Raw genomic sequence first — 225,977 nt, forward strand, 5'->3', positions numbered from 1 at the left:
TTCGTCCACGACAGCGGCTCGGCCCGCTTCTCCAGCTCGTCGGCCATCCGGAGCAGCACCTCGGCCCGCTCGCTCGGCGACAGGGACGGCCACGGCCCCGACCGGAACGCCGTGACCGCGGCGGCCATCGCGTCCGCGACGTCCTCGGGCGAGGCGTCGGGCACCGAGCCCCACTCCTCACCGGTCGCCGGGTCGACGACGGGCAGCCGGCCGGTGCCGCGCGCGAGACGCCAGGCGCCGTCGACGTACAGGTCCTCGACGTGGGTCCAGGGCAGGTCGAGGGCGGGCCGGGTCACGAGGTCTCCTCGCGCAGCACGTCGGTCTTGAGCAGCCGGTTGGAGCGGGTCAGGTCGGCCTGGGCCATCGCGATGGCCGCCTCGGTCAGCAGCTCGGGGACGATCTCGCGGGCGAGCCGGTCGCAGTAGGTCGCCGGGTCGAGCCCGAACCAGCCCGACGCGAGCGCGATCCCGGCGTGGTCGAAGCGCCACAGCCGGTCGGCGTCGCGGACCAGCGCGTCCTCCAGCGAGTAGGCCTCCTTGCGGGTGTCGTGCCCGTCCACGATCGCGCACACCGCGGCGACGAACTCCTCGGCGTAGCCCAGCGGCGGCAGCACCTCGCGGGCGATGACGCAGCCCTGCCGCTCGTGCTCGAACCGGATCTCCGCCTTGCGCCAGTCGCCCGAGAAGCCCTCGGAGAGGATCCGGCTCTCGTCGACCCGGCCCCAGCCGGTGTCGTGCAGCAGGATCGCCACCCGCACCAGCTCCGCATCGGCCTCCGGGTAGGCGCGGCACAGGCGCTCGGCGTACGCCAGCGAGATCGGCAGATGGATGTCGTTGCTGCGGGTCCGCGTCTCGGGCACGACCGAGCGCCACACCGGGTCGAGGTCGAGCCCGGCTGCCGGGGTCAACGAGATCGGGGAGGTGTCGACCGGGCCGGACGGCGAGACGGGGGTCGGCGGCAGGGGGTGGGTCATGACGGCTTCCTCGAGATCGACTTGAGCTGGACCGCCGGGTCGGCGGCCTCGCCGGGCGGGATCGCCGCCCCACCGGCGATGGCGGCCTTGACGGCCATGAAGTCCAGGGGGGCGTTGACACAGTCGGCGGCGAGGATCGTGTCGCCGCGGTAGTAGAGGACGGAGTACTTGCCCTTCGCCTCGTCGCGCCGCACGACGGTCAGGTCGTGGCCCGCGGACAGGCCGGCGATCTGCAGCTTGAGGTCGGCCTGGTTGGACCAGAACCACGGGACCCCGGCGTACTCCTCGGGCCGGCCGACGATCGCGTAGGCCGCCACCTTGGCCTGCTCCACCGCGTTGTTGACGCTCTCGAACCGGATCCGGTCGCCCTCGGGCGCGCCCGGCACCGGGTTCGGCAGGTTGGCCACATCGCCCACTGCCACGGTGACGCCGTCGGAGGCGACCGCGTGCGCGTCGACCAGGATCCCGTTCTCGCAGGCCAGCCCGACCGACTCGGCCAGCTCGGTGTTGGGGATGACGCCGACGCCGATCAGCACCAGGTCGGCCGGGACCACCCGGCCCTCGGCCAGCTCGACGCCCGCCACGCGGTCGCCGGCGCCGACGATGCGGCGTACCTCCGCATCGAGGACCACGTCGATGCCGTTCTGCCGGTGGTGCTCGAGCAGGTACGCCGACGTCTCGGCCCCGACCGCCCGACCCACCAGGCGCGGCCCGGCCTCCAGCAAGGTCACGGTGCGGCCCATCTTGTTGAGGCTGGCCGCCGCCTCGATGCCGATGAAGCCGCCGCCGATGACGACGACGTCCTTGACCATCGGCACCCGGGCCTTGAGCTCCAGCGCGTCGTCGGCGTTGCGCAGGTAGAGGACTCCGGGCAGGTCGACGCCCTCGAGCAGCAGCCGCCGGGCGCGGGCGCCGACGGTGAGCCCGAGCCGGTCGAACGGGATCTCGGTGCCGGACATGGCGTGCGCCACCCCGCTGCCGTCGTCGCGCTTGTCGATCCGGATGATCCGCTCGTTGGGGACGACCCGGATCCGGTGCTCGTCCCAGTAGTCCTGGGTGCGGTAGATCAGCGACTCCTTGGTGATCGCCCCCTGCAGGAACTCCTTCGACAGCGCGGGACGCTGGTAGGGCCGGTGGTTCTCGTCGCCGAGGAGGGTGATCGGGGGCTCGTAGCCCAGCGCCCGCAGGGACACCGCGAGCTGCACCCCCGCCTGGGAGGAGCCGATGATCAGGAGTCCGTCGCTCATCGCTCAGACCTGCGTCTCGGGGGTGGTCACGTGCAGGTCCATGCCGTCGGTGACCTTGATCTGGCAGCACAGCCGCGAGGTGTCCTGCCGGTCGACGGCGGCGCCCCACAGCATCTCGTCCTCCATCTCCTCCATCGGCGGCAGCGCCGCGAACTCGGCCTCGTCGACGAAGACGTGGCAGGTCGCGCAGGACAGGGAGCCGCCGCACTCGGCGACGATGCCGGGGACGCCGTTGCGCACGGCGGTCTCCATCACGGAGTCGCCGACATTCGCCTCGACCGCCACAGCGGAGCCGGCGGCGTCGGTGTAGGTGATGGTGGGCATGTGCGTGCTCCTTGCGAGAAGACGTGGGTGGGTCAGATGAACTGCCGGCCGCCGTCGACGACGAGCGTCTGGCCGGTGATGAAGCCGGCGTCGGGGCCGGCCAGGAAGAGCGCTGCCCCGACGATGTCCTCAGGCTGGCTCGAGCGGCGCAGCGCGCCCCGCTGGACGCCGTACGACGCCGCGTCCTCCATCAGCCCCAGGCTGGCCTCGGTCAGGGTGAATCCCGGTGCGATCGCGTTGACGGTGATCGACCGGCGGCCGAGCTCCTTGGCCATCACCCGGGTCAGCGCGATGACCGCCCCCTTGGAGGCGACGTAGTGCGCCCAGTGCTCGGAGCCGGAGAAGACGGTGGCCGAGGAGAGGTTGACGACCCGGCCGCCCTCGCGCAGGGAGGGGCTCAGTGCCTTGGTCATCAGCCACGGGCCCTTGGTGTTGACCGCCATCACGCGGTCCCATTCGTCGGGGTCGATGTCCTCGAGCGGGGACCGGGTGACGGTGGCGTACAGGGCGGCGTTGTTGACGAGGACGTCGACGGCGCCGCCGGCGAAGTCGGCCACCGCGGCGGCGAGCGCGGTGGTCGACTCCGCGGAGGTCACGTCGACCGGGCCGTGCCAGGCCGCGACGCCGCAGTCCTTGACCAGCCGCGCGGTCTCCTCGACGCCCTCGACGTTGACATCGGCGACGGCGACGGCGTATCCGCGGGCGGCGAAGCCGAGCGCGAACGCCCGGCCCAGGCCGCCGGCGGCTCCGGTGACCAGCACGGTGGCCATGGCTCAGCCCTCGAGGATCTCGACCCGGCCGGCGTTGCCGTCGACGCGGATCAGCTGGCCGGTCTGGATCGTCGTGGAGCCGTTGCCGGTGCCGGTCACGGCCGGCAGGCCGTACTCGCGGCACACGATCGCGGCGTGGCTCATCATCCCGCCGATGTCGGTCACGGTGCCTTGATCTTGCCGAAGATCGGTCCCCACGACGGCGCCGTGATGGTCGCGACGAGGATCTCGCCGTCCTGGACCTCGCCGAGCTGGTCGGCGTGGTAGACCACCCGGGCCCGTCCTTCGACGACGCCGGGCGAGGCGGCCATGCCGGTGACGGCACCGTCGTCGCCCTCGTCGTCGCTGAGCCACTGCTGGACCTGCTCGGTGGTGATGCCCCACAGCATCTGCGTGAACGGCTCGGTGATCTGCTCCGGCGGCGTGTTGAGGGCCGGCTGCGGACGCTGCGTGCTGAGCGCCTCGACGATCGCCCGGCGGCGCTCGATCTCGGGCGGCCAGTAGGTCGGGCCGATCGCGGTGGAGCCGACCGCCCACGAGGTCACCAGGTCGAAGAGCGCGTCGCGGACCTTGCGCCAGAACACGCCCATGGTCCAGTGCTCGATGTAGAAGTTGTGGTTCTCGACGTAGGGGTACGCCGTGGCGGCGAGCCCGCGCTTGGCGTCGAAGAGCGCGAGGTTCTCTCCGTCGAGCAGTTCGCGGTACTCCTCGACGATCCGGTCGCGCTCGGCGATCAGGTGGTCGACCGGTCGCAGGATCTGCTGGCCGTCCTCGAGGCGGCGGATGTAGTCCTTGACGTAGCCGAGCGGGATCTCCTGGTACTCGATCCAGTACTTGTCGTGGCCGTAGAAGCCGTTGCCGACGGTGAAGTTGAACCACGGGTCCTGCGCGGCCTCGTACGCCGCCAGCCAGGCCGCGCCGCCGTCGTGCTCCCCGATCCGGGCGAGCGTGCCGGCGACGTCGTCGGTGTCGACGAACGCGGCCTGCAGGCCGCTGTCCACGGCCAGGGCGGCGAGCTTCTTGAGCTCGTCGTCGGGGCGGAACAGCTCCATGTCGACGCCCTGCACCATCGTGGCGATGGCCTGGTCGGGGATGTCGGGGAAGACCTGCTTGGCGAAGGTGAAGAAGTCGAGGTAGGCGAGGTAGCCCAGGTTGAGGAACTCGAAGTGGTACTGCCAGTTCTGGTAGCAGAGCTGGATCAGGCGGTCGTAGCCCTCCATCAGGACCTCGGACCCGTCCTTGGCCTTGCCCGAGACGATGTCGTCGAACGGGACCATGTCCGGCAGCGGCCGGAACTCCAGGGACTCCATCTCGCGGATGGTCGCGAGCACCTTCTCCCGCCACTGGGTGAGCAGGCTGTCCCAGTTCTGGAAGTAGTGGCCCACCCGCCGCTCGAACTCCGGCACCCGGCCGGGGATCTCCGCCTCCGGGACCGGGATCGGGCTCATGTAGAGGTAGCCGAGATGCACCTTGAACTCGATGCCGTTGGCGGGCGGGATCAGCAGGTGGCGGGTGTTGTACTGCCCGAGGCACTTGACGGCGAACTCCCCGCCGATGGTCTCGAAGGGCTTGTAGACCGTCGGCCAGTGCTGGCTGTCGCAGAACCAGAACTTCTCGTCGTCGGCTCCGGCGGCGTTGTCGAAGGTGAGGTAGTAGGGGTAGAGCGCCTCCCAGCCCTCCGCACCGGCGGGGACCGGGAGCGAGGACGGGCTTGGGAAGGACTTCACCACGGGCGCGGAGTCAACGGTCATGTCGGTGGTCCTTTGCTGGAGTGCGGAGAGGAGTCGGGCGGGTCAGTGCGTGTGGTCGTGCGACGGGTCGTGCGCGTGGTCGTGCCCGAGAGCCAGGTTCGGCGTGAGGGCCGAGGAGAAGTTGCCGAAGGTGAAGCCACCGGCCGGCTGCGCCGGGGCTGCGGGGGCCGGGGCGGCCGGCTTGCTCGAGTGGACGGTCTCGGGGCGGGCCTGGAGGAGCAGCAGGTTCTCGCCGTCGGGCAGGTCGCCGTCGAAGGCCCACTCGATGTCCTGGGGGCAGCCGTAGTGCTTCTCGGCCCGCTTGGCCAAGGTCGCGATGGCGCGCACCTCGTCGTCGCTGACGCAGCGCACGCTACGACGCTCCGCCTCGACCTCGCGCTCGACGAGCGTGGCGCCGTCGGGGTCCGCGACCATCTCGATGTGCTTGTCGCCGATGTGCTCGGAGACGACGCTGAGCATCACCTTGTCGAGCATCAGGTTGTCCGGGGTGACCGTGCCGGAGACGACCGACTCCCCCACGCCCCACGAGGCGTCGATGACGACCTTGGAGCGGTCGCCGGTGCTCGGGTTGAGGGTCATCGCGACGCCGGCGCGGGTGGCGTTGACCATCTTCTGCACGGCCACCGCCATCGACAGGCCCTCGTCGGGGATGCCGTTCTTGAGCCGGTAGAGGATGGCCCGGCTGGTGTAGATCGACGCCCAGCAGCGGCGGATGTGGTCGCGCACGTCGTCCCAGCCGCACAGCCACAGGTAGGTGTCCTGCTGGCCGGCGAAGCTGGCGTCGGGGAGATCCTCGGCGGTGGCCGAGGAGCGCACCGCGACCGGCACACCCTCGCCGATCCGCGCCACGAGCTCGTCGTACGCCGCGCGAGTGGCGTCGCGCACCGCGTCGGGGACCGGGCAGCCCAGCAGCAGCTCGCGGATCTGGGCGGCGACCTCCTCCACGCGGACCACGTCGGTCGGATCGAGGCCGGCGAGCAGCTCGTGGACCCGGGCGGCGATGCCGGACTCGCGGACGAAGGCGTCGTAGGCCGCGGTGGTGACCGCGAAGCCCGGCGGGACCGGCATCCCGGCGCCGGTCATGGTGACCAGGGAGGCGCACTTGCCGCCGAGCAGGTCGTGGTCGGCCGGCTCGCCGGCGTCGAAGAACTGGACGTAGCGGCTTCTCATCGCTCCCCCTCCGAGGTCGCGTCCCAGGTGACGGGGACCGCGAGCGGCGCCCGGAAGGACAGGTTGTCGCCGAACCGGATGGCCTCGGCGTCGACGAGGCGCAGGTCGGGCGCGACCCGGGCGATCTCCTCCAGGCAGACCTTCGCCTGCAGCTTGGCCAGCATGTTGCCGAGGCAGTAGTGGATGCCGAAGCCGAAGGCGAGGTGCTCGCGGGCGTTGGCGCGGGTGACGTCGAAGGTGTCGGCGTCCGCGAACCGGGTCTCGTCGCGGTTGGCCGAGCCCATCAGCAAGAGCAGCTCGCTGCCGGCCGGGATCTCGACGCCGCCGACCGTGGTGTCCTTCAGCGCCTTGCGCCGCCAGCCGACGATCGAGGGGCTGACCCGCAGCACCTCGTCGACCGCGCCCGCGATCAGGCCGGGGTCGGCGACGACCCGCTGCCACTGGTCGGGGTGCGCCAGCAGCATCCGCACGGCGTTGGAGATCAGCGTCGTCGTGGTCTCGTGACCGGCGAAGAGCAGGCTGTAGCAGATCGAGGCGATCTCGTGGTCGGTGATCGGGTCGCCCTCGGCCTGGGCCCGGACCAGGTCGCCGACCAGCGAGTCCCGCTCCTCGGCGTGCGCCTCGGCGACCAGACGCTGGCACTCGGTCCAGTAGTCGACCAGGTTGTGCGCGTGCGGCACCTGCTCCTCGTCGGACAGGTCACCCCAGGTCATCGCCGCTCGCGAGTCCGACCACGTCTTGAACAGGTCGACCTTGCTCGTGTCGGCGCCGATCAGGGTGAGGATGGTGACCGTCGGGACGTCGTAGGCGAGGTCGCGCACGATGTCGCCGACCCCGTCCGGGTGCTCGCGCATCGCGGTCAGCAGATCGACGACGTGGGCGCGGATCGCCGGCTCCAGGGCCTTGTAGCGCCGCGGCGTGAACGCCTTCGCGGTCACCTTGCGGATCCGGGTGTGCTCCGGGGGGACTCGCGCCGAGAGGCCGGAGTACGCGGTGAAGCCGCCCTCCTCCATGATCCGGCGGGCCTCGGGCCCACGCTCGCGGACCGGCGCCTGGGCGTTCTCGCTGCTGAACGTCTCCCAGTCCTCGAAGACCGCCTTGACGTCCTCGTAGCGGCTCACGACCCAGTAGCCGACGCGCTCGTCGTACATCACCGGCTCCTCGGCGCGCAGCGCCGCGTACGACGAGAACGGGTCGTCCATGGCGAACGGCTCGTAGCCGTGGTGCTTGCCGTGCGCGACCGGGCAGCCGGAGGCCGGTCGGGAGTCGTGCGTCGTGGTCATCTCGCACCCTTCTGGGAGTGGTGGTCCGGGCTGCCGAGTGGCGCCGGTCACAAGGTCAACCTTGACCCTGCGCCGGGCCGCCCACAATGGGCACCTTCCGGTGAACGGAAGCAGGTGTGGGCGCGGTCCGGGCCGGAACGCGACGACTCCCGGCCGGGTGCGGCCGGGAGTCGTCGACGGTGCTGGTGGACGGCGCGGGCTCAGGCCTCCATCGCGTCGGCCAGCGCGACGGCGTCGTCGCTGCCCAGCAGGAAGGCGTAGGAGAACCCGGCGATCAGGCCGCCGACGGCCGGCGCCACGATGAACAGCCACAGCTGGCCGATCGCGTCGCCGCCGGCGAACAGGCCCACGCCGATCGAGCGGGCGGGGTTCACCGAGGTGTTGGTGACCGGGATGCTGATCAGGTGGATCAGAGTCAGCGAGAGGCCGATCGCCAGCGGCGCGAAGCCCTTGGGGGCACGCGAGTCGGTCGCGCCGAGGATGACCCACAAGAAGACCGCGGTCAGCAGCACCTCGATCACCAGGCAGGCGACCAGGCTGTAGCCCAGGGGCGAGCGGTCGTCGTACCCGTTGGAGGCGAAGCCGCTCTTGACCGCGTCGAAGCCGTCGGTGCCGCTGGCCACGACGAGGAGCACGGCGCCGGCGACGATGCCCGCCACGACCTGGGTGCCGATGTAGACCGGAGTGTCCTTCCAGGCGATCCGGCCGCCGGCCGCGGCGCCCAGCGTGACCGCCGGGTTGAAGTGGCCGCCCGAGATGTGGCCGACCGCGTAGGCCATCACCACCACGGTGAGACCGAAGGCGAGCGCGACGCCGGCGAAGCCGACCTCCTTGCCCGCGAGGACCGCGGTTCCGCAGCCGCCGAAGACGAGGACGAACGTGCCGAGGAACTCCGCGGCGACGACCTTGCGTACATCAGGTTGAGTGGACATCGTGCCTCCTGGGGAAGAGGGTTCCTCGATGTGGAACCTGAAGGCAGTATCACGCCTGCGGGGCTGTGACGTCGGTCACCGCGCCGTGCGGCCGACCGGCGCCCAGCGGCTCACCGAGGGCGCGATCCGAGCCGCGATCCCCCGCAGCGTCGGCAGGTGGCGGGGCATCTGGTCGGCCTGCGCGGAGTGCATGACCAGGCCGATCGAGGCCGGCGCGCGACCGTCCGGGGTCAGCACGGGCACCGCGACCGAGCAGCTGCCGACCCGTACCTCCTCGTAGGTCGTCGCGAACCCGCGCTCACGGATGGCCGCGAGCTCCACGAGCAGCCGCTGGGGGTGGACGTGGGTCCGGGCGGTCACCGGGTCGAGCCGCTCGGCGACGTACGCCTCCTGCAGCCAGCGGTCCTCGTAGGCCAGCAGCACCTTGCCGACCGCGGTCGCGTGCAACGGCAGCCGGCCGCCGACGCGGCTGGCGCGCGGGACCCGCTTGGAGCCGTAGACCCGGTCGATGTAGAGCGCCTCGTGGCCCTCGCGGATCGCGAGGTGCGCCGTCTCCTGGGTCAGGGAGAAGAGGTCCTGGAGGTAGGGCCGGGCGGCGTCGCGGAGCTGGCGACCGGCATGCTGGGCGACCTCCCACAGCCGCAGCCCGACGACGTACCGGCCCTCGGGGGTGCGCTCCAGCGCGCCCCACGCGACGAGCTCGGCGGCGAGCCGGTGGGCGGTCGGCAGCGGTACGTCGGCGTGGGCGGCCAGCTCGCTGAGCGACTGCGCGCTCGGGCCGTACTCGAACGCGGCGAGCAGGGCCAGCACCTTGGAGGTGACGGTGCGTCCGCCGCCTCCGCTCCCGCCGTCGATCACGCGCCGAGGCTACGCCAGCGCGATCCGCTGCGGCGTGGAGTCGATCGACGCCACGGCGGCGAGGCCGAGGGCGAGGGTGCGGCCGGCGTCGCTCAGCAGGTGGTCGTGGACCCGGCTGGCGATCAGCCGGTGCGCCTGCTCGCGGGTCAGGCCGAACCAGCCCATCACCGTGTCGACGCCGTGCGGGGTGAGCCGCCAGAGCTTGTCGGCGTCCTTCATCAGCGCGTCGTCGAGGTCGATCGCCTCCCGGCGGCTGTCGTGGCCGTCGACGATCGCGACGATCCGCTCGGTGCGCCCCTCGTCCCAGCCGACCTCCGCCAGCACCTCGCGCGCGATCCGGGCGCCCTCCTTCTCGTGCCGCAGCACCAGGTCGGGCCGGCCGCCGCCGGGTGCGATCGCCCCGAGGATCTCCGGCTCGGGCACCTGCGACCAGCCGGTGTCGTGGAGCAGGATCGCCGGCAGCACCACGTCGGGATCGGCCTGCGGCGTCAGGTCGAGCAGCGCCCGGCCCAGGCCGTAGGCGTAGATCGTGTGGACGTCGTTGTCGCGGACCCCGAGATGACGCACGGCGCGCTCCCAGATCGCGCCGTGCCGGTCGTCGAGCGCGTACACGCCGCGCAGCCCGTCGGCCGCCGGCAGGTACCCGGTGACGTCCCGGCCGAGGTCGTTGCGGGTCGGCGTGAGTTGCGGCAGCACCTCTGCAGCCAACCGCCAGCCGCCCCACGGCGGCAAGTCACCGCTTCCGGTGGCCGGAAGCCGGTTCAGGCCGCGTCGTGCGCGCGCAGGTACGCCGTCAGCGGGCCCGGCAGCTGCGCCGGCCGATCGCCCCAGTCGTAGACCACCGTGGTGCGGGCGATCAGGTCGTGCAGCGCGCGGTGGTCGCGCCGCAGCACGACCGGCAGCAGGCCCAGTCCGAACAGCGAGGTGCTCAACGGGAAGGCGATCACCCGCACCACCGCGGCCACCGGCCCCAGCGGCCGGCCGTCGCGCGCGACCACCTTGAGTCCCACGACCGCCTTGCCGACGGTGCGGCCGGCGACGGCGGTGCCGACGGCGACGTACAGCGCCGCCCAGCCGAGCAGCACGATCGACGCCACCGCGCCCGTCCCGTCCTCGAGCGAGGCACCGAAGATCGCGTCGAGCAGGAAGGCGGTCAGCCCCACCCCGATCGAGTACGACGCCAGCGCGACCCCCACGTCGATGGCGAGCGCCGCGGCGCGACCGACCGGGCCGGCGTACCTGCCGGTCACCGTCGTCCGGCTCATCGCTCCCGTCAGCAGGACCGGTCCGAGCGGCATCGGTCCGCGGCGGCGCAGGACCCGGTCGGCGATGCCGGTGACCATCGTGTCGAGGCCGGCGACCTGGCTGCGCGCGACGTCGAGGGTGCGACCGGCCAGGTTGCCCGTCGTCTCGGCGACGATGTCGGGGATCCCGGCCCGCTGCACCAGCGCCTCCACGTCGGCGCGGGCGAGCAGCCGGTCGACGTCGACCCGGTCCAGCAGCCGGTTGACGTCGACCCGCTCGAGCAGGTGGTTGACGTCGATCTGGTCGAGGACGGCGTCGATGTCGACGTGCTCGAGGATCTCCTCGACCGGCATGGCATCCACCACCTTGCCGGTGACCGCGCCGGCGACACGGCTGAACAAACCGGGCTCTGGGGGCGTCATGGGGTCAGGATTCCATAGGGTTCCCCCATGAATTGGCTCGTTCCGACGTCGACGCTCGGATGGATCGTCTTCAGCCTCGACATGGCGCTGCGTCTGGTCGCGCTGGGGATCATCCCCGGCAACCGGAAGCCGTCGACCGGCATGGCCTGGCTGCTGCTCATCCTGATCGAGCCGATCATCGGGTTCTCGATCTTCCTGCTGTTCGGCCGGATCCGCCTCGGCAACCGCCGGATCACCCGCCAGCGCACCGCGATCGCCGCCATCCAGGAGCGCAGCGACCGGCTCCCACTCTCGTTCGACAGCAGCCGGCTGCCCGCCGCGATGGCCGGCGTCGCCACGCTCAACCACAACCTCGGTGCGCTCCCGATCACCGGCGGCAACGAGATCGAGCTGTGGCCCGACTACCGGGCGCTGATGACCGAGATGGCCCGCGAGATCGACCGGGCTCGCAGCCACGTCCACGTGCAGTTCTACATCACCGCCTGGGACGAGGTGACCGACCCGGTGTTCCAGGCGATGATCCGCGCGAGCGAGCGCGGGGTCGACGTACGTCTGCTGTTCGACCACATCGGCTCGCGACGGATCCCCGGCTACCAGACGATGGTCAAGCGGCTGCGGCGCACCTCGATCGCCTGGCACCCGATGCTGCCGATCAAGCCGCTGCGTGGCCGGTTCCGCCGCCCCGACCTGCGCAACCACCGCAAGATCCTCGTCGTCGACGGCAGCGTCGGCTTCACCGGCTCGCTCAACCTCACCGAGCCCGGCTACAACAAGCCGGCCAACCACCGGCTCGGCCGCGAGTGGGTCGAGCTGATGGTGCGTCTGGAGGGCCCGGTCGTCGGCGCGCTCAACGCCGTCTTCGCCTCCGACTGGTACGTCGAGACCGGTCGCATCGTCGACCTCGTCGCCGTCCACGGCCAGCCGGACCGCCGCCCCGAGGAGGTCTTCGACGTCCCCTGCCAGGTGGTGCCGAGCGGCCCCGGCATCGTCGCCGAGAACAACCTGCGGATGTTCACCACGCTGCTCTACGCCGCGACCGAGCGGATCTCGCTGACCTCGCCGTACTTCGTCCCCGACGAGTCGCTGCTCTACGCCGTCACCACCGCCGCCGAGCGCGGCATCGACGTCGAGCTGTTCGTCAGCGAGGTGTCCGACCAGTTCCTCGTCGGGCACGCGCAGGCGTCCTATTACAAGGCGCTGCTCGAGGCCGGGGTGCGGATCTACCAGTACCCGGCGCCGTACATCCTCCACTCCAAGCACTTCACCATCGACGACCAGGTCGCCGTGGTCGGCTCGAGCAACATGGACATGCGCTCGTTCGCGCTCAACTACGAGGTGTCGCTGATGATGCCGGACCCCGCCGTCGTGGCGAAGATGCGCCGGGTCGAGGATGCCTACCGCGCCCTGTCCAAGGAGCTCACCCTCGACGCCTGGCAGGAGCGCTCGGCCGGCGCGAGGTACGTCGACAACGTGGCCCGGCTGACCGCCGCCCTCCAGTAGCGGCGAGCCGGCCGCTCACCCGTGGCCGACGTGCTCCTCGAACACCAGCACGGTCTGGGTGGCGACCACCTCGGGCAGCGCCTGGATCCGCTCGAGCACCAGCTCGCGCAGGTGCTCCGCGTCGCGGGCGCGGACCAGGATCACGCAGTCGAAGTCGCCCGCGACGAGCGCGACGTGCGCGGCCTCCTCGATCGCCCACACCTTGGTGCGAAACGACTTCCAGGTGTTCTGCTTGATCCGGACGTGGATGTACGCCGGCAGACCGAGGCCCAACGCCGCGTGGTCGACGTCGATGGTGAACCCGCGGATCACGCCGGTGTCGACGAGCCGCTTGACCCGCGCGTAGGCGCTGGCCCGGCTCACGCCCAGCCGCTCGGCGACCTCCCGGATCGAGGTCCGCGAGTCCGCGCGCAGGACGTCCAAGATTCCACGGTCGACGCCATCCATGCGAGACATATTGCCACCGATCGACCATGCTGTCCGCCAATCGTCTGAGTCTGCTGGCATTTGTGTGGACCGAGTCACAGACTGCAGTCATGTTCGAGGAAGGCCAGTACTTCGCCCCCGTGACCGCCGACGAGGACGGATCGCTCAAGGTCCACCTCGGCGCCGACCACCCGGGCTTCGCCGACCCGGCGTACCGCGCCCGCCGCGACGCCCTCGCCACCCTCGCCAGCAGCTGGCGTCCCGGCGAGCCGTGCCCGGCTGCCGCGTACACCGACGACGAGCACGAGGTGTGGCGCGTGGTCAGCGAGGCGCTGGTGACCAAGCACCGCGCGTACGGCTGCCGCGAGTTCCTGGACGGCAAGGAGTCCCTCGGCCTGCCGATCGACCGGATCCCCCAGCTCGCCGAGGTCAGCGAGTGGCTGGCGCCGCTGACCGGCTTCAGCTACCGACCCGCCGCCGGCCTGGTGCCGCTGCGCGACTTCTACGGCTCGCTCGCCGACCGGGGGTTCTGGTCGACGCAGTACGTCCGCCACCACTCGGTGCCGCTCTACACGCCCGAGCCCGACGTGCTGCACGAGGTCGTCGGCCACGGCAACACCCTCGCGAACCCGCGCTTCACCGCGCTCTACGAGCTCGCCGGCCAGGCCTCCCGCCGGGTCCGCAGCACCGAGGCGCTCGAGTTCGTCAGCAAGGTCTTCTGGTTCACCCTCGAGTTCGGCGTGCTGTGGGAGGCCGGCGAGCTCAAGGCGTACGGCGCCGGCATCTTGTCCTCCCCCGGCGAGATCGAGGCGTTCCGCGGCATGACCATCCGCCCGCTCGACATCGCCACGATGGGCACCCAGCTCTACGACATCACCGACTACCAGGACGTGCTGTACGTCGCGGACTCGTTCACCCAGCTCGAGGACGTCGTCGGCGGCTTCTGGGCCGAGTGCACCGACGACTCGATCGCCGAGATCCTCACCCGGACCCCGGCCCACGCCTGACCTGACCCCAGCCCGGGGTCAGGTGCGAGAGCTGCGGGCGGCCCACGCGACCAGCTCCCGGGCCGGTCCCTCCGCCGGCTGCGGCCCGCCCTTCCACACCGCGTGCAGTCGGCGGGTGAGGTCGAGGCCGGTGACGGTGATCCGGACCAGCCGGCCGGTGGCCAGGTCGTCACGCACGGCATGGGCCCCGACGGCCGCGGGGCCGGCGCCGGCGGCGACGGCAGCGCGGACAGACGCCGTGCTCGACAGCTCGAGGACCGGCGTCGCCCGGGGCAGGTCGGCAAGAGCCCGCTCCAAGACGGTGCGGGTACCCGACCCCGCCTCCCGTACGACGAGCGGCGTGGCCGCGAGCGTCTCCGCGCTCACGCGCCGGCGGGAGCGCAGCGCCCACGGGTGGGCGGGGCCGACGACCACGAGCAGCTCGTCGGTGCCGACCAGCCGGCGACGCAGGCCGCGCGGCGCCTCGGGCCCCTCGACGAAGCCGAGCACCACGTCGCCGGCCTGGACCAGCTCGGTGACCCGCCCGGTGTTGGTGGCCGTCATCGTGATCTCGGTGGGCTGCTGGCCGCGCTGCACCTGCTGGGCCCGCAGGCCGACCAGCCAGCCGGGCAGCAGGTGCTCGGCGATGGTCAGGCTCGCGGCGATGTCGAGGTGGCCGCGGCGGTCCGCCCGGAGTGCGGCGATGCCGGCGTCGAGCTCCTGGGCGGCGTCGAGCACCCGGTCGGCCCACTGCACGACCAGCTCGCCGGTCGGGGTGAGCTCCGAGCCGCGCTTGCTGCGGGTCACCAGCGGCTCCCCGACCAGCGCCTCCATGGTCCGCACCCGCGAGGACGCGGCCTGCTGACTGATGCCGAGCTCGGTCGCGGCGGCCCCGAGCGAGCCGGTTCGCGCGACCACGACCAGCAGCTCCAGGGCCCTGAGATCGGGGACGTGAGGTCCGAGCATGTCACAAGGTTACCTTGTGAGCACCCAACCACAACCTCGTTCTGTGAACCGGTGCGGCCGTCCAGAATCGACAGCATGACTCTCCGTGTTGCGATCGTCGGCGGTGGCCCGGCCGGCATCTACGCCGCCGACATCCTCACCAAGGCCGAGGCCGACGTGTCCGTCGACATCCTCGAGCGGCTCCCCGCTCCCTTCGGCCTGGTCCGCTACGGCGTCGCGCCGGACCACCCGCGGATCAAGGAGATCATCAAGGCACTGCACCGCGTGCTCGCCAAGCCGGAGGTCCGCTTCCTCGGCAACGTGGAGTACGGCGTGGACGTCAAGCTCGAGGATCTGCGCGAGTTCTACGACGCGGTCGTCATCTCCACCGGCGCGATGGCCGACCGTGACCTCGGCATCCCCGGCGAGGAGCACTCGTACGGCGCGGCCGACTTCGTCTCCTGGTACGACGCCCACCCCGACGTCCCGCAGGAGTGGCCGCTCGACGTGACCAGCGTCGCCGTACTCGGCGTCGGCAACGTCGCCCTCGACGTGGCGCGGGTGCTGGCCAAGACCGGGGACGAGATGCTCGTCACCGACATCCCGGCCCACGTCCACGCGGGGCTGAAGGCCAAGACCATCACCGACGTCCACGTGTTCGCGCGCCGAGGACCGGCGTACGCGAAGTTCTCGCCGCTGGAGCTGCGCGAGCTCAACCACTCGCCCAACGTCGAGGTGATCGTGCATCCAGAGGGCTTCGACGTCGACGAGCACGGCATGGCGCACATCGCCGAGCACAAGTCGCAGAAGATGGTGCTCAACACGCTGACCAGCTGGGTCGGGGCCGACCCGGTCGGCAAGCCGCACCGGATCCACCTGCACTTCGCCGAGGCGCCGGTCGAGATCGTCACGGACGCCGACGGCCGGGTCAGCACGCTGCGCACCGAGCGCACCCACTCGCCCGGCGCCGACGGCCGGGTCGAGGGCACCGGCGAGGTGACCGACTGGGACGTCCAGCAGGTCTACCGCGCCGTCGGCTACCGCAGCAGCGCGCTGCCCGGCCTACCCTTCGACGACCACGCCGCCGTGATCCCGAACGACGGGGGCCGGGTCCTCGACCTCGACGGCGCCCCGATCCCCGGCACCTACGTGACCGGCTGGATCAAGCGCGGTCCGGTCGGGCTGATCGGCCACACCAAGAGCGACGCGGCCGAGACCGTGGGGCACCTGCTCGCCGAGACCCGGCCGACGGCGACCGCGCGGCGCACCGAGGACGTCGACGCGTACTTCGCCGAGCGCGAGGTCGAGGTCGTCACCCACACCGCGTGGGAGCGTCTCGACGCCCACGAGATCGCACTGGGCGAGGCCGAGGGCCGGACCCGGGTGAAGGTCGCGACCCGCGACGAGATGCTGGCCGCCGGCCGCGACTGACGGCATCCTCGTGGCCCGCGCTGGGCCGGGGCACAGCCGTCGCACAGGGACGGTGCGCAGCATCGGGGCGTGACCCGCAACCCCTCGTTGCCACCGGCGCGGGCAGCGCCGCGGTCGCCACCACCGACGAGCTGCGCGCCGCGATCTCCGCGCACGACGCCGGCAACCGGGTCGCGGTCACCTGGACCACGGCCGCCGGGTCGACCGAGTCGGCCACCGTCACGCTCGGTGAGGCGCCGATCTCCTGCGCCGCGGCTCTCGTCACCGGCGGCGATCTCGACCGCCCGGTTCACGAGAGCGAGTTCGATCGCGCCGGGCTCCGGCGCCGACGGGCTGGAGGGGCAGCCCAAGCCGTTGAGTCGCCGCGTTCTCGCGTTGAGCCCGGGGCAACTCGACGTGAGTCCGGGGCAAGTCGACGGTCAGGACATGTGCGGGTAACGGTGGTCGGTGGGCGAGACGAGCGTCTCCTTGATCGACCGGGCCGAGGTCCAGCGCAACAGGTTGAGCGGCGAGCCCGCCTTGTCGTTGGTACCGGAGGCGCGGGCGCCGCCGAAGGGCTGCTGGCCGACGACCGCGCCGGTGGGCTTGTCGTTGACGTAGAAGTTGCCGGCGGCGAAGCGCAGCTCGTGGGCCGCCCAGTCGATGGCCGAACGGTCGGTGGCGAGCACCGAACCGGTGAGGGCGTACGGCGCGGCCGACTCCGCCTGGCGCACGACGTCCTCGAAGGCGCCGGGGCGGCGGTCGTCGTACACGTGGACGACGAGGATCGGGCCGAAGTACTCCGTGGAGAACATCTCGTCGGCCGGGTCGTCGGCGACCACGACGGTGGGCCGCACGAACCAGCCGACGCTGTCGTCGACGGTCCCGCCGGCGACGATCTGGAGACCGGACGTGGCCCGCGCCCGCTCGATGGCGGCCTGGTGCTTGGCGAACGCGCGGGCGTCGATGACGGCGCCGGTGAAGTTGGCGAAGTCGGTCGGGTCGCCGACCGGCAGCGCATCGGTCTGGGAGGCCAGGTCGGCCCCCATGCGCGCCCACAGCGACGCGGGGACGTACGCGCGCGAGGCGGCCGAGCACTTCTGGCCGGAGTACTCGAAGGCGCCCCGGATCAACGCCGTGCGCAGCACGTCGGGGTCGGCCGAGGGGTGGGCGATGACGAAGTCCTTGCCGCCGGTCTCGCCGACCAGCCGCGGATAGGTCCGGTACGACGACAGGTTGGCCCCCACGGTCGACCAGAGCCTCTGGAAGGTCGCGGTGGAGCCGGTGAAGTGGATGCCGGCGAGGTCGGGGTGCGCGAGCGCGACCTCGGAGACGGCGAGCCCGTCGCCGGGCAGCATGTTGATGACGCCGGGCGGCATCCCGGCCTCCTCGAGCAGCTCCATGGTCAGCGACGCGGCGAGCTGCTGGGTGGGCGACGGCTTCCAGAGCACGGTGTTGCCCATCAGCGCGGGCGCCGTGGGCAGGTTGCCGGCGATCGCGGTGAAGTTGAACGGCGTGATCGCGTAGACGAAGCCCTCGAGCGGTCGGTGGTCGGTGCGGTTCCACACGCCCGGGGCGTTCCGGATCGGCTGCTCGGCGAGGATCTCCCGGGCGAAGTGGACGTTGAACCGCCAGAAGTCGATCAGCTCGCAGGCCGCGTCGATCTCGGCCTGGAAGGAGGTCTTCGACTGGCCGAGGACCGTGGCGGCGTTGAGCCGCTGCCGCCACGGGCCAGCGAGCAGCTCGGCGGCACGCAGGATGACGGCGGCACGCTCGTCGAACGGCAGTGCCTGCCAGCCGGGCGCGGCCTCGCGGGCCGCGGCGATCGCCGACGTGGCGTCGTCGGCGGTGCTGTTGCGCAGCACGCCGAGCACCTTCTGGTGGGCGTGCGGCTCGACGACGGCGATCTCCTCGCCGCCACCGGCGACCTTCTCGCCACCGATGTGGGCGTCGAGCTGGCGCGTCGTACCGCCGAGCGCGTCGAGCTGCGCGACCAGCTCCTCGCGCTCCGCACTGCCCGGGGCGTAGGTCAGGTTCGGCTCGTTGACCGGGGCCGGCGGGGTGGTGATGGCGTCCATGTCAGGTCCTCTCTCGGGAGACGGCTCAGCGGTGCGCGAGGGCGCGCAGGAAGAAGGCGACATTGGCGGGCCGCTCGGCCAGCCGGCGCATGAAGTACCCGTACCAGTCGGTGCCGAACGGGAGGTACACGCGCATCCGCACGCCCTCGTCGACCATCCGCTGCTCGAGCTCGGGCCGCACGCCGTACAGCATCTGCGCCTCCCACCGATCGGCCCCGCGGCCGGCCGCGGCCGCCACCGCGCGCTCGAGCATCGCCGGGTCGTGGGTGGCGATCATCGGGTAGCAGTCGGAGCTCATCAGCGCATCGACAGCGCGCTCGTAGGCGTGGTCGACCTCGGCCTTGCGCTGCAGCGCGACCGACTCCGGCTCGCGGTAGGCCCCCTTGACCAGCCGGATCCGGGCGCCGGTGCCGTCGAGGTCGGCGATGTCGGCGGGGGTACGGCGCAGGTTGGTCTGCAACACGTTCCCCACGAACGGGTACGACGCGCGCAGGGCGGCGCCGATCGCGAGCGTCGAGTCGACGGTGGTGTGGTCCTCCATGTCGAGGGTGACCGTGCAGCCCAGCGCGGCGGCCGCGTCGGCGATCTCGGCGGCATGGTCGGTGGCGATGGTCGTACCCCCGGGAAGGGCCTGGCCCATCGCGGAGAGCTTGAGCGAGACGTCGGCGCCGGCGGCGCAGCCCGCCTCGTCGAGAGCGGTGAGCAGGGCGCGGTAGGCCTCGCGCATGGCGCGGGCGCCGGCCAGGTCGAGGACGTCCTCGCCGAGCACGTCGATGGTGACCGCGCGGCCGGTGCCCACCAGGCGGCGGGTGGCGTCGACCGCGTCGGCGGTGGTCTCGCCGGGCACGAACCGGTCGACGACCCGGCGGGTGGGCGGGAAGGACTCGACCGCGCGGCGGGCACGGGTGCTGCGGGACGCGCGGTTCAGGGTGTGGCTCAGGGCCTGGTCGAGCATGCCTCCACGCTAGGAGCGTGCCGGGTCACAGGGAACGGACATCTGTCACAGGTTTTCGGGGATGTGGTGAGACACTTGTCCGGTGAGCTCGCTCGACGACCTCGTGGAGGACATGGCCCGGCTGACCGACGCCCCCTGCACCCTCGAGGACCCGGACTTCCGGCTGATCGGGTTCTCCGACCACCGCGGCGACGACGTCGTGGACTCGATCCGGCAGCGCTCGATCCTGCAGCGCCGCTCGAGCGACGACGTGCGGGCCTGGTTCCGCGGTCAGGGCATCGAGGACTCCCCCGGTCCGCTGCGGACGCCGGCCGACGCCGACCTCGCGATCGTGGCCCGGCTCTGCGTCCCGGCCCGGCACCTCGGCCGGGTCCACGGCTACTTCTGGCTGATCGACCCCGACGGCCGGATCCCGGAGTCCACCTGGCCCGAGGCCACCCGGATCGCCGAGTCCGCGGCCCGGCTGCTCAACGTGGCCGAGCGCCGTCAGGCCCATCGCGACGCGCTGTTCCGCGAGCTGGTCGAGGGCGGTCGCCTGGCCGCACGGGAGTCGGCGGTCGACCTGGCCCAGGCCGGCGGCCTCGACCTGCAGGAGCCGGTCAGCTGCGTGCTGCTCGAGCGCCCCGAGCTGCTCGACCAGGTCGCCAGCCGCCCCTCGCGCACCGGCGTGGTGTGGGTCCGGTCCAGCCCCGGTGTGGCCTGCGCCGTCGTCCGCTCCTCCCTCGTGTCCGCCGACGGCGGGCTCACCGACCTGCTCGCCGTCCTCGGCCTCGGCCGCCGCGTCGACAGCCTGGACCGGATCACCCGCGCCGCCACCGGCCCGAGCGTGCCCGGCATCGACGCCCTCGCCGCCGCCCACCGCGGTGCCCGGGTCAGCCTCCGCGTCGCCCGCACCGCCGAGCCCGGCACCGTCGTGCGCTGGGAGTCGCTCGGCCCACTCGCCCTGCTCGGCGTCACCCGCGACGACGACCTCGAGGCCGCCGTCATCGACCCGCGGGTGCGCGCCTTCCTCGCCACGGGGGCGGCCGACGTCCTCCACACCGTGCGGGTCTGGCTCGACGAGGCCGGCAGTGCCGGGCGTACCGCGACGCGGCTCGCCGTCCACCGACAGACCGTCTACCACCGGATCGGGCAGGTCGAGCAGGCCACCGGCTACGACCTCGCCCGCGGCCCGGACCGGCTCCGGCTGCACCTCGCGCTGGAGCTCGCGCCGTACCTCACCTGAGCCTGCGCCGTACGGCAACCCCGAAATCGGTGGAGGCGGGCGCGGGGGCCGACGTACATTCGAGGGGTCGGACCTCGCGCAGAGGTCTCCTGCCCGTCATGCCTTCGTGGCCGAACGGAAATACGGACCCTGGACGATCCATCCGACAGGCGCCGTCCGACCAGGCGGAGACGGGAAGGAGGTGACGGCGGCCGTGGCGACCGTGATGCTGCTCAACGCCTCCTACGAGCCGCTCGGCACGGTCACCTTCCAGCACGCGGTGCGGATGCTGTTTCGCGAGGTCGCCACCGTCGAGGAGGCGCACGAGGACCGGATGATCGGGCCACACCCCTGGCCACGGGTGATCCGGCTGGTGCGCTACATCGCCGCGAAGTGGATGTACCGCCCCGCGGCGTACTCCCGCAGCAACGTGCTCCAGCGCGACCGCCACCGGTGCTCCTACTGCGGTGCATACGCGACCACCATCGACCACGTCCTTCCGCAGAGCCGCGGTGGCGGGTGGACCTGGCTGAACACGGTTGCCGCCTGCAGCCCCTGCAACGGGCGCAAGGCCAACCGCACCCCCGCCGAGGCGGGCATGCGGCTGCGGCTGGACCCGTTCGTGCCGACCCGGGCACAGCTGGCCCTCACCTGAAGCCGCCCTGGCGGGCGCGTGCAGTCAGACCAGGACGAGCACCAGCGAGCCCAGGCCGACCAGGGCACCCAGCGCGGCCACCGCGGCGGGGAGCCGGCCGTCGAGGTCGCGGCGCAGCGCACCGCCGGCTCGGCTGCGGGGGTGGCGGCGGGCGACGCCGGCCAGCGCGACGGTCGCGACGAGGGCGCCGACGGCGACCACGAGGAGTGCGACCGCGCCGTGGACGGGGAGCAGGACCCGGGCCTCGACGAGGAGCAGGGCGAGCAGCGAGAGCACGCTGCGCGACCATGCCAACCGGGTGCGCTCGGTCTGGGTGCCGTGCTCGGCAGGCGTCGTGGCCGATGTCGTCATGAGGTTCCCAGGGTGAGCGCGACCAGCGCCAGCCCGCCGGCGGCGACCAGCGCCACCAGGGCCAGGCCGAGCGGCAGGCCGGGCAGGGGGCGCGACTCGCGCAGCGCCCGCTCGTTGGCCATCCACCGCAGCCAGGCCAGCCCGCAGCCCGCGACACCGGCGAGGACCAGTGCGGCCGCGATCCAGCGACGCGGGCTCTCGGGCAGGGCGCTGGCCAGCGAGTCGAGGGCGACGCCGGCGGCCATCAGGGCCAGGGCGGTGCGGATCCAGGCGAGGAAGGTCCGCTCGTTGGCGAAGGTGAACCGGGGGTCGGGCTCGGCGCCGAGGTCGTAGACGCTGCGCGGGCGGCGCACACTCACGGCTGCTCCCCCTCGGCACCGAAGGGGGCCATCTCGAGGGCGAGGTCGATGAAGGCCCGCGCCGCGGGCGACAGCGGACCCTCGCGGCGCACGATCCCGATCTCGTGGGCGACCGTGGGCGTCGTACCGACGACCTTGGCGCCGAGCTGGGCGGCCTCCTGGGCCATGTGGCGCGGGAGCAGCGAGGCGCCGACGCCGGCCGCGACCAGCTTGGGGATGGTGGCCCGGTAGATGGTCTCGACCACGATCCGCGGCTCGGTGACGTTGGCGATCGCGAGCGAGTCGTCGAGCCGCTTGCGGGAGGCGGTGCCGGGCGGGGTCGCGATCAGCGGGAGCTCGGCGAGCACCGACAGCTCGACCGGTCCCGGGCCGGGGTCGGGGCTGTCGGGCGGCAGCACCAGGAAGAACTCCTGCTCGCCGAGGGCGATCGCCTGCAGGCCGGTGGTCGCGGAGGGCAGCCGGACCACGCCGATCTCGCACTGGCCGCCGCCGACGATCGCCGCGGCGCCGCCGGGCACGTCGCAGTCGGTGATCCGCACGTTGATGCCGGGGTAGAGCTGGCTGAACCTCCCCAGCAGCGCGGTCAGCGGATGCGCGGCGACCGTCGGCGTGGAGGCGATGTCGAGGGTGCCGTCGTACCCGCCGCGGACCTTGGCCACCGCCGCCCGGGCCACGGCGTGGTCGCGCAGCACCTGGCGGGCCGGCGAGAGCAGCGCCTCGCCCGCGGCGGTCAGCTTGACCTTGCGCCCGAGCCGGTGGAACAGGGTGACGCCGAGGTCCTTCTCGAGGGCCGCGATCGCCTGCGACAGCGACGGCTGGGTGACGTGGACCGCCTCCGAGGCCCGACCGAAGCCGCCGTGGTCGACGACGGCGACGAAGTACTCGAGCTGGCGGCGTTCCATGCCTCCACTGTACGCCGACAGATAGGTGTTGGCTATCGAACCCTCCACCCGTCGGGTCCCTTCCTCGGGCAGGTCGCGGGTCCGTCGCGGCCTTCAGTGCGGTTTCGCGCATCCACTCATAGGACATTCCTATTGTTCGGGTACGAAGTTTCCATTAGACCTCCCGGCCCGGGGCGCAGCACCCTGGTGTGACCTCGGATACACCGACACCGTCCCGCCCCACCTGGAGGACTCATGAAGACCCTGCGCACAGGGCTCGTCGCCGCCACTGCCTCGCTCGCCCTCGCCCTCACGGCCTGCGGCGGCGGAGGCGACGAGCGCAAGACCGCGGACGGGCTGGAGGTCGTCACGGTCGCCTACACCCCGATCTTCTCCGTCGGCGCCCTCCAGCTCGGCATCGACCAGGGCTTCTTCGAGGAGCAGGGCCTGCAGCTCGAGCTCCAGCAGGTCGCCAACCCGCCCAGCGGCATCGCCGCCGTCGCCGGCGACCAGGTCGACGTCAACTACACCCCGTCGATCCCGTTCGTGAACGCCATCGCGAACGGCGTCCAGCTGGAGATCGTGGGCGCCGCCGACGGCTACGCCGAGGGCACCAAGGCCGAGGTGGAGGCCGACCCGGCCCTCGGCCTGAAGCACGACGACACGGCCGTGGTGGTGCCCGAGGGGTCCGACATCAAGCGTCCCGCGGACCTCGAGGGCAGGACCGTCTCGATCCCCGCCCGCGGAGCCCAGCTCGAGGTCACCATCGCCGCGGCGGTCGAGGCCGACGGCGGCGACCCGGCCAAGGTCGACTGGATCACCCTCGACTTCCCCAGCGCGGTCAGCTCGCTCGGCTCCGACCGGGTCGACGCCGCCGGCCTCGTGGTCCCCTTCGTCACCCAGGCCGTCCAGGCCGGCAACCGGATCCTCGCCACGCCCGGCGTCGAGTTCTTCGACGACGGCGCGATCGGCCTGTGGGTCACCTCCGCCGCGCTCGCGAAGAAGGACCCCGAGCTGGTGAAGAAGTTCCAGGCAGCCGTCGAGGAGACCAATGCGTACGCCGCCGCGCACATCGACGAGGCCCAGCAGGCCGCCGCGACCGTCCTCAAGACCGACCTCGCCGTGGTCCAGGCGGGCTCGGCACCGGCGTTCCCGACGACGGTCGACCCGGCCGACGTGCAGTCGGTGATCGAGCGGATGAAGGAGCTCGGCTACCTGAAGAAGGACATCGACGCCGCGTCCCTCGTCTTCGGCAGCTGACGGAGGCGACGACGATGACCACCCTCCGTCCCGGCACCGTGCGGCGCTACGCCGTCGGCGCGGCCAGCATCGCGGTGACCGCCCTGCTGTGGCAGTGGGCCGTCACCGGCCCGCTGGCGGACAAGCCGTTCGCCACCGTGCCCGAGATCCTCGGCCGGCTCCGCGACTTCGCGGGCGACCCGGAGTTCTGGGCCTCACTCGGCGAGACCTTCCGGGTCGCCGCGATCGGGCTGGTCCTCTCCGTGCTGCTCGGCGTCGGCGCGGGCCTCCTGGTCGGCCAGTCCGACCTCGCGTACCGCAGCACCCGGGTGCTCGTCGAGTTCCTCAAGCCGATCCCGCCGATCGTGATCTTGCCGCTGCTCGTCCTCGTGCTCGGCCCGACCGGTGACATGGGCATCTTCCTGGTCGCCTTCGGCGGCATGTTCCCACTGATCACCCAGACCGCCCACGGCGTGCACGACGTCGACCCGGTCGCCGCCGAGACGGCGCGCTCGTTCCGGCTCACCCGCTGGCAGCGGGTCCGCACCCTGGTGGCGCCGACGGCCCTGCCGTTCGTGGCGACCGGCGTCCGGATCAGCGCGAGCGCCGCGCTGGTCATCGCGCTGGTCTCCGAGATCATCGGGGGCGCGCCGGGGTTGGGCAAGGACCTGGTCCTGGCGCAGACGACCGGCGACTACCCCGCGATCTACGCCCTGGTGGTGACCTTCGGCGTGCTCGGCGTCCTGGTCAACACGCTCCTCGCGGTGGTCGAGCGGCGCGCGCTGTTCTGGCACGCCTCGGTCCGCTCGGAGGTGCCGGCATGAGCCGCCGGATCCGCCTCGTGGCCCTCGAGCTGTGGCTGCCCGTGCTCGTCGTCGCCGGGTGGTGGGTGTGGTCGGCCGGTGCCGCCGAGCCGTTCTTCCCGCCGCTGCGCGACATCCTCCAGCGCTTCCGCGAGATGTGGGTCTTCGACCAGTTCGTGACCGACGTGCTCCCGAGCCTGCGCAACATGGCGGTCGGCTTCGGGATCGCGACCGTCGTCGGCATCGCCGTCGGCCTGGTGCTGGCCCGGATCCGGCTGCTGCGCGAGGCGCTCGAGCCGCTCATGCACTTCGTCCGGGCGACCCCCGGCGTCGCCCTGGTGCCGATCTTCATCCTCCTGCTCGGCTTCGGGCCGACCATGAAGATCTCGATCATCGCCGCCGCGGCGGTCTTCCCGACGATCATCGCGACCATGGACGGCGTGCGCAGCGCCGACCCGGTCCTGCTCGACATCTCGCGCGCCTACCAGCTGTCCCGCCGGCAGCGGGTCACGCAGGTCCTCCTCCCGGCGGCCGGCCCGCAGATCTTCGCGGGCCTCCAGGTCAGCCTGCAGGTCGCGTTCGTGGTGATGATCGCCAGCGAGATGCTCGGCTCCACCGAGGGCATCGGCGCCCTCACCCTGCTCGCCCAGCAGAGCTTCGCGGTGACGGACATGTGGTCCGGCATCGTCCTGCTCGGTCTCCTGGGCTATCTCGTCAACCTCCTCTTCCTCCTCGTCCGCGGCCGGGTCCTGCACTGGTACGACGGCGCCCGAAAGGCGGCTCAAGAATGATCACGACCACCATCACGACAGGGGCTCCGACGATGAGCGAGCAGCAGCGCCAGGTCCGGCTCTCCATCGAGGGCCTCCACAAGGGGTACGGTGCCGGCCCGGCCCGCAAGGAGGTGATCTCCGACCTCACCTTCGACGTCCACGCGGGCGAGTTCGTCTGCATCGTCGGCCCGTCCGGTGCCGGCAAGACCACGCTGCTCAAGTGCCTGACCGGTCTGCACCCGGCCAGCTCGGGCGCCGTCCGCCTCGACGGCCGGGTGGTCGACGGACCGCCCCGGCAGATGGCGCTGGTGCTCCAGGAGTACACCCGCTCGCTGATGCCGTGGCTGACCGTGGAGAAGAACGTCCGGCTCCCGCTGGCCAACCTCAAGATCGGCCGGGCCGAGCGCGAGCAGCGAGTCACCGACGCGCTGCGCGAGGTGGGTCTGTCCGACGTCCGCACCAGCTATCCGTGGCAGCTCTCCGGCGGCATGCAGCAGCGGGTCGCCATCGCGCGCGCACTGGCCTACCGGCCCGAGGTGCTCGTGATGGACGAGCCGTTCGCGTCGGTCGACGCGCAGACCCGCGCGGACCTGGAGGACCTGATGCTCAAGGTCCGCGAGGACTTCGGCATCACCATCGTGCTGGTCACCCACGACATCGACGAGGCGGTCTACCTGTCCGACCGGGTCGTGGTCGTCACCAAGGGCCCCTGCACCGTCGACGAGATCATCCCGGTCGAGCTGCCGTTCCCTCGCGACCAGATCGAGACCAAGTCCGACCCGCGCTTCGTCGACCTGCGGGCGCGCGTCTTCTCGCGGATCAAGGCCTCCGCGTGAGCAAGGTCCGCGGCGTCGTCGTCCTGGTCGCCGACCAGCTCCGGGCCGACCACCTCGGCTTCGGCGGCGGCCAGGTGCCGACACCGCACCTCGACGCGCTCGCCGCGAGCGGCACCGTCTTCGACCAGGCGTACGTCGCCAACCCGACCTGCATGCCCAACCGGGCCACGATCGCGACCGGTCGCTGGCCCTCGACCCACGGCACCCGCACCAACGGGGTCACCCTGGACTGGGACGCGCAGACCTTCATGCGCTCGATGCAGCGCACGGGGTGGCACACCGCCGCCGTCGGCAAGCTGCACTTCCAGACCATGGGCTGGCCCTATGAGGACGACCAGCTCGCCGACATGGCGCGACACGCGCCCGAGCTGGTCGACGCCGCGCTGGTCGACGCCGTCGAGCGCGGCCGCCCGGCCCAGTGGGACACCTGGGAGAGCTTCGACCGGCACCGGCCGGCCCATCTCGAGCTGCCGCCGGACTACTACGGCTTCGACACCGTCGACCTGGTGATCGGCCACGGCGACGCCCCGGGCGGCCACTACGCCCACTGGGCGCGGGCCCGCGGCCTCGACCCGGACACGGTGCGGGTCATGGGCGACGCGCTGGTCGGCTACCCCGGCTGGGACCAGGTCTACCGCTCCGAGGTCCCGGTCGCGCTGCACCCGACGACCTACGTCACCGAACGGGCGGTCGACCGGCTCGAGCAGCTCGCCGCGGGAGACGCGCCGTTCTGCCTGTTCGTCTCCTACCCCGACCCGCACCACCCCTTCGCCCCACCGGGCGACTACTGGCACCGGGTCGACCCGAGTGCCGTCGAGCTGCCCGCGACCTTCTTCGACGGCCACGACCGCTCCCCCGAGCACGTCCGGCGGATCGTCGCCGACCGCGGCCGGCCCGCGGCCGACCCGACGATGACCTGGTCGCCGACCGAGGAGCAGTACCGGCACGCGCTGGCCGCCGAGCTCGGCCTGGTCTCGCTGCTCGACGACAGCATCGGCCGGATCCTCGGGCGCCTCGACGACCTCGGCGTCGCCGACGACACCGCGGTCGTCTTCACCGCCGACCACGGCGACCTGTTCGGCGACCACGGGCTGATGCTCAAGCACTTCGTCCACTACCGGGGCGTGACCCGGGTGCCGCTCGTCGTACGAGCGCCAGGGGGCGACGCCGGCCGGTCCTCGGCCCTGGTCAGCAGCGCGGACATCGCGCCCACCCTGCTCGACCTGGGCGGCGTGCCGGCGTACCGCGGGATCCAGGGCACCAGCCTGCGCCCGCTGGTCGAGGGCCGGGCCGGCGCCGTACGGCCGCGGCTGCTCGTCGAGGAGGACCAGCCGTTCGGGCTCCCGGGCCTGCCGGGACCGGTCCACATCCGCACGCTGCTGACCGAGGACGCCCGGCTCACCGTGTACGGCGGCCACGACACGCGCGAGCTCTACGCTCTCGACGACGACGCCGACGAGACCACCAACCTGGCCGACACCGTCGACGGCGCGGCGCTCCAGGCGCGGCTGACCGCCGACCTGGCCGCCGAGCTGATCCGGCTCAGCGACACCGGCATCCGCCCCGCCGCCTCCGCCTGACCCCCGAAGGAGCCCCGTGCATCCCGACCTGATCCTCCACTCCGGCACCGTCTTGAGCGTCGACGCCGCGTTCTCGACGCACTCCGCGGTCGCGGTGCGCGGCGACCGGATCCTCGCCGTCGGCGACGACCGTGAGGTCCGCGACCTGGCTGGTCCCGGCACCCGGCTCGTCGACCTCGCCGGGGGCACGGTGCTGCCCGGGCTCAACGACTCGCACCTGCATCTGCAGTGGTGGGGACTGGCCCGCTCGCAGGTCGACCTGTCGGCGGCGGGCTCCCTCGACGAGGCCCGCGAGCTGGTACGACGTCACGCGGCCGCGCAGCCCGAGGGCGCCTGGGTGCGTGGCCGGGGCTGGCACGAGCGGGTCCTCTCCGGCGACGGCCCGCTCGGCCCGACCGCGGCGATGTTCGACGAGGTGTGCGGCGGCCGGCCGATGTTCCTCGAGCACTTCAGCGCCCACGGCGGGCTGCTCAACACGCTCGGCCTGCGGCAGGCCGGGATCACCGCCGCGACGGTGGCACCGTCCGGCGGCGAGGTGGTCCACGACCCGGCCACGGGCGAGCCGACCGGCGTGCTCAAGGAGGCGGCGCTGCAGCTGCTCGACGGCGTCCTGCCCGCACCGAGCGCGGCCGAGCGCCAGGACGCCGTCGCGGACGCGATCGCCGAGCTGAACCGGCGCGGGGTCACCAGCGTGACCGACCCGATCGTGACCCCGGAGATGCTGCGCGACTACGTCGCGCTGCGCCGCGGGGGCCGGCTCTCCGCGCGGCTGACCACCCTGCTGCACTGGACCTGGCCGTCGGTCCAGACGCCGCTGGGTGTGCTGGAGCAGGCGATGCGCTATGTCGGCTCGACCACCGGGCTCGGCGACGACCTGCTGCGCATCGGCGGGTGCAAGCTGATCGCCGACGGCGTCGCGGCGCTGGGCACGGCGTGGATGTCGGCGCCGTACCACCACGAGGGGACCTGCGGCTCGCTGGTCACCGAGGGCGCCGACGACGCCGAGCGGGTCGCCGCGCTGCACGCCCTGGTCCGGCTGCTCCACCAGCACCGGTTCCAGGTCCAGGTCCACGCGACCGGGGACCGGGCCTGCGACACGGCGGTGGAGGCGCTGGTCGCCGCGCTGAGCGAGGACCCGTGGCCCGACGCGCGCCACGTCCTGATCCACGCCAACCTGCCCTCGGCCGCCAGCGTGGCCGCGATGGCCGAGCACGGCATCCTCGCCAACGTCAACGCGCTGGTGAAGTGGCAGGCCGCGGCCGGCCTGGTCGGCGTGATCAGCGAGGAGCAGTGGCACCGGATGATGCCGGCCCGCTCGATGGCCGACGCCGGCGTCGTCGTCTGCGACGCGTCCGACGCCCCCATCACCGACCCGGACTGGCGCCTGGCGCTGCAGATGCTCACCACCCGGGTGCCCCGCGGCTCCGAGGGCCCGTGCGGTCCCGCCGAGCGGCTCACCCGCGAGCAGGCGATCCGCGCCTGGACCGCGAACCCGGCCTGGCAGGACCATGCCGAGCACGACAAGGGCAGCATCGAGCCCGGCAAGCAGGCCGACCTGTGCGTCCTCGCCGAGAACCTGATGGCCGTCCCCGACGAGGACCTGCACGCCGTCACCCCGGTGCTGACCGTGCTCGGCGGCCGGGTGGTGCATGAGGCCTGAATACGCGTGCTGGCCTACAGCCTCGGGTCGACGAGGTCGCGCAGCACGTGGACTCGGCGGAAGCCCCAGAACGTCGAGACCGCACCACGCGGTGCGTCGTCCGGCCACTGCGCGATAGCGAGGGGCCTGTGGAGAGGCTGGTGTTCGAACATGTGTTCGAGTAGAATCGTGGCATGGACTCGGACCTCTCCAACGCCACACCGGAGCAACTGCTCCACGCGGCCGAAGACAGCGTCCGCGACGCCCGGCTCCTCGAGGTCCGCAAGCTCGAGGTCCTGCTCGCCTGGGCCGATCTGCACTCCGGTGACCCGCAGGACCAGCCCAACGCGGTACCGGTCAAGCGTGGCGGGCCACGCCTGATCACGCTGGGTGGGGACGGGACACCCCAGGTCGCGGACCTGGCGTTGGTCGAGATGGCGATCGCCCGCCACGAGAGCGTGATGGCGACCCGCAGTGCGCTCGCCGACGCGTTCGACCTACGCCACCGACTCCCGACAGTGTGGGCCGGTGTCCGCGACGGACGCTGCGAGCTGTGGGTGGTCCGCAAGATCGCCCGGATGTCACGACGCCTGGATCGCCACCAGATCCACATCGTCGACACCGCCCTCGCGGCCGCGTTGGACGAAGCCCCGGGTCGGATCCTGACCATCGCCGAGGCCAAGATCATCGAAGCCGACACCGTCGCCCACCAGGCCCGGATCCAGGCCAACCAGGCCAAGAAGGGCGTCTGGTACCCCCAGCCCCGTCCCGGCTCCCAGATCGACGACCGGCTCGACGGTGCTGACAACACCGCTGGCCTGGGGACCGTGTTCGCGCGGATCGACGAAGCCGACGCACGCGCGCACCAACAGATGGTCGAGGACCTCGCCACCGCCCTGGCCGAACACGCCAAGACCCCCGACGGAGCCGAACCACTGGGCGTGGATCACTGGCGAGCCGAGGCCTTCGCGATGCTCGCCGACCCCGCCGCCGTCCTCGCGTTCCTCCAGACAACTCACCAAACAACTCGGGACGGTTGCAGCACAACCTCCTCGACGACCGAACACCCAGACCCAGAGGAGGTCGTGCAGCGTGCCTCACGAGAGCGCCGCAGCACAACCGCGGACCTGGTCGTCCACCTCGCCATGGTGACACGCTCCGCGCTTCTCGGACAGTTGGCCCCAAGATAGAATTCTTGGGATTGACTGAAAGGCAATATTCCGTTGGCTGCGAAGAAGTATTCTCAGGAGTTCAAGGACGCGTGTGTCCAGGAAGTGATCAGGACTTCACAGCCGATCGCTGTGGTGGCCCGCGAGAACGGGGTTGTCGAGCAGACGCTGCGTAACTGGGTGAACGCGTACAAGAAGGCGCATCCAGTTCCGGAGGCGGAGTTGTCGGTTTCGGAGCGTGCCCGTTTGAAGGCGCTCGAGGCCGAGGTGCGTGAGTTGCGCGCTGAGAACGAGTTCTTGGGAAAAGCAACGGCCTTCTTCGCGAAGAAGCACCGGTGAGCGTGAAGTACGCGTTCATCGAATCCGAAGAGGGCAACTATCCGCTGATCTCGATGTGCCGCTGGGCGGGTGTGTCCCGATCGGGGTACCACTCGTGGAAGACCAGGCCGCCGTCGGCGCGGGCGGTGCGAAGGGCCGAGCTTGCCGTGCTGGTCCGGTTCTCGTTCACCGAGTCTGATGAGACCTACGGCTACCGACGGGTCCATGCCGACCTGCTGCGGTGGGGTCACGACGTTGATGACGAGACAGTCCGTTCGATCATGCGCGAGCTCGGTCTGGTGGCCTGCCAGCCCCGTCCATGGCGTCCGGTCACGACGATTGCCGGCGACGCCGGCGAGACTCCCGACCTCGTCCGACGCGACTTCACCGCTGCGGCGCCAGCTTCCAAGCTCGTCGGCGACATCACCTACATCCGCACCTGGCAGGGATGGTTGTACCTGGCGACCGTGCTGGACTGCTTCACCAAGAAGGTCGTGGGCTACGCGATGGCCGACCACATGCGCACCGAGTTGGTCACCGCCGCGTTGGATATGGCTGCACGCAATGGTCATATCCGTCCCGGAATTACCATCATGCACACCGATCGCGGCACTCAATACACGTCGGACGAATACGCGAAACACGCCACACGGCTCGGGATATTGCGGTCCGTTGGGCGCACCGGGATCTGTTATGACAATGCTTGGGCGGAATCGTTCAACTCGACCCTGAAGAACGAGCGAGTTCACCGGACCTCGTACCCCACTCGCGATGCTGCTCGGTTTGACATTACCCGCTATATCGAACTACGGTATAACGCCAGAAGGCTTCACTCTGCGGTCGGTTACCGCACCCCGAACGAGGTCGAAGAAGCTTGGTACGCAGCGCATAGCGCCGCGTAATCAACCACCGAAATTCACTGTCCGAATTTCGCGGGGCGGCTCATGGACCAGGGCGGGGTCTTCGGGCCCGTCGCCCGCGTCGAAGGCATCGGACCGAGACTCCTGGCCCAGGTCCGCGACCTGCTCGCCCGTCACGCCCACGTCACCCTCACCCCGGTCGTCGACCTGCACACCGGCAGGTCGGTCAACGGCTACGAACACCCCACCGACGTCAAACACCGCACCCAGCTCCGCACGATCGGGGACGTGTTCCCCCACGCCGCGACCATCTTCACCAAACACGGCCGGGCCCCGGACCACGACCACACCCTCGCCTACCACCCACACGGACCACCCGGGCAGACCGGTGACCACAACGACACCCCACTGACCCGACACCACCACAGAGCCAAGACGCATGTCCGCGGGTACACCGTGCTGCAACTCGGACCCAACACGTGGATCTGGGGCACACCCCACGGCCTCTACCGCCTCGTCACCGGCGGCGGCACCCGACCCATCACCCAAGCCGAGTACCACCTCCACACCCAGCAGGCGATCACCCTCGCCGCCGACTACGCCGCCTGACGCTCGCCGTCCTGCTCCGGTCGTGCGGAGGCGTCAGCCGCGCAGGCCCTTCTCGATCGCCGCGACCACCTTCGGCCGCAGGTCACTGGCCGCGATCACCTCGTCGACCGAGCCGACCTCGACCGCACGATGGATGTCGTGGACGCCGTCGAACTCGGCGGCGACCTCGGCGATCTTGTCCGCCCGCAGCTGGGCCCGGAGCTCGGCGAGCTCGACGACGAGGGCACCGCGCTCACCATCCTCGGCGTGGTCGATCCGCTCCTGGAGCGCGGCGACCTTCGGGTCGGCCGCGGCCCGCTTGGCGACCTCGGCGGCGAACACGACGGCGGCGGCCGGGGCGCCACCGAGGACCGAGGCGTAGGAGCCCTCGATCGCGAGCACGGTCATCGCCGGGTTGAGCTGCTTGGAGAACACGACGAACGCGCCGCCGTGGTAGCGGGAGATCACGCAGAACACGATCGGGCCCTCGAAGTTGACGATCGCGCGGCCGATCTCGGCGCCGTACTCCAGCTGGAGGCTGCGCATCGACTCCGGCGAGCCGTCGAAGCCGGACAGGTTCGCGAGTACGACGAGCGGCCGGTTGCCGGAGGCGGCGTTGATCGCGCGGGCGACCTTCTTCGACGACCGCGGGAACAGCGTGCCCGCGGTGTAGGTGTCGGGGCCGTCGGTGGGAGGGAAGCCCGCGCGCGGGACCGGCTTGGACTCGATGCCGACCAGGCTGACCGGGAAGCCGCCGATCCGGGTGTCGACGACGACCGCGGTGTCGGCGTCGGCCATGCCGGCCCAGCGCTCGAGCATCTCGTGGTCGGCGTCGGCGAGCGCCCGCATCACGGTGCGGATGTCGAACGGCTTCTTGCGGTCCGGGTTGTGGGTCGCGGAGAAGATCTCGCCGACGGTCGCGAAGTCCGTCCCGGGGTGCGGGTACGGCGTCACGTCGCGGTCCACCGGGTCGCTCGACTCCGCGCGCCGCGGCCCGGTCTCGCCGGGGGCGACGTAGGTGTGGTCGTAGTGCGCCATCAGCACGCCGAACGCGCCGGCCAGGTCGGGCACCCAGTACTGGGCCTGGCCGTTGGGGCCCATCACCCGGTCGTAGCCGCCGATGCCGTGGTTGTCCTCGGCCGAGACGCCTCCGGAGAAGTCCAGGGACTGCTTGCCGGTGAGCACCATCGCGCTGTCGGGGGTCATCACCAAGATGCCCTTGGTGTGCATCAGCATGGTGGCCTCGGCGTTCCAGTACGGCTGGGCACCGACGTTGATCCCGGCGACCACGATGTTGATCTCGCCGCCGGCCTGGGTGAAGTGGACGATCCGGCGCAACGCGGCGGCCACCCAGTCCATGTTCTCGGTGCCGCTCTCCATCGAGATCCGGGCACCGGCGGAGACGGCGAACCACTCGACCGGGACGCCGAGGCTCTCGGCGAGGTCGATGGCCGCGATCACGCGGGCGCACTCCGGCTCCGAGAGCGCGCCCAGCGACATCAGCGGGTCACCGCAGAGCACGACGCGGGTGACGCCCTCGGGGTGCAGCGGCGTCGGGGTGGAGACGACGGCGACGATCATGCCGGCCGTGTTCTGGCCGCGCGGCCGGTCGACGGGCACCAGGACGCCGGAGGCGTCGAGGTCGTGCTCGACCACGGTGCCGCCGCCGGCGAGCACCGGCTGCAGCTCGTAGGGGTAGACCAGGCCGCGCCGGCGGGCGCGGAGCACCTTGCCGGCGTACTCGTCCAGCGGGGCCAGCGGCTCGGTCGGCGGCGGGACGATGTCGGCCACGACGCCGGCGCCGGGCTTGGCGTGGAATCGGATCGCGAGGGGGGTGGTGGTGCCGTCGGGGCCGGCGACCCGGCCCTCGGCGAGCACCTCCTCGATGCCGGCACCCTCGCTGAGCGGCGTGATCTTGCCCTGCAGCGCGGTGAGCTGGTCGAGGTCGGCCTCGACGACGGGCCACACCGTCACCCACACGTGGTTGACGTCGAGCTTGGTGCCCTCCCGGCCGCGCGCCGTACGGACCCGGCGGATCGCCTCCAGGCAGTTCTCGACCGCGCGCTCGGCGTGCGGAAGCGCGATCACCCGCCCCTCGTCATCGCGTACGACGGCCAGCTGGCGCACCTGCGCGGCGGCGACCAGACGCCGGTCGGCGGGGTTGGTGCGGGCCACGCACTCGTAGAGCAGCACGTCGTCGGGCGCGGCGAGCCGGGTCACGTCGAACTCCGAGAGGCGTCCCAGGTTGAGCCGGCGGCCGACCATCGGATGCATGCCGCGCACCAGGGTGTCCTCGACGAGGGTGCCGCCCTCGGGCCGGAAGGTGAAGTAGTCCACGGGCTGCGGCGCGGCCGGGCAGACCGCGACCGAGACCCGGCGGGCGCGGGCGGCGAAGTCCTGGCCGGCGAGCAGCTTGGCGATCTCGGCCGAGGCCAGGTCCGCGTCGGCGGGCGCGTCGGGCCAGCGCAGGTAGATCTCGATGACGTCGTCGTGATCGGCGGTGAGCGCCGCCGTGATCGCGGTGCCGAGGGCGCCGGCGGCGTCGGCGAGCTCGGCGATGTCGCCGATCGTGGACACGACCCGGGTCGCGCCCTTGTCGTCGGTGGCGTACTCGGCGTACACGACCGGGCGGCCGCCGTCGGCGACGGTCAGGTCGTGCAGGTCGTACTCGAGGTAGTGGCGCCGGATCAGCACCTCCAGCAGCGGCTCCCGCTCGGGCAGACCGTCGGCGAGGCGGTCGCGGAGGAAGCCCACGAGCTGCTCGGGGATCGCGGTGAGGGCGGCGATCCGGGCGTCACGGTCGGGGGCGGCGGGGTCGGTGAGCGCGGCCACCTCGGCGGCGACGCCCTCGAGCACGGCGCGCCGCTCGTCGTCGACCAGCGGCTGGTCGAACCAGGCGAACCGGACCGACCGGGCCAGGTCGCCGACCACGGCGAACCGGAGCTGGGTGGCGCGCACCAGGCGCTCCAGCAGCGCGCGGGCGTCGGCCCGCTCGTCGGCCGGGGGCGGCGGCGTGCTCAGCCAGCGCTGGAGCACGCCGGCCGCGATGTCGACGTCGGAGGGGTGCTGCTGGGCCAGGAACACCCGGAACACCGCCTGCTCCAGCTCGGGCGTGCGCTCGAGGTCGGTGATGCCGTAGTGCGCCAGCACCCGGAGCAGCTTGTCGCGGAAGTGGTCCGGGAGCGCGCCGCGGTCGGGGTCGAGGCTGCGCAGGTAGGTGTGGAAGTGCTCGCGTGAGCTGTGGACGCGCAGCTCGGTGTGGCCCTCGTCGCCGGCGGGCCGGTTGCGGCTGAGCTCGGCGAAGTCGGCGAAGAGCGCGAGCAGGTCCATCTCGCCGCGCAGGGCGCCGGGCTCGCGGGTGGCGAGGTGGCCGGCGAGCAGCGCGCCACGCTGGTCCGGCGCGATGTCGTAGCCGAGCAGCTGGCCCGCGAGCGCGCCGAGGCAGTCGGCGTCGACCTCGGCGCGGTGCGAGGTCGGCAGGTCGAGGTCGACGGACCCGCTCCCGGTGTCCGCGGTGGCCTCGTCGGCGTCACCGGTCGGGTCGAGCCGCACCAGCGGCGCGCCGGTCTCGACCTGGCCGCCGACGCGCACCAGCAGCTCCTTGATCCGGCCCGCGAAGGGCGCAGCGAGCACGGTCTCCATCTTCATCGACTCGAGAACCAGCACCGGCTGCCCCGCGGCGACCTCGTCGCCGACGGCCACCGGGGTCGCGACCACGAGGGCGGGCGCGGGCGAGCGGACCATGCCGCCCTCGTCGCGGCTGACCCGGTGCATGACGTCGTCGACCTCGACCAGGTGGACCGTGCCGTGGTTGGCGGTCACCAGCCGGTAGCGGTGCCCGTCGACGGTCAGCCGCCCGTGGACCTCGTCGATCCGGTCCAGGAGCGCGGTCACGGTGCGCTCCTCGCCGCCGCCGGCCACGGTGACGTCGTACCGCGCGCGGCCGGTCTGCCGGACCGTCAGGGCGTACGTCGCCCCGCGCAGCTTGAGCTCGATGGTGCGCGACGGGTCGTGCTGCACCTGCGGGCGGCCGCCCTGCGCGGACTGGAGGAACCGGGCGATCTCGGCGCGCTCCTCCTCGTCGTACGCCTCGATCGCGGCGGCGACCAGCGCGACACCGGAGTGCCGCGCCGACTGGAGCCGGCCCTCGGCGCGGACCCGGTCGATCCAGCCGGTGTCGGCCCAGGTCGGCGTGCCGTCGGTGACCTCGGTCTGGTCGAGGAGGTCGAGGATGAAGCTCTTGTTGGTGGCTCCGCCGTCGATGACGACGGTGGTCTCCCCCATCGCGCGGCGCAGCCGGGCGAGGGCCTGGTCGCGGTCGGCACCCCAGGCGATCACCTTGGCGATCATCGAGTCGAAGTCGGCCGGGATCACGTCGCCCTCGGCCACGCCGGTGTCGACCCGGATGCCGGGACCCGCGGGCAGCTCGAGGCGGCTGATCCGCCCCGGGGCGGGCGCGAAGTCGCGGTCGGGGTCCTCGGCGTTGAGCCGGGCCTCGACCGCGTGGCCGCGCTCGGCCGGGCGCTCACCGGACAGCGGTACGCCGCGCGCGACCTGGATCTGCAGGGCGACCAGGTCGGTGCCGGTCACCTCCTCGGTGATCGGGTGCTCGACCTGGAGCCGGGTGTTCACCTCGAGGAAGGCGAAGGTCCGCTCGCCGGGGTGGTAGAGGAACTCGACGGTGCCCGCGCCGGCGTATCCGACCGCGTTGGCCAGCCGCTCCGCCGACGCCTTGAGGTCGGCGGCCTGAGCGTCCCCGAGCAGCGGCGAGGCCGACTCCTCGATCACCTTCTGGTTGCGGCGCTGCACCGAGCAGTCCCGTACGCCGATCGCCCACGCGGTGCCCTGGCCGTCGGCGATCACCTGGACCTCCACGTGGCGGGCGTCGGTCACCAGCTTCTCCAGGAAGACCACACCGCTGCCGAAGGCGCGCTCGGCCTCGTCGCGGGTGCGCTGGTAGGCGTCGCTGAGCTCGTCGGCGGAGGTGACCTTCCGGATGCCGCGCCCACCGCCGCCGGCGGTCGCCTTGAGCATCAGCGGGTAGCCGATCTCCTCCGCGCTCGCCAGCGCCGCCTCGAGGCTGTCGACGCCGCCGCGGCTCCACGGCGCCACCGGCACCCCCACCTCCTCGGCGATCAGCTTCGAGCCGATCTTGTCGCCGAGCTTGCGCATCGCGTCGGCGCCGGGACCGATGAAGGTCACGCCGAGCCGCGCGCACAGCTCCGCGAACGCCGGGTCCTCGGCCACAAAGCCCCACCCGACCCACGCCGCGTCCGCGCCGCTCTCGGTCAGCGCCCGCTCGAGGACGGCCAGGTCGAGGTAGGGCCGATCCGCCGCCGCCCCGAGCAGGTAGGCCTCGTCGGCCTCCCGCACGAACGCCGAGCCCGCGTCGACGTCGGTGTGGAGCGCGACGGTCCGGATCCGCTCCCCGGCAGTGTGTCGCGCGTTGAGGTCCCGCACGGCGTGGATGAGGCGCATGGCGGCTTCACCGCGGTTGACGATGGCGATTCGCGAGACCGTTGGCACGATCTCGACCCTTCCATCTCCCTCCGTGCCGGGCACAGCGCGGATCCCACAGGGTTGCCACGGAATCGTTGTGGGGTCCATCCAGCGGCCCTTCGAAGGCATCGCTGGGGTTGACGTCGACCTCGACGCGGCGCGGTGCTTCTCCGGGCACGAAGATCGAGCAGGCTGACTGTGCCCTGTCCATGTCAGCCGACCTGACCGAGCGCTGGGAGGAACGAACCGAGGCCCCCCGGCCCGCTCTGTGTGGTAGCCCGCTCCAGACGATCCGAGGGGCCTCTATCAACGGCGCCGTAGCTCCGCCACGGCACCCTGACTTGCGAACCTGACGTGGCGCACCATCTGCAACCCCAGCGACGGACTCTCGGCCAGCAGCTCCTCGACGCCCGGGACTTGGTCGGGGCCGACCTGCAGCAGAGCTGCCCCGTCGGTCAGCAGGTGCTCGGCAACGACACGAACGGCCGTCCGAACAACCCTCAACCCGTCGATCCCACCATCGATGGCCACAGGTGGGTCGTCCGGGAAACGAGCGACAGATCGCGACTCCACCCAGGGTGGGTCCGCGATGATCAGCGGGAACAGCTCGTCCACCGCTAGCACGTCCTGCATCCGCCCGTGCCTCAGATCGACCCGGCCGATGACGCCCGCGGCAGCCGCGTTCTGATGGGCCCAGCCACACGCCACCTCGTCAGCGTCCACCATCACCAACTGGCGGAGACTGTCCCGTACGGCCAGCAGCCCGATCTGCCCGGCGCCACAGCACAGCTCGAGCACCGGGCCGTCGGGCACCTCCGCGATGAGCCGTTGCGCCCACCGCGACTGCTCCGTCGTCCAGGCCCGCGGCTCCAACACCCGCTCGTCGTAGCCGATACGGAGCTCACCGAAGTCGATGTACCGCGCCGCCGTCGTCATCCTAGGACGACCCATTGCCGGCTGTGCGGCGACGCAGGTCGGTCACCACGTCCGCGAGCTCTCCGGCATCCCTCAGGACGCGGCGCTGGCGGGCCGCTCCCCCACCGGTGGCCAGGAGCCGCTCCAGTCCCCGCTCCACCCGTTCGAGATCACCTGCTTCGGCAAGGGCGTCGCCGATGTGCTCCACCAGCGCGCGCATGGCGGTGGTCGCCGGCACCGGATCGCCTGTCACGGGGTGCAAGAGGTCGCCCTCGATCCCGAAGCGCGCTGCACGCCAGGCCGCGAGCCGCAGTTGGTCGACACGCCATGTCGTCGTTGCCTGGCCGACCTTCCACTCGCGCACCTCCGTCTCCGCCAGCGCGCGCGTGATCGCCGCTACCAGCAAGGTGTCGTCGATGTCGGTGCATACGTCGGCCACGCGGAACTCGACGGTCGGGTAGCGGACCGACAATCGAACGTCGAGGTTGAGCAAGGCCAGGTCGAGGGTTGCCCCGCCGGCCATCATCTGCGCCTGCATGACGTCGTACGCGGAGACATCTTCGAACACCTCGGTGGGACCCGTGCTCGGCCAGAGCTTCCACACCTGGGAACGCCAACTGGCGTAGCCGGTATCGGATCCGCACCAGAACGGCGAGTTGGCGCTGAGTGCGAGCAAGAGGGCGCTCCACGGTCTGACCCGATCCACGATCGCCACCCCCTCAGCGCGGTCCGCGATCTCTACATGCACTTGGAGGGAGCACATCAACGAGTCGCGCGCGATACGGCCGTACTGACGGACGATCCGCCGGCATCTCTCGCTCTCGACCACCGGTCCAAAGGGGGCGTCGAGCACAGGCCCCGCCACGGCGACCGGGGCGACGCCAAGTCCAGCCCCGCAACGACTCACTTCAGCACGCGCCACACCCAACTGGTGAGCGAGCTCCGCCACGTCTTCCACGGGACCGGTGACGAGCTCGATCTGAGCCTGGAAGAACTCCCTCGCGACCCGCGGGCGGCCCTCGACGGTCTCGGCCAGCACGCAGCCCGCCAGCACCTCGTCCACCACGGGCGCTGGACGGCCGCGCTCGTCGAGGAGCAGCAGCTCCTCCTCGATGCCGAGGCGACGACGGATCCGTGCAACAGGCCGCATCGCGCTCACCTCTCTCCTAGAGGCGCCGGCGAACGGATGAGCTTGCCTCGCATGTCGTCGCGCCGAGGGGTACCCATCCCCGCGTGGACCATTCCCCGACCGCCCTGACACCGAACCCGAGGCGGTCCTCATGCGGACGCTGGTGTCGCGCCATCAGGCGATCCCGGCAGGAGCGAACCGCTCCCAGGTCCGGTGCGCGCCGAGCAGGTCGAGGAGCTCGGAGACGACCCCGGCCGCGTCCGTCCCGGTGACGACACCGGCCTCGTCACCGGCGAGCCCGATCTCCGGCAGTGTGTCCGCGCCGTCGCCACTGGCACCGATCGCCTTCGCGTGCCGGAAACACTCCTGGACGAGCAGGACGACCCTCGGGTCGAGGGCGACCGCCGGCTCGGCGGCCTTGGTGTCGCGGGCCGGCAGCGCGTCCGGAGCCGGGGGCGGGCTGCCGAGCAGCAGCACGGCGTCGAACTCGACCGACCGGGTGGTGCCGAACGTCCGCTGGATCGCCGTACCGTCGCTCAGCACGCCCCCGTGGGCGGCGACGACCAGAGGTAGGGCGCCCGTCGCGAACACCGCGTCGATCGCGCCACTCAGGCCGGCGAGGCCCTGCTCCGTGTCCTCCCCCACGATCAGCCCGACGGTGCGCCCCTCGGCGGGCCAGATGCCGCCGAGCTGCGAGAGGGCGGGGCTGGGCGTGGGCTCGGCCAGCGCGACCGTCGGCTCGGGCGCGGGCAGGCCCAGCCCGGTGGCCACCTTGGCGCAGAGCTCCGCGTCGATATTGGCGAGTGCCCGCAGCTGTCGCTCCCGGATCGTGGTCTCGTGGCAGCGGGACAGCTCGAAGGTGTAGGCGAGCACGATGTGCTCTTGCTCCACCGGGGTCATGCTGGCCCAGAAGAGCCGGGCCTGGCTGAAGTGGTCGTCGAAGGACGGCGGTGCGACCCGCTCCCTGACGCCCGCGGCGATCGGCACGGGTACGTCGACGAAGGCGTGGTCGCGTGCGGCGCTGCCGGCGAAGAACGGGCAGCCGCCGTCCAGCGAGTTGGGCTTGTACGGCGCCGCTCCTGCATGTACCGCATGCTGGTGGAAGCCGTCGCGGAACATGTCGTTGACCGGCGCGTGGGGACGGTTGACCGGGATCTGGTTGTAGTTCGGCCCGCCGAGACGCAGCAGCTGCGTGTCGACGTACGAGAAGAGCCGGGCCTGCATCAGCGGGTCGTCGGTGACGTCGATGCCGGGAACCAGGTTGCCGACGTGGAAGGCGACCTGCTCGGTCTCGGCGAAGTAGTTGGTCGGATTCGCGGTCAGGGTGAGAAGGCCGACGGCCTGGACCGGGGCGAGCTCCTCGGGCACGAGCTTGGTCGGATCGAGCAGGTCGATGCCCTCGAAGGTCTGCTCCGCGGTGTCGGGGAAGACCTGCATGCCCAGCTCCCACTGCGGATAGGCGCCGGACTCGATCGCGTCCGCGAGGTCGCGGCGGTGGAAGTCGGGGTCCAGCCCACCGAGCAGCTGGGCCTCCTCCCAGGTCAGCGAGTGGACGCCGAGCTTGGGCTTCCAATGCAGCTTGACCAGCGCGGTCTCACCGTCGGCGTTCACGGCCCGGAAGGTATGCACCCCGAAGCCCTCCATCATCCGGTAGGAGCGCGGGATGCCCCGGTCGGACATGTTCCACAGCGTGTGGTGCTGGGCCTCGGTGTGCAGGGACACGAAGTCCCAGAACGTGTCGTGGGCGCTCTGCGCCTGCGGGATCTCCCGATCCGGGTGCGGCTTGCCGGCGTGGATGACGTCCGGGAACTTGATGCCGTCCTGGATGAAGAACACCGGGATGTTGTTGCCGACGAGGTCGAAGTTGCCCTCGGGGGTGTAGAACTTCGTCGCGAACCCCCGGGTGTCCCGCACCGTGTCAGCTGAGCCGCGGGAGCCGAGCACGGTCGAGAAGCGCACGAACACGGGCGTCTCGACGTGGCGGGCGAGGAACGCCGCCTTGCAGACCGGCTTGGCGTTGCCGTACCCGACGAAGACGCCGTGCGCCCCTGCCCCGCGGGCATGCACCACCCGCTCGGGGATCCGCTCGTGGTCGAAGTGGGTGATCTTCTCCCGCAGGTGGTGGTCCTGCAGGAGCGTCGGCCCGCGCTCGCCGGCCTTGAGCGAGTGGTCGGTGTCGCGGAGCCGCGCTCCGGTCGACGTGGTGAGGTACCGGCCTTGCTGCGCGATGTCAGCGGGGGTCACCAGCGTCTCGGCACCGGTCGCCGTACGACGGTCCGGGCCGGCCTGGTCGGGCTTGGGCGGCAGCGGATCGGCCGGCTTCGTCGGCTCCTCGAGCGGCGGCGGCTTCGGTCCCGGGGCGCCCGGGAGGCCCTCCTGTCCTCGGCCGTCTACCCACACCAGCGCTGCCTCCGCAGCCTGCGTGATCGTGCTCTTCACGGCCTTCCTGATCACCCGTGCTGCCTTGCCTGCATCCGGCATCGTCGTCTCCCTCGGTAGACGCTGCCGGTACCCGCGGTGACTTCGATGATCCCGCTCACGAACCAGTGCAGCGCGCCCTCGCGGTTCAAGATCTTCCACAGACCAGCCCTCCGCCGGAAGTGGTCGAGGTAGCGGCCGGCCGCGATGGCCATGCGCATCTGCTCTCCTTCCGGGTGCGGGTGAAATGCCAGGAAGTAGCTCTCCACGCGGGCGTCATCGGCGCCGAGGAACTCGAAGACGATGTTGGTGATGTGGTGCTGGCCGACGGCCGGTAGCACTCGTTCGCGGTCGGTCAGCTGCCGGGCGAAGTCGACCCCGAGGCCGTCGAAGGTGCTATGCATGTCTGTCGCCTCGGGGTGGTAGACACTCTCCATCGCCTCGAAGTCGGCTCGGTCAACTCCCCGCGCATACCTCCAGAGCACGTCCTGGATCTCGGCCCGAGCCACCGAGCATGCAGGCGAACACTCGGCGGCCCATGGGGATCTCGTCGGTCACCCGACCGTCCGGCAGCATCCGGATCGCGGAGTGGGAGTCCAGTCCCGCGAACCAGACCGCGCCTACCTCGTCGAGGCGGATCCCATCGGGGCCTGCGGGTGGGGTGCCGCGTTCCACAGCCGCTCGTCCACCAGATCGCCGTCATCGGTGATGGTGGCTGCCGAGAGCTGATGAAGCGGCGGTTGAGAGGCGATGAGGGTGCGACCGTCGGGAGTGATGGCCAGTCCGTTGCTGCGCTCGATCGCCTCGGTCCCGACCCGCACCTTGCCATCGGGCTCGATGATGAGGATCCGGTCCGGCCCGCTGTCCCCGAGGTCGCGTCGGGTGGTCGCGTCGACGTAGGCCCGGCCCGTCCGGTCGACCACCATGTCATTGAGGTATGTCGCGTGGAACGACGACAGGTCGGCGTGCTCGCTCGTGGTCCCCTCCGTCAGGCGCATGACCCGCCGGCTCCTCATCAGCACATAGAGCAGCGAGCCGTCCGGCAGGAAGCCCAGCCCTCCTGGGTCGTCCTGACCGGTGTCCACGACGCGCACGGCCTTGCTGATCGGGTTCCACCGCCAGATCGAGTGTCCGTACATGTCGATCCACCACAGCTCACCACGGTGCCAGCGCGGGCACTCTGGCAGGTTGAAGCCGGTGGCGATCCTCTTCACCGGATCGCCACCGGATTGAGCGGCGCACCGACCGCACCGGTCACTCGTAGTGGCGGCGCGACGAGCAGGAACTCGTAACGGCCGTCGGCCGCACATCCCTCGGCCAGCGCGCTGAGGTCCCAGAGCTCTCCCAGCATCAACCCCATCTCGCGCAGACACAGGATGTGCAGCGGCAGGGCGTACCCGTCGGCGGCGGCACCAGCTCGCTCTGCCGCGAGGTTGTCGACGGCGACCGCGGCGACCTCGTGGTCGCGCAGCCACTCGGCACAGCGCCAGCTGACGCCCGGACAGGTGGTCCGCCATTCCAGGAGCACGTCGCCCGGGAGCACATTCGTGCCCTGTGCGGCGAGGACAGCGTCGAGGTCGGCCGGCTCGATCTTGTTGGGGTGTGCCTCGATGAGGTGGCTCTTGCTGCGGTTTTCGGTGCCTAAACGCGACACGACTCGAATCTCGGTCGTCGTGCGCCGCGGTCTCACTCGGCGTCGTCGAGCGCAACCTCTGCGTCGTCGAAGAGTCCTTGGAGCGACACCTTCCAACCCGGCAAGTCTCTCGACAGCGTCAGCCACGTCAGCTGACGGTTGATCTCGTCGTACTGATGGATGATGAAGTTGCGGTTCGCGACGGCGAGTGCCCACTCGACGCCATCAGGCGCCAGGACGTCGAGCCTGGACAACCGGTTGGCTGCCTCTCCGAGCTTCATCATCAATGAGTCCCCGGCCTCCTGCATCAGGTCGTCAGCGAGGTAGGCATCCTTGCCGCGTCGCACGATCTCGTCGACGCGGTCCAGCCAGGCATGGATGTGGAGGAGTTCTTTGGCAGCCTTCAGTTCCATCAAAGCAGCACCGCGTCACGGCGGATGTCGTCATCCAGCTTCGGCTTCAAGCCGCCGTAGTCGACCAGGTCGATCTGTCGACCAAGCACCCGCTCGATCAACTGCTTGAACCTAATGAACTCGAACGACGACGTCCCCTCCGGCGCCTCGACCAGCAGGTCGATGTCGGAGTCGCCCGTCGCCTCACCGCGCGCTACCGAACCGAACACAGCGAGCCTCCCGTACCCCGCATCCTCGACGAGACTTCGGAGCACCGGAGCAGCCGCCTGCGTCAGCTTCTCCGGATGAACACCCGAAAGATCCGAAGCCGCCCGCAACTGCTGACTCACCGCCGGCTGGCTGATCCCCAGCGCCGCTGCAATCTCGCGCTGACTCATCCCAGTCGCCACCATCGCCCGAAGCGCGAGCACACGCCGCAGCCGCGCGACCTCCTCGTCATGCCGCGCGCCGAGGTACTCAATCACGAACGTCATAAGGACACCTTATCAAAGCCTGTGGCGTTGCTCCCCGAGCATCGGCCTGGGAGCGTCACACCGCCGCGTGGTGGCGCACTCCGCAACCCATGGCAGTGCATCGCCAACGGAGGGCGCCCCCCACCGAGGGTCAGGAGAGGATCGTCTAGAAAGTGCCCGAAATCTAGACGAATCTAGGTGGCTGGCCGGTCGCCCGACCGCCCGCCGTAGAGGGGCTTCTGGGTCACAAAGCGCGCACAAGCCGGAATGGCTCAAATGACAAGTGGCCCGTGATCTGCGTTTCCGCAGATCACGGGCCACTTTTCAGTAGTGGGGCAGGATTTGAACCTGCGACCTCTGGGACGATCCTGTCCGATTTCCGCTACTTCGGAATGTCTGCGGTCAGCTTCAGTTGACTCGATCTACACGGAGATCGGCTGATCCCCGATGACGTCACTGTACCTGTTGTTGCCGGTCCTCTCGGGGTCACTCGGGTTCGTACGTGATGGGTTTTCGATGGGTCGTCGTTGCCTGGCTGCTCGCCGAGCATTACTCGGTCACCGTCCACACCTGCGTGCCGGCGGATCCTGCGTCCAAGGGCGGCACCGAGGCGTCGGTGAAGATCAGCAAGGCCGACCTGGTGCCGAAGGACACCAACCTGCTGCCCGAGTATGGCTCGTTCGCCGAGCTCGAGGCCGCCTGTGAGGCGTTCTGCGAGAAGGTCAACACCAGAGCACACTGGATCACGAAGCGGCCGCCGGTGGAGATGCTCGCCGAGGAACGAGCCCGGCTGCACCCGGTGGCGACCACGCCGCACACCGTCGCGTTCGGCACCACTCGACAGGTCCCGGCGAACACGCCGATGGTGACGTTCGAGTCCGGCCAGTACTCGGTTCCACATCAGCTGCTCGGGGCGACGGTGTGGGTGCGGACCCACGGTGTCGGCGCCGATGAGCAGGTGATCCTCGTGCACGTCGGCGACGACGGGCCGGTCGAGGTCGCCCGTCACGCACGGGCTACACCCGGCACGCCGAGGATCGACGACGGCCACTTCCCGCCCCAGCCCGAGGGTCCGCTGGACCGCCAGCCCCGCGCGAAGAACCCGGCTGAAGCGGAGTTCCTCGACCTGGGCGAGGGCGCGAGGTTGTGGCTGATCGAGGCAGCTGCCGCGGGCACCACGAAGATGCGGGTCAAGATGACCGAAGCGCTCGCGCTGGCCAAACTCTTCGACCCCGTGGAGGTCGACTGGGCACTCGGCCATGCCGCGGTGCATGGACGGTTCGCCGAGGCCGACCTGTCCTCGATCCTGGACCACCACGCCCGCCGACCCGGCGCCGGTGAGCACCGGGCCAGCGAGGATCGCTCGCTGACCCAGGGCACCAGCGCGTGGGCACGGCTCGGCCAGCAGGCCACTGCGGACACCGACCACCACGGCGAGGTGAGCGCATGAAGACCACGAGCCCGGTCAGCACCGCGCCCCCACTGCCGGTCGAGTTGGAGGAACTGTTGCGTCGGCTTCGGCTGCCGCACATCCGTCGCCACGCACCCGAGGTCGTGGCGACCGCGAAGGCCCAACGCTGGGAACCTGCCGAGGTGTTGAAGGCACTGTTCGCCGAGGAGGTCGCCGGCCGGGAACGCTCCGCACTCGCCACCAGGCGCGCGGCTGCCGGGTTCCCGACCGGGAAGACCTTCGAGGCTTGGCAGCCCGAGGTGTCTTCGATCCCGGCACCCACCCAGCAGGCGCTGCGGACCCTGGAGTGGGTGCACCGTCGGGAGAACCTGGTGGTGTGCGGCCCGTCGGGGACCGGGAAGACGTTCCTGCTGGAGGCACTCGGACAACAGGCCGTCGAGGAAGGCTTGAAGGTCGCCTGGTTCACCCTGGAAGACCTCGGCGTGCTGCTGCGCCGGCATCGTGCCGACGACACCGTCACCAAGGCCATCGCCCGGGTGCTGCGAGCCGACCTGGTCATCGTCGACGACATCGGGCTGCTGCCGGTCGCCGCGGACGCCGCCGAGGGGCTCTACCGACTCGTCGACGCCGCCTACGAGAAACGGTCGGTCGCGATCAGCTCGAACCTGCATCCCTCGGGGTTCGACGAGCTGATGCCCAAGACCCTGGCCACCGCCACCGTCGACAGGCTCCTGCACCATGCCCACGTCTGCCAGACCAGCGGCGACAGCGTCCGGCTGACCCAGGCACTGGCCGGCCAGGGGGTGAGCCCGTTGAGCTGACGAGCTGGTCGGTGGTGGCCCACAGCCCCCGAGGGCAGATCCCATGGCCACCACCGGGCAGTTCTCGTGGCCGTCAGCGGGCAGGTTTCATGTCCGCCACTGGGCAGTTCCTACTGTCCCTTGACAGACCGCGGAGCGGCCGGCAGGGCCTTGACCCCGACGCCGTGCAGCGCATGCTGTTCGGGGTTGTCGAGGGCTAGGTCGTGGTCTCCTGGGGCTGTGGTTGCTGTGGTGGACGTGGCTCGCATCAGTGCCGGTGCTTTGCCGTGGGGAGCAGGCCGGTGTGGCTGCTCGGTCATCCCTTCGCCGCGTGGTCGGCCATTAGCGGTCGTGGCCGGGCGGCATGATGGGGTGCGCCAGTCCGGTCGGTCGGGGTCAATCAGTCAGCGCGACCGCGCCGTCCTGTGTGACTGGGACGGGGGTCATGACCTGCACGACCTCGCGACCGACCGGGAGCGTGTGGGTGCCGTTCATGCCGACTCCCGCGTTTGATGCTGCAGCGCGCGGACGTGGCCGTCGCGCAGCGCGTAGAAGACGTACTCCATTTGCACTCGCGCGGCCGCGACCGCGCCGATGTTGGGGCCACGGCGATCGGCGACCCGGTTCCGCAGCGCGCCGACGCGGGTGTGCGGGCCGAGGCGCTTGACCGATTCGACTGCGGCCCAGCGGACCAGCCGGGAGCCCTGTTTAGTGATCCGGCCGCGGTGTACGTGCGTGTCGGACTCGTGATGCTTCGGGGTCAGTCCGGCCCAACAAGCCAGCTGGGGCGCGGTGCCGAACCGGGAGATGTCGCCGACCTCGACGAGGAACACCGCCCCGAGCACCGGGCCGATCCCGGGGATCTGCTGTAGCGCCAGGTAGCTGCCCCCTTGCTCGGGGTCGGTGCGGATCTGGCCCTGGACGAGGTTGGTGAACAAGTCGATTTCGAACTCCAGATTGTCCAGCAGCCGGCGCAGTGACGCGATCCGGGCCGCGTACGGCGCCGGCAGTTGGCGCGTCGAGGAGAGCCGGTCCAGCAAGGCGGTGCCGTCGACGCCGAACAGGTCGCTCATCAACACCTGGATCCCGCACTTGGCCAGCACGGCGTGGACCTCGGCCTTGCAGTGGCTGCGGAGTGCGACCAGCTTGGCTCGATGGCGGACCAGTTCCCGCAGTTCCCGGGTCGCTGGTGGCGCGATCCATGCCTCGGGCAGGCGGCCCATCCGGAGCAGGTCGGCCAGGTCGGCGGCGTCGCGGTAGTCGTTCTTGACCCGCCGGTACTCGAACGCCTTGACCCCCAACGGGTGCGCGAGGTGAACCTTCGCGCCTGCTTCCTGGAGGGCGTCGACTGCCCAGTACCAGCCGTAGGTGGCCTCGAGGACCACCTCAGGGGACTCCCCAGCGCGCGTGAGTACCTGGTCCAGGCTCTCGACGTCGTTGGGAATCCGGACCGACTCCAGCACGTCGCCGGAATCGGTCGTTCGCACGATCACGCTACGTCGGCGGTGAAGATCGATACCGACGAACTGCTTGCCTGCGTACTCTGACATCAGGGGCCTCCTTCGTCGTCGAAGTCGAGTACACCCCCAGCATCCGCCGGGGCCGCACGAGGGCGGAGGCCCCGCCCCTTCATCGCATCAGCATGGGTCAGTCAGTCAGAATTACGACATCTGATTTGAGGGTTTTCAGCCCCTGTCAGTGATCGCCGAAAACGGCGCCTGACCTGCGGAAACGTCTTTCGGCGTCTTCCAGCGTCAGGCGCCGTTGTTCGTTGTCGTGCGTACCCAGTGCACCCCAAAGACGGTCCTCACTGCGCTCGGTCCAGGTGGCACACCTACGGGGTATGACACTCTCCATCCACTCCCCCGACGAGATGATCGCGGTCATCCCGCACCTGCTCGGCTTCAAGCCCGACGAGTCCATCGTCTTCCTGTCGATGGGCTCGGACCTCCCGGTCGCCCGCGTCGACCTGCCGACCACTCCCCGCGACCGCGAGATGGTCTGGCGGTCCATCCGCGACGCCTACGGCCGCTACTCCCAGCCTGGCTCCAGCCTGGCCATCGTCTGCCTGACCGCGGACCGCGAACTGGCCACCGATGTCGGCCACGAGTTCGCGGCACGGTTCGAGTCCATCGGCATCGACACCCGCGTCATGCTGTGGGCCGACGGGACCCGCTGGGCCGATCTCGACACTGGTGACATGGGCCTCCAGACCGAAGCCGCCAAGGAACGGATCGCCGCTGCCACCGTCCTGACCGGCCGAGCACAGCCCGCCGCGACTCGTGACTCGCTCGCGACGTCCCTGGTGGGCGACCGGGAGCCCGTCGCTCGGCTCCTTCCCGAGACTCGCGATGCGGCACGCGAGAACACCGCGAAACTGGAGGGACGCTGGGCGCTGAGTCGCATGCAGCGGTTCCTGCGTGACGGTGTACGCCTCTCTGACGCCGACGCGGCCCGCCTGCTCGTCGCCGCCGAGTCCATTCCGACCCGCGACCGGCTCTGGCTGGACATGAGCCGAGACAACGCCGCCTCGCACGTCGCGCTCTGGACCGACATGACCCAGCGAGCACCCGACGAAGTCCGAGCCGCTCCCGCGTCGCTATTGGGCTTCGCGAGCTGGCTCAGGGGCCACGGCGCCCTGGCATGGTGCGCACTCGACCAAGTGCCCCACAACAAGCCATACACCCTCGCCAACCTCGTGGCCGCGGCCGTTCAGACGGGCATGCACCCGCGCGAGTGGGACGCTGCCAATTCCCGTCCGACTGAGCGCGGACTGGACAACTCGACCGACTTCATCGCTCGTCGCTCGGCCGGACAAGCCGGCCCTGTTCGACCGGCCCACGGATTCTGAGGAGGTCATCGTGGAAGTCACCTATCTCGGACGCCACCGGGCCAGCCGACTGGAACAGGTGCTCGCCCGACTCGTAGGCCGCCCGACAGTTTCGAAGCACCTCGTCGACCTCGTGCACGATTTCAAGCTCGAACTCCCTCCGGATCCGCGCGTGGACGGCCGCGGCCAAGTGTCGGGCTAACTCCAATACCGTTCAGTTAAGGTTACGACGGTGTAGTTTGGTGGCATGCCGCGTGCTGGATGGAGGAAGCCGGAGACCGAGCGACGCTTGTCTGATCTGGTGTCGGTGGGGGTGCTGACGCGGGTGTTCCCGCCGGAGTTGGTCGACGATGTGATCGCCAAAGTGGGGCGGACCGAGCGTCGGCATCGGTCGTTGCCGGCGCGGGTGATGGCGTACTTCTCGATCGGGATGGCGCTGTACTCGGAGGGCTCTTATGAGGACGTGCTGGCTCAGTTGACCGATGGTCTTTCGTGGGCCTCGGGCTGGACCGAGGAGTACTCCCCGCCGAGCAAGTCCGCGATCTTCCAGGCCCGGGCCAGGCTGGGCGCTGAACCGCTGAAGGAGTTGTTCGAGCGGGTTGCCAAGCCGATCGGCACCGATGAGATGCCAGGAGTCTGGCTCGCCGGTCGGCGGCTGGTTGCGATCGACGGCACGTGTCTCGATGTCGCCGACACGGCAGTCAATGCCGAGCACTTCGGCCGGCCGGGGGTGAACAAGGGCGAGCAGGCAGCCTTCCCCCAGGCTCGCGTGGTCGCGTTGGCCGAGTGTGGCACGCACGCGGTGTTCGCCGCCGAGGTCGGCACCTACTCGACATCCGAGGCCGTCTTTGCTGATCGTCTCGTGGACCGGTTGGCGCCAGGGATGCTGCTGACCGCGGATCGCGGGTTCTTCTCCTACGCCCTGTGGCGCAAGGCAATCGCGACCGGGGCGGACCTGCTGTGGCGGATCCGCACCGACAAATCCGCCCCCAAGCCGGTCCATGTCGAAGACCTGCCCGACGGCTCCTGGCTGGCCGACCTACAACAGACCCACTCCAAGGCCGCGCGGGCTGCGGAGCCGATGCGAGTGCGCGTCATCGACTACACCCTCGACGACGGCCGCGAGAACACCACGTCGTATCGGCTCTTCACCACCATCGTGGACCCGGGCGAGGCGAGCGCGACCGATCTGGCCGCGGCCTACGCGCAACGGTGGGAGATCGAGTCGACCTTCGACGAGCTCAAGACCCACCAACGCGGCCCGAGGACTGTGCTGCGATCCAAGTCGCCGGACCTGGTGCTCCAGGAGATCTGGGGCCACCTGTGCTGCCACTTCGCGATCCGCTCGCTGATGGCCGAAGCCGCCGCACACTCCGGGCATGATCCCGACCGGGTCAGCTTCGTTGCCGCGCTACGGATCACCCGCCAGACCCTCGCCCACCCGGGCGCCTTTCCCCCCTGACCAGCATGGGCGAGACAGTCCCGGCTGGCTGGACTTCCTACGCCGGCTGCTGCGACGACTCAACCCAGAGCGGCGACGACGGGCAGCACCGCGCGTCGTGAAGAGGAAGTACACCAAGTGGCACGTCAAACGCGCCGCCCACGCCACCTGGCCCCAACCCGGCAACACCACAACCATCTCCGTCGCGCGGCTAACTGAACGGTATTGGGGCTAACTCGGTCGACCCCGGCCTCGACTACCTAGTACCGGCGGTGGCTGCCGGTAGGTTCAGAGGAGTGGGAGACGTGACCGAAGTTCCGCCACCAGACTGGGCGGCCCTGTATCAGAAGCATCGCGACGCGATGTACAGGGTCGCCGCGCGCACCCTACGGGGTCCTGGCCGGGAGGCCGAGGCCAGTGACGTCGTCATGGCGGCGATGGAGTCGCTGATGAAGAAGCCGCCCCGAAATGTGGCTCTCCTGACCCTTCCGTGGGTCAGTTTCGGCCGGGGCCCTCTCCGCCAGGCTGCTCGTGAGTCAGTTCATGAGCAGAAGGAGTTCGGCCGGTGTCGATCAGCGCGGGATATACCGCGGAGCAGATCCGCGAGTTTGTGCACCAGTACACGGTGCAGCCGTACGGCCGTAAGGCTGAGTGGCTGGCCGCCCAAGGGGTGTCCTATGACCGGCTGCGCAGGTGGCGACTGGCCGTCTTCGACGGCGATCTCGACCGCGGGCTGGTCCCGCGAGACAGTGGTCTGGTGGTGAAGAAGATCCCGCCTGGCCAGCGTGCTGCGTTGGAGCGGCATCATGCGAAGGAGCGTGTCGAGCACCAGGCCGAGGTCGAGCGGCTCAACGCGCGGATCCGTGAGCTAGAGGAAACCAACGGCGCGCTGGGAAAAGCTATCGGGCTCTTGCACTCGATGAGCGAGCAAGAGCCCGTCGCGCCCCCGACGACGAGCGATCCCTCCGATTCCTGAACGCCGAGAAGGCCCTGGTCACCGAGCTGACCAAGGCGACCGGATCACAGCGGCAAGCGCTGGCACTGACGGGCCTGTCACGCTCGACGTGGCACTACCGACGCCATCCACGTGCCCGCGTGGCCGTCCCGGTCCCGCACGCCGATCGGGCCTACCCATCGAGGATTAGCGCGCAGGACCGTGAGGATGTCACCGCGCGGATCGCGACCGGATGGGCAGAGGGAGTCTCGGTCGACCACGCGTTCGCGACGGCGTGGGACGAGGGAGTGATGCTTGCCTCGCGTCGAACTTGGTGGCGGATCGCAGCCCAGATCCCGGACCAGTCCGCGCGGCCCGTCGCGCCGAGCAGGCGACAGTCGAAGACGCCCCGGGTGGCACCAGTGCTGGAAGCCACCGGCCCCGGTCAGGTGTGGTCGTGGGACATCACCGACCTGCGCACCCCATGGCGAGGGGTCGCGTTCAAGGCCTACTCGATCATCGACATCTACTCCCGCAAGCTCGTCGGCTACCGGGTTGAGGACCGCGAGGCCGACCACCTGGCCGTGGAGATGTTCACCGATGCCTTCACCGCTCATGGTCTGCCTGGTGTCGTGCATGCCGATTCCGGGCCGGCGATGCGCTCGACCCTGCTGGGCGATCTACTCGGCCCGCTCGGCGTGATCCAGACGCACAACCGTCCGCGGGTCTCCAACGACAACCCGTTCTCGGAGTCGGAGTTCCGCACGATGAAGTACCGCCCGAACTACCCGGGTACCTTCGCCACGCTCGACGAAGCCCGGGCCCACATGGATACCTACGTCCCCTGGTACAACGCGAACCACAAGCACTCCGGCATCGCGCTGTTCTCTCCCGACGAGGTCCACGACGGCACCTGGCGCGACCGCTGGGCCCAACGAGCGCGTGTCCAGCAGGCCTACTACGACACCCACCCCGAACGCTTCCACAAGCCGCCCCGCACGCCCGCGCCGGCCGGCTACGTCGGAATCAACCTCCCCGACGAACGCAAGAAGGAACTCGAACGACTCCAGACAGGTTGACAACGCGCGGGGAGCACTGGTGGGTGGCCGCCGAGGTTGAGCATGGCCAAGGCGATCAGGGCTTCGGGTGAGCGGAAGCCGAAGGCGACCCGGGTGATCAGTCGGATCTTGGTGTTTACCGACTCGATGCGTCCATTGGACAGGCCGTGCTCGATCGCGGCGAGGATAGAGGCTCGGTGCTTGACGATCCGGCGTTGCAGATCGACGAAGGCCGAGATCCGACAGCGACGGGCCCAGCCGATCCAGACGTCGAGGGCCTCTTCGGCCTCGTCGTGCGGGAGCTGGAACACCAGCCGGAGGCCTTCCTTGAGCAGGTAGGCGCGGTGCAGGCGCGGATCGGTCTTGGCGACCCAGGCGAGCTTGGCCCGCTGCCGGAGGGTGAGGTTCTCGGGGTTCTTCCACAACGCGAACCTGGCGTGTTTGAGTGCCTTCGCCTGGCCGCTGGCTCGTCCGGCGCGGCGCTGGGTGACGGCGCCACGGGCCTCGTTCCAGGCCTGCCGGCGGACCTCGTCCAGCGCGTCGGTGGCCCAGCGGACAACGTGGAACGGATCAGCGCAGCGCACCGCGTTCGGACACCGCTGTGCGACCACCGTGCTGATCCAGTCCGCCCCGTCTGCAGAGATGTGGGTGATCTGGGCGCTGCGCTCGGGGCCGAGGGCGTCGAAGAACTTCTCCAGGGTTGCCTTGTCACGGCCCGGTGCGGCCCACACCAGCCGACCACTGTCGTGGTCGACGACCACGGTCAGATATCGGTGCCCGCGCTTGTACGAAATCTCATCGATCCCCAGCCGTCGCAGGTCCGCGAACCGGTCGTGCAGGGCTTCGACGTCGGCCCAGACCCGGGTGATGATCGCGCCGACGGTGCGCCAGGCGATCCGCATCAGCTCGACCACCGCGCTCTTCGAGCACTGGGTGGCCAACCAGGCCACCTGCTCGTCGAACACGACTGTGTGGCCGGCCGCGTGCCGTGCCCAGGGCACCGCGACGACCGTCGGGCCATGTTCGAGACACCTCACCCGCGGTGCGTCCGCCTCGAGCACGACCTGGATCGTGCCTAGGTCCAGTGCCCGCCACCGTCGCCGGCCTTCTCCGGCGTCGTAGCCAGGCGAAGGTCGCCCGCACCGTCCACAACGACCGCGAGCACGCTTCCGCGGCCGCACATGGGCCACCAACAGCTCTTCGTCCTCGTCGAACTCGATGTCCTCCACGACCGTCTTCTCGACCCCCAACAGGGCGCGCCATAAGGTGGCGTTCTGCACGCCGTTCTCCGCTCACTGGTTTCGGTTCCTCAACAGCTCAGAAACCTAGACAGGGAACGGCGTGCTCACGTTTCAGGCGCGCTCAAGCACCCACGGATGCGTCACAAGAGCCCATTTACTCAGGAGGAATCGTGATCCACCTCGGTCTACCCACCTCGGTCGTGTCGCTGCTCCCGCAGGACATCACCATCGGCGCTTCCGTCGCGCTCGTCAACTTCTTCTGGAACGTCGGCCAAGCGGTCTGACCCACACGAGCCGAGAGGAGTACGACGATGGTCGACGTCTGCGACGTGCCCGTCATCGCGTCAGTGTGCGACGTCGCGGGCGACGCGGCCGGGGCGCTCGTGTCGGCACCGTTCGACTGGCTCGCCCAGGGCATGGGCCACGCAGCGGGCTGGATGTTCGAGGCGGTCTGGAAGGTCTTCGACTCGACCACGATGGTCGACGTCACCAGCAGCCAGTTCACGAAGGTCTACAGCATCCTGTTCGGCGTCGCGGTGTTCGTGATGCTCGGCTTCTTCATGCTCCAGGTCATCGGCGGGATGGTCCGGCGCGAACCGACGGCACTGTCGCGGGCGGCGCTCGGGTTGGCGAAATCGATCCTCGGCTCCTTCGTCGCCCTCGCCCTGCTCGCCACCGCGCTGGAGGTCACCGACCAACTCTGCATCGGCATCGTGAACGCCGCCGGGACCAACATGGAGCAGATGGGCGACCGGATTGCCTTACTGACCTCCGGCCTTGTCGGTCTCAACGTCGCCGCCCCGGGAGCCGGGGCGATCCTGACGATCTTCATCGCCGGGCTGGCCATCGGCGCGGCAGGCATCGTGTGGATCAGCCTGCTCGTTCGCAAGGCTCTGCTGCTGATCGCGATCGTCTTCGCGCCCATCGCGATGGCCGGGGCGAGCTGGGACCACACCCGAAGCTGGGTGAGCAAGTGGGCATCGTTCGTTATCGCGCTGATCATCTCGAAGGTCGTCCTGGTCGTGATCTTCCTACTCGCGACCGCGCAGGTTTCCGCACCCATCGACAGCGACATCAAGTCCATCTCCGAGCCGATCGCTGGTGTCGTGCTGATGCTGATGGCCGGGTTCGCGCCGTACATGACCTACAAGGCGGTCAACTTCATGGGCTTCGACATGTACCACGCGATGTCGGCCGAGCAGGAGGGCAAGGCGGCGCTCAACCGGCCTGTGCCGATCCCGATGACCCGCACGCCCGGCTCGCAGCCGAGCAAGGTTCTCGACGGTGGGTCCGGAGGCAGCCTGGGGGGTTCGAGCGGCTCGCCGACTCCCCCCGCGCCCGCGGTTGAGTCGGGTACGTCGACCGGCACGTCCGGTGCATCGTCGGGTGGCGGCGGTGCTGCCGCGGGCGGCGCGGCGGCCGGAGGCGTTGCCGCCGGACTGGTCGTGGCAAAGGAATCCGCGACCGCCGGAACCCGCACCGGCCAAGCCGTCTGCGGCGCTGCGTCGCAACAGACCGATGCGGCTCACCAGACTCCGGCGGCTCCGTCCGGCGCACCGATCCCAGCGCACGTCGCGGACTCGGTTCCCGCCACCGCCAGCGGCAAGAAGGGCTGAACGATGAGCACCCAAGCGACTGGACACGACTACGAGCTTGCGCCCGTGAAGTTCTCCCGCCTCACGCGCCGCGGCGTCCTCCTCGGCTTGTCTGGGTCGCAGCTCGTCGTGGTCGGGTTCGGCGCGATCGTCCTGGTGTTCGCGCTCTACTTCGGCGGTGGTGTGTCGCTGCTGTACGTCGCACCGGTCCTGCTGCTCTGCGCAACGCTGGCGTTCGCCGGCGTCGGTGGCCGCAAGATCATTGAGTGGCTGCCTGTAGTCATCAAGTGGCTATGGCGCTCGACCGGCGGACAACTGGTATTCCGTCGCCGCATCGTTAAACCACGCCCCGCTGGGACCCTGTCGCTGCCCGGCGATGCTGCCCGGCTTCGCCAGTGGCTTGACTCCGAGTCCGGTGCGGTGATGGTCCACGACCCCCACGCGTCGACGCTGACCGCCATCGTCGGCGTCACCCACCCAGCGTTCATCCTGCTCGACCCCCTCGAACAGCAACGCCGCGTCACGAGCTGGGGCCGCGTGCTCGCCACCGCCTGCCGCTCAGGGCGCATCGCCTCGTTGCAGGTGATGGAACGAACATTGCCCGACTCCGGCAAGGGACTCGCTGAGTGGTGGTCCCAGCACGGCCGCCAGGACGACTCATGGACCTCGACGACGTACGGCGAACTCATCAACCGCGCCGGACCGGCCGGCGAACGCCATGCCAGCACCGTCTCGATCTCCCTCGACATGAAGGCCGCTGGCCGGGCGATCCGCGCAGCCGGTGGCGGCAACCGAGGCGCTGCTGCCGTGCTGCGGCAGGAGATGTCGACGATGACTGCCGCGTTGCGGGCCGCTGACCTCGCCCCGTCAGGCTGGTTAGAGCCAGGCGACCTCGCCGTCATCCTCCGCTCGGCGTACGACCCCGTCGTCGCCGAAGCCCTGGAACGCCACGGCGACCTCGGCCGCGACCTCGCCACCGCCGGCCCGGTCGCAGTCACGGAGACGTGGTCGAGCGTGCGATCGGACTCCGCCCACCACTGCGTGCTCTGGATCAGCGAATGGCCCCGGTCCCTCGTCTACCCAGGCTTCCTCGCGCCCGTGCTGCTGTCCTCGGGCGTGCGCCGGACCTTCACACTGCTCTACACGCCGATGCGGACCGACCAGGCCGCGCGCGACATCCGGAAGAAGAAGACGGAGTACATCTCAGATGCCGCCCAACGACAACGGATCGGACAGATCGAGGACGCCCAACAGTCCGCTGAATACGGCGACGTCCTCCAACAAGAAGCCGACCTCACCGCCGGCCACGGCATCCTCCGCACCACCGGACTCATCGCCATCAGCGCAGGCGACCCCGACGAGTTGGAACGCGCCGTCGCCGACATCGAGCAGGCGGCGATCCAAGCGTCGTGTGAGACGAGGCGGCTCTGGGGCCAGCAGGCCCAGGCGTTCAGCGTCGCGGCAGTCCCGCTCTGTCGACAGGTGTAGCGGCGTCTCTGCTGGCGCCACGCCGCTCCGGAAAATCACCGTTCACGTGAAAGCTCACGCAGTGCAGTCGCGGCACGTGTACTGCACCGTCGTGTGTCGCCAGCAGGGCTCGGCGGCACGCGGGGCGGCACGGCCTGTCCGCGCTCCGGCCGACGGAACGTACGGCGCGATTCCATCAGGGATCGGCATTCGGTTCGCGCGACCCATGTCGACGCGGCGGGTGACGCCCTCGCCGAGCAGCGGCACGCCTTCGCCTGCAAGTCGGTCGAGTGCCCAGTTGACCCACTGCGCGCGCGGCCCTGTGAGTTGTGCAGCATCGAGCAGGGACCCGTCAGAACGCACAACGCGCCACCAAGGCAGCTGGTCAAGCGACGTACCTGCATTGGGGCGGTAGCCCAAGATCGTCGACACCGTGCGTGCGTGGCTGCTGGGACGTCCTACCAGTCGCGCCAGGTCTGCATACGCGATGACCATGCCCTCGGGGATGCTCGCGCATGCGTCGTAGACGGCCTCGGCCTCGCTGCTCGTGTGGTTGCTACTCATGCCGTGGCCTCCTCGGGGATCATGGTGCCGAGGATAGGAGGCGGGTCCGACGTTGATGCGGCCTTCGCCAACTGAAGGGCGTACCGGAACACCTCCTTCTCGACCAGATCGAGAAGGAGGTGCGATGCCGACGTTCGAGAACCCGGCGGTTGACGCCGACGAAGTCCAAACAGCGCTGCGCGCACTGGCGCACGCGACCCGTTCCATCGACGACCCGCGCGACATCTATTCGGTGCTGGGGTCGCTCACGTCGGCCGTGGCGTCGTTGAGCCAGTCCCTGCATCAGATCGGCTCGTTCCACGACAATCCGTCGTCCCGGCGATCCGGCTGGGTGCCCGAGTCGTCGGTCAAGGCCAGGTCTGCCTCGTACCGTGTGTCGTGGGATCTGCACCGTGCCGCTGAGATGTTGCGGCAGGTTGCCGACACGATCGCCACGGCGCACGAAGCGGAAGCGATCCTCGCCTACCACCGCGAGTTCCCTGAGCCCTCGGTCACCCGAGGCTCGGCGAACGACCACGGACTGTCGCTGTGACCACACCCGAGAAGGGCCGCTTGCACAGCACCGTCCTCGTCGCGCCACGACGTGAACGACGCCGTGACCGGCGGACGCGGAAGGCTGCCGCGAGGTCCCTCCTCGCGCAGGATCGCAACACACGCCGAGCGTCAGAGAAGGCGAAGGCCGAGGAACTCGCCGCCGAGCGACGCGAGACGGTCGTGTTGCCAAAGGCCGGCGAACCCGGACCGGCCACTCTGCGTACGCCGGGACGGCTGCGGCTGCCACGGCATCAGGACACCTCAGCCACCCTGGCGGGCGCCTACCCGTTCCTCGCGGAGGGCGGCCTGGGGAGTGACGGCGTGTTCGTCGGCCAGGACCTCTACTCCGGTAGCTCGTTCGTCTACGACCCGTGGGTGCTCTACTCCCGCGGACTGATCACCGCCCCGAACCTCGTGCTCGCGGGGATCGTGGGCGCAGGCAAGTCCGCACTGGCCAAGAGCCTCTACACCCGCTCGATCCCGTTCGGCCGTCGCGTTTACGTCCCCGGCGACCCGAAGGGCGAACACACCGCGGTCGCCGAAGCCGTGGGCGGCAAGGCGATCGCGCTCGGTCACGGGATGTCGAACCGGCTCAACCCTCTCGACGAAGGGCTCCGTCCTGCCGGTCTCGACGACGTGCACTGGGAGGCGCAGGTCACTTCGCGTCGGCGCGATCTTGTCGGTGCGCTGGCCGAGACCGTCCTCGACCGCCGGCTCACCCCGTTGGAGCACACTGCGATTGACGTCGCCCTGACCGACACTGTCCGATCCGCCGACGTGCCGGTATTCCCGATGGTGGTCGACCGCCTCCTCGCGCCCGATCCGGCCGCTGACACCGACGGCCGGCTGGCTGAGGATGGCCGTCTCGTCGGTCACGCGCTCCGGCGTCTGGTGGCTGGCGACCTCGCGGGTCTGTTCGCGGGCCATCGACGGTGCGTTTCGACCCGACTCTGCCGATGATCTCCCTCGATCTGTCACGGGTTACCGAGAACGCGACGCTCATCTCGGTGTTGATGACGTGCGCGTCGGCGTGGATGGAGTCCGCTCTCCTCGACCCGGCCGGCGGCCAACGGTGGGTCGTGTACGACGAGGCCTGGCGGCTCATGTCGCACCCCGCGTTGCTACGTCGAATGGACGCACACTGGCGCCTCGCACGCCACTACGGGATCGCGAACATGCTGATCTTCCACAAGCTCTCCGACCTCGACAACGTCGGCGACTCCGGCTCCGCGATGCGCGCCCTCGCGTCCTCGCTCCTGGCCAACGCGGAGACCCGGGTGGTCTACCGGCAGGAGGCCGATCAACTCGGCACGACGGCTGCCGCCCTGGGGCTGACGGGGACCGAGCAGTCGCTGCTGCCGACGCTCGGCACGGGTCAGGGGTTGTGGCGGATCAAACACAGGTCCTTCGTCGTCCAACATCAACTCCACCCAGCCGAGCTGGACCTTTTCGACACTTCAGCGAGGGCCTCCGGCGGGCTACCATCCCATTGACCCCGCAGGCGACCCGAGACGCAGGCGGGGTCTTCTATGCCCGGCGCGTGATCGGGACGTTGCGAAGGCCGTTGGCGTCGTTGAAGTCCCAGATCGCCCACTCGAACCCGGCGACGTACGCGGCGTCGGCGTCGCGTTTGGCCTCCAGCACCATCAGTGCCGATGCGGCGTCGCCCATGCGCAGGCAGGCCCCCCGTCCTGCCTGATACCCGGCGTCGAACCGCCGCTGCTCCTGTGTCTGCCCCACCGGCCAATACGAACATTTGTTCGAACCACTGGTCAATACTGAGTCCGTGTCCGCCAACCCGCCGAAGAACGACGCCTGGCCCCCACCGAAGCGGTGGCGGCACTGCTTGGTGCGTTTCGGACACGGCAACTATCCGCCGCCCGCGCCGGCCTGATCCTGGACTGGCGGCGCCAGTCTGGCCGCTGGACGGCGTGGGTGATCTGGCTCGACAACACCGGGATGCGCGAACGCGTCTGCCAAGGCTGGCTGCCCCTCGACGTACTCCGGCCAGCGATCAGCGACATCAACGTCTGGAACGACGGCCCCTGGCGGTGACAGACCCCGGGGCGCGCACCGGTCGCACACCTGTCAGGCGAGACAGGAGGCGACCGATGAGAACGCAGACCCGAGACCTCGCGGCCCGCGAGGAGAAGCTCGAAGCGCTACAGCAGAAGTTGACGGAGTCGGTCGACGCGCTGGTGACCGGCGAGGACTGGAAGCGGGCGTTGGAGTTCGCCGCGAAGTTCCGTGGGCGCAGCTTTGGGAACACGATGCTGATCGCAGTGCAGCACCACGCCGCGTTCCAGCAGGGTCGGGTGCCCGAGCCGATGCCGACGTACGTCGCCGGCTTCCGGCAGTGGCTCATCTTGAACCGTTCGGTGATGAAGGGCCAGTCCGGGTACGCGATCCTCGCGCCCGTCACGGCCCGGTTCGCCTCGTCGAACCCCGCCGCCCCGGACTCGTGGCGTCGGCTCGCCCGGGGCGAGAAACCGGGCTTCGGGGAGGCCGTCCGGTCCAAGCTGGTCGGGCTGAAACCGGCCTACGTCTGGGACGTCTCCCAGACCGACGGTGAACCTATCCCCGAGCCGCCGCGCCCGGCGCTGCTCCAGGGGCAGGCGCCCGAGGGACTGTGGGATGGGCTCGCGGACCAGATCACCGCCCGCGGGTTCGAGCTGCGGCTGGTCTCTGACGCGCGGGCGATCGGCGGAGCGAACGGGCTGACCGACTACATGACCCGCGAGGTGTCGGTGCGGATGGACATGGACGACGCAGCCCAGGTCAAGACTCTGGCCCACGAACTTGGGCATGTGATGCTCCACGGCCCCGACCATCCCGATTCGACCGCCGACGCGACCATGCACCGCGGGATCGCCGAAGTCGAGGCTGAGAGCGTCGCACTGATGGTGGGCGCGGCGCACGGTCTGGCGACCGATGACTACACGATCCCGTACGTCGCCTCATGGGCCTCCAGCGTCCCGGGCAAGACACCAGTCGAGGTCGTGCAGTCCACCGCCGAACGCGTCCGTCGCACTGCCGTCGAGATCCTCGAAACGCTCGACACCCCGCAAGTCGGTGACGGGAACCCGCCCGGACTCGACCGGGCCGCCCTCGCTGCCGGTCGAGACGCTGCGCCGGTGCCGTCGGTCGCGAATCAACAGAGGGAGCCGATCGGGCTATGAGCATGATCAACACCGCCACGTCGTACCGGCGCGACGACCGCCAGGGAGTGCGGGTCCCGATCGTGATGCCGCTCGTCGAGGTCGACGTCGACCAAGACGGGTTCGTCACCATCGCCCTCGACCACGAGCCGTACTCCGCTGACGGGTCACTGACCCGCGACGACCTCAAACGCGTGTTCGACGACATCGCGACCGACCTCGGCACCGCCGTCCGGGTCGAGGTCAGGGAGGCCGACAGTTCCACCTTCACTGACATCGTCACTCCCCCACCCTCTGGGCCTTCGCAGCCACCGAAACCACGCGGGCTGCCCGTACGACGGGCGTTGCAACCGGTCCCTGGGGTGACGACGTCGATCGGTGAGGTCGCCGGTGACGGATTCGTCCCCAACGAGGAGGTAGCGGTAGCGGTTGTGGTCGCGCACCAGGTCGCGAGCACCGACGGCACCGCGCGTCTCCGGCTGCCGCCCGCGCTCCTAGAAGCCCACCCCGGGCTGGTCGTGTTCATGGGCAAGGAGTCCGGCACCGTCCTGGTCGGCACCAACGCCGACGTCAATGCCAATGTCAGCGCCAGTGTCGAGGGTGGCGCGGCGTGAACCCGCGCGGGCAGGGGGTTGATGACGAACTGGTCAACCTCGGCCTCATGCTCATCGCCGCCGTCGCCGGCCTCGCTGCGCTCCTGCGGGTCGCGGGAACGGTAGCGGCATGGGTCACCGGGGCGGGACAGCCGAGAGGAGGTTGGGAGGCCGGGTTCCGCGTACTCGGCGATCCCAGCGACCCGGCCGCCGCGCTCGGCGCGGACGGACTCGCGGCCTGGGTCTACTGGTCGGTGCTCGTTCTGATGGTCGCCGTGGCCGCGGTCGGCGCGTGGGCGCTGTGCCGACTGATCGGCTCGATGCGACACAAGACCTCCCATGACCCAAGGAACCTCAGCGGCGTGGCCACCGCCCGCGACGTACGCGCCGTCGCGTCGCAGAAGGCGCTCCTCGCCCGCGGCCGAACCCTGCGACCCTCACTCGACACTCCTCGACCGTCGGATGTGGGCTACCTGCTCGGACGGTCCCGCGGGCAAGGAGTGTGGGCGTCGGTCGAGGACTCGATCCTGGTCCTCGGACCCCCGCGGTCCGGCAAAGGACTCCACGTTGTCATCAACGCGATCCTCGATGCACCCGGCGCGGTCGTCACCACTGCCACGCGGCCCGACAACATCGCCGCCACCCTCACCGCCCGGCAAGAACGCGGGACCGTCGCGGTCTTCGACCCCCAACGTCTGGCCGAGGGACTTCCGTCAGGGCTGCGATGGTCCCCGGTCCGCGGTTGCGAGGACCCGCTCACCGCGATGATCCGGGCCACCGGTCTCGCCTCCGCGACCGGGCTCTCGGCGGGCGGGGTCGAGTCCGGAGGGTTCTGGGAAGGCAAGACCAGAACGGCGATCCAGGCCCTGCTCCACGCCGCCGCACTCGACAACCGCTCACCCCACGAACTGTTCGGCTGGACCCTCTCGCCATCGGCTGCCGCCGACGCGGTCGCGATCTTGTCGAGCAGCCCGAACGCTGCACCCGGATGGGCCGACTCACTGGAGTCGATGATCCACTCCGACCCCCGCACCCGCGACTCCATCTGGATGGGCGTCTCCCTCGCGCTCTCGTGTCTCGCCGACCCCCGAGTACTGGATGCCGTCTCACCCCAGCCCGGCGAACACTTCGACCCCGTCGACTTCCTCACCAACAACGGGACCCTCTACCTCCTCGCCACCGGCGCAGGAGCCGGCGCCTCATGGTCGCTGGTCGCAGCGTTCATCGAAGACCTCATCGAGACCGCCCGACACCTCGCCGCCGCCTCACCCGGCGCCCGCCTCGACCCGCCCCTGCTGCTGGCACTCGACGAAATCGGGAACCTCTCACCCCTGCCGTCACTGCCCGTCCTCATGGCCGAAGGCGGCGGCACCGGCATCACCACCATGCCCGTTCTCCAATCCCCGTCCCAGGCCCGGGACAAGTGGGGCGACCACGCCGCCGGTGCCATCTGGGACGCCAGCATCGTCAAGCTCGTCCTCGGCGGGACTTCCTCGGCCAAGGACCTCCAGGACCTCTCCGCCCTAATCGGTGAACGCGACGAGAAGACCGACACCATCTCCGTCGGCGACTACGGGTCCCGGTCCCTCCAACGCTCCGTACGCCGCGTCCCCGTCATGCCGCCCGAGACGATTCGCACCCTGCCCTTCGGCACCGCACTCGTGCTGCTGCGCTCCTCGCCGCCGCTGGTCACCGACCTGCGGCCCTGGACCGCACGCAAGAATGCCGACCAACTCCGTGCTGAGCGCTCCGCAGTCGAAACTGCTCTGAGACCGCGTTGATCAGGCGAACCCAAGAGACATCCGGGGGCTGGCCGCTCGGCACGTCACCCCCAGGTCGTCAACTCGCGACTTCGTCGTCAGCGTCGCGTGCGTGAGATGGTCGCCACGGCTGCGCATCGAGTTCACGCAGCGCAGCCAGCGGTTCAGTCACAAGGCTGGCCATTGCAAGCAGCGCCGACGGAAACGCATCTGGGGCGGCTGCGAAGGCGGCCTCGTCCAGTTCGAGATTGAATCTCTCTCTGACGCCAGCGGGCAGAGTCTCCGCGATCTCCGATTCAAGCGCGATGGCCTCTGCCCGGAGAGCAGAGGAGGCTCGCGTCTTCCACGGCCGGAGACCTGGCGGCGGCTCCTGCGAAGGCTTCGACGCCGCGACCAGCAGCCGCTCAGTGGCCTCGGCAATCCACACGTTCGACCGGTCAATCACCAGCGGAATTGCGATTCGCTGCACGGCTCGTATCGCTTGGACATCAATCGCCAGTGAGACGCTGGACTTGTCCTCGTGGACGTTGACGTAGCGGAAGACTGTCGCGCCGGCCGAGCAGACCTCGCTCAGGTACGCGTCTCCAACCCAGTTCGTCGGCTCCTTATGCACTCCCGGCTCAATCCCGCAGTCGGGCTCAAGCTCAACCCGATAGAGGTAGAACTGCGATTGAGAGTCCGCCTGGTCTCGCATCCGCCTCAGCATGCTCTCGATCGCAGCCTCGTAGGTCCCGATGTGAAGCGCCTTTGCCTGTTGACGCGCCGCCCATCGTTCAACGGCACCGTGCCCCGTTCCCGCTTCCATACGCTGCTTCGTCTCGTCGGTGAGGTCAGCGGCTGGGTTGAAGTTGGGATCGGGCCAGTTCTCGTGAGTCGATGAGTGGTACCAGTAGACATTCCGCACGACTGCGTCGTCTTGCATCGGGTCGTCCGGGTCCGCGCAGAAGTCAGGACGATCTTCGCCCTGACAGTCGGCGTCACAGTTCGGGCAGCCTACGAGGGCCCGATGGAACCGTTCGAGCCACTCCGTGGTGACGAGCCATTCGTGGCGGCACGATGTCAATGGCCAAGTTGAGGTCCCCGCTGGTGGCCAACTAAAGGTCCCCACCCTTCGCTCGGGGTTCAGCTGGTCGTGAGTCGGGTTCCTCCCTTCGCTCGGGCCTGTCGCATGCGGTAGGAGTCGCCGTCGGTGACGACGGTGTGGCAGTGGTGCAGGAGCCGGTCGAGCATGCTGACCGCGGTGGTGTGCTCGGGCAGGAACCGTCCCCAGGACTCGAAGGGCCAGTGGGACGCGATGCCGAGCGACCTGCGTTCGTAGGCGGCTGCGACGAACCGGAACAGCAACTGGGCGCCGGTGTCGTCCAGGGGCGCGAACCCGAGCTCGTCGACGAGGACGAGGTCGTTGCGCAGCAGGGTCTCGATGAGCTTTCCGACGCTGTTGTCGGCCAGCCCGCGGTAGAGGGTCTCGACGAGCTCGGCGGCGGTGAAGTACCGGACCCGATGACCGTGCTCGACGGCGGCGATGCCGAGTGCGATGAGGGTGTGGGACTTCCCGGTGCCGGCCGGGCCGATCATGCACACGTTCTCGGCTGCGCGGATCCACTCCAACGAGGAGAGGTAGTCGAACGTCGCTGGTGGGATCGAGGACGCTGCGACGTCGAACTCCTCGAGCGTCTTCCTCACAGGGAAGGCTGCTTGCCGCATCCTGGTGCGGACGTTGGACTCCTCACGCGAGGCGATCTCGGCCTCGATGAGGGTGCGGAGGAACTCCTCGGGCTTCCACCGTTGGGTCTTCGCGGTGACCAGCAGCTCGGGTGCCAGCCGGCGCATCGCGGCCATCTTCAACCGCTTCAATCCCTCGTTCAGGTCCGTCGGCAGCGGTGGTGGGGTCGACGCGGTCACGACACCTCACCCCCATCCGTCCCGTCGATCCGGTAGGCGTCCAGCGACCGTGTGGGCACCGTGGGCAGGGTCATCACCAGCGCCTGCCCCGCGGCGGTCGGCCGGGGTGCGTGGCCGTTGGTGGCCAGGATCGAACGGACGTCGTCGGCACGCCACCGCCCGAACGCCACCGCCCGAACGCGACCGCCCGTTCGAGTGCGGCCAGCAGTGGTTCGGTGCCATGGGCGGCGGCCAGGGTGAGGATCTCGGCGATCTCGCTGCCCAGCTTGGTCACACCCGCGGCCGCGGCGCCGGTCAGGAACGCCTCGGCGACTGGCCCCAACTCCAGGAACTCCCGCTCGACTACCGTCTTGGGGCGTGCTCCGCGACGCGGAGTGTCCGGGCGTGGCCGGTCGTAGTGGGCATCGACGACCGAGGTCTCGCCCGGCGCCACCAACTGGTGTTCGGCGTGGACCTCGCCGGTGACCGGCTCGACCACTCGCAGCACCCGGTCCCGCTCGTCGACCAGCACCGTGACCGTGGCCCCGATCAGCCGGTTCGGGACCGAGTAGCGCGCTGAGGCGAACCGGATGCAGGACAGCTTGTCGACCTTGCGGGTGATCGGCTTCGAACCGACCTCCAGCCGCAGCGACGGCAACTCACCGAGCAGCTCCCGCTCCGTGTCGAGCCGCTCGGCCGGGATCGCGTGGATCTCGCTATGGCAACGACCATTCACCTCCTCACACCACGCCACGGCGCGGGCGTTGAGCCCCGCGATGCCCTCAGCCCACGGGTCCTCGCCAAGAACAGGGTCGAGCTCGAGCGGGACCAGCAGGTCGTCCTTGGCGTAGCCGACCAGGTTCTCCACGATGCCCTTGGACTCCGGGTCCGCGCCATGACAGAAGTCGGGCCGGAACCGGTAGTGGGTCGCGAACCGGACGTAGTCCGGTGCAGGCACGACGACGTTCGCGACCACCCCTCCCTTCAGGCACCCCATCCGGTCGGCCAGCACGACCTTCGGGACCCCGCCGAGAACCTCGAAGCACTCCGCCAACATCCCCAGCGTCGTGGCCTGCTGCTCATCGGCGGCGAACCGGACGAACCGGAACCGTGACCACGCCAGCACAGCACAGAACACGTGGACCTTCCGCCCGCCGATGATCTCCTCGCCCCAGTCGATCGCGAGGACCTCACCCGGCGACCACACCGCCGGACGCCGGCCACCGGCACGGGCATGACCCCGTCGCCACTCGCTCTTGGCCTGGGCGACCAGCCGCCGGAAGTTGCGGTCCGACCCCGCATAGCCGGCAGCGCGCGCCGCCGGCAGTAGCCGCTTCGCGCTGATCTTCCCCGCGGTCTTCTTCACACTCTCCGCGACCAGGTCGGCGACCCCGTCGTAGTTCCTGGCTCGCGGCGCCCGCACCTGCGGACTCCCACCCTGGCTGGCCAGCTCGTGCGCGGTGATGATCCGCTTCACCGTCTTATGGGTCGTGCCGCAGATCTCTGCGGCTCCCCGGTAGGTGCCTACGTCTCGGTAGGCGGCAATCACGTCCATTCGTTCCTTCGCGTTCTTCAATGGAAGCCCCTGCGTGGTGCTCGGTGACTGGTTGGCACCGCCACCGTCACCACGCAGGGCCCTCACGTCGGCTACGACACGCGAAGGGTGGGGACTTCTATCTGGCCACCAGTGGGGACCTTGACCTGGCCACCAGTGGGGACTTTTTCATGGCCACGGACAGCACGATCCGCATCGCATCCATCGGAGACGCTCAAAGTCGATTCCGCGCTCGATCACACAACAACATTCGCACGACCCGCCGACAGTCTCGTTGCGCCATACCCTTCGGAGCAGCGAAGTGGCCGTCACACCTGACTCCTGAGAGCGGCCGCCACTCGGGCGCCGCCCGACGTCAGGAGTCAGATCATGACGATCCCCACCCAGATGAGTCTTCACGGGTTCGTCGCGACCGCGCCGGAGTTGAACTTCACCGGCAAGGGCCACGCGAGGTTCTACTGCCGGGTCGGTATCGAGCAGCACCGCAAGGAGGCCGATGGGTCGTTCACCGACCTCGACCCGGTCTTCTGCGACCTGGTGCTGTTCGACCGTGCCGCCGAGCGGGCCTACGCCCGGCTCAAGCGCGGCGACCAGATCGTCGCCTCGGGCTACATCCACGAGTACGAACAAGACCGGCCCGGCAGCCCCAGCCGTATCCGTGAGCAGTTCGTCGCCCGCCGCATCGGACACGACTGCGCCCGCACCCGGTACGTCGTGGACCGCACCCCGATCCCCCAGCCCGACCCGCCGACCGGCGAACTGACGGTGGTCAAGGACCCGGCACCAGTCGTCGGCCTCTGACCGGGTCCGTGCGATGAGGACCAGCGTCGAGAGAGGCGACCAGCCCGCACTGGTGGACATCGAGCCAGGCGGCCCGGTCGAGCACGACTCCCGCCGGCACGGCGAGTACGACGGACGTAGTGATCCCGGCGACATGTTCGGGACCGCCGACTACGCCGACCTAGGGCGTGTCTCCTAAGTTCAGGCCCGTAGGGCTGTTTTGATGCGGGCATGTCTCGCGAACGGGTCCTGACCGACGCTCAGTGGGAGCGGATAGCGCCGTTCATGCCGTCCTCCGATGGCGTGAAGTCCCGGCCGTTTCGTGATCACCGACAGGTCGTCGAGGGCGTGATCTACCGATTCCGCACCGGGATCGCGTGGCGCGACCTACCCGGCTCGTTCGGGCCGTGGCAGACGGTGTGGAAGCGCCACAAGCGGTTCTCGACCGACGGGACCTGGGACAAGATCCACGCCCGCCTCCTCGCCGAGGCCGACGCCGCCGGCGACATCGACTGGATGGTCAGCGTCGACTCCACCATCAATCGAGCCCACCAGCACGCCACCACCCTGCGTCGCGTCGAGGAGCCGGCTGGTCGCCGGACCAAGCGCGACACAGGGGGCTGATTCGAACTACAAGAATCCGCGCGAGGAGCCGCCAGATCATGCACTTGGTCGCTCCCGCGGCGGGTTGTCGACCAAGATTCACCAACTCGTTGATGGCCGCGGCCGCCCGCTCGTCATCGCGCTCACGCCCGGGCAGGCCGGTGACTCGCCGATGCTGAAGCCGTTGTTGGCACAGCTCGCGATCAAGCGGCTCGGGCGCGGCCGTCCCCGCACCAGGCCTGACGCGGTGCTCGGCGACAAGGCCTACTCCTCCCGAGCGATCCGTGCCGACCTGCGCGCACGTGGGATCAAGGCCGTGATTCCGCAGCCCTCCGACCAGATCGGCCATCGCAAGAAGCGCGGATCGGCTGGCGGCCGACCACCTGCGTTCGATGCCAAGGCCTACAAGGGCCGCAACGTCATCGAGCGCTCCTTCAACGACCACAAGCAGTGGCGCGGGATCGCGACCCGCTACGACAAACTCGCCACGGTCTACCGAGGAGCGGTCGTCTTACGTGCCATCACCATCTGGCTCGCGACTTAGGAGACACGCCCTAGCTGACTTCGGTGAGCGGCCGCTTCGCCCGATCAACTGGAACCTGCTCACCGCTGACGAAGCGCTGGTCGAGTGGCTCGACCTCGACGACTGGGTCGACTGGCTCCGCCACACCTACGGGCTGCCGCCCGCCGTCGTACCGCCGCTGTGGCACCGCCACGACGAACTGGTCTGGGAACTCTCAGCCCTGCACACCCACTGGCTCAACGCCTACGACCCCGACGGCACACCCTCAGGGCCGATCGGGTGGCTGCGGGACTTCCACGACGCCAAGAACCGGCTCCGCGAATGGGTGTCTCTGTCCGGGACACGACTGGACCGCGATCGGCCCACGAGACAGACCGCATGGCCGGGCGAAGACCCCATCGAAGGCGCTCCCGAGGTCGAGATCCTGGACCGCAAGGCGGACTTCTACCTCTTCGTCCGCGACGACGTCGCAGCCCGACGCGCCATCGAAGAAGGCGTCCACGCCGTCGCCTGACCCCAGCGCCTGACACCGGCGCCGTCGGTGCACGACCCGCCTATCGCGGCGAGTTGTCCACACCCCACCGGTCTCGAAGCCCGGGCCGGTCGACTCCGGCGCCACGGTGAAACACCGCAGCCACCCGCATCGAAAGGACTCGTTCATGTTGCTCGCCCACGCCGCCACCCTCGCCGAGGCACGCTCGTACGTCGCCGCCCTCGCCGACAACGCCGTCAGCATCGACGCCTCGATCGAGTACGACCGCGTCCTGCTCCAGATCGACTTCATCCACGGTGACCTCATCCCCGCCATCAACCCGGTGCCGGTCACCGGCCGCGAAGTCCTGTTCGGTGTCGCCGAGTCGGCGATCGAAGACCTCGTCGACCACGGGATCGACGGCCTGACCGTCGAGCTCGTCCTGGACATGCTCTACGCCGCCCGTGAACTGGATGCGCCGTGATGTACGGCGAAAACACCCGGCTGCTACGGGATTCGCTGCGCGAACTGCTCACCCAGCACCGCATCCAACACCGCATCGGCGGAGCCGGGCTGCACACCGTCCCGGAGACCACCACCGTCGCCGAACGCAAGGAGATCGGTGAGCAGATCGCCCGCTACCGCCACGCCGTACTGGTCTGGTGCCACCAGGCCATGCAGGCCGCGAACCCGCGGATCAATCTCGAAGGCAGCAGCAGCAGCCGCACACGTGGCCCGGCAGAAGAACTGCGCTACCGCCTCGCGTCGACGATCAACGCGGACCCGGCTGGGTTGCCGACGTTGGAGGAACTGGTGACCGGGCACCGGTTTGAGCTGGTCGACCGGTGGCGGGAAGCCGCCCGCGCCTGCACGCTCGGCGAGCACGACTTCGACGCTGGCGTCGGGTATGGGCGACTGTCCGAAGCCCAATGTCTCACCGTGATCCACGACGCCGCGGAGATCGCTCGAGCGCTGGTCGGGCTCGACCGGCGCTACGCCAACATCCCCGGCTGGCACCACCTGAAAGACCCCGGACGTCTCGGGCGTGCGGCCGAGGTCGCCGCGGCGTACTCCGGCTACGGCACCACGGACTACTCCGTCGACCGGCGCGGCTGGCGACCACCCGCACGGGTCATCGACGGTCCCGGCCTGCCGGGCATCGACGGCGTGCTGCAAGCCCAACACAACCTGCTGGTCCACCTGATCAAGTTCCCCAACGCCCAAAGCCTGCGCGTCATCCTCGATTCGCAACGCATCGTCTCCCTCGAAGCCGCCCGACGACTCGGGGACAGCAACCCCGAACTCGCAGGTCGCTGGGAGCGACGTGCCGAGACCTACGGCCGGCTTGTCCACCAGACCCGCGACATCGGTGGGCTCTACGGCAAAGGCGGACCCGCGGCCGGTCAAGGCGCCATCGCAGCAGCACGGATGCAGAAACTCCCCGCCGACGCCCTGACCGATGCCGGGCAACTCCGACGACTAGAACGGATCAGCGCCAGCATCGACGAACGAGTCTGCACCGCCATCGAACTCGGCATCAAGGAACGTCTCTACTTCCATCGCGTCCGCATCGCCGCCATCGAGAACAACAACGGCGAAATGGTCCAGGCCCCGCGCCGCGAATGGCGGCCCGTCACCGGCCCCGTGCAGATCGAGCTGCTCGACACCGTGCGCCACGACTTGCGGCCCACACCCATCGAGCGGAAGGCGCGGAAAGGTGCCGAGCAGAACCGCCTCGACTTCGAGGCCGCGCTCGACCACCGACCACCACCGAGAGGAGCACCACCAGATGTCCCGTCGATCTGATCCCCCACCCACCCGGCATCGCGAACCCCGCGGTCCCAACCGAGGAGACAACATGGAGAAGCTCCTGAGTGTTGAGGAGGTCGCCGACTACCTCGGCGTACCCGTCAACACGCTCTACCAGTGGCGGCACAAGGGCACCGGCCCTGTCGCCTTCCGCGTCGGACGCTTCCTGCGCTACGACCCGTCGGACGTCCGCCAGTGGCTGAGCGACAACGCGGCGGTGAGTCATGGCGTGGGTTGAGAAGCGAGAGCGGACCACCGCCAAGGGCAAGACCCAGACGACCTGGCGTGTGCGCTGGCGCGAGCCGGACGGCAAGGCGCGCGCGAAGTCGTTCCCGCGCAAGGTCGATGCCGACCGGTTCGCCTTCACCGTGTCCGCCGACATCGTCCGGGGGAACTATCTCGACCCTGACGCGGGCAAGGTGCTGTTCGAGGAGTACGCGGGCAAGTGGCTAGCAGCCCAAACGTTCGAGGAGACCACCCGCGTTGCCGTCGAGCTCCGGCTGCGGCTGCACGCCTTCCCGACGCTGGGGCATCGGCTCCTCAGCGACGTCCAGCCCTCGACGATTCAGGGTTGGCTCCGCGGTCTGACTGAGCTGGCGCCGACGTACCGCAAGGTTGTCTTCGCCAACGTCGCGACGGTCTTCACCGCGGCCGTCGACGATGGGTTGCTGGCGAAGAACCCGTGCAAGGCCCCGTCGGTTCGCAAGCCGAGGTCGGACCCGAAGAAGCTCGTGCCGTGGACCCAGCAGCGCGTGCTTGCGATGCGCGACGAGCTGCCCGACCGCTACTCGCTCGTGGTCGTGCTCGGCGCGGGCCTCGGATTGCGGCAGGGCGAGATCTTCGCCCTCTCCCCCGACGACCTCGATCTGGACCGCGGAGAGGTCCATGTCCGCCGTCAGGTGAAGGTATTCGGCGGGAACGTACTCGTCTTCGGACTGCCGAAGGGACGAAAGACCCGCAAGGTGCCACTGCCCGGCGGCGTCCTGGAGGCTGTCACTCGCCACATGACGCAGTACCCGCCACTGGACGTGACGTTGCCCTGGATGGTCCCAGACGGGAAGGACACGACGGCGTCCCTGCTGCTGACCACGCGCGAGAAGAAGGCGCTCAACCGCAACTACTTCAACACCTACCTGTGGAGGCCAGCGCTGGTTCGCGCCAAGATCCCCGACCTGCGGGAGAACGGCTGTCACGCCCTGCGGCATTTCTTCGCCAGTACCGCCCTGCACGAGGGCGAGACGATCAAGGCCGTCAGCGAGTACCTCGGTCACGCCGACCCCGGCTTCACCCTGCGGACCTACACGCACCTGATGGAAGGCAGTTCCGAACGCACCAAGCGGGCCATCGACGCGGTCTTCGGCACCCACTCCGAGACCGAGGAAGACGTCGACGAGGACGACGAGGAATACGCCGTCGGCTCCGATGACGAGCAAACGGCTGCGGGCGATGCCGTCGAGGACCCCGAATGACTGCTCTCACTTCTCCCTATGTCACGTTCCCGGTATACTTTCGTGACATGACGACGTTGTCGCCCGCCGCGGTGATCCGAGAGACGCCGGAGAAGTCCTTCGTCCATGTGGACAGGCTCCCCGGCTCCTCGACCGCTGCCCGGAAGGCGGCCTCTCGTGCAGTCAAGGACGGCTTGCTCCTGCCGGTGCGTCGGGGGCTCTACTACCGGGGGCGTCGTACCCGCTACGGCGTGGTCGCACCACGGCCCGAGGAGGTCGCGCGCGCAGTGCTCGGCTCACGTGGGGTCGGTCCGGCCGGCTACTCCGCGGCGCGCGCGTGGGGTGTGACCACGCAGATTCCACCTGCCTGGCATGTGGCGACGCTGCGCACGGTCGACCCGATCGAGGGTGTGGTCCAGCACGACCGCAAGAACCTCGCCCGCACGGATCTCAATGAGAAGGAGATCGGGCTGCTGGAGCTGCTGCGCTCCCCCGAGGTCTATGTCGAGGCAGGTTGGGACACGCTCGTCGCCAAGGTCCGCGCTTCTCTGCGCACTGCTGAGGTCAGCGTCGAGCGTCTGCGTGAGGCTGTGCCCGGTGAGTACAACCGGGCAGTGCGCGACAACTTCGCCCGGCTCGATGCGGCCTTGGCGGTCTCGGCGTGAGCGAGCAGCTGCGTCGCAACCTCGACGACCTCGATGCTCTGGTCGCCCGGACGGCTACGGCTCGCGGGCTGCCTGCGCCGTACGTCGAGAAGGACTTCTGGGTCACCGAGGTGCTCCGCGCCGCCACCGTCGACCGCGTGGTCGCGGTGCCCGACGGCTCGACCGCGCCGGTCACGTTCTTGTTCAAGGGCGGCACCAGCCTCAGCCGGGTCTTCGGGATCGTGGACCGCTTCTCCGAGGACGTCGACCTGCTCGCGGTATTCCCCGAAGGCGCCGCGACCAACGCCCGCCACAAGGTGCTCAAGCAGGTCGACACCGACGTGACCCGCCACCTGGGACTGACCAAGAAGGACGTCAGCGTCGGTGCGTCGACGACTGGCGTGAAGCGGTACACCACCTATCACTACCCCGTGACCGAGTACGACGCAGGACTCAAGGAAGGCGTGCTCCTCGAACTCGGCAGCCGGGGCGGCACCTACCCCGCCGGACCACACTCCTACCGGTCGATGGTCGCCGACTACGCCATCGCCGAGCTCGGCGAGACCGAGGACACCTGGGAAGAGTTCGCATCCTTCAGCGTCAACGTGCTCGCGCCGGAACGGACCCTGCTGGAGAAGATCGCCGCCGTGCACGATGCAGCCGCCCGTGGCGACACCGCCACACTGCTCAAGCACGGCCGGCACTTCTACGACCTCGACCGACTCCTCAACACCGCATCCGTCATCGAGGCACTCGATGCACTCGGCACGGACGGGTTCGATGAGCTGGTCGAGGACATCAACGCCCACAGCGACGAAGCAGGCTTCTCCTGGAGTCCACGCCCCGACGGCGGGTACGCCGACAGCCCCGCCTTCGACCCACACTCCGATGTCCGCGAGGCGATCCGCACTGGGTTCGACGCTGCCCAGGCACTCATCCACGGCATCCGGATCAGCCTCGACGATGTCACAACAACCGTCCTCGCGAACCGCGAGAGGCTCTGATCCCGTGTTCCCCGAGCGTACCCAGAGCGTACCCAGCGACCCGGACAGCGACGTTTCCGCAGGTCAGCGGTGGTCATCCAGTCACTACTACGACATCTGAGGGACACAACCGCTGACCGGCGTCACGCACTTGGTGAAGGTGCTCACCTGCGAACTCGTCGAGGACGACCGACTGTTTGTACGGAGTTGAGCCTGAGCCCCGCTTGCACGGACGTCGATGGACTCGATCCGTAGGACGGCCGGATTTCAGGCCCAACCACGGATGTCCACACGCATCCATGCTTGGGCCACGGAGTCCTCCGGCGGCGGCTCTTGCGGACAAGTTGCTGACAAGCGGCAACCCAGAATGCCAGAGGCGGTTCCCGGATCTCTCCGGAAACCGCCTCTGACCTGGTGTTTCTCTTTGTAGCGGGGGCAGGATTTGAACCTGCGACCTCTGGGCGCCATCGGGGGCGTCGCAACTACTACTGTCCTGGGTCGGAAGCTACCGATTCGCTCGGTGTGGTGAGGGATGCGCCCTCGCTTCCAGTCTCAGAATACCCGCTTGGCACCGAGTGGTACGGGCCCAATGTGGACCGTAAGTGGTACCGGCTCGAATCCGTCGAGGTCGCGAGGTGTTGGCTTGCCCACTGCCAGTCGACTCGTTCCTGTTCGAGACGGACTTTGTCGCCGTGGACGTCGGACACGAGCTCCGCGAAGAGATCGAGTTCGGTCTGGCGCAGTCTCGTCAACCTCGAGGTCGCCGGTCGGTCCTCGGTCGTCCATCGGTCACGGTGAGCCAGGAGCGTCTGGCGGTCCATCAAGATCGATCGAGTCTTCGGTAGCCAGGCTCGCAACCTGTCCAGGATGGCGAACCCATGGGTGTCGATGTCTCCCCAGTAGACGACCTCGACGTCCACCAGCCAGGGCAGGCGTCCAACCCGGTCTACTTCGAAACCCTTGCCCCAGATGACGATGCCGTCGGCGGGGACATCGGTGCTCAGATAGGTGATCTCGTTCTCGATGACGAGGGCAATGCGCGGTTTGACCTGCAGTTGGGCGAGCTCCGTCGCGCGCAGGGCCAACTCGGTGACCGGCGCAGGCAGTCCGAGGCTCGGTGCTGGACGGAGGCGCACGAGTTCGGGTTTCGCTCGCAGACCTAGGCCCGTCAGGAAGCCGGACGCGGTGCTTGGAACGCCGAGCATCGCGGCGAGAGCACCCCGGTGCCTCTCAGCGAACTTGGTGTCGACGCCTGGGGCGCTGATCTCACGCAGGTATCTGCCGGAGCCGCGGTGCGCGTCGAGCCATTCGTAGGCGGACACGAGTCGTGACATGTCGGAGTGCAGGTCAAGGGCACGGAGCGGGTGCGCGATCGCCCAGTCCCGAACGGCCGGATTCCGCTCCGTGATGGCGCGGATGTCGTCGAACCGTCGTACGGCGTCCGCGGCGCCTAGGAGGGCCCAGGCTTGCTCGTGAGTCGAAACTACGGCTCGCACAGGGATTTCGTTCCGCCCGATGGTCCGTCCACCGATGGCTTGCCAGTCCAAGTCGTATCTGCGGCCGTCGCGGCTTCCGGCGGCGAGGTCAGCGATCCACTGACGTACCGCGGCCAGGTCGTCCCCGATCTCAGAAGGCTTGGGGCCACGTAATGGCACCTCGATCGCGTCGAACTGCTCTCCCAGCGCGTGTGATCGCAGCAGGCTGCCGTCATCCCACCGACGCCTGAGCTTCGCGGCGATGTCCTGCGCTGTCGACCAAGTCCCGCTTCGCCGGCCAGTCACGGTCGACCACCGTCTCGGCGCTCTCGGTACTCCTCGATGGTCATCGTCTGCAGTTGCGAGAAGATCCCGGTCGGGTTGGCGACGAATCCGATCGCCTTCACGTACGGCTCGATCACATGGATCTTCTGCAATGGCGTGACCACGAGGACCTGAAGGCCGAGCTTCGCGAACAAGTCCAGGGCGTATCGCGCGGAGTCCTCCGAGCCGCGTCCGAAGGCCTCGTCAATCACCGCGAACCGGAAATCCTTCGACCTTGCCGCGCCCCACTCCAGGCCGAACTGGTAGGCGAGTGAGGCGGCCAGGATGGTGTAGGCGAGCTTCTCCTTCTGCCCGCCGGACTTGCCGTCCGAGTCGCTGTAATGCTCCCACTCATCGTGAGTTTCCATGTCTCGCTCAGATGCGGAGAACACGAACCAGTTGCGGACGTCGGTAACCCGGCGAGTCCATGTCTTGTCTGCGTCCGCGTACCCGTCGCGGCCGCGGAAGCGTTCGATGATCCGCTTGACGTCGAGGAAGCGCTGCTCGGAGTACTGGTCGCCATCGTCCGACAGGCTGTCATCGGTCAGGTTGCGCAGGTCGGCCTTGAACTGGGCGATCTCCTGGCTCGTCGTTGGTTCCTTCTCGAGCTTGATGTAGCGGCCGCGGTTGTACGGCACGGCACCGAGCGCCTCGTTGATGCGGTCGACCCGCTCGTCGATGGCGGCTGCCTGGCGGTTAAGCCAGTTGTTGAAGCCAGCGAGCTCCTGGATCGCGTTCTTGTTGAGTTGTTCCTTGAACTCGCTCTCGAATCGCGGCAGGTCGTCAGTCGCGACCCGGTCACGGAAGGCGACGAAGTCTCCCCGCGAGTCGACGGCGGCGTCCATGTCGGCGCGCAACTCAGGCCAACGGCGCAGCACGTCGTTCATGTACTGGACCAGGCTTTGGCCGTAGCCGCCGAGTTCTCTGCCTAGGTGTTCTACCCGTTTGAACAGGTCGTCGGACAGCGCGGACTCGGCTGCGGCGCACTCCTCGGCGCGCGTCGGGACCGCTTGTGCGAGCCGTTGGCGCAGCGCGGGGTAGGAGGCGCGGAGTCGTGCGAGCTCGTCCGTGTCCTGCGCACTCACGAGGTCGTCGTCTCGTTGTTTCGCTCTCTTCGCCTGCTCCGATGCCCTCGCCGAGGTGGCGAGATCGCCCGCGAGGTCCTCGATTCGTTTCGCGACGCCCGCGGCGTGACTGGTGTTGAGTTCGAGCGCCTTGGTGATCTCAGCCAGGCGGGAGGAGCCACGTTCGATGCGCCGTCGCTCATCGTCGTGGGCCTCCGCTCGCTGGAGGGCCGCGTCGGCATCGAGTTGCTCCCAGGACCGATAGCTCTCCAACCGCGCCAGCGCTTCTGCCCGCGCCTGGATGCCGTCGCGCGTCTCGGCGAGTGTGGCGTGCTCCGATGCGGCGCTTGCCCGCTGAGCCTCGAGTTCGTCGAATTCGGCGGTCAGCGCGGCGATCTTGCGCTCGTTGGCCCACCCGAGGACCCAGCGACGCGGGTCGTCCACGCGATGGCGATCGTCCTTGTCGTGGCGTTCCCCCGAGCGCACCTGACCTTCGCGGGTGACGGCCTTTCGCGCGGCACGGAACTCGGACAGATCCGCTGCGCATCGGTGGTCAGCACGCTTGGCAAGTTCATTGGTCAGGTAGTCGCTGAACGGCCCGCCCTTGACCTCGACACAGTCCGCAAGGAGCAAGGCACCTGTAGACGACGGCTGGAGCGCCAGGCGCCGGTCCGGGACTCGTTCATAGGTCAGTCGGGCTCCGACCATGCGGTCGCCCCGGCCCCGGACACTCAAGCGGCGCTGATTGACCCACCCGGCGACGGCGTCGTACTGGCCTTGCGGCACAAGAAGTGACAGCGCGAACCCGCGGAGGACTCTCTCGGCCGCACCGCGCCATTCCGCGTGCTGCTCGTATACGTCGAGCAACTCACCGGCGTAGGGCACATCCTCCGGATTGAGCCCGAGGTCGTTGCACAACTGGTCGCGAATCTGGATCTGCTCAGCGGGGAGATTGCTCGTCCGCTGAGTCAGGCTCGCGAGCTCGTCGCCGACCAGGTCCCGACGCCGCTCGAACTCCTTCTCGCGTGCGATCGCTGCCGCTATCGAGGCATCCAAGCTGCGCTTCTCATCGGTCAGTCGTGGTCGCTCATCGGCGACAAGGGAAGCCAGGGCCGCGAACTCAGCGGCGCTGTCGATGACGTGGAAGCCGGCGTCTGCGACCGTCGCGTTGAAGCGCAGCCGATCCAGCTGACGTTGCTCAGCTTGGGATCGTGCGTCACGCGCCAGTCGTTCCAGCTCCCCGACCCGATCGCCGCCAGCCTTTGCGCGTTCCTCGATCAGCGATTCGCGCTCATCGGTCAGACGCTGCTGCTGCTGCCTGGCCGCGTCCTGATCGGCCCAGAGACGTTTCCCCTCGACCTCGAGGTCAGCGATCTCTTGTGCAAGGAGTCCGGAGCGCAGCTCCGCGGTGAACAAGCGGACTGCTGCTCGCTCGCGTTCAGCGGTGACTCGGTCCATGAGGGTGGCGTCGTACTTCTGCGCCGTGGTGACGACGGGATCGAGCGCGCCGAGCTGTTCACGAGCACGTTTGACGGCGTCGTGAGCCTTGGTGAGGTCTTCGAAGTGGTTGATGATCTCGCGGACTCGGTCTGTCGAGTCGCTCGGTTCGAGCATGTGGTCGCGGACGAAGTCGTTGAGGTTGCCGACGGACTTCATGGACACGGTCTGGTGAAAGAGCTCCAACGCCTGCTCGGAGCGAACGCCGAGGAGTCGCTTCAGCGAGGTGGAGTACTTGGGAAAGTCATCGAAAATCTCGGCTCCAGCGCCACGGAGGCGCTTGCGAAGGTCGCGCAGGTCAGCGCCGAAGTCAGCGAAGTCGGTTGCGATCGACAGTGCCTTCGGAGCAGTGACGAAGAAACGGTATGGCTGGCCGGTGGTGTCGCGTTGCTGGAAGACCTGGGCGAGGGCGACTGTCTCGTCGTAGCCGTCGTTGGCGAACACCCCGAGAATGACTGAGTAGCTGCGTCCGGCCGTTCGCAGCCCGATGGCGCGGGCTCGGCCAGTCGACTCATTGCGCTCGGACTTGTAGTGCCCCTCGACGTACGAGCGAAGCGTTCGCTCACGGGCATCTGCGCCGGCGGCCTTGTTGTACGCGATGCGGTGTGCCGGCATGAGCAAAGTCGTGATGGCGTCAACAAGGGTTGACTTCCCCGAGCCAATGTCGCCGGTCAGCAAGGAGGTCTCGCCGCCCGCCGTGAAGCGCCATACGTGTCCGTCGAACGTGCCCCAGTTGAAGACTTCGAGATGCTGGAGCCGATAGCCCGCACGGCCCGGGGATGTCAGCTCGACCTGGGAGAACAGGCCGTCAGCCATCGTTGGTCACCGTACCCGCGTATTCGCGTAGCTTGCCTGCAAGATCGGACAACGTCTGGGCATCGACGTAAGCCTTCAGGATTCGCCGGACCTCCCAGTGGTCGCTGTGGCCACGCAGTAGCCGCAAAAATCCGAGTTCGGCTGCCTTCTTGATCGTGGCCTCGGCGTTGTCGACGATCCGGGCATCGTTGGTGGACTCGGACTGGAAGAGCCGGAGCATTTCGACGAGCTGTTCGGTGGTCAGCACCAGCCGTCCCTCCGCACCTGCCGTCTCGAACTCGATGAGTCGTTTGCGGAGGAGCACGAGCAGGAGGCTGACGGGGTAGGTCAGGGTGCGTCGTCGAACAAGACGCGGCAGCGGGTCCTCCCCCTCGACGTCGGGTCTGGTCCGGAGGTAGGCGTATCCCTCGTCGTCGTCAACGACGACATCGACACCGATGGTCGCGAAGTGATCTCGAACGCCGGCGCCTGCTCGTTCGAGGGTGCGCCAGGTGTCCTCATCTATCTCGCGGTAGATCACGCCTTGCATCAACCGGATGATCGCACTGGCGACGGCACGCTCGTCGCTCATCGTCGGGTCACCGTGACCTTCGGAAGACGCGCCCGCTTGATGCGGTCGTTGTTGGCGGGGTCGGCGTAGTCGAGGATGGTCTCGTCTGCCGGGTCCATCTCAACCAGCACCTCCTCATCGCTGAGTGCCAGGTAGCTCACGATCTCCGCCGCGCCGTGCTCAACGGGATACATCGAGACGATGTCGGACAGCAGGGCCGTCGCCTGCTCTGGCAGCAGGGTTCGAATGTTCTCCAGCAGCCGGGCCTGATCGATGTACGTCTGCGCGAACAGGACCTCCGAGTCGATCTCTGCCGCTGTCGGAGGGATCATGCTCTCGACCTCAGCTGCGACAGGTGGCGTGTAGAGGGGCCGCTCGAACGGCAGCGATATCGCCATGCCTGGCTCGTCGACATCCAGTCCGCATGCTGGCGGCGTGTCTCTGAGAGCCAGCGCCGCGCTCTCGACCTCTCGCACCAGGTCGAGAACGCGGCGATTCTCCAACCAGACCTGGTCGTCGAGGAAGCGGCGGAGCTGTTCTGAGATCTGCCGGACGGTGCGCTGCGCCCGTTCAGCAGCTTCCGACCACTCGTGATGAATTCCCCTCACTCGTCGGTCTGCTTCCACCGTCTCGAGCTCGGCAACTCGATCGAGCAGCTCCGTCAATTCTTGCTGGCGCGACGCGGAGAGCAGAAAATCGTAGAAGGCCTGGAAGCTGTGGCCCTGGTCTGAGCTCGTGATCTCTGATCGGCTCCCAACCAGGTCGGCCAGCAGCTCACCCTTGGCGCCGTCCCATGTGGCGATCCGCTCCCGCGCGGCGCGGTCGAGTCTGCGGAAGTTCTCCTCCACCTCGCGGAAGTCAGACAACAGTTCACGCGCGGTCGTGGAGAACTGCTGGAACCGGTCGCGCACACCTGCGGGAGCAAGGAGAGACAACTGGCCGGCCTCAACCGAGGCGATCTCCGCATCGAGTTCGTCTCGCCGGCGTCGAAGTTCCGCAAGTCGGCGGTCGGGATCGGTGTCCGTGCCGTGGACGATCTGCCGAAGCAACTCCACGGCGGTGTGGAGCCGGGACTCGGTTGCCACGAAGGGCCGTGACCGTAGCGACTCAACCCAGCCGTAGGCCTTCTCGAACGCTGGAGTGATCTCGTAATGGACCTCATCGTCCCCTGCCGGGTAGAAGCGGCGCAGATAGCCCGATCCGGGCGCAGCCCAGTCCTCCAGATAGACGCGCGGCGGCTTGGGATATCTCGGCTCTCCACCCTCGGACCCGACGAAGGTGTTCAGGGCGTAGAGATGCTCGTCGAGTGCCGCCGCGAGCTCACTTGCTGCGCAGGCGCCGCGATTCCCTTGGACGAAGAAGTCACCGAGGAACGACAGGACGAGGCTGGCGTTACCCGCGCGCAGCAATCGCCAAGCGGCGTGCTTGTCGCGAAGCGCTTCGATCGCGTCGTACTCCACGAACCAAGACTAGGGAGGAGGGCCGACACATCAACGAGGATGCTCCAATTGGTTCGCGGTGCTTTCGACCTTCCTCAGCCCTCTGACCGCAGCGCAGCGGTGGATTCGACGAGGCCGTCCCGTTCCAGCATCGCCAGCACATCGGCGAACGTCGCAGGCGGCTGCTCGCGGGAGTCGGCCATCCGCTGGACGGCCGCGTAGACCGTCTCTCGGCTCAGGTCGATCTGGTCGAGGATGAAGTCGTCGGGCGACTTGGCCTCCATGTCCCACGGCGCGAGCGCGGCCGCTGGGAAGTCCTTGAGGTTGTTGGTGACGATGACCTGGGCGCGGGCCTTGATCGCGGCGGCGAGCACGTGCCGGTCGTCGGGGTCGGGCAGGGCGAGCGCGTCGATCAGCGGTTCGTAGCCGGTGACCAGGCAGTCGCGGACGGCCTTGTTCATCAGCTCCCGGGTGCGAGCCAGCTTCTGCGGGTCGAGATCGGGCCGGTTCGCGGTGAGGTTGCGGAAGACCTCGTCGAGGATCTGGTCGGTCCACTTCGCTTGGACGAGTCCGGCTTGGGCGATGCGGATCAGCAGGTCTCGGAGCGTGCTCGGGTAGAGCACGTTGGCGTCGTACAGGACGACGAAGGCCACCTCAGAGCAGGCCCATCTCTTGGTTGAGCCGGGTGAGCTCGTCGGCGGCCTCCCGGCGCTCCTGATCGTCGCGGGCCATGTAGGCCATCAGGGATTGGGCCTTGATCCGGCGGTGCTTGCCGACCTTGCGGTACTCGATCTCGCCGGCGTCGAGCAGCCCGATCAGGAAGGGCCGGCTGACGTTGAGGAGCTCTGCCGCCTGCTGGGTGGTGAGCTCGGCGTGGGCGGGCACGACCGAGACCCCTTGACCGGCGGCCATGTGGGCGAGCACCCGGGCGAGAAGCTCCACGGCACCGCGCGGGACGATGAGGGTCTCCTCGGGGTCGTCGGCGACGACGAGCCGGATGACGCTGTCGTTGTGGGTGGCGAGGTAGTCCTTGACGTGCGGCAGCGCCTCGACGGCAGCACTGATGTCGGACTCGTCGGGCTGGACGGGGGCGAGTGCCAACGCAGTCATGGTGTCTCCTCTCTCGGGACATCCATTATTCGCAATATTCGAAGCAAACGCAACAGTTGGAATGACTATCGGTGGTCAGATGTTCCCGAGGTCGAGGCGCAGCGCTTCGGCGGCGGCGCGGTCGGCGGCGGTGGCGCGGGTGTAGCGCACCAACATGTCGGTGCGGGACCAGCCGGCCATGGCCATCAGCCCGGACTCGGAGCCACCGGCGGCGAGCCAGCGGTGGGCCGCGGTGTGGCGGAGCCGGTGCAGGTGGAAGCCGTCGATGCCGGCGTGCTGGGCGCGGCGGCGCAGGGCCTGGTTGAGGCCGTCGTACCCGAAGGTGGAGCCGCGCTCCCCCAGCCACAGCCGCGGGCCGTCGGCGGCGGGGTGCTGGGCGCGTTCGGGGAGGTAGCCGCGGATCGCGGTGATCGCGCTAGTCCCGACGGGGATGGTGCGCAGGTGCCCGCCCTTGCCGCGGCGGACGGTGATCCGGTGGATGTCGAGGTCGAGGTCGGCGAGGAGGAGGGCGACGACCTCGCCGGCGCGGATGCCGGTCTCGAGCATGAGCCGGATCAGGGCCTCGTCGCGGCGGTGGTGCAGCTTCTCGTCGGGCCGGTGGACCGGGTGGGTGCAGGTGGCGATGAGGGCGCGCAGCTCGTCGTCGGAGAGCGGGAGCACGATGTGGCGCCGCTGGGCGGGTCCCTTGACGCCGAGGAAGGGGTGGCCGGGCACCTGACCGGTGGCGAGCAGCCAGTCAGCGAAGCGCTTGACCGACTGCTTGCGGGCGAGCACGGTGCCGGGCGCGCTGCCGGTCTCGAGGAGGTGGGCCATCCAGGTCTGCAGGGAGGTCCGGAGCATCCGGGCCGCGTCGGCTGCGGTGCACCAGTCGAGGTAGCGGCGCGTGCCACCGAGGTACGCCTCGATGGTGCCGGGCGTCTTGTCCTCGGCTCGGAGCGCGAGCTCCCACTCGGGCAGCAGGTCCAGCAGGACGGCGGGGGTCGGGTCGATGGGTTCCATACCCGACGGAACCAGACGACGACGCCAGCGACGGCCTCGCGACCGCCGCGGTTGGGCCGGCATCGGGCTGGGTCCAGATTTCGCGACAGTAAGTGGTACCTGGATCAAATCTCAAATGCTTTCAGGCTCGGAATCCGTAGATTCCGAGCCTGAAACTTTGTAGCGGGGGCAGGATTTGAACCTGCGACCTCTGGGACGATCCTGTCCGATTTCCGCTACTTCGGAATGTCTGCGGTCAGCTTCAGTTGACTCGATCTACACGGAGATCGGCTGATCCCCGATGACGTCACTGTACCTGTTGTTGCCGGTCCTCTCGGGGTCACTCGGGTCGTACGTGATGGGTTTTCGATGGGTCGTCGTTGCCTGGCTGCTCGTATCGCGAGACGTCGCCGGAAGAATTTTCGGCGCTGGTTGTCACCGGTTGTCTTCTGTTGTCTCGCACCGTCTTCGACCAGTTCGGACTCTCTGACGACCGTCCAGAATCGGCAGTTGACAGCGGCACCAAGTCGGCGCACCGTTGAGGTGTGGACACTCACGCTGTCGTCGCTCCGCTGCGGCCGGGCGGTGCCGGTGAGTCACCGGCACCGGTCTCCGCGGTCTCCGCACCGCGTTCGCGCAGATCGGCATGGTGGTCCCGATTCGGGACGACCAAGTAGCTCGACGCAGGGACCATTTGCCAGGTCAGCCCGGTGGTGCCGATTCAGCACCACCGCTCTGGCCCGCGGACTCGTACTGCGCCACAAGACCTACAGGCCGCTGACGGGCTCCAACAGGGTGGACGCTGGCGAGGAGGCTACTCCGCTTCAACATCTGAGGGCTCTCGACGCTTCTGAACCCGCTCGATCAATTTCTCCAGGATCGACGGGTCGGGATCGCCCGCGTCATCGTCGAGCTTTCCGTGAAGGTAGATCCGCTCTGCCATGCCCTCGACGATGGCGTTCTTGAAGTCCTCGTCTGCGTTTGCGATGAACGGATGGACCGTCGATAGACGCAAGTCAGCACGCTTGGCACGTCGAGACTCCGCGTGGTTCACGGACCCCCTGTGGAAACACAGCGTTGCGAGGCCGACTGCGGCGATTGAGATACCGATGCGGGCCAACCACAAGGACTGCGTGGTGGCCTCAGCGCCGTCAACTTGGAAAAAGTGAATGAGGAGCAGCACGAGGGGCGCACCACCGACGAGAACACCGAGAAGGTCCCACACCCAGCCGGCGACTGACTTGTTGAGAGCCGCCTGCCGGTAGTCTTTCGCGACGGCTCGGTTTGCGAGTGATTCGAGGACCTGACGCCCTTCTTGATCCATACGGTCCAACGCGGCCGCGTTCTCGGCTGCCGCCGACTGGTGCAACTCGATCTGAGCGATCGTGGACGACACCCGATCGAGATGGGCCTGGGCGGCTTCGTCGAGTTTGCTCCCCAGCGCTGTTTTGCTGTCTGTCGCGAACTCTGCCAAGGCTGCCGTGATTGCCGCGCTCTGCTCGGCGACTGTTGCCTTGAGGTCTGCGACAGCGGCAATGGCGTCGTCACGCCCTTCGCTCAGGCTGGCAAGCGCTGCCTTCGTTGACTTCTCATAGGCAGCGGCGGCCTGTCCCGCAGCGATAGCCGCACCCTTTGCGGGCAGCGGCGGCCACGCACCCATCTGGTCAAGCACGCTGTCGACTTGGTCGGCAGCGGTGCGGAGGAAGGTCTGGTTGGCTTCGGGATCAGCGACGTACTGCGCGAGGTTGGCTTGCACGTTCGCGGCAAGGGGGTTCTGTACGTTCGCAAGCATTGTCGGCGTGTAGGCACGGACATCCTCGTTGCCGCGATGTGCGTCCAACAGCTCGACAAGCCACTGAACCCGTGACAAGGAGTCGGCGCCGTCGCCGCCAATAGACGTCGGCAGTTCGTCGATTTGCCCGCGGACCTGCTCTAAGACCGACCAGAGCCCGTGGGCTTGGAACCTGGTCTCCCAGATCGATGGGCCGCTCATGCTGACTCGTCATAGGTCGTCCGGAACACCGCGTCGGAGAGCCATCTCTTGAAGCCGTCGTTGTCGCTGAACTGCTTGAACAGTTCGGTGTCGTCGGCGACGAGCGAGAGCATCACTCTGGCGAGGGCACGGTCGTGCTCGACGCGAGCGTTGGCGGGGTCGTTGTTCTTCTTGGCGTTCTGGTAGGCCTCATCCTCGGCCACCTTGCGTGGGATCTCCTCAGTGATCAGGCGCTGCACTCGATCGGCGTCTGTCCATGGGATGTTGCCGAAGAGGTCGTTGAACGCCTGAAGAATCGAGGACAACCGCTCCAACTCGGGCTCGTTGATGTGCCCGCCACCGGCCGCTGGCACTGGTTCGACAACGCCGTCCTCGTCGTGGAGCGCAATCTTCATGGCTGCCCCCTTCTCGACGCGGTACGACTCCATGTCGATGGTCTCCAAGATTCCGGCCGCGAGGTCGTCCTCCTTCGGCGCAGGCAACTTCGGTACGAGGTTGTCGAGGAAGATCGACAGCTTCTCCCAACCGGCCACCCCGAATGGCATGACGGCAGAGAGGAAGTTGTAGGTCCGGAGGAATGCCTTGGCCAGTCCTTTGAAGGCAACCTGGTCGTCTTCGTCCGGCATCTCGATGTACTCGGCGACAGAATGGTCGAGGATTGGATCGAGTCGCTCGCGCTCTGCACCTGCGAGGAACAGTCCGACGAACCTGTCGACGCTCTCTTGGGTGTAAATCCCGAAGCCGTCGAGGTCGGCGACGATGTCGTGCAGTTTGTTCGCATCTGTTTCCTGGCTGAGGACGGTCGTGCGGTAGTAAGGCTCGAAGGCACGCTCGATGTCCTCGGCATCGTTGGCGAAGTCGAGAACGAAGGCGTCGTGCTTGGCCGGGTGCGCGCGGTTAAGCCGCGACAGAGTCTGCACAGCCTTCACGCCCGACAACGTCTTGTCGACATACATCGTGTGCAGGAGGGGCTCGTCGTAGCCGGTCTGGAACTTGTCGGCAACGACGAGCAGACGGTACGGGTCCTCCTGGATGCGGCTGGCGATGTCCTTGGACGGGAAGCCGTTGAGACTGGCTTCGGTGACCTTGTTGCCTTTGTACTCGTGCTCGCCGGAGAACGCCACGATCGCTTGGTAAGGGCTCTTGCGTTCGGCGAGGTAGGCGCTGACCGCGTGGAAGTACTCAATGCAGCGGGCAATGCTGGCGGTGACCACCATCCCCCGGGCATGGCCGCCGATCTTCTGCCGGGACAGAACCTGGCTGTGGAAGTGGTCGACCATGATCTCGGACTTGAGCTTGATGGCGTGCTCGTTGCCTTCGACGAACGCGCGAAGCTTCTTTGAGGCTCGCTTGGCGTCGAACTCCGGGTCGTCCTCGACGGTCTTCATCAGCTTGTAGTAGCTCTGGACCGGGGTGAAGTTGGCCAGCACGTCGATGATGAAGCCCTCCTGCGTGGCCTGTTTCATCGTGTAGCTGTGGAACGGGCGGTACGACGTTCCTTCCGCTCCCGCGTATGGCTCTCCGAACATCTGGAGGGTCTTGTTCTTGGGGGTGGCGGTGAATGCGAAGTAGCTGGCATTCGTCAGCATCTTCTTCGCCTCGATGAGCCGGTTGATCTGGTCCTCGACCGTGTCGTCCTCCCCATCGGCTTCGCCCTCGCCGAGCGCTTGAGCCACCGCAGCGGCGGTCTTACCACCCTGGCTGGAGTGAGCCTCGTCGATGATGATGGCGAACTTGTTACCTCGGTGGTCAGCGCCGATGTCGTCGAGGATGTAGGGGAACTTCTGGACCGTGGTGATGATGATCTTCCGGCCGGCCTCGATTGCCCGGCGTAGGTCACCTGACCGCTCGGCGTGCACGACGGTGGAGCCGACCTGCATGAATGATTTGATCGTGGACTTGAGTTGCCCGTCGAGGATGACCCGGTCGGTCACGACGATGATCGAGTCGAAGGCATTGCCGTGGTCGTGCTTGGTCTCGGTCAGTTGGTGTGCGAGCCAAGCGATCGAGTTAGACTTGCCCGAGCCAGCGGAGTGCTGGATGAGGTAACGCCGTCCGGCGCCGTTCGCCTCAACATCGTCGATGAGCTTCCGAACGACGTCGAGCTGGTGATAGCGCGGGAAGATCTGGGCAGATGACTTCTTGTTCGAGCGCGGGTTCTTGGTGACAACGATCTGGGCGTAGTTCTCGACGATGTTGGCCAGACTGCGGGGTGTCAGGATGTCGCGCCACAGGTAGTCGGTCTTGAGGCCGTCCGGATTGGGCGGGTTGCCGGCGCCGTCATTCCAGCCTTGGTCGAAGGGCAGGAACCACGACTGCTTGCCCTTGAGGTGGGTGCAGAAGCGCACTTGCTGATCGTCGAGTGCGAAGTGGGCGATGCAGCGGCCGAACTGGAAGATCAGTTCGCGAGGGTCCCGGTCGCGTTTGTACTGCTCGACCGCGTCGTCGAAGGTCTGTTTGGTGATGTTGTTCTTCAGCTCGAATGTGAAGACCGGGAGGCCGTTGATTGATGCGACCAGATCGAGGGAGAGGCCCTTGTCGGTCGGGCTGTAGTGGACCTGCCGGGAAATGGTGAACAGGTTCTCGTCGAACAGTCCGACGGCTCTCGCGTTACCGGCAGACGGGGTCGGGTAGAAGAGGTCGACGTGATGTTGATTGTGGCCCACCCCCTTGCGCAGCACCTCGACAACGCCGCGCTTGGTCACCTCCCCCTGGACACGAGACAGGAATGCATGCCGTGTGGGCGACTCGGCGTGCAAGGAGAGGGCATCGACCAGTTCTGGCTGGGTCGCTTCGATGAACGACACCAGTTGGGGCAGATTTAGTGCATACGCCGGCTCGTAGTCCGAAGTCGCCCTCTCTTGCCAGCCCCCCTCGACCATCTGCTTGACGATCAGGGTCTCCAGGCTCTCCTCATTGAGTCGCATGGGATCAGTCCTCCACCCTGGGCACCCACTCGAACTTGCGCTTGAGCTGGTGTCCCCACTTGTAATCCTTGGTGAGCCGCTGCGCCTGGCCGAGAACGATGCTGGGTGCGACGCCCAACTCATCAGCGAGGCTCTGGACGGCAGCCATGTCCCGCTTTAGGGGTAACCGACTCCGGTAGGACTCGGGCACCAGGGTGGTCGAGGCGAAATCGTTAGCCTCCTCCTCGGCCGCATCGTTGTCGCTGGTCAGGAACACCGAGGTGTCGCCGTGTAGGAAGACATGGCCGAGCTCGTGGAAGAGCGTGAACCAGAGCTGGTCGTCGGACTTCCCGCGCAAGGACAACTGGATCAGGGGGCGTCCGTCGACCCAGCGCGTAGCGCCATGGACTCCCAGCCCGGGAATCGGTGGGAACATCGCGAAGACGACGCCCACGCTCTCCAGTATCTGACGCGCTTCCTCAATGGCTTGTAGCTGATCATGTGCCGCCGTGAGGGCGCGAAGCCGTGGGATCTGATCTTCGAGGGCATCCCTGTCGAATGGGCCGAGGTCAGCCAGACGCGCTTCGTGAAGCTCTCCGAGGGCAAGCCACGTTGCCAACTCCGGTGATCGTTCAACGGTGATCGGAACCTTGCGGTAGGCGACCTTGCCATGCACCCACGTCGCGTCAAATGCATCGAGAGATGCGATCCGAAGAACGATCAGGAGGTCACGTACCGTGCCCGCCTTGTCCCTCGGCCCGGCGGTGATGTGCCCCCACTTGCGCAGGTATCCGAGCGGGAACTTCTTGGCTGCTTCGTATTGCTCTGCGAGGTCGTCGTCAGCAGCTCGTGCGGCAAGCTGGCTGCGGTAATTGGTCTCGTAGAGGTTCCAGATTCGGGCTGGGATTCCCGTCACGGTCTCCAGCGCGAGAGCCATCGGGTGCGACAGCGGGGCCTTGCCATTGAGGAGCTCGCTGACGTGCTTGGGTGTGACATCGAGCCGCCGAGCAAGCTCGGCGGCGTTGATGCCTTCATCCTCCATCCACTCGGCGATGTGGTCGCCAGTGGTGACGACGTAGTTGAGTGCTGCGGTCATGGTCTGCTCCTCTCCTGCTGACAGCCCGCTAGTGGTAGTCCACGATCTCGATGACGACGACGGCGATCTCGTCATCCTCCTCGTCCGGCTCGACGATCAGTCGCCAGTTGCCAGTCAGTCTGGCCGACCACTGACCCGCCCTGTCGGCTTTCAACTCCTCCCAGTGGCCGGTCATCTGGAGGAGATCGGCCATCTTCTCCGCGGCGCGCAGGTCATCGAGACGAAGTTGGAGCTTCTTGGCCCGCTCGGCACCCAGCGACTTTTGCATCCGACGTGCGTCGGTGCAGGTCCTCTCTAGGTCGCGGGACGCATAGCTCAACTCCACAGCTTGATGTTACCTAGATCGTAACACTGAAAGGCGACAGAACCTCTTCTGGTGAGTTCCGTCACGTTTCACTGTCGGTGAGTGCGTCATCCAAATCAGCGAGGTGGGAGGCGTCCGCGAGGCCCGAAACGCCCGACGCCGCATCCAGGTCGATTCCTGGGAGGTTGTCGGCGATCCCTCGCACATCGACCTGCCCGGTCACTACGTCAGCGACCAGACGTGTTCGGAACTCCCCAAGAACTGCGACCTCTTGCTCAGCGCGCCGAATGGCAGAGTCAATCGCCTCTGTCTCCACCTTGATGGCTGTCACGATGGCTCGCTGCTCGGCGAGCGGCGGCAGTAGAACCTCCAAGTTCTTCACCTCGTCCAAGCCCAGCCCTTGCTTCGTTCCGCCGTATTCGCTGCCCTTGAACTGGAACTGGCAGGGCTGACTCTTCATCGCATGTCCTAGGAACTGCGAATCGACCTCGACGTGCCTTGGCCGAACCAAGGCAACATGCTGGTTCACATATGCTTCATCCCGCCAGTCATCGGGAATCACTGCGACGTTGCCGGTCAATGCTCCCGTGATACATACGAGGACGTCTCTTGGCTGAACGCGCGTCCGAACTCCCTCGGTCGCGGAAGCAGGGAGCGCGAGCCGTTGCACCTGGGCAAGTTTGAGATCAAGTTTGCGACCCAAGTTGCCGCTCTGGAGGAACATCGGTCCCGCATCGGCGTAGTACTCCGCCCATCCTCTCGAGCCTGACGTGATGAACGACGTAAGGGTTCGGCATCGTCGCCACTCCCACCCGCTCGGGACGGACTCCAGCCATGGCGCAGGTGACGGCCGGCGATTCTGTACGTCGCGTCCCAGAACCAGCGAGTCGACCACAGCCGTGCGTGACTGCCCGAGCAGTGCGATGAGGCGTCGCTTGGCAGCGATGGCCTTGTCGATGCGGGCGTTGGCGTGGGCGAGGTACTTGACGATCGCGGCCTGCTCATCGGCCGGCGGCACGGGGAGAAGTTGGGTAGCGAAGGTCTCGAACCGAAAGTCCGTCGATCGCTCCCGGATACCTCTGGCGAGGGCCTGGATCCAGGACGTGCGTGCCATCTCACGCACCACAGCCGCATAGTAGTGCACGTTCGCCGATCCTCGCGGCAAGCAGACGCTGTAGACGGGCGTGCTTTTACCGTCGCTGTCAGACACGCCAACCGCGCCCGCGAAGGCATCCATCGCATGGATCACCAAGTCCCCCTTGCGAACGCCCTGATAGCCGAACTCCTTGAGAGATTCCGTGAACCCCGTCGTCCGACGGCGGCTGCGAAGAGTCACCACCCCGTCTCGAAAACATGTGATGACACCATCATCAGAGCGCGGCTTGCGCTCCAGTCGCGTGAAGAGTGCCTTGCCTCGCTCCACTCCCCAATGCGCAGGTAACCTCGGCGCCCAAGGTACGAGAGTCGCCGTGTCGGTGTACGCCCCGTAGGGCTGCGATCCAGAAAACATCAGTCGGCATCTTTGGCAACGGTGAGCAGGCTATCGGGGTTCCAGACCTGCTTGGCGATGGCGCGGTAGAGGTCGCCACGCTTGACGACGTCGGCGGCCTTGAACTCCTCATGCGATTCGAACGGCAGTCCGCTGGTCTTGGCGAAGTGCAGGAAGCCGGGGTTCTTCTCGTACGCCTGCGGGTCGAGGCTGGCTGCGAGCAGGTTCTGGCCGAAGTAGCGCGGACGCTTCTGGGCGTAGGCATCGTCCTGGTAGCTCGCGTTGAACTGCTTGGGCAAAAGCAGGAGATCGCCGATGCGGTTGCGATGGCGCGCGAAGTCGGCCTCATGGCTGAATTCCAGCCCGTCTCCGACGTGCCTCTCGGGTCGATTGGCCCAGATGTGTTCAACCTCGTACTTGACCTTGGCGCCGTTCGTCAGCTCCACATAGTTGGAGGCTTGTCCAGAGCCCACAGTGATGAAGTCTGTGATGCGGGCCAGGAAGCGATGAACCTGTCCACGGTTCTGCTGATGCACCGCGAAGTCGTCCCGTTTGTCGAATGTCTCTGCCTCGGCCAGAAGGGACTGGCGGAGCGTCGTGGCCAGATCATCGACGCCGAGGCCGCGGATGTCGCGCATGACGTTGAACATGGCGTACTGCATGGTCGAATAGGCGGTGGATCGGAAGTTCCAGATGCGCCAAGCAAGCAGGATGTCGACGTAACGACCGACGATCTCGAGCTTGTGGTCGATCACTCCCGCCGTATCGTCTCGGCGTAGCGGCGCGAGCAGTAGCTGATGTTGGAGGGTGAATCCGAGGTCGTGGTTGAAGCGAATGAACCGGAGTGGGCTGGTCGGATCCAGCGCTAACCTGGTGACCTGCAGGATCCTTTCGAACTGGGTCGAGTAGAACATGAAGTCCCGGTCGACAAAGTCGAAGTAGTCGGCTTTCGTCGCGAGTCCGACTGACTCGTGGGCACCGCGGAGCCAGCGGTGAAACTCCGTACCGATACGGTCCCAATCCTCTGGTTTAGCTCCCTTGGAGCGCTGGCGAATCTTGGCGGAGTATTGGCTACGCAGCCAGGTCTTGAGGAAGTCGGAGCCCGCCTCGTCATCCCATTCCTCCAGCGTGCGGATCCGTTTGCGCCACAGATCGTTGGCTTTGGTCCGGGGCTTCCCGTCCTCCATATTGGCGAGAAGGTAGCCCTTGAGCATGTCGGCAGGAGTGAGTTTGAGGCCGCGGTCGTTCATCGTCTCGAAGATCGCGTAGGCGTCGTCATCGTTGTAGGCGGTGATTTGGACCAGTTGTACCCGGTCTTTCAGCCAGTCGATGAAGAACGGGAGCGCAGCTCCCTTCAACTCATCGGGAAAGAGACCGTCGAGTTCGCCGTAGCGGCTGACGAGAGTGTGCACAGACTCGGGCGCGTCGGTAGGTGCGTCGTACTCGCCGTGCTCGAAGAGCGCGTCCATGCAGTCGTTGCGGTCGGCGACGTCAAGGTTGAACGACTTCTCGCCGAACTTCTCCGAATAGATGAGTTCATCGATGTTCACAAGGTCGTCGCGCCCGTGCTGGAGCCGGCGAAGGTAGGTCAGAAAGAGTGTGAGGCTGGTGAGGCGCTGTTGACCGTCGACGATGAACGGCTGGCTGCCCTTCTGCGAGACGATGATCGAGCCGAGGTAGTAGCCGGGGTACTTTGCCACCTGTTTGCGGGCGTGGTTCAGGTCGTAGATGTCGAGGAACTTCGCCGTGAGGTCGGCGACGAGCTCGGCAATCTGCTTCGACTCCCACTTGTACTCGCGCTGGTAGTAGTCGATGGAGTACTTTTTCTTCTCCAGGACCTCGGCGATGGTCTTGGCGACTCCGTCGACGCTCCGGTCGGTCTCGCTCATTCGGCGCCTCCAGCGATCTCAGCGATGAGGTTGTCGGTCTCGGCTTCGAGCGCCCGAATGTCAGCCTGGATCTCTGCGAGCGTCCGCATGGGGGCAGGTTTGTAGAAGTGCCGGGTGAAGGAGATCTCGTAGCCGATCTTGGTCTTGCTTTCGTCGATCCATGCGTCCGGTGCATAGGGATGCACTTCACGCCGGACAAAGGCCTCGATGCCATCGCGGTACTCACTGGCGGGTTCGTTGAGGGGCACCTGTTCGTTGTCGCGCAGGTCAGAGTCCGGCTCGTACATGACCACGCGGGTCTTGCCGTCGATCGTCGCTTCGAACCGGCCGCGCAGCGGGTCGGCGACTGCACTGGGCGGCAGGATCTTCTTGATGATCGGTGGAGCATCCTCTGAACGCTCCCCGGTCGCCTTCAGAGCCTTGATCTCGGCTGCCTTGTATGCGCGCCCACCGTCCGCTCCGACGATGCGCAGGGGTCGTTCCACGACGATCTTCGAGTGGCCGAAGTCTCGGTTATCGAAGACCTTGGAGTGATCCGGGTCATCGGCGTCGTCGAATGCCTCGACAGTCTTCAGTACCTTCTCGATGTCGCCCGCCGAGAGTTCGACGCCCTTCTCGCCGAGATTCTTGCGAAGCGGGGTGAACCAGTCGGTGGCATTGATGAGTTGCACTTTGCCCTTGCGGCGCTCCTCCTTGCGGTTGGTGAGCACCCAGATGTAAGTGGCGATGCCGGTGTTGTAGAACATCTTGAGTGGTAGCGCGACGATGGCTTCGAGCCAGTCGTTCTCAATGACCCATCGGCGAATGTTACTTTCGCCGCCACCGGCGTCGCCGGTGAAGAGTGACGACCCGTTGTGGATCTCCGCGATGCGGCTGCCCAACTCGGTGTTGTGCTTCATCTTCGCGATGAGGTTCGCCATGAACATCATCTGGCCGTCGTCGACCCTGGTGACCAGCGAGTAGTCCGAGTCGCCTGCGTGTTCGATCACGAAGCGTGGGTCACGGATGCCCTTCTTGCCGCCCATGCGCTCTTGGTCCGTCTTCCAACTCTTGCCGTAGGGCGGGTTGGAGAGCATGAAGTCGAACTCACGGCTCGCGAAGGCGTCGTTGGCCAGGGTTGACCACTCAGGACCGCCGACGACGTTGTCGGCCGCCTCTCCTTCGCCCTTGAGGATCAGATCCGCCTTCGCAATCGCGTAGGTCTCGGCATTGATCTCTTGGCCGAACAGGTGGGTCTTGACCTGCTTGCCGCGCGCGGCAGTGAGCTCCTGCAGCGTCTCCTCAGCGACGGTCAACATGCCGCCGGTGCCCATCGCGCCGTCGTAGAGCAGGTAGCTGCCGGAGGGGATCTTGTCGGCGATCGGATCGAACATCAACCGGGTCATCAGCTTGACCGCGTCGCGAGGGGTCCAGTGCTCGCCAGCCTCCTCGTTGTTGTCTTCGTTGAAGCGGCGGACGAGCTCCTCGAAGACGGTTCCCATGCCGTGGTTGTCGAGGCCGGTCGGCGATAAATCGAGGTTCGGGTCGAGGAACTTCGAGAGCAGTGTGCCGATGGCGTCGGCTTTGGAGAGCTTGGGTACCTGGTTGCGCAGTTCGAAGTTGTCGATGATCTCCTGCACGTTCGGTGAGAAGCCGTCGAGGTAGGCCTCGAAGTCGAGCTTGAGCCGCGCAGCGTTCGTGATCGAACTGAGTGACTTCATCGTGAAGGACGACGTGTTGTAGAAGTCTTGCCCCGCCGCCTGACGCAGGGCTGCATCTTGGTTGACGATGCCGGCCTTGTCGAGCGTCGCCTTGGTCTGGACGACTGCGTCCTTGGTTGGTTCGAGCACGGAGTCGAGGCGCCGCAGAACCGTGAACGGGAGGATGACGTCGCGGTACTTACCGCGGACGTACAGGTCGCGCAGGACATCGTCAGCGATCCCCCAGATGAAGCTGACAATCCGACTGTGCTTGGCGTTGTCCACGTCGAGAACCATATGCCGACCCGCCGACGAAATATGCCGCGAGTATCGGTCGGCTGTCGTCACCCCAACATTTGTCAGATCCCCAGTCCGTGGTGGCCTTGTTCGATTACATGGGATCCGGGAGTCACCGATGCATCTGATGCACTGCGAAGGGCCGCTTCGGCGCGGGCACGGTCAAGTCGCTGGGCGTCAGTCGCAGGGTCACCTCCGAGCGGCATCGGTCCGGTGATGCCGTATCGGTCGCGATACGCAGCGACGGTGGCCACGGCGCCGACCCAGCGCGCTCGATCAGTTGTTGGTGGATCACCGAACCGCTTGGTCCAAGGGTCTCGACGCTGAGTCGCGGCTCCAGCGAGGAGGCGAGCGCGCTTCTCGATCAGGACCCGACGTTCGTCGAGCGCGTCGCGCATGTCAGCGTCCATCGGACCGACCGCCTCGGGGATGAGGCCAACAATCATCCTCCGGCGTCCATACCGGCCAGCTACTCGCTGGCTCGTGGCGAGTTGAACCCGGTGGCGCAGGACTGCAGCGACGTCGTCCGCGTCGCCAAGATTGTGACGGCTCACGACGGCTGGGAGAAGGCGACCAACGTCGTGACCGTTGGCCTCCGCCCGGCGCAGCTCGGCCGCGAGCGGCCCGAAGGCGTCGGAGGTGAGCACCTCGTCGACTTGATCGGACGAGAGCGCGCAGGCGCGGAGCAGGTTGGCCCACCGGTCGCGCTGCGCGGCCACGGCGATCGTTTCGTATTCAGCGGCGAGCTGGGCGATGGATCCCCAGGACTCCTGCTCGGCCTCGATCGTCTGCGTCGCCGAGAGTTCGGCACCAACGTGGGCAAGCACGCCGCTCAGCACCTCACGCGCCGTCGGGCGGCTCTGATTATCAGGTGCGCCATGGTTGTCGTCGGTGTCACAGGTGGCAACGTAGGCGTGGTTGTGGTCGCGGCCGCGGGTCATCGCGACGTACAGGTTCTCCCGCGTCGTCGACTCGGAGACGACTACGTGCGAGGTGTCGACGGTGATGCCCTGGGCACGGTGGGCGGTGACGGCGTAGCCGAGGTCGACGTGCTCGGCGACGTATGCCGCCGGGAGGACGACGGCTCCGCTGCGACGGCAGTCTTGGCGGCGTACGACGAGCGAGCCGTCGTCTCGCACGTCCTCGACCGTCCAGCGGTCGCCGTTGCGGACCCAGCCATTGCGGAGAGTGCGGAGGCGGCGGTCGTTTTGGCGAGTGATGATCCAGTCGCCCGCAGATGCCTGGGGGCCGTCGATCAGGGTGACGGATCGCCGGCAGGCGATGTCGCGCTCGGCTTGGGCGCGGACGTTGAGGTCGCGAACTGTCGCGGCGTTGTCGGCGACCAGGATGCTTGCTCGCCCGTGGCCGATGTCTTGCTTCCAGGCGGCGTACGCGGTCTCGGTCATGGACTCGCCCGCGCCGTCGTCGACTCGTCCGTGGTCGATGTAGGTGTCGATGATCTCTCCGCGCCCATGACGCAGGTCGAGGCTGGCGAGCTTCTCCCACTCGTTCGTGAAACGGTGGATGTCGACGAGCTCCGGAGCGTCGTCCCTGGCCTCGACGAGCATCCCGAATGCGCCGCCCGCTTCGACCGACTGGAGTTGCGCCCAGTCTCCGACCAGCAGCACCTTTGCACCAACACGCGCGGCGTGGTCGGTGATCCGGTCCAAGGTGAGGGTGCCGGCGAGGGTGGCTTCGTCGATGATGACGAGCTGACCGCGGGCGAAACGGACGTGACCCTGTTGGTGCTCGTAGAGCCACTTCGCGGTGTTCTCGGTGCCGATCCCGAGGTCCTCGGCGAGGACAGCGGCAGCTGCGGCACTTGGAGCGAGCCCGACCACGCTGTTTCGCCCGTGCTGTTGAGTCCATGCATGCTTGAGTGCGCGCAGCGCGGTGGTCTTGCCCGCTCCAGCCGGGCCGACGAGCAGGTCGAGCTGCCGCCCGGAGACGGCGACCTTCCCGATGGCCTCGGCCTGCTCGGGGCTGAGTCGATGGCCCTTGACCGGTTGTTCCGTGATCGTGTCGATGACCTCGATGTCCAGGGTCGGCGCGGTGATCGCGTCCGCCCGCTTCAGGAGTCGGTCCTCGGCGGCAAGGAGGTGTTCAGCGGAGAAGACGGTCGAGTGCTTCGGTCGGAACTGGCTGCTGCCGTCGGTGCGCGTGAATGCGGCAGGCGTCGTCGCCAGGTCGGGCGGAGTGAGTCGCAGAGATCCATGTTCGGCGGCGTCGACGATCAGCCCGGTGATGGCTTCCCGGTCGCGAGCCGAGGCGAATCGCCAGCCAAGAGTCTGGCGGGAGGTCTCGGCGTACAGGTTGGCGCGTCTCCAGGTCGATCGCTTCTCGCCCACTGCGAACACGACGGATCGCCCGATGTCTTCGATGAGGTCGAGCGGCACGTCGTCTGCACGCAGCAGCCGATGCGGGGCGTTGCTCAACGCGTCCTGCGCCCAGCGGGTCGCGTCTTCTCCAAGGAGGTCCGTCGCACGACGGCGCCATGTGGTGGTGAGGTCGGATAGGGAGTGAACGTGCTTCGGCGGCCGGGTGGTCAGGTTGGCCGTCTGGCGCAGCTTGTTGATCGTCGCTGCCTTCGGCTGGTGTCCATGCTTGACGACGTATTCCTCGATTGCGGAGGCCGTCGCGGCGTCGATGGCTCGCGACCGTTGCGAGAACGCCGTGACGAGGTTGTGCGGTACGCCGGTGATCTCCCAGGCAGGGTTGCGGTCCCGGCCACGTGCTCGACGTTCCCAGTCGACGCCGAGTGATTGGGTGAGATGGTCACTGAAGATTGCTTCGTGCAGCTCAGAGACAGCGACGGTCCAGTGGTGCAGCGGGGTACCGTCGAGTGTGCGCCACTTGCCGTCGCGCACTGTCCGGACCTTGTTGGCGATGACGAGGTGGGTGTGCAGGTGCGGGTCGTTGGCGCGGGAGTCGTAGTGGTCGAACGCGGTCGCGACGACGCCGGTGGTGTCGAGCTGCACGACCGATCCGCGCGATCCTCTGGCGCCCGCGTCGCGACGATCTCGCGCTCGACGAAGTCGAGTGCTTCGGCGACGGCCCGGTGGTGTGCGCCGGCGATGATCGCCTGCGTCCCGGCATCGGCGACCGCCCACAGGATGCTGGCCGACTTCGGGATCGAGAACGTCATGTCGAACCCGGCCACCGCGTGCCTGCGTTTGCCCGTCTCGAGTTTCGCGTACCTGCGGAAGTGAGAGCCGAGTTGCTCGCCCGTGACCGGGTGCTGGCCGTGCCCGATGAGTCGCCGGAGATGCTCCTCGCCGACCTCGTCGCCGACCTTGAGGTCGCTGTCGAGGCTGGCGACCCCGGAACCGAGCCAGTAGCCGGGCGGGGTGCCCTCCTCAGCGTAGTAGCGCGTCAGCGGGTCGCGCAGGGACCTGTCCCCATCACCCACCGCGACCGTGCGCAGCAGGTAGTCGACCCCTTGGCCGGCGTGCATCGACTTGATCGTGACGGTCACCTCGATCACCTCCTTGTAGGAGGTAGGTGTCCCGTCAGCGCCGCTTGTCCGGGCGCCCAGCCCTCAGTTGCAAGAAGCGTGGGAGGAAATCAGAGGCAGGGACAAGCGGGACGGGCGGAGGGCCCAAGGAATCGGGAAGAAGACCATGAATACGAAGTTGATTCGCAGGACCAGGACGAGCATGTAGCCGCGGGGGCGCGCAGGGAAGGCGGGAGGAGACAATGGTTTCCGTGAGCACCCTCGCCGACGCCGTACTCCCACTGATCCGCACCCGATCGGACCTCTACCGATACAGCGCCGCCAACGCGCACGGCCGGGACATGCACGAGGCAGTCGACATCCTCGAAGCCGCGATCCCCACGACCGAACCGGCCGAGATCTACTCGGTCACGCACCGGGCGCTCGCGTCGTCGCTCAAAGTAGTCGCGCGCGCGGACGACTCCAGCGGCATCATCGGCGACGCGTGCCGTCGGCTGCTGGCGCTCCACCCGCAGGCAGCCGCCGCGGCCCGGACGCCGGTCGGGAAGCTGATCGACTGGATGATGAAGTTCCAGTTCGATGACGACGAAGTCGACTACTTCGAGCTCGACCCGGTGGCGTACGCTCCGGCACTCGGCGACGTCGGGATGGCCTCCTACCGGAAGAAGCTGGCCGAGGTCGAGGCGAAGCTTGGTCCCCGTCCGGCCGACCGGTGGAACTCCGGCCACTCCCACGAGTGGTTCACCCTGGACTGGAACGCCCAGCGGCTCGCCGTCCTCGACCACGACGTCGACGCGATCATCCGCACCCACGCCAAGGACCGGAAGGTCGCGGCGTGGCTGGAGGACACCGCCGAAGCTTTCGAGGAGATCGGTGAGATCGACCTCGCCATCGACTGGGCGAAGCAGGCGACCGACTTCGACCGTGGGCACCAATCGCTCAAGGCGGCGGACTACTGGTGCGGGCTGCTGGAGGCGCATCGGCCAGCCGAGGCGCTCGACGCGTGGCTCTCGGTGTTCCGCAAATGGCCCTCGTCGACCTCGGCGGCGCGGCTGCACAAGGCGGCGGGAAACTCCTGGCCGGACTATCGCGACGAGGCTGTGGCGACCCTCGCGGCGAGTCCGCGGGACGCGGTCCTATTCGCACTTCTCACCTTGAAGGAGCCGGAGTTCGCGTGGAATCTCGCGCACTCGCTGGCTCTCGACAGCGACCACACCTGGAGCGAGCTGGTGAAGGCCTACGAGAAGGTCGACCCGATCGCCACCCTGCCGATCCACCAGCGACTCGTGGAGAACGAGCTGGTCGAGGCCGGCGCCCAGCATTACCGGCTGGCAGCGCGAAGGCTGGCGAAGATGCGGAAACTCAGTGCCGGGTCCGAGAAGTCGGCGGAGGTCTACGACCTGATCGCGGACCTGCGCGAGATCCATCGGCGTCGCCCGCGGCTGCAACAGGAGTTCGACCGGGCAGGGCTGCCCTGAGGGCGCGTCAGTCTCGGTCGGGTCGCGGTGACCTGCCACGGGTGACCTTGACGTGGGACGGCAGCGGCTCGTCGGGGTCGCTGGTCGCCTCAGCTTCCTCCGCCGCCCTTGCCTCCTCGTCGATGAGTCCAATGAGATCGACCTCCTTGATCCAGGCGTTAACTTCGGCAACCGCATCGTCGAGAGACAGGGCTACGCCGCCGGAGGCAACCGCTCGGGCGAAGTCGTTGGTCCAATGCGGGTGAGCCGCGAGGAGCGGTGGCCACGCGCGGGTCGCGAGGCCGAGTTGTGCGGCCTCATCGGCCCGGGCTGCGAACACCGCCTTTGCCGCTGGCCGGATCTCGGCCAGCGTCGGGCTCCCGGTCGACGCGGCGAGGTCGCGAAGCAGGAGCAGATCCACGACATCGCGGGCGCGGTCGTTGATCGAGTCCGGCGGCTCGTGCGGGTCCGAGACCGCGTGGAGCTTCTGCGCGATCTGGAAGCGCATGGCGATCCCGACGAGGGCATCCGGGTCCGGCAGCCCGAATCCGGCGAGTGGCGGTGGCTCGATGGTCTCCTGCTCGTTGCTCACGCCGGCTTCGTCAGGTGAGACCTCGAATTGGATGCGGCGCCAGGTCACACCTCGCAGTTCAAGGATGATGTCGAAACGGCGTGGCTTGACGAGCTTGGTCGGCACGTTGACCGTCTCGACCTCGCCCCGCCGGAGGGTGAGCGGACCCCACGGTTCGTCGAGTGCCTCGTCCAAGGCGAGGATGAACTTGTCGAGGTCGCCACGGATGAGACCGTCGACGTCCTTGGTGGTGCGGGCCGTAGCCGGCAGCCGGTGCTGCAGCAGGGTGCCGCCCTTGAGCAGGAACAGATGCCGACCCTCGGCATCGATCGCTCGCTGCACAGCGGCGATCGCGACAGAGGAAGCGATCAGCCAACCGAGCCGACCGCCCTTCGCCTCGTCGCCGAGCTTGCCCTCGGCCTGGGCGATCCAGGTATTGAGGACCTTGGCCGAGGCAGGCTCCTTGGTCTTCGGCTTCAGGGTGCGCAGCAGGGCGGCCAACCTGGAGCCCAGGTGTTCATCGTTCATGGCGAGCCTCCAACGCGGCGGCAAGCTCGTCGCGCTCAGTCGCCTTCAGATAGCCCTGCCCATGGCCGCGCTCGATCGCCTGACGCAGCAGGTACGTCGGCGTGCCGTAGGTCAGGCACTGGGCAATGGCCGTCGCCGGTGTGACCGTCGGGATCGCCTGCCACCAGCCGATTTGATTCGGGGCGAGGTCCTCGTAGTGCACGACGTAGTCGTCTCCACCCGCTCTACGGAAGCGGCGCTGCTTGCCGACGGTGAGGTGAGTGCGGTTGGGGTTCACGTCGCTGATGCCGTAGCAGTCCAGCGCCGTTTCGTGCGACAGGACCGCCTCGGGCACCCGTGTCCACAGCACCGCGAGGGCGAGCTGATCGTGTTCGCCCGCCGGGTAGTTCGGGAATCGATAGACGCCGTGCTCGGCGCGCTCCAAGGTGCCGCGATGGATGAGCATCTGGAGTGCCTGTTTCCCGATGCCAGCCTCGGCCGCCTGTTGAGCGGTTACGTAGCCGTGCTGTGCGGTCGCGATGTCCCACAGCTGGTCTCTCGCCAACGGCTTCGTCGTCATGGCAATAGTATAACGAAACCGTGATACTTCTGCCACCGACGTCACGTTTCGGCGTCCTCGTCATCATCGCGCTCGGGCTCGAAGCCGAGTTGCTCAGCGCACCTCGGGCAGAGGGTCTTGTACCAGCCGCGCCCGCCTCGCGCGAGGAGTCGACCCGGCCGGCCACAGCACTCGCAGATTTCGTAGGACCTGGCCTCAGCATCCCGGATCAGCGCGAAGAACGCCTCCGATGTCTCCTCGTCGCCTTCGGCGGGCCAGGCGTAGTAGCGCAGACCACCGAACTTCTCCTTGACCTGGCTGGGCCTATAGCCCGGAGACAGAATCTTCAACTTCACCTCCAGCTCGGAGATCAGCGGACCCCAGCCGTCATCGCACTCGAAGCACTTGTGCCCGTCCCCCTTCGGGGTCGCCCGAACCTGGTCGGTCTCGTCGTTCATCGTTGCTCCTTTCCCATCAGGTCGACCCGCCCTCGACGCTACGGACGAGGTCCGACAACGGCCAACCGGATTACGCGTCGTCGGTGCGGGCGAACGCCTGGTCGAGCAGTTCGGCGGTCAGCGGGTTCACCTGCTCGTTACGGCGGATGTAGTGCTCGATCGTCACCTTCGGGTCGGTGTGGCCGAGCAGTTCCGAGGCGAGGTTGAGGCTGGCCTGCTCGTTGATCACGGTGGCGACGGTGCGACGGAACATGTGCGGACTGACCCCTTCGATGCCGGCGGCGCCGAGGACCTTGCGCAGTTGGCGCCGCACGTTGGCCGTCGTGAGCGGCGTACTTTCCCTGCTGCAGAAGACCAGCGCGTCGAGCGAGTGGTCGGCCATGATCGCCAGCCGCCGGCGCAGCGCCTCCGCCGTGAAGGACGGCAGCGCGACCACCCGGTTGGAACGGTCGGTCTTCGGGTGCTCTTGTCGGTAGGTGCCGACGCCGCGCTCAGAGATGACCGTGCCGCAGATCCGCAGCGTCGCCGGCGTCGTCGTCAGGTCCAGATCGCGGCGCCGGATGGCGAGCACTTCGCCGATCCGGGCCGACGTGCCGAGCATGACCTCGACGATCTGGCCGAGTTGGCCGTCGGGGTTCGGACCCGAGGTGCCGCTTGATTGTTCCCAGGCCTTGATTACGGCGCGGATCGCGTTGACCTCGGTGGCGGTCAACGCGGTCGGGGTCCGTTTCGGCTTGTGGAGTCGGGAGACGTTGTCGATCGGATTGCGCACCAGCACTTCGTGCCGCACCGCCAGCGCGAACGATTGCCGCAGCACAGTCCGCGCCCGCTTCGCCGACGAGTACGACTCCTGACCCAACTGCTTGAGCAGAGCATCGCAGCGCGCAACGCCGATCTCGCGCAGCGAGTAGCCACGAAAGGCCGGGAGCACGAGCCGGTTCATGTCCCGCTCGTAGTTGAACCGGGTCGCCGGGGCGATTCGGTTCTCCATGTCCAGATCCGCCAGCCAGTACTCGACCAGTGCCGGGAACGGGCTGTCCGGTGTCAGCGTCGTGTCTACGGGCTGGAACACGTTGCGCTCAGCAAGCCGCCGCTTCAACTCGGCCTCGGCCGCCGGCCTCGACCTGGCGGTCGCCTGTACGAGCCGCGTCTGGCCGTCCCAGTCGCGGAAACGGGTGCGGGCCTCCACCTTGCCCTTCGCGCGCGGGATGAACGTGATCTCGCCGTACCCGCCGATGGGAATGCGTGGCCTACTCATGAGACCCGCCCTCGTGACGCTCCTCCAGCCACGCGGCAATGTCGCTGGCCGCGAACCGCAGGTGCTTGCCGAACTTGTAGGCCCGCGGCGCCCGGCCGGACAGCCGCCAGTCATAGATGGTCTGCACGGGGACACCGAGGTACTCGGCAAGCTCCTCGACCCCGATGAGGGGCTCCAGCCCCAGGTCTGTGGTGTTCATGCCCATCAGGTGCGCAAGGCCGGACGAGCAGTCCCGAGGCGACCAGCACCGACGACGCTGAGGCCCGACGGCGCGACGCTGCGCACCTGCCAATGTGATGGGTAAAACGATGGGATCGCATGTTTGCCCCCAAAGCAAAAGTCCAGGTCAACCTGTGGCTGACCTGGACTTTCTTTGTAGCGGGGGCAGGATTTGAACCTGCGACCTCTGGGTTATGAGCCCAGCGAGCTACCGAGCTGCTCCACCCCGCGTCGGTGAACCCAACGTTAGGGCATACCCCCAAACGCCACCAAATCGGGGCGTTCACGACGATGACGGCGGCGGTTCCAGGCGGGGCACGGGCGCCCGCCACCCCCGTCGTACGGCGAGCAGCCGCCACCCGATCGTGACCACCGCGGCCGGGGCGAGGATCACACCGTGGGCGATGCCGAGCTCGGCGCCGGTGGCCGCGAGGGCGGCGCCAGCGAGGGCGGGGATGGCATAGAGCTCGCCGTGGCGGAAGATCACGGGGACGCGTCCGGCGAGCAGGTCACGGATGATGCCGCCACCGACGCCGGTGACCATGCCGAGGGCGGCGGAGGGGGCGGGGCCGAGACCGTACTCCTGCGCCTTCAGCGCGCCGGCGACGCAGAACAGGCCGAGGCCGAAGGCGTCGAAGACGTTGATCTCGCGCTCGAGCCGGCCGAAGGCCGGGTGCAGCCCGAAGGTGACCAGCCCGGCGACGACCGGGACGAGCAGGTAGCGCCAGTCGGCGATGGCCGGGGGCGGCACGGCGCCGATCACGACGTCGCGGATGACGCCGCCGCCGAGGCCCGTCGCCATCGCCAGCACCACGACGCCGACGATGTCGAGCTGGTTGCGTACGGCGACCAGCCCACCAGAGATCGCGAAGACGAAGATCCCGACCAGGTCGAGGGTCAGCAGCATGGGGCGATCATGTCGCAGCTACTGCGCGTCGCGCTCCTTGTCGCGCTCGTCGGCGAGCTTGACGGCCTTCTCCACGGCCTTCTGGGCCGCCTCGAGCTGCTTGGCCCACTCGACCGTGTCGCCCCTCTGCTGGGCGGCAGTGGCCGCCGCGAACGCGTCGTCGGCCTTGCGCAGCTGTCCCGCGATCCGCTCCTCCAGCGTGCCGCTCGGCTCGCCCGTGTCGGGCTGACCGGTGTCCGGCTCCCCCGTGTCGGGCTGACCGGTGTCCGGCGCCGGCTCGCCGGTCGCGAGGTCGATGTCGAAGGCGTCGCCGAGGGCGGCGGGCAGGGTCTCGCCGATGCCGACGTTCTCGCCGTACTTGACGATGACGTACTGCAGGATCGGGAAGCTCGACGACCCCGTGGTCCGTACGACGTAGATCGGCTCGATGTAGATCAGGCCGCCCTCGACCGGCAGGGTGAGCAGGTTGCCGTAGCGCGGTGGGGTGTCCCGCTGCACGTTGAGGTCGCGCAGCGTCTCGATGACCCGCTCGTCCTGCTTCATCTCGTTGACGACCTGGCCGGGACCGGGCGAGTTCTGGTCGGTCATCTCGAGCAGCCGCAGCTTGCCGAAGTTCGCCTTCGTCGCGTCCGAGTTGACCTGCAGGTACGACGCGAGCGTGCCCTTGCGGTACGGCACGAAGACCGACGTCAGCGACCAGTCGCTGTCGACCGAGTCGGCCGCGCCCGTCGCATAGAGCCGGTACGGCGGCTGGAACACCTCGCGGGACGCGTTCGGGTCCTCGGGCACCTGCCAGCGGTTGTTGCCCTGGTAGAAGTCGCCCGCCTCGGTGACGTGGTAGCGCGCCAGCTGGTAGCGCTGCACCTTGAACAGGTCCTCGGGGTAGCGGATGTGCTGCATCAGCTGGTCGTCGATCGCCGACTTCGGCTCGACCGCGCCGGGGAACGCCTTCATCCAGGTCTTCAGGATCGGGTCGTCCTCGTCCCACTGGTAGAGCGTGACCGTGCCGTCGTACGCGTCGACCGTGGCCTTGACCGCCGAGCGCATGTAGTTGATCTCGTCGGTGGGGATGGTCTGCAGCCCGGTGTCCTGCTGCAGCGAGTCGTCGATCATGGCGGCGAACGACTCGCGCTGGGCGTTCGGGTAGCGGTCGGTGGTGGTGTAGCCGTCGAGGATCCACACGATCTTGCCGTCGACCACCGCGGGGTACGGGTCGCCGTCGACGGTCAGCCACGGCGCGACCTTCTCGACGCGCTCGGTGGGCGTGCGGTTGTAGAGCACCTTCGAGTTGCCGTTGACCCGCCCGGAGAGCAGGAAGTTCGGCTCGCCGAACTTGATGGCGTACATCAGCTGGTTGAACGTGCTCCCGATCGGGACGCCGCCCTTGCCGTCGTACGTCGTGCGCTGCACGTCGGGCGAGTTGCCGGCGTTGGCGAGCCCGAGCTCGACGCTGGCGTCGTCCTTGCTGGCCTTGCCGACGATGGAGTACGTCGGGCTCAGCTCGCCGAAGTACAGCCGGGTCTCGAACTTGCTGGCGTCGGTCAGGTCGGTGCGGCCGCTGGAGCCGCTGCCGATGCCCTCGGCCCACACGATGCGGCCGTTGACCTCGTCACCGGGGGCGACCTGGTTGGCGTAGGCCGCGATCAGGCCCTCGCCGTGGGTGTAGACGGTGTGCAGGTTGGACCAGTTCTGGTCGGAGGCGTCGATGCCGGACTGGTCGAGCTCACGCGCGCCGAGGACGAGCGGCTCGCTCTTGCCGTCGATCTCGTAGTGGTCGACGTCGAGCACGTTCGGCACCGAGTAGTACGACCGGATCTGCTGGCGCTGCTGGAAGGTGTCGCGCACCTGCTGCGGGTCGACGACCGGCGCGGCGGTGAGCTGACCGAGCACCGCCTGCGCGGCGTCGGCGCCGGGTGTTCCTGTGGGCGCGCCGGGGAACTCCTCGGTCGCGACGCCGCTGAGCCCGTAGGCCTCGCGCGTGGCGTCGATGTTGACCTTGATGTACGGATTCTCCTTGTCGGCCTCCGACGGCTTGACCTGGAAGTTCTGCACGATGGCCGGCCAGATCATGCCCAGCAGGACGGCGGACAGGGCCAGCAGCGCGAGGCCGACCGAGGGCAGCTGCCAGGTCTTGCGCCACACGTTGAGGAAGAACAGCACCGCGCAGATCAGCGCCACGCCGACCAGGATGTTGCGCGCGGGCAGCATCGCGTTCTCCCCGGCGTAGTTCATGCCGGTGAAGAGCCGGTGGTCGTCGGCGACGAGGTCGTAGCGGTCGAGGTAGTAGTCGACCGACTTCATCAGCACGAACGCGCCGAGCAGGACCGAGAGCTGGACCTGGGCGGCCGCGGAGAGGCGGTCGTGGGCGACCTGGAGCCGGATGCCGCCGTAGAGGTAGTGGACGATCGCGGTCGCGATCAGCGACACGATCGCCACGGCCATCACGAAGTCGATGACGAAGTTCCACCAGGGCAGGTCGAAGACGTAGAAGCCGATGTCCTTCTTGAAGTACGCGTCCTTGCTGCCCCATGGCTCGGCGTTGCGCCACAGCAGGAAGGTGCGCCACTGCCCGATCGCGGAGGTGCCGGCGAAGATGCCCACGACCACGCCGACGCCGGCCAGCAGCCAGCCGCGGATCGGGGTGACGGCGTCGCGATAGCGGTCGACCCCGTCGGGCCCGGCCATGAGGAACAGCGGCCGGAACCGGAACGCGAGGTACATGTTGAGCGCGACGATCCCGCCCATCACCGCGCCGAAGGCGAGGAACAGCCCGATCCGGGTCCACAGCATGGTGCTGAACACCCCGCCGAAGCCGACCTCCTTGTACCAGAGCCGGTCGGTGTAGATGCTCGCGAAGGCGCTGAGCAGGAAGAACCCGACGATGAGCACCACACCGGTGATCACCAACGCTCGGGTACGACGGCCGGGCCGCTCGGGCGCGGGGCGCTCCGGCTCCTCGTCGAACAGCTCACTCATCGGTCTCGTCCTCCGCGTCGTCGAGCAGGGTGGCACGCAGCAGCTCCAGGAGCCCCGGCACCAGATCGTTGCCGCCCATGACGGCACTGTCCTCGTCGTGGCTGCGCATCCGCAGCGCGCAGTAGCCGGCACCGTGCCGGGTCACGCCCGCGACGATGCGAACCTCCTCGGCGTCGGGGTGCTCGCGCGCGAACTCCGCGGCGGCCGCCGGGTCCTCCGGCACCTGGCCGTCGGCGGCCGGCGGGAGCACCAGGCGCTCGACCACGGCCGCGCAGCCGGTGACCACGTCGGGCCACTGGATGCCGGGGAGCACCTCCTCCAGCTGCTGCCCGGGCGGCAGCTCCTCCTGCTCCACGGGCGTCAGCGAGCCCTGCTCGGCCGGGGCGTCCAGGCCGAGCTGGGCCGCGAGCGCGGGCTCCTGGGCCACCAGGCGCGCGGTGTCGACGAGGGCGTAGAGCCGGGCCTGCTGGTCCCAGCCCGCCCGGGCATGGTGCCCCTCGAGCTCGAGCACGGCGGCGGCCAGGGCCGGGTCGACGTCCAGGTCATAGTCCATCGCTGGTCCTCAGCAGCTCGGCAGGGCGGCGTCGTGGTCGCCGACCCACTTCTCCAGCGCGAGGCGGGCCTCGTGCATCGTGGTCGCCTTCACCAGGCGCAGGTCGGGGTGCAGGCCCTTCACATCCTCGCAGTTGTCCTTCGGCACGAAGAACAGCTTCGCGCCGGCGGCCTGCGCCCCCGCGATCTTCTGCTCGATGCCGCCGATCGGCCCGACCTTGCCGTCGGACGCCAGCTCGCCGGTGCCGGCGACGGTCGCGCCGCCGGTCATGGAGCCGGGGGTGAGCGTGTCGTAGATGGCCAGGGAGAACATCAGCCCGGCGCTCGGCCCGCCGACCTGCGGGTCGACGCGCAGGTTGATCGTGAACGGGAACTCGTAGCCCAGGCCGAGCGAGACGCCGACGCGCGGCTTGCCGTCGATCTCCTCGGGCTTGAGCCGCACGGTCAGCTCGCGCTTGTCGCGCAGGATCCGGAACTCCACGAGCGAGCCGTCGTCGTGCTTGCGGACCGCGGCGACGATCTGGTCGGCACTGGTGACCGGCTCGCCGTCGACCTCCTTGAACACGTCGCGGACCAGCAGCTTGTCCTTCGCCGGGCCGTCCTCGTCGACCAGCGCCACCTGCACGGCGGTCGGCACCTGGTAGCCCAGCTCGGTGAGCGCGACGGCCTTCGCGACGTCCTGCGACGTGGTCATCTGGACCGCGCCCTCGGCCTTCTCGTCGGCCTGCGACGTCTCGGGCGGGTGGACGACGTCGTACGGCAGGATCGCCTTGTCCGGGTCGAGCCAGCGCGACAGGGCCTCGCCCAGCGACAGCCTCTGGCCGTACGACGAGGCCACCACCGTCGTGAACCTGATCTGGCCCTTGTCGTAGTACGCCTCGTGCCCGTCGACCTGCACGACCTCGGCCTGGTCGGCGTCCTTGCCGAGGATGTCGTACGTCGGCCCGGGGCTGTACGACGCGTACGGCAGCGGCACCACGAGTGCGATGCCGCCCAAGATCAGCACCAACGGAGCCGCGATGCAGGCGGCGATCAGGCGCTGGCTCATGGCGCCTACCTTGTCAGATGAGTCCAATGAGCCTGCACCCGCCGGTGGGGGCCGGCTCAGGACGCGCGGCGGTCGCCGCTCACGTCGGCGGCGTCGTCGACCGGCTCTCCCTCGGCGCCACCGGCCACCACCGACGGCCGGGTCTGGGACGCGCGCAGGGCGACGCCGGTGTGCCGCTCGGGCGCCCGCGCGGGGACGGCGTACCCCGGGCGCGAGCGCTGCTCCCGGGTCAGCGCCTCGCCGAGCCGGCGGGCCGCGGTCTCGCGGTCGACCTCGCCCCGGCCCTCGCGGCCCCACCACGCGACCCACGCCATCGAGGCGAGGGTGAGCGCGGCGGCCGGCAGCAGCCAGAGCAGGATCTCCACTCCACGAGGGTAGGTCGGGCCCGGTCGCCGTCCGGTCAGGACACGCGCGTCACGGGGAGCCGACCCACTCGTCCGAGCCGTCGATGAACCGCTGGTGCTTCCAGATCGGCACCTCCGCCTTGAGCGTGTCGATCAGCGCCCGGCTGGCCTCGAACGACGACCCGCGGTGCCCGGCCGTCGTGGCGACGACGACGGCGAGGTCGCCGATCTCGAGGTCACCGACCCGGTGGACGGCGGCGACCGCGGTGACGTCGTACGCCTCGGCGATCCGCTCGCACACCTCCCGCAGCCGGTCGAGCGCGGAGGGGTGCGCGGAGTACGACAGCCCGGTGACGCCCTGCCCGTGGTCGTGGTCGCGGACCCGGCCGACGAAGAGCACCAGCCCGCCCGATCCGGCGTCGTCGAGGCGCTCGAGCACGTCGCTCACCGAGAGCGGCTGGTCGGAGATCGCGGCGAGGCGCACGGCGGGGTTCGGCATGCGGCCCACTCTAGGGTCAGGTCCGGGGTCGGCTCAGGGCTGTCCCCGACACGGCAGGTTGTGGATCGGGCGTAGTTTTGACCCATGACCGACAACCCGGGCGACGACCAGCCGAACCCGTTCAAGGGCACGCCGTTCGAGCAGATCTTCGGCGCGCTCGGAGGCGCCCTCCCCGGTGGCGCCGGCGGCGGGATGGCCTTCTTCCAGCAGCTGCAGTCGCTGATGCAGCCCCACGACGGCCCGCTGAACTGGGACGCCGCCAACGACATGGCCCGCAAGGCCGTCGCCCAGGAGCCCGATCCCTCGCCCACCCAACGCGACCGGGACCGGGTGGCCGACGCCGTACGGCTGGCCGACCACTGGCTCGACGCCGCCACCGGCTTCGCCTCCGGCGTCGGTACGACGGCCGCCTGGAGCCGCGCGGAGTGGCTGGTCGAGACCCAGCCGGTGTGGCAAGTGCTCGTGGAGCCGGTCGCGGCCCGCTCGGTCACCGGGCTGTCCAGCGGCCTGCCCGAGGAGATGAAGGCCGCGGCCGGCCCCCTGGTCGGCATCATCGGCCAGGCGGTCGGCGGGATGATGGCGATGCAGATCGGCCAGGGCCTCGGCGCGCTGGCCGGCGAGGTGCTCACCGCCTCCGACATCGGCCTCCCCCTCGGCGCCCCCGGCAAGGCGGCGCTGGTGATGACCAACGTCCGCGCGTTCGCCGAGGGCCTCGACGTCACCGAGGACGACGTCGTGCTCTATCTCGCGCTGCGCGAGGCCGCCCACCAGCGGCTGTTCGCGCACGTGCCGTGGCTGCGCGAGCACCTCATCGGCGCGGTGACCGACTACGCCCGCGGCCTGGAGATCAACGCCCAGCAGATCCAGGACCGGGTCCAAGAGCAGCTGCGCGGCATCGACCCGAGCAACCTCGAGGCGATGCAGGGCCTGCTCGAGGGCGGCATGTTCGACCCGCCGCAGACCGAGGCGCAGACCGCCGCGCTGTCCCGGCTCGAGATCGCGCTGGCCCTGGTCGAGGGCTGGGTCGACGAGGTCGTCGGCCAGGCCACCGCGGAGCGGATGCCCGCCGCCACCAAGCTGCGCGAGGCGGTCCGCCGCCGTCGTGCCGCCGGCGGACCGGCCGAGCAGACCTTCGCCGCACTGGTGGGCCTCGAGCTGCGCCCGCGCCGGCTGCGCGACGCCTCCACGCTGTGGGGCGGCCTGCGCGCCCGCTCCGGCCAGGAGGCCCGCGACGGCGTGTGGATGCACCCCGACCTGCTCCCCACCGCCGCCGACCTCGACGACCCGCTGACCTTCCGCGCCGAGGCCACCCAGCCCGAGGAGCTCAGCGAGGACGAGTTCGACGCCGAGCTGCGCAGGCTGCTCGACGGTCCCGACTCGCCCGACGCCCCCGACTCCCCCACCGAGTGACCCTCCACGCGGACGCCCTGGGCGTCCTCAGGAGCTGGCGCGCGCCCGACGCCGCCGAGGGGGCGCTGTGCGAGCGCTATGTCGCCCACCTGGCGTCCACGCCGGACGGCATGTGGCGCACGGCGTACCCCGACCACATCACGGCCGGCACCCTCGTCATCGACGCGGCCGGGCAGCGGGTGCTGCTCAACCTGCACCGCAAGGCGGGCCGCTGGTTCCACTTCGGCGGGCACTGCGAGGACGGCGACGCCACCCTGGCCGACGTCGCCCGTCGCGAGGCACACGAGGAGAGCGGGCTGCTCGAGCTCGTGTTCCACCCCGAGCCGGTCCAGCTCGACCTGCACACGGTGCCCTTCTGCGGCGAGCGCGGTGAGGTCAACCACCTCGACGTGCGCTACGTCGCCGCCGCGCCGCCCGAGGCCGTCGCCGTGGTCAGCGAGGAGTCCCTCGACGTGCGCTGGTGGCCGCTCGACGGTCTGCCCGAGCTCGAGCCCGCGATGCATGCGCTCATCGCCCGCGCCCGCGCGATCCTGTGCTAGTGGCTCAATCCACGTCCTCGCCCGGGACGACCTGCTCCGACGGCGGTCGGTCGATCCGGGCGGCGTCGGACCAGCCGGCGAGGTAGCCCTTGGCCTTCTCGGCGGCCGGGTAGAGCGCGACCCAGCCCCAGAACCGCTCGTCGTGGTGCGGCTCGATCAGGTGCGCCAGCTCGTGGACGATCACGTAGTCGATCACCCACTCCGGCATCCGCTGCAGCCGTTCGGAGAGCCGGATGGTGCGGTCCTTCGGCGTGCATGAGCCCCAGCGGGTGCGCTGGTTGCCGACCCAGCGGACCGACTCCGGCACCGCGATGCCCCCGAGATACTCGTCGCTCAGCTCCCGCGCGCGCCGCATCAGGTCCTCGTCGTCCCAGCGGCGCGGAGCCGCGGCGCGCAGCTCCTTGCGCTCGACGCGGGCGACCATCTTCGAGACCCAGGCGCGCTCCTCGGTGACCGAGAGGTTGTCGGGCACCAGCACCACGATGGTCTCGCCCTCGCGATACGCCGTGACGGTACGACGACGGCGCTGCGAGCGTCGTACCTCCACGCGCGGGGTGGGCATGGCCCGACCCTACGACTCCCCCGGCTCGAGTGGTGGGACCTCACTGATCAGGGGCGGCCCACTCCAGCAGCCGCTCCACAGGCCAGGTGTTGACGATCCGGTCGGCGTCGATGCCGGCGGCCTCCGCGCGCTCGCAGCCCAGCAGCGGGTAGTCGAGCTGTCCCGGCGCGTGCGCGTCGCTGTCGATCGAGAACAGGCAACCGACGTCGCGGGCCAGCTCGAGCAGCCGGGTCGGCGGGTCGCGCCGCTCGGGGCGGGAGTTGATCTCGACCGCGACCCCCTCCTCCGCGCAGGCCTCGAACACCGTCCGCGCGTCGAACCGGGACTCCGCGCGCGTGCCGCGGTTGCCGGTGACCAGTCGTCCGGTGCAGTGCCCCAGGACGTTGGTGAACGGGTTGCGGACCGCCGCGACCATCCGGCGGGTCAGCGGCTCGGGGTCCATGGCGAGCTTGGAGTGGACGCTGGCGACCCGGACGTCGAGCCGGTCGAGCATCTCCTCGGTCTGGTCGAGCGCGCCGTCGTCGAGGATGTCGACCTCGATCCCCTTGAGCAGCCGGAAGCCGTCGCCGAGGTGCGCGTTCACCGCCTCGACGACCGCCAGCTGCCGGGTCAGCCGCTCCGCCGAGAGCCCGCGGGCGACCTTGAGCCGCGGCGAGTGATCGGTGAGCACGAGGTAGTCGTGGCCCAGCTCCATCGCGGTCATCGCCATCTCCTCGATGGGCGAGCCGCCGTCGGACCAGTCGGAGTGGGAGTGCAGGTCGCCGCGCAGACGTGCCCGCAGCGCGGTCCCGGCACCGTCGGCGGTCTGGGCGCCGCCGTACTGCTGCTCGGCCTCGGCCAGCTTGTCCGGCAGCCGGCCGGCCGCCGCCTGGGCGATCACCCGCGCCGTGCTGGCGCCGACCCCGGGCAGCTCGGTGAGCGTCCCGGCCGCGGCCCGGGCGGCGACGTCGTCGGGATCCAGGGGCAGGATCGCCGCGGCCGCGCCGCGGTAGGCCTTGACCTTGTAGCTGTCCGCCCGGCCCCGCTCCAGGAGGAACGCGATCCTGCGCAGCGCCGCCACCGGCGTGCCGTCGTACCCCTGCTCGCTCACGCGCTCATCCGTCCTCGAGAAATGTCTGTCCACAGGCCGTGGATGAACCTGTCGGCCCCATCCTCGCTGGTCAGCCGACGGTACGACGCCCGCGGCCCCCGCCCCGCCCCCGCGTCCTCCACAGCCTGGTTCCCGGTTCTCCCCCGTCCATCCACGACCCCACCCCCACCGTCCACAGGTTTATCCACAGCCCTGTCCACAGGACGCGCTGCGCCCGGATTGACCAGGCCCGCCGGGATGCCTAGGTTCGTCCCCGACGAGGCCCCTCGGGGCCGCGGCACCTCGCTCGCAAGGGGAAGGCAAGCGAGAGGCCGCGGCACCGGGGGTCTCTTCCTGTCTGGCCCCAGGCTCCGCGCCGCTCAGCGGCCGGTGAAGACCGGCGGCCGCTTCTCCTGCGCCGCCCGGATCCCCTCGAGCAGGTCCGCGGTCGCCAGGGTGACCGGCTGGGCCAGGCCCTCCCACTCCAGCGCCGTCTCCAGGCTCGCGTGGCCGTGCTGGAGCGCCCGCTTGGTGAGCCTGGTCGCGATCGGCGCGGCGGCCGCGACCTCGGCGGCGGTGGCCAGCACGCCTGCACGGAACTCGTCGGCCGCCCAGACCCGCGACACCAGACCCAGCCTGAGCGCCTCGTCGGCGTCCACCAGCCGCCCGGTCAGGAACAGGTCGCGGGCCGCGGCCGGCCCGACGGCGTCGGGCAGCAGGTAGGTGCCGGCCATGCCCGGGTGGATCCCCAGCTTGGTGAACGGGACGCCCATCGTGGCCCCGCGGGCGGCGTACCTGAGGTCGCAGGCCAGCGCCAGGCACAGCCCCGCGCCGATCGCCGCCCCGTTGATCGCGGCGATCGTCGGCACCTCCAGGCGTCGGATCGAGAGCCAGGCGTGGTAGAACGGCAGCATGCGCGCGCGCAGGTCGTCGACCGTCGCGTCCGGCTCGGAGGCCAGCCAGGACAGGTTGCCGCCCGAGCAGAAGCCCTTGCCCTCCCCGGTCACCACGACGACGCGCACCGTCCGGTCGCCGGCGAGGTGGTCGACCGCCCGCACCCACGACTCGGTCATCTCGTCGCTCATCGCGTTGCGCAGCTCGGGCTGGTCCAGGACCAGCAGCGCGACCCCCTCCGCGGGTCGTTCGAGGCGCAGATGGGTCAGCGACGGCGGTGTGGACGGGTTCACAGCGGATTCAGACATGCGGGGCACGCTACTGCGACTCCGCAGCAGCGTGCCGTAGGGTCGTGGAGGTCCGGAGTGCTGCTCCGGACCCCGGCGGGCTTCCCCCCGTGTCCCCGTCGCGACGACCGAACGAACAAAGATGAGCAAGGAGGCCGTCATGGCGGAGACCTGGAGCGGCGAGTTCTACTGCGTCAAGTGCAAGGAGAAGCGCGAGGCCGAGGGCGAGGTCAAGGTGAACGAGAAGGGCACCCGGATGGCCAAGGCCGTCTGCCCCGTCTGCGGCACCAACCTCAACCGCATCCTCGGCAAGGCCTGACCGATCGGGCCGAGTGCGTCTTCGGCGACGCGAGAGGCAGCAAGCTGCCGGAGGTCGCCTCCCGCCGCGCTGCCGGCCTGATCCACAGGCACTCAGCCGACTTTCACGGGCGGCTCCACTGCGGTGGAGCCGCCCGTGGCGTCTTCTCGGCGCCCTGTGGATGACCAGCACGCGGGCGCGCGCCGGCGTGCCACGCTGCTGCCATGGCCTCCCGGACCCACCTGCTGCGCCCCGGCACCCCGGTGCTGAGCCGCTCCCCCGGCGTGCTTCAGGTCGGCCTGGCGGCTCCGGCCCTCCGGCTGCCCGACCACCCCGCCGTCCGCCGTCTTCTCGACGACCTCGCCGAGCCCTCCGGCCACACTCCCCCCGACGACCTGCCGGCCGAGGCGGCCGAGGCGCTCGCCCGGCTGCTCGACGCCGGCCTGGTCCACGCCGCCGCGCCGGACGTACCCGCCCACCTGCTCGCCCAGAGCGGCCCGGACGCCGTACGACGTCAGGCGGCCCGCGCAGCCAGCGCGGTCGCCCTCGACGCCCCGCCAGGCGTCCGCGCCGCCCTCGCGCCGCTGGTGGCCGCCGCCGGGCTGGACCTCGCCACGGCGACACAGGACGCCACGGTCCGCCTGGTCGTCGCCGACGGCCCTCTCGATCGCGAGCGGCTCGACCCGCTGGTGCGCGGCTCGGTGCCGCACCTCCTGATCGGCGGGGACGCCACCGGCCTGCGGATCGGCCCGTTCGTCGTCCCCGGCCACACCGCCTGCCTGCGCTGCGTCGACGCCCACGAGTCGCTGCACGACCAGCGGCTGCCCCTCCTGAGAGCCCAGGCGGCCCGCCAGTGCGCCGGACGGCCACCGCCGCGCGACCCGGTGCTCGACCAGCTCGCCCTGGCCTGGGCGGTGCGCGACCTGAGCCGGTTCGTGGAGGGCGAGGAGCCCAGCACCTGGTCGACCACCGTCGACCTGGGCCCGTCCGGCCCGCCGGTCCTCACCCCGTGGGGTCGGCACCCGTGGTGCGGCTGTGCCTGGGACGGCTTCCTCGACCTGCCCTGATGCCCCGCCGGGCCGGCGCTACCACCACTCGCTGTCGAGCTTGGCCTCCATCGAGCGCAGGTGGGTGCGCGAGCACTCCTCGCAGTAGCGGCGGCCCCGGCCACGCTCGACCGACGTCGTCCAGGTCAGCGGCGGCTCGTCGCCCTCGGCCTGGCGGCCGCAGAAGTCACAGGTGACGCTCTCCCTCACCCGGCCAGAGTAGGGCGTCGCACCGCAGAGATGCCGGAAGGGCCGGCCCGACGATCGGTCGGTCCGGCCCTTCCTTCTCACCCGCGATCAGGTGCCCTCCGAGGAGGCCTCGGAGAATTCCGGTCTCGCTGGTCCGCGACGCGGACTCAGAGTGCGCGAGCGAGGGCGAGACGAGCCTGCTGCGCTGCACGCTCGGCCTTGCGGCTCAAGCGGCGGGCGCGGGCCATCCTGCTGGCCGCGCGCAGCTGCTGCGCCTCTCCCAGGCGCATGGCCATGTGGGCACGCGCCAGGTCTTCGTTCATCAACTGGGTCATCTCAAGCTCCCAAGGTCGTTCGATACGGATTGCGGAAGGGGTGGACTACGCCGCGGCGTCCTTGCGCGGGCGGCCCCGGGGCCGCTTGCGCGGGATCACCACGCCGGCCAGGAACAGCTCACCGCCCCAGACGCCCCACGGCTCACGCCGCTCCAAGGCGCCCGAGAGGCACATGCTCTGGACCGGGCAGTCCAGGCACAGCGCCTTGGCGGCCTCGACGTCCGACGGGGACTCGGCGAACCACAGCTCCGCGTCGTTCAGCCGGCACGGCAGCAGCTCGTCCAGCGTCGGCTCGAGAACACTGGTCGTCATCTGCTTTTCACCTCCTCAACTCAATGCACCTGATCGCGTTGTCATTTCCGTGGGATCCGGACTTCGCGTATCTCGGTCTGAGAAGTACGAAGGCCGCGGATCCCGGTCTGATTCGGGTTCCGCGGCCTGGAGGCTGCCGAGCTGAGCTGACTCAGATCGGTGGGCTCCAGGCGTGGACACCCGGGACGTGGGCGGCGTTGCTGCCACGGTGGTCCGTGCCGGTGATGGCGCGCTCCCGCTTGGCCTCGACGGCAAACGGCACGACGGCGGTCGAAACCGTGGCCGGACGCACGGCGATGCCCTGGACCTCGAGGGTCGCGAGGGCAGAGGTGGCGCAGCCGAGGGTCGCGGACAGCGTGGGCTGCCAAGCGGACGTCATCACCGTGAAGACCGGGTTCATCGTCATGTTCTCCATCAGGGGCCACCTCCTTCGGTGCGTGTGGGCGCCAGCCTTGTCAGAGCTGTGATGCGCAGTGGAACGTGCCTGACGACCGTAATGGCCGGTCAACGAGGCATGCAAATCATTTATCGAGGTTTTTCGAGGTTTTTTCAAACCGCGCTCCTCGGGGTGCTCAGGTGCCCTCCGAGACCAGCGCGAGCACCGCGTCGCCGTACCTCTCGATCTTGCTCGGCCCCACCCCGTTGACCTTCGCCAGCGCGGCCATCGAGGTCGGCTTGTGCTCGGCGATCAGCTCGAGGGTGGCGTCGGTGAACACGACGTACGCCGGCAGCGGCTTGCCGTCCTCGCCGGCCTCCCGCGCGGTCTCCAGGCGCCAGGCCTTGAGCCGCTCGAACAGCGCCTCGTCGTAGCGGACCGGGTGGTGGGCGCAGCGTCCGCGCTTCTTCTCCGCGGCCGTGGTCAGCGGCTGGAGGCAGTCGCGGCAGCGGGCGACCTTCGTGCGGCCACGGGTCTGCTGCGGCTGCTGGCTCGCGGGCAGCATCGGCACGATGAACCGCGAGGGCTGGCGCCGCGGAGCCTGTCCCGGGTTGCGGGCGGCGGACCAGGACACCATCAGCTCGCGCCGGGCCCGGGTCATGCCGACGTAGAGCAGCCGGCGCTCCTCCTCGACCGCGTCGGGCCGCGCGCCCTCCTGCTCGGCGTAGATGATCGGGACCGTGCCGTCCTGGACACCGCAGCAGAACACGGCGTCCCACTCCAGGCCCTTGGCGGCGTGGAAGGTCGCCAGGGTGACGCCGTCGGCGGTCGGCGCGTGCTGCTCGGCGGCCCGCCGGTCGAGCTCCTCGACGAAGGTCGCCACCGACGCCTCGATGCCGCGCTCGGTGGCGAACTCGTCGGCCTGGTCGGCCAGCGCCTGGAAGGACTCCCACCGGTCGCGCACCTGTCCGCGCGAGGTCGGCGGCTCCGCGGTCCAGCCCATGGCGCCGAGGACGTCCTTGACCACCTCGAGCCACGGACTGTCGTCGCTCTCCCCCGACCGCGCCGCCCCCCGCAGCCGGGTCACCGCCTCGAGCACCTCGCGCCGCTCGAAGAAGCGCGCCGCGCCGCGCACGATGTAGGGGATCCCCCGGTCGGCGAGCGCGTCCTCGAAGGTCTCGGACTGGGCGTTGATCCGGAACAGCACCGCCATCTCGCCGTACGGAGTCCCGCCGCGCTGCAGCCGCAGGATCCGGTCGGCGACGCTGCGCGCCTCGGCCACCTCGTCGGGCTCCCCGACATAGCGCACCGCCGAGCCGGACGGCTGCTGCGAGCGCAGGTCGACGCCGGCGCTGGGCGTGCCGGAGAGCAGGGTGTTGGCCGTCTCGACCACCTGGGGCGTCGAGCGGTAGTTGCGGACCAGCTCGATGGAGGTCGTGCCGGGGTAGCGCTTCGGGAAGTCGCGGAGGTAGTCGGCGTCGGCGCCGGCGAAGCTGTAGATCGTCTGGGCCGGGTCGCCCACGACGCACAGCTCGTCGCGCCCGCCCAGCCACAGGTCGAGGAGCGCGGACTGGAGCGGCGAGACGTCTTGGAACTCGTCGACGACGAACCACTTGTACTGCCGCCGCACCTGCGCCGCCACCCGCTCGTCGGACGCCAGCACGCCGGCGGTCAGCAGCAGCACGTCCTCCATGTCCATCCGGCCCTGGTCGCGCTTGACCAGCTCGTAGGCGTCGATCACGCGGCCGATCGCCTCGGGCGTCTGGTCGGCGACCGAGCGGCCCTTGGCCGGCGCGATCCGCGGGTAGTCGTCGGCCCCCACGTTGCTCACCTTGGCCCACTCGATCTCGGAGGCGAGGTCGCGCAGCAGCGCCTGCTCGGCGCGGATGCCGAGGTGACGGCAGGCCGCGGCCAGCATCGGGATCTTGGACTCGGTGAGGGTCGGCAGCTCGGTGCCGTGGACGTGGGGCCAGAAGTAGCGCAGCTGACGCAGCGCCGCGCTGTGGAAGGTCCGGGCCTGGACGCCCGGCGCCCCGAGCTGGCGCAGCCGTTGGCGCAGCTCCCCGGCCGCCCGCGTCGTGAAGGTGACCGCCAGCACCTCGGTCGGCGCGTAGACCCCGGCCATCACGCCGTGGGCGATCCGGTGGGTGATCGCCCGCGTCTTGCCGGTCCCCGCACCGGCCAGCACCCGCACCGGACCCCGCAGCGTCTCCGCGACCTGCCGCTGCTCGGGGTCGAGCGCGGAGAGGAGCCGTTCGATGGACTCGGACATGGGTGGGGGCGCTCCTTCGGGACGGGCCGGCGTCGGGACGTCCAACCTAGACCGAGCCCCCGACAGACCGGGCGCGAGGCGACGCCTCCGGAACAAGCCCACGACCGGCGTGGTTGAGTGAAGGCGAGCCCGAACCGACCGGAAAGAGCGCCCCGATGACCTTCACGATGTACACCACGCCGTGGTGCGGCTACTGCCACCGCCTCAAGAGCCAGCTGGACCGCGAGGGCATCGCCTACGAGATCGTCGACATCGAGGCGCAGCCCGAGGCGGCCGCGATCGTCGAGTCCGCCAACGACGGCAACCAGACCGTGCCGACACTCGTGTACGCCGACGGCACCGCGCAGACCAACCCCAGCGTCGCGCAGGTGAAGGCGAAGCTCACCGAGCTCGAGCAGCTCGGCGCCTAGCATCACCAGCTGCCGGGAAGCGCACCGCCGTACCAGTCCTCGACCAGCGAGCGGCTGATCGACACGCCGCTGCCCGGCAGCACCAGGGTGCCCTCCTCGGTCTGGCGGAGCATCTCCTCGCGGGTGAACCAACGCGCGTCCTCCACGTCGGCGTCGTCGAGCCGGATCTCCTCCGACACGGCCCGACCGTGGAACCCGAGCATCAGGCTCGAGGGCAGCGGCCACGGCTGGTTGCCGAAGTAGCACACGTCGCCGACGACCACGCCGGTCTCCTCGAGCACCTCACGGCGGACCGCGTCCTCGAGCGCCTCTCCCGGCTCGCAGAACCCGGCCAGGGTCGAGAAGCGTCCCACCGGCCAGTTGCGGTTGCGCCCCAGCAGGCAGCGCTCCTCGGGCGTCCCCGGCTCCCCGGCCGAGATGAGCATGATCACCGCCGGGTCCGAGCGCGGGAACTGCGGCTTGCCGCAGCCGGCGCACACCAGCTCGTGTCCCGCCGACCGCGGCTCCAGCGTGCCGCCGCAGCGCGGGCAGAACCGGTGCGCCCAGTGCCACTCGGCCAGGCCGATCGCGTGGAACACCAGCGGCGCCTGGTCGACCTGCTCACCGCTGAGGTGCGGCAGCAGCCCGCGCAGCGGAAGCCATCGCTCGGGCTCGGCCCGCGCCACCTCGCCCGGCACGATCACCGCCCACCAGGTCACCCCGCCGCGCTCCCCGAGCAGCACCCGGACGCCGTCCGGCGCCTGCGCCGTCGACACCCACTCCAGCCCCACGGGGCCGGGGCGCACCCGGGTCCCCGCAATCACCAGCACCCGGCCCGCCGGGTCGGACCAGCGCTCCTCCAGCCACGCGTGGTCCGTACGGAGCAGGCCGAGACGATCGTGCGGGTCGGCGGCCAGGGACTGGTGCGGGTAGGTCACGATCCGAGCCTAGGACGCCCGCGGCCTCACCGGAGGAGGGCCTCCACCTCCCTCCTGTCCGGCAGCTCGTCGGGCACCACGAGCTCGCCGGTCCGCACGTAGAAGAAGCCGGCCCGCACCCGCGCCGGGTCGATCCCCTCGAGCTCCGCCCACGCCAGCCGGTAGAGCGCGAGCTGCAGCGGATCGGCGTCCTGGCGGACACCGGTCTTCCAGTCGACGACGAGGTACGAGCCGTCGGGCTCGGCGTACACCGCGTCGATGCGCCCCCTCACGACTTGGCGGCGGCCATCGCCCGCGTCGAGGACCAGCGCGAACGGCGCCTCGACGGCATGTGGCTCACGGTTGCCGAACGGCCCCTCCTCGAACCGCCCGACGAGCTCCTTGAGGTCCGCCTCGTCGTCGATCCCCACGTCGGCCCGTCCCGACAGCTCGTCGGGGTCGAAGAGGCCCTGCTGCCCGAACCGGGCCTCGACCCAGGCATGGAACCGGGTGCCGAACCTCGCCGCCGGCGCCGGCGGCCGCGGCATCGGGCGGGCCAGGTCGCGGGCGAAGCCCTCCGGGTCGTCGCGCAGCCTGCCGAGCGCGGTGGCCGACAGCGACGACGGCAGCGGCACCTCCACGGCGTTGCCCGCGCCCGCCGCCAGCCGCGCCTCGGTGAGCAGCTGCTCGATCTCGGCGTCCCACTCGGCAACCCGGGCACCGGTCACGACGTCGAGGTCCGGATCGGGCGCGTCGGGGTCGGCAGCGGCCACGCGGGCCGCCGCCGCGAGCCGCAGCCGCGCCTCCTCGCCCACGCCGTCGACCGGCCACGGGCGCGAAGGGTCCTCGGCGTCGTAGGGGTTCGCCGCGCCCTTCTCCGGGCGCACCAGCCACGGCTCCGGAGCCAGCCCCCACGACGTCAGCATCTCGCGGACCGACTCCTGGTAGGACGACGGACCGTAGGGCGTCTTGCGCGGACCCCACTGGTACGACGTCACCGCGAGCCGGCGCGCGGCGCGGGTGAAAGCGACGTACCCGAGCCGCAGCTCCTCGTCGGCCTCGTGCGCCTTCGACCGCTGCCGGTAGCCGTCGAGCGCCGCCTTGTCGAAGCCGTCGAGCTGCGGGAGGTCGGCGGCGTCGCCCCGCAGCGGCGTCGGCAGCACGGCCGGGGAGGAGACCCACAGCGTCCGGCCCTGGGCGGAGGGGAACCGGGACTCGCACACCCCGACGCAGAAGACGGTGTCCCACTCCAGTCCCTTGGAGCGATGGACCGTCAGCAGCTTCACCGAGTCGGCCTCGGTCGGGGTCGCGACGTCGAGGCCGTTGCCCTGGTCGTCCTCGGCGGTGAGATACGCCAGCAGCGCCGGGAGCGTGACATCGCCGTCGACGGCCTGGAAGTCGGCGACGGCCTTGACGAAGAGGTCGAGGTTGTCGCGACGCGCCCCGGCGGCCGGGCTGACCGCGGAGGCCAGCTCCACGTCGACGCCGGTGACGTCGATGATCCGGCGGACCAGGTCGAGCAGCGGCTCCCCCACCGCGGAGCGCAGCAGCCGCAGCTCGTCGCGCAGGAGCGTGAACCGGGTCAGCGCCTCGGCGGAGTAGGCCCCCTCCCCCGGGTCGGCCAGGGCGTCGTCGAGGCAGGGGATCTCCGCGGGGTCGATGCCGTCGGCGATCGCGACGAGCTGCTCGGTGACCGACACCTGCTCGCCGGACCGGCCCCTGCGGCCGGCCAGCTCCCCGGCTCGCTGGCCGAGCAGGCGCAGGTCCCGGGGTCCGATCGCCCACCGGGGCCCGGCCAGCAGGGTGAGCAGCGCGGCGTTGTCGGTCACGTCGTGCAACAGCCGCAGGACCGCGACGATCTCGGCGATCTCCGGCAGCCGCAGCAGGCCGGAGAGACCGACGATCTCGACCGGGATGCCGGCCGTCGTGAGGGCGTCGAAGACCAGCTCGGCGTGGGCGTTGTCGCGGGTCAGCACCCCGATGTGCGCCCAGTCGCCGGCCTCGCCGCCGTGGGCCGCACGCACCGCCACGGCCAGCCACGCCAGCTCGTCGCGCTGGGTCTCGAAGGTATGGGCCTCCACCGTGCCGTCGATCGCACCCTCGGGCGCCCGGAGCCGGGCCACGCCCGCACCGCGCACCTCGAGGGCGTCGTACAGCGGCTCGGCGAGGTGGCTCGCGACGCCGAGGATGCGCCGGTCCGAGCGCCGGTTGACCGTCAGCGCGTAGGTCGCGCTCTTGCCGTCGGCCGCCGGGAAGGTCTCGGCGAAGTTGAGGATGTTGGCCACCGACGCACCGCGCCAGCCGTAGATGGCCTGGTTGGGGTCGCCCACGGCCGTGACCGCGTGTCCGAGCCCAGCGCCGGGCTCGGGGCCGGAGAACAGCCGCGACAGCATGGTCGCCTGGGCGACGGAGGTGTCCTGGTACTCGTCGAGCAGCACGACCTTGAACCGGCCACGCTCGACCGCCCCGACCTCCGGCCGCTGCGCGGCCAACCGAGCGCCCAGCTCGATCTGGTCGGAGAAGTCCATCAGGCCCAGATCGCGCTTGAGCCGACGGTACGACGCCACCAGCTCGAGCAGCTCGGCGCGCCGGTCGATCGCCGAGAGCGCCTTGTCGATCGCCTCGACGTAGGTCTTGCGGGCCTTGCCGGCCAGCTCCTGCTCACGGGCGCGCTCGAACCCGCGGCGGGCGGTGCTGTCGTGCGAGCGCACGTCGTCGGGGCCGACCAGGTGCTCGCTCATCGCGGAGTCGAGGGCGAGCAGGTTCTGGATCGCGGTCTCCGGATGGTCGGTGAGGTGCTCGATGGCGCCGGTGAACCGGTCGACCACCCGCGCGCCGAGCTGGTAGCGCGCGGCGTCGGTGACCACCCGCGTGTCGGGCTCGTGCCCGATCCGCAGCCCATGGTCGGTGAGCAGACCCGAGGCATACGCGTTGTAGGTCGCCACCGTCGGCTCCAGTACCTCGTCGACGTCGTCGTCACGACCGGGGGCCGGGTCGCCGGCGAGGTCGAGGGCACCGGCGTCGCGCAGCGCGGTGCGGATTCGCTGCCGCAGCTCGGCGGCCGCCTTCGTGGTGAAGGTCAGCCCGAGCACCTCCTCGGGACGCACCTGGCCGGTGAGCACCAGGTAGACCACGCGGGCCGCCATCAGCGTCGTCTTGCCGGACCCGGCGCCGGCGATCACCACCGCCGGGCGCAGCGGCGCGCTGATCGCCGCCCACTGCTCCTCGCTCGGCGGGAACGTCGCCTTCATCGCCCGCTGCAGCGCCTCGGGCGAGTCGATCGCCATCGGGATCGCGGCCGAGGTCGAGGTCGAGGTCGTCACTGGGACACCACCGCTCCGGCGCTCTTGGCCGGGCACAGCGACACGAAGGTGCAGGTCCGGCACTGCTGTCCGGCCACGGCCGGGAAGTGCTCCTCACGGATCAGGTGCGCCGCGTGCGACAGCCGCTCCCGCAGGTCGTCGCGCTCGGGTCCGTCCTCGGCGTGGACCGGCTGCTGCTGCACCGTGGCGTCGGGTCCGCCGTCCATCAGTCCGAGCTGGACCAGCTCGGCGCCGCCGGCCCGGTGCGGCCCGGCGCCCGGCTCACCGAGTTGCGGGTCGAGGGCGCCGTGGTCGACGGCGTACTGGTAGAGCGCGAGCTGCACGTGGGTCCTGACCGAGGTGTCGCTGGGCTTGGCGCGGCCGGTCTTCAGGTCGACCACGACCACGCGACCGTCGGCGTCGAGCTCGACCCGGTCGGCGTACCCGGTCACCTGGACCTGCTCGCCGGCCACCTCCACGACGGTCGAGAAGCGCTCCTCGCGCCCGACCAGGGTCCGCGGGTTGGCGTCGTGCCAGGCGACGAAGCGCTCGAGGGCGGCGCGCACCCGGTCGTGCTCGCGCTGCTTGGACCAGGGGGTGCGGAAGTCGAGGCGGTCCCACACCTCGTCGACGTGGGCCATCAGCGCGTCGGGGTCGGGAGGCGCGTCGCCGGAGGCCACCCGCTCGGCGAGGGCATGCACCAGCTCACCGAGGTTGGCCGACTGGTGGGCGCGCCCGACTCCGCCGGCCTCCCGGGTCAGGAACCACTGCGTGGGGCAGACCGCCAGGGAGTCGAGCATGCTCGCCGACAGCGGAACCGGCCGGTCCTCGTCGCGGATCGGCTCCGCGGAGCGACTGACCGCGCGGGTGCCCCACCAGGTGGCCGGGTCGGCGGCCGGGACGGCCGCCCTGTGGCCGACCCGCTCCCGGGAGAGCCGGGCCAGCCGTCGGGCGGCGGCGTCGCGCAGGGCGGGGTCGGCCTCCGGGTCGGCGAGGGTACGACGCAGCTCGGCCACGAGCCCGTCGAGGGAGAGCGGTCGCGGCGGGCGCCCCACGACATGGGTCACGGTCGAGCCGAGCTCGTCGAGGAAGCGCGAGGGCTGCTCGCCCTCGTCCTCGGCCGACTGCACGGCCGTCACGACGAGGCGCTCACGGGCTCGCGTACACGCGACATAGAACAGCCGGCGCTCCTCCATCAGCAGCTCCCGGACCGTGAGCGGCGGGACCACCGATCCGATCAGGCCACCGGCCCTCGACGGTCCGATCCGGTCGGCCTGGAGCAGGGTGGAGCGGCGGCGCAGGTCGGGCCAGCCCTCGGCCTGCACGTGGGCCACCACGACCAGGCGCCACTCGAGGCCCTTGCTGCGGTGGGCGGTCAGCAGGCGTACGGCGGCTCCGCGCGCTCCGCGGTCGGCGAGGGTGTCGGCCGGGATCTCCTGCTGGACCAGGCCCTCGAGGAAGGGCGCGACCGCGAGGTGCTCGCGCCGCTCGCCGGCCCGGACGGCGACGTCGAAGAGCGCGCAGATCGAGTCGAGGTCACGGTGCGCACGCCGGGCGGCGCCACCGCCGGCCTCCACCGACCGCCGCAGCCGCTGGGGCCAGCTCGTGCCGGACCACAGCGTCCAGAGCAGCTCCTCGGCACTCGCGCCGGCCTCGAGCTCGGCGCGGGCCCGGGCCAGCAGGCCGGACAGCGCGCGGGCGCGCTCGGCCTCAGGCGCGTCGATCGAGGCGAGGTACGACGGGTCGAGCACCGCGAGCCGGACCAGCTCCCGCGAGCCGCGCGGCGTGCCGCCGCTCTCCTGACACAGATCCTTCTCCCGGTTGCGGAGCAGGCGCGCGAGCCGGCGCACGTCACCGGCGTCGAGACCGCCGAGCGGACCGGTCAGCAGCGCCTCGGCCCGCGACGCGTCGACGTGCTCGACGTGCTCGGGGTCGACGTCGTCGAGGTGGACGACCGCCCGCACCGCGTCGAGCAACGGCAGCACGGCGGGGTCCCTGACGAGCGGCACCTCGTCGCGCGCGACCTCCACCGGCACGCCGGCCGCGCCCAGCGCCCGCCGGAGCGGCGCGATGCTCCCCCGGCCCGACCGCACCAGCACGGCCATCTCGTCCCACGCGATGCCGTCCTCGAGGTGCGCTCGCCGGAGCAGGTCGGCGAGGTGCTCGGCCTCGGCTCGCTCGGTGTCGAAGGTGCGGACCTGCACCCGCCCCGGTCCGTACGACGTCCCCTCGGCCTGAGGCGCCAGGAATCGTTCCCTCACCTCGACGGGGATGGTGCCCCGCAGCCCGATCCGACCCGCGACCCGCTGGGCGGGCGCGAGGATCCCGGGGCCGAAGCGGCGCACGGTGCGCAGCGCCACGACCTCGGCAGGCGAGCCGTCGGCACGAGGGAACTCGGTCGGGAACTCCAAGATCCCGCGCACCTCCGCGCCGCGGAACCCGTAGATCGACTGGTGTGGGTCGCCGACCGCGACGAGGTCACGTCCGTCTCCGGCGATCGCCCGCAGCAGCGCCACCTGCCCCGGATCGGTGTCCTGGTACTCGTCGACGAAGACGTGACGGAACTGCTCGCGGAGCTCGTCGCGGTGGTCCTCCGCCTCGATCCGCGCCCGCCGGATCAGGTCGGCGTAGTCGGTGGCGCCGAGGGAGTCGAGGGAGTCGAGGTACTGCTCGAGGAAGAGGCCGGCGGCGACGTACTCGTCGATGTCCTCGGCCTCCCCCAGCCGGCGCAGCGCCTCTCCGTCGAGGCCCTTCTCCCGGGCCCGGCCGAGGACGGCATGCACCTCACGCGCGAATCCGCGGGTCGCCACCGCCTGCCGGAACCGGTCCGGCCAGCGCACCGACTCCGGATGGTCGGCGAGCAGCTCGCGCAAGATGACGTCCTGCTCGGGCGCGGACAGCAGGCGCAGCGGAGCCTCGTAGAGGCCGGCCGGCGCGTAGCGGCGGACCAGCGCGTAGGCGAAGGAGTGGAACGTCGAGCTCAGCTGGGTGCCGGTCGTGCGCCCCAGCCGCGCCGTCACCCGGTCGCGCAGCTGGTCGGCGGCCTTGCGCGAGAAGGTCAGCGCGAGCACCTGGTCGGGCCGCGCTCCTCGCCGCTCGATCCGGTCGACGACGGCCTCGACGAGCGTCGTCGTCTTGCCGGTCCCGGGACCGGCAAGGACGAGCAGCGGACCGCCCGGGTGGTCGACGACCTGGCGCTGGTGGACGTCGAGCTCCGGCACCGCGGCGGCCGGAGGGGCCGGGGCGAAGCGGTAGCCGGTCGGAGCGGTCGAGGAGTCCACGGACGCCACTCAACCACCCCGGTACGACACAACGTCGGCGGTCCTCGTACCGGGCGGAAAAAGGTGAAGGGCCCTCGTGAGTATGAGTCACAAGGGCCCTTCGGGTGACCGGTACTGGTGACGCTCCCGATCGATCGTCCGGCTGCTGCGATCCCGCGAGCCTCGTCACCCGGCTCGCGCGGCCGGCGTCCCCGTGAGGGGCAGCCTCGCTCCGACCCGAAGGTCTCGGCCTGGCCGGCTGGATCGACGCCTTCCGGCTGATCCCGCTCTCCCGAAGGAGGGCGTGGGAGAAGTTCTACGCCCGTCCATCGCGGGGCCGCAAGGGGTTTCCCCAGGTTTTTCGAGGGTTTCTCGTTGTCCACCGGCGCTCGGCGTGTCGTCCACAGCAGGCACCGACCTTCTCCACAGGAGGCCGCTCGTCGTCCCCAGGTGGTGGGGAATCCTGTGGAGAGACCGGCCGACTGAGTACGGACACTCAACCGACATTGAGTGACGGCCTGCTGTCGAACGAGTACGCGAGGTGGCGCAATGGAGCCATGCGCTACGCCGACCCGCTGCTCTGTCCCGACTGCCGCACGGCCCTGCCGCCCGGTGTGCCCGTCTGCCCGACCTGCGACCTGCTGGTCCGCCACCCGCTGGCCGTCGACCTGTTCGGCACGCTCCAGCGCGCCGACGGGATCCTCGCCCGGCTGCGGACCGAGAGCGACGCCTTACCTGGCACGCGGGTCACACCGGCCGCTCCCGCCACAGCGGCCGCGCCCGGCGCCCTCGGCGGGCCGCTCGTCCCACCGGCCGCGCCGATGCCGGCCAAGCGCGCGGCCTCGGCCGGCCTTCCGCCGTACCCGGCCCCGACCTCCCCGAGCGCCCCGGCCGCGCCACGACCGGCCGGCGTGTCGTTCGCGTCGGTCCCCAAGGTCCTCCTCGGGCTCGGGGCGTTCTGCCTGCTCGTGGCAGCGGTGATCTTCCTGGCCGTGTCGTGGTCGACACTCGGGGTCGGCGGCCGCACCGCCGTCCTCGCCGGCCTCACCCTGACCGCGGGCACCGGGGCGCTGCTGCTGCACCGGGTCGGACTGCGGATCGCCGGAGAGTCGCTCGTCGTCGTGGCGCTCGGGATGCTGGCACTCGACGTCGTGGGCGCCGGGGCGGCCGGCTGGTTCAGCGACGCAGGTCCCGCGGCCATCACCTGCGCGAGCGGCGGCGTGGTGGCGCTGGCAGCCGTCGTGCTCGGTCTGGTCCGGGTCTCCGGCCAGCCCCGACTGGTCGCGCCGCAGGTGATCGCCGGACTCGCCCTCGTGGTCACCTACGGCGGCGCGGTCGGCGCCGTCGACCACGGGCTGGTCGCCGGCCACGTCGTCGTCGCGGTCGGCGTCGCCGCCGTGCTGCTGGGTCGCCTCACGCACGCCCCCGTGCTGCTCTGGAGCACCGCCACCGGGTCCGCCATCGCCTGGCTGGGCACCGCCGGCGCCGGGTTCGTCGAGTCGGTGCTGAACCCGGACCTCCACCAGCTCTGGGTCGACGGCTCGGGCTGGTCGCTGCTGGTCAGCGCCGCCGCGCTGCTCGTCCCCGGTGCCGTCGCCCGACACCGTGGCCTGCTGCTCGCCGGGGCGAGCGGCGCCGCGATGCTCGTGACCGTCGTGCTCACCCTGCCGTGCGTCGACACCGACGCGCGCACCGTCGGCCTGGTCGCCCTCGGTACGACGGCCGCCTGGGTCCTCGCGCTCGGCGTGCTGCCGCGCCCGGCCCGGATCGTCGCCCTCGCGCCGGCGGGCGCCGGGAGCCTGGTGCTCCTGTCCCTGGCACTCGAGACCACCGGCACCGCGCTGGACCGCTGGAGCCTGCTGGGCGACACCTTCACCGAGCCGTTCGGCGTCCGGCTGACCGGGCCCGACGCGGCCACCGAGCCGCTGCTGCTCGTGCCGTCGCTGCTCACCGCGCTCGCTGGTGTCGCGCTGGTCGACCGTGACCGCACCCGGCGCACGCTGCCCGTCTGGGGCCGGGTCGCGGCCCTGGTCGCCGGGGTCGGCGCCGCCGTCACCGTCGCGTCGTACGACGTGGCGCTGGCCGCGCCGCTCGCCGTGCTGACCCTCGTCGCCCTGGCCGCGATCGCGCTCGCCCTCCGCACGACCGGGGCCGAGGCGCCGGTGTGGGCCGTCGTCGGCGCGGCCACCGCCTCCGGGACCGGGCTGGGCGCGCTGCCGAGCGACGGTCTGACCCTGGCGGCCACCGCCCCGCTCGCCGCCGCGCTCGTCGCCCTGGCGCTCACCGGCCGGCACCCGGCCACCCGGGTCGTGGCCGGCCTCAGCGCCCCGGCGGCGCTCGGGCTGGCGACCGCGGCCGCGGCCATGGTGATCGGCGAGGACCCCGCCTGGGTGGCGGTCCCGGTGCTCCTCGCCGTGGGGGTCCTCGCGCTGGCCCTCCCGCGGCTCGACGTCGAGGTCCCGACGATCCTGGTGGCGCTCGCCGCGTTCCCGGTCTCGCTGACCACCACCTCCGACCCGGGCGGCTACGCCGCGCTGTGGCTGACCGTCGCCGGCTTCGTGGTCGGGGCGACGGCGCTGCTGCACGAGTCCCGCCGCGCGTGCGCGTACGCGAGCACCGCGCTCCTGCTGGTGGCCAGCTGGGTGCGGCTGGCGGACCTCGAGGTCACGGCACCGGAGCCGTACACCCTGCCGTTGGCCGTGGGCCTGCTCGGCCTGGGCGGGTGGCGGCTGCGGCGCTCGGCCCACGTCGGGACCGTCGAGGCGCTGCTGCCGGGGCTGCTGCTGGCGACCATCCCCTCGCTGCTGTGGGTGCTCGACGACCCCGTGTCACTGCGGGCGCTGGCCCTCGGCGCGGCCTGTCTGGCGCTGACCGTCGCGGGCGCGAGCCTGCGCTGGAGCGCGCCGCTGGTGGTCGGCGCGAGCGTCGGCGCGGCGGTCGTGCTGCGCGAGCTGGGGCCCTACGCCGGGGAGTTCCCGAAGTGGGTCTGGATCGGCCTCGCGGGCGCGCTGCTGACGGTCGTCGGCATCACCTGGGAACGCCGCCTGCGCGACGTGCGTCAGGCGGTCGGGGTCCTCGGTCGGCTCCGGTGACGGACGACTGGTGGCGACCTGCTAGACAAGGCACATGGCTACCACTGCACTCGGGGGGAACCCCGTCACCACCGTCGGCGAGCTGCCTGCCGTCGGCTCCGCCGCCCCGTCGGTCTCCCTGGTCGGCGCGGACTTCGGCTCCGTCACCCTCCCGGAGGGCCAGCGCACGGTCCTCAACATCTTCCCGAGCATCGACACCGGCACCTGCGCCGCGAGCGTGCGCAAGTTCAACGAGCTCGCCGCCGGGCTCGACAACACCACCGTCATCAACGTCTCCCAGGACCTCCCGCCGGCGCTGGGCCGGTTCTGCGGCGCCGAGGGCATCGACAACGTCCAGGTCGGCTCCGCCTTCCGCTCCTCCTTCGGTGAGGACTACGGCGTGAAGATGACCGACGGCAAGCTCGAGGGCCTCTTCGCCCGCTCGATCGTCGTGCTCGACGCCGACGGCACGGTGCTCCACTCGCAGCTCGTCCCCGAGATCGCGAACGAGCCCGACTACGACGCCGCCGTCGCGGCGCTGGCCTGATCTAGTCCCCCGTCGCCGGATCCCAGAAGGCCCGGCGCATGTCGAGGGCGCCGCTGCCGCTGCGCAGCGGCGTTCCCTCGGCGAGGTACTGCTCGCGGGCCCGGTCGTCGTGGCTCGGCGGAAGCGTGCCGTCGGCGCGCACGACCCGCCACCACGGCACCGGGCCGCCGTACCTCGCCATCACCGACCCCACCTGACGGGGTCCGCCGCCCGCCACGGCCGCCACGGCGCCGTACGTCGTCACCCGGCCCGGCGGGACCTGCTCGACCAGCTCGAGCACCCGCTCGACGTACCCCTCGTCCACGAGGTCGATCATGCCGTGGACCCCGGACAGGCCGAGAGCCCCGTCCGGACGGACGGGGCTCTCGGGTGCTCCCTCGGTGCGCCCCCTCCCCACGAGAAGGCACATCTTCCGATTGGTGCGGCGCGGCCGTGGCCACGTGCATGGATCAACGACGACACGGCGTAGCGGTTACGCCGTGCGTCGTCGGGAGGTCAGTACGACGGCTGGCTCGGGTCGATCTGGTTGACCCAGGCGACGACGCCGCCGCCGACGTGGACCGCGTCGTCGTACCCGGCGCCCTTGATGATCGCCAGGCACTCGGCCGAGCGCACGCCGCTCTTGCAGTGCAGGACGACCTGCGTGCCGGAGTCGACCGGCGGCAGCTGGGACAGCGCGTTGCCGTTGAGGAACTCGCCCTTGGGGATGAGGACCGCGCCGGGGATGTGGTTGATCTCGGCCTCGGCGGGCTCGCGGACGTCGACGAGGACGAAGTCGCGGCTGCCCTCCTCCTTCTCCTTGACCATCGAGGCGAGCTGGGTCACCGAGATGGTGGCGTCGGCCGCGGCGTCGGCGGCCTCCTCGGAGATCGCGCCGCAGAAGGCGTCGTAGTCGATCAGGCCGGTGACGGTGGGGTTCTCGCCGCACAGCGCGCAGTTGGGGTCCTTGCGGACCTTCAGCTTGCGCCACTCGAGCTCGAGGGCGTCGTAGATGACGAGCTTGCCGATGGCCGGCTCGCCCGCGCCGATGAGCAGCTTGATCGCCTCGTTGACCTGGATCGAGCCGATGGAGGCGCACAGCACGCCCAGCACGCCGCCCTCGGCGCAGGAGGGCACCATCCCCGGCGGCGGCGGCTCGGGGTAGAGGCAGCGGTAGCAGGGGGCGTCGTCGGCCATGGTCGGCGCGAAGACCGAGGCCTGGCCGTCGAAGCGGTAGATCGAGCCCCAGACGTAGGGGATGCCGAGGAAGTACGCCGCGTCGTTGACCATGTAGCGGGTGGCGAAGTTGTCGGTGCCGTCGACGATCAGGTCGTAGCCGCGGAAGACGTCCATGACGTTGTCGTTGTCGAGGCGCTCCTCGTGGAGGACCACCTCGATGAGCGGGTTGATCTCGTGGATCGACTCCTTGGCCGAGAGCCCCTTCGGCTTGCCGAGGTCGGACATGCCGTGGATGACCTGGCGCTGCAGGTTGGACTCGTCGACCTCGTCGAACTCGGCGATGCCAAGCGTGCCGACGCCGGCCGCGGCCAGGTAGAGCAGCGCCGGGCTGCCGAGGCCGCCGGCGCCGATCACGAGCACCTTGGCGTTCTTGAGGCGCTTCTGACCGTCCATCGCGACGTCGGGGATGATCAGGTGGCGGCTGTAGCGGCGGACCTCGTCGATGGTCAGCTCGGCGGCCGGCTCGACCAGCGCGGGAAAGCTCACGGCGTACTCCTCGGGTACTGCAGGTGGAAGGGGGGTCCAGGACGCAACACTGCGGCGGCCCCGGCTGTTCCCTCGATGCCTCCATCGTCCCTGCCGAGTCCAGGAGCCGGTCACCACGTCCCGCCATCCGGACCCCGGCTACCAGCGAGTAGGCTCGGGTCGTGGTGACCGAGCAGTTCGACCTGGACGAGCCGCGGCCGCGCGGCGTACGACTCCCGCGGCGCGAGCGACGTGCTCAGCTGCTGTCCGCCGCCCTCGAGGTCTTCGTCGCCCAGGGCTACCACGCCGCGGCGATGGACGACATCGCCGAGCGGGCCGGGGTGTCGAAGCCGGTGCTCTACCAGCACTTCCCCGGCAAGCTCGAGCTCTACCTCGCCATCCTCGACGCGGCGTGCGACTCGATCATCGCCAACTGCCGGCGCGCGCTGGAGTCCACCCAGGACAACAAGCAGCGCGTGGCAGCGGCGATCGACGCCTTCTACGCGTACGTCGGCCACGACACCGGCGCGTTCCGGCTCGTGTTCGAGTCCGACCTGACCAACGAGCCCGCCGTGCGGGGACACGTCGACCGGGTGACGACCGAGTGCGCGGCGATGATCGCGGCGGTCATCGAGGATGACACCAACCTCCCGGCCGCGGCCTCCCAGCTGCTCGCCGTCTCCCTGGTGGGCATGGCGCAGGTCAGCGCCCGGTTCTGGCTGACCGAGAACGAGGGCGCCATGGCCGGCCTGACCCGTGACGACGCCACGGCCCTGGTCGCCGGGCTGGCCTGGCGTGGCATCCGGGGCTACCCGCTCGAGCACTGAGCCACCAGCGTCTGGCTAGGCTGGCGTCCCCACCAACGAGGAGTGTGACCATGACCGTCGAGGTCAAGATCGGTGTGCAGAACACCGCCCGCGAGCTCACCATCGAGACCGACGAGTCCAACGAGGCGGTCGCGAAGCAGGTCGCGGACGCCATCGCCGCGGCCGACGGCGTGATCACGCTGACCGACACCAAGGGCAAGGTCACCGTCGTCCCGGCCGCCAAGCTCGCCTACGTCGAGATCGGCCGCAGCACGGCCGGCCAGGTCGGCTTCCGCTCCTGACCCTCGGGGGAACTCCGCGGCCCCCTCGCGGGCGCTGTGCTCTGCGCCGCCCTGGACCCGGCGAACGTGGTCGCCCCGGCCGCTGTCCGGCCGTTGCGCTCCGCCTGACCGGTCCCGCGGGCCTACACTGGGGTCGTGAGCGCGAAGCGGTCCTACGAGTACGCGCGCCTGTGGGTGCCGCTGTACGACGCTGCCGCGCTCGCCGTGACCCGGCCGGTCTACCTGATCGAGGCCGCCGACGGCTTCGAGGGCATCGCCGCGGAGAAGAACACCACGTTGATGGGGCTGTTCACCGAGCTGGGCCGCGCGGGCTGGCGCATCGACATGGCCGCGCAGCGGGTCGACCATCCCTCGCCGGAGTTCCAGATGCTCATCGACGCCACCCTCGACGAGGCCGACCACGCCGTCTCCCCCGACGAGGTGGCGCACGCGGTCGGCTCGGGCGGCGACCCGGCCGGGGTCGTCAGCGAGTTCGACGTCTACGGCATGCGCCGACGGGTCAGCTGAACAGGTCGCCACACTCCTCGACGCGCTCCAGGACCTGCGTCGGCGTGAACTGGTCGAGCCCGAGCGGGTCCTGCGCGCCCGCGGCGACCTCGTCCCACCCGATCGGCGTGGCGACCTGCGGGCGGGGGGTGCCGCGCAGCGAGTACGGCGCGACGGTGGTCTTCGAGCCGGCGTTCTGCGACCAGTCGAGGAACACCTTGCCGCGGCGGCGGGCCTTGGTCATGGTCGCGGTGACCAGCTCCGGGGAGGAGGCCTGCAGCTCCTCGGCGATCTCCTTGGCCAGCTCGCTGGTCTCGGCCGGGGGCAGCGGCTTGGCGAGCGGGGCGTAGAGATGCAGGCCCTTGCTGCCGCTGGTGACCGCGGTCGTGTCGAGGTCGCGCGCGGCGAGTGCCTCCCGCACGCGCTGGGCGACCTGGCAGCACTCGTGGAGGCCCGCGGGCTCACCGGGGTCGAGGTCGATCACGATCCGGTCGGCACCGACCGGCTCGTCGTCCGCGTCCACGCTCCACTGGTGGACGTGGAGCTCGAGGGCGGCCAGGTTGACCGCCCAGACCAGGGTCGGGAGGTCCTCGATGATCGGGAAGACCAGGGTGTCGCCGTGCCGGCTCGGGCCGCGGCTGCCGGTGGTCGGCACCTCCGCGGTGCGCACCCAGCTCGGGGTGCCGCGGGGTGCGTTCTTCTCGAAGAAGCTGAGGTCGCCGACGCCGTGCGGCCAGCGGATCCGGGTCACCGGGCGGCCGGCGAGGTGCGGCAGCAGCACCGGCGCGACCCGCACGTAGTAGTCGAGCACCTCGCCCTTGGTGGTGCCGGTGCTCGGGTAGAGCACCTTCTCCAGGTTGGTCAGCCGCAGCGTGCGGCCCTCGACGTCGACGTGGACCTCGCTTCGGGGGTGGTCGGCCTTCTTGGGCATCACAGGTCCTCGGGGGTCAGGTCGGTGCGCACACCCTGGTACGACGGCTGCCGGAGCCGCTCGTAGCCCAGACCGTGGGTGTCGATGTCGACGACGACGACCGGCTCCACCCACGTGGTCCCGTCGGCGTCGACTCGCGGCACCTCGTCGGCGAACGGGCTGGTCGCGCGGATCAACGGCGCCAAAAGGGCGGTGAGGGTCCGCGACTGCCTCGGGCCGACCCCGCTGCCCACCCGGCCCCGGAACGCCAGTCCGGCGGCGGTGGGCTCCCCGACCAGCAGCGCGGCCAGGCGGTCGGTCGTGCCGACCTGGGGCCGCCAGCCGCCGACCACGAACGAGCCGCGGTGCCGGTGCGGGAGCTTCAGCCAGTGGTGGCTGCGCTCCCCGGGCCGGTAGGTGGAGTCGCGGCGCTTGCTGACGATGCCCTCGAGCCCCTGGGCGCGGGTCGCCTCGTAGAGCATCACCCCGTCGTCGTACTCGACGGGGACCTGCCAGCCGGACCGGGTGAGGTCCACCTCGGCGAGCCGGCGGCGGCGCTCGTGCAACGGGAGCCCGCAGAGATCCTCGCCGTCGAGGCGGAGCAGGTCGAAGACCATGTAGGTCACCGGGATCCGCGCGGCGAGCCGGGCGACCGTGGTGGCGTTGCGGACGTGCATCCGCTCGGCCACGACACGGAAGTCGGGCACGCCGCGCTCGTTGAGCGCGATGATCTCGCCGTCGACCACGGCGTCCCGGACCCCGGCGGGCGGGGTCGCCAGATCCGGCCAGGCCGGCGTGATCCGGTTGCCGTTGCGGCTGGTCAGCGTGACCGTGCCGCCGGTGACCGCGCCGAGCGCCCGCACGCCGTCCCACTTCACCTCGTGGCACCACTCCTCGCCCCGCGGCACGTGGCTGCCCGGCGTGGCGAGCATCGGGCGGAGTTCGGACACGCGCCCATCCTGTCAGGACCGCGTAGGCTCGCCCCATGCGTGCGATCTGGAAGGGGGCCGTGTCCTTCGGCCTCGTCAGTGTGCCGGTCAAGCTCTACAGCGCGACCGAGAGCCACGACGTGTCGTTCCGTCAGGTCCACGCCAAGGACGGCGGCCGGATCAAGTACCAGCGGATCTGCGCCATCGACGGCGAGGAGGTGCCGTACTCCGACATCGCGAAGGGGTACGAGACCGAGGACGGCGAGATGGTCATCCTCACCGAGGACGACCTGGTCAACCTGCCCACGACCTCCTCGCGCGAGATCGCGGTCGAGAAGTTCGTGCCGAGCGACCAGATCGACCCCCTGCTGTTCGAGAAGTCCTACTACCTCGAGCCCGAGGGCACCGGCGCCAAGCCGTACGCGCTGCTGCGACAGGCGCTGATCGACGCCGACCGGATGGCGGTCGTGACCGTCGCGCTGCGCCAGCGGGTCTCCACCGCGGTGCTGCGGGTGCGCGAGGACGTGATCGTGCTGCAGACCATGATGTGGCCCGACGAGATCCGCAAGCCGGACTTCAGCGTCGAGACCGGCGAGGTCAAGGACGCCGAGGTGAAGATGGCGCACATGCTCGTCGAGACCCTCTCCGGCGACTTCGACCCGACCGAGTTCGAGGACGACTACGCCGACGCGGTGCTGTCCGTGGTCCAGGCCAAGATCGAGGGCGGCGAGGTGCAGCGCACCGAGACCTCGGCCAAGACCGGCGGCGAGGTGGTCGACCTGCTCGCCGCCCTGCAGCGCTCGGTCGAGGCGGCGAAGTCCTCGCGTGGCGAGACCGAGGAGAAGGCACCGGCCAAGAAGACCGCTGCCGCCAAGAAGACCGCTGCCGCGAAGAAGGCTCCGGCGAAGAAGACCGCGGCCAAGAAGACGGCGGCGAAGAAGGCCGCGCCCAAGAAGAAGGCCAGCTAGTGTCCCGTCGCGCCTAGTGGTCCGTCTCGGCCTCGGCCTTGTCGATCAGGTCCTTGACCACGTCGATCGACCGGATCCGGCCGCTGGTGATCGTGCTGCCCTCAGCGGCGAACAGCGACGTCGGGATGCCGATCAGCTGGCCGTCCTCGTTGATCGCCATGCCGCCGGAGTTGCCGGGGGCGATCCGGGCGTCGGTGTCGAGCTCGGAGCGCGGGCCGAGGTCGGGGTCGTTGAGGACCGTGGAGATGACGCCGGTGGTGACCGTGATCGACTCGCCGTCGCCGGCGACGGCGGGGAAGCCCAGCACGGTGACGCTGTCGCCGGCACGCAGGTCGTCGGAGCTGCCGATCGGGACCGTCGGGAGGTCGAGTCTGCCGTCGATCGGCCCGCCGTTCTCGTCGGCGTAGATCTGGACGACCGCGACGTCGAGGCTGCCGTCGGCCTCGACCACGCGGGCGCGGTAGGCGGCCGGGGCGTTGGTGTCGGTCATGCCGTCGGTCAGCGAGATGAGCAGGTAGTCGGGGTCGGCGATACGGACCTCGTCGCCGTACTTCTCCGCCAGGCCGGGCGACTCGGGCGCCGCGACGTGGGCGTTGGTCAGGATCAGGCCGTCGGAGCGGATGATCGAGCCGGAGCCGTGGTAGGTGCCGGTGTTGGACGGGTCGTCGACCAGGTGGCTGTCGGCGGTGATCTTGACCGTGGCGGCCTTCGCGGCCTCCAGCACGTCGGTGTGGCCGCCCCGCGGCTTCGCCGGCTCGTCGCGGCCGACCAGGAACGCCACGCCGACGGCACCGGCGACCAGCAGCAGCACGGCGGCGATGCCGCCGAGGATCGCCAGGCGCCTCCCGAGCCGGCGACGGGCGATCCGCCGCTCCTCCTCGGCCGCCGACAGGATCGGCACCAAGGTGAGCTCGGGCCCCGCGACCGGGTGCCCGAGGCGCAACCCGAGCCGCTCGTCGAAGCGGGTCGTGGCGACCCGGCGACCATCGCGGAAGGTGCCCTCGTTGGACAGGTTGGTGTACGTCCAGCCGCCCGGCAGCGGGTCGATCCGGCCGTGGACGCGCGAGCAGGACGGGTCCCCGATGACGACGGTGCAGTCGCTGCGCCGGCCGACGGTGATCGAGGTCGGGTGGCGGAACCGGTGCTCGCGGCCCTCGGCGACCAGCAGCAGGTCGGGGCCGGTGCGCGGTGCGGGGCCGGCGCCGGGCGCGCCGGCCGGCCGCTGCATGGCGAGGATCTGCGTGGCGTCGTTGCCGGAGATCGCCGGCGGCGGGCCTGGTGCCGCAGCGGGGCGGGCGCCCGCGGCCGGCGGCGCCCACGCGGGCGGGGGCATCGGCGTGCCCAGCGGCGGGGTGGCGGGCGGGGTGGCGGGCGGCGTCGACGGGGGCTGCGACGGGGGCAGGGGCGGCGGCGCGACCGGGTACGGCGGCCGGGTCGCCTCGTCGACGACGTACGACGGCGCGGGCGGCCCCGCGGAGGCGAGCGGCGGCGGAGCGGGCGCGACGGGGGTGGCCGCGGCGAGGTCGTACTCCTCGGCGGGGATGATCGCGAGCGTGGAGCCGGGGGCGGGCGGGCCACAGCGCACCGCGATCCGGCGCTCGATCGGGTACTCGGTGACCCGCTCGTCGTCGACATAGGTGCCGAACTGGCTGCCGTCGTCGACCAGCACCCAGCCGTACTCCGTCACCTGGAGCTCGGCGTGCTGGCGCGAGACCGAGCCGGCGGTGAGCACGACGTCGGCCTCGATGGCGCGCCCGATCCGGTAGGACGCCTTGCCCTCGAGGCGCAGGACCCGGCCCTCGACCTCGACCACGAGTGCGGACACGACGCTCACCCCTGCCCGTTCGGCACCGGCCGGCGTACCTGCACCGTGGCGTTGCGGAGCTGGATCCGGGCGCCCTCGACCAGCTCGATGGTGCGGTCCGGCTCGAGCAGGAAGCTCTGGCCGCCCGGGTAGGCGACCGGCCAGGAGAAGTCGGAGGCGTTGTGGAGCCCCCAGCGATCGGGTGCGTCGGGGTGGCGGCGGACCTGACCGAGCACCTGCGGGTGGTCGACGCCGGAGGTCAGGTGGTCCGAGCGCAGCGTGGTCTGCGGGCCGACGGCGAGGACGCGCCGCCCGACGTGGAGCAGGTACGGCGGGCGCACCTGGGTGCGGTCCTGCCAGCAGGTCACGCTGTCCTCGCCGGGGCTCCAGAAGTTGGTCGTGCCGCAGGTCGGGCAGGCCAGCATCCCGTCGCGGAGCCGGTCGAGCGCCTTGATCCACTGGCCCTCGGTGACCCGGGCGCCGGGGTTGTCCATGCCGTCGACGAACGCCTGGACGAACAGGTCGCGCAGGAACTGCGGGTAGATGCTCCAGTACTGCTGCACGATCTGCGCCGGCCGGTTCTCGGCGCGCGTGGGGTGCATGCAGAACAGCGGGTCGGTGCCGAAGTGGGTCATCAGCCAGTGCGCGTCACGCATGCCGGCATCGGTGCGCGCGCCCTCGAGCGGGTGGCCGAGCAGGAGCGAGTAGAACAGCAGCACGGCCAGCGAGTGGCGGTCGGTGTCGGTGTTGGGCAGCGTGCGGTAGGTCGTGTCGCGGACCACCTCGGGCGCCATGAAGTACGGCGTGCCGAGCACCCGGCCGGTGCCGTTGTCGATGCCGACGTTGTCGTTGTCGCAGATCAGCACGTCGCCGTTGCCCGGGTCGAAGAAGACGTTGCCGAAGGAGATGTCGCGGTAGCACAGGCCGCGGGCGTGCAGCCGCAGGAAGCTGTAGCTGAGCTGGCGGCACAGCTCGATGATCGAGGCGAAGGAGACGTCGAGCGGCCTGCCGTCGCGGTCGGCGTTGAGGAGCAGGTAGCTGAGCTCGAGGTAGCGAGGGTGTCGCAGATGCATGACGTAGCCGAAGCTCGGCTCGGTGCCGACCCGCGCCATGCTCAGCGGCCACAGGAACCGCTGGTGCGGTGAGCCGATCTCGACGAGCTGCTGCATCTCGTCGTACTGCTGGGCAGTGGCGCTCTCGGGCTTGTACCACTTGAGCGCCAAGGGCTCACCGGAGTCGCGGCGCACCTCGAACACGTAGCCCTGGCCGCCCTGGCCGAGCAGCGACGTGACCCGGGCGCGCCCCAACGGCCCGAGGTCGACCTCGACGCCCTCTGCCAGCACCATGGGTGTGCCCGACCTCCGTTATCGCGTTCGTTGACCCGTGACAGGCTATAACCTCGACAGAACGGGAATGGTTGAAACCCGACGCCCCGGTGGAAGCCGGCGCCAGAAGGAGGGCAAGCGATGAGCGATCGGCTCGGCGGCGCGCTGGCGCGCAAGCCGCTGCACTTCATCTTCGTGCTCGACGTGTCGGGCTCGATGCTGCGCGGCGGTCGCATCCAGGCGCTCAACAACGCGATCACCGAGGTCCTGCCCCACCTCAAGGACGAGGCACGGGCCAACCCCCATGCCGAGATGCTGGTGCGGGTGCTGGCCTTCGCCAACGAGCCGCAGTGGGTCATCGAGGAGCCGACCCCGGTCGACCAGATCCACTGGAGACGGCTCGAGGCGGTGCCGCGCGGCTTCACCGAGCTCGGCAGCGCCCTGCAGACCCTCGCCGGCGCGCTCGACCACCTCGACGAGTCCAACAGCGCGTTCCCGCCCGCGATCATCCTGGTCTCCGACGGCCGGCCCACGCAGAGCAGCGGCGTCACCTTCGCCGAGGGGCTGCAGGCGCTGCTCAACAACCGGTGGGGGGCCACCGCCGTACGGCTGGCACTGGGCGTGGGCCGCGACGCCGACATGCACTCGCTGCGCCGCTTCATCGGCGACGAGGAGGTGCCGCTGCTGCGGGCCGACAACCCCGAGCAGCTCGTCGAGTACATCGTCTGGGCGTCCAAGGCGGCCAGCAAGGTCGCCTCACGGCCCGTCGTCGGTCCCGGCTCCGGCGTGACCGCGGTTCCGCCGAGCCCGATCGGCGACCCGATCTGGAGCACCCTGGGATGACGGACCGGCCGGACGCCGATCCGGTGTGGACGGCGCTGTCGGGTACGACGATCGGCTCGGTCCACGTCCGCGACCGGCTGCCGATCCAGGACGCGGTCCACACCTGGAGCTCCGCGGAGCCCGGTCAGACCGTGGTCGCCGTCGCCGACGGGCACGGCCACAAGCTGCACTTCCGCAGCGACACCGGTGCGGCGCTCGCGGTGGTGAGCGCGATCGAGGAGCTGCGCCGGATCCTGCCGGGCGTGGCGGCTGCCCGTGACGACCGCGACGCCGCCGGGGACCTGCTGCGCGGCGCGGCGGCCGGACTCGTCGACACCTGGACCGCCAAGGTCCGCCACCACGCCGAGGCGCACCCGTTCACGGACGCGGAGCTGGAGCTCGGCGCCGGCGAGGACGCCCTGCGCCCCTACGGCACGACCGTGCTCGCCGCCGCGGCCGTCGACGGCCTGATGCTCTTCCTCCAGATCGGCGACGGCGACACCGTGCTGGTGTCCGGCGACGGCACCGCGTCCCGGCCACTGCCCGAGGATCCCGACCTCGACGGCCTGCACACCAGCTCGCTGTGCCAGCCGCGCCCCCTCGACGCACTGCGGAGCGCGGTGCTCGACGTACACGAGCGCGACGTCGCGCTGGTCTTCTTGTGCACCGACGGCTTCGGCCGCTCCCGGGTCGACGCCGACGGGTGGTGGCGCCAGACCGGCGAGCAGCTGCTCGAGTTCGCCCGGGCACGTGGTCTGGGCTGGGTGCGCGAGCAGCTGCCCGAGTGGCTGGCCGAGCCGGCGCTCATCGGCGGCGACGACACCACGATGGCACTGCTGGTCCGCCGCGACGTCGCCGGGACCGACCGGCCGGACCTCGCCGACACTGTCCCGGTGCCGGAGGCCGCCGACGGCTGAGCCTGCGCCACGAAGCAAGCGAGGTCGCCGCGCGACCTCCTCGACCATCCGGGGCCCTCAGCCGTCCGAGGGCCACCAGGACTCGAGCTTGGCGAGGTCGCCGTCGAAGTTGCGGGCGACGCCGTAGCAGTAGCAGTCGTCGGCATCCCAGTCCCAGTAGAGCGTCGCGGTGTCGCCGGAGCTGTCGAGGTAGGCGTAGTAGCCGCCCTCGGTCGGGCCCTCGCCGAAGCGCCAGGTGCCGCCACCGCCCTGGGAGCCGGCCTGCTGGTACTGCTTCTTGTAGTACTTGCGGTCGGCCTTCATCTCCTTGCGGGTGGCGTAGCGGCCGACGCTGACGATGATCCCGCTCTCGTCGGTGTCGCAGCTGCTCTCCTCGGTCTCCCCGGTGAAGAAGGTGCGCTCACGGGTGCATTTCGCGACGTCCATGTTGATCTTGATGAACTCGATCAGCTTGGGGTGGGCCGGGGCGGTCGGCTCGGTGACCCGCGGGGAGGTGCTGGTGAAGGTGGCGACGACGGCGTCGATGGTGGCGGTGCCCTCGCCCTCGAGGAGCGCGGACTGCTTGGCGCCCTTGCTGTCCCAGTAGACGACGGCCGGGTCGGTGGTGCCGCCCCGCTCGGGGTCGTACTCGTAGAGGGCGGTGGCGTCGTTGTCGGCGGTCATCGTGCCCGCGCGGTAGTCGAGGCGGGCGGTGCGGGCCGCGGTGAGCGCCGCCTCGTCGGCGTAGGTGACCAGGCGCAGGGTGCCGGTGCTGACCGCGCACTGCACGACCTCGCTCTCGCCCGCGCCGGGCTTGGCGGCCTTGCAGTCGGAGGTGCCGGTCGAGATCTGGCTGGCCAGCGTGCTGTAGCGCTCGTCGAGGGCCTCCGGGCTGACGTCGACCGCGGGCTCCTTCGGGCCGCTGGACTCGGTCTTGCCCGGATCGGGGTCGTCGCCGCCTCCCGACAGGGCGACGGCGCCGGCGACCCCGCCGCCGACCAGCACCACGCCGGCGACCGCGGCCGCGATCCAGATCCCGGCGCCGCGCCTCGTCGGCGGCGCCGGCGCGGCATAGCTCGCCGGCGGCGCGTAGCCGCCGGGCACGGAGGGGTACGACGCGGGCGCGGCGTACGGGGTCGGGGCGGGCGTCGGAGTCGGCGCGGCCGGCGCCGGTGGCCAGGCCGTCGGCGGCGGCGACTGGTACGGCGCCGCGACGGGGGCGGGCGCGGCGGTCGGGGGCGGCAGCTGCCCGCTGGCCGGACGGCTGGAGCGGTAGCGGAGCACGACGGCGACGGGAACCTTGCCGACGGCGTACCCGAGCACCGCGGCAGCCCAGCTGGACGCGGCCTGGTCGTCGCCGCCGCGATCGCGAGCCAGGCGCAGCCCGGCCTCCTCGACGGCGCGGCCGGGGTCGGCGCCGCCGTCGATCATCTCGCCCAGTGGGTTCAGCACGCCGAAGCGGACCGCGTCGACGAGCAGGTTGATGTCGCCGGTGCTCGCCTGGTCCTCGGCCAGGACGTCGTCGAGGACGCCTCGGAAGCCGGCGGCGTCGTCGAGGATGCCGGGACCGTGCTCGGCCACCAGCTCGCGCAGGGCCTCGTGCAGCTCCATGCTCAGACCGCCGACCCCAGGTCGGCGACGAGCCCGGAGATGCGGTCGGCGACCTCGGCGGCGGTCCGCGGGCGGGCGGCGACATCGGTGGCCAGGCAGGCCTCGACCAGGTCGCGGGCGACCGGCGGCAGGTCCGCGGCGAGGGCGGGCTGGGAGGCGAGGATCGAGCGCACCAGCAGCAGCGGCTCGGTGTCGCGGAGCTCGCCGTAGACGCCGGCGCCGGTGACCGCGAAGTGCAAGGTGGCGCCCAGCGACCAGATGTCGCTGGCCCGCGAGGCCTGGGCCCCGAGCATGATCGCGGGGTCGGTGAACTCCAGGCCGATCTGCCCGAGCCCGGTGGTGACCATGCCCGGGGACAGCAGCTGGGACAGCCCGAGGTCGGCCAGCCGCCCGCCGTCCTCGGCGAGCAGCACGTTGGCCGGCTTGATGTCGCGGTGGGCGATGCCGCGCTCGTGGAGCGCGTGGGCCGCCAGGGCGGCGTCGCGGACCGCGGCGACCCGCTGGCCGGCGCCGATCTCGACCTGCGGGCTCTCCAGCGAGCCGAGTGGCAAGAACTCCATGGCGTAGTAGAAGGCGCCACCCTGCCGTCCGGCGTCGTAGACGGCGACCAGCCGGTCGGAGTCGGCGACGCTGAAGTGCTTGAGCTCGCGCGTCGCCCGGCGGAAGGCGTCGTCGGAGGTGGGGCCGGCGATCACCTTGACCACCACCTCTCCGGCGGGGATGCCCAGCCTGGCGGGAGCCGTGGCGAGGTAGTTGGTGCCGTAGTTCGACTCGCCCAGCGGGCGCACGAACTCGTAGTCAGCGATTCCCTGCACGCGGATCCTCCAGCCTCGTCGTCCAGCCGGGTGCCTCGGCCAGGGTCCAGCATGTCACGCCGACCCGGGTGAAGAGCAGCGATTCTCGCGGCACAGGAGGGGTAAAGCGGTGTAGCGTTCCGGACGCCGTCAACGACCGAGGAGGCACCTTGATCGATCCCACCGCGGCATCCGTGGTCCCGACCACCGACCCGTCGACGTACCTGCCCGCCCAGCCGATCTCGGGCGACCTGAACGACCAGCTGCTCCAGACCGACTTCTGGACCGACGACATGGTCGCGGCCGCGGGGATCCCGATCGTGGACGTCCCGTTCGTGACCATCGGCGGCGGCATCGGCAGCTTCGTGACCGTCGACTACCTGCGCATCGCGGGCGTGCCGACCTCCCAGATGCGGGTGCTCAGCACGCTCGACTTCCCCTGGCAGACCTACGAGTACCTCACCCGGGTCTCCCAGGTCCCGCGTCCCGAGCGGATCCGATCCGACTCGGCGTCGCGACCCGACAACATCTGGGGCTTCCCGTCGTACGGCTTCGCCGAGGGCGTGCGGCACTTCGACCTCAAGGTGCTCTGGCAGCTGTTCAGCGAGCCGATCTTCGAGGACTACTACACGCCCAAGGCCGGCAACGTCTTCCAGCAGCTGGAGCGCGAGGCCAAGCGGATCGCGTACGACGAGATGCTGGTCAAGGGCCTGGTGCGCATCGTCCGGCGCCGGTACGGCGGCGGCTACTTCACGATCCTGACGCCGCCCGAGGGCGCCTCGGCCACCAAGCGGGTGGCGTTCCGCTCGCAGTACGTCCACCTGGCGGTGGGCTACCCCGGCCTGAAGTTCCTGCCGGAGCTGCAGCGCTACCGCACCGAGAACAACGACTACCGCCACATCGTCAACGCCTACGAGGCCCACGAGCACGTCTACGAGCGGCTGGTCCAGACGCCGTCGACGGTGCTGGTGCGCGGCGGCGGCATCGTGGCCTCGCGCATCCTGCAGCGGCTGATGGACGACCGGGAGAGGCACGGCGCGCAGACGAAGATCGTGCATCTGTTCCGGACCTACATCCACGGCACCAACGACGGCTACGGCAACGAGGAGGATCAGCGCCCCGGCGGTGGTCGCACCCGGGTCACCATGCGCCGTCGCGGCGGCGACGGATGGGCCTACCAGGGCTTCAACTACCCCAAGTCGGTGTGGGGCGGCCAGCTGAAGGCCCAGATCCGCGGGCTCGAGGGCGAGCAGCGCGCCGAGCTGTACAAGCGGATGGGCGGCACCAACACGCCGTACCGCAAGAGCTGGCAGCGGCAGATGAAGCAGGGCCGGCGCGAGGGCTGGTACTCCTGCGTCGTCGGCACGGTCGACGAGATGCGGCCCAGCGGCGAGCGGATCCTCAACCAGGTCCGCACCGCCCAGGGCGTCGTCCCGCTCGAGGTCGACTTCGTCATCGACTGCACCGGCCTCGAGGCCGACATCGCCGAGCACCGGCTGCTCAAGGACCTGCTCGACCACGGCGGCGCCAGTCGCAACCCGGTCGGGCGGCTCAACGTCGATCGGAGCTTCGAGCTGATCGGCACCCAGTCCGGCGGCGGCGCGATGTACGCGTCCGGCGCGACCACGCTCGGCGGCTACTTCCCCGGCGTCGACACCTTCTTGGGCCTGCAGGTCGCGGCGCAGGAGATCTACGGCGACCTCAACAAGCGCGGGTTCTGCAAGCGGATCGGGCCGGTGCGCTCCACCCTGCAGTGGTGGAAGTGGCTCGCGGGGAGCGCGCCGTGAGCCGGCTCGTGACGACGACCGAAGGAGTGCGTGCCTGATGCTGCCCACGCTCAACGGCCGGATCCAGACCCGGATCTTCATGCTCGTCGTGTTCGGCGGCCTGATCACGCTGGTGCTGACGCCGATCCTGCCCGGCGACCCGGACTACCGCACGACGTACCTCATCCTCGCGGCGGTGCTCGTGCTCGGCGTGCTCTGGGAGCTGGTCTACCACGCCATCCAGCAGCTGCGGTGGGAGAAGGACTGGCCCACCATGTTCGGCCTGATCACCGCGCTCAACGAGGGTGCGCTGGTCTGGCTGCTGCTCGACCTCGAGCTCGTGCCCGGGATCGACTACCCGTACGACGGCGTGCCGTTCTGGGCGTTCTTCGTCGACTTCACGGTGATCTGGCTGGTCGTGTGGGTCTGGACCAACGGCCCGATGCGGGTCCCGTTCATCCGGTGGCGCTTCTTCGGTGGAAGGATCGTGTAGGCCGTGTCTCCCATTTCCTGGCGGCGCCCGGGCCGCCCAGCACGCACGCTGGCGGCGTTGCCGACGCTCGACGTGCGCCCAGCATGCCTTCGCGCCGGCGCCTTGCCATCGCACGCACTGGACGACCCGCGCATCCACCGAGAAATGGGAGACACGGCCTCATGACACACACCTCGGCAGACGACTGGACCGCGGCGACGGTGGTGCCCGGCCCCGGCGGCGGCACCCTGGCCCGGTTCGGGCCGGTCGTGCTCCTCGTCGGCTCCGACGACCCGGACGTCGTGCGGCCCTACCTCGAGCACGCGGAGATGGTCGCCGCCAACGGCGGGCAGGGCCGCCAGCTGATCCGCGGGTTCGCGCTGATGCTGTCGACCACCGTCGAGACGTCGCCCGGCTTCGCGGCGGTCGCGCCGCACACCACCGGGCTCGCGGTGTTCGTCGACGGCGACGTCACGGTGAGCGTCGACGGCGAGGAGATCAGCGGCGCGCAGTCGCTGGCGTGGGTGGAGCGACTGCTGCCGTGGCCGGTCGGCTCGGTCTCCGCCTGGCTGACCGGCGGCGCCGCCCCGGCCGCGGGGGCGTCGTACCGGCTCGACGGCGGGGTCGTTCCTGCCGGCTCGTTCCTCGTCCCCTCCGGTGGCGGTACGCCGGTCGAGCCGGTCCTGCGGCCCGCGACCCAGGTCCGGGCCCCGGAGCCGGTGGCCGAGCCGGTCGCGGCGCCGGTGGTCGAGCCCGTGGTGTCGCCGGTGGTCGAGCCCGTGGTCGAGCCCGTCGTGGCGCCGGTCGCCGGCCGACCGCTGCCGCCGGCCCCGGCCGACGAGCACGTGAGCTTCCAGTCCGTGCTGATGAGCGAGGTCGACGACGACCTCGACGACTTCGAGCCGCTGCCGATCGTCGAGGACGCGGCCCAGGTCCGCGACGACCACGCCCACGAGCAGGTGCGCGGCGTCTACTGCAAGAACCAGCACTTCAACGACCCGCGGGTGCTGTTCTGCGGGATCTGCGGGATCAACATGGTCCAGCAGACGCCGGTGCTCGTGAGCGGACCGCGCCCCCCGCTGGGCGTGATCGTGCTCGACGACGGCGCGGTGTTCCAGCTGGACATCCCCTACCTGCTGGGCCGCGACCCCGGCCCGGACGAGCGGATCGTCGCCGGCGAGTTCCGGCCGCTGCCGATCATCGACCAGTCCAACCAGGTCTCGCGGGTCCACGCCCGACTCGAGCTGCGCGGCTGGGACGTCGTACTGGTCGACAACGACTCGACCAACGGCACCTACGTCCACCTGCCGAAGACGCCCGACTGGGTGCGGATGCCGCCGGGCAGCGAGCAGGTGCTGGTGCAGGGCACCCGGGTCCGGATCGGGCACCGCACCCTGGCGTTCAACACCCACGCGGGCAACGCGACCGGCTGATTGTCACACCACTTGGTAGGCCGACCCTAGACAACCGCCTCCGCGGCGAGCGGCACGGCCGCGAAGTCGACGGGGGCGGCGTCGAGCTCGGCGCGGACCCGGACGGCGGCGGCGCCGTCGAGCGCCCCCACCTCGACGGGTACGGCGGCCAGCGGCCCCACGTCGGCGGCCGGGTCGGCGAAGCGGACTCCGCGCGCCTCGAGGGCGGAGCGGGCGGCGGCCTGGCGGCGGCCACCGTCGCCGCGCAGGGCGAGGGTGGTGTCGCGGGCCAGGGCGAGCCGGGCACCGAGGACGACCGCGGCCTCGCCGTCCGAGCCGGCGGTCCAGTCGACGACCACGGGGGCGTCGCGCTCGGGGGGCGTCGCACCGGCGGCGACGACGGCGACCGGCGACTCGCTGGCGGCCACGACGGCGGCGAGCGCGGGATCGTCGGACCAGGCCACCAGGCCCTGGGGCACGAGCGCGCCGACCAGCTCGACCAGGTCCTGCTCGACGTCGGCGCTGGGGTGCGCGATGACCCGGACGGGGACGCCGAGCTCGTCACCGAGGTGGACCAGCGCCTGCTGGCGCTCCATCGCCGCGGCCATCTCCGCGAGGTCGAGCGACAGGCCGCTGCCCACCTCGAGCGGGCGGCCCTGCGGCGTGAGGTCGGCGAGCACGATCTCGGCCGGGCGGGCGCCGGCCAGGGCGGCCACGGCGAGCTCGACCGGCAGCCGGTTGTCCTGGCCGTCGCGGGCCAGCACCAGGATCCGGTCGACGGCCTCCTCCCCCAGCGCGGCGCGCTCGGCCTCGGCGATGTCGCGGGCCACCCGGCGCCGCGGGTAGACGACGCCCAGCAGCGGGCCGGTCATCACCGTCGTGACCAGGGCCATGATCACCATCATGGTGAACAGCTCCTGGCTGAGCAGGCCCTTCTCCAGGCCGACGTTGAGGATGATCAGCTCGGTCAGGCCGCGGGTGTTCATCAGCAGGCCCAGGGCGCTGGCCTGCCAGTGCGGGACCTGCTGGAGCCGGGCGCCGACGTACGCGCCGACGTACTTGCCAACGATGGCGACCGCGAGGATCCCCAGCAGGGGCACGATGTGCTCGGCGCCGAGGCCGCGGATGTCGACCTTGAGGCCGGAGAGCAGGAAGAACACCGGCAGCAGCAGGAGCACCGAGATCTGCTCCAGGCGGACCAGGATCTCGTGGCGCAGGGCGGCGGCGTTCTCGTGCGGGATGATCGCGCCGAAGAGGAAGGCGCCGAAGATGTAGTGGATGCCGAGCACCTCGGTGGTGGCCGAGAAGAGCAGCATCCCCACGAGCACCACCGAGAGGATGGTCGGCGTCAGCTCGCCGGCCCTCTGGTACGCGCGGGTCAGGCCGGCCAGCGCGGGGCGGACCACGAACACGGCGACCAGCACGAACGGGATGGCGAGGTAGATGGCCCACGCCGGCAGGTGCCCGTGACCGGCGTCGACGCCGGCGATCGCGAGCACGACGGCCAGCAGGGTCCAGGCGATGATGTCGTCGGTCGCGGCGCACGCGAGCGCCAGCCCACCGGTCTCGGTGCGGTGCATCCGCCGGTCGGTGAGGATCCGGGCGAGCACCGGGAACGCGGTGATCGACATCGCCGCGCCCATGAACAGCGCGAACGGCCAGAACTCCGCGTCGGCCGGCTTCAGCGCCTCGGTGGCGCCGCTGCTGACGAACAGGTGCGCCAGTCCCAGGCCGAGCGCGAACGGCAGCGCGATCGAGGTGAGGGACACCGAGACGGCGACCTTCTCGCGACCGCGGACCAGCGACAGGTCGAGCTCGAGACCCACCACGAACATGAACAGCACCAGGCCGACCCGGGCCAGTACGTCGAGGAACCCGCGCTGGTCGACCGGGAAGAGGTCCTGGCTGAGCTGCATCCCGAGCAGGCTCGGGCCCAGCAGAACGCCCGCGCCGATCTCCCCGACGACGGGCGGGATGCCGATCCTGGCCACCGCCGATCCCGCGAGGCGGGCGACGACGATGATCAGTGCCAGGAGGGCCAGGAGGACGGCGAAGTCGAGCACCGTCGTAGCCTAGGGGTTTTTGCCCGTGCTCAGGTGGTCTCCCAGCGGAACAGCCGGGCGGCGAGCCCGGTGATCACGACCGCGAAGGCGGCCAGGATCAGCAGCGGCGCCACGGCCGAGCCGGGTCCCTGGCCGCGGACCATGACGTCGAGCATCCCCTCGTTGAGGTGCTTGAGCGGCAGCACGTCCGAGACCCGCCGCAGCCAGGTCGGGGCAGCGTCGAGCGGGAAGAAGGAGCCGCTGAGGAAGGCCATCGGCAGAACCAGGAAGTTGGCCAGGTTGACGGCCCCCTCGACCGTCTTCGCCACCGCGCCGGCGAACAGCCCCAGCGCCATGAAGCACAGCGTGCCGACGACGACCAGCGGCAGCGCCATCCACCACGAGCCGGTCAGCTGGAGCCCGAAGGCCGCCGCCCCCAGGGCGATGAAGATCGTGAACTGGACGAGCGCGATGGCCAGGGTGACGGCGATCCGGGCGGCCACGACCGTGCCCGTGCCGACCGGGGCCAGCTGGAGCCGGCGCAGCAGCTTGGACTGCCGCCAGCCCTGCAGCGTGGCCGCGGCGCCGAAGGCGGCGCTCATCGCGATCGCCCACCCCATCAGGCCGGGCGTGACGAACTGGATGGTGGTCAGGGACTCGTCCTCGACCCGCTCGGTCACCAGCGTGAACTTCGGCGGCGTGCCGCTGAGCGCGACATTGGTGCCGTCGACGAAGGCACGCAGCGTGCCCTGGGTGACGGCGGCCTTGACCTGCTCGGCCTGGGTGTAGTGCGCGACCAGCTCGTCGCCGCGCTGCTCCAGCGCGACGTCGGCGTCCCCCTTGCGCACCTGCTCGAGCGCGTCCTCGAGGTCGTCGCTGTGGGTCACCTCGAAGGTGTCCTCGAAGGCCCCCCGGGCTCCCTCGGGCAGCTCCTGGACCAACGAGACGTCGCCGACCTGGATCATGTCGACCTTGGACTGGTCCTGGTCGGAGAAGAGCCCCCCGAAGAGGACCAGGAACATCAGCGGGAAGATCACCGCGAAGAAGACCGATGCCTTGTCGCGGGCGAAGCCGCGCAGGATGGCCAGCGAGAGGGCCCAGAACGGCGACTGCTGCCGGGCGCTCATGCGCGGTACTCCCGTCCGGTCAGCGCCAGGAAGACGTCCTCCAGCGTGCCGGTCTGGACCCGGACGCCGTCGAGCCGCTGGGAGGCGGCGAGGGTGCCGAGCACGGTGCCCGGATCCCGGGTCACCAGCACCACCCCGTCGACGCCCTCGTCGGTCTCGAGGACGCCGTCGATGGCGGCCGCGTCCTCGGCATCGAGGGCGCCGGGCGCGACCCGGATCCGGGCCGGCGCGTCCAGGCCCCGGACCAGCGCCGCCGGGGTGTCGAACTGCAGGATCCGGCCGTGGTCCATGACCGCGACCCGGTCGCAGAGCACCTCGGCCTCGTCCATGTAGTGCGTGGTCAGCACGACCGTGCGGCCGCTGTCGTTGATCGAGGAGAGCAGGTCCCACAGGTTGCGCCGGGCCTGGGGGTCCAGGGCCGCGGTCGGCTCGTCGAGGAACACCAGCTCCGGGTCATGCACCAGGGCGCAGGCGATGGACAGGCGCTGGGCCTGACCTCCGGAGAGGTTCTCGACGCGGGTCTCGGCCTTGTCGGTGAGCCCGACGCGTTCGAGCCACTCGTCGGCGGTGGCCCGCCCGACGCCGTACAGGCTGGCGAAGGTGCGGATCTGCTCGCGGGCCGTGAGCCGCTCGAAGAACGACGAGGCCTGGAGCTGGACGCCGATGCGGGGCTGCAGCCGCGGGTTGCGCGGCCACACCGGCTCGCCGAGCACCTCGACCCCGCCGGCATCCGGCTGGCGCAGGCCCTCGACCATCTCCAGGAGCGTGGTCTTGCCGGCGCCGTTGGGTCCGAGCACCCCGACGAACTCCCCCTCGGCGACATCGAGGCTCACGGCGTCGACGGCGACCAGGTCGCCATACCGCTTGGTCAGTCCGGTCACGTGGATGGCAGTCATCCCTGATGACCCTAACCCGGGCTCAGGCCAGCAAACCTCGCACCACCCGCAGCCCGACGGAGACCTTCGCGATGTCGGCCGGCTCGTCGGAGCAGACCGCCGCCAGCGCGCCGATCGCCTTGTCGACCACCCCACCGGCCGCGGCCTCCCACGCGGCGACCCGGCGGGTCGCCGCCTCGGCCGGGTCGTCGACGCCGTCGAGGTCGCCGGTGGCCGCGAGCACCTCGGCGGTGAGCTGGGCGTGGACGGCGTGCAGGTCGTCGCGCAGGGCGGCGCGAGCCATGGTCTGCCACTGGTCGGCCCGCGGCAGGTCGACGATGCGACGCTGCAGCACGGACAGACCGAGCCGCTCCCCCAGGGCGAAGTGGACCCGCGCCACCTCCGCCGGCGGCAGCTCGTGGCGCTCGGCGATCTCGACGACGTTGAGCAGCGTGTAGGCGACGTCGAACGACGCGACCCGGCCGGCGAGGTCCTCGGGGACGTCCTGGTTGACCAGCGACGCGCGCCGGGCCTCGTACGACGCGAGCTCGGCCCCGGTCAGCAGCCGAGGCAGCTCGAGCATGGTCGCCTGGACGGGCGCCGCGAAGAACTCGACGTTGCCCTGGCTGTCGAGCGGAGGCCGCCGGTTGGTGACCAGCCAGCGCGAGGCCCGCTCGACCAGGGTGCGCATCTCGACCCGCATCCGGGTCTGCACGGCCGCGTCGAGGACGTTGTCGTACTGCTCCAGCTCACGCCGCAGGCCGAGGGAGCCGAAGATCTCGCGGGCCACGAAGTTGGCGCGGGTGAGCTCGACGGCACTGGCCCTGGTCTCGCCGGCCAGGCGCGGCCAGTACGTCATGCCGGCGCCGTTGACCAGGAAGTTGACGACCTGGGTCACGATGATCTCCCGCCGCAGCGGGTGGGTCGCGATCTGCTCCGGGTACGCCGCCTGGACCCGCTCGGGGAAGTAGGACTCGAGGTCCACCACCAGGTAGGGGTCGTCGAACAGGTCGGAGGCCAGCAGCTCCTCGGCGAGCACGATCTTGGTGTAGGCCATCAGCACCGACAGCTCGGGCTGGGTGAGCGTGCCTCCGGCCTCGATCCTGCGAGCCACCTCCTGGCGGGAGGGCAGGTCCTCCAGCTCGCGGTCGAGCAGCCCCTGCGCCTCCAGGTCGCGCATCCACTGCTCGTGGACGTGCAGCAGCGAGCCGGCGTTCTTGGCGGCGTTGGCGAGGGCGAGGTTCTGGTCGTAGTTGTCGCGCAGCACCAGCTCGGCGACCTCGTCGGTCATCGACGCCAGCAGCTCGTTGCGCTGCTTGCCGGTGAGGTCGCCGTCGGCGACCACCCGGTCCAGCAGGATCTTGAGGTTCACCTCGTGGTCGGAGGTGTCGACGCCGGCCGAGTTGTCGATGAAGTCGGTGTTGATGCGGCCGCCCTCGAGGGCGTACTCGATCCGGCCCCGCTGGGTGAAGCCGAGGTTGCCGCCCTCGCCCACGCAGCGGGCACGCACCTGTGCACCGTCGACACGGATCGCGTCGTTCGACTTGTCCCCCGCCTCGGCGTGGGTCTCGGTCGAGGCCTTGACGTAGGTGCCGATGCCGCCGTTCCAGAGCAGGTCCGCCGGCGCGAGCAGGATCGCGTGCATCAGCTCGGCCGGGGTCATCTGCTCGACGTGGCCGACGATGCCGAGGGCCGCGCGGATGCGGTTGTTGATCGGGATCGACTTCGCGCTGCGCGAGAACACACCACCACCCTCCGAGATCAGCGACCGGTCGTAGTCCTGCCAGCTCGACCGGGGCAGCTCGAAGAGCCGCTTCCGCTCGGCGAAGGAGGCCGCGGCATCGGGCTCCGGGTCGAGGAAGATGTCGCGGTGGTCGAACGCGGCCACCAGCCGGATGTGCTCGGAGCACAGCATCCCGTTGCCGAACACGTCGCCGGACATGTCACCGATGCCGACGACGGTGATGTCCTCGCTCTGGCAGTCGATCCCCATCTCGCGGAAGTGCCGTCGTACCGACACCCAGGCGCCCTTCGCGGTGATGCCCATCGCCTTGTGGTCGTAGCCCACCGAGCCGCCGCTGGCGAAGGCGTCGCCCAGCCAGAAGCCGTAGTCCTTGGCGACGCCGTTGGCGATGTCGGAGAAGGTCGCGGTGCCCTTGTCGGCGGCCACGACGAGGTAGGAGTCGTCGGCGTCGTGGCGCACGACGTCCGGCGGCGGCACCGTCTCACCGGCGACCAGGTTGTCGGTGACGTCGAGCAGGCCGCGGATGAACGTGGTGTAGCAGGCCACGCCCTCGGCCAGCCAGGCCTCGCGGTCGCTCGCGTCGGGCAGCTGCTTGGCGTAGAACCCGCCCTTCGCGCCCACCGGCACGATCACGGTGTTCTTGACCATCTGCGCCTTGACCAGGCCCAGGATCTCGGTGCGGAAGTCGTCGCGCCGGTCCGACCAGCGCAGGCCGCCGCGGGCGACCGCGCCGAAGCGGAGGTGGACCCCCTCGACGCGCGGCGAGTACACGAAGATCTCGAACCGGGGCCGCGGCTCCGGCAGGTCCGGGATCGCCGACGGCTCCAGCTTGAGCGACAGGTACGACTTGGGGACGCCGTCGTCGCTTTGGAAGTAGTTGGTGCGCAGGGTGCTGCGGATGTGGGTGAGGTAGGACCGCAGGATCCGGTCGTGGTCGAGGCTGACCACGTCGTCGAGCGCCGCGCGCACCTTCTCGACCAGCGCCTCCTCGCGCGCCGACCGATCCGGCTCGGCGGCGGGGTCGAAGCGCACCTCGAAGAGCGCCACCAGCAGCTGGGCCAGGTCGACGTTGTCGACCAGCGCCTGCTCGATGGAGTCGACGGCGAACGGGCTGCTGCCCTGCTTCATGTACTTCGCGTAGGCGCGCAGCAGCATCGCCTGGCGCCAGGTCAGCTCGGCCCGCAGCACCAGCCGGTTGAAGCCGTCGACCTCGGTGTGGCCGTCCCACATCGCGCGCATCGTCGCCGCGAACAGCTCGCGGGCGTGGTCGGGCAGCGCCTCGCCGTAGCGCAGGCCGAAGTCGTAGATGTGGGTGACCCGCTCCAGGCCGGTCAGGCCGTAGGGACGCTCGTCGACGACCTCGACGCCCATCGAGGCCAGCATCGGCAGCACCGCGCTCAGCGAGAGCGGCTCCCCGACCCGGAACATCTTGAGCCGGGCCTCTCCGTCGGCGGCGTCGACCTCGGCGTACAGGGACTGGTCGCGGCCGTCCTCGCCGCGGATCCCCTCGATCCGGCCGAGGTCGACCGCGGCGGTGCGCGGGGTGAAGTCCTCCTTGTAGGCCTCGGGGAAGGCGTCGAGGTAGCGGCGACCGAGCAGCGCGCCGACCTCCTCGCCGTACTCCGCGATCACGGCCTGGAGGAAGTCCTCCTGCCAGGAGCGGGACGCCTCGACCAGGCGCCGCTCGAGGTCGGCGGTGTCGATGTCGTCGGGGATCAGCTCACCCTTGGGCAGGTGGACGACGAAGTGGACCCGCGCGGTCGTCGACTCGTTGATGCTGACGTTGAACTCGACCGCGTCGGGACCGATCCGGCCCTTGCCGATCTGCTCGGTGAGGATCTCGACGAAGCGGTGCCGGACACCGGTGTTGTAGCGGTCGCGCGGCAGGTAGACGAGCACCGACAGGTAGCGGGCGTAGGTGTCGCGGCGGATGAACAGGCGCACGGCACGACGCTCGCGGGCCTGCATCGCGGCCTCCACGATGGGGCCGAGCTCGTCGACCGGCGTGTGGAACAGCTCGTCGCGCGGATAGGTCTCGAGGGTGTCGAGCAACGCGGCGCCGTCGTGGCTGCGGGCGTCGTACCCGCTGCGCATGAGGACCTCGTCGACCTTCTCCCGCAGCAGCGGGATGCGCAGCAGCGACTCGGTGTAGGCGGCGCTGGACAGCAGGCCGAGGAAGCGGCGCTCCCCCACGACCTCGCCGTCGGGGCCGAAGGTCTTCACGCCGACGTAGTCGAGGTACGCCGGGCGGTGGATCGTGGAGCGCGAGTTGGCCTTCGCCAGGACCAGCAGCCGCTTCTCGCGGGCCTTGGCCTTGACCGCGTCCGGCAGCTTGCTGAACGCGACCGACGTGTCGCCCTCGGAGGGGTGCTCGCGCAAGATGCCGAGGCCGCTGCCGGGCACCGGCCGCAGCACGTCGTCCTCAAGGCCCTCCCGGCCGCCGTCGGCCGCGTCGACGGGGACCCGGTCGAGGACGTACTCGCGGTAGCCGAGGAAGGTGAAGTGCTCGTCGGCCAGCCAGTCGAGGAGCGCGGCAGCCTGCCGGACCTCCTCTGCGGGCAGCGGCGGCGGGTCGGACGCGAGGCCGGCCACGATCTCGGCGACCCGCTCCTGCATCCCCGGCCAGTCCTGGACCGACGCCCGCACGTCGCCGAGCACCCGGCGGCAGTCGGCGACGACCTGCTCCGGAGTGTCATCGCCCTCGCCGCTGAGCCGGCCGATCTCGACGTGCATCCAGGACTCGCGAACCGCGCCGTCGGCGGGCGCGGTCGAGCCGGACGAGACGGGCTCCGCCGACAGCAGGCGCCCGGACGCGTCGCGGCACACGTCGAAGGTCGGGTGGACGACGGTGCGGACGTCGTGGAGGCCCCGACCCAGCTCCATCGCCACCGAGTCGACGAGGAAGGGCATGTCGTCGACGACGACCTCGACCACGGAGTGGCCGCCCGCCGACCAGCCGTTCTCGGCCACCGTCGGCGTGTAGACCCGGATCTTGGCCTGGCCCGGCCGCCGCTCGAGCGCGAGATGGTGGTGGGAGGCGAAGGCGCCGTACACGTCGAGGTCGCCGCGGGCCGCGAGCTCCTCGGTCGCCACGTGCCGGTAGTAGGCCGGCAGCAGGGCGGGCAGTGCCTCACGGGGTGGCGCCCCTGATCCCTTCGCGGGTCCGGCCGCCGCGGCGGCCTGCTCGAAGATGCGGTCCCGGTCGGCCCCCTGCGAGGAGGGCAGCGTCGTCATTGACACGACTCGACACTAGGACCTCCTCCTCACGCCTCACAACCGGGCCGTGCGACATGATGTCTCGCATGCGATACAGCCGAGAGCTCGCGTACGACGCCCCGCCGGAGGAGGTGTTCGCGATGCTCGCGGATCCCGCCTTCCGGGAGCGGGTCGGCGCCGCCCAGGACGTCGTGTCCATCGACGTCACCCTCACTCCGGCCGGCGCCGGCTTCACCCTGGTCAGCGACCAGGTGCAGAACACCGCCGGGCTGCCCGCGATCGCCAAGAAGATCGCCGGCGACACCACCCAGGCCGTGATCCGCGAGTCGTGGACCGACCCCTCGTCGGGCACGATCGAGATCACCGCCCCCGGCAAGCCCACCCGGGCCACGGGCACGATCCGGCTCGCCGCGGCCGGCACCGGCACGACGTGCGTCCACGAGCTCGACGTCGTCGTCAAGGTCCCCCTGATCGCCGGCAAGCTGGAGAGACTGATGGCCGACAACATCGACGCGGGCCTCACCACCGAGCATGCGGTGGGCGTGGCCTGGCTGAAGGGAGAGCGCTGAGATGGCGACCCGACTGGTACACGAGATGAGCTACGACGCGCCCGCGATCGAGGTCGCGGCCATGCTGAGCGACCCGGTGTTCCGCGAGACCGTGTGCCGCAACCAGCGCGCGACGTCGTACAGCGTCGAGATCGAGGGCGACGTCGACGCGAAGGCCGTGCGGATCGAGATGGAGCAGCCCACCGACAAGGTGCCGGCGTTCGCCAAGAAGTTCATCGGCGAGACCACCACGATCGTGCAGACCGAGACCTGGTCCGGCCCACTGACGGCCACCGTCACCGTCGCCATCCCCGGCAAGCCCGGCGAGATCACCGGCACCGCCACCCTGGTCGAAGCGGACGGGGTCACCAAGGAGACCGTCGCGCTCGAGATCAAGGTGAAGATCCCGCTCGTCGCCGGCAAGATCGAGGAGCTGCTCGCCAAGCTGCTCGGCAGCGCGCTGCGCGCCGAGGAGCGCACCGGCAAGGAGTGGCTCGCGAGCTAGTCGTTGTGCTCGTGCTCCGCCGCCTCGTCGACGTCCTCGTCGCCCTCCGCGCGGCGACGGACCGCGATCACGATCCCCAGCACCACGAACGGCCCGAACGCGAGCACGATCGTGGCGATCTGCTCGACGGGGTGCAGGGCACCGAGGTGCAGCGGGATCACGGGGCCCATGATCCCACTCAGTCTTCCTCGTCCTTCGCGGACCCCTTGGCCGCGGCCTTCGTCGTACGACGCCCGCGGGGCGCGCGCTGCCGCGTGGCCGAGGACAGGTCGATCAGCTCGTCGAGCGCCTCGCGCACGCACGCGCCCAGCACCTCGGCGTCGGGAATCCAGTCGCGGTCGGCGGTGATGCCGTAGTAGACCCCGCCGTCGTACGACGTCACGCCGATCGCGAGCGGGTGGCCGGGCGTGAGCGGCGGGACGGGGTAGCTGGCGAGCATCCGGGCGCCGGCGGCGTGGAGCGGGGCCTGCGGGCCGGGCACGTTGGTGACCGAGAGCTGGTAGCCGCGGCGCAGCTCGACGGAGGCGACCCGCGAGCCGATGGCGTGGAAGGTGGTCGGCGCGAAGCCGGCGATCCCGGTGAGCCGGTTGGCGGCGACGCTGCGACCGGTGTCCTTGTGGGCCTGAAAGGAGTAGGACACCTGGTGCAGCCGGACCACCGGGCTCGGCTCGCCGATCGGCAGGTCGACGAAGTGGGCGGCGATCTGGGTGCCGAGCGAGGTCGCCTCGAGCTCCTCGTCGATGACCGAGACGGGGACGACGGCGCGCACCTGGCGCAGCCCGCCCATCGACTCCGAGCGGGTCATCAGCCAGGCGCGGAGGGCACCGGTGACGGTGGCGAGGATGACGTCGTTGACGGTGCCGCCGTGGGCCTCGCGGATCCGGCGGTAGTCGGCGAGCCGGGTCGCCACCGTCACGATCCGCCGCTGCTGGGACAGCGGGCCGTTGATGACGCCGCGGGTCTTGGGCCGGCGGCCGGTCGCGGCGGCGAGGAAGGAGCGGGCGCGCTCACTGCGCCGGTCGGCGGTGCGGGCCAGGGCACGGGAGCCGGTGCGGACGGTGTCGAGCAGCTCGCCGGGGTCGGTGAGGTTGTCGCGGACGGCGGTGGCCAGCAGGTTGGCCGGGTTAGGCGAGCGGCGCGGCTGCCAGTCGTCGGGCTCGAGCGCGCGTGCCTCCGGCTGGAGGTCGAGCAGCAGCTGGCCCAGGTCGACGGTGTGGACACCGTCGACCAACGCCTGGTGGGTCTTGGAAAGCAGCGCGACCCGGCCGCCGTCGAGGCCCTCGACGAAGTAGATCTCCCACAGCGGCCGGCTGCGGTCCAGCGGGCGGGACACGATCCGCGACACCAGCTCGAGCAGCTGGGCGGAGGTGCCGGGCCGCGGCAGGGCGGAGCGTCGTACGTGGAAGCCGAGGTCGAACTTCTCGTCGTCGACCCACACCGGGTTGGCGAGGTGACCGGGAACCGCCTGCAGCCGCTGCCGGTAGCGCGGCACGAACGCGATCCGGTCGCGGATCAGTCCGACGAGGCGGGCATGGTCGAGCGCGTCGGGTCCCTCACCGGGATCGAAGATCTCGATGGTCGCGTTGTGCTGCGGCGTCTCCGGCGACTCCTGCTCGAGGAATGTCAGGTCCCGCGGGCGCACCCGGTCAACCACGTGGCTCCCACCCTCTCCGGTCGGATCCCCAGGACACCGGCGACCGGCCCCATCCGGTCGTCTTGGGATCACATGAGATTCTGGCAGACGACATCGACCATCCGTGGATTCGTCCGCGGGTGTTCTTGCGACAGGAGGAACCATGCAGCGGCTGCTGGGTGCGGCGCTCGCCGGGATCGTGCTGCTCGGCACCGTGACCGCATGCGGATCCGACGAGAAGACCGGCTCCCAGGAGAAGGTCGTCGTCGACATCACCGTCAAGGACGGCGAGATCACCCCCAAGGGCGACCGGGTCAAGGTCTCCACGGGCCAGCCGATCGACCTGGTCGTGACCGCCGACACCGCCGGCTCGCTGCACATGCACTCCGACCCGGAGCAGGAGTTCGCCTACGACGCCGGGACCACGACCTTCCCGATCACGATCGACCGGCCCGGCGTGATCGAGGTGGAGTCGCACGACCCGCCTCAGATCATCGTCCAGCTCGAAGTCCGATGACCCCGCTCACCGGCACCGTCGAAGCCCACGGCATCGGCGGCCAGGCCGACCTGCCGATCTCCCTCGAGCTCGCCGTGTCCGGCGCCGTCGCCGCGCTGGTGGTCTCGTTCACCGTCCTGGTCGTGGCCTGGCGCCGCCCGCGGTACGACGCCGGCGCACACCCCGGCCGTCCCGCGCCCGCCTGGCTGGACCGGGTCACCGGCACCACCGGGTTCACGCTGGCGCTGCGCCTGGTCGGCCTGGTGGTCGCCCTCTACACGGTATTCGCCGCGGTCTTCGGCCACGACACCCTGACCAACCCGTTCTTCGGCATCTTCTACGTGTGGTGGTGGGTCGGACTCGTCTTCGCCTCGGCCCTGTTCGGCCCGGTGTGGCGGGCGATCAGCCCGGTGCGCACCATCAACGCCTGCATCGCCAAGCTCGCCGGCAGCGACCCCGACGAGGGCCTGGTCCGCTACCCCGAGCGGCTCGGGCACTGGCCGGCGGCGCTGGGCCTGTTCGCCTTCGTCTGGCTGGAGCTGGCCTCCACCCACCCCACCGAGCTCGGCACGGTCCGGCTGTGGTGCGCGATCTACGTCGGCGCGATGCTCATCGGCGGCGCCGTCTTCGGCAACCGCTTCTACGAGAGCGCCGACCCGTTCGAGGTCTACTCCTCGCTCATCGCGAAGCTCTCCCCTTGGGCTCGGGTGCCCCCAGGCCGTCTGGTGCTGCGCAGCCCGCTCGCCAACCTCGCGACCATCCCGCCCACGCCCGGCCTGGTCGGCGTGGTCGCCGTGCTCTTCGGCAGCACCGCCTTCGACTCGTTCGCCGAGTCGTCGTTCTGGATCAGGACGTACCAGAACGCCTCGGTCAGCAAGTTCCTGCTCGACAACGTCGCGCTCGTCGTGTTCTGCCTGACCGCCGGGGCGCTGTTCGGCATCGCCTGCGCGCTGACGCCCTCGCGCGCCGAGGTCCCGCGCCGCCGACTGCCGCGCCACTACGCCCACTCGATCGTCCCGATCGTCCTCGGCTACATCCTCGCGCACTACCTGACCCTGTTCATCGACGTCGGCACGCAGACCCTCGCCCGCGCCAGCGACCCGCTGGGCAAGGGGTGGGACATCCTCGGTACGGCGGCGGTGGAGCCGTCGTACTGGTTCTCCTACCACCCCGAGGTCCTGGCCACGATCAAGGTGCTGGCCGTCGTGGTCGGCCACGTGGTCGCCGCGATCGCCGCCCACGACCGGGCGCTGAGCCTGCTGCCCAAGCGGGACCAGATCACCGGGCAGCTGCCGCTGCTGATCGTGATGGTCGGGTTCACCGCGGGCGGGCTGTTCCTGCTGTTCAGCTCCTGAGCGCCTCGAGCGCGAGGACGCTGCGGAGTCCCCCGTCCGCCTCGGCCATGAGGCGGTCGAACCTGGCCCACGGGCCGCGGCCGTCGCGTAGAACCGGGACCGAGAGGGCCGTCTTCATGGACGAGGACAACTGATTACGACCGTCATGTCGAAGCCCCCGCCATCGCGTCGAGCAGCCGCGCGATCCCGCGGGTCAGCGCGGACTCGCCGGCCTCCACGAGCAGCCGGCCGGCGACCAGCGCCCGGTCGACGGCAGCCTGGTCGTCGGGCAGGAAGCGGACGTCGAGGTGGGGGCCGAAGCCGGCGAGCATGGTGATCACGTCGGCCTCGCGCCAGCCGAGAGTCGGACGCATCCGGTTGACGACCACGCGCACCCGCGGGTCGGGGAGGTACCCGTGGAGCTCGGTGAGCGAGCGGGCCAGCCGGGCCAGGCCGACCGGGTCGGCGGAGCCGACCAGAACGATCTCGTCGGCCACCTCGACGGCCTCGCGGGTGAGCCCGTTGCGCTCGGGGCGGCCGCTCACCTCGCCGACATCGGGCTCCAGGCTGAAGCCGGTGTCGAGGACCACCTGGCCGTCGCGACGGGCCCGCTCGACGATCGCGGTGAGGGTGCCGGGGCGCAGCTCGACCCAGCGGTCGGGGCGCGGGAGCCCGGTCAGCAGCCGCAGCCGGTCCGACAGCCGGCGCTGCACGGTCGCGAACCGCTCGTCCAACGTGCCGGCCGCGACCAGGCGCGCCGCCGAGAGCAGCCCAGAGACCTCGTCGAGGACGCCGAGCTGCTGGGCGACGGCGCCGCCGTGGGGGTCGGCGTCGACGAGCAGGGTGCTCAGTCCGCGGCGCGCCAGCTCGCCCGCGAGGCCGCTCGCCACGGTGGTGCGGCCAGGCGCTCCCCCTGCGCCCCAGACCGCCAGCACCCGGCCCGCCGGACCGTCGAGCGGCCGGGGCGCGGGGTCGTCGAGGACCGGCAGCACGTCGTACGACGGGGCGGGGCGGGTGGGATCGGCCGGCGCGGTCACCAGGTCGGCCAGCTCGGCGACCCGGTCGGCGGCGAGGACCGCGACGACGCCGATCCGGGCGGCGCGCGGCTGGACGGCAGCGGGGTCGGCGGCCACGCCGACCACCCGGACGCCGTGCTGGCGCAGGTCCTCGACGACGCCCTGGTCGAGGCCGGGCAGGTCGGCGGCGACCACCGCGACGTCGGCCTGACCGGTGTGGGCGGCGGCGAGCAGGTCGGCGACGTCGACGCACCGCTTGAGCAGGACCGTCCCGGGATGCTCGGTGAGCGTCGTCAGCGCGCGGGACTCCCAGGCGGCGCCCGAGGAGACCAACAAGACGACCGTCACGCCGGCCATGCGCGCCTCACGACCGCTGCAGGACCCGGATGACCGGGTCCTGCAGGGCACCGAGGAGCTGCTCGAAGTCCGCCGCCCGGTCGTCGTCGACCGCGACGACCAGCTGGCGCGAGCCGGTGACGGCGAAGCTGTCGTCGTACGCCGGCGCGGCCACCACCGTGACCCCGCTCAGGGCCGGCCCGTCGGCCCTCCCGTCCTCGCCGTCGCGGGTGCCGTCGGTCAGCCACACGTCGATCACCGAGCCCGTGGCCACGTCCGGGGGCACCCGGTTGGGGTCGACCTCGAGCGGGACCCGCAGCACCTCCGCCGCGTCGGCCGGGCCGACGGCGGAGCGGGCCAGCAGCTCGCCGTCGCCGACCGTGCGCACCAGCACCAGGTCGTCGGGGACCGGCTCGTCGGCGGCGAAGTAGCGGCCCAGCGTCGCGCCGTCGGCGAAGCGCACCCGCTGAACGACGAGGTCGCCGGACCCGACCGGCGAGCCGGCGCCCCGCTCGCCGCTCATCGCCCACACCGTCACGGTGTCGTCGGCGGCCGCGAGAAGTCGCGCACCGAGGACGACCGAGCCGGTGACGAGCAGCACGCCGAGCCACAGCCGTGGGTCACGCCACGCCGGCCGGGCCACCCGTCGGGCGGCAGGAGGGACGGGCGCGCCCGTCGAGTTCCCGAGATCTCTGGACATCAGGTCATCATGCAGGGCGGACGGCCTGACGTCACCTGCCCGTCCACAGGCTCGCCGTGGCCCTGGCTGCGCAGGTCGGGACCGGATGCGACGATGGGGCCATGCCCGACCGTCCCGGCCCGACCGGCCAACCCGGCCAGCCCGGCAGCCCGCGCTTCCTGACGCTCGCCGACGTCGCCGAGGTGCTCAACACCTCGAGCGCGCAGGTCTACGCCCTGGTCCGCCGCGGCGAGCTGCCCGCGATCAAGATCGGCGGGCGTGGGCAGTGGCGGGTGGAGGCCAGTCGACTCGAGGACTACATCGCCCAGCAGTACCGGCAGACCGAGCAGTACGTCGCCGAGCACCCCTTCGTCGAGTCCGAGGTCGAGTGACTATCCTTCCTCGCCGTCGAGAGTGACCTCGACCTTCCTCTCGTTCGAGCCACGGGTGATGGTGAACTCGATGGTCTGGCCGGGCTGGTAGGTCCGGATGGCGACGATCAGCGCGGTGCCGTCGGCGACCCGGCTGCCGTTGACGTGGGTGATCACGTCACCGCGGCGCAGACCGGCCTTCTCCGCCGGGCTGTCGGCGATGATCTCGTCGAGCTCGGCGCCCTCGCCGCTCGTCACGCCGCCGGTCTTCACCTTGGCGCCGATGACGGGGTACTGGGCCTTGCCGGTCTTGAGGATCTGGTCGGCGGTGACCCGGACCTGCTCGACGGGGATCGCGAAGCCGACGCCGATGTTGCCGGCCTCGGAGTCGACCGAGCCGCCGCCGGCGGTCGCGATGGCGGAGTTGACGCCGATCACCTCGCCCTTCTGGTTGACCAGCGGGCCGCCGGAGTTGCCGGGGTTGATCGCGGCGTCGGTCTGGATCGCGTCGATCCACGACGAGTCCTCGGCCGAGGAGCCGGTGGTGACCGGGCGGTGGAGGTAGCTGACGATGCCGGAGGTGACGGTGTCGGGCAGGTTGAGCGGCGAGCCGATGGCGACGACCGGCTCCCCCACCTGGAGCTTGGCGGCGTGGCCCAGCTTGGCCGGCGTGAGGTTGTCGTGCTTCTTGACGTACAGCACGGCCAGGTCGTAGATCGGGCTGCGGCCGACCACCTCGGCGTCGTACCGGTTGCGGTCGTGGTCGACCACGACGATCGGGCCGTTGTCCTTGGCCGCCTCGGCGACGACGTGGTTGTTGGTGACGATGTGGCCGTCGCCGTCCATCACCCAGCCGGAGCCGGTGGCACCGGCGGCCTCGCCGCCGTACTCGGCGATGATCTGGACCGTGCTGGGCAGCACCGCCTGGGCGACGTCGGCGACCGATCCGGGCGCGGCCAGCGGCGGGTCCTGCGCGAGGTCGACGCCGGCGAGACCGTCGCCGGAGTAGGCGGGTCCGCCCGGCGAGTCGTCGGAGATCTTGTCGTAGGCGAGCGCTCCGAGCAGGCCGCCGCCGAGGCCGACGACCAGCGCGATCGCAGCGACCACGGGAAGCACCCAGCCGACCGGCCGCGCGGCGCTCCGCTCGGCAGGCGGCGCGGGCATCCGCACGGTCAGGTCGGGCGCCGGCGGGGGCGGCGGCAGCGACGGGACCAGGCCCGGCAGCGGCGTGGTCGGCTCGGGGGCCGGATCGGGCAGCGGGGCGGCGCCGGGCCCGGGCGGCGCCCACTGGGGGTGCGGCTCGGGAGCAGGCTCGGACGACGGCACGTCGAGCGGCGCCAGGGGCGCGAGCGGCTCGGTGGGCTCGTGGTCGGGATCGTGCGCGTCGGTCACGGGACCATCATGTCCGATCGCCCCACACCCGGCCGCCGCAGGGACGCGGGGACGGTCAGGGCAGCATCCGGCGCAGCGGCACCGGGACGAAGGGGCCCCGGACCGGCGTCCGCGACGTCCCGGAGGTGCCGGTCGGCGACGGGACCGTCGTGTTGATCTGCGAGGCCGGCGGGCGGCGGTCGGCGGGCGGCGCGGACCCCGGCGCGAAGCCCAGCGCCAGCACCCCGAGCATCGCGGCACCGATCGCGCTGCCGCCGATCATCACCGCGCCCGTGGTACGACGGTGAGGAGCGTGCGGCTCGGGCCCGAGGAGCGCGTCCCCGGGCGGCATGCTGAGCAGCGAGCCCTTGAGGCCGGAGGGAGCGCCGCGCTCGGCGCCGCAGAGCCCGGCCAGCCGGGTCTTCACCCAGCCCTCGCGCTCGACCAGGTCACGGCAGGCGTGGCAGGCGTAGACATGCGCCCATGCCTCCTCGGCCTCCCGCGCCGAGAGCTGTCCGTCGAGGAGCGCGCTCACCCGGTTGCCGAGGTGGCCGATCACCTCACGGCTCCCTCGGAGAGCAGGGGCGCGGGTCCGGCGTACCGGGTGCGACCCGCGGCGGGGGCACGGTGGGCCAGGGCGGTGCGCAGCAGGGCGCGGCCGCGGTGGATCCGAGAGCGGACCGTACCGAGCTTGGCACCGAGGATCTCGGCGATCTCCTCGTAGCTGAGGCCCTCGATGTCGCACAGCACGACGGCGGCGCGGAAGTCCGGGGGCAGGGACGCCAGCGCGGCGGCCACGTCGTCGTCGAAGGTCTGCTCGGCGTATGCCAGGTCGGGGGCGGGCGAGGCGCTCGCGAGGCGGGCGGCACGCTCGTCGGACAGGGCGTCGAAGCGGATCCGCTGCCGACGGCGGGCCTGGTCGAGGAACAGATTGGTGGTGATCCGGTGCAGCCAGCCTTCGAACGTGCCGGGGGTGTAGGTGTGCAGTGAGCGGAAGACACGCACGAAGACCTCCTGGGTGAGGTCCTCGGCGTCGTGACGGTTGCCGGTCAGTCGCAAGGCGAGCCGGTAGACACGGTCGGAGTGCTCCTCGACGATGGTCCCCCAGTCCAGGTCGGACGGTCCCGGCCCGGCGGGCTGGGGGTGGGGATCGGCGGGCTCCTTCATGGTGGCCTTCCTCCGCTGGATCAGCGCCAAGGTGTCCTGGCTCCTCTCACCGTAGGGGTGGGAACTGAGCGTTCCCTGTGAACTCCCCATCATCGGCACCAACGATCGGCGACCAGCGGGTGTTCCCGGCGACGGTCCACGGTCCCGGGGCCCGCACGCTCTAGGGTGAGTCCGTGGCTCCGACACCGATCAACGCGACCAGCTGGACCTTCGCCGACACCTACGTCGGGGAGGACGACGTCCTCGCCGCGGCACGCACCCGCGCCGAGGAGGTCGGCGTGACCCCGATCGGCGCCGGCACCGGAGCCACGCTGCGCTTCCTCGCCGCCGCCCTCGAGGCCCGTGCGGTGGTCGAGATCGGCACCGGGACCGGCGTCTCCGGCGTCTGGCTGCTGCGCGGCATGCGCCCCGACGGCGTGCTGACCACCGTCGACGTCGAGGCCGAGCACCAGCGGCTGGCCAAGGAGTCGTTCAAGGACGCCGGCGTCGCGCCCCAGCGGGTGCGCACCATCGCGGGCTCCGCGCTCGACGTCCTCCCCCGGCTCACCGACGGCCACTACGACATCGTGTTCGCCGACGGCGACAAGCGGGAGTACGGCGCCTACCTGGCCGAGGCGCTGCGTCTGCTCCGCCCCGGCGGCGTGGTGGCCTTCGACAACGCGCTGTGGCACGACCGGGTCGCCGACCCGGCCCAGCGCGACGACGAGACGGTCGCGATCCGCGAGCTCGTGCAGCAGGTGGCCGCGACCGAGGGCCTCGTGCCCGCGCTGCTGCCGGTGGGCGACGGCCTGCTGGTCGCGAAGAAGGAGTGGGTCCCGGAGTCCGGCGACTGACTCGAGCCTCTCAGCTCGTGCCGATGCCGGCCACCGGATCGGCCGAGCCGAGCCAGGACAGCAGCAGCCGGGAGCCGAAGCCCGACGGACCGACGGTCCACTCGTGCCACTCCTTCTCCACGTCGCCGACCGAGGCGATGTCGAGGTGCGCCCACGGCACGTCACCGACGAACGGCTGCAGGAACAGCGCGGCCGTGATGGCACCAGGCCCGCCCGGGTCGTTGGCGGCGTCGGCGACCTTGGAGGCCAGCTTGTCCTCGTAGCCGCGGTAGAGCGGGAAGCGCCACAGCGGCTCGCCGGCCCGCGCGCCGGCCCGGTCCAGCGCGGCGGCGAGGGTGTCGTCGTTGGCGAACAGGCCGCCGACCTGCTGGCCGAGCGCGACCTTGACCGCGCCGGTGAGGGTGGCGACGTCGACGACGACGGCCGGGGCGAGCTCGGCCACGGCGTACGCCAAGGCGTCGCCGAGGACCAGGCGGCCCTCGGCGTCGGTGTTGCCGACCTCGGTGGTGCGACCGCCGTGGTGGGTGATCACGTCGCCGGGGCGCAGGGCGCTGCCGGAGATGGCGTTCTCGGCGGCGGCGACCAGTCCGATGACGCGGACCGGGCAGTCGACGTCGGCGAGCGCGGCCATGGTCGCCAGGACCACGGCGCCGCCGGTCATGTCGCGCTTCATCGAGCTCATCGACGCGCCGGGCTTGATGGACAGCCCGCCGGAGTCGAAGGTGATGCCCTTGCCGACCAGGACGACGACCGGCAGCCTCTTGGCGGCGCGGGCGGAGACGCCGGCCGGGGCGTAGTCGAGGCGGATCAGCCGGGGCGGGGTCGCGGAGGCGGCGCCGACGGCGAGGATGCCGCCGAAGCCGTCGCGGGCGAGCTCGTCCTCGTCCCAGATCCGTACGTCGAGCCCGCTCTCCGCGGCGATCTGCTCGGCCTGCGCGGCCAGCCAGGCGGGATTCTTCAGGTTCGACGGCACGGTCGCCAGCAGCCGGGAGCGCCAGCCGGCGCCGCCGAGGGCGACGGCCCGCTCCAGGGCGGCGCGGTCGGTGTCGGCGGCGGCGAGCACCACCCGTCGTACGGGCTGGTGCTCGGGGCCGGTCGAGCGCCAGTGGAAGACGAAGGAGCCGAGCATGGTGCCGGCCACGAAGGCCTCGAGGGCGACCGGGTCGTCGGGTGAGGTGTCCTCGGCGACGGCCGGGATCGAGGTGACGACGGCGGCGCGGTCACGCGCGGCCCTGGCCATCGCGGCGCCCGCGCGACGCAGGTCGATCGGGCGCGCCGCACCGACCCCGACCAGCAGCACGAGGCGCAGCGCCGGGTTGGTCCCCGTGCCGCCCGGCACGGGGACGAGGGCGACCTCGGCGCTCGCCCCGGTCAGGCCGTGGACCTCGGCGATGCCGACCAGGTCGAGGCCGAGCTCGTCGGCCAGCTCCGCGGCACCAGGGCCCAGCAGCAGGCTCCCGTCGTCGCCCGGCAGCACCGGGAGCGCGACGACGTCGACGCCCTTGATGGCGCCGGGGAGCAGCTCGCTGGCGGCGAACTCGGGAGGTGAGACCTGACCCGGCAGCACCGGGTGGCGGGCGTCAGCCGATGACATTCTTCAGCGCGTCACCGAGCGCGGCAGCCTCCTCGGCGTTGAGCTCGACCACGAGCCGGCCACCACCTTCGAGCGGGACGCGCATCACGATGCCGCGACCCTCCTTGGTGACCTCGAGCGGACCGTCGCCGGTCCGAGGCTTCATCGCCGCCATGCGGCACCCCTCTTCCACTACCTCTGCGAGCCGCCGGAGCCCTGTGCCACCGACTGTGCGCAGCATCATTATTCCCCATGGCCCACCAGCCGCGCAGTCGAGTCAGGCGTCAGCGGCCAGCGCGGCGTCCACGAAGTCGATGACGCTGTCGCGCTCGTCGCCGTCGAAGCGCGCCATGGCACGGCCGATCGGGTCCTCGACCCGACCCGATGGCAGCGCCACGACGAGAAGCCCGTCCGACCCGCCGCGGCTCGACCAGGCCGCCCCGGGCAGCGCGCGCACCAGGACCTCGCCCAGATAGGCGCCGGCCGCCCAGACGTCGGCCTCGCCGACCGCCGGGCCGTGTCCGGGGCGGCGCGACCACTGGTCGAGCGAGGACTCCACCTGGTCGACGCTCTCGGCGGAGAAGTCGAGGATGTCGGCTCCCGCCGGATGCTCGGCGGCCCACCTCTCGGCGAGCACCCGCACCAGGACGGCCGGCGCCGGCCCCCGGTCCGGTACGACGGCCGGCCGGTCGCCCTCCAGCTCGCCGGCCAGCCGGGTGAGCAGCGTGTCGACCTCGGCCATCCGGTAGCCGCGCAGCGCGAGCGAGAAGCGCACCCGGCGCAGGTCGTCGGCCCGCACCGGGCCCGCGGCGGGCACGAGCGCGTCCGGCCGGTCGTCGTACGCCGGCGCCATCGGCTCCCCGCGCCCGGAGGCGAGCAGCGCGACGCCGCCCATCGCGAGCACGATGAGCACGGCGAACACCCACATCATCGGGTGGGACATCGGCGCCTCAGCCGTGCTGGTCGCGGGCCGCGACCATCAGGGCCACGGCCTCGTCGACGTCGTCGGTGAGGGTGAGCATGTCGAGGTCGGACTGCTTGATGCGGGCGTCCTCGAGCATCGAGCCCTGCATCCAGTCGATCAGGCCCTGCCAGTGCTCGACGCCCATCAGCACGATCGGGAACTGGGTGATCTTGAGGGTCTGCGCGAGCGTCATCGCCTCGAAGAGCTCGTCGAGGGTGCCGAGGCCGCCGGGCAGCACGACGTAGCCCTGGCTGTACTTCACGAACATCATCTTGCGCACGAAGAAGTACCGGAAGTTGAGCCCGAAGCCGACGTAGTCGTTGAGCTTCGCCTCCCACGGGAGCTCGATGCCGAGGCCGATGCTCTCGCCGCCGGCCTCCATCGCGCCCCGGTTGGCGGCCTCCATCGCGCCCGGGCCGCCGCCGGTGATGACCGCGAAGCCGGCCTTCACGAGGGCGGCGCCGACCCGCACCCCGATGTCGTACGCCGGGTGCGCCTCCTGGATCCGCGCGGACCCGAACACGGAGATCGCCGGACCCACCTCGGCGAGGTCGTTGAAGCCCTCGACGAACTCGGCCTGGATCTTCAGCACCCGCCACGGGTCGGTGTGGACCCAGTCCGCGTCGCCGGTGTTGTCGAGCAGCCGCTGGTCGGTGGTCGACCCCTCGGGACGGCCCACGCTGGGGCGGGGTCCGGGGCCGCTGCGCCTGGTCATCGGTGCTCCTCCTGGGTCTGGTCGGTGAGCCACGCTCGCAGCTGCTGCTCGCAGCGCACGATCTGGGCGACCTCGACGTGCTCGTCCTGCTTGTGGGCCAGCATCGGGTCACCGGGGCCGTAGTTCACGGCCGGCACGCCGAGCACGGTGAACCGGGCGACGTCGGTCCAGCCGAACTTCGGGGCCACCTCACCCCCGACCGCCTCGACGAACGCCTTCGCGGCGGGCCGCTCCAGGCCCGGCAGCGCGCCGGGTGCGGTGTCGGTGAGAGTGATCTCGAAGCCGGCGAAGAAGTCCTCGACGAAGGCGAGCGCCTCGGCCTCGGAGCGATCGGGCGCGAAGCGGAAGTTGACGGTCACCACGCACTCGTCGGGGATCACGTTGCCCGCGACGCCTCCCTTGATGCCGACCGCGTTGAGGCCCTCGTGGTACTCCAGCCCGTCGATCACGGGCCGACGCGCCTCATAGGCGTCGAGCCGGGTCAGGATCTCGGCGACGCGGTGGATGGCGTTCACCCCGCGCCAGCTGCGCGCGGAGTGCGCGCGCTCGCCGGTGGTCCTGACCTCCACCCGCAGCGTGCCCTGGCAGCCCGCCTCGACACCCGCGTTCGACGGCTCCATCAAGATCGCGAAGTCGGCCTCGAGCAGGTCTGGATCGGACTCCCCCAGCAGCCGCAGGCCGTTGTACGCCGACTCGATCTCCTCGGCCTCGTAGAGCACGTAGGTGACGTCGTGGACCGGCTCGGCGACGCTCGCCGCGAGCTTGAGGATGACCGCGTCGCCACCCTTCATGTCGCAGGTGCCGAGGCCGTGCAGGATGCCGGCCTGCTCGTCGTACCGGCTCGGGAGGTTGGCGTTGACCGGCACCGTGTCGAGGTGTCCGGCGATCACGACGCGGCTGGGGCGGCCGAGGTCGGTGCGCGCGACGATCGTGTGGCCCCGGCGGGTCACCCTCAGGTGCGGCAGCGCCCGCAGCGCGGCCTCGACCGCGTCGGCGATCGCCCGCTCCTCGCGGCTGACCGACTCGATGTCGACCAGCCGGCGGGTCAAGGCGACGACGTCGGCGGTGAGATCGAGCTGGGTCGTTGAGCCGGGCACGGGTGACAGTCAACCAGCCGGACGTCCGCCGAGGCGCGACGGGCGGACTACCAGGGCGAGTTGTGGTAGTCGACGATCTTCCGCGCGACCGCCGACACCTTCTCGTTCAGATCACGGCTGCTCTCGCGCAGGAGCTCCCAGGCCCGCTCCTCGTCGACCTTGTGGAAGGCCATGAGCAGTCCGACCGCCTTGCCGATCTCCCGGTTGCTGAGCAGCCCCTCGCGCAGCGTCGCCGCCTGCTCCCGGTGGTGGTCGGCCGCCACCGCCAGCGAGGCGAAGGACGCCAGCACCATGGCCCGGTCGGCGGAGGCGGCGTCGAGACGTCCCGCGGTGTCGCTCCACAGGTTGAGGGCGCCCACCTTGCGCTCGTCCACGATCATGCGCACGCCTGCTCCGCCCCGCACCGGTGTGCGGCTGAGCACGAACCGGGTGAGTCGGGGCCAGGCGGAGCTGACCGCGAGGTCGGGATCCAGATGCATCGTGTCGTCGAGGATCGCGTCGACGCACGGCCCCTCGCGCAGGCGCACCTCTGCCTCGTCGACCGCCTGTGCCACCGGGTCGGTGGCCGCCACGGTGACGAAGCTGCCCTGGCGCAGGAGCACCAGGCTGGCGCGATCGACGCCGGGCACGAGCGCCGGTGCGGCGTCGACGATCGCCTGATGCACCTCGTCCGTGGAGGCGCCGGCGTACACCAGGGCCGCGATCGCCCCGAACGCCTGCACCAGGTCGTCGTCGGGCTGCCCGATGACACGCCGCACTGTCGCCTCTCCTCCCGGCCGCGCAGCCGACGGTCTCTCCCCGGCCACGGCCCCCGCGCGCATCCTATCCGCCTGTGCGCACGGGGCTGCCGGAATCAGCCTGGATCCGAGGGGGCTCAGGCGAGCGCGACCGCGATCGCCGCCTTCTCACCGTCGCCGACGACGACCTCGGTGGCGCCGGCGGGCGCCTCCTCCACCACCGTGTACGACGTCGCCAGGGTCTCCCCCGCGATCAGCGCCTCGTGGGCGCGGGCCGCCGCGAGCACCGGAGCCGCGCCTGCCACGACCAGCTCGATCCGGTCGGTGACCTGGAAGTCCGCGTCCCGGCGCGCCTGCTGGACGGCCCGGACCAGGTCGCGGGCCAGGCCCTCCTCGGCGAGCTCGGGCGTGACGACCGTGTCGAGGACGACGAAGCCGCCTCCGGGCAGCATGGCCGTCCGTGAAGTGACGGTGCCGTCCGCCGCGGCGGCCCCGGTGCCGACCTGGGTCTCGAGGGTGTACTCCCCCTCGACCAGCACAAGCCCACCGGCCGTGACGACACCGTCGGCGGACACCGACCAGTCGCCCGCCTTCGAGCCCTTGATCGCGGCCTGCACGTCCTTGCCGAGGCGCGGGCCGGCGGCACGGGCGTTGACCGAGAGCTTCTGCTCGACGCCGAAGCCCGCGGCCTCCGCGGAGTCGGCGGCGAGCGGGCGCACGGCCTTGACGTTGAGCTCGTCGGCGATGATCGCGGCGAACGGCTGCAGCGCGGCCGGGTCGTCGACCACGACGGTGAGCCCGGCGAGCGGCAGCCGGTTGCGCAGCTTGGCGGCCTTGCGCAGCGCCGAGGTGGTGGAGCAGACCTCGCGCACCTCGTCCATGGCGGCGACCAGGGAGTCGTCGGCCGGCAGCGCGGACACGTCCGGCCAGTCGGCCAGGTGGACCGAGCGGCCGCCGGTCAGGCCCCGCCAGATCTCCTCGGTGGTCAGCGGCAGCAACGGCGCGACGACACGGCACACGACGTCGAGGACGGCGGCGAGGGTCTCGAACGCCTCCGGCTTGCCCTCCCAGAACCGCTCCCGGGAGCGGCGGACGTACCAGTTGGTGAGCACGTCGAGGAAGGAGCGCGTGGTCTCGCAGGCGTCGGCGATCGCGTAGGCGTCCATCTCGGCGGTCAGCTTCTCGACGTACTGCCGGGTCTTGGCGAGCAGGTAGCGGTCGAGCGGGTCGCTCGACGTGGTCGAGCCGGCGGCGTCGTACTGCTCCGCGTTGGCGTAGAGCGCGAAGAAGTACCAGGTGTTCCACAGCGGGATCATCACCTGACGCACGGCGTCGCGGATGCCCTGCTCGGTGACGACCAGGTTGCCGCCGCGCAGGATCGGCGAGGCCATCAGGAACCAGCGCATGGCGTCGGCGCCGTCGCGGTCGAAGACCTCGGAGACGTCGGGGTAGTTGCGCAGCGACTTCGACATCTTGTTGCCGTCGGAGCCGAGCACGATGCCGTGGCTGATGCACGACGAGAACGCCGGCTTGTCGAAGAGCGCCGTGGCCAGGATGTGCAGGGTGTAGAACCAGCCGCGGGTCTGGCCGATGTACTCGACGATGAAGTCCGCCGGGAAGTGGTTCTCGAACCACTCCTTGTTCTCGAACGGGTAATGCACCTGCCCGAAGCTCATCGAGCCCGAGTCGAACCACACGTCGAGGACGTCGGCGACGCGGCGCATCGTCGACTGCCCGGTCGGGTCGTCCGGGTTGGGCCGGGTCAGGTCGTCGACCCACGGCCGGTGCAGGTCCGGCTGGCCCTGCGCGCCCCGCGGAAGCCGGCCGAAGTCGCGCTCGATCTCCGCGAAGGAGCCGTAGACGTCGATGCGGGGGTACGCCGGGTCGTCCGACCGCCACACCGGGACGGGCGAGCCCCAGAACCGGTTGCGGGTGATCGACCAGTCGCGGGCGTTGTCGACCCACTTGCCGAACTGGCCGTCCTTGATGTGCTCGGGCACCCACCGGATGCCCGTCCCGTCGAACCCGGTGTTGAGCTCGGCCATCCGCTTCTTGATCGCGGTGACCTCGACGAACCAGCTGCTCACGCCCTTGTAGATCAGGGGCTCGCGGCAGCGCCAGCAGTGCGGGTACGAGTGGTCGTAGGTCTCGCGGCGCAGCAGCACCGTGCCCGGGGTGACCGCACCGCCGGCGCTCTTGAGGTCGTCGATGATGTGCGGGTTGGCGTCGAAGACCAGCATCCCGGCGTACTCGGCGACGGGCGCGGTGAACCGGCCGTCCTTGCCGACCGGCATGACCGGCTCGATGCCCTCGCGGTCGGTGACCTCCTTGTCGACCTCGCCGAAGGCTCCGGCGCTGTGGACCAGGCCGGAGCCGTCGGTGGTGGTGACCGCCTCGTCGACGGCCACGACGCGGAAGGCGTTGGCGTGGTCGGCGTAGTAGGCGAACGGCGGCGCGTAGGTGAGGCCGAGCAGGTCGGATCCCTTGCCCCGCCAGGTGATCGTGGGCTCGTCGCCGAGCTCGCGGGCGTACGCCGCGAGGCGGGCCTCGGCGAGGACCAGCCGGTCGCCCTCGTGGTCGACCACGACGTAGTCGATGTCGGTGCCGACCATCACCGCGAGGTTGCTGGGCAGGGTCCAGGGGGTCGTCGTCCAGATGAGCAGCTTGGCGCCCTCGAAGGCACCGGGGGTGGTGATCGCGAAGCCCACGGTGACGGCGGGGTCCTGGCGCATCTGGTAGACGTCGTCGTCCATCCGCAGCTCGTGGTTGGACAGCGGCGTCTCGTCGTTCCAGCAGTAGGGCAGCACCCGGAAGCCCTCGTAGACCAGGCCCTTGTCGAACAGGCTCTTGAAGGCCCACAGCACCGACTCCATGAACTCGGGGTTCATGGTCTTGTAGTCGTTGTCGAAGTCGACCCAGCGCGCCTGGCGGGTGACGTAGTCGCGCCACTCGCCGGTGTACTTGAGCACCGACGCGCGGCAGGCGTCGTTGAACTTGTCGATGCCCATCTCGACGATCTCGTCGGTGGTCTTGATGCCGTTGAGCCGCATCGCCTCGAGCTCGGCAGGCAGGCCGTGGGTGTCCCAGCCGAAGCGGCGCTCGACGCGCTTGCCGCGCATCGTCTGGTAGCGCGGGACGATGTCCTTGACGTAGCCGGTGAGCAGGTGGCCGTAGTGGGGCAGGCCGTTGGCGAACGGTGGGCCGTCGTAGAAGACGAACTCGTTCTCGCCCTGGGCGCCGGGGTCGCGCTGCTCGACGCTGGCGCGGAAGGTGTCGTCCTCGGCCCAGTAGGCGAGGACCCCCTCCTCGATCCGCGGGAAGCGCGGCGAGCTCGGGACGGCACCCTGGTCGGTCGTGGGGCCGGCGGTCGGGTCGGTGGTGACCTTCGGATAGGTCATCGGGCTGTGGTCTCCTGCGTCGTCGTTTTCCTGGACGAGGACGACGTCTGCCGCGGTACCACCTCGCTTGCCCCGGTCTCGTGACGGTTGCCTGCGCAACCTCCTCGACCTCCGAGGCCTCTCGTTCACGGCTGTGACGGGCCTGCCCGCCGGGTTCTACTTGCCCCCACGTGCTGCTGAGGGCTTTCTTCCCGGAGCTCGCCGCTGATGACGGCTCGAACGCTGTGGTCCCAGGGTACGGTGCGCGGGCCGTCGGACGGAAACCGGATTGCGGGCGGTCCTACGGTGGGCCCATGACGGGCGAGCTGGCGAACTACCGCGACTACCTGGCGCAGTACCGCGCGACCCTCGAGCGCAAATGCGCCGGCCTGACCCCGGAGCAGCTGGCGACCCGGTCGGTGCCGCCGAGCTCGCTGAGCCTGCTCGGCCTGGTGCGGCACCTCGCCCGGGTCGAGCACTTCTGGTTCCAGCGCGCGCTGGTCGAGGTCGAGGGCGAGCGGATCTACGACGACGGCGACGCCGGCTTCGCGGCCGTCGAGCCGAGCGACGCGGCCGTCGCCGAGGCCTGGGCCGCCTGGCGTGAGCAGGTCACGCTCGCCGACGCCTTGCTGGACCGGATGGCCGACGAGGGCCTCGGCCGGGTGGTGACCTTCCGCCGGGGCACCGAGACGGCCAGTGTCCGCGACATCCTGGTCCACATGGTTGAGGAGTACGCCCGCCACTGCGGGCACGCCGATCTGCTCCGGGAGTGCCTCGACGGCGTCACCGGCGAGTGAGCGAGGATGGCCCGGTGAGCTACCTCCTCGACGACGCCGTCGCGTCGGAGCCCCTCGGCGGCGGCGTCCACCGGGTCCAGGTCACCGCCGACTGGAACACCGCCAACCGCACGCCGAACGGCGGCTACGTCCTGGCCCTGCTCCAGCACGCCGTGCTCCAGGAGTCGGCGCACCCGGACGCGCTGAGCATCTCGATCACCTACTTCCGCCCCGCCCTGCCCGGCCCGGCCGACGTCCAGGTGCGGGAGGTGCGCAAGGGCCGCCGTGTATCGACATACGACGCCGTCCTGGTGCAGGAGGCCAAGGAGATCGCGCACGCCGTGGTCAGCACCCACGACTGGGACGCGACCGGCTCGGTCGAGCACACCCCGCACACGGCGCCCGACGTGCCCCGGCCCGAGGACTGCGCCGACGCGAGCGAGCTGATCCCGGCCGGCATGGTGCCGATCCTCGACCGCTACAGCTACCGCGCCCCCGTCGTCGCCGGCTGGCTGCGCGGCGAGCCCACCGGAGTCCCCGAGTCGCTGTGCTGGATCCGCGCCGTCGACGAGCGGCCGGTCGACGCGCTGCTGGCCGGCGCGATGGTCGACGCGTTCCCTCCGGTGACCGCCGAGATCGGGCACCTCGCCTCGGCGACCATCCAGCTCACCGTCCACTACCGTCGGCGCCCCGCGACCGTGTGGGCGCTGGGCCACGTCACCACCCGCCACGTCATCGCCGGCTACCACGACGAGGACGTCGAGCTGTGGGACGAGCAGGGCCGGCTGATCGCCCAGGGCCGCCAGCTGGCGATCCTGGCGGAGGGCTGAGCCTGCCGGGGATCGGGCGGTGCGGCAGGTAGTCTGAGCCGATGAGTGCTCGCCAGCTCCTCGCCCGCCTCGCCCTGGCGGCGGTGGGAGCAGGCGCGGCGGTGGTGGCCGGACTGGTGGCGGCGGACAAGGTCCTCGTCCACGGCTTCAGCGTCACCTGCAGCGACGGGCACCCCGAGTACGACCCCGCCGTCTGCGGCGTGAGCTGGGGGCCCGGGCTTCCGTGGGTGGCCGCGGCGCTCCTCGGGCTGGCCGTCGTCGCGCTCGCGGTCGCGCAGCAGGCCTTCACCCGCTGGCTGCTCATCGCCGGCGGCGCGGTCACCTCGCTGCTCGCCGTCTTCCTGCTGGTGACGCTGACCTGGGTCCCGGTCAACCCCCGCTACCCGGAGCCGGCCGCGCCCCAGCTGGTGCTGCTCGCCTGCGGCGCGGTCGCGGCGATCGCCGGTCTGCGGCTGAGGTCGCGCGCGGGCGACGGACGGCCGGGGGTCACCGCTCCGCCACGGTGACCTCGAGGCGGACCGGGCTGTCCTCGCCGCAGCCGGCCAGGGACAGGCCGGCGAGCAGGAGGGGCGCGAGAAGGAGGCGGGTTCCGAGAGCCATGTCCGTCCGACGACGCCGCGCGTCCGCCGGTTCCGACGACGCCCTAGAATCTCCTCACGTGACTGCCGCTTGGGGCTTCGGCCTGACGACCTACGCCGCCGACCAGACCGTGCTCGACACCTGGTTCCCCGGGCCCGCGCTGGGCGAGAGGCCCGTCGACGCGCAGGCTCCCGCCGAGCTGCTCGCGCTGGAGGGCACCGACGACGCGCGCGGGGTCACCCGCAGGGTCAACCTGGTGGAGATCGCCGACCTGGCCGCCGCGCCGGTCGACACCGTCGAGGTGTGGCTGCGCCTTCACCTGCTCTCCCACTGCCTCGTCGCGCCCCACGACCAGAGCCTCGAGGGCATCTTCGGCCTGCTGACCAACGTCGTGTGGACCTCGGCCGGCCCGTGCGCGGTCGAGGGCTTCGAGCTGACCCGGGCTCGGCTGCGGGCCGCGGGCCAGCACGTCACCGTGTACGGCGTCGACAAGTTCCCGCGCCTGGTCGACTACGTGATCCCGGCGGGGGTCCGGATCGCCGACGCCGGCCGGGTCCGCCTCGGCGCACACCTCGCCGCGGGCACCACCGTCATGCACGAGGGCTTCGTGAACTTCAACGCCGGCACGCTCGGCACCTCGATGGTCGAGGGCCGGATCTCGGCGGGCGTCGTCGTGGGCGACGGCTCCGACATCGGCGGCGGCGCCTCGATCATGGGCACCCTGTCCGGCGGCGGCAAGCAGGTCATCTCGGTCGGGCAGCGCTGCCTGCTCGGCGCCAACGCCGGCATCGGCATCTCCCTCGGCGACGACTGCGTCGTCGAGGCGGGCTGCTACGTCACCGCCGGCACCAAGGTGACCGTGCTCGAGCCCGGCCAGGACGCCCGGGTCGTGAAGGCGGCCGAGCTGTCCGGCGCCAGCAACGTGCTGTTCCGCCGCAACTCGGTGTCGGGCGCGATCGAGGCGGCGCCGTGGCAGGGCGAGGGCATCGCCCTCAACGCCGCGCTGCACGCCAACTGATCGCCGCGCTGAGCGCACCCCTGCGTCACCACAGCCCACGCACACTGGTCCCGTGAAGAGCAGGGCGTGGGGCGTCGTCGTCGCCATCACGGTCCTCGCGACCGCGGTGGCGATCGGCATCGGCGTGCTCCGGGCCACCGACGAGCTGGTCGGCGGCCCGAGCGGTGACTGCACGGTCACCGTCGCCGACCACACCGTCGACATCAGCGGGGAGCAGGCCGAGAACGCGGCACTGATCGCATCGATCGCCGTACGCCGGGGGCTGCCGGCCCGGGCGACCTCGATCGCGCTGGCGACGGCGTACCAGGAGTCGAAGCTGCGCAATATCAACTATGGGGACCGGGACTCGCTCGGGCTGTTCCAGCAGCGCCCGTCGCAGGGCTGGGGCACCCGCAAGCAGATCCTCGACCCGGTCTACGCGACCAACGCGTTCTACGACGCGCTGGTGAAGGTCGACGGCTACGAGAGCATGGAGATCACGGTCGCCGCCCAGCGGGTGCAGCGCTCCGCCTTCCCCGATGCGTACGCCGACCACGAGGCCGACGGCCGCGCCCTCGCCTCCGCGCTGACCGGCTACTCGCCCGCCACCTTCAGCTGCGACCTCGCCGGCGGCGCGCCCACCGCCGACGCCGAGCCGGCCGCCAGCGGACTCACCCCGCGCGCCGACGAGGTCCGCACCGAGCTGCTCACCCGCTTCGGCAGGCTCCAGCTCGGCGGCTTCGATCCCGACGGCGTGTCCACCGGCCACATGGAGGGCTCGGCGCACTACGACGGCCGCGCGATCGACGTGTTCGTGCGGCCGATCTCCAAGCCGAACAAGGCGAAGGGCTGGGCGATCGCGCACTGGTCGGTCGCCAACGCCGCCCGGCTCCGGATCCGCACGGTCATCTTCGACGACCGGATCTGGACCGCCGGGCGCCAGGGCTGGCGCGACTACGACCCGCCGTCGTCCTCGGGGGACCGCAAGGTGCTCGAGCACCGGGATCATGTGCATGTCGACGTGTTCCGCTGACCTGGGACGAGATATCCACAGGCTCCGGGATCGACAGTGCGCATACGATTGTATGCGTCTACGCTGGAGACATGACTCGGATCACCATCAACCTCGACGACGACACCGGCAACGCCGTGCGCGAGGCGGCGGCGACCTCCGGCGAGTCCGTGAGCGCCTGGATGACGCGGGCCGCCCAGATGAAGCTGCGCAACCAGCTGTTGGGCAAGGCGCTCGACGACTACGAGGCCGAGTACGGCGCGTTCACCGAGGAGGAGCTGGCCGAGGCCCGCGCCTTCTTCCGTCAAGAGCCCGGCCGCTGGAAGGAGGAGCCCACACCATGACCCTGGTCCTGGACGCCGGTGCACTGCTCGCCGTCGAATGGCGCAACCGGGCGGTGCTGGCGAAGATCCGAACGGCGCACGAGGAGGGCATGGCGGTGCGGACCAGCAGCGGGGCAGTGGCCCAGGTGTGGCGCAACGGAGCCCGGCAGGCGCTGCTGGCGACGACACTGCGCGGCATCGACGAGCAGCCGATCGACGCCGGGTCGTCCCGGCGGATCGGCCGCCTCCTCGCCAACACGGGCACCAGCGACATCGTCGATGCCCACATCGCCGTGCTGTGCCCCGACGACGCTCACGTGCTGACGTCCGACCCGGACGACCTCGACCACCTGCTGGCCGCGCTCGGCCGCACCGCGACGATCAGCCGCGTGTGAGCCGCTCCACCGCCGCGGCGATCCGCTCGTCGGTGGCGGTGAGCGCGACCCGCACGTGGTGCGAGCCGGCGGCGCCGTAGAAGGCGCCGGGGGCGACCAGGATGCCCTGGGCGGCCAGCTCGGCGACCAGCTCCCAACAGTCCGGGCCGTCGGGGCCCTTGGTGGTCCACAGGTACAGCGACGCCTCGGAGTGCTCGATGGTGTAGCCGGCGGCCTCGAGCGCCGCCCGGAGCGTCGTACGACGGGCGAGGTAGCGCTCGCGCTGCTCCTTGACGTGCGCCTCGTCGCCGAGGACCGCGGCCATGGCGTGCTGCTGGGGCGCGGGCATCATCAGGCCCAGGTTCTTGCGGACCGCGAGCAGCTCGGCGATCACCTCGCGGTCACCGGCGACGAAGGCGCAGCGGTAGCCGGCGAGGTTGGACCGCTTCGAGAGCGAGTGGACGACCAGGATGCCCTCGGCGGACCCGCCGCAGATGTCGGGGTGCAGCACGGAGAGGGCCTCGCCCTCCCAGACGCAGTCGAGGTAGCACTCGTCGGAGACGAGCAGCACCCCGCGCTCGCGGCACCAGTCGACGACCTTCTTGAGGTGCTCCTTGGGAAGCACCCGGCCGGACGGGTTGGACGGCGAGTTCACCCACAGCAGCTTCGGGGTCTCGGGACCGAAGGCGGTGAGTGAGTCGGTCGCCATCGCGCGAGCACCGACCAGCGCGGCGCCGACCTCGTAGGTCGGGTAGGCCAGCGCCGGGTAGCCGATCAGGTCGCCGGCTCCGAGTCCGAGGTGGGTCGGCAGCGAGGCGATGAACTCCTTGGAGCCGATCAGCGGGAGCACCTGGTCGAGACCCAGTCCGGTGACGCCGTGGGTGCCGGCCAGCCAGTCGACGACTGCCTGCCGGACCTCCGGGACACCCACGGTGAGCGGGTACCCGGGGGCGTCGGCGGCGGCGACCAGCGCGTCACGCGCGACCGACGGCGTCGGGTCGACCGGAGTGCCGATCGACAGGTCGACGATCCCGTCGGCGTGCGCGCGCGCCTGCGCGGCGTACGGGGTCAGCTTGTCCCAGGGGAAGTCGGGCAGCCGGCCCGAGACGGCTCCCGGCGTCGCCAAGGGTCTCAGTGATCCTGGTTCTGCGGGTCGAGGCCCGCGATGAACTCGGCGTCCTTGTCGATCTCACCCATCTTGGCGGCACCGCCGGGCGAGCCGAGGTCGTCGAAGAACTTCACGTTGGCGTCGTAGTAGTCCTTCCACTCCTCCGGCACGTCGTCCTCGTAGAAGATCGCCTCGACCGGGCAGACCGGCTCGCAGGCACCGCAGTCGACGCACTCGTCGGGGTGGATGTAGAGCATCCGCTTGCCCTCGTAGATGCAGTCGACGGGACACTCGTCGACGCACGCACGGTCCTTGACGTCGACGCACGGCTGCGAGATGACGTAGGTCATCGATTCCTCCTGAGACCAACGAGCGCGGATGCTCGACACGAAAGTGTTTCGTGTCGAGGCTCAGCCTAGTATCCCCGTCGTGCCGGACACGCCAGGACCCCCAGATCTGGGACAGCATCTGCTCGGCCCCCACGTGGTGGGCCAGCGGGTCGTCGTCCGCCGGCTGCTGCGCGGCCGGACCGGCCCCTCGGGCGGGCCGGCGCTCACCGACGTGCTCGGCACCTGCCTGTCGTGGGCCGACGGCGCGTGCGTCGTCCAACCCGAGACGGGCGTCGCGGTGACGATCGCGATCGCCGACATCGTCTCCGGCAAGCCGGTCCCGCCGCGGCCCTCGGTCCGCCACCGGGTCGGGGTGCGCGAGTCCGAGGGGCGCACGGCGTCGCTGTGGCCCGACCTCGAGCGGGTGCCGCTCGGCGAGTGGGAGCTGCGCGCCCAGCGGCCGCCGGTCGACGTGCTCCGCAAGCGGGCCAACTCCTGCCTGGCCATCGGGGATCCCGGCCGCCCGGTGGCCGCGGCCCTCACCGAGGTGCTCGCCTTCTACGCGGCGCGCGGGCGCGACCCGCTGGTCCAGGTCGAGGCCGGCTCCGCTGTCGAGGACCAGCTGCGCGCGCTCGGCTGGACCGACCTGGGGTACGGCGAGGCCGAGCTCCGCCTGGCCGGAACGGCCCGGGTCCGGCGGGCGCTGGGCCGCCGGAGGCAGGGCGCCGACCTGGAGGTGTCCGGGCCTCGGGCGGTGGCGACCATCGGCGCCGGCTGCGACCCGCTGGCCGAGGCGCGGGCCCGGCTCGACGGCGACTGGCTCGGGGTCTACGGCCTGACCGTCGACCCCGGCCACCGTCGGCGCGGGCTGGCCGGCGACGTGCTGGCCGAGCTGGTGACCTGGGGCACCGAGCAGGGCGCGCTGACCGTGTGGCTGCACGTCGAGACCGCCAACGAGGCCGGCCTGGCGTTCTGGGACGCCCTCGGGTTCACCCCGCACCACACCTGCCGCTATCTCTCGATGAACCCCTGGTCCACGAGCCAGTCGTAGGCCACGTCCGTCGGCTCCCGACCGTCCACGTCGACCTCGGCGTTCATCTTGATCAGCTCCTCGTCGGTGAGCTTCTCGGTCACCGGGGCCATCAAGTCCTCGATCTGCGGGTACTTGTCGAACAGCTCCTCGCGCACGACCAGGGACACGTTGTACTTCGGGAAGTAGGACTGGTCGTCCTCGAGCACACTCAGGTCGAGGGCCAGGATCCGGCCGTCGGTGGTGAAGACCTCGCCGAGCACGCACTCTCCGCGGGCGGTGGCGTCGTAGATCGCGCCGGTCTGGAAGGTCTTCAGTTGACTGCCCGACGCCGTGAGCCCGTACTTCTCCAGCATCCCGGGCAGTCCGTCGTTGCGATTGGTGAACTCGGTCTCGACGCAGTAGGTCTGTGCCTCCTTCGGCAGCTTCTTGATGTCCGACAGCGTCGAGATGCCGTACTTCTCCGCGCTCTGCTTGGTGATCGCGAAGCCGTAGGTGTTGTTCATCGGCGCCGGCGGCAGCCAGACCAGGCGGTTCTTCGCCAGGTCCTCGTCGCGGACCGCCTCGTACTGCTCCTGCTCGTCGGGGATCGGGTCGTCGTGGAGCAGGTAGTTGATCCACCCGGTTCCGGTGTACTCCCACATCGCGTCGATCTGGCCCTCGACCTCCGCCTGCCGGGCCGCGGTGCTGCCCGGGATGTTGGTGAGGTCGGTGACCTCGGCACCGGCCGCCTGGAGCATGATCAACGCGATCTTGCCGAGGATGATGTTCTCGCTGAAGTTCTTCGAGCCGACCGCGATCTCGGCGCCCTCGAGCGACGCCGCGTCGGCGCCCGTCAGCCGCGCGGCCGGTACGACCCCGCCGGCGGTCTGCAGGCCGCAGCCGGTCATCGCGGTCATCGCCGTCGCGAACGCCCCGGCCAGGGCGACGGAGGCACGGAGGCGGACAGACATCTCAGATCCCCTTCGGTCGGGCCAGCACCTCGAGCACCCGGCCGATCCACTCCACGAGGAGGGCGATGAGCGCGACGAGGACCGCTCCGGCGACCATCAGCGAGAAGCGGAAGAGCGTGATGCCGGTGTTGATCATCTCGCCCAGGCCGCCCGCCCCGATGAAGAAGGCGAGGGCGGCGGTGCCCGCGATCAGGACCAGCGCGGTGCGCAGGCCGGCCATGATGACCGGCACGGCCAGCGGCAGCTCGATCCGCATCAGCGTGCCCGCGGGCGTCATGCCGATGCCGCGGCCGGCCTCGACCAGGGTCGGGTCGACTCCCTGCAGACCGGTGATGGTGTTGCGCAGCACCGGCAGGAAGCCGTACAGGGTCAGAGCCAGCACGGCGACCCAGAAGCTGCTCCATCCGGTCAGCCACAGGAACAGCAGCACGATCAGGCCCACCGCCGGCGCGGCCTGGCCGGCGTTGGCCACGCCCACCACGAGCGGCGCCGCGGCCTTGGCCCGGCCCCGGGTGAGGAGCACGCCTGCCGGGATCGCGGTGAGGACCACGAACGCCGCCGAGACGAAGGTCAGCCGCAGGTGCTCGATGATCAGCGAGGTGATCTCGCTCCAGCGCAGCTGGTTCGTCTCGACGCTGTCCAGGTCCGAGGCGCCCCGCCAGATCACGAAGCCGAGGAACACCAGCACGATCAGGACTGGCGGGACGACCAGCATCAGCAGCATCTCGCGCGAGATGCGGCCGCCGGTCCTCGTCGCAGTCGGCTCCGGCCCGGTCTCGGCGGGGGCGCTGTCGAGCGCCGCGGGCGTCTGGGCGGACATCAGACCTCGCTCCCGTGCGACTCCTCGCCCTGCGTCGCGGTCGGGGCGGGCGTCACGGCGGCGCTCGCCGCGTCGGCCTCGGCCCGCTCCTCCAGCAGTCGCATGTGCTGGGTGACGGCGGCGAAGTCGACGACGCCGATGTACTGGTCACGGTCGCCGGTGACGACCACTCCCCCGTGGCTGCTGGTCAGCATGGTGTCCAGCGCGTCGTTGAGCGTCGCCCGCCGGTCGAGGTTGATCAGGTCCTCGGTGCCCTCGTGGATGACGTCGCCCCTGAGCTGGCGCAGCCAGGGCCAGGCCACCGGGCGGTTACGATGGTCCAGCACGACGACGGCCGAGTCGCCGTTGGCTTGCGCTCGCTGGCGCACCTCGCCGGTCGACTCGCCCACCTTCGCGGTGGTCGGGTGCCGCAGGTCGACCTCGGAGACCCGCGCCAGCGACAGCTGCTTGAGGGTGGAGCCCGCGCCGACGAAGTCGGCGACGAAGTCGTTCGCCGGTGCGGCGAGCAGGTTCTCGGGAGTGTCGTACTGGGCGATGCGCGCGCCCTCCTGTAGCAGCAGGACCCGGTCGCCGAGCTTGATCGCCTCGTCGATGTCGTGCGTGACGCACACGATCGTCTTGCGCAGCTCGCGCTGGATGCTGAGCATCTCGTCCTGCAGCCGCTGACGGGTGATCGGGTCGACCGCGCCGAACGGCTCGTCCATCAAGATGACCGGCGGGTCCGCGGCCAGGCCGCGGGCGACGCCGACACGCTGCTGCTGGCCACCGGACAGCTCGCGCGGGTACCGGTCGCGGTACTTGACCGGGTCCAGGCCGACCAGGTCGAGCAGCTCGTCGACCCGGGCGGCGATGCGCGACCTGTCCCAGCCCAGCAGCTTGGGCACGGCGCCGATGTTGGCGGCGACGGTGTGGTGCGGGAAGAGGCTGCCGCCCTGGATCACGTAGCCGATCTTGCGGCGCAGCGAGGTGGCGTTCTCCTGGCGCACGTCCTTGCCGTCGATGGTGATCGTGCCGGAGGTCGGCTCGATCAGGCGGTTGATCATCTTCAGTGAGGTCGTCTTGCCGCACCCGGAGGGCCCGATGAACATCACGAACTCGCCGGCGGGGATGGTGAGCGAGAGGTCGTCGACCGCCGCCGCCTTCTGGCCGGGATACCTCTTGACGACGTTCTCGAGGCGGATCTCGGCGCCGCTGATCTCGCCCGGCGTGGCGTCCGAGGCCGTCGATCCGGGGGACGTGTCGGTGCTCATGCGCGGATTCCCTTCGAGATGGTGACGCGGCCGAGGAGCAGCAGGAGTGCGTCGGCGAGCAGGGCGATGACCACGATCGCGACCGTGGCGACCAGGACGTAGTCGAGCGCGGTCGCGCCGCCCTGGCGGGCGAGACCGGTGAAGATGTACTCGCCGAGGCCGGGGCCCTTGACGTAGCCGGCGATCGCCGCGACGCCCATCGACATCTGCAGCGAGATCCGCATCCCGGCGAGGATCACCGGCCAGGCCAGCGGCAGCCGGACCTTGGCCAGCACGCCGAGCTCGGTCATGCCCATGCCCCGGGCCGACTCGACCAGGGTCGCGTCCACCCCCTGCAGGCCGACCACGGCGTTGCGCAGGATCGGCAGCGTCGCGTAGAAGGTCACGCAGATGACGGCCGTCGTGACACCCAGGCCCGACAGCGGGAGCAGGATGCCGATCAGCGCGAAGGACGGCAAGGTCAGCCCGATCGCCGACAGGGCGTTGGCCACCGGCTCCAGGCGCGGAGTGCCGGTGATCAGCACGGCCAGCCCGACGGCGATCACGGTCGCCAGGAGCACACACTGCACGACCAGGCTGAGATGTTGGTAGGTGAGGAAGGCGATGTCGCCACGGCGGCTCGAGATGAAGTCCCACACGGGCTCGGAAGCACCTCCGGACGAGCCACGTCGGAGCTTCCCGTCATACCCCGGAATGGTCGATCGGCGGACCGCGGCTCCTGTTCACCACACCACAGACCGCCCTCGTGTGGCCAACTTGGCGGGTTCCTCGGCGTGTTCCCCGCATCCCGCGGGAGCGAGGGACCGGGCGTCAGCCGCGCGCGAGGAAGTTGAGCAGGTCGTGCCGAGTGAGCACGCCGATCGGCTTGCCGTCCTCGTGGACCACGACGGCGTCGGCCGACTCCAGCAGCGGCACGGCCGCGGTCGCGTCCTCGGTCGAGCCGATCGTCGGCAGCGCCGCCGACATGTGCTGCTCGACCGAGTCGGTCAGCTTGGCCTTGCCGGTGAACAGCGCGTCGAGCAGGGCCCGCTCGGAGACCGAGCCCGCGACCTCGGCCGCCACGATCGGCGGCTCCGCGCGCACGACGGGCATCTGCGAGACGCCGTACTCCTGGAGGATCTGGACCGCCTCGGCGATGGTCTCGTTGGGGTGGGTGTGCACGAGCGCGGGCATCCCCTGCGACTTGCCGCGCAGGACCTCCCCGATGGTCTGCGCCGGGCGCGGCTGGCCGGTGCTGAAGCCGTACTGCGCCAGCCAGTCGTCGTTGAACACCTTGCTGAGGTAGCCGCGACCGGAGTCGGGCAGCAGCACGACGATCACGGCGTCGTTCGCCCCGGCCTCGGCGAGCTCCTGGGCGAGCTGGCGCGCGGCGTACGCGGCCATGCCCGAGGAGCCGCCCACCAGGAGCGCCTCCTCGCGCGCGAGGCGGCGGGTGAAGGCGAACGAGTCGGCGTCGGAGACCTCGATGATCCGGTCCGCGATCTCGCGGTCGTAGGTCTCGGGCCAGAAGTCCTCGCCGACGCCCTCGACGAGGTACGGGCGACCGGTGCCGCCGGAGTAGACGGAGCCCGCCGGGTCGGCGCCGACCACCTGGACGGCGCCCCCTTCCCTGTCGGCAGAGTGCTCCTTGAGATAGCGGCCGATGCCGGAGATGGTGCCGCCGGTGCCGACGCCAGCGACGAAGTGCGTGATCCGGCCCTCGGTCTGGCGCCACAGCTCGGGGCCGGTCTCCTCGTAGTGGGAGCGCGGGTTGTGGGGGTTGGAGTACTGGTCGGGCTTCCAGGCACCGGGCTGGTTGGCGAGCCGGTCGGACACGTTGTAGTAGGAGTCGGGGTGCTCCGGGGCGACGGCGGTCGGGCACACGACCACCTCGGCGCCGTACGCCTTGAGGACGTTGCGCTTGTCCTCACTCACCTTGTCGGGGCACACGAAGATGCAGTGGTAGCCCTTCTGCTGGGCCACCATCGCCAGCCCGACGCCGGTGTTGCCGGACGTCGGCTCGACGATCGTGCCGCCCGGCTGCAGCGCGCCGGAGGCCTCGGCGGCCTCGATCATACGGGTGGCGATGCGGTCCTTCACCGAGCCGCCGGGGTTGAGGTACTCCACCTTGGCCAGCACCAACGGTCCGTCGGCGGGCAGGTCGAGGGAACGGTTGAGCCGGACCAGCGGGGTGTTGCCGATCAGCTCCAGCAGGGACTCGACGTACTCCATGCGACCACCGTATCGGTGTCTCCGTAGCATGGCGTGCGTGAGCAAGGCGTCCGCAGCCCGCAAGCTCGCCGCCGCCGCGCTGTACGGCGGCGGCGGGCTCTCCGCCCTCGGCGCCGGTCTCTACGGCGTGCTGTCCGCCGAGGCCAAGATCGCCCGCAAGACGATCGGTCCCGCCCGCGACGAGCCGCCGCCGGACGCGACCGGCTGGTACGGACGTGGCCGCCCTGGACCCGCCATCCGGATCGCGATCCTGGGCGACTCCAGCGCGGCCGGGTACGGCGTCGAGCGGGTGGAGGAGACGCCGGGCGCGCTGATCGCGTCGGCTGTCGCCGAGCACGCCGACCGCCGGGTCTACCTGCGCGAGTTCTGTGTCGTCGGGGCCAAGTCCTCCGACCTGGCCGCCCAGGTCGACCGGGCGCTGCCCATCGAGCCGGACGCCGCGGTCATCCTGATCGGCGGCAACGACGTCACCCACACCGTGCGGCCCTCGCACTCGGTGCGCTCGCTCGCGGACGGCGTACGACGGCTGATCGCCTCGGGCGCGACCGTGGTCGTCGGCACCTGCCCCGACCTCGGCACCGTCCAGCCCATCGCTCCCCCGCTGCGCCAGGTCGCCCGGGCCTGGTCGCGCCGGCTCGCCGCCGCGCAGACCATCGCCGTCGTCGAGGAGGGCGGCCGCACCGTGTCGCTCGGCGACATCCTCGGCCCCGAGTTCGCCGCCGCGCCCGCCCTGCTGTTCGGCCCCGACCAGTTCCACCCGTCGGCCGAGGGCTACCGGGCGCTCGCCGGCGTGCTCGTGCCCTCGGTCCTGGCCGCTCTCGAGCACGCGCCCGAGGAGGCCGGCCTCGAGGCCTTCCGCGGCGAGGGCGTGCTCCCCGTGACCCGCGCCGCCGTCCAGGCCGTCAACGAGCCCGGCACCGAGCTCGGCGGCACCGAGGTCGGCGGCCGCCGGGCCGGCGTGCGCGGGCTGTGGGTCGAGCTGCGCCACCGTCGCTCGCGCCGGCACGTCCCCGGCGAGGCGCCCGAGGAGCACGAGTCGGCTCCGAACCCGGCCTGAGCGGGCTGCGGACGCGCGACGGCCCCGGTCCCACCGAGGTGGAGCCGGGGCCGGCTGTCGCGGGAGGTCAGTCCTGCTGGAGGATCGCGAGGATACGCAGCAGGTTGGTGTAGATCCAGACCAGGCTGACGAGCAGCGCGAAGGACGCACGCCAGGACTCGCGCTCCGGGATGCCGTTGGCGATGCCCTGCTCGATGAAGTCGAAGTCGAGGATCAGCATGAACACACCGAGCACCAGGCCGCCGATCGCGAAGACCAGGCCGAGCGTGCCGTTGTCGAACAGGCCCACGCCGCCGCCGAAGAGGCCGAGCACGACCTCCATCAGGCTGAGCGCCACCATGCCGAACATGGCGGCGATCACGAACGTGCGGAACTTCTGGCCGACCTTGATGTTGAAGAACTTGTACGCCGCGAGCGTGCCTGCGAAGGCGGCGAAGGTGCCGATGACGGCCTGGACGACGATGCCGCCCATGCCGGCCGAGTCGGCGCCGTAGACCGCGTCGTACAGCTTGCTCAGGCCGCCGAGGGCGACCCCCTCGGCCAGCGCGAACGCGATGACCAGACCGGGGCTGATGACGCGCTTGAACGAGTTGACCAGCGACAGGATGAAGGCCGCGCCGGCGCCGACGATCATGATGCCGGACAGCGTGCCCACGGCGTCGGAGTTGTCGAGGTCAGGAGTGAGGAACCACGTCGCGGCCGCGGCGAGGATCGTGATGCCGAGGGTGATGGCCGTGGACTGGACGACCGAGTCGATGGTCATCCGGCCCTGGCGGGCGGGGGCCTCGGGCGCCGGGTGGCCGGGCTGGGCGTAGCCGCCGTACTGCTGCGGCTCGCCGAAGCCCTGGTAGGCGGCGGCTCCGGAGCGGTTGAACTCCTCCGAGCGCCGGAACACCGGGTTGTTGCTCTGCATGGTCTCCTCCGCAGGCTTGCGAGTCTGCCGGGCGGCCACGGTGGCTGCCCTCCACCTACAGTCTAGGTGGCTCGATGCTGGGGGAACGCACGAGCGCCGAAGAAGGTTCCCCGACGCCGCCCCTCAAGCACCACGGCGCAGCCGCACCACGGTGTCGCGCACCAGCAGCGGCCCCTCGGGCGTGGCCTGCTCGCGCACGGGCGTGTCGGCGACCTCGACCTCCCAGGGGCCGTCGGGCCGGTCCGCGCCGAGCGTCTCGAGCACCCGCTCGGGCTCGAACATCAGGCCGGGGCCGTGGTCGTGGCGGGCGCCGGTGGCGACGTCGTCGGGGTGGTGGGCGGTGACCAGGAGCCGGCCGCCCGGGGCGACGGCGTCGGCGATCCCGCGGTAGATGGCCGCGAAGTCCGGCTGCGGGACATGGAGGAAGCTGACGGTGACCAGGTCGAAGGTGCGGCGGCCGGTGGGCCGCGGCTCCGCGAGCGCGTCGTAGAAGCCGACCTTGATCCGGTCGGCCACGCCCTCGTCCTCGGCGTGCGCGGCGACCTTGGCCAGCGCCACCTCCGACACGTCGACGGCGGTGACCTGCCAGCCCTGCTTGGCCAGCCACACGGCGTCGCCACCCTCGCCGCACGCCACGTCGAGGGCGGTGCCGGGCGTGAGGTCGGCGGTCTGCTCGACCAGGCGCTGGTTGGGCCGGCCGCTCCAGACGCGGTCGGTGCCGCCGTACCGCTCGTCCCAGAAGCCGGCGCTCAACGCGTCCCGCAGCTCGGCGAGGGTCTGGTCGTGATGGTGCTCGTGACGGTGCATGCGACCACTGTCCCGCTTCAGGTGGACCTGAAGTCAAGCGCTGCCGTCAGCAGCGCGCCGCTGCCCTGGGCGGAACGGCCTGGTCCGCCCCCGGATCCCCGCGAACAGTGGCGTCATGAGCGACGACAACCGACCGCGCACCTTCGACGACCGGGCACGACGCGAGCTGCTCCAGCAGCGCGTGCTGGTCCTCGACGGAGCCCTGGACGACGACAACGGCGTGCTGTTGACCACCCAGCTGGTCAACCTCGCCGCCGACGACCCGAACGCCGACATCGCCTTGTGGATCCACTCCCCCGGCGGCTCGGTGCCGGCGATGCTCGCCCTCCGCGACGTGATGCGGCTGGTGCCCTGCGACGTGGCCACCCTCGCGCTCGGCATCGCGTGCAGCGCCGGGCAGTTCCTGCTGTCCTCCGGCACCCGCGGCAAGCGCCGCGCCCTTCCCCACGCCCGGGTCCTCATGCACCAGGGCTCCGCCGGGATCGGCGGCACCGCGGTCGACATCGAGCTCCAGGCGCAAGACCTGCGCCAGACCCGCGACACGGTGCTCGCGCTGATCGCCGAGGACACCGGGCAGCCGCTGGAACGGGTGTTCGAGGACTCGCTGCACGACCGGTGGTACTCCGCCCCGCAGGCGCTGGAGTACGGCTTCGTCGACGAGATCGTGTCGTCGTACGACGTGCTGGTGCCGCCCCGGCGCGCACCCCTGGGCCTGGGGGTGGCCCGGTGAGCAGCTACCTCGTCCCCAACGTGATCGCCCAGCACCCGCGCGGCGAGCGGATCATGGACGTCTACTCGCACCTGCTCACCGAACGGGTCGTCTACCTCGGTACGGCGATCGACGCGGGCGTCGCGAACTCGCTGGTCGCCCAACTGCTGCACCTCGAGGCCGACAACCCCGACCGCGACATCCAGCTCTACATCAACTGCGAGGGCGGCGACCCGAGCGCGATGCTGGCCGTCCACGACACCATGCAGTTCATCCGGCCGCAGGTGGCGACGACCTGCATCGGCCAGGCGATCGCCGTCGGCGCGGTGCTGCTGGCCTCCGGCGCGGCGGGCAAGCGGTCCGCGCTCCCCCACGCCCGCGTCGTCCTGCACCAGCCGGCCGCGCAGGGCCGGGGCGCCATCCCCGACCTGATCCTGCAGGCCGACGAGGTGGTGCGGGTGCGCGCCGACATCGAGCGGATCCTGTCCCGGCACACCGGCCAGGACACCACCACCCTGCGGGCCGACACCGACCACGACCGGGTGTTCACGGCGCCCGGCGCACGGGAGTACGGCCTGATCGACCACGTGATCGAGGACCGCGGTCCCGCGGTGGTGGCTCAGGCGGCGAGGGCGTAGGCGGCGCCGGTGACCGCGACCGACACGGCGAGCGGGCGGAGGTCACCGGCGACCGAGGTCGTGAGGTCGAGCAGGGTCGTGCCCAACGCGCCGAGGACGGCCGCGATCATCTCGCTGCTCGGCTCCTTGACGCCGCGCTCGATCTCGGAGAGGTACTGCGGCGAGATGCCGGCCCGGCCCGCGGTCTCGCTCAGCGTCTCGCCGCGCTCGCGGCGCAGGTCGCGCAGCCGTCGTCCCACCAGGTCCCGCCACAGCGGCTCCGCCGCGTTCTGATCCTCGGCCATGCCTCATCGTAGGTCGGCGGATCGGCCCGGCCAGGGCGTCCGCGGAGAGTTCTGCTCTGAGCAGAAGGAGTGCCCCCGCTGGGATTCGAACCCAGACTGTGCCGCTTTTAAGGCGGCTTCCTCTGGCCAGTTGGGATACGGGGGCGTTGTCTGCAGGCAGGCTACAGGTAGGTCTGACGAGGATAGATGGCGTGCGCGCCGGCGACCCGGTCGAGGAACAGGAGGCCGTCGGTGTGGTCGATCTCGTGCTGCAGGGCGCGCGCCTCGAACGCATCGGTCGCGAACGACACCGTCTCGCCGGTTCCCGGCAGCCGGCCGCGGACGGTCAGCCGGGAGGCGCGCTTCACGTCGCCGGTGAGGTCGGGGACGCTCATGCAGCCCTCGCGGGCCTTCTCGTTGCGGCTGGACTCGACGACCTCGGCGTTGCAGAGCACGAAGGTGCCGTGCCGGGTGCGGGTCTTGGGATGCTCGGTGACGTCGACGCAGAACACCCGGACCCCGACGCCGATCTGGTTGGCGGCGAGACCGACGCAGCCGGGACTGACCCGCATGGTGGCGACCAGGTCGGCGGCGAGCTGGACGATGTCCGCCGAGGTCGGGTCGACGTCGGCGCCACGGGCCGAGAGCACTCCCTCGGGCGCCCGGACGACGGTCAGCACCCGCCCCTCGACGCCGAGCTCGGCCTCCGACCAGCCCGCGACCCGCGCGCTGCCCTCCTCGAGGCTCACAGCTCGTCGGCCTCGGCCGGGCGCAGGGTGGCGGTCACGCCGACCCGCTCGGCCGAGGCCCGGATGGCGTCCTCGACGGCCGCGACGTCGGCGTCGGCCGGCAGGTCGAGCTCGGCGACGAGCAGGTAGAGGTCGCCGGCGAGCCGGGTCGTGAGGTCGGTGATGTTGCCGCCGGCCGCGGCGACCTCGGCGACGACGGCCGAGACGATGCCGGAGCGGTCGCCCCCGTGGACGGTCAGCACCCAGGCGCTGCCGCCGGCCGCGTTGGTGGGCGCGTCGGTCACGGGGCGGACGGCGACGTCGAGGTCGCCGCCGGCGGCGAGCGGGGCGAGGGCACGCTCGATGGCGGCCGCGTCCGAGCCGCCGCGGCACAGCAGCATCATCGCGAAGTGCCCGCGCAGCAGCGTCATCGTGGAGTCCTCGATGTTGAGCCCGAGCTCCGCGAGGCCGGCCGTGGTGGCGGCGATGATGCCGGGACGGTCGTGGCCCAGGACGGTGACGGCGTACAGGTCGGTGCTCACGCCCCGATCATCCCAGGCCGTCCGCCTCCCCGGCGTCCTCGGGTGCCGGCTCGGGCACCGGATGCCCCGCGAGCACGTCGGCCATCCGGGCGCGCGCGCCCTCGATCCGCGACGAGACCGCCGCGGCGGCCCAGGTGAGGTCCGCGATCGCCTCGGTCACCTCGTCGCACAGCTCGGTGGCGCGCTCGAGGACCAGGCGCGCCTCGGTCCTGATCTCGCCGGCGATGTGCTGGGCCTGCGTGGTCGCGTCGGCGACGTAGTGACGGGCGGTCTCCTCCGCCTCGCTCATCGAGGTGCGCAGTGCCTCGGCGCGGATCACCTCGGCGTCGAGGCTCGCGGCCTCGGCGAGGTCGGCCACGAGGGCGTCGACCTTGGTGCGCTGCTCCACCGCCCACGCGGCGACCTCCAGCCGGGTGCGCTCGGCGGCGTCGCGGGCCTCGAGCACGATGGCCTCGGCCGCCTCGCTCGCCTCGTCCCGCACCTGCCCGGCGAGGGCCAAGATCGCCTGGGCGTCGCGGTGGGCATCACGGGTGGCACGCAGGGTCGCGGCGTGCTGGTCGGGGTCGGCCCGCAGCTCGCCCTCGTCTTCGGATCGACTGGACACGTGCCACTAGTGCGCCGGCCCGGGCGATTGATCCACGACGCATCGAAGAAAGTTCGATCACTCGCTCGCGACGTAGCAGAACGCGGCCCAGTAGTACGGGTGCGGCAGCCGCCGAGCCACCGCGCGCCGGGCGCGGCGCAGCGCGAGGGACGGCTCGGTCCCCTCCGCGAGCGCGCGGTAGAAGTGCGTCATCAGCTCGAGGGTCACCTGGTCGTCGACCGCCCACAGCGCGGCGATCACGCCCCGCGCGCCGGCGGCGAGGCAGGCCGGCACCAGCCCGACCTGCCCTGCGGTGTAGTCGGGCGAGCGCCCCGAGCTGCAGGCGCTCAGCACCACGACCGCCCCGTCGAGGGGTACGGCGCCCGCGACCAGGTCGCGCGCGTGCAGCCAGCCGTCGGCGAGCCGCAGGCCCGACCCGAGCGGGTCGTCGGGCCGGAACACGCCGTGGCAGGCCAGGTGGACGACATCGGCTCCCCCGGCGCGCTCCGCCAGCGCCTGCGCCGTGGCTCCCGCGCCGACCAGGACGTCGGCCGCGGGGAGCGTGCGCAGGATCATCTCGGCCTCGTCGGCGATGGAGGGCGCGTTCTGGTCCGGTACGGCGACCACCAGCGTCGCGAGATCGAGAGCCGCGATCGGCACGCTGCCGGGCTCGGGCGGGGTGCCGGGGCGCGCGAGGTGGGCGTACCACGGGCCGACCTCGTCGAGGAGCGCGTCGAAGGGCACGCCGTGCAGGTGCCGGTGGCCCACGACGTGGAGCTGGTCGTCGAGGTCCTCGAGCAGGTCGACCACGGGTGCGAGCAGCAGGTCGTAGAGACCGTCGAGGGCGGCCGACGTGGTCCATCCCGCCGGGCCGCGGTAGCCCGGGGCCATCAGCAGGCACTCCTGCTGCCACGCCGCGACCAGCCGCCGGGTGCCCTCGGTCGCGCTGGTCAGCACCCGGGCGTCGACGTGGCCGTCGCGGACCACGAACACCACGATGTCGTCACCGGCGACGTAGAACTCGACGAGCGACCCGCTGGGCACGGCGGGCAGCACCTCGTCGGCGTCCTCCTCGGGGCGTGGGAGGGCGACCGCGGTCACCGCGACGGCATCGGACAGCAGGGCGTCCAGGCGCCGTCCGCGCTCCTCCTCGTCGGGAGTGTCCATGGGCCGGCGAGCCGGCAGCTCCACCCGGGCCCGCTTGGCGGCCCGGGCGCGGCGCAGGGCCTCGACCCGGCCGGCGTGGTCGCCGCGCTCGAGCAGCAGGAGGATCAGCTCCTCGCCCGCCTCGGTCAGCGACGGGCACACGACGCGTCCACGCTGGCCGAGCCGCTGCTCCCAGGCCCGGCCGACGCTGAGCGCGCGGCGCAGGGTCTCGACGGCGCGCGGCACCTGCCGGGTGCGCCGCTCGTGGCGGGCCCGGGCGAGCAGCACGTCGACCTCCAGCTCGGGGATCGCGACCCGGGCGGCCCACTGGTCGGCCTCGTCGAGCAGCTCGGCGGCCGCGTCGACCTCGGCGGTCCGGGCCGCGGTCAGCCGGGCGTGGATGGCCAGGGACGGCGGGGTGTCGTCGTGCTCGGCGGCGAGGACCCGGTCGCAGGCGGCGCGACAGCCCTCCGGATCCCCGAGCGCCCAGGCCGCCTGGGCCTGGAGCAGCCAGGTGCGCACCCGCATGTGGCGACTGCCGCATTCGCCGAAGAGCCGCTCGGCGACCTCGAGCTCGGCGACCGCGGCACGCCGCCTGCCCCAGGCCAGCGAGGCCTGCGCGCTCGCGAGGGCGGCGCGCGCGGAGTGCTCCACGGCCCCGATCCGGACGAAGACCTCCTCGGCCGCGCCGGCCTCCGCGTGCGCCTCGGCCGCGAAGCCGGCCCGCAGCAGGGCGCCGGAGCGGACGAGGGCGTGGAACGCGACGTGCCACTGGGCCTCCGGCACATCCGGCGCGACGCAGTCGAGCACCTCGAGTGCCCGGGCGACCTGACCGGTGGCGGAGTAGGCCTCGGCGACCCGGGTCGCGACGGCCGCGGCGCGGTGGTGCTGGCCGGACCCGGCGTAGGACCGCCGGGCCCGGTTGAGCTCCAGGAGCGCGTTGTGGGTCAGGCCGGCGTCGAGGGCGGCCAGCCCGCGCAGGTGCTGCACCCGCGCGATGCTGTCGGCGTCGGCGAGGGCCGCGAACAGGTTCTCGGCCGCGTCGTACTGACGCAGCGCGGCGGTGACCTCGCCCCGTCCGGCCCGGGCGTCGGCGAGCTGGCGCTGCACGAGCGCGCCCAGGCGCGGCACCCGGGAGTCGCGGCGAGCGACCCGGTGGAGCTCGGCCTGCAGCCGCAGCAGGCCGGACTCGGCCGCCTCGAAGTCGCCGACCAGCAGCTGCACCTCGAGCCCGCCGGCCGCGGCCCGGGCGGCCTCGACCGGCTCGCCCACGGCGAGCCAGTGGCGGCGCGCGGTGCGGTAGAGGCTGGCGGCCGCGCCGAGCTCCCCGCAGGCGACGGCGAGGTCGCCGCGCACCTGGTGCAGCCACGCCACCCGCGCGACGTCGCGCTGGCCGCGCAGGCCGGCCTCGGCCCGGTCGAGCAGGCCGCGACTGCGCTCCGCGTCGCGGTGCAGCCAGCGTTGCGCCTCGTCGACGAGATCGTCGATCTCGCTGCCGGCACTGGCCGGCAGTCGTTCTCCGAGAGTCATGACCCCGCCGTCAGGAGCGAAGGTCGAGGGTGGTGCGGACCCGGACCGGTCCTGCGGTCAGCCACAGCTCGTCGACCCCGACGGGGACGCCCCGCGCGTCGAACCTGCCGTCCGGCGTGGACCGCACCGCGCGCCGCAGGTCGCCGCGCTCGAGGAACGCGAGGTCGACGCCGCCGGTGCCGGGCGGGACCATGATCAGTCCCTGGACGTCGACCTCACCGACCGCCGAGGCGGTCGCGTCGAGCACGAAGCGGCCGAGCTCGCTCTCGAAGGCGAGGTGGACGCCTCCCTCGGCGAAGGAGCGCACCCCCACGGCGCCCAGCTGGGAGCGGGTGTCGTGGAGCAGGGCGGCCTCGGTCCAGTCGCGGCCCTGGCGCGGACGGTGCAGCTGGTCGAAGATCCCCCGCAGCCGGGAGCCGAGCTCGGGGGGACGCTGCTGCAGCGGCATCGAGGCGGCCCCGGAGACGAACTCGAGGATCCACTCGACGCTCTCGAGGGTCGTCGCGTCGCCCACGGCGACGTACGACGCGATGTCCTCGGCCGCATCCGTGCCGAGCCGGCCGTCGAGCCAGTCGACGAGCTCGGTGAAGGTCGGCCGGGAGCGGGAGGTGGTCATGCCTCCTCCCCCATGATCACGCGCAGCTTGTCGAGGCACCGGCCGCGCAGTGGGCCGATGCCCCCGATGGACCGCCCGAAGCGCTCGGCGATCTCGGCATAGCTCGGAGTCTCGGGCTCGAAGTACAGCGCGAGGAGGAGCTCGCGGCAGGTGCCGCCCAGGGTGGACAGCGCGTCGTGGAGCGCGGTCGTCGTGGCCCAGTCGGCGAAGGGGTCGCTCACCTCCTCCGGGGACGCGTCGAGCGGCGTGGTCCGTCGGCTCAGGTTGCGGGAGCGCCAGGCCTGGCGACGGGCGACCGTCATCAGCCAGGACGCGAGCTTCTCGTCGTCGCGGAGGCGGTCGAGGGCGTCGATGAGGGCCACGAAGGTGGCCTGGGTGACGTCGGCGGCGTCCTCGGCACTGAGGCCGTTGCGCAGGGCGACGGTGTAGACGAGGCGCTCGTAGCGGGCGACCAGCTGGTTCCAGGCCTCCGAGTCGCGGCGACGGCAGCGGATCAGGAGGTCGGAGTCGGTGACCACCTCGCTATGGCGAGGAAGCGGTCGGGCGCCACGGCCGGTGGGCCGTAGCTCGGTGACGCGAGCCGGTTGCTCGCTCAATGACGTCATTTCGGGTCCCCAGTGAAAAGTCATGGAACGCAACCCCACGCGTTCCGTCAAATGTGGGAGAGCCCACGCTCGCTTCAACCTGCGATCCGCCCGAGAGAGTGCCGGTCGGACCCATCCGGCGCCGGCCCTCGGGTCGCTTTGGACGATAAGCGCCAATCACGGGCCCGGCAAGCGCGTTCACGCTCATCCACAGCCCGCTCGGATCAGATCGGGCAGCACCGCACACCAGTGCTTCGTGACCGCCGCCATGCCCGCCCGGCTTCCTCCCGAGCCGGTCGCCCCGACGCCCGCCGAGGCCGCGTCGTGGGCACTCCGGGACCGGCCGCGAGCGACTCCCGGAGGGGCGTCGTCCCCCCGCCGACGGCACCCGTACGACGCCCGGTGCCGCGCTCCACCGCCGCTCGGCGCTGTCCACGACCGCGCCCGGGGCTTGACCCGATCCCATTCCCCCGATTACCAAGATGTGACAACCTCATTGGCAACGAGGCGAGCCGACGTCCCGAGAGCGCCGGCCGCCACCCCCAGAAGGAGAACCCTGATGAAGACTCGCAAGATCCTCGCCGCCACCGCTGCCGCCCTCGCCGCGACCCTCGCCGCCACCCTGGGCACGCCGTCGACGGGCGCCTCGGTCGTGCTCGCCGACCGCCCGGCCGGCTGCTGCTGAACGACCTGGAAGCGACCTAGAAGGTCTGGGCGACCCGGCGGGTCCGGCTCTCGCGCGCGCGGAGCCGGAGCCCGCTGGCGCTCGCCGCCTGCTTGACGGCGGCATGGGCCGCCGAGACCTCGCCGAGGTACTCGAAGAGGTCCGCGAGCTCGCACCACGCCTGGGCGACCCACCGGTCCGCCTCGGTGCGCCGGGACAGGAGCTCGGCCGCCTCGCGGCAGGCCGCCACGGCCTCGGCGTCGCGACCGAGCTCGGCGAGCGCCTCGGCCTGTGCCATCGCGGCCTCGGCCGCCCCGAGGCTGGCCTCGGCTGGGGTGCCGGCGCGGGCCTCGGCCGCGACGTCCAGCGCCGCGTCGGGCCGGCCGTCCAGCACCAGGGCGCGGGCCAAGATGGTCTGGGCGTGCGCGATCTGCGCGCGTGAGCCGCTGGAGGCCTGCAGCTCGTCGGCCGCCCTGGTGACGTGCTTGATGGCCGTCGCCACGTCCGGCGACTCGGTCCCGAGGTGCAGCCGTCCGAGCTCGAGGCGCAGGTAGGCGAGGTTGCGGCTGTCCTGGCCCTCGCCGAGCAGCGCGAGCGCCCGGGTGGCCAGGGTGAGGGCGGACTGGGTCTGCCCCCGCTCGGAGTAGGCGATGCTGGCGTTCCAGTACGCCGCGCTCCGGGCCACCGGCGAGGCCATCTCCTCGGCGAGCTCGATCGCGTCGGTGCAGATCCGGGTCGCCCGGCTGAGGTCGCCGCGCTCGATGTGGGCGAGCGCCACGGTCATCGCGAGCTGGACGGCCTCGTCGGTGCGCTCGAGCCCGCTGGCGACGATCTCGGGCTGGACCCGCTCGCCGACCTCGATGGCGAGGGCGAGGTCGCCCGCCTCGCGGTAGCACCGGCTCAGCGCGATGCCGCACTTGATGGCCGCGACCCCGTCGACGTCGGCGAGCAGCGCCTCGAGCTCGCGGATCGCGTCGTCGAGCTGGCCCATCGACTCCAGGGAGCGGGCCACGACGAACCGGCCGCGGATCTTCAGGTCGGAGACCGAGACGCCCTCGGCGCGCGCGAGCGCGGCCCGGGCCTGGTGCTCGGCGTCGACCGCCTCGCCGTTCTCGAGGGCCAGCTCGGCGTAGCTGAGCCCCAGCCGGATCTCGTCGACCTCCGCCTCGGAGGCGCCGGCGAGCAGCTCGCTGACCTCCACGCCGAGCCGCTCGCTGATCACCGTCAGCGCCGCCAGTGTCGGGCGGCGGGTCCCGGACTCGATGCGCGACATGTAGCCCACGGAGTAGGCGTCGCCCGCCAGGTCCGCCTGGTTGAGTCCCTGAGCCACACGCGCGGCGCGCACGCGCGAACCGAGAACGGCCGGATCGACCGTCCCCAGCAGCTGTGCCCAACGTGCGTCGATGTGACTCATCGGGAGAAATCGTAGGCGAACTTTTCCATGACCAAAGTCAAACGGCACGACCCGTCAGACGTCACGCCCGGCGCCGCGGCGCCGGGCGGGCGGTCGCGGTCATGTCCGACGGCACCGGTTCCGGGCCCTCCCCGACAGGCCGGCCGGGACGTCCGGAGCCGCGCCGGACAGGCTCTCCGGGTGCCTCCCGGAGCGCTCCCCAGCGCCGGCGAAAGGCGGCTGATCGGGCCTTTTCGGGGGGCTCAGAACCGAAAGTAAAATTCTGGAATTCACCCGGCAGGTCACCCGGAAACCGGCTGGATCAGGGTCCTTCGGGGGTCTGACGGGGCGACGGCGGCCCGGCAGAACGGCGTCAGATCTGATAACCGCCCGGCTCAGGACACCAGCGACCAGGCGATCCCGTCGAGGATGTCGGTCTCGGCGACGGCGATCGTCTCGACCGAGAGGCGGGCCAGCACCCGCGCGACGATGAGGGCGCCGGCGTCGATCACGTCGGCCCGGCCCGGGTGCATCCAGCCGAGGGCGCGGCGCTCGGCGACGCTCATCGCGAGGAGTCGGTCGACCTGCGCCAGCACGTCCGGTACGGCGAGCGCCCGCGCGTGGATCAGGTCGCGGTCGTAGGCGGCCAGGCCGAGGGCGCCGGCGGCGATCGTGGTGTTGGTGCCGGCCACCGCGACCACCGAGCGAGCGGCGGCCGGGTCGATCGGGCAGGCGTCGAGGGCGGCGTCGATGTCGACGACCACCGCGGCGATCTCGTCAGGGGTGATCGGGTCGTGGCGCACGTACCGCTCGTGGAGCCGCACCGAGCCGATGTCCATGGAGTGCGCGGCGCTGGGGCCGCCGGCCGGGTCGCCGAGGATCAGCTCGGTCGAGCCCCCGCCGATGTCGACGACCAGCGCCGGACTCGCGACCGGCACGGCCGCCGCGGTGAGCCCGCGGACCGCACCGTCGAAGGCGAGTCGGGCCTCCTCCTCGCCCGAGAGCACCTCGGGGTCGATCCCGAGCCGGGCCCGGACGCCGTCGGTGAACTCGGCCGCGTTGGCCGCGTCGCGGGTGGCCGAGGTCGCGCAGAACCGGATCCGGGCCGGTCCGACACCGGCCGCCCGGACGACCCCGGCCAGCTCGTCGATCGCGACCCAGGCCCGCTCCAGGGCCTCGGGCGCCAGCCGGCCGGTGGCGTCGACGCCCTGGCCGAGCCGGATCATCCGGCTCTCGCGGCGTACCCCCGCCGGGTCGCCCGCCGGGTCGCCGACGAGCAGCTTGATGGTGTTGGTGCCGCAGTCGATCGCGGCGACCGGCTCACGCACCGGCGGCGTCCGCCGGCGACACGCAGGGCCCCTTGGCCCACCAGTCGCCGAGGATCTCCAGCACCTCGTCGCCGAGCGGGTTCACGCCCGGCCCGGCCGCGAGCGCGTGGCCCGCCAGGACGTGCAGGCACTTGACCCGGTCGGGCATGCCGCCGGCGGAGATGCCCTCGATCTCGGGTACGTCGAAGCCACCCGCCTCCCCGATCGCGGCCCGGTCGGCGAGGTAGGCCTCGTGCGCGGCCCGGTACGCCGCCGCCAGCTCGGGGTCGGTGCCGAGCCGCTCCTGCATCTCCCGCATCAGCCCGGACGCCTCGAGGGTGCCGATCTTGGAGCTCACCCGCGGGCAGGTGAGGTAGTAGGTGGTCGGGAACGGCGTCCCGGTGGGCAGCCGCGGCTGCGTGGCCACCACGTCGGGGTTGCCGCACGGGCAGCGGTGCCCGATCGCGTGGACGCCGCGCGGGGGCCTCCCGAGCTGGGCCGTGATGACCGCCTCGTCCGTGCTGGTCAGGGCGTCGCTCACTGCTCGAGGTCCTCCTTGGGAGCCTTGATCTCGTCCTGGGGGTCGCGCACGGTCGTGGGCGGGTTCCCGGCGATCTTCATGGAGTCCCACGCGTCGTCGTACCACGTGCGCCGGTCGGGGTCGGCGACCTTCGCGGGATCGCCGAGCTCGGCCGAGGCGTCGAGGGGCCTGCCGTCGGCGCCGACGACCACGAACGGGGTCTCGCCCTTGGCGACGTACCCGAACCGGGCCCGCGCCTGCTGGGCGACGTACGCCGGGTCGTCCCAGCGCCTCTTCTCGTCGCGCAGGTCGTCGATCTTGTCCTCGCGCTGGGCGATCTGCGCCTCGAGCGTGGTGATGTTGCTGCGCTGCTGGAGGTAGGCGCGCAGCGAGGAGGCGTAGGAGACGGCGAGGACGGCGAGGACCAGCACCAGGATCGCGGCGCGGCTGGTCAGCCGGGCCTTGTGCTGGTGCTCGGCGCGCGCCCGGACCAGGGCCGCCTCCCGCTCACGGGCGGCCAGCTTGCGCTCGGCCTTGAGCCGCTCGGCGTACCGCGGCCCGGACCGCCCCGCGACGGGGCGGCCGGGCTTGCGGGACGTACGGCGGTCGTCGGCCACGGGTGCTCCGGTCGGTCAGCCCTGGTAGCGCGGGAAGGCACCGGCGCCGGCGTACCGGGCGGCGTCGCCCAGCTCGTCCTCGATGCGCAGGAGCTGGTTGTACTTCGCGACCCGCTCGGACCGGGCCGGGGCGCCGGTCTTGATCTGGCCGCAGTTGGTCGCGACCGCGAGGTCGGCGATCGTGGTGTCCTCGGTCTCGCCCGAGCGGTGGCTCATCATGTTGCGGTAGCCGCTGCGGTGGGCCAGCTCGACGGCGTCGAGGGTCTCGGTGAGCGAGCCGATCTGGTTGACCTTGACCAGCATCGCGTTGGCCTGGCCGCCGGCGATGCCGCGCTGCAGCCGCTCGACGTTGGTGACGAAGAGGTCGTCTCCGACGAGCTGGGTCGTGGCGCCGAGCTGCTCGGTGATCGCCTTCCAGCCCTCCCAGTCCTCCTCGTCGAGCGGGTCCTCGATCGAGACGATGGGGTACGACGCGACCAGGTCGGCGTAGTAGGCGATCATCTCGGCCGCGCTCTTCTGCGCGCCCTCGAAGGTGTAGGAGCCGGCGTCGCAGAACTCCGAGGCGGCCACGTCGAGCGCGAGGACGACGTCCTTGCCGAGCTCGTAGCCGGCCTTGGCGATCGCCTCGGCGATCAGGTCGAGCGCCGCGCGGTTGGACTCGAGGTCGGGCGCGAAGCCGCCCTCGTCGCCGACTCCGGTGGCCAGCCCCTTGTCCTTGAGCACCGACTTGAGCGCGTGGTAGACCTCCGCGCCGACGCGCAGCGCCTCGCGGAAGGTCGGCGCGCCGATCGGCGCGATCATGAACTCCTGGATGTCGACATTGGTGTCGGCGTGGGCCCCCCCGTTGAGGATGTTCATCATCGGGACCGGCAGCAAGTGGGCGTTGGGTCCACCGACGTAGCGGTAGAGCGGGAGGTCGGCGGAGTCGGCCGCGGCGCGGGCCACGGCGAGCGAGACGCCGAGGATCGCGTTGGCGCCGACCTGGGCCTTGTTGGGGGTCCCGTCGGCCTCGAGCAGGGTCTGGTCGACCAGCCGCTGGTCGGCGGCGTCGAGGCCCTCGATCGCCGGCCCGAGCGCCTGGATCACGGCGTCGACGGCCTTCTGGACGCCCTTGCCGACGTACCGGTCACCGCCGTCGCGCAGCTCGACCGCCTCGAAGGCGCCGGTGGAGGCGCCGCTCGGCACGGCGGCCCGGGCGAAGGACCCGTCGTCGAGGAGGACCTCGACCTCGACGGTGGGGTTGCCGCGGGAGTCGAGGATCTCGCGGGCTCCGACGGCTTCGATCGCTGCCACGTGTACTGCTCCTGGAGTCGGGGACGGGCTCGTCGCCGTCAGCCTAGACCGCGACGGGCGTGGTTCCGGGCAGCACCCTCCGGGCGTGGGATTCTGGTCCGTGGCCCGGGTGCGCACCTCGCTGGCCGGCGCACTGGCGAGCACGATCGTCAACCACTGACCGTCCGGCGGCTCACCGCCTCGAGCGCGAGCCGGGCGTAGGCCCGCACGTCGGCGTCGTCGTCCTTGGTCGCCCGCTCGAGCGCCTCGGCGGCCTCGTCGTGCTCGGCGAAGGTGCCCAGCGCGATGACGGCCGCCTTGCGGACGTCGGCATGGGCGTCCTGGGTGAGGCCCCCGAGCGGCGCGACGCCGTCGCCGGCCGCCGCGGCCACGAGACCGCGGGCCGCACCGACCCGGACCTGCCACTCAGCCGCGGCCACGGCGGCAAGGACGAGACCGAGCAGCTCGTCGCCGCCTCCGGCGCCGGGCACGGCCTCCAGGGCGGCCGCCCGGACCAGATGGTCGGCGTCGCGCGCGGCCCGGGCCAAGACCGCGGCGGCGGCCGGGCCGCCGACGGTGCCGAGGCCGTGGGCGACGAGCACCCGGACCTCGCGGGCCGGGTCGTCGACGAGCTCGGCGAGGCCGGCGACGTCGTCGAGCGAGACCAGCGCCCGCGCGGCCTGCTGGCGCACCCGCTGGTCCGGGTCGGCCGCGGCCGCCCGGAACACGGTCCGGTCGCCGAGGCGCAGGGCCCGCAACACGTCGACCGCCACCGCCCGTGCCGCGGGGTCGTGGGCGCCGCACGCGGCGACGAGGGCGGCCCGGCTGTCGTCGTCGGCCGGGAGGACCTCGACCAGCTCGCGCAGCGCGGCGACCGCGGCACGGCGGACTCCCCCGTCGGGATCCTCCATCGCCCCGGTCAGCATTGAGACGACACCGGTGGGCACCACCTCGGTGACCAGGCCCACGGCGGCGCGGCGGACCTGCGGGTCCGGGTCGGCGGCGAACGAGCGCAGGGTGGCCAGGTCGGGCGCCTGGTCGACCAGCGCGAGCAGCTCCAGCATCCGCGGCGAGTCGGCGCCCGCCGCGCCGCCGACGGAGCCCGCGGACGCCGCGACCGGGCCGGCGGCGGCGTCCGGCTCCACGACCGCGAGCACGGCCACGTCGCGCGGTGCGGCCGCGGGGATGGTCACGTCCTCGACCGGCACCACGTAGTCGGCGACGGGGCGTCGTACGAACTCCATGGCGCCGTCCGCCCGGCGGCGCACGTTGAGGTGGAAGAACCAGCTGTCGTCGTCGCGGGCGGGCAGGTCGGCGCGCTGGTGGTAGAGACCCCAGCGCGACTCCTCGCGCACCAGCGAGGCCCGGGCCGCGAGCTCGGCACAGTCGCGGATGAAGTCGACCTCGGCGCACCTCATCAGCTCATGGGGCGTCCGGGCGCCCATCTGGTCGAGCTCGCCTCGCATCCGGGCGAAGGTCTCGACGGCGATCTCGAGCTTCTTGCCGGTCTTGGGCGGGGCGACGTAGTCGTTGACGAAGCGGCGCAGCTTGTACTCCACCTGCGGCTGCGGCGGGCCGTCCGGGTTGCGCAGCGGGCGGTAGACCAGGGCGTGCGCGGCGGCCACCTGGTCGTCCGGCAGCGCGGCCCGCGCGGTGGGCAGGTTGGCCGCGGCGTCGGCGCCCGCGAGGTCGCCGAACACGAACGCGCCGATCATGTAGTTGTGCGGCACGCACGCGAGGTCGCCGGCGGCGTACAGGCCGGGGACGGTGGTGCGGGCGTTCTCGTCGACCCAGACACCGGACGACGAGTGCCCGCCGCACAGGCCGATCTCGGAGATGTGCATCTCGACGTCGTGGGTGCGGTAGTCGTGCCCGCGGCCCGCGTGGAAGGTGCCGCGGGTCGGGCGCTCGGTGTGGTGCAGGATCCCCTCGAGCTCGGTGAGCGTCTCGTCCGGCAGGTGGCTCAGCTTGAGGTAGATCGGGCCGCGGGCGGAGTCGATCTCCGCCTTGACCTCAGCCATCATCTGGCCCGACCAGTAGTCGCAGTCGACGAACCTGTCTCCCTCGGCGTTGACCTGGTAGCCGCCGAACGGGTTGGCGACATAGGCGCAGGCCGGGCCGTTGTAGTCCTTGATCAGCGGGTTGACCTGGAAGCACTCGATGCCGCTGAGCTCGGCCCCGGCGTGGTAGGCCATCGCGTAGCCGTCGCCGGCGTTGGTGGGGTTCTCGTAGGTGCCGTACAGGTAGCCCGATGCCGGCAGGCCGAGGCGGCCGCAGGCACCCGTGGCGAGGATCACCGCGCCGGCCGCGACCGTCACGAACTCGCCGCTGCGGGTGTCGAAGGCGGCCGCGCCGACGGCGCGGCCGCCGGACGTGAGGACCCGGACCGGCATCAGCCGGTTCTCGATGCGCAGCCGCTCGCGGACCTCGCGCTTGCGCATCACCCGGTAGAGCACCTTCTTGACGTCCTTGCCCTCGGGCATCGGCAGCACGTAGGAGCCGGAGCGATGCACCCGGCGCACGGCGTACTCGCCGTACTCGTCCTTCTCGAACTTCACGCCGTACCTCTCCAGGCGCTGGACCATCGCGAAGCCGCGGGTCGCGGTCTGCCGGACGGTGGCCTGGTTGACGATGCCGTCGTTGGCGCGGGTGATCTCGGCGACGTAGTCGTCCGGCTCGGCCTTGCCCGGGATCACGGCGTTGTTGACGCCGTCCATCCCCATGGCGAGGGCGCCGGAGTGGCGCACGTGCGCCTTCTCGAGGAGGAGTACGTCGGCGCCCGCCTCCGCCGCGGTGATCGCGGCCATCGTGCCGGCGGTACCGCCGCCGATGACGAGCACGTCGCAGGTCAGCTCGCGACGGTCGGCGAGGTCGGGGACCGTCATGGGGAGGGTGGAGGTGCTCACGCGACGTTGCTTCCTTCGTGGATCGGGGCCAGCGACCGGGTGCGTCCCAGGCTGGCGATCAGGTCGGCCCGGAAGTCCGGACCGGGCGGGCGGTCGGTGTCCCGCGGGTGCTCGATGCGGTGCTCCGACACGACGCCCTCACGACCGAGGACCACGATCCGGTCGCCGAGCCGGATCGCCTCGTCGACGTCGTGGGTCACGAAGACGACCGTGCAGCGCGAGGCCTGCCAGGCGTCGATGAGCAGGCGCTGCATGGAGGCGCGGGTCTGGGCGTCGAGCGCACCGAAGGGCTCGTCCATGCAGATGACGCTGGGCTCGGTGGCGAGCGCACGGGCGAGCTGGACCCGCTGCCGCATGCCGCCGGAGAGCTGGCCGGGCAACCGGTCGGCGTAGCGCCCGAGGCCGACGCGCTCGAGCCAGTCGGCGGCGCGGCGGCCGCGCTCGGCCCGGGGGACGCCCTGGAGGGCGAGGCCGAGCTCGACGTTGCGGCGGGCGCTGCGCCAGGGCAGCAGCGCGTCCTCCTGGAAGACCAGGGTGCGCTCGGCGGCCGTGCCGCGGACCGGACGGCCGTCGGCGAGCAGCTCGCCGGACAGCGGCCCGACCAGGCCGACCACGGCGCGCAGCAGGGTCGACTTGCCGCAGCCGGAGTGGCCGAGCACGACCAGGATCTCGCCGGGCGCGACCTCGAGGTCGACGCCCTCGAGAATCGCCTCGCCGGCGTACCCGAGGGACAGGTCGCGGGCCTGGACGGCGGGTACGACGCTCACGAGGACTCCTTCTGCGCGGACGAGAGCCACCGGGTCATCCGGCGGCCGACCAGCTCGACGACCCCCGAGGTCGCCCAGCCGATCGCACCGATCGAGAGCATCCCGACCAGGACGTGGGGGTAGTCGACGATCGTGTAGGCCTGCCAGGTGCGGTAGCCGAGACCGAAGTCGCCGGAGATCATCTCGGCCGAGATCACGCAGATCCAGGCGACGCCCATGCCGACCGAGAGGCCGCCGAAGACGCCCGGGACGATGCCGGGCAGGACGACATTGCGCAGCACCTGGAGCCGCGAGGCGCCCATGGTGAGCAGCGCGTCCTCCCAGACCGTCGGCAACGCGCGGACGGCGTGCCGGGTGCTGACCAGGATCGGGAAGAAGGCGGCGGTGGCGGTGATGAAGACGATGCCCTGCTCGTTGCTGGGGAACAGCAGGATCGCCACCGGGACCAGCGCGATCGCGGGGATCGGGCGGGCGACCTCCAGCAGCGGCTGGAGCAGGTCGGCGAGCAGCCCCGAGCGGGCCAGCAGGACGCCGAGACCGATGCCGAGCACCGACGCGATGGCGAACCCGCTCAGGATCCGGATCACGCTCTGCAGCAGGTCCTGGTAGTACAGCGAGGTCGCGAGCTGGACGCGGAACGCGTCGAACACCTCGACCGGCCCCGGGATCCGGTTGAAGCGCAGCCACAGCACCACGTCGCGCTCGGTCAGCAGCTGCCAGACCAGGACCGCCGCGGCGACCGACGCGAGCCGCAGCCCCCAGCGCCGGGCCCGGCGAGCCGCCTCGCCGGGCCGGCGCCCCCGCCGCGGGGCCGCGGCGGTCGCCAGCTGCGCGGGCGCGGGTGCGGGCGCCTCGAGCTGGGTGGTCACCTCACGGCTCCGACGGCCTCGTCGAAGGTGAGCCGCTCGGCGCCGGGATGGGCCCTGGCGTACTCGTCGCGCGACTCCACGGTCGCGAACGGCACCAGCTCGTCGCCGTCGCGCAGCCAGGTCATCCGGTCCGCGAACCAGCGGGTGCCGGTCACCGCGTCGGGCACGTACGACGCCCGTACGGTCCCGCCCTCGGCGCGGACCTTCGCGACATTGCGCAGCAGGCATGCCGGGTCGGCGACCGCACGCGGCTCGTCCTCACCGTGGACCCACACCTCCCCCGCGACGCTCGCGTCGCCGACGGGCGTGCCGCAGACGGCGTCGGTGCCGGTGATGGCGGCGGCGTTGTCCGTCGAGGCCGCGCGGGCGTCGTACTCGTCGCCGAGGACCTTGCGGATCGGGCCGTCGTCGATGAACTCCTCGAGGTCGAGCGGCTCCTCCAAGACCCCGATCTGCCGCAGGAACGGCACGTCGTGCTCGAGGGCGGCGACCTGGTCGTCCTTGATCGTGGTGTCGAAGGTGGAGACGCCGTTGCGGCCGTTGTAGAGATAGACCACCTCGACCGGGAGACCGGTGGCCTTCGCCACGACCTGGGCGGCCTCGACGGGGTGGTCGTGCAGGTACTCGGTCGCGTCCTCCTGCGCCTCCAGGAAGGCCCGCAGGATCTCGGGGTGCTCGGACTCGAACTGGTTGCGCACCACCGTGCCGTGGAGTGTGGGCAGGTCGAGGCGACCGCCGTCGTACACGAGCCGGGCGTCGTCGCGGAACGCCAGCAGACCCGGCCAGGCGACGAACTGGGAGACCGCGTCGACCGAGCCGCCCTGCAGCGAGGAGGCGCCGACGGCCGGGTCCTGGTTCTCGACCTTGATCGCGTCGGGCGCGAGGCCGGCGCGCTCGATGGCCTGCACGAGCGTGCCGTGGCCGGCGGAGCCGACACTGGCGGACACCTCGCCGCCCTCGAGGTCCCGCAGCGTGCGGACCGACGAGTCGGCGCCGACCACGACACCGTTGAGCGCGCCGTGCGGGTTGTAGCCGGTGACGGCGACCAGCGACGTGCCGTCCTCACCGGTGCCGGCGCGCGAGCCGTTGATGAGCAGCGGGTAGTCGCCCATCGAGCCGATGTCGATCTTGCCGGCGACCATCTGGGCGGTGATCGGCGCGCCGGTGTCGTAGTCCTGCCACTCGACCCGGAGGTTCGAGTCGATGTCCTTCAGCCGCTTCTCGAAGTAGCCGCGGTCGCGCAGCAGCGTGCCGGCGGTGACGGTGTTGATGGTCTTCGACTGGTAGCCGACGACGATCGTCTCGCCGCTCGCCTCCGCGCCGCCCACGGCGCAGGCGCTGAGGCCCGACGCGAGCAGGCCGAGCGCGGTCAGGGTGCCGAGGGTCCTCTTCATGACGGTGTCCTTCATCGCAGCAGGTAGGGGATGTTGACGGTCACGGCGCCGGTCGGGCAGCGGTCGGCGCAGGGTCCGCAGTACCAGCACTCGTCGACATGCATGTAGGCCTTGTTGGTCTCCGGATCGATGGCGAGCGCGTCGAGCGGGCAGACCTCGACGCAGAGGTTGCAGCCCTCGATGCACTTGGCCTGGTCGACCTCGACGGCCACGTCGAAGCGCAGGTCCACCAGTCGGGGCCGGTACGACGCCTGCTCGACGCCGTCCTGGGGGTCGCTGGTGCAGCCGGCCCGGCTCACCGGACGCCCTCCACCGTCGGGCGCACGACGCTGCCGCGCATGGTGACCCGGTCCCCACGGAACCGGATGAACTCCAGGTCCACGGGACGCTCACCGAGGTGCGAGAGCCGCTCGAGCATGAGCAGCGGGGAGCCGGGCGCGACGCCGAGGGTGGCTGCCGAGTGGCGGTCGGCCGCGACCGCCTCCATCACGAGGTCGGCCTTGCGCAGCCGCTCGCCCGAGAACTCCTCGAGCAGCGCGAACACGTCGTTGCCGGTGAGGTCGGAGTCGAGGAGTCGCTCGCCGAGGTCCGCGACGACATAGGTGAGGTCGAGGGACAGCGGCACGCCGTCGACGAGGCGACGCCGCTCGAGGTAGAGCACGGGGTCGCCGGCGGTGATCCGCAGCCGCGCGGCGATCGCCTCCGGGGTCGGCACCAGCTGGGCGGTCCGGACCTCGTTGACGACCTCGCCGTGGCCCACGAGGGTCTCCGCCAGGCCCTGCAGGTGGTCGATGCTGTGCGGATACTTGGCCTCGACGGGCGTCGTACCGACGCCGGGAACGCGACGCAGCAGGCCGTCGGCGTTGAGCAGCGCGAGCGCTTCGCGGACCGTGTTGCGCGAGACCGCGAAGTCGGCCACGATCTGCGCCTCGGTCGGGAACGGCGCGTGGCGCAGCTCGCCGTGCAGGATCTGGAAGCGCAGGGCGTCGGCGACCTGGCGGGCCCGGTCGGCGCGGCACCGGGCGTCGCCCTCGGCGGGTAGCCGCGTGGCGGCGAGAGAGGCGGGAGTGGTGGTCACCCGCCAAACTGTAGTTATTCGATCGACTTATCGAAAAGTCGTTCGAGAAACGCCACCTGAAAAACTTCGGCAGGGCCGCTGACCTGCGCAGATGCGTCCCACTACGGGCGTTGCGCCACCTCGTCGAGGGGAGCAGACCCCGGTCGAGGTCGCCTCAGGCCTCGAGCCCGAGCTCGGCCATCCGGGCCATGTGCCGCTCGGTGAGCCGGGTGAACATCCGGCCCATCGCGGCCAGGTCGAGTCCCGGCCGGTCCACGCCGCCGGCGAGCAGCGCGGTGAGCGCGTCGCGGTCGGCGGCCACCCGCTGGGCCTGGGTGAGCGCCTCCCCCATCAGCCGGCGGCCCCACAGGGCGAGCCGGCCGCCGAGGCGCGCGTCCTTCGCGATCGCCGCGCGGACCCGGTCGACCACGAAGGTCGCATGGGTGCCCTCCTGCATCGAGGAGACGACCAGGTCGCGGGTCTCGGGGTCGAGGTAGGCCGCGATCTCACGGTAGAAGTCGTTGGCGAGCCCGTCTCCGACGTACGCCTTGACCAGGCCCTCGCACCAGTCGGCCGGGGCGGTGTGCCGATGGAACTCGTCGAGCGGCTCGCGGAACGGGACCATCGCCTCGAACGGGTCGGCACCGAAGGCCCGGATCCGGTCGTGCAGGGCATGCACCTTGGTCAGCTCGCCGCTCGCCATGGTCGCCAGGTCGACCTTGTCGGCCAGGCTCGGCGCCAGCTTGGCGTCCTCGGCGAGGCGCTCGAACGCCGAGATCTCGCCGTACGCGATCGCCGCCAGCAGGTCGACCACGGCCTCGCGATAGGCCGGGTCGGCGGCAGCGGAGGCGGGGGTCGCGGAGGCGGATTCAGCCATGCGCTGAGCGTACAAGTACGATAGTGGGTGGCGAGAGCCAGTCCGAGCCCCTGAACGGGACCGCGACCGGCCCGCCCGGGCACCCGCCCACGTATGTGCGCGGCTGAGTGTGAACAGCCGCATTTGATCTGGCGCCATGCCGACCGGCTGACGACACTCAGGAAAGCGAACAGAACACTGACTTCCAACGACACCACCGCTGCGTCCACCACCGCCGAGTCCGACTCGGGGGCAGACGCGGCGGCGGCCCCGACGTTCCGCGACCTCGGCGTGATGCCGAAGATCTGCGACGCGCTCGAGCGGGCCGGGATCACCCACCCCTTCGCCATCCAGGAGATGACCCTCTCCGTCGCGCTGATGGGCACCGACCTGATCGGCCAGGCCCGCACCGGCACCGGCAAGACGCTGGCCTTCGGCATCCCCGTCATCCAGCGCAGCGTCGCGCCGAGCGACCCCGACTACGCCGAGATCCCGCAGGGCAAGCCGCAGGCGCTGATCGTGGCGCCGACCCGCGAGCTCGCCCTCCAGGTCTCCAGCGACCTCGAGATCGCCAGCCGCGACCGCGGCCTGCGGGTGCTCACCATCTACGGCGGCGTCGGCTACGAGCCGCAGATCGAGGCGCTCGAGACCGGCGTCGACATCGTCATCGGCACGCCGGGACGGCTGATCGACCTCGCCAACCGCCGGGTCCTCGACCTGTCCCACGTCCACGCCCTGGTCCTCGACGAGGCCGACGAGATGCTCGACCTCGGCTTCCTGCCCGACGTCGAGAAGCTGCTCCGGATGACCCCCGAGACCCGGCAGACCATGCTGTTCTCCGCCACCATGCCCTCGGCGATCGTCTCCCTCGCCCGGATGCACATGCGGCACCCGATGAACATCCGCGCCGAGTCGTCGTACGAGAACGCGACGGTGCCCGCCACCGCGCAGTTCATCTACCTGGCCCACGACCTCGACAAGCCGGAGATCATCGGCCGGCTGCTGCAGGCCGAGGACGCCGACAAGATGATCGTGTTCACCCGCACCAAGCGGCAGGCCCAGCGGGTCGCCGACGACCTCGTCGAGCGCGGTTTCAAGGCCAGCCCGCTGCACGGCGACATGGCGCAGGTCGCCCGCGAGAAGGCGCTGACCAAGTTCCGCGAGGACAAGATCAAGGTGCTCGTCGCCACCGACGTCGCCGCCCGCGGCATCGACGTGTCCGGCGTCAGCCACGTCGTCAACTACACCTGCCCCGAGGACGACAAGACCTACGTCCACCGGATCGGCCGCACCGGCCGTGCCGGTGCCTCCGGCATCGCGATCACGCTGGTCGACGCGACCGACGTGCATCGCTGGAAGATGATCAACAAGGCGCTCGACCTCCCCTTCGACGAGCCGATCGAGACCTACTCCACCTCCGAGCACCTCTTCCACGACCAGGGCATCGCCCCCGGCACCAAGGGCCGGATCGCTCCCCCGGCCCCGCCGGCGCCCAAGGGCGAGCGGTCCGAGCGCTCGGGCGAGCGCTCCGAGCGTCGCTCCAGCGACCGCAACCGGACCCGCACCCGGACCCGCACCCGTGGCGGCCAGCCGGTCGAGGGCGCCGAGGGTGCGCCCGCTCCGGTCGCCGCCGGCGCCGTCGAGGGTACGCCGGTCGAGGGCGGCGAGCGTCCGGCCAACCGCAACCGGCGGCGTCGGCGCCGCAGCAGCGGTGGCGGCGGCGCGGCGGCGGAGACGCCGAGCGCCTGACCAGCGACACACAGCGAAACGGAAGGAGCCCGGGCAGATGCCCGGGCTCCTTCTGCGTTCGCAGACTCAGTCGGCGAGCGGCTCGACCCGCACGTTGCCGACCACGACCGGGTGGTCGCTGATGCCGTTGTAGACCTTGGCGTAGTCGCTGAACTCGGTGCCGGTCCAGGTGGCCATCATCCAATCCGGGCCGGCCTTGGGCGGTACCGGGCAGGGCTTGCGCTTGGTGCCGCCGAGCGAGACCAGGTCGGTCGCCTTGGCCACCCTCCGGCAGAACTCGACGCGCTCGTTCATGTCGCCCATGACCAGCACCGGGTGGCGCCCCTTGGCGCCGAGGCGCTTGATCAGCTTGATCTCACGCTCGGTGGAGACGTCGCGCTCGTGCTCCAGACCGCCGGGGGCGTTGTGGATCGCCACGACGTAGAGCACCCGCTTGGTGGCGCGGTGCTTGAGCTTGACCCACGGGATCGCACGCATCTTGCCCATCGACGGTCGGTAGATCGCGCCCTTGTCGCGGACGTCGTACTCGTCGCTCTTCCAGGCGATCTGGATCGCCCCGCTGAAGTTGTCGAGGGTGCGGCGCGGCCAGAACTTGAAGCGCGGCAGACGGTGACGCAGCACCTTCAGCTGGGACTGGTGGACCTCCTGGAAGGCGACGACGGTGCGCTTGCGCTCCTGGACCTGGGTGGCGGCGGCGTTCGCGCGGCCCAGACCACCGGGCGCCATGGAGGCGGTGAGGATGTTGAAGGTCATCGCGCGGACCTCGAACCCGCCGCCCTTCTGGGCCGGCGCCGGAGCCGGGTCCGGGGCGGCCGCGGTGGCGCTGCGCGCGGGCGCCAGCGAGGCGGCGAGGGCGAGGACCATCAGCGCGGCACAGATCTTGGCGAGGTGCTTCCCGTACGTGGCGAGCATCCGGGCACCCTAGGCAGACGGCCCCGCCCCAGGGCAAATCGCGGTCAGGGGGTGACGACGACCTTGGTGCCGACCGGGGCGAAGTCCCACAGGGCGATCGCGTTGGGGCGGTCCTGGCGGATGCAGCCGTGGGAGAGCGGCGTGCCGAGCTGGGCACGGGTCTGCACCGGCTCGCCGTCGTCGACCGGGATGGTGTGGAAGCCGATCGCGGCGCCCTGGGTGCCGTGGGTGAACCGGACGAAGTACTCCATGGTGCCGGAGTCGTCGACGCCGATGGCGTGGCGGCTGCGGGAGTAGACGGCGTAGGTGCCGGGGTCGAGGTTGTCCTCGACACTGCCGGAGACCAGGTAGGTCCGCGCGACCTCGCCGTCGCCGTCGACCAGCCACACCCGCTGGCGGCCCTCGCTGAACACGATCCGGCGACCCGTCCCGGACCGCGCGGGGAGCTCGGTCGAGTCCGAGAGCGCCGCGATCCGGGTGCTCGCGTCGGCCAGCTCTCCGGTCGTGGGCGCCTCGAGGGCGGTGAGGTCGTCCTGCCTCGGCGCGTTCGCCGAGGCGGCGACCGGCGTCGTCGGACCGTCCTGGCTGGCGGAGACCGGCGTCTCGGGCTCGCCGGGGAGCAGCCCGAAGCCGCCCGCGACCGCCACGGCGGTCACACTGAGCGCGGCGGCGAGGGCGATGATCCGGCCGTAGCGGGGGCGCACCGGAGCCGCGCGGCGCCGGCCGGGCTGCTGCCGGGCGCGGTGGCGCCCGGTGTCGCGCTGAGCCGCATGCTTCGACACGCGTGACTCAGCGGGCCGTTCGGGCGAGCAGCGATCCGGCGACCTCGCGGTACGCCTCGGCGCCCTTGCTCGTGCGGCTGGTCGCGAGGATCGAGCGGCCTGCGGCGGGCGCCTCGGCGAACTTGATGGTCTTGGGGATCGGCGGCTCGACGACCTCGAGGTCGTAGGTCTCCGCGATCGTGTCGAGGACGGCGCGCGCGTGGTTGGTGCGCCCGTCGTACAGCGTCGGGAGCACGCCCCACACGGCCAGGTCGCGATTGGTGAACCGGCGTACGTCGTGGACCGTGTCGAGCAGCTGGCCCACGCCGCGGTGGGAGAGCGTCTCGCACTGCAGCGGGATGAGCACCCCGCCGGCCGCGGTGAGGGCGGCGACGGTGAGCACGCCGAGCGACGGCGGGCAGTCGAGCAGCACCCAGTCGTAGTGGCGCCCGCCCGCCTGCAGGTCCTCCAGCACGCCGCGCAGGACGTGCTCGCGGCCGGTGCGGGTCAGCAGGTCGGCCTCGGCGCGAGCCAGCTCGATGGTCGCGGGGAGCAGGTCGACGCCGTCCTCGGTCGCGAGGATCACGTCCTCGGCCGGGGTGCCCTTGGTCAGCACGTGGTGGACCGACAGCTCGAGGTCCTCGGGGTCGATGCCGAGCGAGAAGGTCAGGCAGGCCTGCGGGTCGAGGTCCACCAGCAGGACGCGCTGGCCCCGCTCGGCGAGCGCGGCGCCGATCGACGCGACACTGGTCGTCTTCGCGACGCCGCCCTTCTGGTTGGCGACAGCGAGGACCGTGGGAGTCGCCTGCACGCTGTTCATCGGGACCATCATGCCCGATCGACCCCTAGGGTTGCGGCATGCCCACAGCCCTCGTGACCGGCGCCACCGCCGGCATCGGCCTGGAGTTCGCCCGACAGCTGGCGACCCGCGGCGACGACCTGATCCTGGTGGCCCGCGACGAGGCGCGGCTCGACTCCGTGGCCGAGGAGCTCCGGTCGTCGTACGGCGTCGGGGTGGAGGTGCTTCGCGCCGACCTCACCTCCCTCGACGCGCTGGCCCGGGTCGAGGCTCGGCTGGCCGACCGCGGCGCGCCGGTCGACCTGCTGGTCAACAACGCCGGCTTCGGCCTCAAGGAGCGCTTCCTCGACAACCCGGTCGACGTCGAGCAGGCCCAGCAGGACGTGCTGGTGCGCGCGGTGCTGCGGCTCACCCACGCGGCGCTCGGCGGCATGGTGGAGCGCGGGCACGGCGGCGTGATCAACGTGTCGAGCGTCGCCGCCTTCCTGCCCCGCGGCACCTACAGCGCGGCCAAGGCCTGGGTGAGCTCGTTCAGCGCCTGGGCGCACCAGGAGTACGCCGGCCAGGGCGTCACCGTGATGGCGCTGTGCCCGGGCTTCGTGAGGACCGAGTTCCACGAGCGCCTCGGCATCGACCGCGACGCCTCCGCGCCCCGGCTGCTGTGGCTCGAGCCCGGCCGCCTGGTCCGCGACGCCCTCGCCGACTTCGACCGCGGCCGCGCGACGTCGATCCCCTCGAAGCGCTACAAGGCGATCGTCATCGGCACCCGCCTGGTCCCCCGCTCGGTCCTCCAGCGACTGCAGTCGCTGGGGCGGAAGTAGCTCTCCGGCGACGTCAGCCCTCACCGGCGATGAACGCGCGGACGGCGTCGGCGACCAGCTGGACGGCGATCGCGGAGAGCAGCACGGCGTCGATCATCGACGGGATCTCCCCACCAGCCCGGTCGGGGACCCGAGCCCTGCGGCCCGGTCGAGGATCCGGTCCAGCTGGGCCGGGTCGGTGCTCTCGCAGCCGAGGTCGTGCCCGGTCTTGCCGGTGCCGTGGTGGTCGCTGGACCCGGTGACGACCAGGCCGAGCCGCGAAGCGATCCCGCGCAGGTGGCCGCGGGCGGCCCGGTCGTGGTCGAGGTGGTCGACCTCGATGCCGGCCAGGCCGGCCGCGGCCAGCTCGGCGAAGGCGGCCTCGTCGAGCACGGACGCGGAACCGCGTCCCCACGGGTGCGCGACGACCGTGACCCCACGGGCGGCGGTGACCAGGCCGATCATGGTGACCAGGTCCGCGGCGTACCGGTCGACGAAGGCCGGGCCACCGTCGTACAGGTAGCGGGCGAACGCCTCGTCACGATCCCGTACGACGCCCAGTCGGACCAGCAGGTCGGCGATGTGCGGGCGCCCGGTCACCCGGTTGTCGGGGCTGACCTCGGCCAGCGCCTCCTCGGTCGCCGGTACGCCGAGCTCCCGCAGCCGGGCGAGCATGGCGGGCACCCGCGCCTCACGTCCGTCGACGATCCGGCCGAGCTCGGCCCGCAGCGCCGGGTCGTCGGCGTCGGGGAGGTAGGCCAGCAGGTGGACGCCGGCTCCGCGGAACCGGGTGCTGACCTCGATGCCGCGGACCAGCCCGATCCCGGCCTCCTGCGCCGCGGCGGCCGCCTCGGACCAGCCGGCGGTGGTGTCGTGGTCGGTGAGTGCCACGACCTCCAGACCGGCCGCCGCGGCGTCACGCACCAGGTCGGCGGGCGAGGCGGTTCCGTCGCTGACGCTGGAGTGGGTGTGGAGGTCGATCGTCACCACACGAGGCTAGTGTGTCGCGCCCGCGGACCGTCGCCGTCAGGCGGCGGGCACCCGCTCGGTCTCCTCGGCGACCACCGGGACCGGCCAGGTGATCGGCGTACCGGCCTCGCGGGTCTTCGGCGTGACGAGATAGGCGACCAGCACGGCCGCGCCGATCCTCGGCAGCTCGGCCAGTGACCGGTAGGTGAGGTGCAGTGGCTCGCAGCGCGGCGAGAACTTCGCCTTGAAGGCGTGCAGCGAGGCGAAGCCGTACAGGGGCTCGAGGACGCGGGCCGAGCGCTCCAGACCGCGCTGCAGCCAGCCCTCCGGCGCCCCGGTGCTGCGCGCCAGCGGCGCTGCCGACAGCGATACGACGTCCGCGCCCTCGGCCTGGAAGGCCAGGCAGGACTCGGCGATGAGGAACTCGATCACCGGCCGGAAGCCGTCGTCGGGACGGCGCATCAGGTCCAGGGTCCAGCCGTCGATCCGGCCCTCGCCCCCGTGGACGGGAAGCCAGGAGAGGAACCCGTGGACCCGGTCGTCCGCGTCGAGGGCCAGCGCGACCCGCACCCGCGGGTCCATGGCGTGGTCGACGCCGCCGAGCGTGAAGCCGAGCTCCGGGGTGCGCTGGCGGCGCAGCCAGGCGGCGCTGATCGTGCGCACCTGGGCGACGATGCGCGGGTCGGTGTCGGCCAGGGCGACGAGCTCGAACCGGATCCCGTCGCGGGCGGCCCGGTTGCGGGCGGTGCGCACGTCCTGCCACCGCTTGCCGCGGAACTCCAGCCCCGGCAGGTCGAGCAGGGTGTCCTCGCCGATCTGCAGGCTGCGGCCGCCGACGGCGCGGGCGACCGGTCCGGTGACCGCGAAGTGGCTGGGGATCAGATGCTCGTCGGCGCAGAAGGCGGCGAGCTCATCCGCCGCCCGCGCGCGCCAGTCCGGCGTGCCGATCGGGTCGCCGAGGGCGAGGGCGACGCCGAGATGGCGGCGGTAGGCGAGGTAGCCCTCGCCGCGCGGGTCGTAGAGGTAGCGCACGCCCGGCCAGGTGGTCATCCAGGAGAGCGTGCCGCCGCCCTCGCGCCGGAGGTGCTCGATCGCCCGGTCGCGGTTGACCAGCGGACGGCGGCGCGGGCCGACGAGGGAGCCGATCAGCAGGCCCGCGGCGACGGCGACCAGGTGGACGACGTCGGCGAGATGGCCGACGAGGACGAGGGAGGCGACGGCGTACCCGACCAGTCCGGACCGGACGATCCGCCGCGGGGCGGTGCCGAGGAAGGCGGTCATCACCGCGCCGACCGCGAGCGCCCCGCCCGAGGGGCCGACATCGCGGGCGTGCTGGAGCGAGTCGGGGCCCAGGGCCAGGACGAGTGCGCTGGCGACGACCACGCTGCCGACCTGCGCGCACAGCCAGAGCAGGGCGGTACACAGCGTGCCGAGGCGGGTCTCGGCGTACCCGACGCACAGCGCGAAGCTCAGCAGCACCGGGAGGTAGCACCACGGTGAGATGGCCAGCAGCGGCCCGGTGAGCAGCGTCCACCCGTGTCCGTCGGCGAGCGGCTCGGGGCCGTAGGCGAGGGCCCGCCCCCAGTCGCGGTCGAGGATGTCGCCGACGACCGCGCCGGTGCCGACCCCGACCACGACGAGGGTCAGCAGCCCGAGCACGGTGAACGGCCGGCGACGGAGTGCGGTTCGCAAGGCTGACATGTGTCCAGCCTCGCCGCGCGGCGCCGTGCAGTCAGGGGCGTACCGACCCCGATCGGGGGTGGTGCGGGCACCACCTCAGCGTCACCAGGACGGCGCCGGGCCTCCGAACGGGAGCGCGACCAGCTGCGGGCCGGTGGCGGAGACGTCGCGCAGGATCCAGTCGTCGCGCAGCAGCAGGATCGCGGAGGCCGGCCGCAGCACCAGCCACAGCCAGCGGCCGCCCGCCTCCCCTGCCAGCACGGAGCGGTCCCACTCCCCCGGCGAGGTGCTGACCGAGACCGGCCACAGCCCGACCGGGTACTGGTCGACCCGGACCCGCACCGGCGGCGGGCCGTCGCCCACCTCGTGCCCGGGGTCGAGCAGCTCGGTGTCGTCGGAGGTGGTGAGGCCGGCGACCCGGGCCCCGAAGCCGGTGCCGGGCTCCTCGCTGATCACCATGACGTCGACCGGGCCGTCGAGCTGGCTGGTGCCGGCGACGCAGGCCATCGTCGCCCGAGCGCTCTCGTCGTCGGACACCACGGCCGCGAAGTCGCTGACCGACCAACCGGGCCCCAGCGGCCACGGCAGGAAGGTCGGGAACGGCCCGACCCGCTGGAGGTGGGACGCGAACTCCTCGTAGGACGAGGTCAGCGGCCGCCAGAGCGGTACGACGAATCCGTGGTCCGGGCACGACCAGCGCCCGTCGCCCACCTCGGCCACGGGCGTCGGGCAACGTGGGCACTCCACCCGCATCCCGGGCTCCCGCGGCTCATCGGTCGGCATGTCCGACACCGTGCTGCGCGGCGAGCCGTTCGTCAAGCATCCTGCCCTCTCCCACTCAGCTGTTCCAGCGCAGCAGCACCGGTGTCTCCCGCTCGTGTCCGAGCTCGGAGAGGGTCGCGGTGTCGAGGCGGAACAGCCGCCCGTCGGCGACCGGCAGGCCGAGCCAGCGGGCGGCGAGCGCACGCAGCACGTGGCCGTGGGCGAACAGCAGCACCGGCCCCGCCGCCGCCCGGATCCGGGCCACCACCCGGTCGCAGCGGACCGCGACCGCCGACGCCGACTCGCCGCCGGGGCTCGGGTGCGTCCAGATCGTCCAGCCCGGCACCTGCTCGCGGATCTCCGCCGTCGTGCGGCCCTCGTACTCGCCGTAGCCCCACTCGAGGAGGTCGTCGCACACCTCGGCGTCGGGGAAGCCCGCCAGCTCCGCCGTACGTCGGGCGCGCTGCAACGGGCTGGTCAGCACCTCGGCGAACCCGGTCCCGGCCAGCCGGTCGGCGAGCCCGCGCGCGACCTGCTCGCCCTCCGGGAGCAGCGGGAGGTCGGTGCGAGAGGTGTGCCGCCCCGAGACGCTCCACTCGGTCGCGCCGTGGCGGGCCAGGAACGCGGAATCGGCCATGCCGACATCCTGCCAGCCGCCCCCGAGCAGTGGCAGGATCCCCGCATGCCCACCACCCTCCACCGCTACCGGCTCGCCATCGCGGCCGGGTTCGCCACCCAGGGCTTCGTCTTCATCGGCCTCACCACCCGGCTGCCCGACATCAAGGACCGCTGGGACCTCTCGGAGCTGGAGATCTCCGGGGTGTTGCTGGCGATCGTGCTGCTCGCCGGCGCCGGGTCGGTGCTCGCGGAGCGGCTGTCGGGGTGGGCGGCGAGCGCCCGGGTGCTGCGGGCCGGGCTGGTGCTCGTCGCCGCCGGCGCGGCGCTGATGCTCGCGGCACCGGTGTGGCCGGCGTACCTCCTCGGGGTGGGGGTCTACGGCGTCGGCCTCGGCATGGTCGACGCGACCACCAACATGCAGGCGGTGGCCCTGGAGCGGCGCTACGGTCGCACGATCCTGCCGAGCTTCCACGGCGCCTGGACCTTCGGCGGACTGCTCGGCGCGGCGATCACCCTCGCCACCGCCGACGTCGACCTGGCCTGGACCGCGCTGATCACGGTGCTGCCGCTGGTCGTGGCCGGGGCCCGCTTCCTGCCGCGCGATCCCGGGGCCGCCGTCGCCGTCGCCGGCCTGGAGCTCGCGATCCCGTGGCGGCCGATCCTGATGGTCGGGCTCGGCATGGTCGTCTTCTACATGGTCGACACCGCCGCCCAGACCTGGGGCGCCGTCTATCTCGACGAGGTCGTCGACGCCCCCTCCCGCTGGGTCGCCCTCGCCACCCTCCCCTATCTGGTCGCCAGCCTGCTGGTCCGCCTCGCCGGCGACTCCCTCGTCGAGCGGTACGGCGTCACGCCGGTCCTGCGCGTCGGCGCGGTGGTCGCCTGCGCCGGCCTGGTCGTGGTCACCGCCGCACCGACCTGGCCGGTCGCCGTACTCGGCTTCACGCTGACCGGCGCCGGCATCTCGGTGGTCGCGCCGCTGAGCTTCTCCGCGGCCGCGCGGATCGCCGGCGGCTCGGTCGAGCGGGTCGACGCCGTGATCGCGCGGTTCAACCAGTTCAACTACGTCGGCGGGTTACTCGGCGCGGTGCTGACCGGCGTGGTCGGGAAGGACGAGCTGAGGTACGGCTTCGTGGTGCCGATGGTGCTGGTGCTGACCCTGCTCCCCCTGGCCCGGTGGTTCGCCGCGCGCGAGGTGGTGGAGCTCCGGCAGGACAGCCCGGCGTAGCGGCCGGCAGTCCACAGCCGCGTCGGAGCGGGGCGGCGCTCAGCGCCGCGCGGTCGGCCGGCACACCCGGCACGTCGCCAGGTGCGCGTTGTCCTCCCCCACCGGGGCGAGGTCGTCGCGGTGGGCGATGAGCGCGCAGTCGCGGCGGTGCATGGTGGTGCCGCCACCGGCGACGACGGGAATGGCGCCGACGTCGAGGCCCTGCTCGTCGGTGCGGGCGGCGGTGGCGGTGACCTCGGCGAGCACGAGCAGCGTGTCGGCGAGGCGTTTGGACGACTCCCTCCCATCGGCGGCGATCCGCGCCAGCCAGGCGCCGAAGTAGAGGAAGCCGCCGGCGAAGGTCAGGCCGAGGCCGAGCATGCCGCCGGAGACGACATAGGACATCTGGTCCCACTGGTACGGCGTGTTGGCGGCGCCGTACCAGCCCAGGATGATCACCACGATCCCGAGGGGGAGCAGGATCGCGCCCGCCCAGAACAGCACGACCTGCAGCAGCGCGTCGTGGTTGTCCTTCAGGGGGGCGATGCCGGAGCGGCCCGCGTAGCCGGCTTCTCCGGCGCGCGGGAGCCCCTGCAATCGGGCGGCGCGGCCGGACGGGGTGGCGGCGGTGGTCATGGGCTCACGCCTTTCGGAGGTCGGGCAGGCCGCTGTCGAGGCCATGGGGACAGGAGGCGCCGATGCCGAGAGCCGCGGCCCCGAGCCGGCGGAACCACGAGCCGGCGAGTGCCGCGAGGGCGAAGGCGGCGACGAGGAGCATGCCCGGGATGGAGAACAGCTCGGGCAGGCCGGCGCCCGTCGGCGCGGCGTCCACGAGGTCGCCGGTGGCCGCCGCGCCGGTGGCCGGCACCGTCCCGACCGGGACCGGCGTGGCCGCGGAGGGTACGCCCACCCCGCCCGTCGCGGCCGGCGGTGCGGCCTCGGCGGCAGCCGGCGGGGCGGCCTCGTCGGTGGGCGGCGGCGGGGCGGAGATCTCGATCGGTGGCACGGTGTCGACCTCGGCCCGGGCGACGCCGAGGGTGAGGACCACCGTGGGCGCGAGGTTGGACAGGCCGGACACGACGCCCTTGAGCGGGCCGGCCTCGGCCGGGATCAGGTCGCCGAGGATGTTGGTCGGCAGCGCCTTGAGCAGCGGCGAGAGCAGCTGGGTGTCGATGGTGATCCGCAGGCCCTGCGACATGCTGGTGCCGGCGTCGCCGTCGACGGTGCGGACCTGCTGCGGGATCTCGAAGGTGACGCCGAGCGCCTTCAGGGCGTCGAGCGGCAGCTGGTTCAGGCCGGGGATCGGGGTGGTCTGGCCCATCGCGATCGCGCCGTCCGGTCCGATCCCGAACTCCTGGCCCGCGATGGCGAGCTTGCCCCAGACCGCCGTGCCCGTGGCGGTGCCGGTGGCGCCGTCGGAGGTGGCCTTGGCGACCGTCTCGACGCCGCCGAGGGTGATCAGGCCGCCGAGCAGGCGGATCTCGCCCAGCGTGGAGCGCGAGACGCCGACGACCTTGCTGTCCTTGGCCTCCATCTTCGAGCTCGACACGTAGCCGTCGACGTCGACCAGCGCGGCGAGCTGCGGCGGCAGGCCGGGAGCCGAGGCCGGGGTGGTCGCCGAGGCGCCGCCGAGCCCACCACCGGTGAGCATCCCCGCGAGGCCGGTGAGCAGGTCCATCAGGCCGCTCTTCTGGGTCGGGTCGGGAACGGTGCCGTCCGGACCGAGCACGGCCCCGTCCGGCGAGAAGCCGGTCTCCGCGCTCGCCGTGCCCTCACCGGAGGTGGTGGTCATGATCGCGCCCGGGATGGACTCGTCCCGCTGGGTCGGGGTGTCACCCGGGTACTGCGAGTTGACCTGCATCGGGTAGCCGTTGGCGGTGAGCGGCGTCGACGGCAGCCCCAGCTGCTCGCCGAAGGTCTTCAGTCCCTCGCCGACCGGGTCGCCCGGCCAGAACAGACTCGAGCGCCCGCGGGACTCGCCCGAGTCGGCCTTGACCTTGCTGTAGCCCAGGTCGAGCTCGACCTGCGCCTGCCCCGCGTCGACCGGGATCGGGACGCTCGGCTCGAACACCTCGATCCGGATCGGGGCCGACCAGGCCTGGGTCGTGTACCCGCCGTACGCCGGGGCGCCGCCGTCGTCCGCGGAGGCCGGCGTGGCCGCAGGGCCGGCGGCCAGCATCGCCAGCGAGCCGACCATCCCCCCGGTGACCGCGAGTCGGAACCTGCTCATGCTGCCCCTCCCAAGATGACGTCGGCCATGGTCTCGAGGATCTCCCCGGGCTCACCGGTGGCCACGATGCGCCCGCCGCTCATCACGGCGGCATAGTCCGCGACCCGCAGCGCGGTGCGCGCGAACTGCTCGATGCACAGGATCGACACGCCCGACTCGGCGATCCGGGCGACCGTCTCGTAGAGCTCGTCGACGATCAGCGGCGCCAGGCCCATCGACAGCTCGTCGAGCAGCAGCAGTGCCGGGTCCGAGGCCAGCGCCCGCGACATCGCCAGCATCTGCTGCTCGCCGCCGGACATGGTGCCGGCGAGCTGGTGGCGCCGCTCGTGCAGCCGCGGGAAGTACGCGTAGGCGGTGTCGAGGACGGCCGAGGCCGGGACGCCGGCGTACGACATCAGGACCAGGTTCTCCTCGACGGTGAGGTTCGGGAACACCGAGCGGCCCTCGGGGATGGTGCACAGCCCGACGCGGGCGAGCGCATCGGACGTGGCGCCCTGGACGTGGACGCCGGCCAGGTGGATGTCGCCGGACGTCGCCTCCTTCTGCCCGCTGATC

The 225,977-nt window shown here is 70.9% G+C and carries 214 protein-coding genes, 2 tRNA genes and 3 pseudogenes (2 of these 219 running past the window's edge); 78 read left to right on the plus strand and 141 right to left on the minus strand.

All coding sequences use genetic code 11. The annotated features are described in order from the left end of the window. The 13 genes from ACUP6Y_RS15000 to ACUP6Y_RS15060 form a co-directional block, all read right to left on the minus strand. Window positions 1-296, minus strand: the 5' portion of a protein-coding gene (locus ACUP6Y_RS15000) for an aldehyde dehydrogenase family protein (protein ID WP_462551550.1). The gene continues 1,165 nt to the left of window position 1, outside the view; only the first 296 of its 1,461 coding nucleotides appear in the window; its start codon is at window positions 294-296; its stop codon lies off the left edge, out of view. Then, complete coding sequence (locus ACUP6Y_RS15005; RefSeq protein WP_462551551.1) at window positions 293-973, minus strand: HD domain-containing protein; 681 nt, start codon at window positions 971-973, stop codon at window positions 293-295. Before ACUP6Y_RS15005 ends, ACUP6Y_RS15000 begins: the two co-directional genes overlap by 4 nt. Next, the gene (locus ACUP6Y_RS15010; RefSeq protein WP_462551552.1) at window positions 970-2,220 is read right to left on the minus strand and encodes an NAD(P)/FAD-dependent oxidoreductase; all 1,251 of its coding nucleotides are present in this window, start codon (window positions 2,218-2,220) and stop codon (window positions 970-972) included. The genes ACUP6Y_RS15005 and ACUP6Y_RS15010 overlap by 4 nt, the downstream gene beginning before the upstream one ends. A 3-nt stretch (window positions 2,221-2,223) precedes the next feature. Next, window positions 2,224-2,544, minus strand: coding sequence for a 2Fe-2S iron-sulfur cluster-binding protein (locus ACUP6Y_RS15015; protein ID WP_462551553.1), 321 nt, complete (start codon window positions 2,542-2,544; stop codon window positions 2,224-2,226). Window positions 2,545-2,576: 32 nt separating this feature from the next. Then, the gene (locus ACUP6Y_RS15020) at window positions 2,577-3,314 is read right to left on the minus strand and encodes an SDR family NAD(P)-dependent oxidoreductase (protein ID WP_462551554.1); all 738 of its coding nucleotides are present in this window, start codon (window positions 3,312-3,314) and stop codon (window positions 2,577-2,579) included. 3 nt (window positions 3,315-3,317) lie between these two features. Beyond that, entirely contained in the window at window positions 3,318-3,479 is a 162-nt protein-coding gene (locus ACUP6Y_RS15025) for a PEP-utilizing enzyme (RefSeq protein WP_462551555.1), read from the minus strand. Then, window positions 3,476-5,065 (minus strand): PEP-utilizing enzyme, encoded by a 1,590-nt coding sequence (locus ACUP6Y_RS15030; protein ID WP_462551556.1) that lies wholly within the window; start codon window positions 5,063-5,065, stop codon window positions 3,476-3,478. The genes ACUP6Y_RS15025 and ACUP6Y_RS15030 overlap by 4 nt, the downstream gene beginning before the upstream one ends. 42 nt (window positions 5,066-5,107) lie before the next feature. After that, the gene (locus ACUP6Y_RS15035; protein WP_462551557.1) at window positions 5,108-6,235 is read right to left on the minus strand and encodes a PEP/pyruvate-binding domain-containing protein; all 1,128 of its coding nucleotides are present in this window, start codon (window positions 6,233-6,235) and stop codon (window positions 5,108-5,110) included. Next, window positions 6,232-7,518, minus strand: a complete 1,287-nt coding sequence (locus tag ACUP6Y_RS15040) for a cytochrome P450 (protein WP_462551558.1) — start codon at window positions 7,516-7,518, stop codon at window positions 6,232-6,234. The genes ACUP6Y_RS15035 and ACUP6Y_RS15040 overlap by 4 nt, the downstream gene beginning before the upstream one ends. A 200-nt stretch (window positions 7,519-7,718) precedes the next feature. After that, complete coding sequence (gene aqpZ / locus ACUP6Y_RS15045) at window positions 7,719-8,450, minus strand: aquaporin Z (RefSeq protein ID WP_462551559.1); 732 nt, start codon at window positions 8,448-8,450, stop codon at window positions 7,719-7,721. 75 nt (window positions 8,451-8,525) lie between these two features. Then, a complete protein-coding gene (locus ACUP6Y_RS15050) occupies window positions 8,526-9,308 on the minus strand; it encodes an IclR family transcriptional regulator (RefSeq protein ID WP_462551560.1) in 783 nt (260 codons plus the stop codon). Between the two features lie 9 nt (window positions 9,309-9,317). Next, window positions 9,318-10,004: an HD domain-containing protein gene (locus ACUP6Y_RS15055; RefSeq protein WP_462551561.1), complete on the minus strand. Its 687-nt coding sequence runs from the start codon at window positions 10,002-10,004 to the stop codon at window positions 9,318-9,320. 65 nt (window positions 10,005-10,069) lie between these two features. Beyond that, window positions 10,070-10,975 carry an RDD family protein gene (locus ACUP6Y_RS15060; RefSeq protein WP_462551562.1) on the minus strand — a complete coding sequence of 302 codons (906 nt, stop codon included), beginning with the start codon at window positions 10,973-10,975 and terminating at the stop codon, window positions 10,070-10,072. Window positions 10,976-11,002: 27 nt separating this feature from the next. Between ACUP6Y_RS15060 and cls the strand changes: the two genes are divergently transcribed. Beyond that, entirely contained in the window at window positions 11,003-12,475 is a 1,473-nt protein-coding gene (cls, locus tag ACUP6Y_RS15065) for a cardiolipin synthase (protein WP_462551563.1), read from the plus strand. Between the two features lie 15 nt (window positions 12,476-12,490). Here cls and ACUP6Y_RS15070 read toward each other — a convergent pair whose 3' ends face one another. Continuing rightward, window positions 12,491-12,982 carry an Lrp/AsnC family transcriptional regulator gene (locus ACUP6Y_RS15070; RefSeq protein ID WP_462551564.1) on the minus strand — a complete coding sequence of 164 codons (492 nt, stop codon included), beginning with the start codon at window positions 12,980-12,982 and terminating at the stop codon, window positions 12,491-12,493. 29 nt (window positions 12,983-13,011) lie between these two features. On the opposite strand from ACUP6Y_RS15070, the gene ACUP6Y_RS15075 reads away from it, so the two are divergent. Continuing rightward, the gene (locus tag ACUP6Y_RS15075; protein WP_462551565.1) at window positions 13,012-13,908 is read left to right on the plus strand and encodes a phenylalanine 4-monooxygenase; all 897 of its coding nucleotides are present in this window, start codon (window positions 13,012-13,014) and stop codon (window positions 13,906-13,908) included. Between the two features lie 18 nt (window positions 13,909-13,926). Here ACUP6Y_RS15075 and ACUP6Y_RS15080 read toward each other — a convergent pair whose 3' ends face one another. Further along, on the minus strand, window positions 13,927-14,853 hold the full coding sequence (locus ACUP6Y_RS15080; RefSeq protein ID WP_462551566.1) for a LysR family transcriptional regulator: 927 nt from the start codon (window positions 14,851-14,853) through the stop codon (window positions 13,927-13,929). A gap of 75 nt (window positions 14,854-14,928) precedes the next feature. Here ACUP6Y_RS15080 and ACUP6Y_RS15085 point away from each other — a divergent pair, with 75 nt between their 5' ends. Continuing rightward, window positions 14,929-16,263 (plus strand): FAD-dependent oxidoreductase, encoded by a 1,335-nt coding sequence (locus tag ACUP6Y_RS15085; RefSeq protein WP_462551567.1) that lies wholly within the window; start codon window positions 14,929-14,931, stop codon window positions 16,261-16,263. A 419-nt stretch (window positions 16,264-16,682) separates the two neighbouring features. Here ACUP6Y_RS15085 and pruA read toward each other — a convergent pair whose 3' ends face one another. Both pruA and ACUP6Y_RS15095 read right to left on the minus strand, forming a co-directional pair. Next, window positions 16,683-18,320 carry an L-glutamate gamma-semialdehyde dehydrogenase gene (gene pruA, locus ACUP6Y_RS15090; protein WP_462551568.1) on the minus strand — a complete coding sequence of 546 codons (1,638 nt, stop codon included), beginning with the start codon at window positions 18,318-18,320 and terminating at the stop codon, window positions 16,683-16,685. Window positions 18,321-18,345: 25 nt separating this feature from the next. Beyond that, window positions 18,346-19,275: a proline dehydrogenase family protein gene (locus ACUP6Y_RS15095; RefSeq protein ID WP_462551569.1), complete on the minus strand. Its 930-nt coding sequence runs from the start codon at window positions 19,273-19,275 to the stop codon at window positions 18,346-18,348. Between the two features lie 82 nt (window positions 19,276-19,357). Between ACUP6Y_RS15095 and ACUP6Y_RS15100 the strand changes: the two genes are divergently transcribed. Continuing rightward, window positions 19,358-20,500, plus strand: a complete 1,143-nt coding sequence (locus ACUP6Y_RS15100) for a PucR family transcriptional regulator (protein ID WP_462551570.1) — start codon at window positions 19,358-19,360, stop codon at window positions 20,498-20,500. Window positions 20,501-20,681: 181 nt separating this feature from the next. After that, window positions 20,682-21,134, plus strand: coding sequence for an HNH endonuclease (locus tag ACUP6Y_RS15105; protein WP_462551571.1), 453 nt, complete (start codon window positions 20,682-20,684; stop codon window positions 21,132-21,134). A gap of 24 nt (window positions 21,135-21,158) precedes the next feature. Here ACUP6Y_RS15105 and ACUP6Y_RS15110 read toward each other — a convergent pair whose 3' ends face one another. The 3 genes from ACUP6Y_RS15110 to ACUP6Y_RS15120 are packed head-to-tail and all read right to left on the minus strand — an operon-like array spanning window position 21,159 to window position 22,746. Continuing rightward, the gene (locus tag ACUP6Y_RS15110; protein WP_462551572.1) at window positions 21,159-21,485 is read right to left on the minus strand and encodes a DUF202 domain-containing protein; all 327 of its coding nucleotides are present in this window, start codon (window positions 21,483-21,485) and stop codon (window positions 21,159-21,161) included. Further along, window positions 21,482-21,844 carry a YidH family protein gene (locus ACUP6Y_RS15115; RefSeq protein WP_462551573.1) on the minus strand — a complete coding sequence of 121 codons (363 nt, stop codon included), beginning with the start codon at window positions 21,842-21,844 and terminating at the stop codon, window positions 21,482-21,484. Before ACUP6Y_RS15115 ends, ACUP6Y_RS15110 begins: the two co-directional genes overlap by 4 nt. Continuing rightward, entirely contained in the window at window positions 21,841-22,746 is a 906-nt protein-coding gene (locus ACUP6Y_RS15120; RefSeq protein ID WP_462551574.1) for a LysR family transcriptional regulator, read from the minus strand. The genes ACUP6Y_RS15115 and ACUP6Y_RS15120 overlap by 4 nt, the downstream gene beginning before the upstream one ends. Before the next feature lie 234 nt (window positions 22,747-22,980). On the opposite strand from ACUP6Y_RS15120, the gene ACUP6Y_RS15125 reads away from it, so the two are divergent. The 9 genes from ACUP6Y_RS15125 to ACUP6Y_RS15165 all read left to right on the plus strand — a co-directional run bounded on the left by ACUP6Y_RS15125 (window position 22,981) and on the right by ACUP6Y_RS15165 (window position 32,551). Beyond that, window positions 22,981-23,985: an ABC transporter substrate-binding protein gene (locus ACUP6Y_RS15125; protein ID WP_462551575.1), complete on the plus strand. Its 1,005-nt coding sequence runs from the start codon at window positions 22,981-22,983 to the stop codon at window positions 23,983-23,985. A gap of 14 nt (window positions 23,986-23,999) precedes the next feature. After that, on the plus strand, window positions 24,000-24,788 hold the full coding sequence (locus tag ACUP6Y_RS15130) for an ABC transporter permease (RefSeq protein WP_462551576.1): 789 nt from the start codon (window positions 24,000-24,002) through the stop codon (window positions 24,786-24,788). Beyond that, window positions 24,785-25,558, plus strand: a complete 774-nt coding sequence (locus ACUP6Y_RS15135; protein WP_462551578.1) for an ABC transporter permease — start codon at window positions 24,785-24,787, stop codon at window positions 25,556-25,558. Before ACUP6Y_RS15130 ends, ACUP6Y_RS15135 begins: the two co-directional genes overlap by 4 nt. Window positions 25,559-25,590: 32 nt before the next feature. Next, the gene (locus ACUP6Y_RS15140) at window positions 25,591-26,376 is read left to right on the plus strand and encodes an ABC transporter ATP-binding protein (protein ID WP_462551581.1); all 786 of its coding nucleotides are present in this window, start codon (window positions 25,591-25,593) and stop codon (window positions 26,374-26,376) included. Next, window positions 26,373-27,956, plus strand: a complete 1,584-nt coding sequence (locus ACUP6Y_RS15145) for a sulfatase family protein (protein WP_462551582.1) — start codon at window positions 26,373-26,375, stop codon at window positions 27,954-27,956. The genes ACUP6Y_RS15140 and ACUP6Y_RS15145 overlap by 4 nt, the downstream gene beginning before the upstream one ends. Before the next feature lie 16 nt (window positions 27,957-27,972). Continuing rightward, window positions 27,973-29,616 carry an amidohydrolase gene (locus ACUP6Y_RS15150; RefSeq protein WP_462551583.1) on the plus strand — a complete coding sequence of 548 codons (1,644 nt, stop codon included), beginning with the start codon at window positions 27,973-27,975 and terminating at the stop codon, window positions 29,614-29,616. A gap of 173 nt (window positions 29,617-29,789) precedes the next feature. Beyond that, window positions 29,790-30,785: a hypothetical protein gene (locus tag ACUP6Y_RS15155; protein ID WP_462551584.1), complete on the plus strand. Its 996-nt coding sequence runs from the start codon at window positions 29,790-29,792 to the stop codon at window positions 30,783-30,785. A gap of 27 nt (window positions 30,786-30,812) precedes the next feature. Next, a protein-coding gene (locus ACUP6Y_RS15160) for an IS3 family transposase (protein WP_462556739.1) occupies window positions 30,813-31,984 on the plus strand; the annotation gives its coding sequence in 2 pieces (ribosomal slippage) (window positions 30,813-31,065 and window positions 31,065-31,984; 1,173 coding nt in all). 42 nt (window positions 31,985-32,026) lie between these two features. Continuing rightward, entirely contained in the window at window positions 32,027-32,551 is a 525-nt protein-coding gene (locus ACUP6Y_RS15165; protein WP_462551586.1) for a hypothetical protein, read from the plus strand. A 33-nt stretch (window positions 32,552-32,584) separates the two neighbouring features. Here the strand turns inward: ACUP6Y_RS15165 and ACUP6Y_RS15170 are convergent, their stop codons facing one another. From ACUP6Y_RS15170 to ACUP6Y_RS15215, 10 genes are all read right to left on the minus strand, one after another. Next, a complete protein-coding gene (locus tag ACUP6Y_RS15170; RefSeq protein WP_462551587.1) occupies window positions 32,585-38,056 on the minus strand; it encodes an ATP-binding protein in 5,472 nt (1,823 codons plus the stop codon). A 279-nt stretch (window positions 38,057-38,335) separates the two neighbouring features. Continuing rightward, window positions 38,336-38,965 carry a methyltransferase gene (locus ACUP6Y_RS15175; protein ID WP_462551588.1) on the minus strand — a complete coding sequence of 210 codons (630 nt, stop codon included), beginning with the start codon at window positions 38,963-38,965 and terminating at the stop codon, window positions 38,336-38,338. A 1-nt stretch (window position 38,966) separates the two neighbouring features. Next, on the minus strand, window positions 38,967-40,094 hold the full coding sequence (locus tag ACUP6Y_RS15180; protein ID WP_462556741.1) for a carboxylate-amine ligase: 1,128 nt from the start codon (window positions 40,092-40,094) through the stop codon (window positions 38,967-38,969). Between the two features lie 153 nt (window positions 40,095-40,247). Next, window positions 40,248-42,554 (minus strand): catalase, encoded by a 2,307-nt coding sequence (locus ACUP6Y_RS15185; RefSeq protein WP_462551589.1) that lies wholly within the window; start codon window positions 42,552-42,554, stop codon window positions 40,248-40,250. Continuing rightward, window positions 42,524-43,000, minus strand: a complete 477-nt coding sequence (locus tag ACUP6Y_RS15190) for a nuclear transport factor 2 family protein (RefSeq protein ID WP_462551590.1) — start codon at window positions 42,998-43,000, stop codon at window positions 42,524-42,526. The genes ACUP6Y_RS15185 and ACUP6Y_RS15190 overlap by 31 nt, the downstream gene beginning before the upstream one ends. Next, a complete protein-coding gene (locus tag ACUP6Y_RS15195; RefSeq protein WP_462551591.1) occupies window positions 42,948-43,166 on the minus strand; it encodes an SMP-30/gluconolactonase/LRE family protein in 219 nt (72 codons plus the stop codon). Before ACUP6Y_RS15195 ends, ACUP6Y_RS15190 begins: the two co-directional genes overlap by 53 nt. Further along, on the minus strand, window positions 43,112-43,705 hold the full coding sequence (locus ACUP6Y_RS15200; RefSeq protein WP_462551592.1) for an SMP-30/gluconolactonase/LRE family protein: 594 nt from the start codon (window positions 43,703-43,705) through the stop codon (window positions 43,112-43,114). Before ACUP6Y_RS15200 ends, ACUP6Y_RS15195 begins: the two co-directional genes overlap by 55 nt. Further along, window positions 43,702-44,145, minus strand: a complete 444-nt coding sequence (locus ACUP6Y_RS15205) for a cyclase family protein (protein WP_462551593.1) — start codon at window positions 44,143-44,145, stop codon at window positions 43,702-43,704. The genes ACUP6Y_RS15200 and ACUP6Y_RS15205 overlap by 4 nt, the downstream gene beginning before the upstream one ends. 32 nt (window positions 44,146-44,177) lie before the next feature. Beyond that, entirely contained in the window at window positions 44,178-44,537 is a 360-nt protein-coding gene (locus tag ACUP6Y_RS15210) for a HepT-like ribonuclease domain-containing protein (protein WP_462551594.1), read from the minus strand. Next, window positions 44,537-45,010 (minus strand): nucleotidyltransferase domain-containing protein, encoded by a 474-nt coding sequence (locus tag ACUP6Y_RS15215; protein WP_462551595.1) that lies wholly within the window; start codon window positions 45,008-45,010, stop codon window positions 44,537-44,539. Before ACUP6Y_RS15215 ends, ACUP6Y_RS15210 begins: the two co-directional genes overlap by 1 nt. A gap of 484 nt (window positions 45,011-45,494) precedes the next feature. Between ACUP6Y_RS15215 and ACUP6Y_RS15220 the strand changes: the two genes are divergently transcribed. Together ACUP6Y_RS15220 and istB (ACUP6Y_RS15225) are read left to right on the plus strand one after the other, a co-directional pair. Next, complete coding sequence (locus ACUP6Y_RS15220; RefSeq protein ID WP_462551596.1) at window positions 45,495-46,439, plus strand: Mu transposase domain-containing protein; 945 nt, start codon at window positions 45,495-45,497, stop codon at window positions 46,437-46,439. Continuing rightward, entirely contained in the window at window positions 46,436-47,221 is a 786-nt protein-coding gene (gene istB / locus ACUP6Y_RS15225; protein ID WP_462551597.1) for an IS21-like element helper ATPase IstB, read from the plus strand. Before ACUP6Y_RS15220 ends, istB (ACUP6Y_RS15225) begins: the two co-directional genes overlap by 4 nt. A gap of 470 nt (window positions 47,222-47,691) precedes the next feature. On the opposite strand, the gene ACUP6Y_RS15230 is transcribed toward istB (ACUP6Y_RS15225), so the two are convergent. Beyond that, window positions 47,692-48,750: an IS110 family RNA-guided transposase gene (locus ACUP6Y_RS15230; RefSeq protein WP_462551598.1), complete on the minus strand. Its 1,059-nt coding sequence runs from the start codon at window positions 48,748-48,750 to the stop codon at window positions 47,692-47,694. A 323-nt stretch (window positions 48,751-49,073) separates the two neighbouring features. Between ACUP6Y_RS15230 and ACUP6Y_RS15235 the strand changes: the two genes are divergently transcribed. The 5 genes from ACUP6Y_RS15235 to ACUP6Y_RS15255 all read left to right on the plus strand — a co-directional run bounded on the left by ACUP6Y_RS15235 (window position 49,074) and on the right by ACUP6Y_RS15255 (window position 53,484). Continuing rightward, the gene (locus ACUP6Y_RS15235) at window positions 49,074-50,051 is read left to right on the plus strand and encodes a DUF4192 domain-containing protein (protein ID WP_462551599.1); all 978 of its coding nucleotides are present in this window, start codon (window positions 49,074-49,076) and stop codon (window positions 50,049-50,051) included. 10 nt (window positions 50,052-50,061) lie between these two features. Then, window positions 50,062-50,232 carry a hypothetical protein gene (locus ACUP6Y_RS15240; protein ID WP_462551600.1) on the plus strand — a complete coding sequence of 57 codons (171 nt, stop codon included), beginning with the start codon at window positions 50,062-50,064 and terminating at the stop codon, window positions 50,230-50,232. A 45-nt stretch (window positions 50,233-50,277) separates the two neighbouring features. Then, complete coding sequence (locus ACUP6Y_RS15245; RefSeq protein WP_462551601.1) at window positions 50,278-51,492, plus strand: IS4 family transposase; 1,215 nt, start codon at window positions 50,278-50,280, stop codon at window positions 51,490-51,492. Window positions 51,493-52,036: 544 nt separating this feature from the next. Next, window positions 52,037-52,447: a hypothetical protein gene (locus ACUP6Y_RS15250; protein ID WP_462551602.1), complete on the plus strand. Its 411-nt coding sequence runs from the start codon at window positions 52,037-52,039 to the stop codon at window positions 52,445-52,447. 119 nt (window positions 52,448-52,566) lie between these two features. Next, window positions 52,567-53,484, plus strand: coding sequence for a transposase (locus tag ACUP6Y_RS15255; protein WP_462551603.1), 918 nt, complete (start codon window positions 52,567-52,569; stop codon window positions 53,482-53,484). Here the strand turns inward: ACUP6Y_RS15255 and ACUP6Y_RS15260 are convergent. After that, complete coding sequence (locus ACUP6Y_RS15260; RefSeq protein ID WP_462551604.1) at window positions 53,421-54,743, minus strand: ISL3 family transposase; 1,323 nt, start codon at window positions 54,741-54,743, stop codon at window positions 53,421-53,423. The two genes, ACUP6Y_RS15255 and ACUP6Y_RS15260, sit on opposite strands and share 64 nt — an antisense overlap. A gap of 272 nt (window positions 54,744-55,015) precedes the next feature. Here ACUP6Y_RS15260 and ACUP6Y_RS15265 point away from each other — a divergent pair, with 272 nt between their 5' ends. Together ACUP6Y_RS15265 and ACUP6Y_RS15270 are read left to right on the plus strand one after the other, a co-directional pair. Next, window positions 55,016-56,320: a TrbL/VirB6 family protein gene (locus tag ACUP6Y_RS15265; RefSeq protein WP_462551605.1), complete on the plus strand. Its 1,305-nt coding sequence runs from the start codon at window positions 55,016-55,018 to the stop codon at window positions 56,318-56,320. 3 nt (window positions 56,321-56,323) lie between these two features. Continuing rightward, window positions 56,324-57,787: an SCO6880 family protein gene (locus ACUP6Y_RS15270; protein WP_462551606.1), complete on the plus strand. Its 1,464-nt coding sequence runs from the start codon at window positions 56,324-56,326 to the stop codon at window positions 57,785-57,787. Between the two features lie 54 nt (window positions 57,788-57,841). Here ACUP6Y_RS15270 and ACUP6Y_RS15275 read toward each other — a convergent pair whose 3' ends face one another. Continuing rightward, window positions 57,842-58,330, minus strand: coding sequence for an MGMT family protein (locus ACUP6Y_RS15275; protein WP_462551607.1), 489 nt, complete (start codon window positions 58,328-58,330; stop codon window positions 57,842-57,844). Window positions 58,331-58,454: 124 nt separating this feature from the next. On the opposite strand from ACUP6Y_RS15275, the gene ACUP6Y_RS15280 reads away from it, so the two are divergent. The 3 genes from ACUP6Y_RS15280 to ACUP6Y_RS15290 are packed head-to-tail and all read left to right on the plus strand — an operon-like array spanning window position 58,455 to window position 60,357. After that, a complete protein-coding gene (locus tag ACUP6Y_RS15280; protein WP_462551608.1) occupies window positions 58,455-58,862 on the plus strand; it encodes a hypothetical protein in 408 nt (135 codons plus the stop codon). Window positions 58,863-58,882: 20 nt separating this feature from the next. Further along, on the plus strand, window positions 58,883-59,824 hold the full coding sequence (locus ACUP6Y_RS15285) for a hypothetical protein (protein WP_462551609.1): 942 nt from the start codon (window positions 58,883-58,885) through the stop codon (window positions 59,822-59,824). Beyond that, complete coding sequence (locus ACUP6Y_RS15290; protein ID WP_462551610.1) at window positions 59,797-60,357, plus strand: hypothetical protein; 561 nt, start codon at window positions 59,797-59,799, stop codon at window positions 60,355-60,357. Before ACUP6Y_RS15285 ends, ACUP6Y_RS15290 begins: the two co-directional genes overlap by 28 nt. 34 nt (window positions 60,358-60,391) lie before the next feature. On the opposite strand, the gene ACUP6Y_RS15295 is transcribed toward ACUP6Y_RS15290, so the two are convergent. Further along, entirely contained in the window at window positions 60,392-60,604 is a 213-nt protein-coding gene (locus tag ACUP6Y_RS15295) for a hypothetical protein (RefSeq protein ID WP_462551611.1), read from the minus strand. A gap of 93 nt (window positions 60,605-60,697) precedes the next feature. On the opposite strand from ACUP6Y_RS15295, the gene ACUP6Y_RS15300 reads away from it, so the two are divergent. The 4 genes from ACUP6Y_RS15300 (at window position 60,698) to ACUP6Y_RS15315 (ending at window position 64,396) form a co-directional block, all read left to right on the plus strand. Further along, on the plus strand, window positions 60,698-60,919 hold the full coding sequence (locus ACUP6Y_RS15300; RefSeq protein ID WP_462551612.1) for a hypothetical protein: 222 nt from the start codon (window positions 60,698-60,700) through the stop codon (window positions 60,917-60,919). 143 nt (window positions 60,920-61,062) lie between these two features. After that, on the plus strand, window positions 61,063-62,043 hold the full coding sequence (locus ACUP6Y_RS15305) for a serine/arginine repetitive matrix protein 2 (protein WP_462551613.1): 981 nt from the start codon (window positions 61,063-61,065) through the stop codon (window positions 62,041-62,043). Continuing rightward, window positions 62,040-62,636, plus strand: a complete 597-nt coding sequence (locus tag ACUP6Y_RS15310; protein WP_462551614.1) for a hypothetical protein — start codon at window positions 62,040-62,042, stop codon at window positions 62,634-62,636. Before ACUP6Y_RS15305 ends, ACUP6Y_RS15310 begins: the two co-directional genes overlap by 4 nt. Continuing rightward, window positions 62,633-64,396, plus strand: coding sequence for a type IV secretory system conjugative DNA transfer family protein (locus ACUP6Y_RS15315; RefSeq protein WP_462551615.1), 1,764 nt, complete (start codon window positions 62,633-62,635; stop codon window positions 64,394-64,396). The genes ACUP6Y_RS15310 and ACUP6Y_RS15315 overlap by 4 nt, the downstream gene beginning before the upstream one ends. A 58-nt stretch (window positions 64,397-64,454) precedes the next feature. Here ACUP6Y_RS15315 and ACUP6Y_RS15320 read toward each other — a convergent pair whose 3' ends face one another. The 3 genes and pseudogenes from ACUP6Y_RS15320 to istA all read right to left on the minus strand — a co-directional run bounded on the left by ACUP6Y_RS15320 (window position 64,455) and on the right by istA (window position 67,832). Beyond that, window positions 64,455-65,297, minus strand: coding sequence for a hypothetical protein (locus ACUP6Y_RS15320; protein WP_462551616.1), 843 nt, complete (start codon window positions 65,295-65,297; stop codon window positions 64,455-64,457). A 200-nt stretch (window positions 65,298-65,497) separates the two neighbouring features. Beyond that, window positions 65,498-66,277 carry an IS21-like element helper ATPase IstB gene (gene istB / locus ACUP6Y_RS15325; RefSeq protein ID WP_462551617.1) on the minus strand — a complete coding sequence of 260 codons (780 nt, stop codon included), beginning with the start codon at window positions 66,275-66,277 and terminating at the stop codon, window positions 65,498-65,500. After that, window positions 66,274-67,832 (minus strand): annotated as a pseudogene (istA, locus tag ACUP6Y_RS15330) (IS21 family transposase). Before istA ends, istB (ACUP6Y_RS15325) begins: the two are co-directional and overlap by 4 nt. A 348-nt stretch (window positions 67,833-68,180) precedes the next feature. Here istA and ACUP6Y_RS15335 point away from each other — a divergent pair. The 10 genes and pseudogenes from ACUP6Y_RS15335 (at window position 68,181) to ACUP6Y_RS15380 (ending at window position 75,094) form a co-directional block, all read left to right on the plus strand. Beyond that, window positions 68,181-68,612, plus strand: coding sequence for a single-stranded DNA-binding protein (locus tag ACUP6Y_RS15335; protein ID WP_462551618.1), 432 nt, complete (start codon window positions 68,181-68,183; stop codon window positions 68,610-68,612). Window positions 68,613-68,664: 52 nt separating this feature from the next. Beyond that, entirely contained in the window at window positions 68,665-68,790 is a 126-nt protein-coding gene (locus ACUP6Y_RS15340; RefSeq protein ID WP_462551619.1) for a hypothetical protein, read from the plus strand. A gap of 32 nt (window positions 68,791-68,822) precedes the next feature. After that, window positions 68,823-69,738, plus strand: a pseudogene (locus ACUP6Y_RS15345) (IS5 family transposase). Beyond that, a complete protein-coding gene (locus ACUP6Y_RS15350; RefSeq protein ID WP_462551620.1) occupies window positions 69,710-70,231 on the plus strand; it encodes a hypothetical protein in 522 nt (173 codons plus the stop codon). Before ACUP6Y_RS15345 ends, ACUP6Y_RS15350 begins: the two are co-directional and overlap by 29 nt. Before the next feature lie 145 nt (window positions 70,232-70,376). Further along, complete coding sequence (locus tag ACUP6Y_RS15355; protein ID WP_462551622.1) at window positions 70,377-70,673, plus strand: hypothetical protein; 297 nt, start codon at window positions 70,377-70,379, stop codon at window positions 70,671-70,673. After that, the gene (locus ACUP6Y_RS15360; RefSeq protein ID WP_462551623.1) at window positions 70,670-71,995 is read left to right on the plus strand and encodes a hypothetical protein; all 1,326 of its coding nucleotides are present in this window, start codon (window positions 70,670-70,672) and stop codon (window positions 71,993-71,995) included. The genes ACUP6Y_RS15355 and ACUP6Y_RS15360 overlap by 4 nt, the downstream gene beginning before the upstream one ends. A gap of 52 nt (window positions 71,996-72,047) precedes the next feature. Beyond that, window positions 72,048-72,236: a helix-turn-helix transcriptional regulator gene (locus ACUP6Y_RS15365; RefSeq protein WP_462551624.1), complete on the plus strand. Its 189-nt coding sequence runs from the start codon at window positions 72,048-72,050 to the stop codon at window positions 72,234-72,236. Then, window positions 72,223-73,467, plus strand: coding sequence for a tyrosine-type recombinase/integrase (locus ACUP6Y_RS15370; RefSeq protein WP_462551625.1), 1,245 nt, complete (start codon window positions 72,223-72,225; stop codon window positions 73,465-73,467). Before ACUP6Y_RS15365 ends, ACUP6Y_RS15370 begins: the two co-directional genes overlap by 14 nt. Beyond that, window positions 73,464-74,111: a hypothetical protein gene (locus ACUP6Y_RS15375; RefSeq protein WP_462551626.1), complete on the plus strand. Its 648-nt coding sequence runs from the start codon at window positions 73,464-73,466 to the stop codon at window positions 74,109-74,111. Before ACUP6Y_RS15370 ends, ACUP6Y_RS15375 begins: the two co-directional genes overlap by 4 nt. Continuing rightward, complete coding sequence (locus ACUP6Y_RS15380; RefSeq protein ID WP_462551627.1) at window positions 74,108-75,094, plus strand: nucleotidyl transferase AbiEii/AbiGii toxin family protein; 987 nt, start codon at window positions 74,108-74,110, stop codon at window positions 75,092-75,094. Before ACUP6Y_RS15375 ends, ACUP6Y_RS15380 begins: the two co-directional genes overlap by 4 nt. Before the next feature lie 464 nt (window positions 75,095-75,558). Here the strand turns inward: ACUP6Y_RS15380 and ACUP6Y_RS15385 are convergent, their stop codons facing one another. From ACUP6Y_RS15385 to ACUP6Y_RS15460, 16 genes and pseudogenes are all read right to left on the minus strand, one after another. Further along, window positions 75,559-76,854: a Wadjet anti-phage system protein JetD domain-containing protein gene (locus ACUP6Y_RS15385; protein WP_462551628.1), complete on the minus strand. Its 1,296-nt coding sequence runs from the start codon at window positions 76,852-76,854 to the stop codon at window positions 75,559-75,561. Next, window positions 76,851-80,249, minus strand: a complete 3,399-nt coding sequence (locus ACUP6Y_RS15390; protein ID WP_462551629.1) for an ATP-binding protein — start codon at window positions 80,247-80,249, stop codon at window positions 76,851-76,853. The genes ACUP6Y_RS15385 and ACUP6Y_RS15390 overlap by 4 nt, the downstream gene beginning before the upstream one ends. After that, on the minus strand, window positions 80,242-80,820 hold the full coding sequence (locus ACUP6Y_RS15395) for a DUF4194 domain-containing protein (RefSeq protein ID WP_462551630.1): 579 nt from the start codon (window positions 80,818-80,820) through the stop codon (window positions 80,242-80,244). Before ACUP6Y_RS15395 ends, ACUP6Y_RS15390 begins: the two co-directional genes overlap by 8 nt. Next, window positions 80,817-82,259 (minus strand): DUF3375 domain-containing protein, encoded by a 1,443-nt coding sequence (locus ACUP6Y_RS15400; protein WP_462551632.1) that lies wholly within the window; start codon window positions 82,257-82,259, stop codon window positions 80,817-80,819. Before ACUP6Y_RS15400 ends, ACUP6Y_RS15395 begins: the two co-directional genes overlap by 4 nt. A 74-nt stretch (window positions 82,260-82,333) precedes the next feature. Further along, on the minus strand, window positions 82,334-82,891 hold the full coding sequence (locus ACUP6Y_RS15405; protein WP_462551633.1) for a PIN domain-containing protein: 558 nt from the start codon (window positions 82,889-82,891) through the stop codon (window positions 82,334-82,336). A 1-nt stretch (window position 82,892) separates the two neighbouring features. Next, the gene (locus ACUP6Y_RS15410; RefSeq protein ID WP_460870765.1) at window positions 82,893-83,348 is read right to left on the minus strand and encodes a helix-turn-helix domain-containing protein; all 456 of its coding nucleotides are present in this window, start codon (window positions 83,346-83,348) and stop codon (window positions 82,893-82,895) included. 75 nt (window positions 83,349-83,423) lie between these two features. Beyond that, complete coding sequence (locus tag ACUP6Y_RS15415) at window positions 83,424-84,347, minus strand: tyrosine-type recombinase/integrase (protein WP_462551634.1); 924 nt, start codon at window positions 84,345-84,347, stop codon at window positions 83,424-83,426. Window positions 84,348-85,140: 793 nt separating this feature from the next. Next, a complete protein-coding gene (locus ACUP6Y_RS15420) occupies window positions 85,141-86,319 on the minus strand; it encodes a hypothetical protein (RefSeq protein ID WP_462551635.1) in 1,179 nt (392 codons plus the stop codon). Further along, window positions 86,316-89,246 (minus strand): type I restriction endonuclease subunit R, encoded by a 2,931-nt coding sequence (locus ACUP6Y_RS15425; protein ID WP_462551636.1) that lies wholly within the window; start codon window positions 89,244-89,246, stop codon window positions 86,316-86,318. The genes ACUP6Y_RS15420 and ACUP6Y_RS15425 overlap by 4 nt, the downstream gene beginning before the upstream one ends. Window positions 89,247-89,250: 4 nt before the next feature. After that, complete coding sequence (locus ACUP6Y_RS15430; protein WP_462551638.1) at window positions 89,251-90,321, minus strand: ImmA/IrrE family metallo-endopeptidase; 1,071 nt, start codon at window positions 90,319-90,321, stop codon at window positions 89,251-89,253. A gap of 28 nt (window positions 90,322-90,349) precedes the next feature. Further along, the gene (locus ACUP6Y_RS15435; protein WP_462551639.1) at window positions 90,350-90,646 is read right to left on the minus strand and encodes a type II toxin-antitoxin system RelE/ParE family toxin; all 297 of its coding nucleotides are present in this window, start codon (window positions 90,644-90,646) and stop codon (window positions 90,350-90,352) included. Between the two features lie 61 nt (window positions 90,647-90,707). After that, window positions 90,708-92,048, minus strand: a complete 1,341-nt coding sequence (locus ACUP6Y_RS15440; RefSeq protein WP_462551640.1) for a restriction endonuclease subunit S — start codon at window positions 92,046-92,048, stop codon at window positions 90,708-90,710. An 86-nt stretch (window positions 92,049-92,134) separates the two neighbouring features. Continuing rightward, window positions 92,135-94,003, minus strand: a complete 1,869-nt coding sequence (locus ACUP6Y_RS15445; protein ID WP_462551641.1) for a DUF262 domain-containing protein — start codon at window positions 94,001-94,003, stop codon at window positions 92,135-92,137. After that, window positions 94,000-95,967 (minus strand): type I restriction-modification system subunit M, encoded by a 1,968-nt coding sequence (locus ACUP6Y_RS15450; RefSeq protein ID WP_462551642.1) that lies wholly within the window; start codon window positions 95,965-95,967, stop codon window positions 94,000-94,002. The genes ACUP6Y_RS15445 and ACUP6Y_RS15450 overlap by 4 nt, the downstream gene beginning before the upstream one ends. A gap of 74 nt (window positions 95,968-96,041) precedes the next feature. Beyond that, on the minus strand, window positions 96,042-99,089 hold the full coding sequence (mobF, locus tag ACUP6Y_RS15455) for a MobF family relaxase (RefSeq protein ID WP_462551643.1): 3,048 nt from the start codon (window positions 99,087-99,089) through the stop codon (window positions 96,042-96,044). Further along, window positions 99,032-99,433 (minus strand): annotated as a pseudogene (locus ACUP6Y_RS15460) (relaxase domain-containing protein); the annotation flags it as partial. The gene mobF and the pseudogene ACUP6Y_RS15460, both read right to left, overlap by 58 nt. Window positions 99,434-99,675: 242 nt before the next feature. On the opposite strand from ACUP6Y_RS15460, the gene ACUP6Y_RS15465 reads away from it, so the two are divergent. Further along, entirely contained in the window at window positions 99,676-100,911 is a 1,236-nt protein-coding gene (locus tag ACUP6Y_RS15465; protein WP_462551645.1) for a DUF6880 family protein, read from the plus strand. Between the two features lie 7 nt (window positions 100,912-100,918). On the opposite strand, the gene ACUP6Y_RS15470 is transcribed toward ACUP6Y_RS15465, so the two are convergent. The 12 genes from ACUP6Y_RS15470 to ACUP6Y_RS15525 form a co-directional block, all read right to left on the minus strand. After that, entirely contained in the window at window positions 100,919-101,989 is a 1,071-nt protein-coding gene (locus tag ACUP6Y_RS15470; RefSeq protein ID WP_462551646.1) for a nucleotidyl transferase AbiEii/AbiGii toxin family protein, read from the minus strand. Continuing rightward, window positions 101,979-102,548: a type IV toxin-antitoxin system AbiEi family antitoxin domain-containing protein gene (locus ACUP6Y_RS15475; RefSeq protein ID WP_462551647.1), complete on the minus strand. Its 570-nt coding sequence runs from the start codon at window positions 102,546-102,548 to the stop codon at window positions 101,979-101,981. Before ACUP6Y_RS15475 ends, ACUP6Y_RS15470 begins: the two co-directional genes overlap by 11 nt. 41 nt (window positions 102,549-102,589) lie before the next feature. Beyond that, on the minus strand, window positions 102,590-102,985 hold the full coding sequence (locus tag ACUP6Y_RS15480) for a hypothetical protein (RefSeq protein WP_462551648.1): 396 nt from the start codon (window positions 102,983-102,985) through the stop codon (window positions 102,590-102,592). Window positions 102,986-103,055: 70 nt separating this feature from the next. After that, window positions 103,056-104,243, minus strand: a complete 1,188-nt coding sequence (locus ACUP6Y_RS15485) for a tyrosine-type recombinase/integrase (RefSeq protein WP_462551649.1) — start codon at window positions 104,241-104,243, stop codon at window positions 103,056-103,058. Then, window positions 104,236-104,442 carry a helix-turn-helix transcriptional regulator gene (locus tag ACUP6Y_RS15490; protein WP_462551650.1) on the minus strand — a complete coding sequence of 69 codons (207 nt, stop codon included), beginning with the start codon at window positions 104,440-104,442 and terminating at the stop codon, window positions 104,236-104,238. Before ACUP6Y_RS15490 ends, ACUP6Y_RS15485 begins: the two co-directional genes overlap by 8 nt. Window positions 104,443-104,619: 177 nt before the next feature. Continuing rightward, window positions 104,620-104,693 (minus strand) — tRNA-Met (locus ACUP6Y_RS15495). Between the two features lie 52 nt (window positions 104,694-104,745). After that, entirely contained in the window at window positions 104,746-105,369 is a 624-nt protein-coding gene (locus tag ACUP6Y_RS15500) for a trimeric intracellular cation channel family protein (RefSeq protein WP_462551651.1), read from the minus strand. Between the two features lie 18 nt (window positions 105,370-105,387). Next, window positions 105,388-108,345 (minus strand): UPF0182 family membrane protein, encoded by a 2,958-nt coding sequence (locus tag ACUP6Y_RS15505; protein WP_462551652.1) that lies wholly within the window; start codon window positions 108,343-108,345, stop codon window positions 105,388-105,390. Beyond that, entirely contained in the window at window positions 108,338-108,898 is a 561-nt protein-coding gene (locus ACUP6Y_RS15510; RefSeq protein WP_462551653.1) for a PPA1309 family protein, read from the minus strand. The genes ACUP6Y_RS15505 and ACUP6Y_RS15510 overlap by 8 nt, the downstream gene beginning before the upstream one ends. 9 nt (window positions 108,899-108,907) lie before the next feature. Beyond that, the gene (locus ACUP6Y_RS15515; protein WP_462551654.1) at window positions 108,908-109,945 is read right to left on the minus strand and encodes a YlbL family protein; all 1,038 of its coding nucleotides are present in this window, start codon (window positions 109,943-109,945) and stop codon (window positions 108,908-108,910) included. Window positions 109,946-110,001: 56 nt separating this feature from the next. Continuing rightward, entirely contained in the window at window positions 110,002-110,310 is a 309-nt protein-coding gene (locus ACUP6Y_RS15520; RefSeq protein WP_462551655.1) for a hypothetical protein, read from the minus strand. Between the two features lie 49 nt (window positions 110,311-110,359). Beyond that, window positions 110,360-110,788, minus strand: a complete 429-nt coding sequence (locus ACUP6Y_RS15525; protein WP_462551656.1) for a molybdenum cofactor biosynthesis protein MoaE — start codon at window positions 110,786-110,788, stop codon at window positions 110,360-110,362. 84 nt (window positions 110,789-110,872) lie between these two features. Between ACUP6Y_RS15525 and ACUP6Y_RS15530 the strand changes: the two genes are divergently transcribed. Together ACUP6Y_RS15530 and ACUP6Y_RS15535 are read left to right on the plus strand one after the other, a co-directional pair. Continuing rightward, entirely contained in the window at window positions 110,873-112,198 is a 1,326-nt protein-coding gene (locus tag ACUP6Y_RS15530; protein ID WP_462551657.1) for a zinc-dependent metalloprotease, read from the plus strand. Continuing rightward, on the plus strand, window positions 112,195-112,737 hold the full coding sequence (locus tag ACUP6Y_RS15535) for an NUDIX hydrolase (protein ID WP_462551659.1): 543 nt from the start codon (window positions 112,195-112,197) through the stop codon (window positions 112,735-112,737). The genes ACUP6Y_RS15530 and ACUP6Y_RS15535 overlap by 4 nt, the downstream gene beginning before the upstream one ends. A gap of 4 nt (window positions 112,738-112,741) precedes the next feature. Here the strand turns inward: ACUP6Y_RS15535 and ACUP6Y_RS15540 are convergent, their stop codons facing one another. The 3 genes from ACUP6Y_RS15540 to ACUP6Y_RS15550 all read right to left on the minus strand — a co-directional run bounded on the left by ACUP6Y_RS15540 (window position 112,742) and on the right by ACUP6Y_RS15550 (window position 115,570). Then, window positions 112,742-113,299 carry a M48 metallopeptidase family protein gene (locus ACUP6Y_RS15540; protein WP_462551660.1) on the minus strand — a complete coding sequence of 186 codons (558 nt, stop codon included), beginning with the start codon at window positions 113,297-113,299 and terminating at the stop codon, window positions 112,742-112,744. Between the two features lie 40 nt (window positions 113,300-113,339). Continuing rightward, on the minus strand, window positions 113,340-114,389 hold the full coding sequence (locus ACUP6Y_RS15545) for a PHP domain-containing protein (protein ID WP_462551661.1): 1,050 nt from the start codon (window positions 114,387-114,389) through the stop codon (window positions 113,340-113,342). A gap of 359 nt (window positions 114,390-114,748) precedes the next feature. Further along, on the minus strand, window positions 114,749-115,570 hold the full coding sequence (locus tag ACUP6Y_RS15550) for an enoyl-CoA hydratase/isomerase family protein (protein ID WP_462551662.1): 822 nt from the start codon (window positions 115,568-115,570) through the stop codon (window positions 114,749-114,751). A 139-nt stretch (window positions 115,571-115,709) separates the two neighbouring features. Between ACUP6Y_RS15550 and ACUP6Y_RS15555 the strand changes: the two genes are divergently transcribed. Together ACUP6Y_RS15555 and ACUP6Y_RS15560 are read left to right on the plus strand one after the other, a co-directional pair. Beyond that, entirely contained in the window at window positions 115,710-115,868 is a 159-nt protein-coding gene (locus ACUP6Y_RS15555) for a DUF5679 domain-containing protein (protein ID WP_238408271.1), read from the plus strand. Between the two features lie 203 nt (window positions 115,869-116,071). Then, window positions 116,072-116,914 (plus strand): hypothetical protein, encoded by an 843-nt coding sequence (locus ACUP6Y_RS15560; protein ID WP_462551663.1) that lies wholly within the window; start codon window positions 116,072-116,074, stop codon window positions 116,912-116,914. An 18-nt stretch (window positions 116,915-116,932) separates the two neighbouring features. Here ACUP6Y_RS15560 and ACUP6Y_RS15565 read toward each other — a convergent pair whose 3' ends face one another. From ACUP6Y_RS15565 to ACUP6Y_RS15585, 5 genes are all read right to left on the minus strand, one after another. Next, on the minus strand, window positions 116,933-117,103 hold the full coding sequence (locus ACUP6Y_RS15565) for a hypothetical protein (RefSeq protein WP_462551664.1): 171 nt from the start codon (window positions 117,101-117,103) through the stop codon (window positions 116,933-116,935). Between the two features lie 146 nt (window positions 117,104-117,249). After that, the gene (locus ACUP6Y_RS15570; protein ID WP_462551665.1) at window positions 117,250-117,417 is read right to left on the minus strand and encodes a hypothetical protein; all 168 of its coding nucleotides are present in this window, start codon (window positions 117,415-117,417) and stop codon (window positions 117,250-117,252) included. A gap of 45 nt (window positions 117,418-117,462) precedes the next feature. Then, window positions 117,463-117,729 carry a WhiB family transcriptional regulator gene (locus ACUP6Y_RS15575; RefSeq protein WP_141003398.1) on the minus strand — a complete coding sequence of 89 codons (267 nt, stop codon included), beginning with the start codon at window positions 117,727-117,729 and terminating at the stop codon, window positions 117,463-117,465. A 151-nt stretch (window positions 117,730-117,880) separates the two neighbouring features. Further along, window positions 117,881-118,144: a hypothetical protein gene (locus tag ACUP6Y_RS15580; RefSeq protein WP_462551666.1), complete on the minus strand. Its 264-nt coding sequence runs from the start codon at window positions 118,142-118,144 to the stop codon at window positions 117,881-117,883. 157 nt (window positions 118,145-118,301) lie between these two features. Continuing rightward, entirely contained in the window at window positions 118,302-120,377 is a 2,076-nt protein-coding gene (locus ACUP6Y_RS15585) for an ATP-dependent DNA helicase UvrD2 (protein WP_462551667.1), read from the minus strand. Between the two features lie 155 nt (window positions 120,378-120,532). Between ACUP6Y_RS15585 and ACUP6Y_RS15590 the strand changes: the two genes are divergently transcribed. Further along, window positions 120,533-120,787, plus strand: a complete 255-nt coding sequence (locus ACUP6Y_RS15590; protein WP_462551668.1) for a mycoredoxin — start codon at window positions 120,533-120,535, stop codon at window positions 120,785-120,787. A 2-nt stretch (window positions 120,788-120,789) separates the two neighbouring features. Here ACUP6Y_RS15590 and nudC read toward each other — a convergent pair whose 3' ends face one another. The 3 genes from nudC to ACUP6Y_RS15605 are packed head-to-tail and all read right to left on the minus strand — an operon-like array spanning window position 120,790 to window position 128,266. Beyond that, window positions 120,790-121,704 (minus strand): NAD(+) diphosphatase, encoded by a 915-nt coding sequence (gene nudC / locus ACUP6Y_RS15595; protein WP_462551669.1) that lies wholly within the window; start codon window positions 121,702-121,704, stop codon window positions 120,790-120,792. 26 nt (window positions 121,705-121,730) lie between these two features. Further along, window positions 121,731-125,006 (minus strand): UvrD-helicase domain-containing protein, encoded by a 3,276-nt coding sequence (locus ACUP6Y_RS15600; protein ID WP_462551670.1) that lies wholly within the window; start codon window positions 125,004-125,006, stop codon window positions 121,731-121,733. Then, the gene (locus tag ACUP6Y_RS15605) at window positions 125,003-128,266 is read right to left on the minus strand and encodes an ATP-dependent helicase (protein WP_462551671.1); all 3,264 of its coding nucleotides are present in this window, start codon (window positions 128,264-128,266) and stop codon (window positions 125,003-125,005) included. Before ACUP6Y_RS15605 ends, ACUP6Y_RS15600 begins: the two co-directional genes overlap by 4 nt. Before the next feature lie 485 nt (window positions 128,267-128,751). On the opposite strand from ACUP6Y_RS15605, the gene ACUP6Y_RS15610 reads away from it, so the two are divergent. Both ACUP6Y_RS15610 and tpx read left to right on the plus strand, forming a co-directional pair. Beyond that, window positions 128,752-131,337 carry an SCO7613 C-terminal domain-containing membrane protein gene (locus tag ACUP6Y_RS15610; protein ID WP_462551672.1) on the plus strand — a complete coding sequence of 862 codons (2,586 nt, stop codon included), beginning with the start codon at window positions 128,752-128,754 and terminating at the stop codon, window positions 131,335-131,337. Between the two features lie 34 nt (window positions 131,338-131,371). Further along, window positions 131,372-131,863, plus strand: a complete 492-nt coding sequence (gene tpx / locus ACUP6Y_RS15615; RefSeq protein WP_462551673.1) for a thiol peroxidase — start codon at window positions 131,372-131,374, stop codon at window positions 131,861-131,863. 1 nt (window position 131,864) lies between these two features. Here the strand turns inward: tpx and ACUP6Y_RS15620 are convergent, their stop codons facing one another. Continuing rightward, window positions 131,865-132,179 (minus strand): MGMT family protein, encoded by a 315-nt coding sequence (locus ACUP6Y_RS15620; RefSeq protein ID WP_462551674.1) that lies wholly within the window; start codon window positions 132,177-132,179, stop codon window positions 131,865-131,867. A gap of 179 nt (window positions 132,180-132,358) precedes the next feature. Continuing rightward, the gene (gene moeZ / locus ACUP6Y_RS15625) at window positions 132,359-133,567 is read right to left on the minus strand and encodes an adenylyltransferase/sulfurtransferase MoeZ (protein ID WP_462551675.1); all 1,209 of its coding nucleotides are present in this window, start codon (window positions 133,565-133,567) and stop codon (window positions 132,359-132,361) included. Between the two features lie 161 nt (window positions 133,568-133,728). Between moeZ and ACUP6Y_RS15630 the strand changes: the two genes are divergently transcribed. The 3 genes from ACUP6Y_RS15630 to ACUP6Y_RS15640 all read left to right on the plus strand — a co-directional run bounded on the left by ACUP6Y_RS15630 (window position 133,729) and on the right by ACUP6Y_RS15640 (window position 135,161). Beyond that, the gene (locus tag ACUP6Y_RS15630; RefSeq protein ID WP_462551676.1) at window positions 133,729-134,373 is read left to right on the plus strand and encodes a TetR/AcrR family transcriptional regulator; all 645 of its coding nucleotides are present in this window, start codon (window positions 133,729-133,731) and stop codon (window positions 134,371-134,373) included. A gap of 50 nt (window positions 134,374-134,423) precedes the next feature. Then, complete coding sequence (locus tag ACUP6Y_RS15635; RefSeq protein WP_462551677.1) at window positions 134,424-134,654, plus strand: DUF3107 domain-containing protein; 231 nt, start codon at window positions 134,424-134,426, stop codon at window positions 134,652-134,654. A gap of 135 nt (window positions 134,655-134,789) precedes the next feature. Beyond that, window positions 134,790-135,161, plus strand: a complete 372-nt coding sequence (locus tag ACUP6Y_RS15640) for a hypothetical protein (RefSeq protein WP_462551678.1) — start codon at window positions 134,790-134,792, stop codon at window positions 135,159-135,161. On the opposite strand, the gene ligD (ACUP6Y_RS15645) is transcribed toward ACUP6Y_RS15640, so the two are convergent. Further along, window positions 135,154-136,071 carry a non-homologous end-joining DNA ligase gene (gene ligD, locus ACUP6Y_RS15645; RefSeq protein WP_462551679.1) on the minus strand — a complete coding sequence of 306 codons (918 nt, stop codon included), beginning with the start codon at window positions 136,069-136,071 and terminating at the stop codon, window positions 135,154-135,156. The genes ACUP6Y_RS15640 and ligD (ACUP6Y_RS15645) overlap by 8 nt on opposite strands. After that, entirely contained in the window at window positions 136,071-137,000 is a 930-nt protein-coding gene (ligD, locus tag ACUP6Y_RS15650) for a non-homologous end-joining DNA ligase (RefSeq protein ID WP_462551680.1), read from the minus strand. The genes ligD (ACUP6Y_RS15645) and ligD (ACUP6Y_RS15650) overlap by 1 nt, the downstream gene beginning before the upstream one ends. Before the next feature lie 35 nt (window positions 137,001-137,035). Between ligD (ACUP6Y_RS15650) and ku the strand changes: the two genes are divergently transcribed. Continuing rightward, window positions 137,036-137,947: a non-homologous end joining protein Ku gene (gene ku / locus ACUP6Y_RS15655; RefSeq protein WP_462551681.1), complete on the plus strand. Its 912-nt coding sequence runs from the start codon at window positions 137,036-137,038 to the stop codon at window positions 137,945-137,947. A gap of 13 nt (window positions 137,948-137,960) precedes the next feature. Here the strand turns inward: ku and ACUP6Y_RS15660 are convergent, their stop codons facing one another. Both ACUP6Y_RS15660 and ACUP6Y_RS15665 read right to left on the minus strand, forming a co-directional pair. Continuing rightward, a complete protein-coding gene (locus tag ACUP6Y_RS15660; RefSeq protein WP_462551682.1) occupies window positions 137,961-139,772 on the minus strand; it encodes an FHA domain-containing protein in 1,812 nt (603 codons plus the stop codon). A gap of 5 nt (window positions 139,773-139,777) precedes the next feature. Then, entirely contained in the window at window positions 139,778-141,097 is a 1,320-nt protein-coding gene (locus ACUP6Y_RS15665; protein ID WP_462551683.1) for a protein kinase domain-containing protein, read from the minus strand. Between the two features lie 120 nt (window positions 141,098-141,217). On the opposite strand from ACUP6Y_RS15665, the gene ACUP6Y_RS15670 reads away from it, so the two are divergent. Then, complete coding sequence (locus ACUP6Y_RS15670) at window positions 141,218-141,919, plus strand: vWA domain-containing protein (protein ID WP_462551684.1); 702 nt, start codon at window positions 141,218-141,220, stop codon at window positions 141,917-141,919. Beyond that, window positions 141,916-142,815, plus strand: a complete 900-nt coding sequence (locus ACUP6Y_RS15675) for a protein phosphatase 2C domain-containing protein (protein WP_462551685.1) — start codon at window positions 141,916-141,918, stop codon at window positions 142,813-142,815. The genes ACUP6Y_RS15670 and ACUP6Y_RS15675 overlap by 4 nt, the downstream gene beginning before the upstream one ends. Before the next feature lie 57 nt (window positions 142,816-142,872). Here ACUP6Y_RS15675 and ACUP6Y_RS15680 read toward each other — a convergent pair whose 3' ends face one another. Next, window positions 142,873-144,405 carry a hypothetical protein gene (locus ACUP6Y_RS15680; protein WP_462551686.1) on the minus strand — a complete coding sequence of 511 codons (1,533 nt, stop codon included), beginning with the start codon at window positions 144,403-144,405 and terminating at the stop codon, window positions 142,873-142,875. A 2-nt stretch (window positions 144,406-144,407) separates the two neighbouring features. Further along, window positions 144,408-145,220, minus strand: coding sequence for a protein kinase domain-containing protein (locus tag ACUP6Y_RS15685; protein WP_462551687.1), 813 nt, complete (start codon window positions 145,218-145,220; stop codon window positions 144,408-144,410). A 149-nt stretch (window positions 145,221-145,369) separates the two neighbouring features. Between ACUP6Y_RS15685 and ACUP6Y_RS15690 the strand changes: the two genes are divergently transcribed. From ACUP6Y_RS15690 to ACUP6Y_RS15700, 3 genes are all read left to right on the plus strand, one after another. Beyond that, on the plus strand, window positions 145,370-146,986 hold the full coding sequence (locus ACUP6Y_RS15690; protein ID WP_462551688.1) for a hypothetical protein: 1,617 nt from the start codon (window positions 145,370-145,372) through the stop codon (window positions 146,984-146,986). Window positions 146,987-147,023: 37 nt separating this feature from the next. After that, complete coding sequence (locus ACUP6Y_RS15695) at window positions 147,024-147,458, plus strand: hypothetical protein (protein WP_462551689.1); 435 nt, start codon at window positions 147,024-147,026, stop codon at window positions 147,456-147,458. 161 nt (window positions 147,459-147,619) lie between these two features. Further along, window positions 147,620-148,870 carry an FHA domain-containing protein gene (locus ACUP6Y_RS15700; RefSeq protein WP_462551690.1) on the plus strand — a complete coding sequence of 417 codons (1,251 nt, stop codon included), beginning with the start codon at window positions 147,620-147,622 and terminating at the stop codon, window positions 148,868-148,870. A 26-nt stretch (window positions 148,871-148,896) separates the two neighbouring features. On the opposite strand, the gene ACUP6Y_RS15705 is transcribed toward ACUP6Y_RS15700, so the two are convergent. The 4 genes from ACUP6Y_RS15705 to ACUP6Y_RS15720 are packed head-to-tail and all read right to left on the minus strand — an operon-like array spanning window position 148,897 to window position 157,871. Beyond that, window positions 148,897-150,912 (minus strand): cation:proton antiporter, encoded by a 2,016-nt coding sequence (locus ACUP6Y_RS15705; RefSeq protein WP_462551691.1) that lies wholly within the window; start codon window positions 150,910-150,912, stop codon window positions 148,897-148,899. A 29-nt stretch (window positions 150,913-150,941) separates the two neighbouring features. Continuing rightward, on the minus strand, window positions 150,942-152,018 hold the full coding sequence (locus tag ACUP6Y_RS15710; RefSeq protein WP_462551692.1) for an ABC transporter permease: 1,077 nt from the start codon (window positions 152,016-152,018) through the stop codon (window positions 150,942-150,944). Continuing rightward, window positions 152,015-152,914, minus strand: coding sequence for an ABC transporter ATP-binding protein (locus tag ACUP6Y_RS15715; RefSeq protein ID WP_462551693.1), 900 nt, complete (start codon window positions 152,912-152,914; stop codon window positions 152,015-152,017). The genes ACUP6Y_RS15710 and ACUP6Y_RS15715 overlap by 4 nt, the downstream gene beginning before the upstream one ends. 22 nt (window positions 152,915-152,936) lie before the next feature. Then, a complete protein-coding gene (locus ACUP6Y_RS15720; protein ID WP_462551694.1) occupies window positions 152,937-157,871 on the minus strand; it encodes an NAD-glutamate dehydrogenase in 4,935 nt (1,644 codons plus the stop codon). Window positions 157,872-157,939: 68 nt separating this feature from the next. Here ACUP6Y_RS15720 and ACUP6Y_RS15725 point away from each other — a divergent pair, with 68 nt between their 5' ends. After that, window positions 157,940-158,422: a DUF2505 domain-containing protein gene (locus ACUP6Y_RS15725; protein WP_462551695.1), complete on the plus strand. Its 483-nt coding sequence runs from the start codon at window positions 157,940-157,942 to the stop codon at window positions 158,420-158,422. A gap of 1 nt (window position 158,423) precedes the next feature. Then, window positions 158,424-158,906, plus strand: a complete 483-nt coding sequence (locus tag ACUP6Y_RS15730; protein WP_462551696.1) for a DUF2505 domain-containing protein — start codon at window positions 158,424-158,426, stop codon at window positions 158,904-158,906. On the opposite strand, the gene ACUP6Y_RS15735 is transcribed toward ACUP6Y_RS15730, so the two are convergent. Further along, window positions 158,903-159,076 (minus strand): hypothetical protein, encoded by a 174-nt coding sequence (locus tag ACUP6Y_RS15735; RefSeq protein WP_462551697.1) that lies wholly within the window; start codon window positions 159,074-159,076, stop codon window positions 158,903-158,905. The genes ACUP6Y_RS15730 and ACUP6Y_RS15735 overlap by 4 nt on opposite strands. 8 nt (window positions 159,077-159,084) lie before the next feature. After that, window positions 159,085-160,560, minus strand: a complete 1,476-nt coding sequence (locus ACUP6Y_RS15740) for a wax ester/triacylglycerol synthase family O-acyltransferase (protein ID WP_462551698.1) — start codon at window positions 160,558-160,560, stop codon at window positions 159,085-159,087. A 142-nt stretch (window positions 160,561-160,702) separates the two neighbouring features. Between ACUP6Y_RS15740 and ACUP6Y_RS15745 the strand changes: the two genes are divergently transcribed. Next, window positions 160,703-161,056 (plus strand): hypothetical protein, encoded by a 354-nt coding sequence (locus ACUP6Y_RS15745; RefSeq protein ID WP_462551699.1) that lies wholly within the window; start codon window positions 160,703-160,705, stop codon window positions 161,054-161,056. Next, the gene (locus ACUP6Y_RS15750) at window positions 161,053-162,390 is read left to right on the plus strand and encodes a hypothetical protein (RefSeq protein ID WP_462551700.1); all 1,338 of its coding nucleotides are present in this window, start codon (window positions 161,053-161,055) and stop codon (window positions 162,388-162,390) included. Before ACUP6Y_RS15745 ends, ACUP6Y_RS15750 begins: the two co-directional genes overlap by 4 nt. Window positions 162,391-162,533: 143 nt before the next feature. On the opposite strand, the gene ACUP6Y_RS15755 is transcribed toward ACUP6Y_RS15750, so the two are convergent. Together ACUP6Y_RS15755 and ACUP6Y_RS15760 are read right to left on the minus strand one after the other, a co-directional pair. Continuing rightward, window positions 162,534-163,742, minus strand: coding sequence for an AAA family ATPase (locus ACUP6Y_RS15755; protein WP_462551701.1), 1,209 nt, complete (start codon window positions 163,740-163,742; stop codon window positions 162,534-162,536). Window positions 163,743-163,749: 7 nt separating this feature from the next. Further along, on the minus strand, window positions 163,750-164,421 hold the full coding sequence (locus ACUP6Y_RS15760; RefSeq protein ID WP_462551702.1) for a hypothetical protein: 672 nt from the start codon (window positions 164,419-164,421) through the stop codon (window positions 163,750-163,752). Window positions 164,422-164,522: 101 nt separating this feature from the next. On the opposite strand from ACUP6Y_RS15760, the gene ACUP6Y_RS15765 reads away from it, so the two are divergent. Then, window positions 164,523-164,792 (plus strand): helix-turn-helix domain-containing protein, encoded by a 270-nt coding sequence (locus tag ACUP6Y_RS15765; protein WP_462551703.1) that lies wholly within the window; start codon window positions 164,523-164,525, stop codon window positions 164,790-164,792. Here the strand turns inward: ACUP6Y_RS15765 and ACUP6Y_RS15770 are convergent, their stop codons facing one another. From ACUP6Y_RS15770 to sigE, 3 genes are read right to left on the minus strand one after another with little or no spacing between them, the layout of a single operon-like run. Continuing rightward, a complete protein-coding gene (locus ACUP6Y_RS15770) occupies window positions 164,793-166,163 on the minus strand; it encodes a S1C family serine protease (protein ID WP_462551704.1) in 1,371 nt (456 codons plus the stop codon). It lies immediately after the preceding gene. A gap of 55 nt (window positions 166,164-166,218) precedes the next feature. After that, entirely contained in the window at window positions 166,219-166,701 is a 483-nt protein-coding gene (locus ACUP6Y_RS15775; protein ID WP_462551705.1) for an anti-sigma factor family protein, read from the minus strand. Further along, a complete protein-coding gene (gene sigE, locus ACUP6Y_RS15780) occupies window positions 166,698-167,309 on the minus strand; it encodes an RNA polymerase sigma factor SigE (protein ID WP_462551706.1) in 612 nt (203 codons plus the stop codon). The genes ACUP6Y_RS15775 and sigE overlap by 4 nt, the downstream gene beginning before the upstream one ends. Window positions 167,310-167,482: 173 nt before the next feature. Here sigE and ACUP6Y_RS15785 point away from each other — a divergent pair, with 173 nt between their 5' ends. Next, window positions 167,483-168,142 (plus strand): O-methyltransferase, encoded by a 660-nt coding sequence (locus ACUP6Y_RS15785; protein WP_462551707.1) that lies wholly within the window; start codon window positions 167,483-167,485, stop codon window positions 168,140-168,142. 10 nt (window positions 168,143-168,152) lie between these two features. On the opposite strand, the gene ACUP6Y_RS15790 is transcribed toward ACUP6Y_RS15785, so the two are convergent. The 7 genes from ACUP6Y_RS15790 to ileS form a co-directional block, all read right to left on the minus strand. After that, window positions 168,153-169,736, minus strand: a complete 1,584-nt coding sequence (locus ACUP6Y_RS15790) for a leucyl aminopeptidase family protein (protein ID WP_462551708.1) — start codon at window positions 169,734-169,736, stop codon at window positions 168,153-168,155. Continuing rightward, window positions 169,723-169,890: a DUF3117 domain-containing protein gene (locus ACUP6Y_RS15795; protein WP_181410991.1), complete on the minus strand. Its 168-nt coding sequence runs from the start codon at window positions 169,888-169,890 to the stop codon at window positions 169,723-169,725. The genes ACUP6Y_RS15790 and ACUP6Y_RS15795 overlap by 14 nt, the downstream gene beginning before the upstream one ends. 102 nt (window positions 169,891-169,992) lie before the next feature. Next, on the minus strand, window positions 169,993-170,658 hold the full coding sequence (locus tag ACUP6Y_RS15800; protein ID WP_462551709.1) for a DivIVA domain-containing protein: 666 nt from the start codon (window positions 170,656-170,658) through the stop codon (window positions 169,993-169,995). A gap of 7 nt (window positions 170,659-170,665) precedes the next feature. Next, window positions 170,666-171,394 carry an LOG family protein gene (locus tag ACUP6Y_RS15805; RefSeq protein ID WP_462551710.1) on the minus strand — a complete coding sequence of 243 codons (729 nt, stop codon included), beginning with the start codon at window positions 171,392-171,394 and terminating at the stop codon, window positions 170,666-170,668. After that, window positions 171,391-172,491: a succinyl-diaminopimelate desuccinylase gene (gene dapE / locus ACUP6Y_RS15810; RefSeq protein WP_462551711.1), complete on the minus strand. Its 1,101-nt coding sequence runs from the start codon at window positions 172,489-172,491 to the stop codon at window positions 171,391-171,393. The genes ACUP6Y_RS15805 and dapE overlap by 4 nt, the downstream gene beginning before the upstream one ends. 47 nt (window positions 172,492-172,538) lie before the next feature. Next, the gene (locus ACUP6Y_RS15815; RefSeq protein ID WP_462551712.1) at window positions 172,539-173,249 is read right to left on the minus strand and encodes a GAF and ANTAR domain-containing protein; all 711 of its coding nucleotides are present in this window, start codon (window positions 173,247-173,249) and stop codon (window positions 172,539-172,541) included. A 116-nt stretch (window positions 173,250-173,365) separates the two neighbouring features. Next, window positions 173,366-176,626 (minus strand): isoleucine--tRNA ligase, encoded by a 3,261-nt coding sequence (ileS, locus tag ACUP6Y_RS15820; RefSeq protein WP_462551713.1) that lies wholly within the window; start codon window positions 176,624-176,626, stop codon window positions 173,366-173,368. A 293-nt stretch (window positions 176,627-176,919) separates the two neighbouring features. Between ileS and ACUP6Y_RS15825 the strand changes: the two genes are divergently transcribed. The 7 genes from ACUP6Y_RS15825 (at window position 176,920) to ACUP6Y_RS15855 (ending at window position 181,517) form a co-directional block, all read left to right on the plus strand. Then, window positions 176,920-177,402, plus strand: a complete 483-nt coding sequence (locus ACUP6Y_RS15825; protein WP_462551714.1) for a DinB family protein — start codon at window positions 176,920-176,922, stop codon at window positions 177,400-177,402. Window positions 177,403-177,416: 14 nt separating this feature from the next. Continuing rightward, entirely contained in the window at window positions 177,417-178,211 is a 795-nt protein-coding gene (locus ACUP6Y_RS15830) for an acyl-CoA thioesterase (RefSeq protein WP_462551716.1), read from the plus strand. A 41-nt stretch (window positions 178,212-178,252) separates the two neighbouring features. After that, the gene (locus ACUP6Y_RS15835) at window positions 178,253-178,717 is read left to right on the plus strand and encodes a hypothetical protein (protein WP_462551717.1); all 465 of its coding nucleotides are present in this window, start codon (window positions 178,253-178,255) and stop codon (window positions 178,715-178,717) included. A gap of 152 nt (window positions 178,718-178,869) precedes the next feature. Next, window positions 178,870-179,808, plus strand: coding sequence for a 2,3,4,5-tetrahydropyridine-2,6-dicarboxylate N-succinyltransferase (gene dapD / locus ACUP6Y_RS15840; RefSeq protein WP_462551718.1), 939 nt, complete (start codon window positions 178,870-178,872; stop codon window positions 179,806-179,808). A 52-nt stretch (window positions 179,809-179,860) separates the two neighbouring features. Next, a complete protein-coding gene (locus tag ACUP6Y_RS15845) occupies window positions 179,861-180,820 on the plus strand; it encodes a hypothetical protein (RefSeq protein WP_462551719.1) in 960 nt (319 codons plus the stop codon). Between the two features lie 71 nt (window positions 180,821-180,891). Further along, window positions 180,892-181,143: a hypothetical protein gene (locus ACUP6Y_RS15850; RefSeq protein WP_462551720.1), complete on the plus strand. Its 252-nt coding sequence runs from the start codon at window positions 180,892-180,894 to the stop codon at window positions 181,141-181,143. Further along, on the plus strand, window positions 181,140-181,517 hold the full coding sequence (locus ACUP6Y_RS15855) for a hypothetical protein (protein ID WP_462551721.1): 378 nt from the start codon (window positions 181,140-181,142) through the stop codon (window positions 181,515-181,517). The genes ACUP6Y_RS15850 and ACUP6Y_RS15855 overlap by 4 nt, the downstream gene beginning before the upstream one ends. On the opposite strand, the gene dapC is transcribed toward ACUP6Y_RS15855, so the two are convergent. Beyond that, the gene (gene dapC / locus ACUP6Y_RS15860; RefSeq protein ID WP_462551722.1) at window positions 181,504-182,622 is read right to left on the minus strand and encodes a succinyldiaminopimelate transaminase; all 1,119 of its coding nucleotides are present in this window, start codon (window positions 182,620-182,622) and stop codon (window positions 181,504-181,506) included. The genes ACUP6Y_RS15855 and dapC overlap by 14 nt on opposite strands. Before the next feature lie 5 nt (window positions 182,623-182,627). Then, window positions 182,628-182,954: a ferredoxin gene (gene fdxA / locus ACUP6Y_RS15865; RefSeq protein ID WP_462551723.1), complete on the minus strand. Its 327-nt coding sequence runs from the start codon at window positions 182,952-182,954 to the stop codon at window positions 182,628-182,630. Window positions 182,955-183,033: 79 nt separating this feature from the next. Between fdxA and ACUP6Y_RS15870 the strand changes: the two genes are divergently transcribed. After that, window positions 183,034-183,984: a GNAT family N-acetyltransferase gene (locus ACUP6Y_RS15870; protein ID WP_462551724.1), complete on the plus strand. Its 951-nt coding sequence runs from the start codon at window positions 183,034-183,036 to the stop codon at window positions 183,982-183,984. Here the strand turns inward: ACUP6Y_RS15870 and ACUP6Y_RS15875 are convergent. The 5 genes from ACUP6Y_RS15875 to ACUP6Y_RS15895 form a co-directional block, all read right to left on the minus strand. After that, a complete protein-coding gene (locus ACUP6Y_RS15875; protein WP_462551725.1) occupies window positions 183,945-184,916 on the minus strand; it encodes a glycine betaine ABC transporter substrate-binding protein in 972 nt (323 codons plus the stop codon). The two genes, ACUP6Y_RS15870 and ACUP6Y_RS15875, sit on opposite strands and share 40 nt — an antisense overlap. 1 nt (window position 184,917) lies before the next feature. Next, a complete protein-coding gene (locus ACUP6Y_RS15880) occupies window positions 184,918-185,736 on the minus strand; it encodes an ABC transporter permease (protein WP_462551726.1) in 819 nt (272 codons plus the stop codon). Beyond that, complete coding sequence (locus ACUP6Y_RS15885; RefSeq protein WP_462551728.1) at window positions 185,736-186,986, minus strand: ABC transporter ATP-binding protein; 1,251 nt, start codon at window positions 186,984-186,986, stop codon at window positions 185,736-185,738. The genes ACUP6Y_RS15880 and ACUP6Y_RS15885 overlap by 1 nt, the downstream gene beginning before the upstream one ends. Then, window positions 186,983-187,624 carry an ABC transporter permease gene (locus ACUP6Y_RS15890; protein WP_462551729.1) on the minus strand — a complete coding sequence of 214 codons (642 nt, stop codon included), beginning with the start codon at window positions 187,622-187,624 and terminating at the stop codon, window positions 186,983-186,985. The genes ACUP6Y_RS15885 and ACUP6Y_RS15890 overlap by 4 nt, the downstream gene beginning before the upstream one ends. Before the next feature lie 172 nt (window positions 187,625-187,796). Then, window positions 187,797-189,197, minus strand: a complete 1,401-nt coding sequence (locus ACUP6Y_RS15895; protein WP_462551730.1) for a cystathionine beta-synthase — start codon at window positions 189,195-189,197, stop codon at window positions 187,797-187,799. 37 nt (window positions 189,198-189,234) lie between these two features. Between ACUP6Y_RS15895 and ACUP6Y_RS15900 the strand changes: the two genes are divergently transcribed. Next, entirely contained in the window at window positions 189,235-190,254 is a 1,020-nt protein-coding gene (locus ACUP6Y_RS15900) for an SGNH/GDSL hydrolase family protein (RefSeq protein WP_462551731.1), read from the plus strand. A 67-nt stretch (window positions 190,255-190,321) separates the two neighbouring features. Here the strand turns inward: ACUP6Y_RS15900 and ACUP6Y_RS15905 are convergent, their stop codons facing one another. Continuing rightward, on the minus strand, window positions 190,322-191,167 hold the full coding sequence (locus tag ACUP6Y_RS15905) for a Bax inhibitor-1/YccA family protein (protein WP_462551733.1): 846 nt from the start codon (window positions 191,165-191,167) through the stop codon (window positions 190,322-190,324). Between the two features lie 123 nt (window positions 191,168-191,290). Then, window positions 191,291-191,974 (minus strand): SAM-dependent methyltransferase, encoded by a 684-nt coding sequence (locus ACUP6Y_RS15910; protein WP_462551734.1) that lies wholly within the window; start codon window positions 191,972-191,974, stop codon window positions 191,291-191,293. Between the two features lie 115 nt (window positions 191,975-192,089). Between ACUP6Y_RS15910 and ACUP6Y_RS15915 the strand changes: the two genes are divergently transcribed. Then, on the plus strand, window positions 192,090-192,704 hold the full coding sequence (locus ACUP6Y_RS15915) for a ClpP family protease (RefSeq protein ID WP_462551735.1): 615 nt from the start codon (window positions 192,090-192,092) through the stop codon (window positions 192,702-192,704). After that, a complete protein-coding gene (locus ACUP6Y_RS15920) occupies window positions 192,701-193,321 on the plus strand; it encodes a ClpP family protease (RefSeq protein ID WP_462551736.1) in 621 nt (206 codons plus the stop codon). Before ACUP6Y_RS15915 ends, ACUP6Y_RS15920 begins: the two co-directional genes overlap by 4 nt. Here the strand turns inward: ACUP6Y_RS15920 and ACUP6Y_RS15925 are convergent. The 8 genes from ACUP6Y_RS15925 to ACUP6Y_RS15960 all read right to left on the minus strand — a co-directional run bounded on the left by ACUP6Y_RS15925 (window position 193,303) and on the right by ACUP6Y_RS15960 (window position 199,247). Then, on the minus strand, window positions 193,303-193,605 hold the full coding sequence (locus ACUP6Y_RS15925) for a helix-turn-helix domain-containing protein (RefSeq protein WP_462551737.1): 303 nt from the start codon (window positions 193,603-193,605) through the stop codon (window positions 193,303-193,305). The two genes, ACUP6Y_RS15920 and ACUP6Y_RS15925, sit on opposite strands and share 19 nt — an antisense overlap. Before the next feature lie 70 nt (window positions 193,606-193,675). After that, a tRNA-Leu gene (locus ACUP6Y_RS15930) sits at window positions 193,676-193,750 on the minus strand. Between the two features lie 16 nt (window positions 193,751-193,766). Next, window positions 193,767-194,333 (minus strand): peptide deformylase, encoded by a 567-nt coding sequence (locus ACUP6Y_RS15935; RefSeq protein ID WP_462551738.1) that lies wholly within the window; start codon window positions 194,331-194,333, stop codon window positions 193,767-193,769. Beyond that, a complete protein-coding gene (locus ACUP6Y_RS15940) occupies window positions 194,330-194,854 on the minus strand; it encodes a glycine cleavage system transcriptional repressor (protein ID WP_462551739.1) in 525 nt (174 codons plus the stop codon). The genes ACUP6Y_RS15935 and ACUP6Y_RS15940 overlap by 4 nt, the downstream gene beginning before the upstream one ends. Before the next feature lie 7 nt (window positions 194,855-194,861). Then, entirely contained in the window at window positions 194,862-195,458 is a 597-nt protein-coding gene (locus tag ACUP6Y_RS15945) for a hypothetical protein (protein WP_462551740.1), read from the minus strand. Between the two features lie 57 nt (window positions 195,459-195,515). Further along, window positions 195,516-198,113 carry a CHAT domain-containing protein gene (locus ACUP6Y_RS15950; RefSeq protein WP_462551741.1) on the minus strand — a complete coding sequence of 866 codons (2,598 nt, stop codon included), beginning with the start codon at window positions 198,111-198,113 and terminating at the stop codon, window positions 195,516-195,518. A 10-nt stretch (window positions 198,114-198,123) separates the two neighbouring features. Then, window positions 198,124-198,729, minus strand: a complete 606-nt coding sequence (locus ACUP6Y_RS15955; RefSeq protein WP_462551742.1) for a hypothetical protein — start codon at window positions 198,727-198,729, stop codon at window positions 198,124-198,126. Next, complete coding sequence (locus tag ACUP6Y_RS15960; RefSeq protein ID WP_462551743.1) at window positions 198,726-199,247, minus strand: RNA polymerase sigma factor; 522 nt, start codon at window positions 199,245-199,247, stop codon at window positions 198,726-198,728. Before ACUP6Y_RS15960 ends, ACUP6Y_RS15955 begins: the two co-directional genes overlap by 4 nt. 625 nt (window positions 199,248-199,872) lie before the next feature. On the opposite strand from ACUP6Y_RS15960, the gene ACUP6Y_RS15965 reads away from it, so the two are divergent. Beyond that, on the plus strand, window positions 199,873-199,998 hold the full coding sequence (locus ACUP6Y_RS15965) for a hypothetical protein (protein ID WP_462551744.1): 126 nt from the start codon (window positions 199,873-199,875) through the stop codon (window positions 199,996-199,998). A gap of 16 nt (window positions 199,999-200,014) precedes the next feature. On the opposite strand, the gene ACUP6Y_RS15970 is transcribed toward ACUP6Y_RS15965, so the two are convergent. The 12 genes from ACUP6Y_RS15970 to ACUP6Y_RS16025 all read right to left on the minus strand — a co-directional run bounded on the left by ACUP6Y_RS15970 (window position 200,015) and on the right by ACUP6Y_RS16025 (window position 212,956). After that, entirely contained in the window at window positions 200,015-201,391 is a 1,377-nt protein-coding gene (locus ACUP6Y_RS15970; protein ID WP_462551745.1) for a helix-turn-helix domain-containing protein, read from the minus strand. Window positions 201,392-201,765: 374 nt separating this feature from the next. Beyond that, on the minus strand, window positions 201,766-202,698 hold the full coding sequence (locus ACUP6Y_RS15975) for a Ppx/GppA phosphatase family protein (protein ID WP_462551746.1): 933 nt from the start codon (window positions 202,696-202,698) through the stop codon (window positions 201,766-201,768). Next, complete coding sequence (locus tag ACUP6Y_RS15980) at window positions 202,691-203,218, minus strand: DUF501 domain-containing protein (protein WP_462551747.1); 528 nt, start codon at window positions 203,216-203,218, stop codon at window positions 202,691-202,693. The genes ACUP6Y_RS15975 and ACUP6Y_RS15980 overlap by 8 nt, the downstream gene beginning before the upstream one ends. Beyond that, window positions 203,215-203,814: an FtsB family cell division protein gene (locus tag ACUP6Y_RS15985; protein WP_462551748.1), complete on the minus strand. Its 600-nt coding sequence runs from the start codon at window positions 203,812-203,814 to the stop codon at window positions 203,215-203,217. The genes ACUP6Y_RS15980 and ACUP6Y_RS15985 overlap by 4 nt, the downstream gene beginning before the upstream one ends. Before the next feature lie 15 nt (window positions 203,815-203,829). Further along, window positions 203,830-205,107 carry a phosphopyruvate hydratase gene (eno, locus tag ACUP6Y_RS15990; protein WP_462551750.1) on the minus strand — a complete coding sequence of 426 codons (1,278 nt, stop codon included), beginning with the start codon at window positions 205,105-205,107 and terminating at the stop codon, window positions 203,830-203,832. 149 nt (window positions 205,108-205,256) lie between these two features. Beyond that, window positions 205,257-207,992: a fumarate reductase/succinate dehydrogenase flavoprotein subunit gene (locus ACUP6Y_RS15995; protein ID WP_462551751.1), complete on the minus strand. Its 2,736-nt coding sequence runs from the start codon at window positions 207,990-207,992 to the stop codon at window positions 205,257-205,259. Next, window positions 207,989-208,759 (minus strand): ABC transporter ATP-binding protein, encoded by a 771-nt coding sequence (locus ACUP6Y_RS16000; protein WP_462551752.1) that lies wholly within the window; start codon window positions 208,757-208,759, stop codon window positions 207,989-207,991. The genes ACUP6Y_RS15995 and ACUP6Y_RS16000 overlap by 4 nt, the downstream gene beginning before the upstream one ends. Further along, window positions 208,756-209,628 (minus strand): ABC transporter permease, encoded by an 873-nt coding sequence (locus ACUP6Y_RS16005; protein WP_462551753.1) that lies wholly within the window; start codon window positions 209,626-209,628, stop codon window positions 208,756-208,758. The genes ACUP6Y_RS16000 and ACUP6Y_RS16005 overlap by 4 nt, the downstream gene beginning before the upstream one ends. After that, on the minus strand, window positions 209,625-211,022 hold the full coding sequence (locus ACUP6Y_RS16010) for an ABC transporter substrate-binding protein (RefSeq protein ID WP_462551754.1): 1,398 nt from the start codon (window positions 211,020-211,022) through the stop codon (window positions 209,625-209,627). Before ACUP6Y_RS16010 ends, ACUP6Y_RS16005 begins: the two co-directional genes overlap by 4 nt. Before the next feature lie 11 nt (window positions 211,023-211,033). Further along, complete coding sequence (locus ACUP6Y_RS16015; protein ID WP_462551755.1) at window positions 211,034-211,321, minus strand: 4Fe-4S dicluster domain-containing protein; 288 nt, start codon at window positions 211,319-211,321, stop codon at window positions 211,034-211,036. Beyond that, window positions 211,318-212,100 carry a GntR family transcriptional regulator gene (locus ACUP6Y_RS16020; RefSeq protein ID WP_462551756.1) on the minus strand — a complete coding sequence of 261 codons (783 nt, stop codon included), beginning with the start codon at window positions 212,098-212,100 and terminating at the stop codon, window positions 211,318-211,320. The genes ACUP6Y_RS16015 and ACUP6Y_RS16020 overlap by 4 nt, the downstream gene beginning before the upstream one ends. Window positions 212,101-212,254: 154 nt before the next feature. Beyond that, window positions 212,255-212,956, minus strand: coding sequence for a ferritin-like fold-containing protein (locus tag ACUP6Y_RS16025; protein WP_462551757.1), 702 nt, complete (start codon window positions 212,954-212,956; stop codon window positions 212,255-212,257). A 273-nt stretch (window positions 212,957-213,229) separates the two neighbouring features. Here ACUP6Y_RS16025 and ACUP6Y_RS16030 point away from each other — a divergent pair, with 273 nt between their 5' ends. Beyond that, a complete protein-coding gene (locus ACUP6Y_RS16030; protein ID WP_462551758.1) occupies window positions 213,230-214,684 on the plus strand; it encodes a DEAD/DEAH box helicase in 1,455 nt (484 codons plus the stop codon). A gap of 66 nt (window positions 214,685-214,750) precedes the next feature. Here the strand turns inward: ACUP6Y_RS16030 and ACUP6Y_RS16035 are convergent, their stop codons facing one another. Genes ACUP6Y_RS16035 through ACUP6Y_RS16045 form a run of 3 tightly spaced genes read right to left on the minus strand, consistent with a single transcriptional unit; the run spans window position 214,751 to window position 217,177 of the window. After that, on the minus strand, window positions 214,751-215,596 hold the full coding sequence (locus ACUP6Y_RS16035; protein ID WP_462551759.1) for an exonuclease/endonuclease/phosphatase family protein: 846 nt from the start codon (window positions 215,594-215,596) through the stop codon (window positions 214,751-214,753). A gap of 44 nt (window positions 215,597-215,640) precedes the next feature. After that, window positions 215,641-216,378 carry a L,D-transpeptidase gene (locus ACUP6Y_RS16040; RefSeq protein ID WP_462551760.1) on the minus strand — a complete coding sequence of 246 codons (738 nt, stop codon included), beginning with the start codon at window positions 216,376-216,378 and terminating at the stop codon, window positions 215,641-215,643. A 7-nt stretch (window positions 216,379-216,385) separates the two neighbouring features. Then, window positions 216,386-217,177 (minus strand): ParA family protein, encoded by a 792-nt coding sequence (locus ACUP6Y_RS16045; protein WP_462551761.1) that lies wholly within the window; start codon window positions 217,175-217,177, stop codon window positions 216,386-216,388. 38 nt (window positions 217,178-217,215) lie between these two features. Here ACUP6Y_RS16045 and ACUP6Y_RS16050 point away from each other — a divergent pair, with 38 nt between their 5' ends. After that, a complete protein-coding gene (locus ACUP6Y_RS16050) occupies window positions 217,216-217,977 on the plus strand; it encodes an SDR family NAD(P)-dependent oxidoreductase (protein ID WP_462551763.1) in 762 nt (253 codons plus the stop codon). 93 nt (window positions 217,978-218,070) lie between these two features. On the opposite strand, the gene ACUP6Y_RS16055 is transcribed toward ACUP6Y_RS16050, so the two are convergent. The 4 genes from ACUP6Y_RS16055 to ACUP6Y_RS16070 all read right to left on the minus strand — a co-directional run bounded on the left by ACUP6Y_RS16055 (window position 218,071) and on the right by ACUP6Y_RS16070 (window position 222,004). Continuing rightward, window positions 218,071-218,943 (minus strand): PHP domain-containing protein, encoded by an 873-nt coding sequence (locus tag ACUP6Y_RS16055; protein WP_462551764.1) that lies wholly within the window; start codon window positions 218,941-218,943, stop codon window positions 218,071-218,073. Between the two features lie 39 nt (window positions 218,944-218,982). Next, window positions 218,983-220,626, minus strand: a complete 1,644-nt coding sequence (locus ACUP6Y_RS16060; protein WP_462551765.1) for a bifunctional lysylphosphatidylglycerol flippase/synthetase MprF — start codon at window positions 220,624-220,626, stop codon at window positions 218,983-218,985. An 81-nt stretch (window positions 220,627-220,707) separates the two neighbouring features. Continuing rightward, complete coding sequence (locus tag ACUP6Y_RS16065; protein WP_462551766.1) at window positions 220,708-221,388, minus strand: DUF6758 family protein; 681 nt, start codon at window positions 221,386-221,388, stop codon at window positions 220,708-220,710. 55 nt (window positions 221,389-221,443) lie between these two features. Continuing rightward, on the minus strand, window positions 221,444-222,004 hold the full coding sequence (locus tag ACUP6Y_RS16070) for a histidine phosphatase family protein (RefSeq protein WP_462551767.1): 561 nt from the start codon (window positions 222,002-222,004) through the stop codon (window positions 221,444-221,446). A gap of 45 nt (window positions 222,005-222,049) precedes the next feature. Here ACUP6Y_RS16070 and ACUP6Y_RS16075 point away from each other — a divergent pair, with 45 nt between their 5' ends. Further along, a complete protein-coding gene (locus ACUP6Y_RS16075) occupies window positions 222,050-223,213 on the plus strand; it encodes an MFS transporter (protein WP_462551768.1) in 1,164 nt (387 codons plus the stop codon). A 39-nt stretch (window positions 223,214-223,252) separates the two neighbouring features. Here ACUP6Y_RS16075 and ACUP6Y_RS16080 read toward each other — a convergent pair whose 3' ends face one another. The 3 genes in view from ACUP6Y_RS16080 to ACUP6Y_RS16090 are tightly spaced (at most 4 nt apart) and all read right to left on the minus strand, a layout consistent with a single transcriptional unit that may run on beyond the window. Next, the gene (locus ACUP6Y_RS16080) at window positions 223,253-223,828 is read right to left on the minus strand and encodes a hypothetical protein (RefSeq protein WP_462551769.1); all 576 of its coding nucleotides are present in this window, start codon (window positions 223,826-223,828) and stop codon (window positions 223,253-223,255) included. Between the two features lie 4 nt (window positions 223,829-223,832). Further along, the gene (locus ACUP6Y_RS16085) at window positions 223,833-225,422 is read right to left on the minus strand and encodes a choice-of-anchor P family protein (RefSeq protein WP_462551770.1); all 1,590 of its coding nucleotides are present in this window, start codon (window positions 225,420-225,422) and stop codon (window positions 223,833-223,835) included. Then, window positions 225,419-225,977, minus strand: partial view of an ABC transporter ATP-binding protein gene (locus ACUP6Y_RS16090; protein ID WP_462551771.1) — the 3' portion only. It continues 149 nt past the right edge of the window; the window shows 559 of its 708 coding nt (coding positions 150-708); its start codon lies off the right edge, out of view; its stop codon occupies window positions 225,419-225,421. The genes ACUP6Y_RS16085 and ACUP6Y_RS16090 overlap by 4 nt, the downstream gene beginning before the upstream one ends.

The sequence above is a fragment of the Nocardioides sp. S5-5 genome (genome assembly GCF_054954065.1).

Bases quoted from the DNA above. Each gene is read 5' to 3' on its own strand.
- ACUP6Y_RS15275 (WP_462551607.1), bottom strand. From the start codon at position 58,330: ATGAGTAGCAACCACACGAGCAGCGAGGCCGAGGCCGTCTACGACGCA.
- ACUP6Y_RS15915 (WP_462551735.1), top strand. From the start codon at position 192,090: ATGAGCGACGACAACCGACCGCGCACCTTCGACGACCGGGCACGACGC.
- ACUP6Y_RS15075 (WP_462551565.1), top strand. From the start codon at position 13,012: ATGTTCGAGGAAGGCCAGTACTTCGCCCCCGTGACCGCCGACGAGGAC.
- ACUP6Y_RS15925 (WP_462551737.1), bottom strand. From the start codon at position 193,605: ATGGCCGAGGATCAGAACGCGGCGGAGCCGCTGTGGCGGGACCTGGTG.
- ACUP6Y_RS15120 (WP_462551574.1), bottom strand. From the start codon at position 22,746: ATGGAACGCCGCCAGCTCGAGTACTTCGTCGCCGTCGTCGACCACGGC.
- ACUP6Y_RS16010 (WP_462551754.1), bottom strand. From the start codon at position 211,022: ATGAAGAGGACCCTCGGCACCCTGACCGCGCTCGGCCTGCTCGCGTCG.
- ACUP6Y_RS15550 (WP_462551662.1), bottom strand. From the start codon at position 115,570: ATGTCTGAATCCGCTGTGAACCCGTCCACACCGCCGTCGCTGACCCAT.
- ACUP6Y_RS15715 (WP_462551693.1), bottom strand. From the start codon at position 152,914: ATGACTGCCATCCACGTGACCGGACTGACCAAGCGGTATGGCGACCTG.
- ACUP6Y_RS15470 (WP_462551646.1), bottom strand. From the start codon at position 101,989: ATGAACGATGAACACCTGGGCTCCAGGTTGGCCGCCCTGCTGCGCACC.
- ACUP6Y_RS15040 (WP_462551558.1), bottom strand. From the start codon at position 7,518: ATGACCACGACGCACGACTCCCGACCGGCCTCCGGCTGCCCGGTCGCG.
- fdxA (WP_462551723.1), bottom strand. From the start codon at position 182,954: ATGACCTACGTCATCTCGCAGCCGTGCGTCGACGTCAAGGACCGTGCG.
- ACUP6Y_RS15525 (WP_462551656.1), bottom strand. From the start codon at position 110,788: ATGCCGAACCCCGCCGTGCGCCTCGCCGCGATCTCCGACCAGCCGCTC.
- ACUP6Y_RS15490 (WP_462551650.1), bottom strand. From the start codon at position 104,442: ATGAACACCACAGACCTGGGGCTGGAGCCCCTCATCGGGGTCGAGGAG.
- ACUP6Y_RS15015 (WP_462551553.1), bottom strand. From the start codon at position 2,544: ATGCCCACCATCACCTACACCGACGCCGCCGGCTCCGCTGTGGCGGTC.
- ACUP6Y_RS15270 (WP_462551606.1), top strand. From the start codon at position 56,324: ATGAGCACCCAAGCGACTGGACACGACTACGAGCTTGCGCCCGTGAAG.
- ACUP6Y_RS15365 (WP_462551624.1), top strand. From the start codon at position 72,048: ATGGAGAAGCTCCTGAGTGTTGAGGAGGTCGCCGACTACCTCGGCGTA.
- ACUP6Y_RS15485 (WP_462551649.1), bottom strand. From the start codon at position 104,243: ATGAGTAGGCCACGCATTCCCATCGGCGGGTACGGCGAGATCACGTTC.
- ACUP6Y_RS15905 (WP_462551733.1), bottom strand. From the start codon at position 191,167: ATGCAGAGCAACAACCCGGTGTTCCGGCGCTCGGAGGAGTTCAACCGC.
- ACUP6Y_RS15750 (WP_462551700.1), top strand. From the start codon at position 161,053: ATGACCCCGCTCACCGGCACCGTCGAAGCCCACGGCATCGGCGGCCAG.
- ACUP6Y_RS15700 (WP_462551690.1), top strand. From the start codon at position 147,620: ATGACACACACCTCGGCAGACGACTGGACCGCGGCGACGGTGGTGCCC.
- ACUP6Y_RS15110 (WP_462551572.1), bottom strand. From the start codon at position 21,485: ATGACGACATCGGCCACGACGCCTGCCGAGCACGGCACCCAGACCGAG.
- ACUP6Y_RS15885 (WP_462551728.1), bottom strand. From the start codon at position 186,986: ATGAGCACCGACACGTCCCCCGGATCGACGGCCTCGGACGCCACGCCG.
- ACUP6Y_RS16080 (WP_462551769.1), bottom strand. From the start codon at position 223,828: ATGACCACCGCCGCCACCCCGTCCGGCCGCGCCGCCCGATTGCAGGGG.
- ACUP6Y_RS15220 (WP_462551596.1), top strand. From the start codon at position 45,495: ATGGGTTTTCGATGGGTCGTCGTTGCCTGGCTGCTCGCCGAGCATTAC.
- ACUP6Y_RS16030 (WP_462551758.1), top strand. From the start codon at position 213,230: ATGCCGAAGATCTGCGACGCGCTCGAGCGGGCCGGGATCACCCACCCC.
- ACUP6Y_RS15135 (WP_462551578.1), top strand. From the start codon at position 24,785: ATGAGCCGCCGGATCCGCCTCGTGGCCCTCGAGCTGTGGCTGCCCGTG.
- ACUP6Y_RS15680 (WP_462551686.1), bottom strand. From the start codon at position 144,405: ATGGAGCTGCACGAGGCCCTGCGCGAGCTGGTGGCCGAGCACGGTCCC.
- ACUP6Y_RS15420 (WP_462551635.1), bottom strand. From the start codon at position 86,319: ATGAGCGGCCCATCGATCTGGGAGACCAGGTTCCAAGCCCACGGGCTC.
- ACUP6Y_RS15445 (WP_462551641.1), bottom strand. From the start codon at position 94,003: ATGAGCGAGACCGACCGGAGCGTCGACGGAGTCGCCAAGACCATCGCC.
- ACUP6Y_RS15030 (WP_462551556.1), bottom strand. From the start codon at position 5,065: ATGACCGTTGACTCCGCGCCCGTGGTGAAGTCCTTCCCAAGCCCGTCC.
- ACUP6Y_RS15970 (WP_462551745.1), bottom strand. From the start codon at position 201,391: ATGAGTCACATCGACGCACGTTGGGCACAGCTGCTGGGGACGGTCGAT.
- ACUP6Y_RS15370 (WP_462551625.1), top strand. From the start codon at position 72,223: ATGGCGTGGGTTGAGAAGCGAGAGCGGACCACCGCCAAGGGCAAGACC.
- sigE (WP_462551706.1), bottom strand. From the start codon at position 167,309: ATGAAGGAGCCCGCCGATCCCCACCCCCAGCCCGCCGGGCCGGGACCG.
- ACUP6Y_RS15875 (WP_462551725.1), bottom strand. From the start codon at position 184,916: ATGTCTGTCCGCCTCCGTGCCTCCGTCGCCCTGGCCGGGGCGTTCGCG.
- ACUP6Y_RS15670 (WP_462551684.1), top strand. From the start codon at position 141,218: ATGAGCGATCGGCTCGGCGGCGCGCTGGCGCGCAAGCCGCTGCACTTC.
- ACUP6Y_RS15410 (WP_460870765.1), bottom strand. From the start codon at position 83,348: ATGACTGCGTTGGCACTCGCCCCCGTCCAGCCCGACGAGTCCGACATC.
- ACUP6Y_RS15850 (WP_462551720.1), top strand. From the start codon at position 180,892: ATGACTCGGATCACCATCAACCTCGACGACGACACCGGCAACGCCGTG.
- ACUP6Y_RS15530 (WP_462551657.1), top strand. From the start codon at position 110,873: ATGACCGACAACCCGGGCGACGACCAGCCGAACCCGTTCAAGGGCACG.
- ACUP6Y_RS15895 (WP_462551730.1), bottom strand. From the start codon at position 189,197: ATGGAGTACGTCGAGTCCCTGCTGGAGCTGATCGGCAACACCCCGCTG.
- ACUP6Y_RS15070 (WP_462551564.1), bottom strand. From the start codon at position 12,982: ATGCCAGCAGACTCAGACGATTGGCGGACAGCATGGTCGATCGGTGGC.
- ACUP6Y_RS15010 (WP_462551552.1), bottom strand. From the start codon at position 2,220: ATGAGCGACGGACTCCTGATCATCGGCTCCTCCCAGGCGGGGGTGCAG.
- ACUP6Y_RS15210 (WP_462551594.1), bottom strand. From the start codon at position 44,537: ATGGAACTGAAGGCTGCCAAAGAACTCCTCCACATCCATGCCTGGCTG.
- pruA (WP_462551568.1), bottom strand. From the start codon at position 18,320: ATGGACGCCATCACCACCCCGCCGGCCCCGGTCAACGAGCCGAACCTG.
- ACUP6Y_RS15085 (WP_462551567.1), top strand. From the start codon at position 14,929: ATGACTCTCCGTGTTGCGATCGTCGGCGGTGGCCCGGCCGGCATCTAC.
- ACUP6Y_RS15950 (WP_462551741.1), bottom strand. From the start codon at position 198,113: ATGACTCTCGGAGAACGACTGCCGGCCAGTGCCGGCAGCGAGATCGAC.
- tpx (WP_462551673.1), top strand. From the start codon at position 131,372: ATGGCTACCACTGCACTCGGGGGGAACCCCGTCACCACCGTCGGCGAG.
- ACUP6Y_RS15515 (WP_462551654.1), bottom strand. From the start codon at position 109,945: ATGAGCCAGCGCCTGATCGCCGCCTGCATCGCGGCTCCGTTGGTGCTG.
- ACUP6Y_RS15635 (WP_462551677.1), top strand. From the start codon at position 134,424: ATGACCGTCGAGGTCAAGATCGGTGTGCAGAACACCGCCCGCGAGCTC.
- ACUP6Y_RS15060 (WP_462551562.1), bottom strand. From the start codon at position 10,975: ATGACGCCCCCAGAGCCCGGTTTGTTCAGCCGTGTCGCCGGCGCGGTC.
- ileS (WP_462551713.1), bottom strand. From the start codon at position 176,626: ATGACCTATCCGAAGGTCACCACCGACCCGACCGCCGGCCCCACGACC.
- ACUP6Y_RS15505 (WP_462551652.1), bottom strand. From the start codon at position 108,345: ATGAGTGAGCTGTTCGACGAGGAGCCGGAGCGCCCCGCGCCCGAGCGG.
- ligD (WP_462551679.1), bottom strand. From the start codon at position 136,071: ATGCCCAAGAAGGCCGACCACCCCCGAAGCGAGGTCCACGTCGACGTC.
- ACUP6Y_RS15620 (WP_462551674.1), bottom strand. From the start codon at position 132,179: ATGATCGACCTCGTGGACGAGGGGTACGTCGAGCGGGTGCTCGAGCTG.
- ACUP6Y_RS16075 (WP_462551768.1), top strand. From the start codon at position 222,050: ATGCCCACCACCCTCCACCGCTACCGGCTCGCCATCGCGGCCGGGTTC.
- ACUP6Y_RS15125 (WP_462551575.1), top strand. From the start codon at position 22,981: ATGAAGACCCTGCGCACAGGGCTCGTCGCCGCCACTGCCTCGCTCGCC.
- ACUP6Y_RS15800 (WP_462551709.1), bottom strand. From the start codon at position 170,658: ATGTCCCACCCGATGATGTGGGTGTTCGCCGTGCTCATCGTGCTCGCG.
- ACUP6Y_RS15245 (WP_462551601.1), top strand. From the start codon at position 50,278: ATGCCGCGTGCTGGATGGAGGAAGCCGGAGACCGAGCGACGCTTGTCT.
- ACUP6Y_RS15475 (WP_462551647.1), bottom strand. From the start codon at position 102,548: ATGACGACGAAGCCGTTGGCGAGAGACCAGCTGTGGGACATCGCGACC.
- ACUP6Y_RS15175 (WP_462551588.1), bottom strand. From the start codon at position 38,965: ATGACGACGGCGGCGCGGTACATCGACTTCGGTGAGCTCCGTATCGGC.
- ACUP6Y_RS16065 (WP_462551766.1), bottom strand. From the start codon at position 221,388: ATGCCGACCGATGAGCCGCGGGAGCCCGGGATGCGGGTGGAGTGCCCA.
- ACUP6Y_RS15590 (WP_462551668.1), top strand. From the start codon at position 120,533: ATGACCTTCACGATGTACACCACGCCGTGGTGCGGCTACTGCCACCGC.
- ACUP6Y_RS15140 (WP_462551581.1), top strand. From the start codon at position 25,591: ATGAGCGAGCAGCAGCGCCAGGTCCGGCTCTCCATCGAGGGCCTCCAC.
- ACUP6Y_RS15585 (WP_462551667.1), bottom strand. From the start codon at position 120,377: ATGTCCGAGTCCATCGAACGGCTCCTCTCCGCGCTCGACCCCGAGCAG.
- ACUP6Y_RS16025 (WP_462551757.1), bottom strand. From the start codon at position 212,956: ATGGCTGAATCCGCCTCCGCGACCCCCGCCTCCGCTGCCGCCGACCCG.
- ACUP6Y_RS15165 (WP_462551586.1), top strand. From the start codon at position 32,027: ATGGACCAGGGCGGGGTCTTCGGGCCCGTCGCCCGCGTCGAAGGCATC.
- ACUP6Y_RS15555 (WP_238408271.1), top strand. From the start codon at position 115,710: ATGGCGGAGACCTGGAGCGGCGAGTTCTACTGCGTCAAGTGCAAGGAG.
- ACUP6Y_RS15230 (WP_462551598.1), bottom strand. From the start codon at position 48,750: ATGTCAGAGTACGCAGGCAAGCAGTTCGTCGGTATCGATCTTCACCGC.
- ACUP6Y_RS15835 (WP_462551717.1), top strand. From the start codon at position 178,253: ATGAGTGCTCGCCAGCTCCTCGCCCGCCTCGCCCTGGCGGCGGTGGGA.
- ACUP6Y_RS15965 (WP_462551744.1), top strand. From the start codon at position 199,873: ATGAAGACTCGCAAGATCCTCGCCGCCACCGCTGCCGCCCTCGCCGCG.
- ACUP6Y_RS15575 (WP_141003398.1), bottom strand. From the start codon at position 117,729: ATGACGACCAGTGTTCTCGAGCCGACGCTGGACGAGCTGCTGCCGTGC.
- ACUP6Y_RS15005 (WP_462551551.1), bottom strand. From the start codon at position 973: ATGACCCACCCCCTGCCGCCGACCCCCGTCTCGCCGTCCGGCCCGGTC.
- ACUP6Y_RS15805 (WP_462551710.1), bottom strand. From the start codon at position 171,394: ATGACCAGGCGCAGCGGCCCCGGACCCCGCCCCAGCGTGGGCCGTCCC.
- ACUP6Y_RS15265 (WP_462551605.1), top strand. From the start codon at position 55,016: ATGGTCGACGTCTGCGACGTGCCCGTCATCGCGTCAGTGTGCGACGTC.
- ACUP6Y_RS15375 (WP_462551626.1), top strand. From the start codon at position 73,464: ATGACTGCTCTCACTTCTCCCTATGTCACGTTCCCGGTATACTTTCGT.
- ACUP6Y_RS15390 (WP_462551629.1), bottom strand. From the start codon at position 80,249: ATGGCTGACGGCCTGTTCTCCCAGGTCGAGCTGACATCCCCGGGCCGT.
- ACUP6Y_RS15825 (WP_462551714.1), top strand. From the start codon at position 176,920: ATGACGGGCGAGCTGGCGAACTACCGCGACTACCTGGCGCAGTACCGC.
- ACUP6Y_RS16050 (WP_462551763.1), top strand. From the start codon at position 217,216: ATGCCCACAGCCCTCGTGACCGGCGCCACCGCCGGCATCGGCCTGGAG.
- ACUP6Y_RS15725 (WP_462551695.1), top strand. From the start codon at position 157,940: ATGCGATACAGCCGAGAGCTCGCGTACGACGCCCCGCCGGAGGAGGTG.
- ACUP6Y_RS15235 (WP_462551599.1), top strand. From the start codon at position 49,074: ATGATCGCGGTCATCCCGCACCTGCTCGGCTTCAAGCCCGACGAGTCC.
- ACUP6Y_RS15280 (WP_462551608.1), top strand. From the start codon at position 58,455: ATGCCGACGTTCGAGAACCCGGCGGTTGACGCCGACGAAGTCCAAACA.
- ACUP6Y_RS15570 (WP_462551665.1), bottom strand. From the start codon at position 117,417: ATGACCCAGTTGATGAACGAAGACCTGGCGCGTGCCCACATGGCCATG.
- ACUP6Y_RS15500 (WP_462551651.1), bottom strand. From the start codon at position 105,369: ATGCTGCTGACCCTCGACCTGGTCGGGATCTTCGTCTTCGCGATCTCT.
- aqpZ (WP_462551559.1), bottom strand. From the start codon at position 8,450: ATGTCCACTCAACCTGATGTACGCAAGGTCGTCGCCGCGGAGTTCCTC.
- ACUP6Y_RS16085 (WP_462551770.1), bottom strand. From the start codon at position 225,422: ATGAGCAGGTTCCGACTCGCGGTCACCGGGGGGATGGTCGGCTCGCTG.
- ACUP6Y_RS15355 (WP_462551622.1), top strand. From the start codon at position 70,377: ATGTTGCTCGCCCACGCCGCCACCCTCGCCGAGGCACGCTCGTACGTC.
- ACUP6Y_RS15395 (WP_462551630.1), bottom strand. From the start codon at position 80,820: ATGAGCGACGAGCGTGCCGTCGCCAGTGCGATCATCCGGTTGATGCAA.
- ACUP6Y_RS15755 (WP_462551701.1), bottom strand. From the start codon at position 163,742: ATGGCCGGCGTGACGGTCGTCTTGTTGGTCTCCTCGGGCGCCGCCTGG.
- ACUP6Y_RS15695 (WP_462551689.1), top strand. From the start codon at position 147,024: ATGCTGCCCACGCTCAACGGCCGGATCCAGACCCGGATCTTCATGCTC.
- ACUP6Y_RS15760 (WP_462551702.1), bottom strand. From the start codon at position 164,421: ATGTCCAGAGATCTCGGGAACTCGACGGGCGCGCCCGTCCCTCCTGCC.
- ACUP6Y_RS15735 (WP_462551697.1), bottom strand. From the start codon at position 159,076: ATGGGCCCCGTGATCCCGCTGCACCTCGGTGCCCTGCACCCCGTCGAG.
- istB (WP_462551597.1), top strand. From the start codon at position 46,436: ATGAAGACCACGAGCCCGGTCAGCACCGCGCCCCCACTGCCGGTCGAG.
- ACUP6Y_RS15880 (WP_462551726.1), bottom strand. From the start codon at position 185,736: ATGTCCGCCCAGACGCCCGCGGCGCTCGACAGCGCCCCCGCCGAGACC.
- ACUP6Y_RS15910 (WP_462551734.1), bottom strand. From the start codon at position 191,974: ATGCACCGTCACGAGCACCATCACGACCAGACCCTCGCCGAGCTGCGG.
- ACUP6Y_RS15730 (WP_462551696.1), top strand. From the start codon at position 158,424: ATGGCGACCCGACTGGTACACGAGATGAGCTACGACGCGCCCGCGATC.
- ACUP6Y_RS15745 (WP_462551699.1), top strand. From the start codon at position 160,703: ATGCAGCGGCTGCTGGGTGCGGCGCTCGCCGGGATCGTGCTGCTCGGC.
- ACUP6Y_RS15675 (WP_462551685.1), top strand. From the start codon at position 141,916: ATGACGGACCGGCCGGACGCCGATCCGGTGTGGACGGCGCTGTCGGGT.
- ACUP6Y_RS15790 (WP_462551708.1), bottom strand. From the start codon at position 169,736: ATGTCATCGGCTGACGCCCGCCACCCGGTGCTGCCGGGTCAGGTCTCA.
- ACUP6Y_RS15155 (WP_462551584.1), top strand. From the start codon at position 29,790: ATGGACTCGGACCTCTCCAACGCCACACCGGAGCAACTGCTCCACGCG.
- ACUP6Y_RS15560 (WP_462551663.1), top strand. From the start codon at position 116,072: ATGGCCTCCCGGACCCACCTGCTGCGCCCCGGCACCCCGGTGCTGAGC.
- ACUP6Y_RS15310 (WP_462551614.1), top strand. From the start codon at position 62,040: ATGAGCATGATCAACACCGCCACGTCGTACCGGCGCGACGACCGCCAG.
- ACUP6Y_RS15720 (WP_462551694.1), bottom strand. From the start codon at position 157,871: ATGACGACGCTGCCCTCCTCGCAGGGGGCCGACCGGGACCGCATCTTC.
- ACUP6Y_RS15955 (WP_462551742.1), bottom strand. From the start codon at position 198,729: ATGACCACCTCCCGCTCCCGGCCGACCTTCACCGAGCTCGTCGACTGG.
- ACUP6Y_RS15020 (WP_462551554.1), bottom strand. From the start codon at position 3,314: ATGGCCACCGTGCTGGTCACCGGAGCCGCCGGCGGCCTGGGCCGGGCG.
- ACUP6Y_RS15215 (WP_462551595.1), bottom strand. From the start codon at position 45,010: ATGACGTTCGTGATTGAGTACCTCGGCGCGCGGCATGACGAGGAGGTC.
- ACUP6Y_RS15320 (WP_462551616.1), bottom strand. From the start codon at position 65,297: ATGCAAGACGACGCAGTCGTGCGGAATGTCTACTGGTACCACTCATCG.
- ku (WP_462551681.1), top strand. From the start codon at position 137,036: ATGCGTGCGATCTGGAAGGGGGCCGTGTCCTTCGGCCTCGTCAGTGTG.
- ACUP6Y_RS15180 (WP_462556741.1), bottom strand. From the start codon at position 40,094: ATGCGGCCTGTTGCACGGATCCGTCGTCGCCTCGGCATCGAGGAGGAG.
- ACUP6Y_RS15335 (WP_462551618.1), top strand. From the start codon at position 68,181: ATGACGATCCCCACCCAGATGAGTCTTCACGGGTTCGTCGCGACCGCG.
- ACUP6Y_RS16060 (WP_462551765.1), bottom strand. From the start codon at position 220,626: ATGTCAGCCTTGCGAACCGCACTCCGTCGCCGGCCGTTCACCGTGCTC.
- ACUP6Y_RS15765 (WP_462551703.1), top strand. From the start codon at position 164,523: ATGCCCGACCGTCCCGGCCCGACCGGCCAACCCGGCCAGCCCGGCAGC.
- ACUP6Y_RS15080 (WP_462551566.1), bottom strand. From the start codon at position 14,853: ATGCTCGGACCTCACGTCCCCGATCTCAGGGCCCTGGAGCTGCTGGTC.
- cls (WP_462551563.1), top strand. From the start codon at position 11,003: ATGAATTGGCTCGTTCCGACGTCGACGCTCGGATGGATCGTCTTCAGC.
- ACUP6Y_RS15035 (WP_462551557.1), bottom strand. From the start codon at position 6,235: ATGAGAAGCCGCTACGTCCAGTTCTTCGACGCCGGCGAGCCGGCCGAC.
- ACUP6Y_RS15795 (WP_181410991.1), bottom strand. From the start codon at position 169,890: ATGGCGGCGATGAAGCCTCGGACCGGCGACGGTCCGCTCGAGGTCACC.
- ACUP6Y_RS15855 (WP_462551721.1), top strand. From the start codon at position 181,140: ATGACCCTGGTCCTGGACGCCGGTGCACTGCTCGCCGTCGAATGGCGC.
- ACUP6Y_RS15185 (WP_462551589.1), bottom strand. From the start codon at position 42,554: ATGCCGGATGCAGGCAAGGCAGCACGGGTGATCAGGAAGGCCGTGAAG.
- ACUP6Y_RS15425 (WP_462551636.1), bottom strand. From the start codon at position 89,246: ATGCGACTCAATGAGGAGAGCCTGGAGACCCTGATCGTCAAGCAGATG.
- ACUP6Y_RS15415 (WP_462551634.1), bottom strand. From the start codon at position 84,347: ATGGAACCCATCGACCCGACCCCCGCCGTCCTGCTGGACCTGCTGCCC.
- ACUP6Y_RS15710 (WP_462551692.1), bottom strand. From the start codon at position 152,018: ATGAGCGCCCGGCAGCAGTCGCCGTTCTGGGCCCTCTCGCTGGCCATC.
- ACUP6Y_RS16070 (WP_462551767.1), bottom strand. From the start codon at position 222,004: ATGGCCGATTCCGCGTTCCTGGCCCGCCACGGCGCGACCGAGTGGAGC.
- ACUP6Y_RS15580 (WP_462551666.1), bottom strand. From the start codon at position 118,144: ATGGAGAACATGACGATGAACCCGGTCTTCACGGTGATGACGTCCGCT.
- ACUP6Y_RS16045 (WP_462551761.1), bottom strand. From the start codon at position 217,177: ATGAACAGCGTGCAGGCGACTCCCACGGTCCTCGCTGTCGCCAACCAG.
- ACUP6Y_RS15465 (WP_462551645.1), top strand. From the start codon at position 99,676: ATGGTTTCCGTGAGCACCCTCGCCGACGCCGTACTCCCACTGATCCGC.
- ACUP6Y_RS15130 (WP_462551576.1), top strand. From the start codon at position 24,000: ATGACCACCCTCCGTCCCGGCACCGTGCGGCGCTACGCCGTCGGCGCG.
- ACUP6Y_RS15510 (WP_462551653.1), bottom strand. From the start codon at position 108,898: ATGGACTATGACCTGGACGTCGACCCGGCCCTGGCCGCCGCCGTGCTC.
- ACUP6Y_RS15095 (WP_462551569.1), bottom strand. From the start codon at position 19,275: ATGCTCGACCAGGCCCTGAGCCACACCCTGAACCGCGCGTCCCGCAGC.
- ACUP6Y_RS15430 (WP_462551638.1), bottom strand. From the start codon at position 90,321: ATGACCGCAGCACTCAACTACGTCGTCACCACTGGCGACCACATCGCC.
- ACUP6Y_RS15540 (WP_462551660.1), bottom strand. From the start codon at position 113,299: ATGCCCACCCCGCGCGTGGAGGTACGACGCTCGCAGCGCCGTCGTCGT.
- ACUP6Y_RS16035 (WP_462551759.1), bottom strand. From the start codon at position 215,596: ATGCTCGCCACGTACGGGAAGCACCTCGCCAAGATCTGTGCCGCGCTG.
- ACUP6Y_RS15480 (WP_462551648.1), bottom strand. From the start codon at position 102,985: ATGAACGACGAGACCGACCAGGTTCGGGCGACCCCGAAGGGGGACGGG.
- ACUP6Y_RS15665 (WP_462551683.1), bottom strand. From the start codon at position 141,097: ATGGTGCTGGCAGAGGGCGTCGAGGTCGACCTCGGGCCGTTGGGGCGC.